The sequence below is a fragment of the Streptomyces sp. NPDC048278 genome (genome assembly GCF_040652195.1).
In the GTDB taxonomy this organism is placed as follows: domain Bacteria; phylum Actinomycetota; class Actinomycetes; order Streptomycetales; family Streptomycetaceae; genus Streptomyces.
Map to the genome: position 1 here is coordinate 1 of NZ_JBEZLP010000024.1, position 183,534 is coordinate 183,534.

At 72.6% G+C, this 183,534-nt stretch carries 162 protein-coding genes and 2 pseudogenes; 77 read left to right on the forward strand and 87 right to left on the reverse strand.

The window, feature by feature from the left end; all coding sequences use genetic code 11:
* Nucleotides 1-133: 133 nt before the first annotated feature.
* Both AB0D74_RS33110 and AB0D74_RS33115 read left to right on the forward strand, forming a co-directional pair.
* Nucleotides 134-367, forward strand: a pseudogene (locus AB0D74_RS33110) (IS630 family transposase); the annotation flags it as partial.
* A 31-nt stretch (nt 368-398) separates the two neighbouring features.
* Nucleotides 399-719: a MafI family immunity protein gene (locus AB0D74_RS33115; protein WP_362595189.1), complete on the forward strand. Its 321-nt coding sequence runs from the start codon at nt 399-401 to the stop codon at nt 717-719.
* A gap of 1,087 nt (nt 720-1,806) precedes the next feature.
* On the opposite strand, the gene AB0D74_RS33120 is transcribed toward AB0D74_RS33115, so the two are convergent.
* The 7 genes from AB0D74_RS33120 to AB0D74_RS33150 all read right to left on the reverse strand — a co-directional run bounded on the left by AB0D74_RS33120 (nt 1,807) and on the right by AB0D74_RS33150 (nt 11,388).
* Complete coding sequence (locus AB0D74_RS33120; RefSeq protein ID WP_362595191.1) at nt 1,807-2,772, reverse strand: pirin family protein; 966 nt, start codon at nt 2,770-2,772, stop codon at nt 1,807-1,809.
* A 41-nt stretch (nt 2,773-2,813) separates the two neighbouring features.
* Nucleotides 2,814-4,400, reverse strand: coding sequence for a serine/threonine-protein kinase (locus AB0D74_RS33125; RefSeq protein ID WP_362595193.1), 1,587 nt, complete (start codon nt 4,398-4,400; stop codon nt 2,814-2,816).
* A 222-nt stretch (nt 4,401-4,622) separates the two neighbouring features.
* Nucleotides 4,623-6,356, reverse strand: coding sequence for an RICIN domain-containing protein (locus AB0D74_RS33130; protein WP_362595195.1), 1,734 nt, complete (start codon nt 6,354-6,356; stop codon nt 4,623-4,625).
* Nucleotides 6,357-6,397: 41 nt separating this feature from the next.
* Nucleotides 6,398-7,159, reverse strand: coding sequence for a carbohydrate ABC transporter permease (locus tag AB0D74_RS33135; RefSeq protein ID WP_362595492.1), 762 nt, complete (start codon nt 7,157-7,159; stop codon nt 6,398-6,400).
* 44 nt (nt 7,160-7,203) lie between these two features.
* Nucleotides 7,204-8,091, reverse strand: a complete 888-nt coding sequence (locus AB0D74_RS33140) for a sugar ABC transporter permease (RefSeq protein ID WP_362595197.1) — start codon at nt 8,089-8,091, stop codon at nt 7,204-7,206.
* An 87-nt stretch (nt 8,092-8,178) separates the two neighbouring features.
* The gene (locus tag AB0D74_RS33145) at nt 8,179-9,417 is read right to left on the reverse strand and encodes an extracellular solute-binding protein (RefSeq protein WP_362595199.1); all 1,239 of its coding nucleotides are present in this window, start codon (nt 9,415-9,417) and stop codon (nt 8,179-8,181) included.
* 33 nt (nt 9,418-9,450) lie between these two features.
* The gene (locus AB0D74_RS33150) at nt 9,451-11,388 is read right to left on the reverse strand and encodes a beta-L-arabinofuranosidase domain-containing protein (protein WP_362595202.1); all 1,938 of its coding nucleotides are present in this window, start codon (nt 11,386-11,388) and stop codon (nt 9,451-9,453) included.
* Nucleotides 11,389-11,677: 289 nt separating this feature from the next.
* Here AB0D74_RS33150 and AB0D74_RS33155 point away from each other — a divergent pair, with 289 nt between their 5' ends.
* Both AB0D74_RS33155 and AB0D74_RS33160 read left to right on the forward strand, forming a co-directional pair.
* Nucleotides 11,678-12,700 (forward strand): LacI family DNA-binding transcriptional regulator, encoded by a 1,023-nt coding sequence (locus tag AB0D74_RS33155; protein ID WP_362595204.1) that lies wholly within the window; start codon nt 11,678-11,680, stop codon nt 12,698-12,700.
* A 123-nt stretch (nt 12,701-12,823) separates the two neighbouring features.
* Nucleotides 12,824-15,139, forward strand: a complete 2,316-nt coding sequence (locus tag AB0D74_RS33160) for an MFS transporter (protein WP_362595206.1) — start codon at nt 12,824-12,826, stop codon at nt 15,137-15,139.
* Between the two features lie 96 nt (nt 15,140-15,235).
* Here AB0D74_RS33160 and AB0D74_RS33165 read toward each other — a convergent pair whose 3' ends face one another.
* From AB0D74_RS33165 to AB0D74_RS33190, 6 genes are read right to left on the reverse strand one after another with little or no spacing between them, the layout of a single operon-like run.
* On the reverse strand, nt 15,236-15,943 hold the full coding sequence (locus tag AB0D74_RS33165; RefSeq protein ID WP_362595208.1) for a GntR family transcriptional regulator: 708 nt from the start codon (nt 15,941-15,943) through the stop codon (nt 15,236-15,238).
* A 44-nt stretch (nt 15,944-15,987) separates the two neighbouring features.
* Nucleotides 15,988-16,989, reverse strand: a complete 1,002-nt coding sequence (locus tag AB0D74_RS33170; RefSeq protein WP_362595210.1) for a proline racemase family protein — start codon at nt 16,987-16,989, stop codon at nt 15,988-15,990.
* A 28-nt stretch (nt 16,990-17,017) separates the two neighbouring features.
* Entirely contained in the window at nt 17,018-17,914 is an 897-nt protein-coding gene (locus AB0D74_RS33175; RefSeq protein ID WP_362595212.1) for a dihydrodipicolinate synthase family protein, read from the reverse strand.
* The gene (locus AB0D74_RS33180) at nt 17,914-19,404 is read right to left on the reverse strand and encodes an NAD(P)/FAD-dependent oxidoreductase (protein WP_362595214.1); all 1,491 of its coding nucleotides are present in this window, start codon (nt 19,402-19,404) and stop codon (nt 17,914-17,916) included. The genes AB0D74_RS33175 and AB0D74_RS33180 overlap by 1 nt, the downstream gene beginning before the upstream one ends.
* A complete protein-coding gene (locus AB0D74_RS33185; RefSeq protein WP_362595216.1) occupies nt 19,397-19,696 on the reverse strand; it encodes a (2Fe-2S)-binding protein in 300 nt (99 codons plus the stop codon). The genes AB0D74_RS33180 and AB0D74_RS33185 overlap by 8 nt, the downstream gene beginning before the upstream one ends.
* Entirely contained in the window at nt 19,693-20,844 is a 1,152-nt protein-coding gene (locus tag AB0D74_RS33190) for an FAD-binding oxidoreductase (protein WP_362595218.1), read from the reverse strand. Before AB0D74_RS33190 ends, AB0D74_RS33185 begins: the two co-directional genes overlap by 4 nt.
* Before the next feature lie 153 nt (nt 20,845-20,997).
* Between AB0D74_RS33190 and AB0D74_RS33195 the strand changes: the two genes are divergently transcribed.
* A complete protein-coding gene (locus AB0D74_RS33195) occupies nt 20,998-21,363 on the forward strand; it encodes a cupin domain-containing protein (RefSeq protein ID WP_362595220.1) in 366 nt (121 codons plus the stop codon).
* A gap of 50 nt (nt 21,364-21,413) precedes the next feature.
* Here AB0D74_RS33195 and AB0D74_RS33200 read toward each other — a convergent pair whose 3' ends face one another.
* Both AB0D74_RS33200 and AB0D74_RS33205 read right to left on the reverse strand, forming a co-directional pair.
* Complete coding sequence (locus tag AB0D74_RS33200; protein ID WP_362595494.1) at nt 21,414-22,754, reverse strand: VWA domain-containing protein; 1,341 nt, start codon at nt 22,752-22,754, stop codon at nt 21,414-21,416.
* A 101-nt stretch (nt 22,755-22,855) separates the two neighbouring features.
* Nucleotides 22,856-23,713, reverse strand: coding sequence for a MoxR family ATPase (locus AB0D74_RS33205; protein ID WP_362595222.1), 858 nt, complete (start codon nt 23,711-23,713; stop codon nt 22,856-22,858).
* A gap of 140 nt (nt 23,714-23,853) precedes the next feature.
* Between AB0D74_RS33205 and AB0D74_RS33210 the strand changes: the two genes are divergently transcribed.
* Genes AB0D74_RS33210 through AB0D74_RS33230 form a run of 5 tightly spaced genes read left to right on the forward strand, consistent with a single transcriptional unit; the run spans nt 23,854 to nt 27,413 of the window.
* Complete coding sequence (locus AB0D74_RS33210) at nt 23,854-24,426, forward strand: TetR/AcrR family transcriptional regulator (protein WP_362595224.1); 573 nt, start codon at nt 23,854-23,856, stop codon at nt 24,424-24,426.
* Between the two features lie 59 nt (nt 24,427-24,485).
* Nucleotides 24,486-25,166, forward strand: a complete 681-nt coding sequence (locus tag AB0D74_RS33215; protein ID WP_362595226.1) for an ABC transporter permease — start codon at nt 24,486-24,488, stop codon at nt 25,164-25,166.
* The gene (locus tag AB0D74_RS33220; RefSeq protein WP_362595228.1) at nt 25,163-25,834 is read left to right on the forward strand and encodes an ABC transporter permease; all 672 of its coding nucleotides are present in this window, start codon (nt 25,163-25,165) and stop codon (nt 25,832-25,834) included. Before AB0D74_RS33215 ends, AB0D74_RS33220 begins: the two co-directional genes overlap by 4 nt.
* Nucleotides 25,831-26,769, forward strand: coding sequence for an ABC transporter substrate-binding protein (locus AB0D74_RS33225; protein ID WP_362595230.1), 939 nt, complete (start codon nt 25,831-25,833; stop codon nt 26,767-26,769). The genes AB0D74_RS33220 and AB0D74_RS33225 overlap by 4 nt, the downstream gene beginning before the upstream one ends.
* Nucleotides 26,770-26,810: 41 nt before the next feature.
* Nucleotides 26,811-27,413, forward strand: coding sequence for a hypothetical protein (locus tag AB0D74_RS33230; protein WP_362595232.1), 603 nt, complete (start codon nt 26,811-26,813; stop codon nt 27,411-27,413).
* 21 nt (nt 27,414-27,434) lie between these two features.
* On the opposite strand, the gene AB0D74_RS33235 is transcribed toward AB0D74_RS33230, so the two are convergent.
* From AB0D74_RS33235 to rhaI, 7 genes are all read right to left on the reverse strand, one after another.
* Nucleotides 27,435-28,589 (reverse strand): betaine/proline/choline family ABC transporter ATP-binding protein, encoded by a 1,155-nt coding sequence (locus AB0D74_RS33235; protein ID WP_362595234.1) that lies wholly within the window; start codon nt 28,587-28,589, stop codon nt 27,435-27,437.
* 22 nt (nt 28,590-28,611) lie between these two features.
* Nucleotides 28,612-29,280 carry a lactate utilization protein C gene (locus tag AB0D74_RS33240; protein WP_362595236.1) on the reverse strand — a complete coding sequence of 223 codons (669 nt, stop codon included), beginning with the start codon at nt 29,278-29,280 and terminating at the stop codon, nt 28,612-28,614.
* Nucleotides 29,277-30,779, reverse strand: a complete 1,503-nt coding sequence (locus AB0D74_RS33245) for a LutB/LldF family L-lactate oxidation iron-sulfur protein (RefSeq protein ID WP_362595238.1) — start codon at nt 30,777-30,779, stop codon at nt 29,277-29,279. Before AB0D74_RS33245 ends, AB0D74_RS33240 begins: the two co-directional genes overlap by 4 nt.
* Nucleotides 30,776-31,531 (reverse strand): (Fe-S)-binding protein, encoded by a 756-nt coding sequence (locus tag AB0D74_RS33250; RefSeq protein WP_362595240.1) that lies wholly within the window; start codon nt 31,529-31,531, stop codon nt 30,776-30,778. The genes AB0D74_RS33245 and AB0D74_RS33250 overlap by 4 nt, the downstream gene beginning before the upstream one ends.
* A 129-nt stretch (nt 31,532-31,660) precedes the next feature.
* The gene (locus AB0D74_RS33255) at nt 31,661-33,106 is read right to left on the reverse strand and encodes a rhamnulokinase family protein (protein ID WP_362595242.1); all 1,446 of its coding nucleotides are present in this window, start codon (nt 33,104-33,106) and stop codon (nt 31,661-31,663) included.
* The gene (locus tag AB0D74_RS33260; protein ID WP_362595244.1) at nt 33,103-35,142 is read right to left on the reverse strand and encodes a bifunctional aldolase/short-chain dehydrogenase; all 2,040 of its coding nucleotides are present in this window, start codon (nt 35,140-35,142) and stop codon (nt 33,103-33,105) included. Before AB0D74_RS33260 ends, AB0D74_RS33255 begins: the two co-directional genes overlap by 4 nt.
* Nucleotides 35,143-35,261: 119 nt before the next feature.
* Complete coding sequence (rhaI, locus tag AB0D74_RS33265) at nt 35,262-36,431, reverse strand: L-rhamnose isomerase (RefSeq protein ID WP_362595246.1); 1,170 nt, start codon at nt 36,429-36,431, stop codon at nt 35,262-35,264.
* Between the two features lie 255 nt (nt 36,432-36,686).
* On the opposite strand from rhaI, the gene AB0D74_RS33270 reads away from it, so the two are divergent.
* The 8 genes from AB0D74_RS33270 to AB0D74_RS33305 all read left to right on the forward strand — a co-directional run bounded on the left by AB0D74_RS33270 (nt 36,687) and on the right by AB0D74_RS33305 (nt 45,716).
* The gene (locus AB0D74_RS33270) at nt 36,687-38,204 is read left to right on the forward strand and encodes a sugar ABC transporter ATP-binding protein (RefSeq protein WP_362595248.1); all 1,518 of its coding nucleotides are present in this window, start codon (nt 36,687-36,689) and stop codon (nt 38,202-38,204) included.
* A complete protein-coding gene (locus AB0D74_RS33275; protein ID WP_362595250.1) occupies nt 38,201-39,241 on the forward strand; it encodes an ABC transporter permease in 1,041 nt (346 codons plus the stop codon). Before AB0D74_RS33270 ends, AB0D74_RS33275 begins: the two co-directional genes overlap by 4 nt.
* Nucleotides 39,234-40,211, forward strand: coding sequence for an ABC transporter permease (locus AB0D74_RS33280; protein ID WP_362595252.1), 978 nt, complete (start codon nt 39,234-39,236; stop codon nt 40,209-40,211). The genes AB0D74_RS33275 and AB0D74_RS33280 overlap by 8 nt, the downstream gene beginning before the upstream one ends.
* 116 nt (nt 40,212-40,327) lie before the next feature.
* The gene (gene rhaS / locus AB0D74_RS33285; protein ID WP_362595254.1) at nt 40,328-41,410 is read left to right on the forward strand and encodes a rhamnose ABC transporter substrate-binding protein; all 1,083 of its coding nucleotides are present in this window, start codon (nt 40,328-40,330) and stop codon (nt 41,408-41,410) included.
* Between the two features lie 16 nt (nt 41,411-41,426).
* The gene (locus AB0D74_RS33290; RefSeq protein WP_362595256.1) at nt 41,427-41,747 is read left to right on the forward strand and encodes an L-rhamnose mutarotase; all 321 of its coding nucleotides are present in this window, start codon (nt 41,427-41,429) and stop codon (nt 41,745-41,747) included.
* Between the two features lie 19 nt (nt 41,748-41,766).
* Entirely contained in the window at nt 41,767-43,191 is a 1,425-nt protein-coding gene (locus tag AB0D74_RS33295; RefSeq protein WP_362595258.1) for a BNR repeat-containing protein, read from the forward strand.
* A gap of 100 nt (nt 43,192-43,291) precedes the next feature.
* A complete protein-coding gene (locus tag AB0D74_RS33300; RefSeq protein ID WP_362595260.1) occupies nt 43,292-44,317 on the forward strand; it encodes a LacI family DNA-binding transcriptional regulator in 1,026 nt (341 codons plus the stop codon).
* Between the two features lie 97 nt (nt 44,318-44,414).
* Nucleotides 44,415-45,716 (forward strand): alpha/beta fold hydrolase, encoded by a 1,302-nt coding sequence (locus AB0D74_RS33305; RefSeq protein WP_362595262.1) that lies wholly within the window; start codon nt 44,415-44,417, stop codon nt 45,714-45,716.
* Between the two features lie 78 nt (nt 45,717-45,794).
* Here AB0D74_RS33305 and AB0D74_RS33310 read toward each other — a convergent pair whose 3' ends face one another.
* Nucleotides 45,795-46,877: an aldo/keto reductase gene (locus AB0D74_RS33310; RefSeq protein ID WP_362595264.1), complete on the reverse strand. Its 1,083-nt coding sequence runs from the start codon at nt 46,875-46,877 to the stop codon at nt 45,795-45,797.
* Between the two features lie 160 nt (nt 46,878-47,037).
* On the opposite strand from AB0D74_RS33310, the gene AB0D74_RS33315 reads away from it, so the two are divergent.
* Nucleotides 47,038-47,952 carry an AraC family transcriptional regulator gene (locus tag AB0D74_RS33315; RefSeq protein WP_362595266.1) on the forward strand — a complete coding sequence of 305 codons (915 nt, stop codon included), beginning with the start codon at nt 47,038-47,040 and terminating at the stop codon, nt 47,950-47,952.
* 9 nt (nt 47,953-47,961) lie between these two features.
* Nucleotides 47,962-48,795, forward strand: coding sequence for a pentapeptide repeat-containing protein (locus AB0D74_RS33320; RefSeq protein WP_362595268.1), 834 nt, complete (start codon nt 47,962-47,964; stop codon nt 48,793-48,795).
* Here AB0D74_RS33320 and AB0D74_RS33325 read toward each other — a convergent pair.
* Nucleotides 48,754-50,292, reverse strand: coding sequence for a cytochrome P450 (locus AB0D74_RS33325; protein ID WP_362595270.1), 1,539 nt, complete (start codon nt 50,290-50,292; stop codon nt 48,754-48,756). The two genes, AB0D74_RS33320 and AB0D74_RS33325, sit on opposite strands and share 42 nt — an antisense overlap.
* A gap of 108 nt (nt 50,293-50,400) precedes the next feature.
* On the opposite strand from AB0D74_RS33325, the gene AB0D74_RS33330 reads away from it, so the two are divergent.
* Both AB0D74_RS33330 and AB0D74_RS33335 read left to right on the forward strand, forming a co-directional pair.
* Nucleotides 50,401-51,006 carry a TetR/AcrR family transcriptional regulator gene (locus AB0D74_RS33330; protein ID WP_362595272.1) on the forward strand — a complete coding sequence of 202 codons (606 nt, stop codon included), beginning with the start codon at nt 50,401-50,403 and terminating at the stop codon, nt 51,004-51,006.
* A gap of 111 nt (nt 51,007-51,117) precedes the next feature.
* Nucleotides 51,118-51,849 (forward strand): DUF2470 domain-containing protein, encoded by a 732-nt coding sequence (locus tag AB0D74_RS33335; protein WP_362595274.1) that lies wholly within the window; start codon nt 51,118-51,120, stop codon nt 51,847-51,849.
* Here the strand turns inward: AB0D74_RS33335 and AB0D74_RS33340 are convergent.
* The 3 genes from AB0D74_RS33340 to AB0D74_RS33350 all read right to left on the reverse strand — a co-directional run bounded on the left by AB0D74_RS33340 (nt 51,817) and on the right by AB0D74_RS33350 (nt 55,460).
* Nucleotides 51,817-53,019 carry a lactonase family protein gene (locus tag AB0D74_RS33340; RefSeq protein ID WP_362595276.1) on the reverse strand — a complete coding sequence of 401 codons (1,203 nt, stop codon included), beginning with the start codon at nt 53,017-53,019 and terminating at the stop codon, nt 51,817-51,819. The genes AB0D74_RS33335 and AB0D74_RS33340 overlap by 33 nt on opposite strands.
* Nucleotides 53,020-53,124: 105 nt before the next feature.
* Entirely contained in the window at nt 53,125-54,183 is a 1,059-nt protein-coding gene (locus tag AB0D74_RS33345; RefSeq protein ID WP_362595278.1) for a hypothetical protein, read from the reverse strand.
* Nucleotides 54,180-55,460 (reverse strand): FUSC family protein, encoded by a 1,281-nt coding sequence (locus AB0D74_RS33350; RefSeq protein ID WP_362595280.1) that lies wholly within the window; start codon nt 55,458-55,460, stop codon nt 54,180-54,182. The genes AB0D74_RS33345 and AB0D74_RS33350 overlap by 4 nt, the downstream gene beginning before the upstream one ends.
* A 198-nt stretch (nt 55,461-55,658) precedes the next feature.
* On the opposite strand from AB0D74_RS33350, the gene AB0D74_RS33355 reads away from it, so the two are divergent.
* Nucleotides 55,659-56,057, forward strand: a complete 399-nt coding sequence (locus AB0D74_RS33355) for a DUF3592 domain-containing protein (RefSeq protein ID WP_362595282.1) — start codon at nt 55,659-55,661, stop codon at nt 56,055-56,057.
* A 192-nt stretch (nt 56,058-56,249) separates the two neighbouring features.
* Here AB0D74_RS33355 and AB0D74_RS33360 read toward each other — a convergent pair whose 3' ends face one another.
* Nucleotides 56,250-56,879, reverse strand: coding sequence for a PAS domain-containing protein (locus AB0D74_RS33360; RefSeq protein WP_362595284.1), 630 nt, complete (start codon nt 56,877-56,879; stop codon nt 56,250-56,252).
* 192 nt (nt 56,880-57,071) lie between these two features.
* Between AB0D74_RS33360 and AB0D74_RS33365 the strand changes: the two genes are divergently transcribed.
* The 3 genes from AB0D74_RS33365 to AB0D74_RS33375 all read left to right on the forward strand — a co-directional run bounded on the left by AB0D74_RS33365 (nt 57,072) and on the right by AB0D74_RS33375 (nt 62,190).
* The gene (locus tag AB0D74_RS33365) at nt 57,072-60,248 is read left to right on the forward strand and encodes a cytochrome P450 (protein WP_362595286.1); all 3,177 of its coding nucleotides are present in this window, start codon (nt 57,072-57,074) and stop codon (nt 60,246-60,248) included.
* Nucleotides 60,249-60,491: 243 nt separating this feature from the next.
* Nucleotides 60,492-61,781 carry an ROK family transcriptional regulator gene (locus AB0D74_RS33370; RefSeq protein WP_362595288.1) on the forward strand — a complete coding sequence of 430 codons (1,290 nt, stop codon included), beginning with the start codon at nt 60,492-60,494 and terminating at the stop codon, nt 61,779-61,781.
* Nucleotides 61,782-61,968: 187 nt separating this feature from the next.
* The gene (locus AB0D74_RS33375) at nt 61,969-62,190 is read left to right on the forward strand and encodes a hypothetical protein (RefSeq protein WP_362595290.1); all 222 of its coding nucleotides are present in this window, start codon (nt 61,969-61,971) and stop codon (nt 62,188-62,190) included.
* Between the two features lie 48 nt (nt 62,191-62,238).
* On the opposite strand, the gene AB0D74_RS33380 is transcribed toward AB0D74_RS33375, so the two are convergent.
* Nucleotides 62,239-63,201, reverse strand: coding sequence for an SDR family NAD(P)-dependent oxidoreductase (locus AB0D74_RS33380; protein ID WP_362595292.1), 963 nt, complete (start codon nt 63,199-63,201; stop codon nt 62,239-62,241).
* 459 nt (nt 63,202-63,660) lie between these two features.
* Between AB0D74_RS33380 and AB0D74_RS33385 the strand changes: the two genes are divergently transcribed.
* On the forward strand, nt 63,661-63,918 hold the full coding sequence (locus AB0D74_RS33385; RefSeq protein ID WP_362595294.1) for a hypothetical protein: 258 nt from the start codon (nt 63,661-63,663) through the stop codon (nt 63,916-63,918).
* Between the two features lie 200 nt (nt 63,919-64,118).
* Here AB0D74_RS33385 and AB0D74_RS33390 read toward each other — a convergent pair whose 3' ends face one another.
* From AB0D74_RS33390 to AB0D74_RS33405, 4 genes are all read right to left on the reverse strand, one after another.
* Nucleotides 64,119-65,363, reverse strand: coding sequence for a family 16 glycosylhydrolase (locus tag AB0D74_RS33390; protein ID WP_362595296.1), 1,245 nt, complete (start codon nt 65,361-65,363; stop codon nt 64,119-64,121).
* 166 nt (nt 65,364-65,529) lie between these two features.
* Nucleotides 65,530-65,982, reverse strand: a complete 453-nt coding sequence (locus AB0D74_RS33395; RefSeq protein ID WP_362595496.1) for a VanZ family protein — start codon at nt 65,980-65,982, stop codon at nt 65,530-65,532.
* Nucleotides 65,983-66,520: 538 nt separating this feature from the next.
* Nucleotides 66,521-67,153: a DUF4230 domain-containing protein gene (locus AB0D74_RS33400; protein WP_351712197.1), complete on the reverse strand. Its 633-nt coding sequence runs from the start codon at nt 67,151-67,153 to the stop codon at nt 66,521-66,523.
* A 224-nt stretch (nt 67,154-67,377) separates the two neighbouring features.
* The gene (locus AB0D74_RS33405; RefSeq protein ID WP_362595298.1) at nt 67,378-68,190 is read right to left on the reverse strand and encodes a helix-turn-helix transcriptional regulator; all 813 of its coding nucleotides are present in this window, start codon (nt 68,188-68,190) and stop codon (nt 67,378-67,380) included.
* Nucleotides 68,191-68,266: 76 nt separating this feature from the next.
* Between AB0D74_RS33405 and AB0D74_RS33410 the strand changes: the two genes are divergently transcribed.
* From AB0D74_RS33410 to tuf, 3 genes are all read left to right on the forward strand, one after another.
* A complete protein-coding gene (locus tag AB0D74_RS33410; RefSeq protein WP_362595300.1) occupies nt 68,267-68,983 on the forward strand; it encodes an SDR family oxidoreductase in 717 nt (238 codons plus the stop codon).
* Between the two features lie 59 nt (nt 68,984-69,042).
* A complete protein-coding gene (locus AB0D74_RS33415) occupies nt 69,043-69,999 on the forward strand; it encodes a ribose-phosphate pyrophosphokinase (RefSeq protein ID WP_362595302.1) in 957 nt (318 codons plus the stop codon).
* Nucleotides 70,000-70,064: 65 nt separating this feature from the next.
* Complete coding sequence (gene tuf / locus AB0D74_RS33420; protein WP_362595305.1) at nt 70,065-71,258, forward strand: elongation factor Tu; 1,194 nt, start codon at nt 70,065-70,067, stop codon at nt 71,256-71,258.
* 71 nt (nt 71,259-71,329) lie between these two features.
* On the opposite strand, the gene AB0D74_RS33425 is transcribed toward tuf, so the two are convergent.
* On the reverse strand, nt 71,330-71,722 hold the full coding sequence (locus AB0D74_RS33425) for an anti-sigma factor antagonist (RefSeq protein WP_362595307.1): 393 nt from the start codon (nt 71,720-71,722) through the stop codon (nt 71,330-71,332).
* Between the two features lie 207 nt (nt 71,723-71,929).
* Complete coding sequence (locus tag AB0D74_RS33430; protein ID WP_362595309.1) at nt 71,930-72,358, reverse strand: MarR family transcriptional regulator; 429 nt, start codon at nt 72,356-72,358, stop codon at nt 71,930-71,932.
* A gap of 116 nt (nt 72,359-72,474) precedes the next feature.
* Here AB0D74_RS33430 and AB0D74_RS33435 point away from each other — a divergent pair, with 116 nt between their 5' ends.
* Together AB0D74_RS33435 and AB0D74_RS33440 are read left to right on the forward strand one after the other, a co-directional pair.
* Nucleotides 72,475-73,932: an aldehyde dehydrogenase family protein gene (locus AB0D74_RS33435; protein WP_362595311.1), complete on the forward strand. Its 1,458-nt coding sequence runs from the start codon at nt 72,475-72,477 to the stop codon at nt 73,930-73,932.
* Between the two features lie 25 nt (nt 73,933-73,957).
* On the forward strand, nt 73,958-75,064 hold the full coding sequence (locus AB0D74_RS33440; protein WP_362595313.1) for an NAD(P)-dependent alcohol dehydrogenase: 1,107 nt from the start codon (nt 73,958-73,960) through the stop codon (nt 75,062-75,064).
* Nucleotides 75,065-75,073: 9 nt separating this feature from the next.
* Here the strand turns inward: AB0D74_RS33440 and AB0D74_RS33445 are convergent, their stop codons facing one another.
* The 3 genes from AB0D74_RS33445 to AB0D74_RS33455 form a co-directional block, all read right to left on the reverse strand.
* The gene (locus AB0D74_RS33445) at nt 75,074-76,024 is read right to left on the reverse strand and encodes an NADP-dependent oxidoreductase (RefSeq protein ID WP_362595315.1); all 951 of its coding nucleotides are present in this window, start codon (nt 76,022-76,024) and stop codon (nt 75,074-75,076) included.
* A gap of 90 nt (nt 76,025-76,114) precedes the next feature.
* The gene (locus AB0D74_RS33450) at nt 76,115-76,681 is read right to left on the reverse strand and encodes a TetR family transcriptional regulator (protein ID WP_362595317.1); all 567 of its coding nucleotides are present in this window, start codon (nt 76,679-76,681) and stop codon (nt 76,115-76,117) included.
* Nucleotides 76,678-77,040 (reverse strand): DUF1304 domain-containing protein, encoded by a 363-nt coding sequence (locus AB0D74_RS33455; RefSeq protein WP_362595319.1) that lies wholly within the window; start codon nt 77,038-77,040, stop codon nt 76,678-76,680. The genes AB0D74_RS33450 and AB0D74_RS33455 overlap by 4 nt, the downstream gene beginning before the upstream one ends.
* Before the next feature lie 346 nt (nt 77,041-77,386).
* Here AB0D74_RS33455 and AB0D74_RS33460 point away from each other — a divergent pair, with 346 nt between their 5' ends.
* From AB0D74_RS33460 to AB0D74_RS33480, 5 genes are read left to right on the forward strand one after another with little or no spacing between them, the layout of a single operon-like run.
* Nucleotides 77,387-79,207: an ATP-binding protein gene (locus AB0D74_RS33460; RefSeq protein WP_362595321.1), complete on the forward strand. Its 1,821-nt coding sequence runs from the start codon at nt 77,387-77,389 to the stop codon at nt 79,205-79,207.
* Nucleotides 79,208-79,212: 5 nt separating this feature from the next.
* The gene (locus AB0D74_RS33465) at nt 79,213-79,623 is read left to right on the forward strand and encodes a roadblock/LC7 domain-containing protein (protein WP_046733906.1); all 411 of its coding nucleotides are present in this window, start codon (nt 79,213-79,215) and stop codon (nt 79,621-79,623) included.
* Nucleotides 79,620-79,991 carry a DUF742 domain-containing protein gene (locus tag AB0D74_RS33470; protein ID WP_362595324.1) on the forward strand — a complete coding sequence of 124 codons (372 nt, stop codon included), beginning with the start codon at nt 79,620-79,622 and terminating at the stop codon, nt 79,989-79,991. The genes AB0D74_RS33465 and AB0D74_RS33470 overlap by 4 nt, the downstream gene beginning before the upstream one ends.
* The gene (locus AB0D74_RS33475) at nt 79,972-80,577 is read left to right on the forward strand and encodes an ATP/GTP-binding protein (protein ID WP_362595326.1); all 606 of its coding nucleotides are present in this window, start codon (nt 79,972-79,974) and stop codon (nt 80,575-80,577) included. Before AB0D74_RS33470 ends, AB0D74_RS33475 begins: the two co-directional genes overlap by 20 nt.
* A complete protein-coding gene (locus AB0D74_RS33480; protein ID WP_362595328.1) occupies nt 80,574-81,815 on the forward strand; it encodes a cytochrome P450 in 1,242 nt (413 codons plus the stop codon). Before AB0D74_RS33475 ends, AB0D74_RS33480 begins: the two co-directional genes overlap by 4 nt.
* An 84-nt stretch (nt 81,816-81,899) precedes the next feature.
* Here the strand turns inward: AB0D74_RS33480 and AB0D74_RS33485 are convergent, their stop codons facing one another.
* The 3 genes from AB0D74_RS33485 to AB0D74_RS33495 all read right to left on the reverse strand — a co-directional run bounded on the left by AB0D74_RS33485 (nt 81,900) and on the right by AB0D74_RS33495 (nt 87,392).
* Complete coding sequence (locus tag AB0D74_RS33485; RefSeq protein WP_362595330.1) at nt 81,900-83,627, reverse strand: hypothetical protein; 1,728 nt, start codon at nt 83,625-83,627, stop codon at nt 81,900-81,902.
* Between the two features lie 624 nt (nt 83,628-84,251).
* Nucleotides 84,252-85,886, reverse strand: a complete 1,635-nt coding sequence (locus AB0D74_RS33490) for an amidohydrolase (RefSeq protein ID WP_362595332.1) — start codon at nt 85,884-85,886, stop codon at nt 84,252-84,254.
* 12 nt (nt 85,887-85,898) lie between these two features.
* The gene (locus AB0D74_RS33495; protein WP_362595334.1) at nt 85,899-87,392 is read right to left on the reverse strand and encodes an APC family permease; all 1,494 of its coding nucleotides are present in this window, start codon (nt 87,390-87,392) and stop codon (nt 85,899-85,901) included.
* Between the two features lie 129 nt (nt 87,393-87,521).
* On the opposite strand from AB0D74_RS33495, the gene AB0D74_RS33500 reads away from it, so the two are divergent.
* Nucleotides 87,522-88,328, forward strand: coding sequence for a helix-turn-helix domain-containing protein (locus AB0D74_RS33500; RefSeq protein WP_362595336.1), 807 nt, complete (start codon nt 87,522-87,524; stop codon nt 88,326-88,328).
* A 61-nt stretch (nt 88,329-88,389) separates the two neighbouring features.
* Here the strand turns inward: AB0D74_RS33500 and AB0D74_RS33505 are convergent, their stop codons facing one another.
* The 4 genes from AB0D74_RS33505 to AB0D74_RS33520 form a co-directional block, all read right to left on the reverse strand.
* Nucleotides 88,390-88,695, reverse strand: coding sequence for a DUF4235 domain-containing protein (locus tag AB0D74_RS33505; RefSeq protein WP_362595338.1), 306 nt, complete (start codon nt 88,693-88,695; stop codon nt 88,390-88,392).
* A gap of 16 nt (nt 88,696-88,711) precedes the next feature.
* A complete protein-coding gene (locus AB0D74_RS33510; protein WP_362595340.1) occupies nt 88,712-89,734 on the reverse strand; it encodes a glutathione S-transferase C-terminal domain-containing protein in 1,023 nt (340 codons plus the stop codon).
* 315 nt (nt 89,735-90,049) lie between these two features.
* The gene (locus AB0D74_RS33515) at nt 90,050-90,490 is read right to left on the reverse strand and encodes a nitroreductase family deazaflavin-dependent oxidoreductase (RefSeq protein WP_362595342.1); all 441 of its coding nucleotides are present in this window, start codon (nt 90,488-90,490) and stop codon (nt 90,050-90,052) included.
* A 132-nt stretch (nt 90,491-90,622) separates the two neighbouring features.
* Nucleotides 90,623-91,246, reverse strand: a complete 624-nt coding sequence (locus tag AB0D74_RS33520; RefSeq protein WP_362595344.1) for a LysE family transporter — start codon at nt 91,244-91,246, stop codon at nt 90,623-90,625.
* A gap of 293 nt (nt 91,247-91,539) precedes the next feature.
* Between AB0D74_RS33520 and AB0D74_RS33525 the strand changes: the two genes are divergently transcribed.
* Nucleotides 91,540-92,781, forward strand: a complete 1,242-nt coding sequence (locus tag AB0D74_RS33525) for a cytochrome P450 (protein ID WP_362595346.1) — start codon at nt 91,540-91,542, stop codon at nt 92,779-92,781.
* A 12-nt stretch (nt 92,782-92,793) separates the two neighbouring features.
* Entirely contained in the window at nt 92,794-92,994 is a 201-nt protein-coding gene (locus AB0D74_RS33530) for a ferredoxin (RefSeq protein ID WP_133022756.1), read from the forward strand.
* A 21-nt stretch (nt 92,995-93,015) separates the two neighbouring features.
* On the opposite strand, the gene AB0D74_RS33535 is transcribed toward AB0D74_RS33530, so the two are convergent.
* A complete protein-coding gene (locus AB0D74_RS33535) occupies nt 93,016-93,900 on the reverse strand; it encodes a sigma-70 family RNA polymerase sigma factor (RefSeq protein WP_362595349.1) in 885 nt (294 codons plus the stop codon).
* A 69-nt stretch (nt 93,901-93,969) separates the two neighbouring features.
* Between AB0D74_RS33535 and AB0D74_RS33540 the strand changes: the two genes are divergently transcribed.
* Nucleotides 93,970-94,647: an NAD(P)H-dependent oxidoreductase gene (locus tag AB0D74_RS33540; RefSeq protein ID WP_362595351.1), complete on the forward strand. Its 678-nt coding sequence runs from the start codon at nt 93,970-93,972 to the stop codon at nt 94,645-94,647.
* 2 nt (nt 94,648-94,649) lie between these two features.
* Here the strand turns inward: AB0D74_RS33540 and AB0D74_RS33545 are convergent, their stop codons facing one another.
* A complete protein-coding gene (locus tag AB0D74_RS33545) occupies nt 94,650-95,201 on the reverse strand; it encodes a TetR/AcrR family transcriptional regulator (RefSeq protein WP_362595353.1) in 552 nt (183 codons plus the stop codon).
* A gap of 89 nt (nt 95,202-95,290) precedes the next feature.
* Here AB0D74_RS33545 and AB0D74_RS33550 point away from each other — a divergent pair, with 89 nt between their 5' ends.
* The 3 genes from AB0D74_RS33550 (at nt 95,291) to AB0D74_RS33560 (ending at nt 97,376) form a co-directional block, all read left to right on the forward strand.
* Complete coding sequence (locus AB0D74_RS33550; RefSeq protein WP_362595355.1) at nt 95,291-95,749, forward strand: nuclear transport factor 2 family protein; 459 nt, start codon at nt 95,291-95,293, stop codon at nt 95,747-95,749.
* 20 nt (nt 95,750-95,769) lie between these two features.
* Nucleotides 95,770-96,315 (forward strand): flavoprotein, encoded by a 546-nt coding sequence (locus tag AB0D74_RS33555; protein ID WP_362595357.1) that lies wholly within the window; start codon nt 95,770-95,772, stop codon nt 96,313-96,315.
* Nucleotides 96,316-96,407: 92 nt separating this feature from the next.
* Complete coding sequence (locus AB0D74_RS33560) at nt 96,408-97,376, forward strand: aldo/keto reductase (protein WP_362595359.1); 969 nt, start codon at nt 96,408-96,410, stop codon at nt 97,374-97,376.
* A gap of 61 nt (nt 97,377-97,437) precedes the next feature.
* Here the strand turns inward: AB0D74_RS33560 and AB0D74_RS33565 are convergent, their stop codons facing one another.
* Nucleotides 97,438-98,220, reverse strand: coding sequence for a phytanoyl-CoA dioxygenase family protein (locus AB0D74_RS33565; RefSeq protein WP_362595361.1), 783 nt, complete (start codon nt 98,218-98,220; stop codon nt 97,438-97,440).
* Between the two features lie 69 nt (nt 98,221-98,289).
* Between AB0D74_RS33565 and AB0D74_RS33570 the strand changes: the two genes are divergently transcribed.
* Nucleotides 98,290-99,186: a helix-turn-helix domain-containing protein gene (locus AB0D74_RS33570; RefSeq protein WP_362595363.1), complete on the forward strand. Its 897-nt coding sequence runs from the start codon at nt 98,290-98,292 to the stop codon at nt 99,184-99,186.
* Nucleotides 99,187-99,601: 415 nt separating this feature from the next.
* Entirely contained in the window at nt 99,602-101,467 is a 1,866-nt protein-coding gene (locus tag AB0D74_RS33575; protein WP_362595365.1) for an RICIN domain-containing protein, read from the forward strand.
* A gap of 12 nt (nt 101,468-101,479) precedes the next feature.
* On the opposite strand, the gene AB0D74_RS33580 is transcribed toward AB0D74_RS33575, so the two are convergent.
* The 5 genes from AB0D74_RS33580 to AB0D74_RS33600 form a co-directional block, all read right to left on the reverse strand.
* Nucleotides 101,480-101,968 (reverse strand): universal stress protein, encoded by a 489-nt coding sequence (locus AB0D74_RS33580; RefSeq protein WP_362595498.1) that lies wholly within the window; start codon nt 101,966-101,968, stop codon nt 101,480-101,482.
* An 86-nt stretch (nt 101,969-102,054) separates the two neighbouring features.
* Nucleotides 102,055-103,314 carry an arsenic transporter gene (locus AB0D74_RS33585; RefSeq protein WP_362595500.1) on the reverse strand — a complete coding sequence of 420 codons (1,260 nt, stop codon included), beginning with the start codon at nt 103,312-103,314 and terminating at the stop codon, nt 102,055-102,057.
* Between the two features lie 69 nt (nt 103,315-103,383).
* The gene (locus AB0D74_RS33590; RefSeq protein ID WP_362595367.1) at nt 103,384-104,637 is read right to left on the reverse strand and encodes a hypothetical protein; all 1,254 of its coding nucleotides are present in this window, start codon (nt 104,635-104,637) and stop codon (nt 103,384-103,386) included.
* Nucleotides 104,638-104,829: 192 nt separating this feature from the next.
* On the reverse strand, nt 104,830-105,546 hold the full coding sequence (locus tag AB0D74_RS33595) for a DUF4232 domain-containing protein (RefSeq protein ID WP_362595369.1): 717 nt from the start codon (nt 105,544-105,546) through the stop codon (nt 104,830-104,832).
* A gap of 128 nt (nt 105,547-105,674) precedes the next feature.
* Nucleotides 105,675-107,081, reverse strand: a complete 1,407-nt coding sequence (locus AB0D74_RS33600; protein WP_362595371.1) for a serine/threonine-protein kinase — start codon at nt 107,079-107,081, stop codon at nt 105,675-105,677.
* A gap of 46 nt (nt 107,082-107,127) precedes the next feature.
* On the opposite strand from AB0D74_RS33600, the gene AB0D74_RS33605 reads away from it, so the two are divergent.
* The 3 genes from AB0D74_RS33605 to helR all read left to right on the forward strand — a co-directional run bounded on the left by AB0D74_RS33605 (nt 107,128) and on the right by helR (nt 111,592).
* Nucleotides 107,128-107,676, forward strand: coding sequence for an RNA polymerase sigma factor (locus AB0D74_RS33605; RefSeq protein WP_362595373.1), 549 nt, complete (start codon nt 107,128-107,130; stop codon nt 107,674-107,676).
* 169 nt (nt 107,677-107,845) lie between these two features.
* Nucleotides 107,846-109,048 carry a glycosyltransferase gene (locus tag AB0D74_RS33610; protein WP_362595375.1) on the forward strand — a complete coding sequence of 401 codons (1,203 nt, stop codon included), beginning with the start codon at nt 107,846-107,848 and terminating at the stop codon, nt 109,046-109,048.
* A gap of 372 nt (nt 109,049-109,420) precedes the next feature.
* Nucleotides 109,421-111,592, forward strand: coding sequence for an RNA polymerase recycling motor ATPase HelR (gene helR, locus AB0D74_RS33615; RefSeq protein ID WP_362595377.1), 2,172 nt, complete (start codon nt 109,421-109,423; stop codon nt 111,590-111,592).
* Between the two features lie 102 nt (nt 111,593-111,694).
* On the opposite strand, the gene AB0D74_RS33620 is transcribed toward helR, so the two are convergent.
* Together AB0D74_RS33620 and AB0D74_RS33625 are read right to left on the reverse strand one after the other, a co-directional pair.
* Nucleotides 111,695-112,138 (reverse strand): cupin domain-containing protein, encoded by a 444-nt coding sequence (locus AB0D74_RS33620; RefSeq protein ID WP_362595379.1) that lies wholly within the window; start codon nt 112,136-112,138, stop codon nt 111,695-111,697.
* Between the two features lie 107 nt (nt 112,139-112,245).
* Nucleotides 112,246-113,733, reverse strand: coding sequence for a PucR family transcriptional regulator (locus tag AB0D74_RS33625; RefSeq protein ID WP_362595381.1), 1,488 nt, complete (start codon nt 113,731-113,733; stop codon nt 112,246-112,248).
* Nucleotides 113,734-113,885: 152 nt separating this feature from the next.
* Here AB0D74_RS33625 and speB point away from each other — a divergent pair, with 152 nt between their 5' ends.
* From speB to AB0D74_RS33645, 4 genes are read left to right on the forward strand one after another with little or no spacing between them, the layout of a single operon-like run.
* Complete coding sequence (speB, locus tag AB0D74_RS33630) at nt 113,886-114,854, forward strand: agmatinase (protein WP_362595383.1); 969 nt, start codon at nt 113,886-113,888, stop codon at nt 114,852-114,854.
* A complete protein-coding gene (locus AB0D74_RS33635; RefSeq protein ID WP_362595386.1) occupies nt 114,851-116,419 on the forward strand; it encodes a cytosine permease in 1,569 nt (522 codons plus the stop codon). The genes speB and AB0D74_RS33635 overlap by 4 nt, the downstream gene beginning before the upstream one ends.
* A 5-nt stretch (nt 116,420-116,424) precedes the next feature.
* Nucleotides 116,425-117,078 carry a cyclase family protein gene (locus AB0D74_RS33640; RefSeq protein ID WP_362595388.1) on the forward strand — a complete coding sequence of 218 codons (654 nt, stop codon included), beginning with the start codon at nt 116,425-116,427 and terminating at the stop codon, nt 117,076-117,078.
* Nucleotides 117,075-117,470: a nuclear transport factor 2 family protein gene (locus tag AB0D74_RS33645; protein ID WP_362595390.1), complete on the forward strand. Its 396-nt coding sequence runs from the start codon at nt 117,075-117,077 to the stop codon at nt 117,468-117,470. Before AB0D74_RS33640 ends, AB0D74_RS33645 begins: the two co-directional genes overlap by 4 nt.
* Nucleotides 117,471-117,605: 135 nt before the next feature.
* On the opposite strand, the gene AB0D74_RS33650 is transcribed toward AB0D74_RS33645, so the two are convergent.
* Nucleotides 117,606-119,990 carry a SpoIIE family protein phosphatase gene (locus AB0D74_RS33650; protein WP_362595392.1) on the reverse strand — a complete coding sequence of 795 codons (2,385 nt, stop codon included), beginning with the start codon at nt 119,988-119,990 and terminating at the stop codon, nt 117,606-117,608.
* A gap of 272 nt (nt 119,991-120,262) precedes the next feature.
* On the opposite strand from AB0D74_RS33650, the gene AB0D74_RS33655 reads away from it, so the two are divergent.
* The 4 genes from AB0D74_RS33655 to AB0D74_RS33670 all read left to right on the forward strand — a co-directional run bounded on the left by AB0D74_RS33655 (nt 120,263) and on the right by AB0D74_RS33670 (nt 126,243).
* Nucleotides 120,263-123,364, forward strand: coding sequence for a glycoside hydrolase family 2 TIM barrel-domain containing protein (locus tag AB0D74_RS33655; RefSeq protein ID WP_362595394.1), 3,102 nt, complete (start codon nt 120,263-120,265; stop codon nt 123,362-123,364).
* A 137-nt stretch (nt 123,365-123,501) separates the two neighbouring features.
* Nucleotides 123,502-123,744: a hypothetical protein gene (locus tag AB0D74_RS33660; protein ID WP_362595396.1), complete on the forward strand. Its 243-nt coding sequence runs from the start codon at nt 123,502-123,504 to the stop codon at nt 123,742-123,744.
* Between the two features lie 3 nt (nt 123,745-123,747).
* Entirely contained in the window at nt 123,748-124,125 is a 378-nt protein-coding gene (locus AB0D74_RS33665; protein WP_362595398.1) for a toxin Doc, read from the forward strand.
* A 477-nt stretch (nt 124,126-124,602) separates the two neighbouring features.
* The gene (locus tag AB0D74_RS33670; RefSeq protein WP_362595400.1) at nt 124,603-126,243 is read left to right on the forward strand and encodes an RICIN domain-containing protein; all 1,641 of its coding nucleotides are present in this window, start codon (nt 124,603-124,605) and stop codon (nt 126,241-126,243) included.
* 287 nt (nt 126,244-126,530) lie between these two features.
* Here the strand turns inward: AB0D74_RS33670 and AB0D74_RS33675 are convergent, their stop codons facing one another.
* A complete protein-coding gene (locus AB0D74_RS33675) occupies nt 126,531-127,055 on the reverse strand; it encodes a hypothetical protein (RefSeq protein WP_362595402.1) in 525 nt (174 codons plus the stop codon).
* A gap of 323 nt (nt 127,056-127,378) precedes the next feature.
* Between AB0D74_RS33675 and AB0D74_RS33680 the strand changes: the two genes are divergently transcribed.
* Nucleotides 127,379-127,801: a subtilase-type protease inhibitor gene (locus AB0D74_RS33680; RefSeq protein WP_362595404.1), complete on the forward strand. Its 423-nt coding sequence runs from the start codon at nt 127,379-127,381 to the stop codon at nt 127,799-127,801.
* Nucleotides 127,802-127,936: 135 nt separating this feature from the next.
* Here AB0D74_RS33680 and AB0D74_RS33685 read toward each other — a convergent pair whose 3' ends face one another.
* Both AB0D74_RS33685 and AB0D74_RS33690 read right to left on the reverse strand, forming a co-directional pair.
* Nucleotides 127,937-128,320, reverse strand: coding sequence for an STAS domain-containing protein (locus tag AB0D74_RS33685; RefSeq protein ID WP_362595406.1), 384 nt, complete (start codon nt 128,318-128,320; stop codon nt 127,937-127,939).
* Nucleotides 128,321-128,575: 255 nt separating this feature from the next.
* Nucleotides 128,576-130,078: an MFS transporter gene (locus AB0D74_RS33690; protein WP_362595408.1), complete on the reverse strand. Its 1,503-nt coding sequence runs from the start codon at nt 130,076-130,078 to the stop codon at nt 128,576-128,578.
* A gap of 235 nt (nt 130,079-130,313) precedes the next feature.
* Between AB0D74_RS33690 and AB0D74_RS33695 the strand changes: the two genes are divergently transcribed.
* Nucleotides 130,314-130,655 (forward strand): metalloregulator ArsR/SmtB family transcription factor, encoded by a 342-nt coding sequence (locus AB0D74_RS33695; RefSeq protein WP_362595410.1) that lies wholly within the window; start codon nt 130,314-130,316, stop codon nt 130,653-130,655.
* A 6-nt stretch (nt 130,656-130,661) separates the two neighbouring features.
* Nucleotides 130,662-131,192, forward strand: coding sequence for an SRPBCC family protein (locus AB0D74_RS33700; protein WP_362595412.1), 531 nt, complete (start codon nt 130,662-130,664; stop codon nt 131,190-131,192).
* Nucleotides 131,193-131,196: 4 nt separating this feature from the next.
* Here AB0D74_RS33700 and AB0D74_RS33705 read toward each other — a convergent pair whose 3' ends face one another.
* From AB0D74_RS33705 to AB0D74_RS33725, 5 genes are all read right to left on the reverse strand, one after another.
* The gene (locus AB0D74_RS33705) at nt 131,197-134,022 is read right to left on the reverse strand and encodes an NHLP bacteriocin export ABC transporter permease/ATPase subunit (RefSeq protein WP_362595414.1); all 2,826 of its coding nucleotides are present in this window, start codon (nt 134,020-134,022) and stop codon (nt 131,197-131,199) included.
* Between the two features lies 1 nt (nt 134,023).
* A complete protein-coding gene (locus tag AB0D74_RS33710; RefSeq protein ID WP_362595416.1) occupies nt 134,024-136,246 on the reverse strand; it encodes an NHLP family bacteriocin export ABC transporter peptidase/permease/ATPase subunit in 2,223 nt (740 codons plus the stop codon).
* On the reverse strand, nt 136,243-137,049 hold the full coding sequence (locus tag AB0D74_RS33715; RefSeq protein WP_362595418.1) for an HlyD family efflux transporter periplasmic adaptor subunit: 807 nt from the start codon (nt 137,047-137,049) through the stop codon (nt 136,243-136,245). The genes AB0D74_RS33710 and AB0D74_RS33715 overlap by 4 nt, the downstream gene beginning before the upstream one ends.
* Nucleotides 137,050-137,149: 100 nt before the next feature.
* A complete protein-coding gene (locus AB0D74_RS33720; protein ID WP_362595420.1) occupies nt 137,150-137,365 on the reverse strand; it encodes a type A2 lantipeptide in 216 nt (71 codons plus the stop codon).
* 495 nt (nt 137,366-137,860) lie between these two features.
* The gene (locus tag AB0D74_RS33725) at nt 137,861-138,274 is read right to left on the reverse strand and encodes a PaaI family thioesterase (protein ID WP_362595422.1); all 414 of its coding nucleotides are present in this window, start codon (nt 138,272-138,274) and stop codon (nt 137,861-137,863) included.
* Between the two features lie 207 nt (nt 138,275-138,481).
* On the opposite strand from AB0D74_RS33725, the gene AB0D74_RS33730 reads away from it, so the two are divergent.
* Nucleotides 138,482-139,888: a S1 family peptidase gene (locus AB0D74_RS33730; RefSeq protein WP_362595424.1), complete on the forward strand. Its 1,407-nt coding sequence runs from the start codon at nt 138,482-138,484 to the stop codon at nt 139,886-139,888.
* 95 nt (nt 139,889-139,983) lie between these two features.
* On the opposite strand, the gene AB0D74_RS33735 is transcribed toward AB0D74_RS33730, so the two are convergent.
* Nucleotides 139,984-142,143, reverse strand: a complete 2,160-nt coding sequence (locus AB0D74_RS33735) for a SpoIIE family protein phosphatase (RefSeq protein ID WP_362595502.1) — start codon at nt 142,141-142,143, stop codon at nt 139,984-139,986.
* A 317-nt stretch (nt 142,144-142,460) separates the two neighbouring features.
* On the opposite strand from AB0D74_RS33735, the gene AB0D74_RS33740 reads away from it, so the two are divergent.
* Nucleotides 142,461-143,069 (forward strand): response regulator transcription factor, encoded by a 609-nt coding sequence (locus AB0D74_RS33740; protein ID WP_362595426.1) that lies wholly within the window; start codon nt 142,461-142,463, stop codon nt 143,067-143,069.
* Nucleotides 143,070-143,115: 46 nt separating this feature from the next.
* Here AB0D74_RS33740 and AB0D74_RS33745 read toward each other — a convergent pair whose 3' ends face one another.
* The 4 genes from AB0D74_RS33745 to lanKC all read right to left on the reverse strand — a co-directional run bounded on the left by AB0D74_RS33745 (nt 143,116) and on the right by lanKC (nt 149,338).
* Complete coding sequence (locus AB0D74_RS33745; protein ID WP_362595428.1) at nt 143,116-144,783, reverse strand: ABC transporter ATP-binding protein; 1,668 nt, start codon at nt 144,781-144,783, stop codon at nt 143,116-143,118.
* Nucleotides 144,780-146,486 carry an ABC transporter ATP-binding protein gene (locus tag AB0D74_RS33750; protein WP_362595430.1) on the reverse strand — a complete coding sequence of 569 codons (1,707 nt, stop codon included), beginning with the start codon at nt 146,484-146,486 and terminating at the stop codon, nt 144,780-144,782. Before AB0D74_RS33750 ends, AB0D74_RS33745 begins: the two co-directional genes overlap by 4 nt.
* 85 nt (nt 146,487-146,571) lie before the next feature.
* Nucleotides 146,572-146,688: a SapB/AmfS family lanthipeptide gene (locus tag AB0D74_RS33755; protein ID WP_093506696.1), complete on the reverse strand. Its 117-nt coding sequence runs from the start codon at nt 146,686-146,688 to the stop codon at nt 146,572-146,574.
* 88 nt (nt 146,689-146,776) lie between these two features.
* A complete protein-coding gene (gene lanKC / locus AB0D74_RS33760; RefSeq protein WP_362595433.1) occupies nt 146,777-149,338 on the reverse strand; it encodes a class III lanthionine synthetase LanKC in 2,562 nt (853 codons plus the stop codon).
* A gap of 195 nt (nt 149,339-149,533) precedes the next feature.
* On the opposite strand from lanKC, the gene AB0D74_RS33765 reads away from it, so the two are divergent.
* From AB0D74_RS33765 to rfbD, 5 genes are all read left to right on the forward strand, one after another.
* Nucleotides 149,534-151,981, forward strand: a complete 2,448-nt coding sequence (locus tag AB0D74_RS33765; RefSeq protein ID WP_362595435.1) for a SpoIIE family protein phosphatase — start codon at nt 149,534-149,536, stop codon at nt 151,979-151,981.
* A 50-nt stretch (nt 151,982-152,031) separates the two neighbouring features.
* Nucleotides 152,032-152,307, forward strand: a complete 276-nt coding sequence (locus AB0D74_RS33770) for a hypothetical protein (RefSeq protein WP_362595437.1) — start codon at nt 152,032-152,034, stop codon at nt 152,305-152,307.
* A gap of 138 nt (nt 152,308-152,445) precedes the next feature.
* Nucleotides 152,446-153,513: a glucose-1-phosphate thymidylyltransferase gene (locus AB0D74_RS33775; protein ID WP_362595439.1), complete on the forward strand. Its 1,068-nt coding sequence runs from the start codon at nt 152,446-152,448 to the stop codon at nt 153,511-153,513.
* Nucleotides 153,510-154,508, forward strand: a complete 999-nt coding sequence (gene rfbB / locus AB0D74_RS33780) for a dTDP-glucose 4,6-dehydratase (RefSeq protein WP_362595441.1) — start codon at nt 153,510-153,512, stop codon at nt 154,506-154,508. The genes AB0D74_RS33775 and rfbB overlap by 4 nt, the downstream gene beginning before the upstream one ends.
* Complete coding sequence (gene rfbD / locus AB0D74_RS33785; protein WP_362595443.1) at nt 154,508-155,389, forward strand: dTDP-4-dehydrorhamnose reductase; 882 nt, start codon at nt 154,508-154,510, stop codon at nt 155,387-155,389. Before rfbB ends, rfbD begins: the two co-directional genes overlap by 1 nt.
* 134 nt (nt 155,390-155,523) lie before the next feature.
* Here rfbD and AB0D74_RS33790 read toward each other — a convergent pair whose 3' ends face one another.
* The 3 genes from AB0D74_RS33790 to AB0D74_RS33800 are packed head-to-tail and all read right to left on the reverse strand — an operon-like array spanning nt 155,524 to nt 157,963.
* Entirely contained in the window at nt 155,524-156,108 is a 585-nt protein-coding gene (locus AB0D74_RS33790; protein ID WP_362595445.1) for a hydrolase, read from the reverse strand.
* Nucleotides 156,109-156,116: 8 nt separating this feature from the next.
* Nucleotides 156,117-157,529 carry an MFS transporter gene (locus AB0D74_RS33795; protein WP_362595447.1) on the reverse strand — a complete coding sequence of 471 codons (1,413 nt, stop codon included), beginning with the start codon at nt 157,527-157,529 and terminating at the stop codon, nt 156,117-156,119.
* Nucleotides 157,526-157,963, reverse strand: coding sequence for a MarR family transcriptional regulator (locus tag AB0D74_RS33800; RefSeq protein WP_362595448.1), 438 nt, complete (start codon nt 157,961-157,963; stop codon nt 157,526-157,528). Before AB0D74_RS33800 ends, AB0D74_RS33795 begins: the two co-directional genes overlap by 4 nt.
* A gap of 117 nt (nt 157,964-158,080) precedes the next feature.
* On the opposite strand from AB0D74_RS33800, the gene AB0D74_RS33805 reads away from it, so the two are divergent.
* The gene (locus AB0D74_RS33805; RefSeq protein ID WP_362595504.1) at nt 158,081-158,581 is read left to right on the forward strand and encodes a metallophosphoesterase; all 501 of its coding nucleotides are present in this window, start codon (nt 158,081-158,083) and stop codon (nt 158,579-158,581) included.
* 9 nt (nt 158,582-158,590) lie between these two features.
* Here AB0D74_RS33805 and AB0D74_RS33810 read toward each other — a convergent pair whose 3' ends face one another.
* The 3 genes from AB0D74_RS33810 to AB0D74_RS33820 all read right to left on the reverse strand — a co-directional run bounded on the left by AB0D74_RS33810 (nt 158,591) and on the right by AB0D74_RS33820 (nt 161,474).
* Nucleotides 158,591-160,042, reverse strand: coding sequence for a hypothetical protein (locus AB0D74_RS33810; RefSeq protein ID WP_362595450.1), 1,452 nt, complete (start codon nt 160,040-160,042; stop codon nt 158,591-158,593).
* Nucleotides 160,043-160,222: 180 nt separating this feature from the next.
* The gene (locus AB0D74_RS33815; protein ID WP_362595452.1) at nt 160,223-161,329 is read right to left on the reverse strand and encodes an XdhC/CoxI family protein; all 1,107 of its coding nucleotides are present in this window, start codon (nt 161,327-161,329) and stop codon (nt 160,223-160,225) included.
* The gene (locus AB0D74_RS33820; RefSeq protein WP_362595454.1) at nt 161,322-161,474 is read right to left on the reverse strand and encodes a hypothetical protein; all 153 of its coding nucleotides are present in this window, start codon (nt 161,472-161,474) and stop codon (nt 161,322-161,324) included. The genes AB0D74_RS33815 and AB0D74_RS33820 overlap by 8 nt, the downstream gene beginning before the upstream one ends.
* A 253-nt stretch (nt 161,475-161,727) precedes the next feature.
* On the opposite strand from AB0D74_RS33820, the gene AB0D74_RS33825 reads away from it, so the two are divergent.
* Complete coding sequence (locus AB0D74_RS33825; protein ID WP_362595456.1) at nt 161,728-163,716, forward strand: translation factor GTPase family protein; 1,989 nt, start codon at nt 161,728-161,730, stop codon at nt 163,714-163,716.
* A 67-nt stretch (nt 163,717-163,783) separates the two neighbouring features.
* Complete coding sequence (locus AB0D74_RS33830; RefSeq protein ID WP_362595458.1) at nt 163,784-165,640, forward strand: cellulase family glycosylhydrolase; 1,857 nt, start codon at nt 163,784-163,786, stop codon at nt 165,638-165,640.
* A gap of 60 nt (nt 165,641-165,700) precedes the next feature.
* Here AB0D74_RS33830 and AB0D74_RS33835 read toward each other — a convergent pair whose 3' ends face one another.
* Entirely contained in the window at nt 165,701-166,948 is a 1,248-nt protein-coding gene (locus tag AB0D74_RS33835) for a YncE family protein (protein ID WP_362595460.1), read from the reverse strand.
* A 177-nt stretch (nt 166,949-167,125) separates the two neighbouring features.
* On the opposite strand from AB0D74_RS33835, the gene AB0D74_RS33840 reads away from it, so the two are divergent.
* Nucleotides 167,126-167,785, forward strand: coding sequence for a TetR/AcrR family transcriptional regulator (locus AB0D74_RS33840; protein ID WP_362595462.1), 660 nt, complete (start codon nt 167,126-167,128; stop codon nt 167,783-167,785).
* A gap of 56 nt (nt 167,786-167,841) precedes the next feature.
* On the opposite strand, the gene AB0D74_RS33845 is transcribed toward AB0D74_RS33840, so the two are convergent.
* A complete protein-coding gene (locus tag AB0D74_RS33845; protein WP_362595464.1) occupies nt 167,842-169,167 on the reverse strand; it encodes an alpha/beta fold hydrolase in 1,326 nt (441 codons plus the stop codon).
* 240 nt (nt 169,168-169,407) lie between these two features.
* Complete coding sequence (locus AB0D74_RS33850) at nt 169,408-170,631, reverse strand: FAD-dependent monooxygenase (protein WP_362595466.1); 1,224 nt, start codon at nt 170,629-170,631, stop codon at nt 169,408-169,410.
* A gap of 343 nt (nt 170,632-170,974) precedes the next feature.
* Here AB0D74_RS33850 and AB0D74_RS33855 point away from each other — a divergent pair, with 343 nt between their 5' ends.
* Entirely contained in the window at nt 170,975-172,954 is a 1,980-nt protein-coding gene (locus AB0D74_RS33855) for a ricin-type beta-trefoil lectin domain protein (RefSeq protein ID WP_362595468.1), read from the forward strand.
* Between the two features lie 96 nt (nt 172,955-173,050).
* Here the strand turns inward: AB0D74_RS33855 and AB0D74_RS33860 are convergent, their stop codons facing one another.
* Nucleotides 173,051-173,386, reverse strand: a complete 336-nt coding sequence (locus AB0D74_RS33860; protein ID WP_362595470.1) for a hypothetical protein — start codon at nt 173,384-173,386, stop codon at nt 173,051-173,053.
* Nucleotides 173,383-174,981, reverse strand: coding sequence for a cytochrome c oxidase subunit I (gene ctaD, locus AB0D74_RS33865; protein ID WP_362595472.1), 1,599 nt, complete (start codon nt 174,979-174,981; stop codon nt 173,383-173,385). The genes AB0D74_RS33860 and ctaD overlap by 4 nt, the downstream gene beginning before the upstream one ends.
* 105 nt (nt 174,982-175,086) lie before the next feature.
* On the opposite strand from ctaD, the gene AB0D74_RS33870 reads away from it, so the two are divergent.
* Both AB0D74_RS33870 and AB0D74_RS33875 read left to right on the forward strand, forming a co-directional pair.
* The gene (locus tag AB0D74_RS33870; RefSeq protein WP_362595474.1) at nt 175,087-175,629 is read left to right on the forward strand and encodes a sigma-70 family RNA polymerase sigma factor; all 543 of its coding nucleotides are present in this window, start codon (nt 175,087-175,089) and stop codon (nt 175,627-175,629) included.
* Complete coding sequence (locus AB0D74_RS33875; protein ID WP_362595476.1) at nt 175,622-176,590, forward strand: CU044_5270 family protein; 969 nt, start codon at nt 175,622-175,624, stop codon at nt 176,588-176,590. The genes AB0D74_RS33870 and AB0D74_RS33875 overlap by 8 nt, the downstream gene beginning before the upstream one ends.
* Nucleotides 176,591-176,600: 10 nt before the next feature.
* On the opposite strand, the gene AB0D74_RS33880 is transcribed toward AB0D74_RS33875, so the two are convergent.
* Together AB0D74_RS33880 and AB0D74_RS33885 are read right to left on the reverse strand one after the other, a co-directional pair.
* On the reverse strand, nt 176,601-176,786 hold the full coding sequence (locus AB0D74_RS33880; RefSeq protein ID WP_362595478.1) for a hypothetical protein: 186 nt from the start codon (nt 176,784-176,786) through the stop codon (nt 176,601-176,603).
* Nucleotides 176,774-177,139 (reverse strand): nuclear transport factor 2 family protein, encoded by a 366-nt coding sequence (locus AB0D74_RS33885; RefSeq protein ID WP_362595480.1) that lies wholly within the window; start codon nt 177,137-177,139, stop codon nt 176,774-176,776. Before AB0D74_RS33885 ends, AB0D74_RS33880 begins: the two co-directional genes overlap by 13 nt.
* 173 nt (nt 177,140-177,312) lie before the next feature.
* Between AB0D74_RS33885 and AB0D74_RS33890 the strand changes: the two genes are divergently transcribed.
* Nucleotides 177,313-177,609 carry a hypothetical protein gene (locus AB0D74_RS33890; RefSeq protein ID WP_362595482.1) on the forward strand — a complete coding sequence of 99 codons (297 nt, stop codon included), beginning with the start codon at nt 177,313-177,315 and terminating at the stop codon, nt 177,607-177,609.
* A gap of 99 nt (nt 177,610-177,708) precedes the next feature.
* On the opposite strand, the gene AB0D74_RS33895 is transcribed toward AB0D74_RS33890, so the two are convergent.
* Together AB0D74_RS33895 and AB0D74_RS33900 are read right to left on the reverse strand one after the other, a co-directional pair.
* On the reverse strand, nt 177,709-179,475 hold the full coding sequence (locus tag AB0D74_RS33895; RefSeq protein ID WP_362595484.1) for an ABC transporter ATP-binding protein: 1,767 nt from the start codon (nt 179,473-179,475) through the stop codon (nt 177,709-177,711).
* 80 nt (nt 179,476-179,555) lie between these two features.
* Complete coding sequence (locus AB0D74_RS33900; RefSeq protein ID WP_362595486.1) at nt 179,556-180,137, reverse strand: rhodanese-like domain-containing protein; 582 nt, start codon at nt 180,135-180,137, stop codon at nt 179,556-179,558.
* A 91-nt stretch (nt 180,138-180,228) separates the two neighbouring features.
* On the opposite strand from AB0D74_RS33900, the gene AB0D74_RS33905 reads away from it, so the two are divergent.
* Nucleotides 180,229-180,516, forward strand: a complete 288-nt coding sequence (locus AB0D74_RS33905; protein WP_362595488.1) for a metal-sensitive transcriptional regulator — start codon at nt 180,229-180,231, stop codon at nt 180,514-180,516.
* Between the two features lie 177 nt (nt 180,517-180,693).
* Here the strand turns inward: AB0D74_RS33905 and AB0D74_RS33910 are convergent, their stop codons facing one another.
* The 3 genes and pseudogenes from AB0D74_RS33910 to AB0D74_RS33920 all read right to left on the reverse strand — a co-directional run.
* Nucleotides 180,694-181,443, reverse strand: a complete 750-nt coding sequence (locus AB0D74_RS33910) for a sulfite exporter TauE/SafE family protein (RefSeq protein WP_362595490.1) — start codon at nt 181,441-181,443, stop codon at nt 180,694-180,696.
* Nucleotides 181,440-181,763 carry a rhodanese-like domain-containing protein gene (locus AB0D74_RS33915; RefSeq protein WP_362595506.1) on the reverse strand — a complete coding sequence of 108 codons (324 nt, stop codon included), beginning with the start codon at nt 181,761-181,763 and terminating at the stop codon, nt 181,440-181,442. The genes AB0D74_RS33910 and AB0D74_RS33915 overlap by 4 nt, the downstream gene beginning before the upstream one ends.
* Nucleotides 181,761-183,107, reverse strand: a pseudogene (locus AB0D74_RS33920) (MBL fold metallo-hydrolase); the annotation flags it as partial. The gene AB0D74_RS33915 and the pseudogene AB0D74_RS33920, both read right to left, overlap by 3 nt.
* A gap of 239 nt (nt 183,108-183,346) precedes the next feature.
* Between AB0D74_RS33920 and AB0D74_RS33925 the strand changes: the two are divergent.
* On the forward strand, nt 183,347-183,534 hold a 188-nt coding region (locus AB0D74_RS33925), incomplete at its 3' end, for an alcohol dehydrogenase catalytic domain-containing protein (RefSeq protein WP_362587592.1).

The window sequence follows — 183,534 nt, forward strand, 5'->3', positions numbered from 1 at the left end:
ACGTCCACAGCTCTTCCGGCGCCATCCGCTCGACAAGCGCAGCAGTCATCACCCCAGACTGCCGCAAGATCACGCCAACTGAAATGGCGTCTAAGCCGTGTTGGGGATGGCTGATGATGACCGGGACAACGATGCCTCCTGGGCCGACCCGATCGAGGCCCGCTTCGGACCACTGCGGCAGTTCACCATCGCCAACTCCCACCACCTCAACCACACCGCACAGACCCGCGCTCTGCACGCTTGCCTCCGCTGGCGCAACAGGAACGCCCGCCACCCCGACGTCCTCGCCGCCCAGCGCAGGGAACGCGTCCGCATCCGAAGCGAGAAGGGCATCCGCTGGGGCGGGCGACCGGCGAAAGCCGCGTGACCATGCGGACAGCACCGACGACACTGACGTCATGACCCTTGATCGTGAGGTACTTCAGGCCAGCTGGGACCGGACTCGCGGCCATCTCGAAGCCGCCCGGGACCGCCTGACAGACCTGCCAGGCGTTGACCTCTCAGCAACGCTTGAGTTCCTGGAGCACAACGAGCTGGAACTCGCTTTCGACTGTCTCGTTGATCTCAGTGACGACCTTGACCTACCGCTCGCCTTCTGGCAGCACCTCGACCGGGCAGCTCGTGAGATGCGGCTCTACAGCGATGCACTGCACACACCCCACCTCACGGCCGCCGACATCTGCCGCCGTCATCTCACAGCTGCCTCAGAGAAGGAATGACCGGCTGACCCGGCGAACCAAGTAGCCCCATCAGCGGAGGGAACACCCCCGCGGGTGCGGGGAGCAGGACCCCCGGCACAGCACCTGGTTCGCCGCGATGCTGCTCCCCGCGCCCGCGGGGATGGTCCCATCGGTTTGAGCAACGTGTTTGACCGGTTTCGCTGCTTCCCGTGCCTGGGGGCTGCTTCCCAGTACGGTCTGCGCTGACGGGTGATCGGCGTCTGCTTCCGCCGCCCGCCCGCTGGGGCCGGCGGTGACCCGCGCTCGGGCCGGGACTGGGACTGCTACCTGGGTCCGGCGGGGTTGGCCCCCAGCCGCTGGGCTGGCTGCTGTACCCGGCCTCTGCATTCCGCATTGGCGAGATGGGTCCCCTCGGGTGCTGATCAGCTCTGCGTGAGTGGCTGCTCGCCATGCCCGGACGGTGCGAACAGCCTTCGGGCCGTCGGCATGGGGCTGCTTGTGCGCGCCCGGTTGCCTCAGGTGGGACGCGGTCTGCATTGCGTGCCGACCGGGGCGTGATCACGCGTGATGCCCTGGGAGGTATTGGGCGGCAGGTTCACTTTCGGTGCCGTAGTTCTTCAGCACGGGATGGGGGCGATGCGTACGCAGGTGGACGGGGGGCGCTGTCGTGGCGCGTACACGTGATAAGGCCACACGAGAGGGGCGCGAGTGACGCATGGCGGTGACAGATGTGCTCAAGGTGCGCTCGAACTCGGCACGGCCCACTTTGTAGATCCTGCACAAGAGGCCGTCGGGCGGCTCAGCGGTTCGTTGCGACTCTCGAAGCTCCTCCATCAGTTCGTCGTCAGACGGCAGTGCCATCTCGCCTGGAGCCGCAGCCACACCCTCAGCGGGACTGGGGACGGCGCATCAGTCGCCATCTAACTACTCGTCAGTAAAGTCAGCATTGGGTCAGCATTCGTCCTGGCAAATATGCCCACGGATGCCCACACCTTGGAATCGAGAAGCCTCTCGGAGGCGGCCGGTACAGCAGCCTCCGAGGACACTTGCGTCAGTGGACGTCGAGGTGGGGCGGATGTCCGGGTGGCTCTGGGAACCTGAAGGCAGAGACTTGCGTCTTGCCTGGTCAGCGGACCCGTCCTCGTGGTTTGAGGGGGGTCTCGGGTAGTGCGGGCGCCCGCAGTGGAGCCCCGTGGTAGCCCTTTACTTCGCCGAATCGGGTGCCCTTGGCCCAGTCCTCGCGGGCCTGTACGATCTCGTCCTGGGAGCGGCCGATGAAGTTCCACCACATGATCAGCTCCTCCTCGAACGGCTCGCCGCCCAGGAGCATGAGCGACGCGTCCGACTCCGCGCGCAGGGGGAGTTCGGTGCGACCGCAGCCCAGGTACAGCATCGAGCCCGGGAGGACCGGCACGCCGTCGACGTGTACCTCGCCGGACATCGCGAGGACCCCGTACTCGAAGTCGGGGTCGAGGGGCAGGCGCAGGTCGGTGCCGTCGCTGAGGGTCAGGTCCGCGCCGACGATGGGGGTGAACGTCGTACCCGGGGACGTCGCACCGTCGAGGGAGCCGAGGATGACCGTGGCGGTCAGGCCGGGGGCCGTGACCGTCGGCAGGTCGGGGTGGTGTTCGAACCTCGGGTCCGTGTGCCGGTGGGAGTCCGGGAGGGCCACCCACAGCTGCGCGCCGTGCAGGTAGCGGGCGTGCGGCCTGGGGCTCTCCTCGGAGTGGCTGATCGCCCGGCCCGAGGTCATCAGCCCCAGCTCGCGGGGGCGGATCGTCTGGAGGCTGCCGGTCGAGTCGCGGTGCAGGACCTCGCCCTGGTGCAGCCAGCTGACCGTCTGCAGCCCGATGTGCGGGTGCGGCGGGACCTGCATCCCGGGCTCGTCGGCGATGTCGTCGGGGCCGTAGTGGTCGACGAACGCCCAGGCACCGATCATGCGGCGGCCGAGGTTCGGCAGCAGTCGGCGCACCTCGGTCGACTCGCCGAGTTGCACGTGGCGGGGGCTCAGCAGCTCGCGGACGGGTTCGGCGACGACGAATCCGCGGCCGCCGCACACACTCGGAACGGGCGCACGGTCAAGGTTGCTCATGTCGGACAACCTAGCGGCCGGAGGTCCCTGTTGCCGAGCGGTCAGCCGGTCGTACGGAATCCGTCCCTCACGTTGTCGAAGACCGGCCGGTAGCGGGCCCAGGCCGCGTCCGGCGCGGAGAGGTAGATGTCGTACTCCCGGCCGCCCTCCCTGCCGTAGCCCAGGTCGATGGCGCGGAAGGCGCGGGCCCGGCCCCGGAAGGTGAACTCCCAGATGGCGGCCGGCTGCCCGCGGAAGGTCGTCCGCTGCATCCGCAGCCTCCGGTAGGTCGGGTAGTTGACCTTGGTGTTGGCCTCGATGTCCGCGAAGTGCGTGACGGGGTTCGCGCCGGCCGGGTCCACCGTGCCGATGGTGACACCGGCCAGGCCGGACGGGTCCTTGTAGGTGACCTCGTCGGTGGCCCGGGTGGCGGCCGTCCAGCCGTCCGGGACGGGGAAGGCGACGCCGAGGGCCTTGTCGGTGACGAGGTGGTAGCCCTGGGGGAGGGGCGAGGGGGAGGGGGTGGCGGCCGGGCTCGACGTCGTCGCCGCGTGGTTGCCGGTGTGGGTGCGCGGGAGCACCAGGGCCGCCGTTGCCGCGGTGGCCGCCACGAGGGTGACCGCCCCGGCCGTCAGAACGCCCCGGCGCCGCCGGGCGCGCCGCCGCCCGGCGCCGCGACCGGTGCCGCGCCCCGTGCCGGTGGCCGTCGGCTGTGCCCCGGCCGGCACCGGTGCGGTCGGCCGACCGCGGGTCCCCTGCGTCCCCTCGCCCGACCAGGGTCGGGTCCCCTCCGTCACCTCGCCCGGCCAGGGCCGGGCCGCCTCCGTCGCCGCGCCCGACCAGGTCGCCAGCAGCGCCCGTTCCGTCTGCTCGGCCGAGGGGCGGTCCGCCGGGTCCTTGGCGAGCAGCAGCTGGACGAGCGGCTCCAGCGGGCCCGCCTGCTTCATCGGCTCGACGGGGTCGGTGACGATGGCGTACGCGGTCTCCATCGCGGTCTCGCGCCGGAACGGCGGCCGGCCCTCCACCGCCTGGTACAGGGTGGCGCCCAGCGACCACAGGTCCGAGGCCGGTCCCGGGGTCAGGCCGCGCAGTCGTTCCGGGGCCATGTAGGGGATCGAGCCGACCATCTGGCCGGTCTGGGTGAGCGTCGACGAGCCGGCGGTCAGCGCGATCCCGAAGTCGGTGAGCACGACCCGGTCGCCCGGGCCGAGCAGCACGTTGCCGGGCTTGACGTCCCGGTGCAGGACGCCGGCGGCGTGCGCGGCGCGCAGCGCTCCGGTCATGCCGAGGCCGATCCGGGCGGCCTCCTCGGGCGGGAGGGTCCGGCCGTCGTCGAGGAGGTCGGCGAGGGTGGGCGCGGCGACGTACTCCATGACGATGCAGGGGCGGCCGTCGTCGTCCACCACGTCGTGCACGACGACCACGTTGGGGTGGACGACCCGGGCGGCGCTGCGGGCCTCGCGGCGGGTGCGCTCGTAGAGGGTGGCCAGCTCGTCGTCGGAGAGGTGCGGGCGGGGGTGCAGCTGCTTGAGCGCGACCTGCCGGGCCAGCACCTCGTCCTCGGCCCGCCACACGGTGCCCATGCCGCCGCGTCCGATCCGCTCGGTCAGCCGGTACCGCCCGGCGACCAGTCGCCCCTCGTCCGACACCGCCCGTCCTCCGCCAGCTCTGTCCGCGTTCGATGAGTCCCGTCACGATAACCGCGCCTTGCTGGTCACCTGTTCGGTTCTGTCGGCCGTCGGAGCTGCGGTCCTGGGAAGGTGGGGGCGGGGCGGCCTTTCCGGCTGCAAATCCATCGAAGGGGGGCGTGCGGGGCAACGATTGCAGCTCGTCGCCCCGCACGGGTGTGCTCGGGTTCACTGTGGCGTATGTCAGCGCGCGGTCAGCTTCCACAGGTGGTCGGCGGTGCCGTTGTCGTCCCACTGGAGCACCTGGGCGCCCGACGAGGTGCTCATGCCGGTCACTCCGAGCAGCAGGCCGCTGTTGTAGTTGGCGATCTTGTAGTAGCCGTCGCCGGACGGGATCAGCTGCCAGAGGTGGTCGGCGGTGCCGTTGTCGCCCCAGATCAGGGCGGTGCCGCCGTCCCCGGTGCCCGCGTTGGTGATGCCGAGGAGCAGGCCGCTCGCCTGCTGCTGGATCTTGTAGAGGCCGCTGCCGGCCGCCACCAGGGTCCAGTTCTGGTCGGTGCCCGAGGAGGAGGTCGCCTGGACGACGAGGGTGCCCTGGGCGGTGCCCGCGCCGCTGGTGTCCAGGGCGAGGCCGCTGTTCCTGTTGGTGATCTGGTAGCGGCCGGCCAGTGAGGTGGCGGTACCGCTCGGGGTGATGGTCAGGTGGTAGCCGTCGGAGGCGTTCATCGTCACGGGTACGGTGATCGAGCCGCCGCTGACCGCGTAGTCGGTGTCCGAGATCGTCACCGGCCCGGAGACCGCGGTCGTCCGGCCCCTGGACGGTGTGTACTCCAGCTTGACGTGCACCGTGCTGCCGAAGGCGGAGAGCGACGACAGCCCGTTGACGGTGACGGTGCACGAGCCGGTGCAGCCGCCGGTGACCACGCTGATCTGGTTGCCCGCGCCGTTGCGGGCGGCGAAACCGTCGATGCCCGTCTGCGCAGGAGGCGTGGTGACCAGCATGTTCCCGGACATGTCGCCGTACCACTTGTACAGCCAGTAGGCGCCGTTGGGTGAGCCGCCGGTGTCGGTGAGGGTGTCGCCGAGGGTGCCGTAGTGGTTCCAGAAGGCGAGTTCGGCGTCGTGCACGCCGGCCCGCTCGAACTTGGCGACGTAGCTCGCGAGCGGCCCGGGGACGCCGACCTCGCTCGGGGTGCCGTACTCCTCGATGGCGATCGGGCGGGGGCTGAGACCGAGGCTGGTCTCCAGCGCCCGGTAGTCGGCCACGTGCGCGGCGATGTTCGCGCTGCTCTGCAGCTCGTGCCAGGCGACGATGTCCGGCACCGCGTTGTTCGCGATGGCGTCCTGGAGGAACGTCTTCATCTTGCTGTCGGTGTACGTCGCGAAGCTGGGGCCCTGGACGGGCATGGCGGTGTCCTTGGCCCGGACCTCCTTGTACGTCCGTGACCAGCCGTCGTCGAAGGCGCCCGCCGCCGAGGTGTCCCAGGTGCCGTCGGGCTCGTTCCACAGTTCGTAGGCGCTGATGTTCGTGGCGCCGGACGCCTGCACGGACGCGATCTGCTTGTCCACGGCCGACAGCCAGTCGCTCCAGCTCACCCACTTGTAGGGGAAGTTCGGATACCAGTCCGGCATCCGTACGACGACTTTCGCGCCGGCCTTCGCCGCCTCGGGGGCGACGACCAGGGCGTCGCCGCCGGGGCTGGACTCGCCGTTGGGCAGCTGGCTGCCGCCGGGGGCCATCTGGACGAAGGTGTTCGGCTTCAGCGGCTCGACCAGGCTGTCGGCGGGAACACTCGCCGTGTCCAGGCCGTAGAGGCTGCCGGTGGCGACGTGCGTGACCGAGCGCAGCGTCTGGTTCGCGCTCACCACGAGGGTGGTGGCGGAGGTGGGGGACGCCTGGGCGGGGGCGGTGGTGCCGAGGGCGGCGGCGGCGAGGACCACGGCACCCAGGGCGGCTCTGCGGGGAATGCGGCTCATGGCATGGATCTCCTCAGGAAGTGGGCGGGTTGGCGGGTTCTTCAGTCCTTCACCGCGCCGGCGGTCACGCCCGCGGCCACATAGCGCTGGGCGAGGATCAGGAGGACGGCCGCGGGGACCGAGGCGACGACGGCGGTGGCCATGATCGCGTTCCACTCCTGGTTGTTGTTGCCGATGTACTTGTAGATGCCGAGCGTGATCGGCTTCCAACTGCCGCCGCCGTCCAGGGTGTTGGCGAAGACGAAGTCGGACCAGGCCCACAGGAAGCCGAACAGCGAGACGGTGACGATCGCGTTGCGGCTCAGCGGGAGGACGACCGACCGGAAGGTGCGCCAGGTGCCGGCGCCGTCGATCCGGGCGGCCGAGACGAGTTCGCCGGGGATGCCCGACATGAACGCGGTGAAGATCATGACGCCGAACGGCACGGCGATGGTGGAGTCCGCGACGATCAGCCCCCACCAGGAGTTGAGCAGGCCGAGGTCCAGGAAGACGCCGTAGAAGCCCATCGCCATGACGATTCCGGGGATCATCTGCGCGATGAGGAGGGCGAGTCCGAGCGCGCCGCCGCCGCGCGGGCGGAGCTTGGCCAGGGCGAAGCCGGCCGGGGCGGCGATGACGAGGGTGAGGGCGACCGTGCCGAGGCCGATGAGCAGGCTGGTGCCCAGGTAGGGGAGCTGGTCGTGGAGGACGGCCCGGTAGCCCTCGAACGTGGGGTGCAGCGGGAGCAGGTCCGGCGGGTCCTTGCGCATGTCCTGCTGCGGGGTGAGGGACACGTTCAGCATCCAGTACACCGGGAACAGCATCAGCGCGGTGAGGAGGAGGCCGATCAGGGTGTAGGCGCGTGACTTCACGCTTCCTGCCTCCTCTGGACGCGGACGTGGAGCAGGCCGAAGACCAGGGCGATGAGGATCAGGATGTTGCCGACGGCGGCACCGGGGCCGAACCTGGGCAGCAGCGTGCCGAAGCCCAGCTGGTACGACCAGGTGGCCAGGGTGGTGGAGGCATCGCCCGGACCGCCCTTGGTCATGATCCAGATCAGGTCGAACACCTTGAGGGTGTAGACGAGCCCGAGCAGCAGCGTGATCGCCGACACCGGGCGCAGCAGCGGGAAGGTGATCCGGCGGAACTGCTGCCAGGCGCCCGCCCCGTCGAGCGCCGCCGCCTCGTACAGCTCACCCGGGATGTTCTGCAGGCCGCTGTACAGGATGACCAGGTTGAAGGGGATGCCGATCCAGATATTGGCGACGATCACCGAGACCAGCGCCCAGTCCGGCGAGGTCAGCCAGCCGACCGGGGCGACGCCGAAGAAGTGCAGGAAGTAGTTCACCACCCCCGACTCGCTGTTGAACATCCACGACCAGGTGGACGCCGACACGATCAGCGGGAGCAGCCACGGGGTCAGGAACAGTGCCCGCAGCACGGTCGACAGCCGGAAGTGCCGGTTGAAGAAGACCGCGAGGGCGAGCCCGATCACGTACTGGAAGGCGATCGACACGAAGGTGAAGACCATCGTGTGCCGCATCGCGGGACCGAACGTCGGATCGTCCAGCACCGTACGGAAGTTGGCCCAGCCGGAGAACGGCGCGTCGCCCGCCACGAAGGAGCGCACGGTGTAGTCGCGCAGGCTCAGATCGAGGTTGCGGTAGAGGGGGTAGAGGTAGAAAGCGGCGAGATAGGCGAGCAGGGGTGCCACGAAGGCAAGCGCCGTCAGCCGGCTCCGAAGGGACGGGGACAAGTGAACTCCCTGTGGTGCAGCGCCCCTACAGGGGCGTGGGGAACTGCGCTCCAAGCCCCCACCGACCCGCAGATGAACAGCCACCGGTCAGCCCTTGCCCGCCGCGGCCTGCGCAGCGCTGAGCGCGTCCTGCGGACTCTTGCTCCCCGACAGCGCCGCCTGGACGGCCGTCCACATCGGCTGCGAGATCGTCGGGTACTTCGTGCCGAGCCCGCCGCTGGTCCGGCCCCGGGCCGCCGCGACCGCCGCCACCCAGGGCTTCAACTCGGCGTTCTTGGCCACCTGTTCGGTCTGTACGGCCGAGGTCGGCGCCACGTACATGAGTGTGGTGTCGGTGGCCAGCAGGTTCGCGGAGCTGGTCAGACAGGCGACGATCTTCTTGCTGACGTCGTAGCGCGAGGTGTCCTTCTGCACCGGTACGGTGACGAACTCGCCGCCCGTCGGCACCGGCGCCGAACCGCCGTTCTGTGCGGGGATGCTGATGACGCCGTAGCCGAAGCCGGCCTTGTCGGCGTTGCCCAGCTGCCAGGTGCCGTTCTCGCTGAACGCGTAGTCGCCGGTGGCGAACTCCTGCCAGCTGGTGGTCTGGGTGTTCTGGAGCACGTCCTTCGGGGCGTACCCCGCGTCCACCCACTGCTTCCACAGGGCCAGCGCGGCAACTCCCTTGTCGGAGTCGAGTTTTGTCAGGTCGCCGCCCGCGCCCCAGAACCAGGGCAGGAACTGGAAGCTGCCCTCCTCGGTGTTGATCGCCGAGAAGGTGATCCCCTTCTTCCCGGCCGCCTCGACCTTCTTCAGCGCGGCCGTGAGCGAGGCCCAGTCCTTGACGGAGGCCGGGTCGACACCGGCCGCGGCGAGCACCTTCTTGTTGTAGTAGAGCGCGAGGGTATTGGCGCCGATCGGGACCCCGTAGGCGGCGCCGTCGATCGTGCCGGCGCCGATGATGTTCTTCTGGATCGAGGAGGTGTCGAGCCCGAGGTCGCTCGTCTTGTTGAGGATCCCCGCCTCCACCAGCGTGGAGACCACCGGGTTGTCGACCAGCATCACGTCCGGCGCGTTGCCCTGCTGGGCGGCCAGCAGCGCCTTGTTGCCGAGGTCGGTGGTGTCGTACGCGGTCCGCTTGAGCTTCACCCCGGCCGTGGTGCCGCACGCGGCCACCCGCTTGCCCCAGTCCGAGGAGGCGTCGAACTGCGGGTACGGGTCCCAGAAGGTGTACGTCCCGCCGGCCGAGGACGACGATCCCGAGGAGCCGGAACCGCCACCGCAGGCGGTGAGGGGGAGGAGGGCGGCCGTGCTGAGGGCCAGGAGAGTACGGCGGGTGGGTATCACGGGGTGACCTCGTTGTCGTAGGACGGGGGTGTCTCAGGAGGTGGGGAGCCAGACGCGCATGCTGCCGTCCTCGCGGTTGGCCCAGACGTGGTACGGGATCGCGGTCAACTCGACCGGTTCGCCGTCCGGTTCGCTCTCCGCACCGGTCGCGGGGGCGTACGGCCACCAGCCCCGGTCGGGAATGCGGCGCCGCCGGCCCGCGGCCACCACGGTGGTGACCCCGCCGAGCAGGTCAGGGCGGTGCTTCACGGCGAGCGGCCGGGACGGGTCCAGGACGATGTCGTCGAGTCCGCCGCCCGGGTGGTCGACCTGTTCCAGGCAGTGCACGAGCGGTCCGCGCTCGATCGCCACACAGCCGCGTACCGCGTCCACGCGCGGGTCGGCGGCGGTGAGCCGGGGCTCCAGGGCGAGCTCCAGCACCACCAGGTCGCCCGGCGTCCAGGTCCGCGACAGCCGCAGCCAGCCGTCGTCGACCGGGGACTCGTACGTCTCCTCGCCGCACCGCACCCGGAACTCCCGGCACCACTCGGGGATGCGCAGCGAGAGCGTCCAGGGGCCGTCGGACGGGGTCTCCTCGACGGTGAACGCGATCGTGCCGTGCCACGGGTAGTCGGTCTCGGCGCGCACCCGGACCCGGTCGGTCGCATACGTCCCGGTGACGAACTGGTGGATCTGCAGGCCCTGTTCGTCGCTCGACGCCAGGTAGTGCTGCAGGCTCGCGAGCAGCCGCATCACGTTGGGCGGGCAGCAGGCGCAGCGGAACCAGCGGGTGCGGCGGGCCGACTGGTCGCCGCCGGTGTCGGTGTGGCCGTCGCGGACCTGGAGCGGGTTGACGTACAGCCAGCGCTCGCCGTCCAGCGAGACCCCGGCCAGGAAGCCGTTGTAGAGGGTGCGCTCGATCAGGTCGGAGTAGCGGGCCTCGCCGGTGAGCAACGCCATGCGCCAGCTCCACTGGACGGAGGCGATGGCGGCGCAGGTCTCGCAGTAGGCGCGCTCGTTGGGGAGTTCGTAGGGGTCGCCGAAGTCCTCCCGGTCGTGGTGCGCGCCGAGCCCGCCGGTGAGGTGGGTCTTGGTGGTCGTCATGGCGTGCCACAACCGCTCGCCCGCGGACCGGAGTTCGGCGTCCCCGTTCTCCACCGCCAGGTCCGCGGCCCCCGCCAGCAGGTACAACTGGCGTACGGCGTGGCCCTCGACGTTCGTCGCCGCACGCAGCGGGACCCGGTCCTGGCTGTAGGCGTCGCCGTCGAGCAGGCCGTGGCCGTGCCGGTCGACGAAGTAGCCCGCCAGGTCGAGGTAGCGTCGTTCGCCGGTCTCCCGGTACAGCTCCACCAGCGCCGTCTCGACCTCCGGGTGGCCGTCGATGCCGTCGACGGGCCTGCCGCTGCCGGGGAGGCCGAACACCGAGTCGATGTGATCGGCGAACTTCCGCGCCACGTCGAGGAGTTCGGTGCGGCCGGTGGAGCGGTGGTGGGCCACGGCGGCCTGGATCAGGTGGCCGGCGCAGTACAACTCGTGGCCCCAGCGCAGGTCCTGGTACCGCTCGCCGCCCTTGACCAGCTGGAACCAGGTGTTGAGATAGCCGTCGGGCTGCTGGGCCGCGGCCACCAGGGCGATGATCCGGTCCACCTCGGCGGCCAGCGGTTCGCCGACCTCGCCGACCTCGCCGACCGCGGCGCCGAGTTGCCAGGAGGCCGCCTCCAGCCACTTGTAGACGTCCGTGTCCACGAACGGGTACGCGCCCTGGAACGTGCCCTCGGCGGTGCCGGCCGCCAGCCGCAGGTTGTGCAGGTTCCCGGCGGACTCCAGCAGGTCCGGGCCCTGCGGGAGGGAGACCCGGGCGTTGGTGGCGCGACGGTCGTGCCAGAAGCCCGCGTCGACGGTGACGGCCGCCGGGCGCAGCGCGGTACGGGCGTCGGGGGTGGGACGGACCGGGCCGAGGGGGGAGGGCGGGGCGGAGCGGGTGCGGGGCATGGCTCTCCGGGGGGAGGAGGGGGCTGGACGCCTTGACGCCAGCACTGTCGATATGTCGAACGCCGTCTGGAGTATCGGGCGTGACGAAGCGTGAGACCATTTTGAGCAACCGTTTTCTCGCCGAGAAGTACAGGGCAGTCGGAGGGAGGGGTCAAGACGCCCGGCACGGATTTCTCAAGTTGCCCGCTGGATCTGGTGCTTCATCCGACCGGCTGCGAGGATGACGGTCGGCTCTGTCGCCGTGCGATGGGCGACGCGGTCGAGAAACCGCCAAGGAAAAGGTTTGCCCGTGACCTCTGCTCCAGACTCTCCGCCGACCGGCCGGGCCAGGCTCGCCGACGTCGCCGCGCTTGCCGGTGTCAGCGTGGGCACGGCGTCCAAGGCGCTGAACGGCGCCGGCCGGATGCGCCCGGAGACCCGGCAGCGGGTGCTGGACGCGGTGGAGGAGCTCGGGTTCCGGCCCAACCAGCATGCGCAGAGCCTGCACAGCGGTCGCAGCTGGACGGTCGGCCTGATGACGACGGACGGCATCGGCCGCTTCAGCACCCCGGTCCTGCTCGGCGCCGAGGACGCGCTCGGCGCCGGGAAGATCTCCGTCCTGCTCTGCGACACGCGCGGCGACGCCATCCGCGAGCAGCACCATCTGCGCAACCTCACCGACCGGCGGGTGGACGGCGTCATCGTCACCGGCCGCCGTACCGACCCCCGCCCGCCGCTGACCGGCATCGACCCGTCGATCCCGGTCGTCTACGCCCTCTCCCCGTCCACCGACCCCGCCGACACCTCCGTCGTCACCGACGACCGCGGCGGCGCCCATCTCGCCGTGGAACACCTGCTGGCCACCGGGCGCACCCGTATCGCCCATGTCACCGGGCCCGAACACCACCAGGCCGCCCGCGACCGCGCCCGGCACGCGATCGGGCACCTGGCCGGGGCGGGTCTCGAACTCGCCGCGGGTCGGGTGCACTTCGGGGAGTGGAGCGAGGCCTGGGGGCGGCGCGCCGCCGACGCGGTGCTGCGGACGGCGCCCGGCACGGACGCCGTCTTCTGCGGGAACGACCAGATCGCGCGCGGGGTCGCGGACGCCCTGCGCGAGCGGGGGAAGGACGTGCCGGGGGACATCGCCGTGGTCGGCTACGACAACTGGGACACCATGGCCCTCGCCTGCCGTCCGCCGCTCACCACCGTCGACATGAACCTGGCCGAGATCGGCCGGATCGCCGCGCTGCGGCTGCTCCAGGCCATCGACGCGGAGCCGGAGCCCGGGGTGCACACCGTGCCGTGCCGGCTGGTGGTGCGGGAGTCGAGCTGACGCGACGCCGGACGTGCGGCGAATCTTCACCGGGCACCCCCGAATCCTGGTTGCTTAAGTCAATCAATTGACTTACATTCGGGAGGGTCGTGCAGACCCGAGCGGCCCAACGGAGGCCCGACCATGTCCCATGCACAGCCCCGGCCGGAAGTCGCCGGGGGCTCCGCCGCGCCGCGGACCAATGCAGTCGTCGCGGTGCTGGCCTTCGGCGGGATCGTGGTCTCGCTGATGCAGACCCTGGTGATCCCCATCGTGCCCGAACTGCCGAAGTTGCTCAATGCCTCGGCGTCGAACGCGGCCTGGGCCGTCACCGCCACCCTCCTCGCGGCTGCCGTCGCCACCCCGGTGATGGGACGGCTCGGCGACATGTACGGCAAGCGGCTGATGCTGCTGACCAGCATCGTCATGCTGGTCGCCGGTTCGGTCACCGCAGCGCTGAGCGACACCCTCGTGCCGATGATCATCGGGCGCGCCCTGCAGGGGCTGGCCTCCGGCGTGATCCCGCTCGGCATCAGCATCATGCGCGACGAACTCCCCGCCGAACGGCTCGGCTCCGCCACGGCGTTGATGAGCGCCTCGCTCGGTGTCGGCGGCGCCCTCGGGCTGCCCGCCGCAGCGCTGATCGCCGACCACTTCGACTGGCACATGCTGTTCTGGACCTCGGCCGCGCTCGGCGTCGTCGCCGCCCTGCTCGTCCTGGCCCTCGTGCCGGAGTCGAAGGTACGCACCGGCGGGCGTTTCGACCTGCCCGGCGCCCTCGGCATGGCGGCCGGCCTGGTCTGCCTGCTGCTCGGCATCTCCAAGGGGGCCGACTGGGGCTGGGGCAGCGCCACCACGCTCGGCCTGTTCGCCGCCGCCGTGGTCACCCTGCTCACCTGGGGGTTCTACGAACTCCGCACCCGGGAACCGCTGGTCGACCTGCGCACCACGGCCCGCCGCCAGGTTCTCGTGACGAACCTCGCCTCGATCGCCTTCGGCTTCTCGATGTTCGCGATGTCCCTGGTCCTTCCGCAGCTCCTGCAGTTGCCTGAGGCGACCGGCTACGGCCTGGGCAAGTCGCTGCTCGCCGCCGGCCTGGTGATGGCCCCGACCGGCCTCGTGATGATGGCGACGGCGCCGCTGTCCGCCCTCGTCTCCAGGAACTTCGGCCCGAAGGTCACCCTGATGTGCGGCGCGGTGATCGTGGCCGCCGGGTACGGGCTCAACATCGTGCTGATGGACGCCGTCTGGCAGCTCGTGCTGGTCTCCTGCATCATCGGCGCCGGCATCGGCTTCGCCTACGGCGCGATGCCCGCGCTCATCATGGGCGCCGTCGACCCGCACGAGACGGCCGCCGCGAACAGCCTCAACACCCTGATGCGGTCCATCGGCACGTCGACCGCGAGCGCCGTCGCCGGGGTGATCCTGGCCCAGATGACCACCGCCCTCGGCCCGGTGAACGTGCCCTCCGAGAACGGCTTCAAGGTCGTCATGGCGGCGGGCTCGGGCGCGGCGGTTATCGCGCTGCTGGTCGCCGCGTTCATCCCGCGCCGGAAGCCGGCCGCGGCGACGGGCGGGGCGACGGGCGCAGCGACCGGCGGGGCGGTACAGCCGGTGGCCGGACCTGCGGCCGAGGAGGCGCCGGGCGCGGCAGCGGCTTCGCCGGACGTCGTCCGCGTCGTCCCCGTCGTCGGCGACGACGGCATCCAGGTGCACGGCCGGGTACGCGGCGCCGACGGAACCGGCGTCGGCCGGGCCGCCGTCACCCTGATCTCCCCCGGCGGCCGGCAGCTCGGCCGCGCGGTCGCGGACGCCGACGGCGGCTATGCGGTGGCGGCGCCCGGCGAGGGGACGTACGTCCTGATCGCCTCCGCCGACGGCTGCCGGCCACAGGCCACCACCCTCGTCGTGAGCAGCGTGCCGGTCGCCTACGACCTGCTGCTCACCGGCAGCAGCGGCCTGGCCGGAGCGGTGCGGGCCGCGGACAGCGGGGCGCCCGTCGCCGGGGCGACCGTGATCCTCACCGACGTGCGCGGGGACGTCCTCGCCACCCAGCAGACCGACGGGCTCGGCGAGTTCGCGGTCGGCGACCTGGTGCCGGGCACCGTGACCCTCGCCGTCAGCTCGCCCAAGCACCGGCCCCTCGCCCTGCCCGTCGAGATAGCCGCGACCGGGACCACCCGGGTCGACGTCGAGCTGTGGCCCGGCGCCCATGTCCGGGGCACGGTCCGGGCGGCGGGCGGCCCGCTGGGCGACGCCCGGGTCACGCTGGTCGACGCCGCAGGCAACGTCGTCGGCACGACCACCACCGGCGACGACGGTGCGTACGCCTTCTCCGACCTGGACAGCGGCCAGTACACGGTCGTCGCGACCGGCTACCCGCCGCACGCCGCCGGGGTGGCCGTCTCCGGCGCCGACGTCCACGACCACGACATCGAACTCGCCCATCCCGGGGCGTAGTTCGCGGGAAGCTGCGCGGCGGGTCCGGCTTGCGTGCAGGGCTTCGGCGGCGCCGCGGTCGACCGACGACCTGCCGCGGCGCCCCCGGCGGAGCACTCAGCCGTGCTCGGGCCCGCGGGCCGCCCACAGGCCGCGGACGTGGCCCAGGTGGCGGGTCATGACCTCGCGCACGGTCTGCTCGTCGCGGGCCAGGAGGGCGTCGAGGAGTTCCAGGTGCTCCTCGGCGGAGGCCTTCAGGCGTCCCGCCTCCACCAGGGCCGTGAGCCCGTACAGCCGCGATCGGCGCCGCAGGTCCCGTACCACCTCGACGAGATGGTCGTTGCCCGCCAGCGCCAGCAGCCGCAGATGGAAGGCCAGGTCGGCTTCGACGTAGGCGATCAGGTCGCCCTTCACGGCCGAGGTGACGATCTCCAGGGCGACCGGGCGCAGCGCCTCCAGGTCGTCGGGACCGGCGGTGGCCGCGAGGGCGACGGTCGTCGGGATCTCGATCAGGGACCGGACGTGCGTGTACTCGTCGAGCTGCCGCTCGGACAGGGCGGTGACCCGGAACCCCTTGTTCGGAACGATCTCGACCATGCCCTCCTTCACCAGCTCCAGCATGGCCTCGCGCACCGGCGTCGCGGAGACGCCCAGGCGCGGAGCGAGCCCCGGCGCCGAGTACACCTGGCCGGGGCGCAGCTCACCGGCGATCAGCGCGGCACGCAGGACGTCCACGACCCGCTCCCGGAAGTTCGGCTTCCGGCCGCCGAGCGACGGAATGGCGGGCTTGGCGGCGGTGGGCGTGCTGCTGGGCCGGTCAGCCATGGTGGAACTCCTGGTGGGTCGTCGCCGGGCGGTCGTCGGGGCAATCAGAGTACGAAGCCGGCCGGGAACGGGTCGGCCGGGTCCAGCAGATACTGGGCGGTGCCGGTGATCCAGGCCCGCCCGGTGAAGCTGGGCAGGACGGCGGGGCGGCCCGCGACCTCGGTGGTGCCGAGGAGCCGGCCGGTGAACCGGGTGCCGATGAACGACTCGTTCACGAACTCGGTGTCCAGCGGGAGTTCGCCGCGGGCGTGCAGCTGCGCCATCCGCGCGCTGGTGCCGGTGCCGCAGGGGGAGCGGTCGAACCAGCCCGGGTGGATGGCCATCGCGTGCCGGGCGAGGCGGGCCGTGGCACCGGGGGCGACCAGGTGGACGTGGTGGCAGCCGCGGATGGAGGGGTCCTCGGGGTGGACCGGCTCCGCCTCCGCGTTGATCGCCGCCATGAGGGACAGGCCGGCCCGGAGGATGTCGTCCTTTCGGGTGCGGTCGAAGGGGAGGTCGAACTCGTCCAGGGGAAGGATGGCGTAGAAGTTGCCGCCGTATGCCATGTCATAGGTCACCGACCGCCCGTCGGCCAGCACGATCTTCCGGTCCAGCGCGACCGAGAACGACGGCACGTTCCGCAGCGTGACGTGCTTCGCCGCGCCGTCCTCCACCGCCACCTCGGCGACGACCACACCGGCCGGGGTGTCGAGCCGGATGGTGGTGACCGGCTCCACGACCTCCACCATCCCGGTCTCCACGAGCACCGTCGCCACCCCGATCGTGCCGTGCCCGCACATCGGCAGATAGCCGGAGACCTCGATGTAGACCACGCCCCAGTCGCAGTCGGGCCGGGTCGGCGGCTGCAGGATCGCCCCGCTCATCGCGGAGTGCCCGCGCGGCTCGTTCATCAGCAACTGCTTGATGTCGTCGCGGTGTTCACGGAAGTACAGCCGCCGCTCGTTCATGGTCGCGCCGGGGATGGTGCCGATCCCGCCGGTGATCACGCGGGTGGGCATGCCCTCGGTGTGCGAGTCGACGGCGTGCAGGACGAGTTTGCTGCGCATGACGCTCCTGGAGGGTGGGCGGGTCGGGTTACGACAGTCCGGCCGCGACGGCCTTCTCGGTGGCCGCGCGGACCACGGCCTCCTGGTCGGGCAGCAGCGGTACGCGCGGCGGGCGGCAGGCACCGCCGTACCGGCCGACGATGTCCATGGACAACTTGATGGCCTGCACGAACTCGACCCTGGAGTCCCAGCGCAGCAGCGGGTGCAGCTGCGCGTACAGCCGCTTGGCGGTGTCCAGGTCGCCGTCCACCGCCGCGTGGTACAGCTCGACGGACGCCGACGGCAGTGCGTTCGGGTAGCCGGCCACCCAGCCCTTGGCACCCGCGACCGCGAGCTCCAGCAGGACGTCGTCGGCGCCGATCAACAGGTCCAGCTCCGGGGCCAGTTCGGCCAGCCGGTAGGCCCGGCGGACGTCGCCGGAGAACTCCTTCACGGCGTGGACGTACCCCTCGCCGTGCAGCTTCGCGAGCAGTTCCGGGACGAGGTCGACCTTGGTGTCGATGGGGTTGTTGTACGCCACGATCGGTACCTCCGCCTTCGCGACCTCCGCGTAGTGCGCAAGGACCGAACGCTCGTCGGCACGGTAGGCGTTGGGCGGCAGCAGCATCACGGCCGCGCAGCCGGCGTCCCGGGCCTGCTCGGCCCAGCGGCGGGCCTCGGCCGAGCCGTAGGCGGCGACCCCGGGCATCACCCGTGTGCCGCCGACCGCGGCCACGGCGGTCTCGACGACCTTCGCGCGCTCCTCGGGGGTGAGCACCTGGTACTCACCCAGCGATCCGTTCGGTACGACGCCGTCGCAGCCGTTCGCCACCAGCCAGGCGCAGTGCTCGGCGTACCGGTCGTGGTCGACGGACAGGTCGTCGCGGAGCGGGAGGGCGGTGGCTACGAGGACACCGCGCCAGGGGTGGGGGTGAGGGGTGGACATCAGGGTTCCTCCGGGGGGTCCGAGTGATCCGGGTGGTACGCGACATAGCACTGTTCATCGTCGGCATCGGCATCGGCATCGGCATCGGCATCGGCATCGGCATCGGCCTGCGCCAGCACACCCAGCGGTACCGGCCGCGCGAACGGCCTGCGGGCCGCCGTCTCCGGGCACCCGGCGAGCCCCGCGACCGCGGGCCCGCACATCCGGCCCTGGCACCAGCCCATCCCGGCCCGCGTGAGCAGCTTGACGGTGCGGACGTCTCCCGCGCCCAGCTCGGTCACGGCCCGCCGGACCGCCCCGCCGGTGACCTCCTCGCAGCGGCAGACGACCGTGTCGTCCGTGACCTGCTCGGCCCAGTGCGCGGGCGGCGCGTAGGCGTCGTCCAGCGCCGCGGCGAACCGGCGCAGGCCCGCTCGGGCCCGGGCGGCACCCGCCCAGCCGCTCGGGTCCGGCTCCCGGCCCGACAGCCGGGCGGCGGCCGACCGTCCCGCGATGTGCCCCTCGGCGAGGGCGAGGACCGCGCCGCCGACACCGGTGGCCTCGCCCGCCGCCCACACCCCCGGTACGTCGGTGCGCTGCTCGCCGTCCACGTGCACGGCGACGCCGTCGATCCGGCAGCCCAGGACCTCGGCGAGGTCGGTGTGCGGGAGCATGCCGTGCCCGACGGCCAGAGTGTCGCAGTCGATGCGCCGCCGGGTGTCCGGCCGTACCCGGCCCGCGGTGTCGAGCGCGGCGACGGTGACGGCTGCGAGCCGCTCGTCCTGCGGGTCGCCGTGGGCCTCGACGACGGTGTGGTGGGCCAGGGTGCGTACCCCGTGCCGCAGCAACCGGGCCGCGTAGTGGGCGCCTTCGGCGAGCTTGGCCGGCTCGGCGGCCAGTGCGCGGGAGCGTCGTACGAAGTCCCGTGGGTCGGCGGACTCCACCAGCGCGGCCACCCGGGCGCCCGCCGCCGCGAGGCCGGTCGCGACCGGCAGCAGCAGCGGTCCGGTGCCGGCGACGACCGCCGTACGGCCCGGCAGCACCAGTCCGCCCTTCAGCATGGCCTGCGCCCCGCCCGCCGTGACGACACCGGGGAGCGTCCAGCCGGGGAAGGGCAGCACCTTCTCGTAGCCGCCGGTCGCCAGCAGCACCGCGTCCGCGCGCACCTCGACGGGCTGCTCCTGCGCCGGACCGAGCAGCGCGTGCACGCTGAAACCGGACCGCCGCCGTGTCACCCCCCACACGTGATGGTCCCTCAGGTGCGTCACCAGCCCTGCCGTGAGGAGCCGGTCGAGGCCGTCGCGCAGCCGCTCCCAGTCGCGCCACCGGTGGTGCAGCGCCCGCGGGCGACGGGCGCCCAGTCCGGCGGCGGGCTGCCGGTAGAACTGTCCGCCCGCCTCCGGCGCCGCGTCGACCAGGACGACCCGCACGCCGTGCCGGGCGGCGGCCAGGGTGGCGGCGAGACCGGCCGGGCCCGCGCCGATCACGGTGAGGCGGGGCGCGTCAGTCATCGTGGCCCGTCCCCTCCTGGGTGCCGATCGTGTCGCCCGGGTGCACGGGGACCAGGCAAGCCCGTTGGTTGGGGCGGCCGTTGACGGTGACCAGGCAGTCGAAGCAGACGCCGATCCCGCAGAAGACGCCGCGCGGACGGCCGTTGCCGCGGGTGGTCCGCCAGGACGTGACACCGGACGCCCAGAGCGTGGCCGCGACCGTCTGGCCGGGCAGTGCCGTGATCTCGCGCCCGTCGAAGGTGACGGTGAAGGCGGGCCCCGGCCGGGCCCGCACCAACTCCAGGGGATTCACACGGCCTCCTCGGCGAAGCGCTCGGGACGGAACGGGCTCAGGTCCAGCTCGGGGTTCGTGCCGCTCAGCACCTGGGCGATCAACTGCCCCGTGCCGGTGGCGAGTCCGATGCCCGCGCCCTCGTGCCCGCAGGCGTGGAAGAGGCCCGGCGCCCGGGGGTCGGGGCCGATCGCGGGGAGGTGGTCGGGCAGGTACGGGCGGAAGCCCAGGTAGCTGCGTATCGCCCGGACTTCGGACAGGAACGGGAACAGGCGGGTCGCGCCCGCCGCCAGCGCCCGTACGGCCGGCAGCGAGAACGACCGGTCGAAGCCGACGCGTTCCCGGCTCGCGCCGATCAGCACCGGCCCGGCGGCCGTGCCCTCGACGACCGGCGAGGTCTGCAGGGCGGCCGAGTCGCTGGCCACGTCGGCCACGTAGTCGGCGGCGTACACCTTGTGCCGTACCCGCCGCGGCAACGGCTCGGTGACCAGGACGAAGCCGCGCCGGGGGAGGACGGGCAGGTGCGCACCCGCGAGGGCGGCCACCTCGCCGCCCCAGGTCCCGGCCGCGTTCACCACGGCCGGGGCGTGGATGTCACCGTGGCCGGTACGGACGCCCCGTACGGCACCGCCGGCGCCCCGCAGCACCTCCGTCACCGCGCGGCCGGCCGACAGGCGGGCGCCCGAGGCCCGTACGAGATGCGCGGCGGCCAGGGTCGGCATGACCTGGGCGTCCTGCGGGTAGTGCACGCCACCCGCCAGGCCGGGTGCCAAGTACGGTTCCAGGTCGTGGAGCCGGTCCGCGTCGACGTTCTCCGCGATCACCCCGGCGGCCCGTTGCCCGGCCGCGAGCCCTTCCAGGGCGGCCAGTTCGCCGGGTCCGGCGGCGACGACCACCCCGCCCTTGGGTTCGTACTCGATCCGGTCGCCCAGCTCCGCGGCCAGGCCGGTCCACAACCGGCCCGAGAGCAGGGCGAGTTCGAGTTCGGGGCCCGGTTCCTTGTCGGAGACGAGCAGGTTGCCCTCGCCCGCCCCGGTCGTGCCGCCGGCCACCGGGCCGCGATCCACCACGATGACGTCCAGCCCCGCCCGGGACGCGTAGAGAGCGCAGGCGGCGCCTGCCATGCCCGCCCCGATCACCACGACGTCGCAGGTCAGTCGCATGCTCACAACAGTAATATGTCACATGGCACAGGTCGGGGGAAGACGCCCGCAACCCTCTTGCCGAGCCGGCCGGCTCCCCGCACGGCACCCCGGATGGCGCTCCCGAGTTGACAGGAAGACGATGGAGTGGTGGAGGGGAGTGCGAAGGGAGGCACCGTCATGCTGGAGATCAAGACGGTCGACAAGCCGGACGAGCGGCGGGACTTCCCCCGCGGTCACCTGGAGGCCGTGCATCTGACCGGCCTCGACTTCGCCGTCGGCACCTTCGAGCCGGGCTGGCGCTGGTCGGAGTCGGTGGCGCCGATCGTGGGCACCGGGAGCTGCATGGTCCACCACAACGGCTATGTGGTGCAGGGCAGGATGCACCTCGTCATGGACGACGGCGGCGAGGGCGAGATCGGCCCCGGTGACGTCTTCGTGCTGCCGCCGGGACACGACGCCTGGGTCGTGGGGGACGAGCAGGTCATCGTCTACGACTTCGCCGGCGGCATGGCGACGGACTACGCGAGGGCCACGGGGAGCTGAGGGCTGCCGACGGGTGCCGTCACCTTCCGTGGGCGACGGTACCCGGTGTGTCACACCGGCAGCAGCCGAGCGATCAGCCCGCCGAGCTGGCGGGCGGTACGGCACTCGTGCATCTCCGCCAGCTGTGCGTAGTCCGGCGCTGCCGAGTCCCCGGTGCCCCACAGGGAGTGCGGCTCGGGGTTCAGCCAGTAGACGCGCCGCGCCTGCCCGGCGATCCGCCGCACGGCGGCGAGGTTCGGGTCGAGGTTGTTGGTGCGGGCGTCGCCGAGCACGAACACCGTGGTCCGCGGGCCCACGGCGGCGCCGTACCGCTCCGCGAACTCGCCCAGCGCCATGCCGTAGTCGCTGCTGCCGTGCCAGCCGGTGAGCGTCGCCTCGGCGCGGATCCGGGCGCCGAGCCCCTCCGGGTCGGCCCGGCCGTGCTCAAGCAGGCCGGTCACCTCGTCGATCCGGTTGACGAAGGCGAACACCCGGACCTTGCTGAACTGGTCGTGCAGCGCCTGGACCAACAGCATCGTGAAGTCGGAGAACCCCGACACCGAGCCCGAGACGTCGCACAGCAGCACCAGTTCGGGCCGGACCGGGCGGCGCCGGCGCAGCACCGGCCGCATCGGCACCCCGCCCGTGGACAGCGAGCCGCGCAGGGTGCGCCGCAGGTCGATGGTGCCGCGCGCGGCCCGGCGGCGGCGCGCGGCCAGCCGGGTCGCCAGCTTCCGCGCCAGCGGCTGTACGGTCCTGCGCAGCTCGGTGAGCTGCTCCCGCCCGGCGGACAGGAAGTCCACCCGGTCGGCGCTCGGCGCCACCGCCCGCCGGGCGATCTGATCCCGGCCGCGCCGCTCGGCCACCCGGCGCCGGGCCTCCGCCGCGACCATGCCCCGGAAGTCCTCGATCCGCCGCCGGATCTCGTCGTCGAGCAGCCGGTCCGTGAACCCCGCACCTCCGCCCCGCGCCCGGACGTCCGCCCGCACCCGCGCGAGCAGCGTCTGCGGTCGCAGCCGGTCCAGGGTCTGGTACGACGACCAGCCGTCCGAGCCCGGCGAACTCCCGTATCCGCCCAGGCCGTCCACCGCCTCGGCCGCCAATTGCCGCAGCAGCGCGGTGTCGTCGTCGGCCAGTGCGGCGGCGAGCCGCTCCCGCAGCTCCTCGCGGTCGCCGGACCCGCCGTCGGAACCGGCGCCGGGTCCGCCGACCGTGCGCGGGAAGTAGAGGTCGAAGACCTGGTCGAACACGGCCCGTTGGCCGGTGCCGTGCAGCAGGGTCGCGGCCAGCCCCTCGCGCAGCAGCTCCCGGTCCGCGAGACCCAGCGCCGCCACCGCCCGGCCCGCGTCCACGGTCTCCCCGGTGCCGATGCGCACCCCGTGCGCCCGCAGCGCGCCGACCAGTCCGGTCAGCCGCCCGGCGAGGTCGGCGCGGTCGGCGAGGTCGGCACGGCCGGCCGGAGCGTCGGTCGCCGGCTCGGTCGGGGACCCGGTCGATGCGTCGGCCGGTGTGCTCACAGGGCGTCCAGGTCCAGCTTGGCGGCGGCCTTCTGGATGTCGTCCTGATGCTTGAGGATCACGCCCAGGGAGTCCCGTACCACCTGCTCGTCCAGCGTGTCGGCGCCCAGGGCCAGCAGGGTGCGCGCCCAGTCGATGGTCTCCGCCACCGAGGGGACCTTGCGCAGGTCCATCGCCCGCAGCGCCCCGACCACCCGGACCACGGACTCGGTGAGCGCCTCGGTGAGTCCCGGCACCTTCAGCCGTACGATCCGGCGCTCCAGCTCGTCGTCCGGGAAGCCGATGTGCAGGAACAGGCAGCGGCGGCGCAGCGCCTCGGACAGCTCGCGGCTGGCGTTGGAGGTGAGCACGACGAAGGGGCGGCGGGTCGCGGTGACCGTGCCCAGCTCGGGGACGGTCACCTGGAAGTCGCTGAGCACCTCCAGGAGCAGGCCCTCCACCTCGACGTCGGCCTTGTCGGTCTCGTCGATGAGCAGCACCTTCGGGTCGTCGCCCCGGATCGCGGTGAGCAACGGGCGGGGGAGCAGGAACTCCTCGCTGAAGATGTCGGTACGGGCCTCGTCCCAGGTCTCGTCGCGGCCGGCGCTGATCCGCAGCAGCTGCTTGGCGTGGTTCCACTCGTACAGCGCGCGGGACTCGTCCACGCCCTCGTAGCACTGGAGGCGTACCAGGCGGGCCCCGGCGACCTCGGCGACGGCCTTCGCCAGCTCGGTCTTGCCGACTCCGGCGGGGCCCTCGACGAGGAGGGGCTTGCCGAGCCGGTCGGCCAGGAAGACGGTGGTGGCGACGGCGGGGGAGGCGAGGTAGCCGGTCTCCGCGAGGCGGGCGGAGACGTCGTCGACGGAAGTGAACAACGGGGCCTCCGGCTGATCAGGTTCGTGGAACGTATGCGGGGAACAGGTCCGGCTTCCTATCTAAGCGCTTGTTCACCTCGCCTGCCACCCTGTATACCGATCGGTTTCCTCACACCGTTCCGCGCGGTAACCTCGGCCCTATGGCCACCACGGACAAGGCGTCCCCCCGAGACCGGCTCCTCGATGCCGCCGCCGAGCTCTTCTACCACGACGGCGTCTCCATCGGCGTCGAGGCGCTGTGCAGGTCGGCCGGGGTCTCCAAGCGCTCGATGTACCAGCTCTTCGACAGCAAGGACGAGGTGCTCGCCGCCAGCCTGGAGCGGCGCAGGCCCTGGTACGAGGCCCAGCTCAGGTCCCCGGACGCCGAGTCGGCCACCCCCCGCGAGCGGATCGGGTACGTGTTCCGGCGGGCGGAGGAGAGCGCGGCGGCCCCCGGCTACTGCGGCTGCCCGTACCTCGCCGTCCTGGTCGAGCTGAAGGACAGCGAGCACCCCGCGAGCGTGGTGGCCCGAGCGGCCAAGGAACTGCTGCGGGGCTACTTCGAGGAGCAGGCCGAACAGGGCGGTGCGGCGGACCCGGCGCTGCTCGCCCGGCAGCTCATGCTGATCTTCGACGGGGCCAGCGCCCGGGCCGGCGCCCGGATCGAGCACCTCGACGACGGTCTGCTCACGGCGACGGCGACCACGCTCCTTGACGCGGCCGGCGTGAAGTAGCCGCCCGGACGGATCACCACAACGCGCCGGGCCGGCCGCCCACCCGATGCAATGGAGGCGTGACCGCGCCCCCGAACGACTGCCTCGCGCGCAACGAGTGGATCTGCGGCGCGTATCTGACCAGCCGCCGCCAGATCCTCCTCGACGCGGTCGGCCAGCACCTGCGGCTCACCGCGGTCTCGGTGCTCCTCGGGCTCGCCGTCGCCGTCCCGCTGGCCGTGCTGGCCCGCCGCTGGCGCTGGTCGGCCGGACCCGTCCTCGGCGTCACGACCATTCTCTACACCATCCCCTCGCTGGCGATGTTCTCGCTGCTCCTGCCCCTGTACGGTCTCTCGGCCACCCTCGTCGTCGCCGGCCTGGTCCTCTACTCGCTCACCCTGCTCGTCCGCAACATCCTCGCGGGCCTGCGCGCCGTCCCCGAGGAGACCCGGCAGGCCGCCCGGGGGCTCGGCTACGGCCCGATCCGCCTCCTGCTCACCGTCGAACTCCCCCTCGCCCTGCCCGCCGCGATGGCCGGCCTGCGCATCGCCACCGTCTCCGCGGTCTCCCTGGTCACCGTCGGCGCGATCGTCGGCTTCGGCGGACTCGGCAACCTGATCTACGCCGGCATGAACACCTACTTCAAGGCCCAGGTGCTCACCGCCTCCGTGCTCTGCGTGCTGATCGCCGTCGCCGCCGACCTGCTGCTGCTCGGCGTGCAGCGGCTGCTCACCCCGTGGACGCGGGCGGCCCGCGCGTGAACACCCTCGCCGACGCCTGGGCCTGGCTCACCGACCCGGCGCACTGGGCCGGCGACGACGGCATCGGGCACCGGCTGCTCCAGCACCTCGTCCTCACCGCCGTCTGCCTCGTCGTCAGCTGCCTGATCGCGCTCCCGGTCGCGCTGGTCCTCGGCCACCTCGGCAAGGGCGGCGTGCTCGCCGTGAACATCTCCAACGTCGGCCGGGCCGTCCCCACCTTCGCCGTCCTGGTCCTGCTCCTCCTCACTCCCCTCGGCACCTGGGGCGAGGGCCCCACGGTCGTCGCCCTGGTGCTCTTCGCCGTACCGCCCCTGCTCACCAACGCCTACGTCGGCATGCGCGAGGTCGACCGGAGCATCGTGCAGGCCGCGCGGGGGATGGGGATGACCGGGCGACAGATGCTGTTTCACGTGGAACTGCCCCTTTCGCTCCCCATGGTCCTCACCGGAGTCCGGATCGCCGCCGTCCAGCTCGTCGCCACCGCCACCATCGCCGCGCTCGCCGGCGGCGGCGGACTCGGCCGGATCATCACCGCCGGATTCAACCTGGCCAGCACGCCCATGGTGGTCGCCGGCGCGATCCTGGTCGCCGTCCTCGCCCTGGTCGTCGAGGGTGTCTTCGCCCTCGCCGAACGGCTCGCCCCGGTCGGGCTGCGGGGCACGCGATGAGACTCCGTACGGCGGCCGGTGCCCTGCTCCTCACCCTCGCCGCCTGCACCACCGGCCCCTCCCTGGAGGACCGCGGCGAGGTCACCGCGCCCCCGGGCGACAGCAAGCACCTGACCATCGGCTCCGCCGGATTCACCGAGAGCGACCTGCTCGCCCAGCTGTACGCCCAGCTCCTGAAGCAGGCCGGATACCAGACCTCCCTGATCACCGTCGCCAACCGCGAACTCTACGAACCCGCCCTGGAGTCCGGGCAGATCGACGTGGTCCCCGAATACGCGGCCACCTTCGCCGACTGGCTCAACGCCCGGACGAACGGGGCCGACGCGGCGCCCGTGGGCTCGCCCGACCTCGCCGCCACGATGAAGGCACTGCGCCGCCTCACCACACCCCGCGGACTGACCGTCCTCGACCCGGGCCGGGCCGTCGACCAGAACGCCTTCGCGGTCACCGCGGCCTACGCCCGGCAGCACCGCCTCAGGACCCTCAGCGACCTCGGCGCCTCGGGGCTGAAGGTACGGCTCGCGGCGGGCGACGAATGCGTGCAACGGCCGTACTGCGAGCCGGGGCTGAAGAAGGTCTACGGCATCGACATCACCGGTGTCGACCCCAAGGGCGTCGGGACCACCCAGGCCAAGCTGGCCGTGCAGCACGGCCAGGACCAGATGGTGCTGACCACGACCACCGACGCGACGCTGGACCAGTTCGGTCTCGTCCTCCTCGCCGACGACCGGCATCTGCAGAACGCCGACTACGTCGTCCCGGTCGTCAACCGCGCCCGGGCGGGCAGCGAGCGCGTCACCAAGGCGCTGGGGAGGCTGAACGACGTCCTCACCACGGCCGATCTGGCCGCCATGAACCAGCAGGTGGACAGCTGGCGGCGGCTGCCCCAGGACGTGGCCCGGACGTATCTGCGGGACAAGGGCCTGCTGAAGTGACGGCAGGGCCCGTTGTCAGTGGCGGGCGGTACGTTCGGGGCATGGGGATCTATCTGGTGAGTGTCGGCGCGCAGGAGTGGCTCGACGGCGACGGCGACGAGGACGAGGGCGGCAAGGGCGCCCTCGCCGCGGCCCTCGACGAGGAGCTGCGACGGCGCGGACTGGCGCCGTACGAGTCGGTGCCCGAGGCAGCCGCCTTCGTGCGCGGCTCGGGGCTGTCGTTCGAGGAGAAGCTGGTGCCGTCCATGGCCGGGTTCACCGCGCTGTGCCAGGAGCATCTCGCGCCGCGCGAGACGGAGCTGCTGCTGGGCTGGTCGGTGCTGGTGCCGCTCTCCCTCGACGAGGAGATCAGGCTGCCGCTGAGCTCCGCCTACGACGACGAGACGGTGGTCGCCGGTGCCCCCGAGGTGCTCGCCCTCGCACAGCGGCTGGCGGCGGTGATCGGGCTGCCCGTCGAGGCGATACCACAGGCCTGCGACAACCTCGACCTGACCATGTGGTTCCTGGAAGGGCAGGCGAAGGAGACGGCCGAGTCCCGGCCCGGCCCGTGGGGCGAGGACCTGGACACCGCCTTCTACGTCGCGCTGTACCTGCGGGCCGCCCAGCACTCGCTGCGCCGCGGCTGCCCCATGACGTACTGCTGACGGACGCCGCCCCCCTGCCGGTCAGGCGTCGGAGACCGAGTCGAACGGCACCTGGCCCCGGGAGACGCCGCGCGCCTCCGCGTCCACCGAGCGGCGCAGCGCCTCATGCAGCTTGGCCGGGGTGAGCACGCCGAGGAAGCGCGAACCGTCCAGCACCGCGACCCACCCGGCGTCGTGCTGGAGCATCACACCGAACGCCTGCTTCAGCGGGGCACCCACCGGTACCCAGGCGGTCATCCGGTGGGCGAGTCCGTCGATCGTGCCGCCCGCGGCCAGCTCGTCCCGGCCGACCCAGCCGTGCAGGTCGCCGTGGGTGTCCAGGACCACCGCCCACCGGGCGCCCTCCGCCCGCAGCCGTGCGGCGGCGCTCTCGGCGGACTCGCCCAGGCGGGCGACCGGCGGCTGCTCCAGGTCGTCCGGCTCGATGTCGGTCACCGACAGCCGCTTCAGCCCGCGGTCCGCGCCCACGAACCCGGCCACGTACGGCGTGGCCGGCCGGCCCAGCACCGTACCCGGGGTGTCGAACTGCTCGATCCGCCCCTGCCCGTACACCGCGATCCGGTCGCCGAGCCGCACCGCCTCCTCGATGTCGTGCGTGACCAGCAGCACGGTCTTGCGCACGGCGGCCTGCATCCGGAGGAACTCGTCCTGCAACTGCTCGCGCACCACCGGGTCGACCGCGCCGAACGGCTCGTCCATCAGCAGCACCGGGGGATCGGCGGCGAGCGCCCGGGCCACGCCGACGCGCTGCCGCTGGCCGCCGGAGAGCTGGTCCGGGTAGCGCCGTCCGTACGTCTTCGGGTCCAGGCCGACGAGGTCGAGCAGTTCGGCGGCCCGTGCCCGCGCCGCGGCCCGTTTCCAGCCGAGCAGCGCCGGGACGGTCGCGGTGTTGTCGAGGATCGTACGGTGCGGGAACAGGCCCACCTGCTGGATGACATAGCCGATCCGGCGCCGCAGCCGCACCGGATCGGCCCCCGCGACGTCCTCGCCGTCGACGAGGATCCGGCCCGAGGTCGGTTCGATGAGCCGGTTGACCATCATCATCGTCGTGGTCTTGCCGCAGCCGGAGGGGCCGACGAGCGTGACGAGTTCGCCCTCGGCCACCTCGAAGGAGAGGCCGTCCACCGCGGTCGTCCCGTCCGCGTACCGCTTGGTGACCTGCTCGAACCGGATCATTCCCTCACGTTAACCGCGCCCGTCACGAATCGCCCGTGCTCGCCTCCGGGCCCGGCCGGTCGCCGCCGACGAGCACCACCTCCAGGGTGCGCGGACCGTGCACCCCCTCGACCCGGTCCAGCTCGATGTCACTGGTGGCCGACGGACCGGAGATCCAGGTCAACGGGCGGGCCGGATCGAGCCGTTCGAGGGCCTGGGGCACGGACGACACGACCTGCTCCGGGACCCGTACGACACAGATGTGGTGGTCGGGGACGAGGGTGAGCCGGCGGCGGCCCTGCTCGGGGCCGCCGTCCAGCACGATCGTGCCGGTCTCGGCGATCGCCACCGCACAGCCGGTGACCACGCTGCCGACCCGGTCCAGTTCGTGCGGGGTGCTCCCGGCGCTGTCCGCGACCTGCTCGGCCCCGGTCGCCGCGAGCCACTCCGGGGGGAGTCCGGTGGGCACGGCCACCGTCCCCGAACCACGCTCGGCGACCAACCGCCCGATCGTGGCGGCCAGTTCGGCCTCCGTGCAGCGGTGCACGAGCGCCCGGTAGTCCGCCAGGTTCTCGGCGAGGAGGTCCACCGTCTCCGCGACGCCGCGCTGCCCGTGCTCGCGCAGGTACGCCCGCTCGACCGGCGTGTCCTCGTCCCGTACCCCGTCCAGCGCCCGCCGCACCCGGCCCAGGATCCGCTCCCTGCTGCTCACTTGGCTCCGCCCTTTCCGCCGCCGGTCCGCTGCCACCAGTCCCGGAACGGCTCCGCCGGCACGGCGGGCAGGTCCCGGGTCCCGGTCCACGCCCGGCCGGGGCCCGGCAGCGTACGGGGATGCAGGCGGCGGCTGCGGGACGCGAGCCGCTGGCCGGTGCGCAGCGCGGCCGGGTGGGAGAACGCCCAGCGGGCCGCCCGCATCGCCGCCCGCTCGGCCGCGTGCCCCTTGGCCGGCTTGAGCAGCACCTTGTTGCCGTTCCGGACCGCCTCGCCGCCCTCGACGACCCGTTCGCGCAGGTGCACCAGCACCTCGGGGATGTCGATGGCGACAGGGCAGACCTCGTAGCAGGCGCCGCACAGTGACGAGGCGTACGGCAGGGAGGCGTCGATCTCGCTGGCGGTGCCGCGCAGCTGGGGGCTGAGGATGGCGCCGATCGGGCCCGGGTAGACCGAGCCGTAGGCGTGGCCGCCGGCCCGCTCGTACACCGGGCAGACGTTCAGGCAGGCGGAGCAGCGGATGCAGCGCAGGGCCTGGCGGCCCACCTCGTCGGCGAGGGTGTCGGTGCGGCCGTTGTCGAGCAGGACCAGGTGGAAGGTCTGCGGGCCGTCGCCGTCGGTGGTCCCGGTCCAGGTGGAGGTGTACGGGTTCATCCGCTCGGCGGTGGAGGAGCGGGGGAGGGTCTGCAGGAAGACCTCCAGGTCCCGCCAGCTCGGCACGGTCTTCTCGATGCCGACGACCGAGATCAGCGTCTCGGGGAGGGTGAGGCACATCCGGCCGTTGCCCTCGGACTCCACGACGACCAGGGTGCCGGTCTCGGCGACCATGAAGTTGGCGCCGGAGATGCCGACCTTCGCGCGCAGGAACTTCTCCCGGAGGTGGAGCCGGGCCGCCTCCGCGAGTTCGGCCGGGGTGTCGGTGAGACCCTCGGGGGCCGGGCGCCCCCACTCGCCCATCTCCCTGCGGAAGATGTCCCTGATCTCACCCCGGTTGCGGTGGATGGCGGGGACCAGGATGTGCGAGGGCCGGTCGTGGCCCAACTGCACGATCAGCTCGGCGAGATCGGTCTCGTAGGCCCGGATGCCCGCGGCCTCCAGCGCCTCGTTCAGGCCGATCTCCTGGGTGGCCATCGACTTGACCTTCACGACCTCCGACTCGCCGGTCGCCCTGACCAGTTCGGTGACGATCCGGTTCGCCTCGTCGGCGTCGGCGGCCCAGTGGACCGTACCGCCCGCCGCCGTCACCGCCTCCTCCAACTGGACCAGATAGCGGTCGAGATGACGGAGCGTGTGGTCCTTGATCTGCTTGCCCGCCTCGCGCAGCGCGGCCCAGTCGGACACCTCGGCGACCGCCCTGGCCCGCTTGGCGCGGATGGTGTGCGTGGCGTGGCGCAGGTTCCCGCGCAGGGTGGGGTTGTTGACGGCTTCGTGCGCGGCGGCCGGGAAGGCCGGGTGGGTGGGTGGGGGAAACACAGGCATCCCCAGATACGTCCCGCTCATACGGCCGGGTCCTCCTCCGTGCTGGCCAGGATCTCCGCGATGTGCACCGGCCGCAGCGCGCTGCCGAGCCGGGTCATGGTGCCGCCGATGTGCATCAGACAGGAGTTGTCGGCCGCGCACAGCACCTCGGCGCCGGTCGACTCGGCGTTGCGCACCTTGTCCGTACCCATCGCCGCCGACACGTCGGGGTTCTTCACCGCGAACGTGCCGCCGAACCCGCAGCACTCCTCGGCGCCCGGCAGCTCCACCAGCTCCAGCCCCTTCACGGCCTGGAGGAGACGGCGGGGGCGGTCGGCGAGCCCCAGACTCCGCAACCCGTGGCAGGTCGGGTGGTATGTCACATGGTGCGGATAATATGCCCCGACGTCCGTCACCCCCAGGACGTCCACCAGGAACTCCGTCAGCTCGTACGTCTTCGGCACCACCGGCGCCAGCGCCGCGGCCAGCCCGCCCCCGCGCCCCTCCGCCCGCGCCCGGTCGCCCATCCTCGGATACAGCTCCCGCACCATCGCCCCGCACGACCCGGACGGAGTCACGATCGCCTCGTACTCACCGAATACATCGGAGAAATGCCGGGCCAGCGGCTCCGCCTCATGCCGGTAGCCGGTGTTGTAGTGGGCCTGCCCGCAGCAGGTCTGCGCCATCGGGAAATCGACCTCGACGCCCAGCCTGGTCAGGAGTTTCACCACGGCGCGGCCGGTGTCCGGATAGAGCGTGTCGTTGACGCAGGTCAGGAAGAGAGCGACACGCATCGCGGCTCCTAGAGGTCGATCATCGGATGAGTGCAGGGTAGTGGGCCGGTGAGATCAGCGGGAGACCCGGTGTCGGTACGGCGGGTCGGGGGAGAGAGGGGGCGTCACCGATCGACCGGTGACGCCTCCTCAGCGGGTGGCCAGCCGCGCCTCGGCCGCCTCCCAGCGGGCGGTGCCGCCGCGTGGCGCGTACCGGGTCAGCGGCTGGGTGCGGGTGAGCAGGCTCCGCATGTCGGCCAGATCGCCGACGACCCCGTGCGCACGAGCCTGGGCCAGCGTGTTCCCGAGGGCCGCCGCCTCGGCCGGCCCCGCCACCACCGGCAGCCCGCAGGCGTCGGCGGTGAGCCGGCAGAGCAGCGCGTTGCGGGTGCCGCCACCCACCACGTACACCGTGTCCACCGGATGGTCGGCGAGCCGCTGCGCCTCGGCGACCGCCCGCCGGTGCGCCAGCGCCAGCGAGTCGAGGATGCACCGGGTGATCTCGCCGGGCGTCCGCGGCACCGGCTGCCCGGAGGCCCGGCACGCCTCGGCGATCCGCTCCGGCATCCGCCCGGGTGCCAGGAACCCGGCGTCCCCCGCGTCCACCACCGAGCGCAGCGCCGGCACGCCGGCCGCCTCCCGCAGCAGCTCGCCCAGGTCCGGGTCGCCCCAGGCCCGTACGCACTCCTGGAGCAGCCACAGTCCCATGATGTTGCGCAGATAGCGGACCGTGCCGTCGAGCCCCAGTTCGTTGGTGAAGTTGGCGGCCCGGCTCTCCTCGGTCAGCACGGGCTCCGTCAGTTCGAGCCCGGCCAGCGACCAGGTACCGGTGCAGATGTAGGCGAACCGTTCGCCGAGCGCCGGTACGGCGGCCACCGCCGACGCCGTGTCGTGCGAGCCGACCGCGGTCACCGGCACCGGCCCGGTCAGCCCTGTCTCCTCCAGCACCTCGGGCCGCAGCACCCCGGCGGGATCCCCGGGCCGCCGCAGCGGAGCGAACAGCCCGAGGTCGATCCCCAGCCGGTCCGCCACCTCGTACGACCAGTCGCGCGTCCGGGGGTCGATCAGCTGGGTGGTGGAGGCGTTGGTCAGCTCGGTGCCCTGCTCGCCCGTCAGCCAGTACGACAGCAGGTCGGGGACGAGCAACAGCCGCTCGGCGTGCGCGAACCGGGCCGTGGACCGCGCGGCCACCAGTTGGTAGACGGTGTTGAAGGGCGCGTACTGGAGCCCGGTGCGGGCGTACAGCTCCGCCGCCGGCAGGGTCGCCCACACCTTCTCGGCGACACCCTCGGTCCGCGCGTCCCGGTAGTGCACCGGGTTGCCGAGCAGCGCCCCGTCGGCGTCCAGCAGCCCGTAGTCGACGGCCCAGCTGTCGATGCCGACGGAGTCCACCCGGCCTGCCGCACGGAGCCCCTCCAACACCCCGGCGTACAGGGCGAGTACGTCCCACCGCAGCCCCTCGGGCACCCGCACGGGCCGGTTCGCGAACCGGTGCGCCTCGGTCAGCTCCAGCGAGTCCGGACCCACCCGGCCGACCATGACCCGCCCGCTGGACGCGCCGAGGTCGACCGCGGCGTAGGACCTGGGCGCGGTCATCGCAGGAACGCGGCTGCCACACCCGCGTCGACGGGCACGTGCAGCCCGGTGGTGTGGGTGAGTTCGCCACCCGTCAGCGCGAACACCGCGTTCGCCACGTGCTCGGGCAGCACCTCGCGCTTGAGGATGGTCCGCTGCGCGTAGAACTCGCCCAGCTTGGACTCCTCCACCCCGTACACGGCGGCCCGTTGGGCGCCCCACCCGCCGGCGAAGATCCCCGACCCCCGCACCACGCCGTCCGGGTTGACCCCGTTGACACGGATGCCGTGCTCGCCCAGCTCGGCGGCGAGCAACCGCACCTGATGCGCCTGGTCGGCCTTGGTCGCGGAGTAGGCGATGTTGTTGGGACCGGCGAACACGGCGTTCTTCGAGGCGATGTAGACGATGTCCCCGCCCAGACCCTGGGCGATCATCACCCGCGCGGCCTCCCGCGACACGAGGAAAGACCCGCGGGCCATGATGTCGTGCTGGAGGTCCCAGTCGCGCGCCGAAGTCTCCAGCAGCGGCTTGGAGATGGAGATCCCGGCGTTGTTGACGACGAGATCGACCCCGCCGAAGGCGAGCGCGGCGGCCTGGAACGCCTCCGCGATCTGCTCCTCGGAGGTCACGTCCACGGTGACCGCGACGGCCTGGTCGGCCCCGCCGAGCTCTTCCGCCACGGCGGTCGCGCCCTCGGCGTTGAGGTCGGCGACGACGACACAGGCCCCCTCGGCCGCCAGCCGGTGCGCGATGGCCCTGCCGATCCCGCTGCCGGCGCCCGTCACCAGCGCCACCCGGGTCGCCAGCGCCTTCGGCCTCGGCATCCGCTGGAGCTTGGCCTCCTCTAGGGCCCAGTACTCGATCCGGAACTTCTCCGACTCCTCGATCGGCGCATACGCCGACACCGCCTCGGCACCGCGCATCACATTGATCGCGTTGACGTAGAACTCACCCGCGACCCGGGCGGTCTGCTTGTCCTTGCCGAAGCTGAACATGCCGACGCCCGGCACGAGCACGATCGCCGGGTCGGCGCCGCGCATGGCGGGGGAGTCGGGCAGGGCGTGCCGCCGGTAGTAGGCGGCGTACTCCTCGCGGTACCCGGCGTGCAGCTCGCGCAGCCGCACCACGGCTTCCTCCACCGGCACGGCCGGCGGCAGGTCGAGCACGAGCGGCCGTACCTTCGTCCGCAGGAAGTGGTCGGGGCAGGAGGTGCCCAGTGCGGCGAGCCGCGGGTGCTCGGCCCGCGCCAGGAAGTCGAGGACGACGTCGGAGTCGGTGAAGTGCCCGACCTGCGCCCGGTCCTGGGAGGCGAGCGCCCGGACGTACGGCGCGAGGGCCGCGGCCCGCTCCCGCCGCTCGGCCTCCGGCAGCGCGCCGTACCCCTCGACGACGGGCCCGAAGGGTTCCGCCTTCCCGCGCTCCGCCAGGAACTTCTCGGCGGAGCGGATGATGTGCAGCGAGTTCCGCTCGCACTCCTCGGAGCTGTCGCCCCAGGCGGTGATGCCGTGCCCGCCGAGGATGCACCCGATCGCCTGCGGGTTGGCGGCCTTGACCGCGGCGATGTCCAGACCGAGCTGGAACCCCGGCCGCCGCCACGGCACCCACACCACGCTGTCCCCGAAACACTCGGCGGTGAGCTTCTCCCCGTCGGCGGCACAGGCCAGCGCGATCCCGGAGTCCGGGTGCAGATGATCCACGTGCGGGGCGTCGACGAGCCCGTGCATGGCGGTGTCGATGGAGGGCGCGGCCCCGCCCTTGCCGTGCAGGCAGTACTCGAAGGCGCCGACCATCTCGTCCTCGCGCTCGACCCCCGGGTAGACCCCGGTGAGCGCCCGGAGCCGGTCCAGCCGCAGCACGGCGAGCCCGCCCTCGGTGAGGGTGCCCAGGTCACCGCCGGACCCCTTCACCCACATCAGCTCGACGTCCCCGCCGGTGACAGGGTCGGTTGCGGTGCCCTTGGCGGACGTGTTCCCGCCGGCGTAGTTGGTGTTCCGCGGATCGGCACCGAGCCGATGGGACCGGGCGAGAAGAGCGGCGGCTTCGGGATGGGTGGTCATGAAGGTCCTCGACTTCTTGAACGTACGGGGGAATGGTGCGCCCCTTCAGGGGCGCGGGGAACTGCGCGGCCAGCCACAACCGGCCCGCAGCCCGCGACGAAACACCTCAGCGCAGACGCTTACGCTCCCCACCCCGCCTGCTGCCCTCCCACCCGCTCAGCAACGATCTTCTCGGCCCACCCCGACCGCCGGTACGCCGCGAGAGGGTCGGTGTCCAACCCCATCTCGGCCCTGACCTCCCGCAACAACGGCCGCACATCCGTGTCGTATGCATCCATCAGCACCGCGTTCGCCGCCAGCACGTCCCCGGCGACCTGGGCCGCCGCCAACGCCCCCCGGTCCACCAGCAACGCCTTCGCCGTGGCCTCCTGCACGTTCATCACCGACCGGATGATCGCCGGGATCTTCGCCTCGATGTTGTGGCACTGGTCGAGCATGAAGGCCACGTCGGAGGTGAGCCCGCCCCCACGCACCACCTCGCACATGATCCGGAACAGCTGGAACGGGTCCGCGGCCCCCACCATGAGGTCGTCGTCCGCGTAGAACCGCGAGTTGAAGTCGAACCCGCCGAGCTTCTCCTCGCGCAGCAGCGTCGCGACGATGAACTCGATGTTCGTGCCCGGCGCGTGGTGCCCGGTGTCGACCACGACCTGCGCCTTCGGCCCCAGCTTCAGGCAGTGCGCGTAGGCCGTACCCCAGTCCGGCACGTCGGTCGTGTAGAAGGACGGCTCGAAGAGCTTGTACTCCAGCAGCATCCGCTGCCCCTCGCCGAGGCGCGCGTACACCTCCGCCAGGCCCTCCGCCAGCCGGTCCTGCCGGGAGCGGATGTCGTCCTGCCCGGGATAGTTCGTGCCGTCCGCGAACCACAGCTTCAGGTCCCGCGACCCCGTCGCGTCCATGATGTCGACGCACTCGAGGAGATGGCCGACGGCCTTCCGGCGCACCGCCGCGTCCGGGTGGCAGATGCTGCCCAGCTTGTAGTCGTCGTCCTGGAACGTGTTGGAGTTGATCGCGCCCAGCCGCAGCCCGCGCTCCTCGGCGTGCTTGGACAGGTCCGCGTATCCGTCGGAGCCGTCCATCCTGTCCCAGGGGATGTGCAGCGCCACCGTCGGCGCCACCCCGGTCACCGCGTGGACCTGCGCCGCGTCGTCCAGCTTCTCCTTCGGCGAGCGCGGCACGCCCTGCTGGGCGAACACCTTGAAACGGGTCCCCGAGTTTCCGTACGCCCACGACGGCGTCTCGACGGCCTGGGTCTTCAGCGCGGCCTTCACCGCGACGAGGTCGGTCACTTAGGGACTCCCGGAGTGAATGATGAAACGATTCAGAACGGCAAAGTATGAGTCCGTCGAGGGGGTGTCAAGCTCTCCGGCCAACCCTGTTTTCCGTGACTCCGCCGTGACCTTAGGCTATCGAAATTTTTTCGACACGGACCCATTGACGTGACATGCCCGTGGTGCCTACGGTCCCGGCAATCCAGTTGAAACCTTTCACGACGCCGTGAGGTCCGGTGCCCACCGGCTCGCCGGTGTCGTCGAGGAGCCCTCATGACCCACCCGTCCGACACGGGACCGGCCCCGGTGCTGGCGCTGAAGGACGTCTCCAAGTCCTTCGGCGCCGTGCGCGCCCTGCGGGACGTCTCCCTGGAGCTGTTCCCCGGCGAGGTGCACGCCCTCGCCGGGGAGAACGGCGCGGGCAAGTCGACGCTGATCAAGACTCTCGCCGGAGTGCACCGACCGGACACCGGACAGGTGCTGCTCGACGGCGGGCCCGTCGTCTTCCACGGCCCCGGCGACGCCCGCGACGCCGGAATCGCCGTGATCTACCAGGAGCCCACGCTCTTTCCCGACCTGTCGATCGCCGAGAACATCTTCATGGGCCGGCAACCCCGGCGCGCGCTCGGCCGGATCGACCACAAGGCCACCCGGGCGGCCACCGCCGCCCTGATGAAGCGGCTCGGCGTCGCCCTCGACCCCGACCGCCCCGCCCGCGGCCTGTCCATCGCCGACCAGCAGATCGTGGAGATCGCCAAGGCGCTCTCCTTCGACGCCCGGGTCCTGATCATGGACGAGCCGACGGCCGCCCTCACCGGCAGCGAGGTGGCCCGCCTCTTCGGCGTGGTCCGCACCCTGCGCGACCAGGGCGCCGCCGTGCTGTTCATCTCGCACCGCCTGGAGGAGATCTTCCAGATCTGCCGGCGCGTCACCACCCTCCGGGACGGCGCCTGGATCTCCAGCGAGCTCGTCGAGGGCATGACCGAGGACGACCTGGTACGCCGGATGGTCGGCCGGGACCTGGACGAGCTGTATCCCAAGCAGGACGTCCGCCCCGGCGAAGTCGCCCTGAGCGTACGGCGGCTGACCCGCGAGGGCGTCTTCACGGACGTCTCCTTCGAGGTCCGGTCGGGCGAGATCGTCGGCCTCGCCGGTCTGGTCGGCGCCGGCCGCACCGAGGTCGCCCGCGCCGTCTTCGGCGTCGACCGCTGGGACGCCGGTGAAGTCGAGGTCAGGGGACGGAAACTGACCAACGGCGCACCCTCCGTCGCGATGTCCGCCGGCCTCGCCCTCGTCCCCGAGGACCGGCGCGCCCAGGGCCTCGTGATGGACATGTCCATCGAGCGGAACATCGGCCTGACCGGACTGCGGACGACCGTCAGGGCGGGCCTCGTCGACCGGGGCGCCGAACGCAGCCGCTCCCTCGACTGGGCGGTCAGGCTCCAGGTGAAGTACGCCAGGATCGCCGACGCCGTCTCCACCCTCTCCGGCGGCAACCAGCAGAAGGTCGTCCTCGCCAAATGGCTGGCGACCGGGCCCAGGGTACTGATCGTCGACGAGCCGACCCGTGGCATCGACGTCGGCACGAAGGCCGAAGTCCACCGGCTCCTGGGCGAGTTGGCCGCCGACGGGGTCGCCGTCCTGATGATCTCCTCCGACCTGCCCGAGATCCTCGGCATGGCCGACCGCGTGCTGGTGATGCACGAGGGCCGGATCACCGCCGAGATCCCGCGCTCCGAAGCCAGCGAGGAAACCGTGATGGCCGCAGCCACGGGGAGGGCCGCCGCATGACGGTGACCACCTCCGAACCGACCCCCGTCGCCGAGACGCCCGAGTCCGCCGGGACCCGGCTCGTCGACCGCGTCTTCAAGATGCGCGAACTCGCCATCCTCGTCGTCTTCCTGGTGATGATCGCCGTCACCCAGGCCGGCAACAGCGAGTTCCTCTCCGAGCAGGGCATCAAGGACCTGCTGCTCAACGCCACCATCCTGGTGCTGGTCGCCACCGGCCAGTCCCTGGTGGTGATCACGAGGAACGTCGACCTGTCCGTCGGCTCCACCCTCGGCATCACCGCCTTCGCGGCCGGCGACTACCTGCACGGCGGCGGCAGCACGGTCGTCGCCATCCTGCTCGCCGTGCTCCTCGGCATCGGCTGCGGACTGCTCAACGGGCTGCTGGTCAGCCTCGGCCAGGTCCCCGCGCTCGTCGTCACCCTCGGCACGCTGTACATCATCCGGGGCGTCGACTCCATCTGGGTCGGCTCCCGGCAGATCACCGCCGCCGACCTCCCCGGCTCCTTCGTCGACTTCGGCTCCGGCGGCCTGGCGGCGATCCCCTGGCTGGCCCTGATCGCCCTCGCGGTGCTGGTCGCCACCGCCTACTACCTCAAACACTTCGGCAGCGGACGGGAGTTGTACGCCCTCGGCTCCAACCCCGAGGCCGCCCGGCTGGCCGGCATCCCGGTCCGCAAGCGGATCCTCACCGCGTACACCTGCTGCGGCGCCCTCGCGGGCCTCGCCGGGGCGATGTACCTGGCCCGGTTCGGGAACGTCGACTCCGGCACCGGCAACGGCTACGAACTGACCGTCGTCAGCGCCGTGGTGGTCGGCGGCGTCGTCTTCACCGGCGGCTCCGGCAGCGTGTACGGCGCCGCGCTGGGCGCTCTGCTGCTGACGTCCGTCAACAGCGTGCTGCCGGCCCTCGGGGTCAGCTCCGTGTGGGTCCTCGCCATCAACGGCTTCCTGCTGCTGCTCGCCATCGCCGTCGACCGGATCGTCGCGCTGCGGGTGGCCTCCGCCCTGAAGAAGAGGAGCACCCGCCATGCCTGACTCCCTGACCCGCGCGGTCCGCTGGGACACGGTCGTCGGCGCGCTGCTGATCGTCCTCCTGCTGCTGTCGTTCGGCTTCGTCGACGGCTTCGGGAACTCGCTCAACCTGTCGTTCCTGATCGGCAACACGCTGCCCATCGCGCTCATCGCGCTGCCGATGACCCTGCTGGTCGTCGCCGGCGAGATCGACCTCTCGGTCGCGTCGACCGCCGGGCTCTCGGGCGCCGTCATGGGCCGGCTGTGGAACGAGGGGATGGCGATCGAGACGATCATCCCGTTGTGCCTGCTGCTCGGTGTCCTGTGCGGGCTGGTCAACGGGCTGCTGGTGACCCGGCTGGGCCTGCCGTCGCTGGCCGTCACCATCGGCACGCTCGCGGCCTACCGGGGCATCGCCCAGATCGTGCTCGGCTCGGATGCCGTCACCGACTTCCCGACGCAGTACCTGGACTTCGCGGCGGGGCGGCTCGGCGGCACGTTCCTGCCGCGGGCGTTCCTGCCGTTCCTGGTGCTGCTGGCGATCGCCGTGGTGGTGCTGCACGCCACGCCGTTCGGGCGGTCGCTGTTCGCGGTGGGGGCGAGCGAGGAGGCGGCGCGGTTCGCGGGGATCCGCGTCAGGCGCAACAAGCTGATCCTGTTCGTCGCCACCGGGTTCATGGCCTCCCTGACGGGGATCTTCTGGGCCCTGCACTATGCGAGTGCGCGGTACGACAACGCCACGGGGCTCGAACTGAGCGTGGTGGCCGCGGTGTTGCTCGGGGGGATCGACTTCGACGGGGGCAAGGGCACGTTGGGCGGCGCGATCGCCGGGGTGTTCCTGCTCGGGGCGTTGCAGAACGTGATGAGCCTGCTCAATGTCTCCGCGCAGTCTCAGATCGTCGTGACCGGTGTGTTGCTTGTCGTCTCGGTGCTTGGGCCCCGGGTTGCCCGGCAGATCTCGCTTGCCCGGCACAGGGGTGCCAAGGCCGTGTGAATACTGCGGGCCGTGTGTGGCTGGTCGCGCCCGCGCGGCGGAGTCGCACATCCAACGCAGTCCCGCGCCCCCAAGAGGGGGCGCCTTCCAGAGCCGTTACTTCAAAAGGAACCGTCATGCGTAAGTCATCCCTCCGGCGTGCCTGTGTGACCCTCGCCGCCGTCTCCTCTCTCGCTCTCGCCGCCACCGCCTGTGGTGGTACCACCAAGAACAACTCCGGCAGTGACGAGACGTCGGCCGCGACCTCGACCGCCAAGGCCGATCCGAACGCCGCGCTGAAGAAGGGCCTCACGGTCGGGTTCCTGCCCAAGCAGGTCAACAACCCCTACTTCACCTCCGCCGACAAGGGCGGCGAGAAGGCGCTCACCGAGCTGGGCAGCAAGTACAAGGAGGTCGGGCCGTCCAGCGCGACGGACACCTCGGGGCAGGTGTCGTACGTCAACACGCTCACCCAGCAGCAGGTGAACGCGATGGCCGTGTCCGCGCAGGACCCGGGGGCGCTGTGCACCGCGCTGAAGCAGGCCATGAGCAGCGGGATCAAGGTCGTGACCTACGACTCCGACACCAACGCCGGCTGCCGCAACGCCTTCGTCTCGCAGGCCAGCGCCGAGGACCTCGGCCGTACCGAGGTGCAGCTGCTCGCCGAACAGATCGGGTACAAGGGCGAGATCGCGATCCTGAGCGCCGCGCAGACCGCGACCAACCAGAACACCTGGATCGGGTTCATGAAGGAGGAGCTGAAGGACCCGAAGTACAAGAACGTCAAGCTGGTCAAGGTCGCCTACGGCAACGACGACGCCCAGCAGTCCTTCCAGCAGACCCAGGGCCTGCTCCAGCAGTACCCGGACCTGAAGGGGATCATCTCCCCGACCACCGTAGGCATCAAGGCGGCGGCCCAGTACCTGTCCGGCTCCAAGTACAAGGGCAAGGTCAAGCTGACCGGCCTCGGCACGCCCAACGACATGCGCCAGTACGTGAAGAACGGCACCGTCGACGCCTTCGAGCTGTGGGACCCGGCCAAGCTCGGCGACCTCGCCGCCCGTACCGCCGTCGCGCTGGCCTCCGGGCAGATCACCGGCAAGGAGGGCGAGACCTTCAAGGCCGGCGACACCACGTACACCATCGACAAGGACGGCGTGATCAACCTCGGCAAGCCGACCGTGTTCGACGCGAAGAACATCGACCAGTTCAACTTCTAGCGCGGGAGCGGTACTTATGCAGCGCGTCTGTTTCCTCCTCAAGGTCCGGCAGGACCGCCTCGCCGAGTACCGCGCACGCCATGCCGCCGTGTGGCCGGAGATGCGCGAAGCGCTCTCCGCCACCGGCTGGCACAACTACTCGCTCTTCCTGCGCGACGACGGCCTGCTGGTCGGCTATCTGGAGACCGAGGACTTCGACGCCGCCCTCGCCGGCATGGAGGCCACCGAGGTCAACGCCCGCTGGCAGGCCGAGATGGGCCCCTTCTTCGAATCCCTCGACGGCGCCCGCCCCGACGAGGCGATGAAACCGCTCACCGAAGTGTTCCACCTCGCCTGAATCACGACAGGAGCCGCTCGTGAAAAGACGTACCGTGCTGGGGGCCGCCCTCCTCGGCGCCGTGGCCACCCCCGCCCTCGCCGCCGGCACCGCCCGCGCGGCCGACCCCGGACCTTCGGTGAACAAGCAGCAGACCACACAACTCGACGCCCAGGCCGTCTACTTCGTCTCCTACGACGGCCTGGTCAACAACAACTCCTTCCAGAAGAACGGCCTGTTCACCTACAAGGGCTACCAGTACGCCGGCTGGTACACCTCGACCGGTGCCGCGGTGATCGGGCGCCGGGTGCTCGGCGGTTCGTCCTGGTCGACCGTGACCCTCGCCCACCAGCTGAAGTCCAGCGACTCGCACAACGTCATCTCCATGGGCGTCTCGAAGGTCGACGGGCGGCTCCACATCAACATGGACTCGCACAGCGACGGCTTCTTCTACGTGAAGTCGGTCGCCGGGCTGCTGGACGATCCCGGCTCCACGGCCTGGACCTCGGGCGTCTTCGGCGCCGTACAGACCTCGCTCGACGGGGTGTCGCCGACCTCGCAGTTCACCTACCCGCAGTTCGTCTCCACGCCCGAGGGCAGGCTCCAGCTCAGCTACCGGGTGGGGATCTCCGGGAACGGCCGTAACGCCCTCGCGGAGTACGACGGTTCGAGCTGGACCGTGCTGGGGGAGTGGAGCAGCTCCACCGGGACGTACACGAGCACGCACGGGTCGTCGACGGCCCGCAACATGTACCTGCACGGCATCGACTACGACGTCGACGGGCGGCTGCACGCCTTCTTCACCTGGCGTGAGCAGTCGGCGGCCGTGATGTGCAACAGCGGGGGCATCACCAACCACGACACCGGCTACGTGTACTCCACCGACCGGGGCCGTACCTGGCGCAACGACGCCGGTGCCCTGGTCGCCACCACCGGCAGCGCGGACACCGTCGCCGTCGCCGACTCCGGGCTGGTCGTCGACTCGCTCAACCCGGACCACTCCCTGATGAACCAGGAGAGCCAGTGGACGGACTCCGCCGGCCTCCCGCACGCGATCATCAGCTATGTCCCCGGTCGCTTCGGCCAGTGCACCACGAACTACGTCAGCGACCGCACCGCCAACGGCCGCGCCTTCCATCTCCGCAAGAACTCCGCCGGCACCTGGCAGAAGACCGAGATCCCGGTCGCCCTGAACTCCAGTCAGCGCACCAAGCTGGTCCTGGACAGGTACGACAACGCCTACGCCGTCCTTCCCTACGGCAGGATCGCCGGGGCGTCCAAGGCCTCCGGTTACTCCGACTGGGCGTTGCTGTACGACGGCGGCGACCTGAACGCCTTCGGCGAGGTCGTCATCGACGAGCTGCGGGTCAAGGCCGACAACGTGCTGTCGTTCATGTACCAGGAGACGTCGAGCGGTACGACCCCCTCCGCGCTCCATGTCGTCGACTTCGCGCTGCCCGGCTGACCCGGACCGGTGTGCGAGTCATGCCGTAATGTGAAGTCCTTCCCGATGGGCCCTTCCGTGCTGTGAAGGCGCCGTCCATGTTTCCTGGAGGTCTCGACCGATGGCCCAGTCGGTGGGTATCAAGGACGTCGCCCGCGCCGCCGGAGTCTCGGTGGGCACGGTCTCGAACGTCATCAACCGCCCGGACACCGTCGCCGGCGAGACCCGGGCCCGGGTGCAGTCGGCGATCGACCGGCTCGGCTACGTCCGCAGCGAGTCCGCGCGCCAGCTGCGCGCGGGCCGCAGCCGGATCATGGGCCTGCTCGTCCTCGACATGGGCAACCCCTTCTTCGTGGACGTGGCCCGGGGCGCCGAGCGGGCGGCCCGGGACGCCGGGCTCGGCGTGATGGTCTGCAACAGCGCGCAGAACGCCGGCGAGGAGGCCGAGTACCTCTCGCTCTTCGCCGAGCAGCGGGTGCGGGGCGTCCTGCTGACCCCGGCGGACGCCACCGGCCGCAACATCGAGACCTTCCGCCGGCACGGCATCCCCTTCGTGCTGGTCGACCGGGTCGCCGAGGGCACCACGGAGTGCTCGGTCAGCGTCGACGACGTGGCGGGCGGGGCGCTGGCCGTGCGCCACCTGGTCGACGCCGGGCACCGCTCGATCGCGTACGTCAGCGGGCCGCCCGGGTTCAACCAGGTCCGGGACCGCCGCACCGGGGCCCTGAACGCCCTCGCCGAGGCCGGGCTCGGCCCCGACGCGCTGCGCGAGCTGCCGACCGAGCGGCTCGACGTGGCCGCCGGGCGGGACGCGGGTGCCCGCCTGCTCGGCCTGGCCGACCGGCCCACCGCCGTGTTCTGCGCCAACGACCTCCTCGCCCTGGGCGTCCTGCAGGCCATGTACGCGGCAGGGGTGGTCGTCCCGGACGACCTCGCGATCGTCGGCTACGACGACATCGAGTTCGCCGCCGCTGCCGCCGTACCGCTGACCTCGGTCCGCCAGCCCGCCGTCACCATGGGGGCCATGGCCGCGGACCTCCTCCTGGAGGAGACCGAGGAGCGGGACGGACAGTCGGCGCACGAGCACCGCCGGGTGGTGCTCCAGCCGGAACTGGTGGTGCGGCGCTCCAGCCTCGCCGGTCGCTGATCGGTTATTCAGTAACGATTTCATGATCCCGGGGGCGGATCCGCCCGGGACGTGTGCTGAACTGGGACGCGACCGTCCGTCCGTCCCGGGAGAACCGTTGAGCCTCAGCTACCGCCAGCCCGGCGTCGTCCTCACCGACCGCCGCTTCACCGTCCCCCTCGACCACGCGGACCCGGAGGGTGAGACCATCGAGCTGTACGCCCGGGAGGCGGTGGCGAGCGACAAGGCGGGCCAGGAGCTGCCCTGGCTGCTGTATCTGCAGGGTGGTCCCGGATTCGGGGCGAATCGTTTCGTCGGGCGGCAGGCCTGGCTCGACCGGGCCCTGGACGACTACCGCGTCCTGCTCCTCGACCAGCGCGGCACCGGCCGCTCCACCCCGGTCAACCGGCAGACCCTCCCGCACCGCGGCGGCCCGGCCGCCCAGGCCGACCACCTCGCCCTCTTCCGCGCCGACTCGATCGTCCGGGACTGCGAGGCGATCCGCCCGCAGGTCACCGGCGGCGCACCCTGGACGACGCTCGGCCAGAGCTTCGGCGGCTTCTGCACCGTCACCTACCTGTCGTTCTTCCCCGAGGGCCTGAAGACCTCCGTGATCACCGGCGGCCTGCCCTCCCTGGACGCGCACGCGGACGACGTCTACCGCGCCGCCTACCCGCGCATCGAGCGCAAGGTCGCCGCGCACTACGACCGCTACCCGCAGGACGTCGAGCGGACCCGCCGGATCGCCGAGCACCTCCTGGAGCACGAGACCCTGCTGCCGAACGGCTACCGGCTCACCGTCGAGGCCTTCCAGTCCCTCGGCCTGATGCTGGGCACCGGCGACGGCAGCCACCGCCTGCACTTCCTCCTGGAGGACGCCTTCGTCCGCGCCCCCTCCGGCCTCGAACTCTCCGACGCCTTCCAGGAGCAGGTCCAGGGCCTGCTGTCGTACGCGAGCAACCCGCTGTACGCCCTGGTCCACGAGCCGACCTACGGCCAGGACGCCCGCCCCACCGCCTGGGCGGCCGAACGGGTCCGTGCCGAGTTCCCGCAGTTCGACGCCGCCAAGGCGCTCGCGGGCGACGCGCCGGTGCTGTTCACCGGCGAGACCGTGCACCCCTGGATGTTCGAGACCGACCCGGCCCTGCGGCCTCTGAAGGCGGCGGCCGACCTGGTCGCCGCCCGCACCGACTGGCAGCCGCTGTACGACCCGGCGCGGCTGGCCGCCAACGAGGTCCCGGTCGTCGCCGCCGTCTACCACGACGACATGTACGTCGACACGGCGCACTCGCTGGCGACCGCCCGGGCCGTGAAGGGCCTGCGCACCTGGGTCACCGACGAGTTCGAGCACGACGGCCTGCGCGTCGGCGCCCCGCGGGTGCTGGACCGCCTGCTGGCCCTGGCAGCGGACGAGGCCTGATCTGCCTCGACACGCTCCGCTCCCGGACGGCGCGCCGTGAGCAGCCGACGGACGGGGGCTGAGGGACCAAGGCCCCGGTCAGTAGCGGGCGGTGTTCGCCAGCAGCGGTGGATACACCGCGCTCGGTACCCCGTCGACCGTGGCGCCCGCGTACTTGAGCATGGCGCCGACGCGGTGGTTCAGGTCGTGGGGGAAGCCGAGGGCCGGGGCGGACACCTCGTCGAGGCGGGCCGTCTGCTCCGGGGTCAGGCGGACGTCGAGAGCGGCGACGTTGGCCTCCAGATGGGCGTGGGTGCGGGGGCCGATCAGGGTGGAGGTGACGCCGGGGCGGTTCTGCACCCAGGAGAGGGCCACGGCGGCCGGGCTCGCACCGGTCTCCGCGGCGACCGCGGCGAGCGTCTCGATCACGGTGAACTGCTCGTCGGTCGGCTGCCCGAGGACGGCCGCCCGCTTCGCCTCGGCCGGTGCGGACCGGTCCCTGCGGTACTTCCCGGAGAGGAAGCCGCTCTTGAGCGGGGACCAGGGCAGCATCCCCATCCCGGCGTCCTGCGCGAGCGGGATCAGCTCGCCCTCGATGGTGCGCTCCAGCAGCGAGTACTCCATCTGGAGCGCGGTCACCGGGGTCCAGCCGCGCAGCAGGGCCGTGGTGTGGGCCTTGGCGGTGAACCAGGCCGGGGTGTCGGAGAAGCCGACGTACCGGATCTTGCCGGCCGTCACCAGGTCGTCCAGGGTGCGCAGGGTCTCCTCGACGGGCGTGGACCGGTCGTGGTTGTGCAGCCAGTACAGGTCGACGTAGTCGGTGCGCAGGCGGCGCAGCGAGTCCTCCAGCTGGCCGACGATCGCCTTGCGGCCGGCGCCGCCGCCGTTGGGGTCGCCGAGGTGCAGGTTGCCGAAGAACTTGGTGGCCAGCACCAGGCGGTCGCGGCGGCCCGGGCGGGCGGCGAGGAAGTCGCCGAGGATCGCCTCGGAGTGGCCGTTGGTGTAGAAGTTCGCGGTGTCGACGAAGTTGCCGCCGAGGTCGAGATAGGTCTGGAGGATCTTCTCCGACTCCTCGACCGAGCAGCCGAAGCCGCCGTCCTCGCCGAAGTTCATCGCGCCGAGGCAGAAGGGGCTCACCTTGAGCCCGGACCGGCCGAGACCGACGTACGAGTCGAGTGCCATGAAATGCTCCGTGGAAGATGCGTGGGGAATCCGGCTCCTTGAGCAAACCAGGCTGAGCTGCGAGAACGTTAGGGCGATCGCATCGCAGGCTTGCACGATCCTGTCGCGTTTCCGGGGAAGGGCGTTGCGGCCGTCCCCGGCCGGCGTTTCAATCGGGAGCGTGTCCCTCGACGAACTGCGCTCCCTGATCGACCGGCACGCCCCGCGCGACGCCGACGCCGTCCCCGCGATCGACGGCCTCCTGCTGACCCGCGCCGAACGGCCCACCGGGCCGCGCTCGGGCGTCGTGGACCCCGTCCTCGCCCTGGTCGCCCAGGGCGCCAAACGGCTGACGCTGGGCGGCCGGATCTACGACTACGAGGTGGGCGAGTACCTGGTCGTCTCGGTCGACCTGCCGGTCAGCGGGCAGTGCACCCGGGCCACCCCCGAGACGCCGTTCCTGGGGTTCGGCCTCCGGCTGCGGCCCGCGCGCATCGCGGCGCTGCTCCTGGAGACCGGCACCGACCCCCGCGCGGCCGGTGCGCGCCGCCGCACCGGTCTGCCCGCGCTCGCGGTCGGCGAGGCGCCCGCCGACCTGCTCGACGCCGCCCTGCGGATGGTCCGGCTGCTCGACCGGCCCGCCGACATCCCGGTGCTCGCCCCGATGATCGAGCGGGAGATCCTGTGGCGGCTGATCACCGGCGAGCAGGGCACGCTGGTCCGGCAGATCGGGCTCGCCGACAGCAGGCTCACCCAGATCGGGCGGGCCGTCCGCCACATCCGCGAGCACTACACCGACGCCCTGCGCGTCGAGGAGCTGGCCCGGCTCTCCGGGATGAGCGCCTCCCCGTTCCACCGGCACTTCCGCGCGGTCACCGCGATGACCCCGATCCAGTACCAGAAGCACATCCGGCTCCAGGAGGCCCGGCTGCGCCTGATGAGCAGCACCGACGACGTGTCCGACGTGGGGTACGCGGTCGGCTACGACAGCGCCTCCCAGTTCAGCCGCGAGTACCGGCGGCAGTTCGGCCGGCCGCCGGGGGCGGACGCGGCCCGGCTGAGAAATTCGGACGAGGAGGTCTTCGCCGCTCAGTAGGCTGACCGGGTGTCAGAACAGATATCCGAACGGGCCCGGTTGAGCGGGGACTGCGCCCGCTGTTTCGGGCTCTGCTGTGTCGCCCTGCCGTTCGCCGCGTCGGCGGACTTCGCCTTCGCCAAGCCCGCCGGAACGCCCTGCCGCAACCTCGGTGGCGACCACCGCTGCGGCATCCACGCCGAACTGCGGCAGAAGGGGTTCAACGGCTGCACGGTCTACGACTGCTTCGGCGCCGGGCAGCAGGTCTCGCAGGTCACCTTCGACGGCCGGGACTGGCGTGGCGGGTCCGGCGCGGAGGCCCGCCGGATGTTCGACGCGTTCCTGGTCGTACGGCAGCTGCACGAACTGCTCTGGTACCTGACGGAGGCTCTCGGCCTGGCCGCCGCCCGCCCCGTCCACGCCGATCTGCGCACCGCGCTGCGGAAGACCGGGGAACTGGCTCTCGGTACGCCCGAGGAGCTGGCCGCCCTGGACGTGGCCGCGCAGCGGCGGGAGGTCGACGTGCTGCTCCTGCGGACGAGCGAGCTGGCCCGGGCGGGGGTGCGCGGCCGGAAGAAGGACCGGCGGGGCGCCGACCTGATGGGCGCCCGGCTCCGGGGCGCCGACCTGCGCGGGGCGAGCCTGCGCGGCGCCTACCTGATCGCCGCCGACCTCACCGGGGCCGATCTGCGGCACGCGGACCTGATCGGCGCCGACCTGCGGGACGCCGACCTTCGCGACGCGGACCTCACGGGTGCCTTCTTCCTGACCCAGCCCCAGCTCGACGCGGCCCGGGGCGACGCGGGGACGCGGCTGCCGGCGTCAGTCACCCGGCCGGTGCACTGGACAGCCGCCGCCCTCTGACGTGGGCGCCTCCGGCACGGTCACCGGCGCCGGGGCGGGCGTGCGCCGCTCCAGCCGCAGCCGCAGTCCTTCCGGCATCAGCGTGAGCCGCTCGGTCACCCGCAGCCGGTAGTCGGGGTCGGCGCCGAGGCCGTAGCGGCGCAGCAGCAGGCCGAGGACCAGGGTCGCCTCGTGCAGCGCGAACTGGCGGCCGATGCAGGCGCGTGCCCCCGTGCCGAAGGGCTTGAAGGTGTGCGGGGCCCGGCCGCGGGCCGCCTTGGCCTCGAACCGGTCCGGGTCGAAGCTCTCGGCGTCCGGGCCCCACACCCCGGGGTCCCGGTGCAGCATCGGCGTCAGGACCAGCGCCCAGGCGCCCCGGCGCATCGGGTGCCCGCCGGCCAGCACGGTGTCCTCGCGGGCCTCGCGGGCGAAGGCGGGAGCCGTCGGCCACAGCCGCAGCGACTCGTCCAGCACCCGGCGCACGTATCGCAGTCTGGCCACCTGGTCGTAGCCGGGCGCCGGCGTGTCGCCCCATACGCGGTCCACCTCCGCGGCGGCCCGGGCGGCGATCTCCGGGTGCAGGGCGAGGTAGTGCAGGGCGAAGGAGAGCGCGCCCGAGGTGGTCTCGTGGCCGGCCACCAGGAAGGTGATCACCTGCCGCCGGACGTTCTCGGCGGACAGCCGCTCACCGGTCTCCGGGTGGGCCGTCTCCAGCATCCGGTCGAGCAGGTCGCCCTCCGCGCGGCCGGTCCGGCGCCGCTCGGCGACCAGGCCGTCGACGGTGCGGTTGAGGAAGTCGATGTCGGCCGCGTTGCGCCGGGCGGCCTGCCGCAGCATCAGCGGGGCCAGCGGCCCGGGCACGCTGTTCAGGCGCTGCGCGTAGGTGAGCGTGCCGATCATCGCGGTGACGAAGGGGTGCGGCCGGTCCCGCTCGAACGAGCCGAAGTCGTGGCCGAACCCGGTGCGGGCGATCGTCTCCAGGGTCAGCTTGGTCATGTCGCCGGGCACGTCCACCCAGCGGCCGGCCGTCAGCTCCCGGTCCCAGTGGTCGGTCAGCCGCCCGGCCACCGCCAGCATCATCGCGTGGTAGCCCTCCATGGCCTCCCGGCTGAAGCCCGGGGCCAGCACGTCGTGCGCCAGCTGCCAGTTCGGCTCGTGGTTGTAGGCCGTGAACAGGCCGTCCCCGGCGACCGGGCGGAGATTGGCCACCCCGAGCCCCACGTGCTTGGCGAACCGCGATTCGTCGGCCATGTCGGCGGCCGGTTCGGCGCCCGCCACGAACACGAACTCGTTGCCGAACGCCTTGCGCCGGAAGATCGGGCCCAGCTGCCCGCCGATCCGCATCGAGTCCTGGAGCGGGGTGCGCCGGTCGACCCCGAGGACGTCGCCGAGGAACGGCAGCCGGCGCGGCGGGTGCGGGATGCGGTGCAGCTCGGGCCAGCCCTGCTCGGCGCCCCGGAACCCCTTCGGCAACGGGCCGCCCGTCCCTGCCCCCGGCTGTGTGGCCGTCTCCGCCATGACGCGATCTCCCTCGATGCTGCGGCACGTCGATCTCGTTGTACGTGGGTTCAATAAGCGGTTTCAGTCTCGTCCCGTTGTTGAACTCACGTCAAGTAAAGTGCGGACATGGTCCCGAACCAGGGTGAGCGCAGCCGCCGCAGACTCAGCACCGCGGAGCGCCGTGAGCAACTCCTCTCGGTCGGGGCCAGGCTCTTCTCGGAGAGCCCGTACGACGACGTGTGGATCGAGCAGGTCGCCGAGATCGCGGGGGTCTCCCGGGGTCTGCTGTACCACTATTTTCCGACGAAACGAGATTTCTTCGCGGCGGTCGTGGCGCGTGAGAGCGAGCGGATGCTGCGGATGACGGCGGCAGAGCCCGGTGTGTCCGCCCGTGAGCAGCTCACCGCGGGCCTCGACGTCTACCTCGACTACGTCCACACCCACGCGCACGGTTTCCGCGCCTTCCACCGTGCGGAGGCCTCCGGCGACCAGGCCGTGCGCCGCGTCTACCGGCAGGCCCAGGCGGCCCAGGAGCGCCAGATCCTCGCCACCCTCGCCGCCGACCCGGAGTTCGGCCCCGCCCTCGGGCGGCGCCCCGACACCAGGCTGGCGGTGCGCGGCTGGCTCGCCTTCACCACGCACGTCTGCCTGGAGTGGCTGCGCACCGAGGAACTGACGCGGGAGCAGGTGCGGGACCTGTGCGCGCGGGCCCTGCTGGGCGTCATCTCCTGACCGTCAGGATTCCTGCCCCGCCCTGTTTTTCACCTACGTGACGCATCCCGTGCTTGGCGTACTCCCCGATCTTCGATAAGTTAGGTGAGGCTTACCTAAGGAGGTTTCGGGATGGGTGACGAACAGGCAGCCTGGGCGGCCGGACCCGGTGCGGCGGAGCAGGCCCGGTCCCTGCTGGCCGTCGCGTGGTCGTGCATGGTGACGGCGGACGGCGGACGCGAGGAGTACGTCGGCGCGCACACCGTCGCGGACGACGGCCGGGTGCTGCTGCACGTACCCGAGGACAGCGCCCTGCTCACGGCCGCGATCTGCGCCCCGCGCGGTGAGCCGTCCGCGGTGCTGGAGTTCGCCGACGTGGCGCCGGTCCCGGTGCGGAGCCGGATCAGGGCCCGGCTCTGGATGGCCGGCTGGTTCCGCCCCGCCGACGAACACCTCGTCTTCCACCCCACCCGGGTGGTGCTGCGCCGGCCCTCCGGCGCCGTGGTCGTCGACCGCGACGAGTTCGCCGCCGCCCGGCCGGACCCGCTGGCCGGCGCCGAGGCCGGACTGCTCACCCACCTCGCCGACTCCCACCCGGACGCCGTCGAGCGGCTCACCCGGCTCGTCGAGCCCGAGAGCCTGCACGCCGCGACCCGGGTCCAGCCGCTCGCCGTGGACCGGCACGGACTGACCCTGCGCATCGAACGCACCCGCGCGCACGGCGACGTACGGCTCGTCTTCCACGCGCCCGCCGACGACGTCTCCCAGCTCACCGAGCGCATGCACGCCCTGCTCGCCCGGGCGAGCGCGGCGGCCTCCTGCCCGCGGACGCTACAGCGGCAGCGCGCAGACGGCGACCGGTGAGGCGAACGGCTCGCCCGCGAGCCGGAGTTCACCGCTGTCCGGATCGACGGTGAAGACGCTCACGGTGCCGGACCGCTGGTCGGCCGCGAACAGCAGCCGGCCGTCGGGGGAGAAGGCGATCTGCCGCGGGAAGTCCCCGTGCACCGGCACCGTGTCCAGCAGCCGCAGCCGGGCCCCGGCGGCCTCGACCGCGTACCGCGCAAGGGTGTTGTCGCCCCGGTTGGCCAGGTAGGCGAAGGCGCCGTCCGCGGTGACCAGGAACTGGGCCGGGTAGTTGGTGGTACCGGCCGTGCTGCCGGTGGACTGCGGATCGCCGATCGTCAGCCGGCCGCCGGCCGGGTCGTAGCCGCAGACCGCGACCGTGTTCCCCACCTCGTTCGCCAGGTACGCGTACCGGCCGCCCGGGTGGAAGGTCAGGTGACGCGGGCCCGCCCCCGGCTTCGTGTGCGCCTGGGCGGCCTCGGTGAGCGTGCCCCGGGCGGCATCGAGGCGGTAGCTGTAGACCGTGTCGGTGCCGAGGTCCACGGCGAGCACATGACCGCCGTCCGGGCTGGTGATGAACTGGTGGGCGTGCGGGCCCTGTTGACCGGGCCCGGGGGCCGGACTCGAGTGCGTCACCAGAGCGGTGCGCTCGCCGAGGGCGCCCGAGGCGTCGATCGGGTGCACGGCCACACTGCCCGAGGTGTAGTTGGCGCTCAGCAGCCAGCGGCCGGTCGGATGGACCGAGACATGGCACGGGCCCGCCCCGCCCGTGCTCCGGCTGCCCAGGATCCTCCGGTCCGCCAGGCGTACGGCGGTCACGCTTCCGTCCGTGCGCTCGTTCACCGCGTACAGCGTGCGGCCGTCCGGGTGGACCGCGAGGTACGACGGGTCGGCGACCCCGGTGAGCGTGCCGCTGCCCGTGATCGCGCCGGTCACGGGATCGTAGGCGGCGAGGCCGATGCCGGTGCCGCCGCCGTCCACGGAGGTGTAGGTGCCGAGGTAGAGCGGGCGGGGCGCCGAGGGAGTCCGCGCCGGGGTGCCGGCCGCCGGGCGCGCCGCCCGGCGGGACCGCTCCGCGAGGGGCGCCGCCGGCGCCGGGACCGCGACCACCGCGCCCACGCCCGCCGCCGCGCCGACGAACCGGCGCCTGCTCCAGCCGCCGCGCGTCCCTTCCGTACCACTGCCCATGCCATGCACCTCAGGTCGTGAGTCACCCCGGACCTGACACACCTTGACGCGGACCGAGGGGGCAGCGCAAGAAGAGCAACGCCTGTTGCATCCGGTGCAACGGTGTCACCAGTCGCCGTCCTCCACCGGCTTGCCCTGCGCGTCCTTCAGCGGGACCACCTGCCCCGCGGTCGGCTGCTGCCAGGGCTCCAGGTCGTCGCCGAGCCAGTCGCCGACCGGCTTGACCGCCTCCAGGGTGTCCGTGGGGGCGAGATCCCGGGCGTCCTCGTCGTAGTAGTCGAACCAGGGCAGGCCCGCGCGGGTGTACGCCGCCCGGTCCACCGGCGACGGAGGGGGTGCCTCGCCCGTGATGCGGTGCCACTGCGGGGGCGTGACCAGGTGCACGAAGACGCGCCCGGCCGGGGTCCCGGCCCAGTCGCCCAGCGGCCGGTCGTCCTCGTACACCTCCTGGCGCATCGAGCCGCCGACGCCGAGGCCCATCCCGGCCGACCTGGCGGCCGGGGCCCCGCCCGGCGCGGGGGCGGGCGCGGGGAGGGCGGACATCATCGGCAGGGCCGCGTCGACGGCGCCCGCCGGACCGGGCCCGCGCATCCGCTCCCGCCGCAGCTGCTCCTGGCGCAACCGCTCCTCGCGCCGCCACTCGGCGAGCGGGCCGTCTCCGAGCGTGAAGGACTGGAGCTGCACCCCGCCCCACACCTCCTCGCCGGTGACCTGCCCCTCCACCGTCGCGCCCAGCCCGAGCGGCACCGCCACGAACTGGCGGACCGTGCCCTTCCCGGAGTTGATGCCGTCCAGCCACGGTTGGCGCGGCAGCACCAGGTAGTTCTGCGGTTTCCGGGACAGCCGGTCGCGCCACGGCTCGCCGGAGACCGCGCACACCTTGCCGACGCCGACCTGGAGTGCGGCCGGTTCCGCCGTGCCCGCGAAGCTCAGCCACATCGCCTCGCGCAGGTACACCGGCAGCATCACCCCGCCGCGCGCCCGCCACTCGTCCGGAACCGTGTCCGGGAAATCGCTCACCCGCCGGACCGGGAACTCGCCCAGCCCCGGCGGCAGCGGATGCGTGCCCGTCTCCGGCAGCCGCAGCGTGCGCACGAACCGCACCGCCACCCCGCCCGGCAGCCGCAGCGTGTTCCCGTCGATCCGTACCGCCGTGTCCGTCATCGGCGTGCCCCCTTTCCGGTCCCTGACGGAGAACGTCCCGGACCACCGCCCCGGTTCCGCCGCAGCCGGTCCGGTACGCCCACCCGCTCCCGCAGCCAGGTGAGCCACGGCCGCTTGGCGCGCTGCTCGCCGGAGACCCGGTCCAGTTCCTCCAGCAGACGGCGGGTGCGGTGCTCGGTGTCGAGCTCGTCCAGCAGCCGGTTGACCTCGGTCAGCACGGCGCCGAGCAGCTGCCAGTTCCGGTCGTCGTGGCGGATCTCCTCGTGGAGCAGGTCGGCGAGCTTGTCGCGGGTGCCGGACGCCGCGTGCAGCTCGGCGGCGAGCCGGGCCTCGGCCGACTCGGCGTTCTCGCTGATGCTGGTGGTCACCAGCACCGCGAAGCTGACCACCGCGTCGGCGATCTGGGACAGCAGCTGTTCCACGGCCGCACCCGCGTCCGACGCGAACAGCGGTTCGGGCTCGCGGGCCTTGGCCAGGTCGGTGAAGGTGCGGGCCAGCACGCGCAGCACGACCGTGCAGATCTCCAGCGTGTCCAGGCCGGTGCGCAGCACCACGCGGTGCAGCAGCCCCTCCCTGACCCGCGGATTGAGCCGCAGACTGTCCTCCGCCTGCCGCAGCGCCGCGTCCACCTCGACGATGGCGTGGTCCAGGCGGCGGGCCTCGTGCAGCCGTGCGGCGGCCTGCTGCCACGGCATGATCTCCGCGGCCTCCTCGCCCATCCGCAGCATCAGCTGCCGCAGCCGGCGGGCCAGGCCCTCGATCGACTCCCCGGCCTCGTCCACCCACACCGGGGGCGGGAGCAGGAGGTTGCAGCCCATGCCGACGACCGCGCCGATCAGGGTCTCCACGATCCGCGCCCACGCCGTACTGCTGATCGTCGTGACCCCGAGGACCAGCATGGCGCTGATCGCCACCTCGGGGATGTACTCGTCGACCCGCACCAGATGGCCGACCCCGAGCGAGGCCACGATCAGCAGGGCCAGGCTCCACCAGGTCAGCCCCACCAGCTGGCTGAAGGCGATGGCCACCAGCACCCCGGCCACCACCGAGTTCACCCGGCGGAAGCCGTTGGTCAGAGTGGCGTACAGGGTGACCTGGACGACCAGCAGTGCGGTCAGCGGGGCGGTCAGCGGAGCCGGCTCCGGGCTCAGGTGGAGCGCGACCACGTAGGCGATCGTGGCCGCGGTGGCCGACCGCAGGGTCTGGACGACCACCGGGTCCCGGTGCCGACGCAGGAGTCGCGGCAGCCCCTCGGCCCACTTCCGTACGGTGTGCATCCCTTGGCCTGTTCCCACTCGTGTGTCACGGCGAACGTGTTTTCCGCAGATCACTACCGCGCCGGTGGCTGCTTGACCAGAGTCGATTACGGAAAGTTGCCGAAGCGGAACCCCTTCCTCGGAAACCGATCGCCAGGCCGACGCGTCTTCTCCAGCCGAGGTGCTGAACGGTCGGGTGGGACGGAAGGGTTGAGGCGTGTGAACATCGGCGCGGTGCTGTGCGCGGTGGCCGGCCTGGGGCTGCTCGTGGCCGCGGTGCACGAGGGCACGGTGGTGCACCGGCTGCGGCGGCACGGCGTGCGCACCTGGGGCCTCGTCGTGGACAACGTGCGCACCACGGACAGCGACGGGCCGAAGTGGGTCCCGGTCATCGCCTTCACGGACCGCCGGGGCTACCGGGTGGAGTTCAGGCCGCGGGCACAGGGGACCGGCATGGGGCTGGCGACGGGACGGCAGGTGGAGGTCGTCTACCTGGCACAGAACCCGCAGATCGCCCGCGTGCGCATGTGGCGCCACGTCGTGGGACCGGTGGTGTTCCTGACCTTCGGCGCGCTGGCCTTCCTCGGGTGCGGCGTACTCATCGCCGTCACGAGCTGACACCCACGCCGAAACGACCGCGACCCGGCCGGCCGTGATCGGCCAGGGCCGGCCGTCACCGGACCGGCCACAGCCCGCGGCCGTCACCGGACCGGCCGCAGGGGGAGCCCGATGGGCGCCACGGACGCCGGGACGGCGCCTGCCACTCCCGGTTCGTCGCCCGCTTGGGCGCCCCGTCGGCGCGGGCACCGCCTACCCGGTCGGGGTGGGGGGCCAGATGCCTGGTCTGAGTACGCCCAAGGCGTAGGCGCGGGCGACCAGTTCGGTGCGGGTGGCGGCGTCCCAGCGGGCCGAGAGGCGGCGCAGGTGATAGGTGACACCGTCGCTGGTCAGGCCCAGCTCCTTGGCGGCCCGTGCGGTGGTGGCGCCGCCGGCCAGCAGGGCCAGTACCCGGCCCTCGACCGGTGTGACCCGCGCGGGTTCCGCCCGCGGTGCCGGGCGCTCGCCGTCCACCCGCAACATCACCAGCAGCGAGGGCGTCTCGCCCACCGCCTCGCTCACCGGGTCCGCCGTCAGCTCCCCGTACCGGTCCGCCCCGCCGGGCGCCGGCCACCGCACCGACACCTGGTAGCGCGAGCGGTGCCGCAGCCGCAGCGCCTCGGCGATCCGCTCCACCTGCGCCTCCTCCTGCGGGCGGAACAGCTCCAGCACGTCCCGGCCGCGCAGCCGGCCCGGGGTCGTACCGCACTCCGCGGCCATCGCCGGGTTGGCCAGCACCACCAGTCCGTACACGTCGCACACCGCGACCGGCACCGCCACCCGGTCGAACAGCGTCAGGGCACGATTGCGCCACACCACGCCGTCGAGCCCGCCCGCCTCCATGCCCACCGCACCTCTCTTCGGCCCTCATCCAAGGCGAGCACCCGGGCCACGGGCAACTCCACCGGTCCGGCGCAAGAGCCGGCGGGCACTTTCGACTGCACGATCGTGTAGTGCGGCGGCGCCGGGTCCCACCCGGGCGGGACCACGCTGGATCACAGGACTTTCCGTACCGCGAAAGGCAGTTGTCGCGCCATGCCCCCCACCGCGCCGCACCCCGACCCCGCACCCGCCCTGTCCGGCGTCCTCGTCGTCGACATCACCGCCACCGGCCCCGGCCGCACCCCGATCCAGCAGGTCATGGACCTGATGCGGGAGCACGGACCGGTCCTGGTACGGCGGCTGCACGGGCGGGACACCCTGTTCGTCGCCGACGCCGACCTGGTCGCCGACCTCGCCGACGAGCAGCGCTTCGCCAAGCACGTCGGCCCCGCCCTGGAGAACGTCCGCGCCTTCGCCGCCGACGGGCTGTTCACCGCCTACAACGACGAGCCCAACTGGGCCAAGGCGCACGACATCCTGATGCCCGCCTTCGCCCTCGGCTCGATGCGCACCTACCACCCGGTGATGGTGAAGGTCGCCCGCCGCCTCATCGAGTCCTGGGACCGGGCCGCCCGTGAAGGCCGCCCGGTCGACGTCCCGGACGACATGACCCGGATGACCCTCGACACCATCGGCCTGGCCGGGTTCGGCTACGACTTCGGCTCCTTCGAACGCGCCGAACCCCACCCCTTCGTCGAGTCCATGGTCCGCTGCCTGGAGTGGAGCATGACCCGCCTGGCCCGCAAGCCCGGCACCGACCACTCGGCGGCCGACGCGGCCTTCCACGACGACGCCGGCTACCTCGCCCAGGTCGTCGACGACGTCATCGCCGCCCGCACCGGCACCGACCAGAGCGGAGCCGGGGACCTCCTCGGCCTGATGCTCTCCGCCCGGCACCCCGAGGACGGCACCACCCTGGACCGCGCCAACATCCGCAACCAGGTCATCACCTTCCTCATCGCGGGCCACGAGACCACCTCCGGTGCGATGTCCTTCGCCCTGTACTACCTGGCCAAGCACCCCACCGCGCTCCGGCTGGTGCAGCGCGAGGCGGACGCCCTGTGGGGCGACACGCCCGACCCGGAGCCGACGTACGACGAGGTTGGCCGCCTCGCCTACACCCGGCAGGTGCTCAACGAGGCGCTGCGGCTGTGGCCGACCGCCGCCGCCTTCGGCCGGCACGCCCTGGACGACACCCTGCTCGGCGGCCGGATCCCGCTGAAGGCCGGGCAGGCCGTCACCGTCCTCGCACCGATGCTGCACCGCCAGCCGGTCTGGGGCGACAACCCCGAGCTGTTCGACCCCTCCCGGTTCACCCCGGAAGCCGAGGCGTCCCGCCCGGTGCACGCCTTCAAGCCCTTCGGCACCGGTGAACGGGCCTGTATCGGACGGCAGTTCGCGCTCCACGAGGCGACCATGCTGCTGGCCATGCTGGTGCACCGCTACCGGCCGCACGACCACGCGGACTACGCGCTCACCGTCAAGGAGACGCTCACCCTCAAGCCCGAGGGCTTCACCCTGACCCTCACCCCGCGCACCCCCGCCGACCGCGTCCACCCGCCCCTGCCGGGCGCCCGGCAGGCTGCCGCCGCCGACCAGCACCCGACGGCGACGCTCCCGGCCCGGGTCCGCACCGGCACCGGCGCCCTCCTCCTGCACGGCAGCAACTACGGCACCTGCCGCGGCTTCGCCGCCCAACTCGCGGACGAGGCGGGCGAGATCGGCTGCGACACCGAGGTCGCGGCCCTGGACGCCTACGTCGGCGGCCTGCCCACCGACCGGCCCGTCGTCATCACCGCCGCCTCCTACAACGGCCGCCCCACCGACGACGCCACCGCCTTCGCCGCCTGGCTGGACGGCGGCCCCGACCTCACCGGGGTGACCTACGCCGTCCTCGGGGTCGGCGACCGCAACTGGGCCGCCACCTACCAGCACTTCCCGACCCGCGTCGACGCCCGCCTCGCCGAACTCGGCGCCACCCGCCTCGTCGACCGGGCCGCCGCCGACGCCTCCGGCGACCTCGGCGGCACGGTCCGCGAGTTCACCGCCCGGCTGCGCACCGCCCTGCTGGAGCGGTACGGCGACCCCGACGCCGTCGCCACACCGGAGCCCACCGCCGGGTACGAGGTCCGCACCCTGGCAGGCGGCCCGCTCGACGCCCTCGCCGCGCACCACGGACTCGTCCCGATGACCGTCACCGACGCCTACGACCTCACCGCTCCCGGCCACAGCCGCACCAAGCGCTTCCTGCGGATCGCCCTGCCCGAGGACGTCACCTACCGCACCGCCGACCACCTCACCGTGCTCCCCGCCAACGACCCGGCGCTGGTCGACCGCGCGATCACCGCTCTCGGCGTCGACGCCGACACCGTCCTCGACATCCGCACCGGCCGCCCGCGCCGCGACGGCCTCGCCGTCGACCGCCCACTGACGGTCCGCCAACTCCTCACCCACCACATCGAGTTGCAGGAGCGGCCCAACGCCCGCCAGTTCTCCCTCCTGGCCGACGCCAACCCCTGCCCGCCCGAGAGGGCCGCCCTCGCCGCCCTCGCCGCGCCGGCCGCCGCGGGCTCCCCGGGCGGCGACCCGCGCACCCTCGTCGAGATCGTCGAGGACCACCCCGCGCTGCGCGGCGCCCTCGACTGGCCCCGCCTCCTGGACCTCCTGACCCCCCTGAAGCCCCGGCACTACTCGATCTCCTCGTCCCCGGCCGCCGACCCCCGCCACGCGGACCTGATGATCTCCCTCCTGGAAGCCCCCGCCAGGTCCGGCAACGGCACCTACCGGGGCACCGGCTCGGGCCACCTGGCCACCCTGCGCCCCGGCGACACGCTCCACGCCCGCGTCCAGCCCTGCCGGGAGGCCTTCCGGATCGACGGCAGCGTCCCGGTCGTCATGATCGCCGCGGGCACCGGCCTGGCACCCTTCCGCGGCGCCGTCGCCGACCGCACCGCGGCCCTCCGGTCGGGCACCCAACTCCCGCCCGCCCTCTGCTACTTCGGCTGCGACGCCGCCGACGCCGACTACCTGCACGCCGAGGAGCTCCACGCCGCGCAGACCGCGGGCGCCGTCTCCCTGCGCCCGGCCTTCAGCACGGCCGGCACCTTCGTCCAGCACCGCATCACCGCCGAGGCGGACGAGGTGTGGCAACTGCTGGAAGCGGGCGCCCGGGTGTACGTCTGCGGGGACGGCGCCCGGATGGCGCCGGGGGTACGGGAGGCGTTCCGCGCCATGTACCGGGACCGCACTCCTGGCGGAAACGCCGAGGAATGGCTGAACTCCCTGGTGGCGGACGGACGTTTCGTGGAGGATGTGTACGCGTCCTCCTGATCGAGGCCTAGGCGCGGAGCGCCCGTGAGGGGCGCCGGGGGTACCCCCGGCCGTAGGCTGGGGGAGGAACTGCGCGAGAAGCCCTCTCCGGCCGTCGGTCCGCGCGCGACCCGCACCCCTGTGGCGCGACCCGGTGCCTCCCCCTGCTTAGCTCACAGCGTGAACTAAGGGTTGGGAAAATATCGCTTCCACCCTCCCGAAGGAGTATGTTGCAGGTCGGGCAGGGTTCGTGAAGGGAGCCACATGGCGGGGCGGAACGGGCGCACGGTACGCGACCTCAGGAGGGCCAACCGCACGGCCGTACTGCAGCGGCTCTACTTCGACGGCCCGCTGAGCCGCTTCGAGCTGGGCCCGGCCACGGGCCTGAGCTCCGGCTCGGTGAGCAACGTGGTCGCGGACCTGGTCGCCGACGGCCTGGTCGAGGAGGCCGGCAGCGTCGACTCCGACGGCGGCCGTCCACGCACCCTGCTGCGCGTCGCCCCGCACAGCGGACACATGATCGGCGTGGACGTCGGCGAGACCCGGGTCCGGGTCGAGCTGTTCGACCTCAACCTCACCGAACTGGCCCGCGTCGAGCGCCCTTTGGCGCAGCAGGGCTACGACGTCGAGGTGATCGTCGGCCACATCAGGGACGGCATCGACGAGGTCCTCGCCACCGAGGGCGCCTCGCCCGAACTGCTCCTCGGCGTCGGCGTCGGCGTGCCCGGCATCATCGAGCACACCGACGACCGGGGCGCCGTCGTGCACGGCCAGACCATCGGCTGGGACGCGGTCCCGCTGGAGGAACTGCTGCGCTCCGGCTGCCGGCTCCCGGACTCGGTGCGGTACTTCATCGACAACGGGGCCAAGACCCTCGGCCAGGCCGAGATGTGGTTCGGCGCCGGCCGTGGCGCGGACAACGCGGTCGTGGTGCTCTTCGGCTCCGGCGTCGGCGCCTGCCTGGTCACCGCCGACGTGGAGAACGGCCGGGCCGTCGAGTGGGGGCATCTGACCGTACGGGTGCGGGGCCGCCGCTGCCGCTGCGGGGCGCTCGGCTGCCTGGAGGCGTACGCGGGCGCCGAGTCGCTGCTGGCCCGCTGGCGCGAGGAGGGCGGCCGTCCGGACGAGGGCCTCGACGAGGAGACCGCGCTCGCCGCGATGCTCGCCGCCGCCTACCCGTCCGAGGGCACCGAGCCCGACCCGGTCGCGCTCGCCGTCCTGGAGGAGACCGCCGAGTACCTGGGCGCGGGCCTCTCCGACCTGATCAACCTGTTCCAGCCGGAGCGGATCCTGATCGGCGGCTGGGCGGGCCTGGAACTCGGCGCCCGCTTCCTGCCCGCCGTACGCCGGTACGCCACCACGTACGCGCTGCGCCACCCCGCCGAGCAGGTCACCATCGACCTCGGCCGGCTCGGCCCGGACGCGGTCACCGTCGGCGCCGCGATCCTGCCCCTCGCCGACTTCTTCAACCGCGGGGGCCGCCGCGCCGAACCCGCGACCGAGGACCGGCTCCCCGCCTGGCGCGCGGCCCTGGAGGAACGCAGCCCGCGCTGACCCACGCGCCCCCCGTCCCCGCGCCGACGCACGCACCCGACTGTCCCCCGCGCCTGCCTGTCCTCGCGTTTCGCCCGGTTCCGCCGAGGTACTCGGCTGCTGCCCGGACGGGGCCACGAGGCCGTCGTACGAGGCCACGGGACGGGGCCTGGGGGCGTCGTCGCGGAACGACACGAGGGAGTGCGCGGTGGGCGAGAAGCGGGGCGGCAAGCCGGTGCCCCGGGACCTCCCGGACCAGCAGGCCGGGTCCGGCCGTGACCCGTGGGAGGCGGCGGAGAGCGGACGGCCCGAGGAGCCAGGCGACGTCGGCGTGCCCGACCCCGACGAGGCCGGTGCGGGTCCCCGGGGTGCACCGCGCTCGGGGGCGGTGCACCCCGGGGACCCGGTCCCCGACGAGCCGTCGGCCTGACCCCGGGAAGGGACGGCGGCGGCCCCGGGCGCCGCGTCCGCGCTCGCCTCAGGCGAACGCGTCGACGCCGGTCAGCTCCGCCGACAGGGCCCACAGGCGGGCGGCCTGCTCCGGGTCGACCGCCCAGGCCTTCACGCCGGTCGTCCCGCCCTCCACGGCGGGCTCGGCGACGTCGCAGTCCTCCAGGTACACCCCGCCCATCTCCGCCAGCTGCGCGGAGGTGGCCGCCCAGGTCTGGGTGGCCGCACCCTGCTCGGGCGTCTTGAAGCCCTGCGGGTTCAGGAAGGTGCCCTGCTCGTCGATCCAGCCGCGCTCGATCATCTCCTCGCGGGGGATGTGCCGCTGGAGCGGGGTCATGATGCCGCCGGGGTGTAGGGCGAAGGCCCGCACGCCGGAGTCCCGGCCGAGCCGGTCGAGGTGCACGGCGAACAGCACGTTCGCGGTCTTGGCCTGGCCGTACGCCTCCCACTTGTCGTAGCCGTGCGTCCACTGGACGTCGTCCCAGCGCATGCCGGCGAAGTGGTGGGCACGGGAGGAGACCGACACGACCCGGGCGCCGCCGGGCGCGAGGGCCGGCCAGAGCCGGTTGACGAGGGCGAAGTGCCCGAGGTGGTTGGTGGCGAACTGGGCCTCCCAGCCGGGCCCGACCCGGGTCTCCGGGCAGGCCATGATCCCCGCGCTGTCGATCATGAAGTCGACGGTCCGTCCGGAGGCCAGGAACCGCTCCGCGAAGCCGCGCACGCTGTCCAGGTCGCCGAGGTCCAGCTCGTCCACCTCGACCCCGTCCAGGCCCGCCAGCGCCTCGTGGGCGGTCTCGGCGCGCCGTGCGGGGACGACGACGTGGGCGCCGGCCCTGGTGAGGGCCCGGGTGGTCTCCAGTCCGAGCCCGGAGTAGCCGCCGGTGACGACAGCGAGCCGGCCGCCGAGGTCGAGACCCGCGAGGACCTCGTCCGCCGTGCTGTCCGCGCCGAATCCGGAACCGATCTTGTGCTGAGGTGTCGTAGCGCTCATGACTCGAACGCTACGAATTCGAGTGCTCTCGAAGTCAAGCCGGGCCCGGCGCGCCGGGCCGGACGTCCGCGACCGGTCCCGAACAGGAGAAAGCCCCGGCCGCGACGGGGGATTCGCGGCCGGGGCGGCCAGGTGGTGGGCACGGATGGCGGTCGCCTCTCGGCGAAAGGCTCCACAGGGCTTCAGCCGAACGATCGTCCCTGTGGGCAAAAGGTGAGGCCCGGGGACACTGTCCCATCCGCACCCACGCCTGGTTCAACGGGCAACCACCCCTGGGTGTTCCGGGCCCGCGGGTGACGAGCGTCACCAGGGCCGGTCGTGGATATGCCCGCACTTTTATCAAAGCCGCGCAAAAGTGAAGAAACGCGCGCAAATATCCTGGCAAAGTCCGTGGCGGCCTCGGCCGTCGGGGTGACTTGCACCGGTCACTTCCGGCCAGGGAGATCTACCCTCGATTGCATGACCGAGATAGCGAGCCCGTTCATCTCCCAGCCGCGGATCCTGGTGCTCGGGGTCATGACCGGCAAGCCCGGCACCCCGCCCTTCCGCATCGTGGAGATCGACGGCGAGGTGGTCGGCCAGGCACGCACCGTCACGGACGTGCTGGAGGTCGCCGCGTCCTACGGCATCAAGGTCCACGACCTGGACGATCCGGACGTGGTCTGCTGGGTGGGCGGGGACAAGTTCACCTGGGCGCCCCGCCCACTGCGCCGCTAGGGCCTGTCTGACGATTCCCGTCGTCGCCCGGAGGGCGGCCTCGCGGCGTCGGGTGCGTGCTCTCGGCGTGCCGGGCGTAGGCCCTCGTACTGGACGTACTTGGGTCTGCGCCCGGTGCGGCGAGAGTGCGTGCACGGCGTCGCGAGGCAGACGGGAATGGTCAGACAGGCCCTGGCCGCGGCCCGCGGTGCGGCCTGCGGTCAGCCGACCGTCCACTTCTGGTTGGCGCCGCCCGTGCAGGTCCAGATCTGCAGCCGGGTGCCGTTGGCCGAGTTGTTGCCGGTGACGTCGAGGCACTTGTTCGCCTGCGGGTTCACGATGTCGTTCGCCGACGAGACGGCCCACTTCTGGGCGGCCGTGCCATTGCAGTCGTAGAGCTGGACCGTCGTGCCGTCCGCGGTGCCGCCGCCGGTGACGTCCAGGCACTTGCCCAGCGCGCGGACGGTGCCGTCGCTGCCGACGGTCCACTGCTGGGCGGCGGTGCCGTTGCAGTCGTAGAGGTCGACGGGCGTCCCGTTGGCGGTGTTCGCCCCGGCCACGTCCACGCACTTGCCGGCCAGCCCCCTGATCGCGACCCCGGCCGCACTGTCACTGGTCGTCACCGACACCGAGTCCACGACCAGCTGCGCCGGGAAGGCGGTCGAGCCGTCCGGGTCGCCCGGCCAGTAGCCGCCCACGGCCAGGTTCAGGATCAGGAAGAACGGCTTGTTGAAGGCCCACGTGTTGCCGCCCACGTCGGAGGGGGTGCGCGTCTGGTAGACGACACCGTCGACCGACCACCTGATCGAGTTGGGCGCCCAGTCGACGGCGAACGTGTGGAAGGCGTCCGCGAAGGCCTGCCCGTTCGGCAGCGAGTAGGCGGCGCCTATCCCGTTGGACCCGGAGTAGCCGGGGCCGTGGATGGTGCCGTGGACCGTGGAGGGCTCGTAGCCGACGTTCTCCATGACGTCGATCTCACCGGAGTTCGGCCAGCCGACCGACCCGATGTCGGTGCCCAGCATCCAGAACGCCGGCCACATGCCCTGCCCGCGCGGGATCTTCATCCGGGCCTCGACGTGTCCGTACTGCGCGCTGAACTTCCCGGAGGTGTTCAGCCGGGCCGAGGTGTACTGGCAGGTGCCGTACCAGCACTGGTAGTTGGCGGGGTTCTCCTTCTTCGCCGTGATGACCAGGTGGCCCTGGCCGTCGAGGGCGGCGTTGTTGGTGCCGGAGGTGTAGTACTCCCGTTCGTGGTTGTTGACGTTGTCGCCGGTCTCCAGCGTCCACTTCGAGGAGTTCACCGGCGAACCGGCGGCCCCGTCGAAGGTGTCGGAGAAGGTCACGGCCGCCGCGCTCGCGTCGGCGGCCTCGGCCCGGTGGGCGGGACCGAGCGCGAAGGACCCGACCAGGGCGACGGCGGACAGGGCGGCGAGCAGGCATCTGCGGAGCAGTCGTGGCGAGGCCATGGCACTCCCTTCCGTACGGCGGCCGGGCGCGGGGAGGCGTCCGGCCGGGGTGGGGGGTAAGGGTGATGCCTGTTGATTTAAGGAGTGAGATAAGTCGTGCGTCAATACCTTGGTACGGACCAGTACTGGACGATCAGGTGGCCGGTTCCGGACGCCGCCCCGGCCGTCAGGCCTTGCGCTTGCGGGCGTGCACCGCGCGACCGAGCCGGCGGCCCAGCAGCAGCCAACCGACCAGCGCGCCCGTGGTGTTGAGGATGACGTCGTCCACGTCGAACGCCCGGCCGGTGACCAGCGCACCCTGTGCCAGCTCCACCAGCAGCATCACGATCGCGGTGAGCAGCAGCACCCGCAGGATGCCCCGGGCGCCCGGCGCGAGGACCGGCACCAGGATCCCGAACGGGACGCCGAGCAGGATGTTCCCGCCGACCTGCTTCACGGCGTCGCGGAACGCGGGCTGGTCGAGATAGATCTTGAGGGTGGCGCCGGGGTGCAGGTTGGTGTGGGCGATCGACACCGAGGCGGGGGAGGGATCGAGCGTCAGCTTGGCCAGCACGACCGCGAACGCCACCATCACGGCGAAGGCACACGTCATGGCCAGCAGCCGCAGCGGGAGGGGCAGCGGTCGCCGCTCGGCGGCGGTGGCCTTGGCGGTGGCGGCTTTGGCGGTGGTGGCCTTGGCGGTGGCGGCTTTGGCGGAGGAGGCTTTCGCGGCGCCGGCCTTCGCGGAAGCCTTGCCGGGGGCCTTCCCCGGGGCGGGCTTCCTGCCGAAGCCGCGAACCCTGCCGATGGCGGCCTTCTTCCCGCCGGCGCCGTTCCTGCCGGCGCCCGCGGGCTTGGCGGCGCCGCCCTTCTCCGTGGTGGCCCCCGCCGCGGTGCCGCGGCTCCTGACCAGGCGTGCGGTCCTGGCGAACAGCCCGGGGCTGCTGCCGGGGCCCTTGCCCTTCTTCGTCTCCTCGTTCGGTTCGCCCTTGGCGGTGCGCAGGCGCGAGGCGGCGCTGGCCATCCGATCCTCCACTCGTGAACTTGGCGGCTTGGTAACGCTGTTACCCGCGAAGTGCCCCAAGATGCCGCCCGGCCCCACGGCGCCGGGCGGTTGCTCTCCCGGCCTCGGTGAGGCCGGTCGCCCGGCGCCGGCGGGGCCGGGCGCGCGGTGTCGGTCAGACCGTCCCGTAGGACACGTGCACCTCCGTGAAGCCGAGGGAGTGCAGCAGGCCCTCCAGCATGCCGGTGGTGTTGGTCTCGGCGCGGGTGGTCAGCCCGCTGTCCTTGGCCGCGTCCGAGATGTGCTTCACCGCGAGCTTCTGCACCGCCTGTTCGCTGTTCGGGTTGTCCGAGAACAGGTCCCCGATCCGGTCCAGCAGACCGCGCTGCTTGGAGACGGCGTACGAGTGGTCGGCGTCCAGGGTGGCCTTGCCCAGCTGCGCGTGCGGCAGCCGGATGGTGGCCTCGGTCCGGTCGTCGTTGACCGTCACGTCCTTCTGGGCGATCTTGCCGAGGTCGACGTAGGAGTCGACGGTGCCCGCGCCGACGTACAGGGTGCGGGTGCCGCGGATCGCGCTGGGCAGGTACTTGGCGTCCTTCTCCAGGTCCACGACGACCTGGAAGTTGCCGGAGGCCGCGTCGTAACGGCTCATGTCCTGGATGGACTTGAGCAGCGCCGGGCCGGTGTTGTCGCGGGTCTCCGTACCGAACAGGTCCTTGATCCCCGGCAGCACCGCCAGTTTGATCCCGGCGAACAGCACCACGAGCACCAGCACCAACGCGGTGACCAGTTTCGCCCAGCCGGGCATGCGCCGGGGCCGGGCCGTGACGGGAGCCTCCTGAGTGGAGCTCGCCTTGCTCTCCTTGGTGGAACTCGCCATGTGACGGTCCTCCTTTCCAAGGACACGAATGCCCGCCAACAGCCTTGTCAGACCGCGTTGTCGGCCGATTGAGACAGCTGGGTCAGGACTGATACACGCGGTGCCGAAACGTGTTCGACGGCCACCCGCCACCAGCGCCCCCGGAAGGCCGGTCAGGCCCCCGCGGCCAGCTCCGCGATCCGCCGCGCCGACGCCGAACCCGGGTCCGCGGTGACGAGGACGACCTCCTGGTCGTCCTCGGGTACCAGCAGGACGTCGCAGTTCAGCCGCAGCCGGCCCAGCTCGGGGTGGTCGAGGACCTTGGTGCGGTGTCCCGGGGCGTGCACCGGATGGGTCGCCCAGATCCGCCGGAAGTCCTCGCTTCCCGCCCGCAACTCGTCCAGCAGCGCGGTGAGTTGCGGGTCGTGCGGGTAGCGCTCGGCGGCCCGCCGCAGCCGGGCCGTCACGATGTGCCCGAACTCCTCGGCGCTGGAGCTCTCGTGCATCCGGCCCTGGCCGAGGAAGCGCCGCCGCGCCAGGTTGGTCGTGCCGTGTCCGAGGTCGCCGCCGAGCAGCTGCTGGGCGAGGGGGTTCCAGGCCACCAGGCCGTAGGCCGCGTCGGTGACGATCGCGGCGGTGTCGGGAAGCCGCTCAAGGAGGCGGGCCACGTGCGGCCGTACCCGCCGTACCGCCGCGGTGCCGGGCGGCGGCGCGGCCGAGCCGGCCAGCCGGAAGAGGTGGCTGCGCTCGGCGGGGGCCAGCCGCAGCGCCCCGGCCAGGGCGTCCAGGACGCGCGGGGAGGGACGGGGGCCGCGGGCCTGCTCAAGACGGACGTAGTAGTCGACCGACATGTGGGCCAGCTCGGCGACCTCCTCCCGGCGCAGCCCGGGGGTGCGGCGGTCGGTGCCCGGCGGCAGGCCCACCGCCTGCGGGCCCAGCCCCGCGCGGCGCTCGCGCAGGAAGCGGGCCAGTTCCTGCCTCGCCATGCCCTCGGCCTCCCTCGGTCCGCCTGGTACAGGTGGTCCCTGGCAGGGCGGACGCGGCCGGGGGACCGTGACTGTCATGAACGATCGCACAGCACTCGTCACCGGTGCCAACACGGGCATCGGGTTCCATGTGGCCAGACTGCTGGCCGAAGAGGGTTTCCGTGTCCACGTCGGTTCCCGGGTCGCCGAGCGCGGCGAGCGGGCCGTGGCGGAGATCGGCGCGAACGCGCGGCTCCTGGTGCTGGACGTCACGGACCCGGGCAGCATCGAGCGGGCCGCCGCGGGCGTCGACCGCCTCGACGTCCTGGTCAACAACGCGGGCGTCCAGCCGGTGACCGGCACCCCCGCCGAGACCGGCGTCGAGGCCTTCCGGCAGACGTACGAGACCAACGTCTTCGGCGTCGTGGCGGTCACCAACGCCTTCCTCCCGGCCCTGCGCCGCTCCGCCCACCCGCGCGTCGTGAACGTCTCCAGCGGTACCGCCTCCCTCTCCTGGAGTACCGCGCCCAATCCGCAGTTCGCCGAGGGCGTTCCCAGGTCCGCGGCCTACCGTTCCTCCAAGGCCGCGCTGAACGCGCTGACCGTCCTGTACGCCCTGGAGCTGGCCGAGGCCGGGTTCAAGGTGAACGCCCTGGCCCCGGGGCTGCGTTCGACCGGCCTGGTGCCGGGGCTGACCGGCCGGGGCGGCGACCCGGCCGAGGGCGCGCGCGGGGCCGTACGGCTGGCGCTGCTGCCCGACGACGGACCCACCGGCGGGTTCTTCTCCTGGGACGGCACACCTGTGCCGTGGTGAGAGCGCCACGATCCGTAGCATGAGCCCGTAGCCCGTATTGATCATGCGAGGAGCGGATCGTGCGAGACATCGCCGTCTTCAGCGGCAGCGCCCACCCCGAGCTGGCCGAGGAGGTCTGCGCGCATCTGGGGGTGCCGCTCAGCCCGACCCGGGTCAGCCGGTTCGCCAACGACTGCCTGGAGGTGCAGCTCCAGGCCAACTGCCGGGAGCGGGACGTGTTCCTGATCCAGCCGCTGGTCCGGCCGGTGCAGGAGCACCTGGTGGAGCTGCTGCTGATGTGCGACGCGGCCCGCGGCGCCTCGGCGGGCCGGATCACCGTCGTCATGCCGCACTACTCCTACGCCCGCTCCGACAAGAAGGACGCCCCGCGCATCTCGCTGGGCGGCCGTCTGGTCGCCGACCTGCTGGTGGCCGCCGGGGCGAGCCGGGTCCTCGCCATGACCCTGCACGCCCCTCAGGTGCACGGTTTCTTCTCGGTGCCGGTCGACCACCTGCACGCGCTGCGCGAGCTGGCGGCGCACTTCCGGCGGTACGACCTGTCGCGCACCACCGTGGTCTCGCCCGACCTCGGCAACGCCAAGGAGGCCGCCGCCTTCGCCCGGCTGATCGGCGCCCAGGTGGCGGCCGGTGCCAAGCAGCGCTACCCGGACGACCGGGTCACCATCAGCTCGGTGATCGGCGAGGTGGCCGACCGGGACGTCATCGTGCTCGACGACGAGATCGCCAAGGGCAGCACCGTCGTCGAACTCCTCGAAAGGATCAGGGAGCTGGGCCCGCCGCGGTCGATCCGGATCGCCTGTACGCACGGGCTGTTCGCGGCCGGGGCGCTCAAGCGGCTGAGCGAGCAGCCCGACGTGCTGGAGATCGTCTGCACCAACACCGTGCCGGTGCCCGCCGAGGAGCACACCGACAAGCTGCGGATCCTGTCCATCGCCCCGGCGCTGGCGGAGGCCGTACGCCGTATTCACAACGGCGAGTCCGTGAGCGCCCTGTTCGACGAGCCGCGCAACCTCTAGACAGGAAGGAGGAGTTGCAGCGCTGAACCGCGCTCGGCGGCACCGAGGCGGACGGGAGGCCCCCAGTGGCGAAGGCCAGGTTCGAGCGGACGAAACCACATGTGAACATCGGCACCATCGGACACATCGACCACGGTAAGACCACACTCACCGCGGCCATCACCAAGGTGCTGCACGACAAGTTCCCCCAGCTCAACCCCTTCACCCCGTTCGACCAGATCGACAAGGCGCCCGAGGAGCGGCAGCGCGGCATCACCATCTCCATCGCGCACGTCGAGTACCAGACCGAGCGCCGGCACTACGCGCACGTCGACTGCCCCGGCCACGCCGACTACATCAAGAACATGATCACCGGGGCCGCCCAGATGGACGGGGCGATCCTGGTGGTCGCCGCCACCGACGGGCCGATGCCGCAGACCAAGGAACACGTGCTGCTGGCCCGCCAGGTGGGCGTCCCGTACATCGTCGTCGCCCTCAACAAGACCGACATGGTCGACGACGAGGAGATCCTGGAACTCGTCGAGCTGGAGGTGCGCGAACTGCTCACCGAGTACGAGTTCCCCGGCGACGACGTCCCGGTGGTCAGGGTCTCCGCGCTCAGGGCGCTGGAGGGCGACCCGCAGTGGACCGAGTCCCTGCTCGAACTCCTCGACGCCGTCGACGAGTTCGTGCCCGAGCCGGTGCGGGACGTGGACCGGCCGTTCCTGATGCCGATCGAGGACGTCTTCACCATCACCGGCCGCGGGACCGTCGTCACCGGCCGGATCGAGCGCGGTGTGCTGCGGGTCAACAGCGAGGTCGAGATCATCGGCATCCACCCGCAGAAGACCAGGACCACGGTCACCGGCGTCGAGATGTTCCGGAAACTGCTCGACGAGGGCCGGGCCGGGGAGAACGTCGGGCTGCTGCTGCGCGGGATCAAGCGGGACGACGTGGAGCGCGGCCAGGTCGTCATCAAGCCCGGATCGGTCACCCCGCACGTGGAGTTCGAGGCGCGGGCGTACATCCTCTCCAAGGACGAGGGCGGCCGGCACACCCCGTTCTTCGAGAACTACCGTCCCCAGTTCTACTTCCGCACCACCGACGTGACCGGCGTCGTCACCCTGCCCCCGGGCACCGAGATGGTGATGCCGGGCGACAACACCACCGTGCACGTCCGGCTGATCCAGCCGATCGCGATGGAGGAGGGCCTGAAGTTCGCGATCCGCGAGGGCGGGCGGACCGTCGGCGCCGGCCAGGTGATCAGGATCATCGAGTGACCACGGCGACCACGGCGACCACGGCGACCACGGCGACCATGGTGGCCACGGTGATCACGGTGGCAACGGTGTCATAAGGTGCCGGACGTGGCCTCGGGCTGGCCCAGGGCCGCGTCCAGCGTCGCCCTGGGCGGCAGCAGCCGCGACAGCCCGGTCACCTTCAGCACCCGCAGGGTCAGCGGATGCGTGCAGACCAGCTGGAGCTGTCCGCCGCGCTCCAGCACCCGGCTGCGCGCCCGGTACAGCAGCCGCAGCCCCGAGCAGTCGAAGAACTCGACGCGCAGCAGGTCGATCACCACCCGGGCGTTCTCCCGGGCGGTCACCCGGTCCAGATAGGGCATGATCTCCGTCGCCGCCGCGATGTCTATCTCGCCCCGCAGCTCCAGCACCGTGTGGCCGCGGTCCTCGTGGATGCGCAGGTGCCGGGAGAGCGGCGCGGGATCCTGCCGGGGTTCCTGGCGCACGACGACATCACCTCCCACCCCTGCCGGTTCAATTCCGTTCCCCGCCCTGCAAGTTACCCTCGATGGAGGGAATTTGAGCATGTTCGATTGACATATGTCTGCTGCTTCGGCTCGCCATTTTCTGTGGCGTGCGCGACAGTCGGCGAACGGGCACGTGGGAGCGGTGCCACGCAAGGGCCGCCGGAACGGGGAAGTGCCGCGGTCCGGCTAGGACAGCGCGTGCCACGCCTTGCTCAGCGCCTGGCGGAGCTGTTCCTCCTGGTGCGCGGTGAGTTCGCGGACCATCCGCTCCTCCAGCTCCCGCACCGACCCGGCGACCCCGGCGAGCAGTTCGCGCCCGGCGTCGGTCAGCAGGATCAGCAGCTCGCGCCGGTTGCGCGGATTGCGCTCCCGCCGGATCAGCCCGCGCGTCTCCAGCGACCGTACGAGGTCGGCCATCGACTGGGCGGTGACGAACGAGTCCCGTGCCAACTGGGCCGCCGACAGGCCGTCATGGCGCTCCAGGACGGTCAGGGCCGTGTACTGCAGCGCGGTGATCCCGGCGGGCTTCACCAGCTCGTCGAGGTGTGAGCGCACCACCAGCTCCACCTGCTTGACCATGTACAGCAGCGAGGGGCGTGTCTTTGTACCGACCATGCGTCCAGCCTAGAGCATTGACAGGAATCCTGTCTGTAATCAGACTGCGGTCCAGGGATGGGAACAACAGGAATCCTGTTTGTTGAAGACTTGGCGATCGACGCTGGGAGTGGGCAATGACGACCACCTTCGGGACCGGACCGGGACGGCTGTTCATCGGCGGCCAGTGGCGGGAGGCCGCCGACGGGGCCAGGGCGGAGGTGACCGACCCGGCCACCGGCCAGGTGATCACCACCGTCGCGGAGGCCGGGGCGGCCGACGTCGACGCCGCGGTGCGCACCGCCCGCGAGACCTTCGACGCGGGGGAGTGGCCGGGGCTCAGCGGCCGGGAGCGCGGCCGAGTGCTGCACCGCGTCGCCGAACTGATCCGCGAGCACGCCGAGGAGATAGCCGCCCTGGAGAGCCTGGACGTCGGCAAGCCGATCACGCTCGCCGGAGCCGTCGACGTCACCAACGCGGCCAACGACTACGAGCACTTCGCGGCCCTCGCCCACTCCCTGGACGGCGCCGTCCGCGACGTCCCGCTCAACGCCCTCGCCTACACCCGGCGCGAACCGGTCGGCGTGGTCGCCGCCATCACCCCCTTCAACTTCCCGCTCATCCTGGCCGGTTCGAAGATCGGACCGGCCCTCGCCGCCGGCAACACGATCGTCCACAAGCCCGCCGACGAGACCCCGCTCAGCGCCCTCTACATGGCCCGCCTCTTCCAGCAGGCCGGTCTCCCCGACGGGGTGCTGAACGTCGTCACCGGTGCCGGACCGGTCGCGGGCGAGGCCCTGCTGCGCCACCCGGGCGTCGACAAGGTCGCCTTCACCGGCTCCACCGCCGTCGGCCGGCACGTCGCGAGCACGGCCGGGGAGGCGCTCAAGCCGGTCACCGTGGAACTCGGCGGCAACGCGGCGCACCTGGTCTTCGAGGACGCCGACCTGGAGAAGGCCGTCGGCGCGGTCATCAAGGCCTTCGTCTTCAACACCGGCCAGTTCTGTATGGGCGGCCCCCGCCTCCTCGTCGCCCGCCCGGTCTACTCCACCCTGCTCGGCATCCTCGCCGAGGCCGTCCCCGGCGTCCCGGTGGGCGACCCGCGCGACCCCGCCACCGTCGTCGGCCCGATGGCGGGGGAGAAGCACCTGCGCAAGGTCGAGGAGTACGTCGACCTCGCCCGCAAGGAGGGCGGCCGTATCGTCTGCGGCGGCGAACGCCTCGACCTGAACGGCGGCTTCTACTACCGGCCGACCGTCGTCGCCGACCTGCCGAACGACTCCCGGGTGGTCCAGGACGAGATCTTCGGACCGGTCCTCACCGTGCAGCCCTTCGACTCCGAGGACGAGGCCGTCGCCCTCGCCAACTCCACGCCGTACGGCCTCGCCGCCGGCATCCAGACCGGCAACCTGGCCCGCGCCCACCGGGTCGCCGCCCGCCTCCAGGCCGGGATCGTCTGGGTCAACGACTGGGCGATGCTCGACCCCGCCGTCCCCTTCGGCGGCGTCAAGGCCTCCGGCTTCGGCCGCGAGTACGGCCCCGAGGCGCTCGCCTCCTACACCAAGGTCAAGTCCGTCGTCGTCTCGCTCGACTGAGCCTCGCAGACCAGGAGTCCGTACGATGCCCACCACCACCCGAGCCGCCGTCGTCGAGTCCGGCGGCGCGCCCTTCACCCTCGCCGACGTCGAGCTCGACGCGCCGGGGCCGTACGAGGCGCTCGTCCGCATGGTCGCCACCGGTCTGTGCCACACCGACCTCAGCGTGGCGAGCGGCGGACTGCCCTTCCCGCTGCCCGGAGTCCTGGGCCACGAGGGCGCCGGCGTCGTCGAGGCCGTCGGTTCCGCCGTCACCGGTGTGGCCCCCGGCGACCACGTCGTGCTGTCCTTCACCTCCTGCGGCGGCTGCCGCAACTGCCACGGCGGCCACCCCGCCTACTGCACCACCTGGCTGCCGCTCAACCTCATCGGCGGTCGGCGCGCCGACGGCACGTCCACCGTCAGCCGGGACGGCGAGCCGCTCGGCGGGCACTTCTTCGGCCAGTCCTCCTTCGCCGAACGGGCGTTGGTGGACGAGCGCAGTCTGGTCAGGATCGACCGGGACGTCCCGCTGGAGTCGGTCGCCCCGCTCGGCTGCGGGGTGCAGACCGGAGTCGGCGCCGTGTGGAACGTCCTGGAACCGGCGGCCGGCAGCACGGTCGTCGTCCTCGGCGCCGGAGCGGTCGGCCTTTCGGCCGTCATGGCCACCGCGCTCACCCCCGCCACCACGATCGTCGCCGTCGACCGGATAGCCGAACGCCTGGAACTGGCACGGGAGTTGGGCGCCACCCACACCGTGGACGCCACCCGTGAGGTCGTGCCCGAGGCCCTGCGGCGCATCTCGGACGGAGCGGGCGCCGACGGGATCGTGGAGACGACCGGCAACGCCGGCGTCCTCCGCCAGGGCGTCGACGCGCTGGCCGCCCGCGGCACCCTGGTCGTCGTCGGCGCCCCGCCCTTCGGCACCGAAGTCCCGCTGGACGTCAACGGGTTGCTGTCGGGCAAGCGGATCGTCGGCCTCACCCTCGGCGACAGCGAGACCCAGGCCTTCATCCCGGCCCTGGTCCGGCTGGTCCGCGAGGGACGGCTGCCGCTGCACCGCCTGGTCACCACCTACCCGTTCGCCGAGATCGACCGGGCGGTGCGGGACATGAGCACGGGCAAGGCGATCAAGCCCGTGCTCACCTTCTGACCGCGCAGGTCAGTCCACCACCAGGACCAGCTTCCCGGTGGTCCGGCCGGTGCCGCCCAGCTCGTGCGCCTTGGCGGCATCGGCCAGCGGGAAGGTCCCCGCGACCGTCGCGCGCAGCTTCCCCGCCGCCACCAGCTCCGCCACCGCCCGCATCCCGGCCCGGTCGGCGTCCACCAGCATCCGCACCGCCCGCACACCCAGCCGCTCGGCCTCCTCGTAGAGCGCGGGCGAGCCCACCGGCAGGATCGACACCAGGATCCCGCCGGGCCGCAGCACCCGCAGCGAGGCGACCGAGGTGTCCCCGCCGACGGTGTCGAGTACGACGTCGACGTCCCGCACCGTGTCCGTGACGTCCACGGACCGGTAGTCCACCGGCTCGTCCACGCCGATCTCCCGCAGGAAGTCGTGCTTGCCCGCGCTCGCCGTGCCGATCACGTACGCGCCGCGCGCCTTGGCGATCTGCACCGCGACATGCCCGACCCCGCCGGCCGCCGCGTGGACCAGCACCCGCTGCCCCGGCTGGACGTCGGCGTTCTCCACCAGCGCCTGCCAGGCGGTCAGGGAGACCAGCGGCAGCGCGCCCGCCTGGACGTGGTCGATCACGGCCGGCTTCGGCACCAGGGCCCGGGCCGGGACGATCACGTACTCGGCGTGCGTGCCGTGCCCGAACGGGTAGGACACCATCCCGAAGACGTCGTCACCGGGCTTGAAGGCGGCGACGCCGATCCCGGTCTCCTCGACGGTGCCGGAGACGTCCCAGCCGAGGACGAAGGGCGGCCTGCCGAGGAAGCCGCCGTTCTCCCGGTGCTTCCAGTCCGTCGGGTTGAGGCCTGCGGCCCGCACCCGGACCAGCACCTCGTTGGGGCGCGGCGTCGGCCGCGCCGTCTCGATCACCTTCAGTACCTCGGGGCCGCCGAGGACGTCCTGGCCGACCGCACGCATCGTGTTCACATCGTTCATGGTCACCCAGCCTGCCGGGACCTGCCCGGCGGGAACATGGCACGATGGCCAACCTTCGATGGAATCGTGCCAGCCCTCCCCCCGGACGGCTCAGCGGCTCATGTGCAGGGCGACCAGCAACTGCCAGACCTGGTCCGCCACCTGGTCCGGACCGGCGTCGAGGAGGCCGTGCAGCCAGTCCGCCAGCACCCCGGCGAAGGTGGCGGCCACCGCCGAGGCCACCAGCGGGGCGTCCGCCGCGCCCACCAGCTCCCGCTCGGCCAGGCTGCGCGCCCGCAGGTCCCGGTGCAGCACCCGGCCCAGCGGGCCCCCGCCGCCGGGCGCGAGCAGCTCCCGGTACAGGGCCGCGTGCGGGACCAGCCCGGCGAAGAACTCGCGCAGCGCCGGCGGTGCGTGCACCGGGTCCGGCCGGCCGCGCCAGGCGTGCAGCGCGTCGACGGCCTCCCGTACGACGTCCGCGCAGGTGTCGACCGCCAGCGCCTCCAGGCCGTCGTAGTGGACGTAGAACGTGGCCCGGCCCACCCCGGCCCGGCGTGCCACCGCGGCCACCCCGGCCTCGGCGAGCGGCCGTTCCGCGCACTCCGCCAGGAGGGCCGCCCGCAGCCGCGCCCGGGTGCGGGCGGCCCGCGGGTCCTCGACGGCCGGGCGGCCGGTCACCGGGCGGCGAGGACGGCGGCCAGGGCGAGCGCGCCGGGCAGTGCCTGCGCGAACAGGATCCGCCGGTTGGCCGTGACCGCGCCGTACACCCCGGCCACCACCACGCACGCCAGGAAGAACACCTGGGCCCGGAAGCCGGTCGGGTCGGCGGCCACGAGTCCCCATACGAGGCCGGCCGCCAGGAAGCCGTTGTAGAGGCCCTGGTTGGCGGCGAGCGGTGCGGTTCGCCGGGCCAGTTCCGCGTCGAAGCCGTGGAAGCGCATCCCGGGGCCCTTCTGCCACAGGAACATCTCCATCACCAGGATGTACGCGTGCAGCGCGGCCACCAGTCCGACCAGCACGTTCGCCAGAATTTCCATGATCGGCGGATCCTCCCCATCTCTTGAACAGGTGTCCACTATAGCTGGACAGGTGTCCATGAAGTTACGGTTCTTCCGGCCGGGGTGTGGGGGTGCATGTCCGGAAGTCGCGGGTGGCAATGGGTATTTGTTGATTTGGCACCAACTGGCGGAGCGTGACGGAACCCTCACTTCCTCTGTCCACCGAGGTTGATCCTTTCGGGTTCAAACCCGATAAGCTCCCTTCCGTCACAGCGAGTTGACGTACCCCAAGGTGGGTCCGTCCCGCCGTGCGTACTCGTGAGTGCGGCCTTCGCACACCGCCCCTGTTCGCTGTTGTTCGATCGTGTTGCTTCGAGGGATGCAGATGGAACTCGCCACTCCGCCGCCGGCGGCGCGGGCCCCTGTCGCCTGGTACAGCTGGTGGCTGATGCCACTGGCCTTAGGGGGAGGGACGGTCGCTGCCACGTTCATGAGCTCGGAGCGAATAACCGCGGCCGTCGCCGGCGCCGCGGCCACCGCCGCCAGCTCGGTGTGCGTGCGCCTGTTGATCCGCACGCAGCGCCAACTGCGCAGCTCCGAAGGGTCCTTCCGCAGCTCGCAGGCGGAGCACTCCCAGCAGTGGCAGCAGCATGTCTCGGGCCTGGAGCGCAAGTTCTCCGCCGAGCGCGCCACGCTGGAGGGCCGGCTCGACGAGCAGTCGGCCGCGTTCGACGCCCAGCTCGCGGAGCAGGCGTCCGCCTTCGAGGGCCGGCTCGCCGACCGGACCGCCCACTACGACGCCCAACTGGCCGAGCAGGCCCGGGCGTACGAGGAGCGACTCGCCGACCAGCTGAAGTCCGCCGACGCGCAGCTCGCCGACCAGGCCGAGGTCTGGCAGGAGCAGGTCACGCACCAGCGGGCCGCGATCGCCCGGCTCGCCGGCGAGCAGCTGCCCGAAGCCCTGAAGCGGCTCCGCGAGGGCGACGCCATCGACGACCTGCTGCCCGTCACCGAGCAGTGCGCCAAGGTCGACAAGGACGTCCGGGCCGACCTGCGCCGCATCCTGCGCACCTCACTGATCGGTGTGGAGGAGGAGTTCAACCGCTCCACCTCCGCCGAGCAGGCCGTGATCAGCATCGGCAACCGCATCCACGTCCTGACCAGCAAGCTGCGCGGCCGGCTGCACGAGATGCAGGGCGAGCACGGCCGGCTGCCCGCCGTGGCCCGCGGTCTCATGGAGCTCGACCAGGAGCTCGGCCCGGCCGACTCGCTCGCCGGCAGCATCGGCGTGCTGGGCGGCTCGGACCGCCCCGGCCGCCAGTGGCAGGAGCCGCAGCGCCTGCTCAGCGTGGTGCGCGGCGGCATCGGCCGGATCAAGGACTTCCACCGCGTCGAGGTCCGGCACCTGCCCGAACTCGGCGTCGACGGCGGTCTGGTGGACCACCTCACGCTGATCTTCGCCCACCTCCTGGACAACGCGGCCCGCTACTCGCCGCCCACCGAGCCGGTCGTCGTCTCCGGCAAGGAGGTACCGAACGGCGTCGGTATCGAGATCCAGGACTCCGGCAAGGGCCTGAGCGAGGAGAAGAAGCGCGAGGCCGAGCACTCCCTGGCGGGCACCGACACCGGACCCGGTATCGGGGGCATCTCCGAGGACGCCAACATCGGCCTGCGGGTCGTCGGCATTCTCGCCCGCCGGTACGGCATCCGGGTCACCTTCGCGGACTCGCCCTGGCTCGGTACCTCGGTGGTCGTCGTGGTCCCGCACAAGTTCTTCAGCCCGCTGCCCGCGGCCCCCGCCGCTCCGGCTCCCGTGGCGGCTGCCCCCGCCGCCGCGTCCCCGGTGCAGGCGCACGGCCCGGTCGCCGTCGAAACCGTCACTCAGCCGGAGTCCGGCGAGGCCTTGGACACCACCCCGGGCGGACTGCCCCGGCGGCGCAGCCGGCGCCGCGAGGACGAGCAGCCCGAGGAGCGCACCGTGCGCACGGAGGGCGCCGCGTTCCCCGCGGTCCCGCCCGACGAGTCCTTCGCCGGCCTGGCCGCCTTCGCCACCGCGGGCCGCGCGCCCGTCGCGGACGAAGCGGCGGACAGCGAGGCCGAGTTGACCGGAGACGAAGACGACGCGGCACCCGCGATCCAGGCCGGCGCCGATGACGCCGCCGCCGGACGCGAGTCCGCCGAGCACCGCACTGAAGAGAGCGACTAGTCCACATGACGCAACAGGGAACCGACGTGAGCTGGGCGCTCCGCGATCTGGTGGAGAGCATCCCGGAGATCCGCTTCGCCCTCGTGGCCTCCAGCGACGGCAAGGCCATCACCTCCTTTGGTGCCGAGGACCCCGACGACGTGGACCGCTTCGCGGCCGTGGTGGCTGGGCTCCAGGCCCTGGCCCAGCCGGTCGCCGAGCAGTTCCCCAAGTACGCGGGGCAGCTGCGGCTGGCGATGATCGAGGTCGACGGCGGTCACCTCTTCGTCGTACGGGCCGGTGTGGAGACGTATCTCGGGGTGCTCGCCCGCGAAGGACTCGACCAGGGGTTGCTCGGCCATCAGATGAGGGACCTGTCACGGCGGATGGGCGAGCTGCTCGGCACCTCTCCGCGCCTGGAGGAGCACTCTGGATGAGTGCTCCCCGCGGGCCCTCGGATCCGTCCGGTCTCGAGCGTTACTACGTCCTCACCGGGGGACGCAGCGGACCGGGCGGGTCGGCGTCGAGCCTCGACGTGGCCACCCTCGTCGTCTCCCGCACCGCCCCCGTCCCGGGGATGCAGCACGAGTACGAGGAGATAGTCCGGCGCTGCCGTGATCCGCTGTCGGTGGCCGAACTCACCGCCCATCTCGGATTGCCCTTCAACATTCTCGCGGTGCTGTTGGCGGATCTGCTGGACGCAGGCCGTATTGAAGCCCGTGATCCCATTCCGGCGCACCACGCCGGACGCGGGCCTGACCTCGCGCTCCTCCAGGAGGTACTCAGTGGACTTGAAAGGCTTTGACCATCCCGGCGACCCCGGTGCCGGGGGGACCCGCTCGGTCAAGGTGATGATCGCCGGGGGGTTCGGCACCGGGAAGACCACCATGGTCCGCTCCGTCAGCGACATCAAGCCGCTCACCACCGAGGAGACCCTGACCCAGGCGACCGTCGGCGTCGACAACCTCATCGGTGTCGCGGACAAGACCGAGACCACGGTCAGTCTCGACTTCGGCAAGATCAGCCTCAACGAGAACCTGATGCTGTACCTGTTCGGCACCCCCGGACAGGAACGGTTCTGGTTCCTGTGGAACGGCCTGTTCAAGGGCGCGCTCGGGGCGATCGTCCTGGTGGACACCCGGCGGCTGGCCTCCAGCTTCCGGGCGATCGAGGAGATGGAGCGGCAGAACGTGCCGTTCGTCATCGCCCTGAACGTCTTCCCGGACTGCAAGGAACACCCCATCGAGGAGATCCGGGACGCACTCGACATCTCCCCGCACACCCCGATCGTGGCCTGTGACGCCCGGGACCGGGCCTCCAGCCGTGACGTGCTGATCGCCCTGATACGGCATTTGAAGGAACGCTCCGCCGTCGCACTGGAGCCGCGATGAACGACCAGAGCCCCGACGTCCCCCGCGGCTGCCCGGTCGCACACGGTTCGCCCGAACTGGCCCGGCTGTACGGGCCCGACGCGGCCACCGACCCGCACGGCATCTACGAGCGGCTGCGCAAGGAGCACGGCTCGGTCGCGCCGGTGCTCCTCGAGGGCGACATCAACGCCTGGCTGGTGCTGGGCTACCGGGACAGCCGGCGGGTGCTCGACAATCCCCGCCAGTTCGCCCGGGACGCGCGGATCTGGCGGGACTGGCAGGAAGGCCGGGTGGCGGAGAACCATCCGCTGGTCCCGATGGTCGCCTGGCGCCCGGACTGCGTGTCCCAGGACGGCGAGGCGCACCGCAGGCTGCGCGAGGCCGTCAACGACGGGCTCCAGGCCGCCGTGGGCCGCGGCATCCGGCGCCATGCCACCTACTTCGCCAACAAGCAGATCGACGCGTTCGCGGGCGTCGGCCGCGCCGATCTGGTCGCGGACTACGCCGGCTACCTGCCGATGCTGATCCTCACCCGCCTCCTGGGAGCCACCGAGGCCGACGGGCGCCGGCTGGTCGAGTCCAGCGCGCTGGTGTTCCAGGGCGGCGAGGAGGCGATCCGGCACGACGGGATCATCAGGGAGATCCTCGGCGAACTCGTGGACCGCAAGCGGGCCGAGCCCGGATCCGACTTCACCACCGGTCTGCTGGAGCACCACGCGGCCCTCGACCACGACGAGATCGTCAGCCATCTGCGCCTGGTGCTGGTGGCCGGGCACAGCACGACCAGCAACCTGCTGGCCCGGGTGCTGCAGCTCGTCCTGACGGACGACGCGCGGCTCTCCAGCCTGATCAGCGGTCAGCTGACCATCTCCGCGCTGGTGGAGGAGGTCATGTGGAACTCCCCGCCGCTGTCCGTCCTGCCGGGGCGCTTCGCCGTCAGCGACGTCGAACTGGGCGGGCACCGCATCGAGGAGGGCGACCTGCTCGTCCTCGGTCTCGCCCCGGGCAACCTCGACCCCGAGGTCCGGCCCGACCCGAGCGCCTCGATGCAGGGCAACGAGTCGCACCTGGCGTTCAGCGCCGGCCCGCACGAGTGCCCCGGGCAGAGCATCGGGCTGTCGATCATCGAGATCGCGGTGGACGTCCTGCTGCACCGGCTGCCGGGGCTGCGGCTGGCCGTGCCGCCGGAGGAGATCACCTCCACCTCCTCCACGTGGATGTCCCTGCTGGACAGCCTTCCGGTCGAGTTCGCCGTATAGCCCCGCACACGCCGCTGCCCGGTCGTCTCACGAGACCGGGCAGCGCTGCCGTTCCCCCGCAGGGTCCACGAGGGGAGCTCCGCGTCAGCCGTCGAGCCAGTCGCCCGTGACGCCCGTGGGGCGGTATCCCGTGGCGTTCCAGAGGAAATGCGGGTGGGCGCTGCCGAACATGTAGGCGAGCAGGGTGGTGTCCTCCCGCCCGGTCCGGGGGTCGTGCAGGGCGTGGAACCGCTCGGAGCCGACCACACCGGCGTCCTGCTGGATCTCCCGGGCACGGCCCGGGGGCGCCGCGGCGATCGACGCCTCCACCGCGGCGACGTAGGTGCGGCGCAGGATGTCCCAGGTGCTCTCGACGTCGCCGTGCCAGGGGCCGTGCAGTGCCTCGAAGGCGTGCAGTTCGGCGTCGAAGAGGGCCCAGGCCGCGGGGTGCTCGGTCCGGCAGCGGGCAGACAGCTCGGCGGTCCGGGAGCTGAGCGCCGGTACGGTGGCCCGCGGGCCGAGGGCGAGCGTGGTGCCGTCGGTGAGGATGCCCGTGCACGGGTCGGGTTGCAGGTCGCACAGCGCGCATCCCTCGGCCGGGGCCAGGCCCTGGGTGATGCCGTCGAACCACAGGGCGTGGCGGCCCGTGAGCCCCATCCAGACGATGGTGGTGGTCAGCAGCCAGGTGTTCCACATCGGCCGGTGCGCCTCGGGCATGCAGCCGTACTTGACGAGGGCTATCGCACAGGCGGAGTAGAACGCCTTGGTGTGGGTCGGCATGTCGGCGAGCCAGAAGTTGCTTATCTCGCCGGTGAGGGCGTCGGCCCGGACGTCGGCCATGTCGTCGATGACGCGGCACAGCAGCAGGGAGGCGAGGTTCTCCTCCTGCCACAGTTCGGTGTCGGGCGCGACGTGCCAGAACAGGCAGTCCAGCATCTGCAGGACCGAATAGGCGCTCTGGTCGAGCGGGTTGGTCTGGGGGAGCACGACACGGCCCGCGTGGTGCTGGCGGAGCCAGTACTCGTCGACGGACCGTTTGTGGGCCGAGAAGAGCCCGGAGACCAGGGCCCGAGCGCTCGGGGTGCTGAAGTTCTCGGCCAGGCGGCTCTCGACGTGCTGGGTCAGGCGCGCGGTGTCGATGGTGTCGATCACGCGCCGGTACTCGTGGAAGACGAGGATGTCGTCCTCGAAGCGGTGCCGGTGGCCGAGATCGCGCTCCAGGTCGTTCATCTGCCGGGTCCAGGACCAGCCACCGGTCAGGACGCTGTCGAGTTCCCGCCGGTACGGCCAGGTCTTGACCGTGAGGGGACGGCCGGCGCTCTGCCGCCAGCCGTAGTCGTCCAGCGTGCGGGCGGGGGGCGTGGGCAGGTGACGGCAGAGCGGGCAGGCGCAGGCGGTCTGCTCCTCCTCGCGCGGCGGGGCGAGCGCCCGGGTCCGCCAGGCCCCCTCCAGCATCGCGGAGGTCAGCCGGCAGAGCTCGATGTCGGTGCCGACCTGGGGGAAGGCCGCCTCGATCGTGCGCAGGCCGGCGTCGAGCCGTTTCAGCCGGGCGTAGCCCTCCTCGTCGGGCGGGAGGAAGGTGCGCGGCGCCGACCGGAGGGCTCCCGGCAGCTGCAGCGTGGTGCCGGGGCGGGGGGAACCGAGCGGGTCCAGCCGCTCCCGGGCGGCGTTCTGCTCCCTCCGGTACTGCTCCGTGGCCCCCTTGACGCGTTCGGTCAGGAGGCGGGCCAGGGCGTTCCCCGTCTCCGCGGGCTGGAGCGGGGCGCTCGGCTGCGCCGGGAGCAGGCTGTCGGCGGACGCCTTCTGGACAGCACCTACGCCTCGGGAATTCACACCGGTCTCCTTCAAGCTGTGGTCATGACAACGGAATCGGCCGACTGCGGTCGTCGGCGGTCCTGTCCGGGGGTGCGGGTCCCTGCCGCTGCGGCCGTGCCGGGTGGCCGGAAGTACGCGACCGGCTCCGGCTGCCGCAGCGAACGGCTGCGAACGGCTGAGAACGCCCGCGGACGCCCGCGAACGACCGTGGGGGGTGCGACTGCTGTGCCGACGGCAGGGGCAGCGGAGCGGGTCGCCCGACGGGGCGCCGGTCCACGGCGGACGCGTCCTCGGCGCAGCGCTCCTGCTACAGGACGAGGACCTGGTGTGCGGCCTCAGCAGTGCTGATGAGGCCGCACACCAGGTCCATGTCCCGGAGCCGGCGCGGATGACGGGCGCGCGAACTCCGGATGCTCATCGACGGGGGACGCGAAGGGCAGGTCGAAGGTGACGTCCTGAGGCATGTGTTTCCTTTCGGGCGACAGTGCGCAGAGTCCCCCCGTCCCTGCGAACGGGTGGCCTGTCGGCCACCCGTGCACTCGAACTGGCCTTCGTGGCTCGAAAGTTGAGCCGTGAGGCGCTACGAGGCTGCCCAGAGCGTAAATGATCTACGCGTGACCTGGCCGTGATGTGTGTTACTGCTCATACCTCCTGAGCTGAGTACACTCGCGCGCCCCCGACGTATGTGTGCGCGACGCGTGTGTCCGCGATGCGCTCAGGGGGCCCGGCGAACGGGTCGCGGTCCAGGACCACCAGATCCGCGAGCGCCCCCACCGCCACCCGCCCGGTGTCGTCGAGATGGTTCACGTAGGCCGAACCGGCCGTGTACGCGCTGATCGCCGCCGCGAGTCCCAGCCGTTCCTCCGGCAGGAACACCGGCGCGTCGCCGTCCGGTTCGACCCGGTTCACCGCGACATGGATGCCCTGGAGCGGATCGGGGCTGCTCACCGGCCAGTCGCTGCCGGCCGCGAGCCGGGCCCCGGAGCGCAGCAACGACCCGAACGGGTACTGCCATCCCGCGCGTTCCGCGCCGAGGAAGGGGATCGTCAGCTCGTCCATCTGCGGCTCGTGCGCGGCCCACAGCGGCTGGATGTTCGCGGTGGCGCCGAGTCGGGCGAAGCGCGGTATGTCGGCGGGGTGCACGACCTGGAGATGTGCCAGGTGAGGCCGCGTGTCGCTCATCCCGTTGGCGGCCCGCGCCGCCTCGACCGCGTCCAGGGCGTCCCGTACCGCCCGGTCGCCGAGCGCGTGGAAGTGGCACTGGAAACCGAGGGCGTCCAACTCGGTCACGTACTTCGGGAGTTGCCCCGGATCGATGAAACTCTTGCCCCGGTTGCGCGTCGCGCAACCGCAGGGGTCCAGGTAGGGATCGAGCAGCGCGGCCGTGCCGTTCTCGGCGACCCCGTCCAGCATCAGCTTCACCGTGCCCGCCCGGAACCTGCCGTGGGTCGACGCGGCCCGCTTCTCGACGAGTTCGGGAATCTGCTCGGCGCCGCGCTCGCGGTCCCACCACAGCGCCCCGACCACCCGCGCGGTCAGCGAACCGTCCCGGGCCGCCGCCAGATACGCCGAGGACGGGTCGTCCATGCCGAGGAAGTCCCCGATCAGCGCGTCCTGCCAGGCCGTGATGCCCAGCGCGTGCAGATGGCGCTGCGCGTCCAGCAGCGCCGCCAGCCGGTCCGCGGGGCCGGCCGGCGGGGCGAGCCGGCCGACCAGCTGCATCGCCCCCTCCTGGAGCGTGCCGCTCGGCGCGCCGGAGGCGTCCCGCTCGATCCGCCCGTCGGCGGGGTCGGGCGTGTCGCGGCCGATCCCGGCCAGCTCCAGCGCCCGGCTGTTGACCCACGCCCCGTGATGGTCCCGGTTGGGCAGGTACACCGGCCGGTCCGGTACGACGGCGTCCAGCAGCTCCTTCGCCGGCGTACCGCCCTCGAACGCCTCCATGGACCAGCCGCCGCCCAGGATCCACGGCCGCTCCGGATGCGCCGCGGCGTAGGCGTGCACGGCGGCCACGGTCGCCTCGGCGGTCAGCAGCCCGGTCAGGTCGCACTGGGCCAGTTCGAGGCCCGCCGGGACCGGATGGACGTGCGCGTCCTGGAACCCCGGCAGCAGCAGCCGCCCGGCGAGGTCGACCACCTCGGTGCGCGGCCCGGCGAGCTCCCGCAGCTCCCCGGCGGAGCCGACGGCCGTGATGCGCTCACCGGTGACGGCCACGGCAGTGGCCGCGGGGCCCTCGGGGGTGAGGACGGGGCCGCCGGTGAAGAGCAGATCTGCGTGCATGTTTCCTGTTCCTCAGTTGGGGGTCGTGAGCAGCTGGGGCGCGTCGGCGTCGGTGCCCCGGCCGGTGCGGAAGTACGGCGACTGGCGCACGTACTTCGCCCAGCCGGCCGCGACGAACCCGGACGCGATCATCGCCAGCGGGGTGGCCAGCAGGAACCACCCGTTGTCCGCGCTGACCTCGAAGTGGTCGGTGGAGGTGTAGAAGGACCAGCCGAGGTAGCCGCCGAGGCCGAGCAGGGCGAGGGCGCTCAACGCCGGGAGCACCACGGCCCGTACGCCCTGCCGCCAGTCCTCGCGCAGCAGGGAACGGAAGCGCGCGGCGGCGGCGAGCGCGGTCAGCGCGTAGGACAGGGCGACGACGATGCCGACCGCGTTCACCGTCGCCATGATCATGTCGGCGAGCCGCGGGATCACCAGGGCCGTTCCGGCGACCGCCGCGGCCAGCGCGCCGATCAGCACCGTGCCGGCCGCCGGGGTCCCGTACCGGGCGCTGACCCTGGACCACACCGGCCCGAGGGTGCGGTCCCGGCTCATCGCGAACATGCCCCGGGCCGTCGGGATCACCCCGGCCTGGAGCGAGGCCACCGCCGAGAACATCAGCGCCACCAGCGGCAGCGCGGCCCACGGCTGCGTGGCCAGCCGGTCGCCGAAGAACGCCAGCCCCTCGGCCCCGTGCCCGGCCAGCTCCTGCTCCGACAGCACCCGCTGGAAGGCCACCGAGCCGAGCAGGAACAGTCCCAGCATGGTCACCAGGGTGATCAGCCCGGCCCGGGAGGCGTCCCGGGGGTCGCGGACCTCCTCGTTGACGCTGAACGCGGCCTCGAAACCCCAGTAGCAGAAGACCGACAACAGCAGGCCCTGTGCCAGCGCCGTCGCCGACGGGATCGCGAACGGGTCGAACCAGCTCAGGCTGAAGGGGTGGGGTCCCTCGACGATGCCGTAGCCGCAGAACCCGAGCAGGACCGCGTACTCGAAGACCAGCAGCCCGGTCTGCAGGCGGGCGGCGGTGCGGATGCCGGTCACGGCGGTGAGGGTGACGGCGACCAGGACCACGATCCCGAGGGCCGTGGTCTGCGCCGTCGAACCGGGGTCGAGGGCGAGCCCGCCGACGCGGTGCACTCCGGCCTCCCCGGCCAGCTGGAGCAGGGCCGAGCCGGTGACCGCCGTGGTGTACGCGAGGAAGGCCACCGTCGCCACGATGTTCACCCAGCCCACCAGGAAGCCGAGCCACGGATTGAGCGAACGGCCCACCCACACATAGCCGTTGCCCGCGTTCGGTTCCACCCGGTTCAGCCGGGAGTAGGCGCCCGCGATGCCGAGGACCGGCACGAACGCCAGCAGCATGATGGCCGGCAGGTGCAGCCCGACCACCCCGGCCGTCACCCCCAGGCCGATGCCGATGCTGGTCGTGGCGGCCGTACTGGACGCGGCGACCGCCACGCCGTCGAGGACGCCGAGGGATCTGCGCAACTCGGGGGGATCCGCTGTGTAGGGCTGGTCGGACATGGCCGGCACACTCCGCTCGCACCAGGGGGGCCGGACTGGTCGGCCCCGGTGACGGGACATGAAACTGCCGGTGCCCTTCACAGGTCAACGGTGTTGTCGTAAGGTGCCCGCACGTCATGAGGAGGTCCGTTGAGCGAACGTGTCGTCCCGGCCGCCGCCCGGCAGCGCAGGCGGCCCACCAAACAGGGCGTGGTGCTCTCCGAGGAGCTGATCGTCGAGACCGCGATGCGGCTGATCGAGGAGCACGGCGCGGACGCCCTCTCGGTGCGCCGCCTCGGCCGTGCCCTGGGCGCCGATCCCAGCTCCCTCTACCGCTACTTCCGGCACACCGACGACCTGATGCTCGCCGTGGCCGACGAGCTGATCGGCCGTACGCTGCGCGTCTGGCGGCCCACCGGCGACTGGCGCGCCGACCTGCGCGACCTCGGCCTGCGGATGCACGCGGGTGCCCTCGCCCACCCCCGGGCGGCGGCGCTCAGCGCCCACCGGGTGACCGGACGGACGTACGAGATCCAGGCCGTCGAGACCATTCTCGGGATACTCCGGAAGGCCGGGTTCCCGGACGCCGAGGCGGTCCGCGTCTACCACGCCTTCGTCGACCAGGCCCTCGCCTACGGCGCCCTCGACTCGGCCAACACCGCGCTGCCGGAGCCCGCCCGGGAGGCCGAGGCGGACGTGTGGCGGGCGACCTACGCCCGGCTGCCCGCCGACAGCCACCCGAACATCGCGGCCACCGCCCGCCACCTCGTCGCCTCGATGCGGGGCAGCTCCTACCCGGCCGCCCTCGACCTGCTGCTGACGGCGGCCGAGGCCCGGCTGGCCCGACCGGGCGCGGGGGAGCGGCCAGGGGAGCGGCCTGCGGGCGCGGGTGAGCGGTCCGGGGAGCGGCCTGCGGGCGCGGGTGAGCGGTCCGGGGAGCGGTCGGCGGGCGCCTGAACCCGCCGAACGGGGACGGCCGGGCCGGGAGAACCCTCGGAGGGAGCAGGGCGGGGACCGCTCAGTCCCTGCCCCCCTTGCCGGCCGTCGGCCACACCCCGGTCGAGCGCTCTATGGCCGTGGCGCCGGTGCGGTCCACCGCGCTGCGCACCACCGCGAAGACCGCGCCCTGGACCGCCGCGGCCAGCAGCACCTCGCCCCAGCCGCGGTCCCGGTCCAGGGCGTCGGGCGCGTCGTCCTCGCCGCGCAGCGCCTTCCAGGTGCGGCGGAAGGCCAGCGCGCCCAACGCCCCGCCGGCCCAGCTCAGCACGAACCCGAGGGGCGCGTAGACGAGGGGGAGCTTCAGCTTCTTCCTGCTCTTGGCCATGCCTGCCTCCGCGTTCTCAGGGCCGCCCGGCGACCGCGACCTCCTCGGCCGCCCGCACCGGGCCCGGCGGCGTCCCGTCCCCGAAGGGCCGGCCACCGAGCTCCTCCCGGTGATGGGGCGTCAGCCACCCGGCGGTGTCCGGGCCGAGGGGCACGATACGGGTCGGGTTGATCCCGGTGTGGACCTGGTAGTAGTGGCGCTTGATGTGGTCGAAGTCGACGGTGTCACCGAATCCCGGCGTCTGGTAGAGGTCCCTGGCGTACGCCCACAGCACCGGGCTCTCCGCGAGCTTGTACCGGTTGCACTTGAAGTGACCGTGGTAGACGGCGTCGAACCGCACCAGCGTGGTGAACAGCCGGATGTCGGCCTCCGTGATCGTGTCCCCGACCAGGTAGCGCTGCCCGGCCAGCCGCCCGGCGAGCAGCTCCAGCCGCCGGAACACACCGGCGCACGCCTCCTCGTACGTCTGCTGCTCGTGGGCGAACCCGGCCCGGTAGACCCCGTTGTTGACGTCCTCGTACACCCCCGCCACCACCGCGTCGATCTCGTCCTGGTGCCGTACCGGGTAGAGGTCCGGCGCCCCCGGCCGGTGCAGCGCCGTCCACTCGGTGGCCAGGTCCACCGTCAGCCGCTGGTAGTCGTTGGTGACCAGCTTCCCGCTCGGCACGTCCACGACCGCGGGCACGCTCACCCCGCCCGGACAGCCGGTCTCGCGCCGGTCGTAGGCCTCGCTGAGGTACCGGATGCCGAGCACCGGGTCACGGCCGCCGGGGTCGAGGGTGAAGCGCCAGCTGCGGTCGTCCTGGATCGGGTCGGTGACGGCGAGGGACAGGGCGTCCTCCAGACCGAGCAGCCGGCGGGAGATCACCGCCCGGCTCGCCCACGGGCAGGCACGGCTGACCACCAGCCGGTAGCGCCCGGCAGCCACCGGCCAGCCGTCCCGTCCGTCCGCGGTGATCCGGTCCCTGAAGTGGCTGGGGGACCGGTCGAAGGCCTTGTGTCCCAGCGCGCTGTTGCCGTCGCCGGCGTCGTCGCTCATGCGTCCTCCTTGTCCGGGGCCGCCCTGTGGTCGACCGGGGGCCCTGAGGGAATGCGTTCCCGGGACACCGGCGCAGCGGCACCTGAGGCCGACAGTTCGTCGTCCGAGGCACATGAAAGCCCCGCCGCGACGGGGGAACGCGGCGGGGCCTGATATTCGGCTGCCCGGCACGAAGCCGGTTCATGCCTTCCCGAAACAGATTTTTCTAAATTCCGCCGGTCCCCGGCCGGAATGAATTCCCGGAACCGTCAGTTCCCCTGTTCCGGTTCCGGCCGCTCCGGATCCGTTTACCTCGGATCGTTACTCCGGGGCCGGTTACTTCGGTTCCAGCACGAACACCGGGATCTCCCGGCTGGTCTTCTGCTGGTACTCCGCGTACGGCGGGTACGCCGCGACGGCCCGCTCCCACCACTGGGCCTTCTCCGCGCCGGTGACCTCGCGGGCGGTCATGTCCTGCTTGGCCGGCCCGTCCTGGAGCTCGACGACCGGATGCGACTTCACGTTGAAGTACCAGACCGGATGCTTGGGCGCGCCGCCCTGCGAGGCGACCACGGCGTACGCGCCGTCGTGCTCCACCCGCATCAGCGGGGTCTTGCGGATCTTCCCGCTCTTCACCCCCAGGGTGGTGAGCAGGATGACGGGCATCCCCGTGTCCATCAGAGTCGTGCCCTCCTTCCCGCCCGAGCTCTCGTACAACTCGACCTGCTCGCGCACCCAGGCGGTCGGGCTGGGCTCGTACTCGCCCTCAAGAGGCATGAGGTCCGTCCCCTCGTCGGTTCCAAGAATGACGACATGATTCAACACGCGAAGTGCCCCGGATCATCCGCACGACACCGGTCGGGTGACGGGATCTCGCCCGCGTCCCGGGCGCACCGGACGCCGGTCCGGTCACAGCACCATCCTGGCCGCCAGCCCCAGCATCACGCAGCTCGACAGCAGCGCCGTGAGCAGGCGGCCCCGATGGCCGGTCAGGCCGCGGCCGAGGAGCGCCCCGCCGCCCGCCAGCAGGAGTTGCCAGCTCGCGGACGCGGCGAAGGCCGCGAGGACGAAGACACCCTGCTCCAGCGGCCGTACCGCCTCGGCGGAACGCGTGCCGACCACCAGGGCGGCGAAATAGATCACTGTGGTGGGGTTGAGCAGCGTGATCCCGAGGAGGCCGAGATACGCCCGTCCGGGGCCGGGTACCGGCCGCTCGGCCCGGGTCGCGAGCCGCCGCTCCCGGTACCGGCGCAGCGCGACCGCCGCACCGCGCACGGCGAGCCCCACCAGCACCAGCGCCGACACCAGCCGCAGCGGTCCGAGGACCGGTACCAGCGCCGCCGCGAGCGCGGCACCGCCGACCGTGGCCAGCAGGGCGTACAGGCCGTCGGCGCTGGCCACGCCCAGTGCGGCGCAGGCGCCGGTCCGCAGTGACGTACGGGCCGTGAGGGACACTAGATACGTGCCGACCGCACCGACCGGGACGGCGATCCCGTACCCGGCGAGCAGGCCGGCGACGAGCGCGGCCGTCACGCGCGTGCGGGCTCGGGCCTCCGGGGACGCCCCGGCTGCTGCTGGACCCGCACCCGACGGAAGGTCGCGGTGGTCAGCGGCACGATGGCGGCAGGAGAGTTCATGCGCAGATCCTGGGGCCCGCGTCGCCGCACCGGCAAGCGAATTTCGGCGCGGAATCGTCCCCCGGCCGAACGCGGTTCGGCCAGATCACCCGCTGCGGCGATCTGGCCGAACTTCCGGTCGCCCCTTAGGTGCCCCGAGCATCTAATGAAGATCGGCACGACGTACGACACTCGTCTGCGAGGTCTTCCATGAAAGAACTGACGGACCTGACGGAACCCACTTCTCCCGGCGGCCTGGCCGACCCCGTGGCCTGGCCGCAGAACCGCACGTGCCCCTACCACCCGCCCACCGGCTACGAACCCCTGCGCGACGACACCCCGCTGTCCCGCATCCGCCTCTACGACGGCCGCACCGCCTGGGCGGTCACCGGCCACGGCGCGGCCCGGGCGCTGCTCGCCGACCCCCGGCTCTCCAGCGACCGCAGGCGGGAGGACTTCCCGATGCCGAACGCCCGGTTCGCGGCGGCCCGGGAACGCCGCCAGGTCGCCCTGCTCGGCCTCGACGACCCCGAGCACCAGACCCAGCGCCGGATGCTGATCCCGGACTTCACCCTCAAGCGGGCGACCGTGATGCGCCCGGCCATCCAGCGGATCGTCGACGAGCTGCTCGACAGGATGATCGCCGCGGGGCCGCCCGCCGACCTGGTGAGCTCCTTCGCACTGCCCGTGCCGTCCATGGTCATCTGCGACCTGCTCGGTGTGCCCTACGCCGACCACGAGTTCTTCGAGGCGCAGTCCCGGCGGCTGCTGCGCGGTCCGGCGCCCGCCGACTCCCTGGACGCGCGGGACCAGCTGGAGGCCTACCTGGGCGACCTGGCCGACCGCAAGAGCCGGGACGAGGCGCCCGGCGACGGCGTCCTCGACGACCTCGTCCACGAGCGGCTGCGCGAGGGTGCCCTGGACCGCGCCGAGGTCGTCTCCCTGGCCCTCATCCTGCTGGTCGCCGGGCACGAGACCACCGCCAACATGATCTCGCTGGGCACCTTCACCCTGCTCCAGCAGCCCGAGCGGCTCGCCGAGCTGCGCGCCGACCCCGCGCTGGTGCCGGCCGCCGTCGAGGAACTGATGCGGATGCTGTCCATCGCCGACGGGCTGCTGCGCGTCGCCCTGGAGGACATCGAGATGGACGGCGCGACCATCCGCAAGGGCGACGGCGTGCTCTTCGCGACCTCGGTCATCAACCGCGACGAGTCCGTGTACGACGACCCCGACACCCTCGACTGGCACCGCCCGGCCCGCCACCACGTGGCCTTCGGCTTCGGCATCCACCAGTGCCTGGGCCAGAACCTGGCCCGCACCGAACTGGAGATCGCCCTGCGCACCCTGTGGGAGCGGCTCCCGGACCTGCGGCTCGCCGCACCGCCGGAGGAGATTCCCTTCAAACCCGGCGACACGATCCAGGGGATGCTGGAACTCCCCGTGACCTGGTAAGAGGCTCCTGCCATGCACATCGAGATCGACACGGACGTCTGCATCGGCGCGGGGCAGTGCGCCCTCACCGCCCCGAACGTCTTCACCCAGGACGACGACGGCTTCAGCGCCCTGCTTCCCGGCAAGGAGGACGGCGGCGGCGACCCGCTGGTCAAGGAGGCGGCCCGGGCCTGCCCGGTGCACGCCATCACGGTCAAGGAACCGACGGGCTGAGGCCTGCTCGCCGGACGGGCCTCAGGCAGCCGCCGGCACGTCGAGCACCGCCACTTCCAGCCGCCCCAGCCGCACCGGGTCGGCGACCACCTCGTACGCCGCCACCCGGTCGCCCTCGACGGTGAACCGCAGGACGTACAGCAGCCGTCCGCGCGGGGCGACGACGAGGCCGACCCGGCCGTCCACCAGGGCCGGTACGGCCGACCGGGCGCGTTCGCGCAGCAGCACCGTGCCCTCCGCGACCGCCCGCGCGCCCCGCAGCTCCGCCGCCACCCCCGGCGGCAGGGTCGCGGGGTCGGCGTGCCGGACCACGTCCGGGGCGAGCAGGCCGAGCAGCGCGCCCAGGTCGCCGCCCCGGGCGGCGGCCAGGAACGCCTCCACGACCCCGCGGTGCCGGTCCTGCTCGGCGGCCGGCAGCGCGGGCGTGCCGCGGACCTTGTGCCGGGCCCGGCTGGCGAGCTTCTTCGCGGCCGGCAGCGAACGGTCGGTGATCGCCGCGATCCGCTCGAACGGCACCCCGAACACGTCGTGCAGCACGAACGCGACCCGCTCGGCCGGACTCAGCGTCTCCAGCACCACCAGCAGGGCTAGCCCCACCGACTCGGCCAGCACGGCCTCCTCCTCGGGCCCGTCGCCGCCCGCGCGCTCCGGCAGATCCTCGCCGTACGGCTCCTCGCGGTGCGCGGCGCGGGCGCGCAGCACGTCCAGGCAGATGCGGGAGACGGCCGTCGTCAGCCAGGCGGTGAGGTTGCCGATGCCGGCGCCGCCCGCGCGGCTCAGCCGCAGCCAGGCCTCCTGGAGCGCGTCGTCGGCGTCCCCGGCCGAGCCCAGCATGCGGTAGGCGACGGCCCGCAGCCGTGCGCGCCGCGCCTCGAACTCCGCCGCCAGGTCGTCGTGCCGGTCCATGGGGTCACCTTTCCGCTCCGTACTCCGTCACCCCGTCGACGTATCCGGACCGACCGAGGTGACCACCCCATGCTGCTGCACATCGACTCCAGCGCCGACGCGACCGCCGACTCCGTGACCAGGCGCCTGACCGCGGACTTCGCCCGCGCCTGGCGCGTCGGGCACCCGGCGGGGGAGTACCGCCACCGCGACCTCACCGCCACCCCGGTGCCCCCGCTCACCGGCGCGTACACCACCCTCGGCCGCCGGGTGGAGCGCGAGGGCTTCGTGCCGCCCGCCAAGGTGCCCGCGCTGATCGAGAGCCGCGCGGAGGCCCGCGAGTGGGAACTGACCCTGCCCCTGGTCGCCGAGCTGGCCGCCGCGGACACGGTGCTGCTCGGCGTCCCCATGTACAACTTCGCGGTGCCCGCGGCCCTCAAGGCGTGGATCGACCGGGTGACCTTCCCCGGCGCCTTCACCCACCCGGACACGGGGGAGAGTCTGCTGTCCGCCACCCGGGTGGTGGCCGTCCTGGCGCGCGGCGGCGCCTACGGCCCGGAGAGCGGCCGGGCGGACCTGGACTTCCAGCTGCCCTACCTGAAGGCCTGGACGGCCCGGCTCGGCGTCCGGCCCGGGCACCTCCACCCGGTGGCCGCCGAGCTGACCCGCGTCGACGTGCTGCCCTTCCTGGCCGGCCAGGAGGAGGCAGCCGCCGCCTCCCTCGCCGGGGCCCGCACCGCCCTCTCCCGGCTGGCCGCCGTGGCCTGACCTCACCCTGCGCGCAGCAGCACCCGGGCCGCCGCGCGGGCCTCCGCCGCGGGCTCCGTGCTCCCGGTGACGCCCGCGGTGACCATCGCCCCCTCGGCGAGCAGGAACAGCGGCCCGGTCAGCGCGGTGTCCAGCCCGGCGTCGGCCACCAGCTCCGCGAGGTAGTCCCGGAACGCCCGCTTGTGGCCCCGCACCTGGGCCACCACCCGCGGGGAGGTGGCACCGAGCTCGCCGTACGCGTTGATCCAGGCGCAGCCCCGGAAGTCCGCCTCCCCGAACCACCCCTCCAGCCAGTCGAAGACCGCGAGGATCCGCTCGCGGGGGTCCTCGTGCCGCCGGACGTCCTCGGCGAGCCGCTGCCGCCAGCGCACGTCCCGCCGCTCCAGATAGGCCTCCACGAGCTGCTCCTTCGCGGGGAAGAGCTGGTAGAGCCGCTTGAGGGAGACGCCGGAGGCGCCGCGTATGTCGTCCATCCCGACGGACTGCACCCCGCGCCCGTAGAACAGCCGCTCGGCGGCGTCCAGAGCCTGCTCACGCGCGACCGCGCTGTCCATGGGTCACTCCTTGACGAGAGAACGTGCGTTCTCCTACGGTAGCAGCGACCCGGAGAACGCACGTTCTCCCTTTGATCGAGGAGGAGACCATGGCCGACCGCCCGCCCCTGCCGCCCTTCACCCGGGAGACCGCGCTCCAGAAGGTCCAGGCCGCCGAGGACGCCTGGAACACCCGGGACCCCGAACGCGTCGCGCTCGCCTACTCCGAGGACTCGGTCTGGCGCAACCGGGACGTCTTCGTCACCGGCCGGGCCGCGATCGTCGAGTTCCTCACCGCGAAGTGGGACCGAGAACTCGACTACGCGCTCCGCAAGGACCTGTGGGCCTTCGACGGCGACCGCATCGCGGTCCGCTTCCAGTACGAGTGCCACGACGCGGACGGCCGCTGGTGGCGCTCGTACGGCAACGAGCTCTGGGAGTTCGACGGGCACGGACTGATGACCCGGCGCGAGGCCAGCATCAACGACGTGCCGATCGAGGAGCACGAGCGCCGGATCCACGGTCCGCGCCCGGAGTCCGAGCGGGGCCTGTCCTTCCCGCTCCGGTAGCCCGCGCATAGGGTTCCCGGATGACCGACGAGCCCCGCAAGCCCTTCCTCTACCTGGTCGTCTGCGCCGCCGGTGTCGCCGCCGGCGTCGGCGGGCTCATCACCGCGGCCCACGGCCGCGGCTGGGAGGTCGGGGTCATCGCCACGCCCGCCGCCATGAACGGCTTCTTCGACACCGCGGAGGCGGAGGCGCGCACCGGCCGTCCGATCAGGTCGGCCTGGCGCCGCCCCGCCGATCCGCGCCCGTTTCCCGCGCCGGACGCCGTGGTCGTCGCCCCGGCCACCTTCAACACCGTCAACAAATGGGCCGCGGGCCTCGCGGACACCCTCGCCGTCGGCACCCTCTGCGAGGCCCTGGGGCTCGACGTCCCGATCGCCGTCCTGCCCTGCGTCGCCGGCGCGCTCGCCGCACACCCCGCCTACCAGGAGAGCCTGACCCGGCTGCGCACGCTCGGGGTCCGCTTCGGCGACCCCTACGCCGGCGAGCCCGAAACGGACGGCGGGCGCCCCGAGTTCGCCTGGGAACGCGCGCTGGACCTGCTGGACGGCCCCGACGGCGTCCGATAACCACCGCCGGCCACCGCCACGACAGGAGACCGGACGGCCGGCCGACGTACGCTCGCCTCTGTACGACGTGATCTCGACGGTGGGAGACAACGATGGAGTACGTGAAGCTCGGCCGCACCGGTATGGACGTGTCCCGGATCTGCCTCGGCTGCATGACCTACGGCCTGCCCGACCGCGGCACCCACGAGTGGACCCTCGACGAGGAGGCGTCCCGCCCGCTGATCCGGCAGGCGCTGGAGTCCGGCATCAACTTCTTCGACACCGCCAACGTCTACTCCGACGGCACCAGCGAGGAGATCGTCGGCAAGGCGCTGCGCGACTTCGCCCGGCGCGACGAGATCGTCCTCGCCACCAAGGTGCACGGCCGGATGCGCCCCGGCCCCAACGGCGGCGGCCTGTCCCGCAAGGCGATCCTCACCGAGATCGACCACAGCCTCGGCCGTCTCGGCACCGACTACGTCGACCTCTACCAGATCCACCGCTACGACCACGCCACCCCGGTCGAGGAGACGATGGAGGCCCTGCACGACGTCGTCAAGGCGGGCAAGGCCCGCTACATCGGGGCGAGTTCGATGTACGCCTGGGAGTTCTCCAAGGCCCAGTACACGGCCGAGCGGCACGGCTGGACCAAGTTCGTCTCCATGCAGAACCACTACAACCTCCTCTACCGCGAGGAGGAGCGCGAGATGCTGCCGCTCTGCGCCGACCAGGGCGTGGGCGTGCTGCCGTGGAGCCCGCTGGCCCGGGGCCGCCTCACCCGCGACTGGGGCACGGTCACCGAGCGCAGCGCGAACGACAACTTCGGCAACCGCCTCTACCAGGAGGGCGACCGCGCGATCGTCGAGGCGGTCACCCGCATCGCCGCGGACCGGGGCGTCCCACGCGCCCAGGTGGCCCTGTCCTGGCTCCTCCACCAGAACACGGTGACCGCCCCGATCATCGGCGCCTCGAAGCCGAACCACTTGGAGGACGCGGTGGCGGCGGTGGAACTTCGGCTGAGCGACAAGGAGTTGGAGGAATTGGAGCAGCCGTACGGCCCCCATCCAATCTCCGGCCACTGAGACGCGCCCCCTTGGGGGCGCGGGGAACCGCGCGACCAGTCCCCACCCACCCGCACCCGCATCACAACCGCTCGGTCCCGCACGGACCACCCCCTTCGCTCTCCAGCAGAGGAACAGGTTCCCCACCCATGGACAACGTCCGGTAGTACCCCCCGATCCGCTCCGCCGACCGCCCCGCATAGTGACCGATGAACGACCTCCGGAACCGCCCGGCGGAGCGATTCGGCTGGGACCCGTGCACCAGGCTCCCGTTGAAGAACAGCACATCCCCCGGCCCCATATCGACCGGCACCGCCGCGAGCCCCTCCGGCGGTGCCACGTACTCCCGCGCGAACGACAGCCCCGCGTCCGACTCCTCCGGGCAGAACAGGTCCATCCGGTGCGTCCCCGGCACCACTTCGAGACCGCCGTTCTCCCGGTCGATCGCCTCGCAGGCCACCCACGCGGCGACACACGTCCCCGGCTCCACCCGCAGGTAGAAGTTGTCCTGGTGCAGCGCCTGCCCCCGGGCCCCCGGCGGCTTGAAGTAGAACATGCTCTGCGCCGCCAGCACCTCCTCCCCGAACAGCGCCTCCAGAACCACCCGGAGCCGCGCGTCCAGCAGGAAGCGCCGCGCGAGCGCGCTGATCTCGTGGGGCTGCATCACCCGCGGATACCGGTGCAGCGGATCCGCCGACGGCTTCGGTTCGAAGTGTCCCGGCACCACCTCACCCGCCGCGTGCAACGCCGCGAACTCCGCGCACAGCCGGTCGATCTCGTCGTACCCGAACAACCCCCGTACGACGATGAACCCGTCCTCCTCGAACTGCCGCAAGACGGTGGTGTCGATGCCTGTGGCTGTCATGCCCGTCCTCCTCGCTCCGGTGCCCTGGACCTGTCACGCTAGGCCGACGCGCCCCCGGAGAGGATGCCCATGAGCGCTGCGGAGCTGCCCGGCACTGCTGTCCCGGCCCCGCCGCCCGGCATGGTCGTCACCGGCCGCTACGACGAGGGTCCCGGCTACCGGGTCAACCGTCCCGAAGGGGCGAGCAGTTGGCTGCTCACCTGGACGACGGACGGCCAGGGCCTGCTCCGGCAGGGGGCGGTGGAGACCCCGGCACGCCCCGGCGACCTCGTCGTCCTCGCCCCCGGCGTCCCGCACAGCTACGCCGTCGGGCCCGGCGCCCGCCGCTGGCGGTTCTGGTGGACCCACTGCCAGGTCCGCCCCCACTGGATGCCGTGGCTGGGTCCCCGCGCCCTCGGCGACGGCGTGTACGCCGCCCGCGCCCCGGACGGCACCCGCGACCGCATCGAGGCGGCCTTCCACCGCGTGCTCGCCGACTCCCGCTGGACCGGCACCGGCGCGCCGCCCGCCGCGCAACCCGGCGACGCCCCCGTCGCCGTCGCGCACGGCACCGCCGCACGCGAACTCGCCCTGTGCGCGCTGGAGGAGGCCGTCCTGCTCGCGACCGCCGGCGGCCACCCGGCGGCGCCCGGCCCGGACGCCGGGGACGAGCGGGTACGCCGTGCCCAGAACCTGATCGCCGCCGACCCCGGCGCCCCGCACACGGTCCGCTCGCTCGCCGGGCGTGTCGCGCTGTCGCCGTCCCGGTTCGCCCACCTTTTCACCGGTCGGACCGGCGTGCCGCCGATGCGCGCACTGCGCGAGGCACGGCTGCGGCACGCGGCCCGGCTGCTGGAGAGCACCGACCTGACCGTCGAGCGGGTCGCCGCCGCGTCCGGATTTCCCAGCCCGTTCCACTTCAGCCGGGTTTTCCGAGAAAGCTACGGTGTCCCGCCCGGCGCCTACCGCTCGGGTGAACGTCCCTAAGGGGACCGCCTATTGGTTCGCGGAGGCCGACGGCCTGGCGGCCCGTGCAGGTCGGGCCGTGGTTCAATGGTTTTCGCCGATACCGGGGCGGTCGGTCCCGAATCCCGGTGGCAATTGCGATGTCGATACGACGACAAACCGCAGGCTCCGTCATTGACGAATCGTCAAATTACCGCAGCCGCCGGGCAATGCGCAAAACCCCGAGATCTCTTGTTCTGCCGCGCTGGCCTGTGCAAAGGTGTGGCGTGTCGGCATGCGGACAATTATTTTCGACCGCCGCGTGCACGAGGCCGCTTCCGGCGCGCCGAACCCCCCCAACAAGCCCTTCCGACCTAGGCGTCGGCCGGGCCGCATACCGGTCGCATACCAGACGGTATGGGCCGAATCCCGCGTTGCGTCTGGAAGGAATGCAGTCGTGAATGACGCAGGCCTGGGGAATTCCCCTACCCCCGCCCGGCCGTTCGACGTCACCGACGAACAGCTCAGCGCCGAGCTGAAGCAGTGGACGGGCACGGCGCCCGCCCTGCACCCCGTGGGTGAACTTCTCGACCGGCACTGGGAAGCGGCCTTCGCCTACGCCCGTCTGTGCACCGACGGGACGCGCGGGGCGGGAATGCTCACCACCGCAGCATTCACCAGACTCTTCGGTGAATCCCTCCGCCAAGCGGGTCCGACCGCCGCCTGGCGCCCCCAACTCCTCGTCACCGTCCGCCGTATCGCCGCCGAATGGGACAACGACGGGCGCGGCGAACTGCTCCACCCCCAACTGCGCGTCGGCAAGGGCGAACGGGCCGCCTCCCGGCTGCTCCCGCCCGCGAACCGGCGACTGCTGGCCCGCGCCTTCCAGCGGCTCACCCCGTCCTCGCGGACCGTGCTGTGGCACACCGAGGTCGAGTCGGAGCCGCTGGCGGCCCCCGCCGCACTGCTGGGCCTCGACGAGCAGGACGCGCACGTCGAACTGCGCCGGGCCCGCGAGCGGATGCGCGAGGAGTGCGTCCAGGTGCACCGCGAACTCGCCCACGACGACGAGTGCCAGCGCTACGTCCGGATGATCGACGTGACCTTCCGACGTGGCGGCATCGACGTCGACCGGGACCTCCAGCAGCACCTGAACGGCTGCAAGCACTGCCGGTACACCGCCGACCAGCTCCACCAGTTCAACGGCGGCCTCGGCACCGCCCTCGCGGAGGCCGTGCTCGGCTGGGGCGCCCGCGCCTACATGGAGTCCCGGGCCGACCGGAGCGGGGAGCCCGCGGAGTCCGAGCCCACGCCCGTCGGGGGATTCGCGGGCGGCGAGGCGTTCACGTCGCCCGCCGCCGCGGGCAAGGACCTGGTCGTGCACCCGGCCGCTTCCCGCCGTGCCAAGCAGCGGGCCGCCCGCCGGGTGCGCCGCCGCAACCTCGCCGTGGCCGTCGGCACGGTGAGCGGCCTGGTCGTGCTGCCGCTGGTGCTGTGGTCCGTGCTCGGCTCCGGCGACGACGGCACCCCGGCCGCCGCCAAGCCGTCCGCCACGCCCGCCGGCTCCGCCACCTCGGGCCCGTCGTGGATCGGCACCAGCCGGACCACCCAGGGCACCCTGCGCGGCCGTCTGCACAACATCGCCTCCGGCCTCTGCATCGGCGTGGTCGGCAAGAAGGCCGTCAAGGGCGCCGAGACCGAACTCGCCGAGTGCTCCTCCACCGCCAGCCAGCAGTGGACGTACGAGGGCGACGGACTGCTGCGCAACGCCGCCGCCCCCGGCCTGTGCCTCGACTCGCACCTCGGCTACTCGGTCCGGCTCTCCCCGTGCGCGACGAGCGCCGGGACCAAGGCCAAGAGCGTCCACTACGACTTCACCCTGCAGGGCGCGCTGGTGCCCCGCTGGGACCAGGACCTGGCCCTCGCCCCCGCCGCCACCGACGGCGGCGGCGCACTGGTGGTCAAGAACCGGACGAACGCCGCCGCCCAGCGCTGGGTGATGGACACCTCCCAGCCCGACCTGCAGATGCAGTTCGTCAACTGGGACGCCGACACCACCCCGACGCCCACTCCGACCCCGACCGCGTCCGCCCTCCCCACCACCAAGGCCGCGAAGCCCGCGACGCCGACGCCCACCCCGTCGGCGTCGAGGACGACCGCGCAGCCGACGCCGTCGAGCACCGCCGGTTACGACCCGTGCGTCGAGTACCCGGGCTACTGCTACGGCTCCGGCGGCGGCCAGTACGGCGGCGGCTGGGGCGGCGGCGGTTACGGCGGCGGCTACGGCGGCGGTTACGGCGGTGGAGGCCACTACGGGCACTGAGCCCGCCCGGGCTCAGGGGTGCGGCGGCGGGGGCGGCATCGTCGTCAGGTCCGGCGCACCCTCCGGCCACACCAGCAGTACCGGGCAGGGCGCGTGGTCGACGACGAACCGCGCCGCCTTGCCCAGGCTGTGCGGCCCGAGCCGGGACCGGTCGCCGTCCCGGGCCAGCACCAGCAGACCGGCGTCGGCGGTGGCCGCCACCACCTCCCGTTCCACCCGGCCGACCCGCTCCAGCCGGGTGCACGGCCGCCCCAGCCGGGCCTCGGCCGCGTCCAGCAGCTCCGCCGCCGACGTCCCGCCGAGCTCGACCAGCCGCTGCTCCGGGTCCGGTTCCGAGCCGGCCCGGCCCAGCAGCCCCGCGAAGGCGCCGTGCGCGAGCCCGGCCACCCCCGGCTCGGCCACGTGCAGCAGCACCACCTCGGACGCGTCCCGCGCAGGAGCACGCGCCGCGTCCACACAGGCCGGCCAGGTCCCCTCGACCAGCCAGACGATCACCCGCATCTCCATGGCCTCCCAGCTGGAGCCCGACCGGGTCCCGACGAGATCCCGACCGGATTCCGTAGATCCGACTAGAGTCCGGGATCCGACTAGACCCCGACCACCTGCAGCGCGGCCCACAGGGCCACCACCGCCCCGCACAGCGCGGCCGGGACCGCGAGCAGCCCCAGCCGGGTGAACTCACCGAGGTCCACCCCGTGGTCGTGCTGGTGCACGATCCTGCGCCACAGCAGCGTCGCGAGCGACCCGGCGTAGGTCAGGTTCGGTCCGATGTTCACCCCGAGCAGCACCGCCAGCACCGCACCCGGACCGGCCGGCGCGGCCAGCGGCAGCAGCACCAGCACCGCCGGCAGGTTGTTCACGATGTTCGCCAGGACGGCGGCGAGCGCGGCGATGCCGAGCAGCGCCGGCAGCCCGGTCCCGTCCGGCAGCACATGGCCGAGGGCGTCCGCGAGCCCGTTGTCGACGACCGCCCGCACCACGATGCCGAGCGCCAGCACGAACGCCAGGAACGCCGGCGCCGCCGCCTTCACCACCGTCAGCGGGGTCGCCTTCCGCCGCAGCAGCGCCCGCCCGGCCAGCACCAGCGCACCCGCGCACGCCGCCCACGCCGGGTCGACGCCGACCGCCGAGGTGACCACGAACCCGGCGAGCGTGCAGGCCACCGTCACCAGCGCGAACACCGGCAGCCGGGGCGGCTCGCCCGGGTCCTGGGAGCCCGGGGCCGCCGAGGACAGGTCACGGGCGAAGAACCGCCGGAACACCAGGTACTCGGCGCCGATCGCCACCAGCCAGGGCAGCACCATCAGCGCGGCGAACCGGGTGAAGCTCAGCCCGCTCGCCGCGAACGCCAGCAGGTTCGTCAGGTTGGACACCGGCAGCAGCAGCGAGGCCGTGTTCGACAGGTGCGTACAGGCGTAGACGTGCGGTTTCGCCCGCACCCCTGACCGGGCCGCCGTCGCGAACACCACCGGCGTCAGCAGCACCACCGTCGCGTCCAGACTGAGCACCGCCGTGATCACCGACGCCAGCGCGAACACCGCGGTCAGCAGCCGCACCGGACGCCCGCCCGACCACCGGGCCATCCACGCCCCGCAGGCCTGGAACAGGCCCTCCACGTCACAGAAGTGGGCGAGCACCAGGACCGCGGCGAGGAACCCGACCACCGGCCCCAGCTGCTCGGCCTCCGCCCGCGCGTGGTCGATGGAGATCGCCCCGGTGGCGACGACGAGCCCCGCCGCCGGTACGGCGAGCACCGCCTCCGGCCAGCCGCGCGGGCGGATCACGGCCCAGGCCAGGACGGCGGCGAGCAGGAGTACGGACAGGGTCTCGGCGAGCGGGGTGTTCAGGGCGCGTCCCTCGGAGGCGTGATCAAGTGCGGCCCGCCCATGAAAGCAGACGACGGCGGACGGACCCGGTTACGGGGACGGAGTACCCGCCGCGCCCAGGAACTCTCCCCAGCCGCCGGTCGGCTCCTGGCCCGGGTTCAGCGTGCGCAGCGTCCGCAGTACCGCCTGGTCCTGTGCCTCCAGCCATGCCACCAGCTGCTTGAAGGACACGAAGCGCACGTCGTCGTGCTCGGCCATCTTGCCGATCGCCTCCTCGACGGCGTCCATGTAGATGCCGCCGTTCCAGCGCTCGAAGTGGTTGCCGATGAAGAACGGCGCCCGGTTGGTGGAGTACGCCCGCTCGAACCCGGCCAGGTAGCTGTCGCGGGCCTGGGTGCGCCAGGCGTCGTACTGGGCCTTGTCGCCCAGCGGGTTGCCGGCCGACTGGTTGTACATCATGTTGTAGTCCATCGACAGGACCTGGAAGGAGTGCCCGGGGAACGGTATGGACTGCAGGGGGAAGTCCCAGATGCGGTTGCCCTGGACCTTGCCCGGCCAGATCTGCAGGCCGCCGGGGGAGGAGGCGTCGTACTTCCAGCCGAGCGCGGCGGCGGTGGGCAGCAGGTTGGCCTGGCCCTCCAGGCACGGGGTGCGGCCCCCGATCAGCTCCTTGCGGTAGTCGAAGGGCAGCGGCTCCAGGTCGGTGAAGCCGGTGTTCGTCTTCCACTTGGTGACGAAGTCCATGGCCTGGTCGATCTCGCTGCGCCACTCGGCGGAGGACCAGTTGCGCACGCCGTCGCTGCCGCAGAAGTGACCGTTGAAGTGGGTGCCGATCTCGTGGCCCTCCAGCCAGGCGGCGCGCACCTGCTGGAGCGTGTTGTGGATGTGCCGGTCCGAGAGGTAGCCGATCGCGGAGGCGCCGACCGGGTGCTGCGGGGGACGGTAGAGGTCCTTCTTGGACTCGGGCAGGGTGTAGATGCCGGAGAGGAAGAACGTCATCTTCGCGCCGTGGTCCGCGGCCACCTTGCGGAAGCGGGAGAAGAGCTTGTTGCTGAGCTCGCCCGCGCCGTCCCAGGAGAACACCACGAACTGTGGCGGCTTGCTGCCCGGCGCCATTCGCGTCGCCTTCGGCTGGTGGGGCTGCGCGCCGGTGTCGGCCGTGGAGCCGTCGCCGATGAGCTTCAGCGGCCTGGCCGACGCGCTGCCCTCGGCGCCGCCCTTGCCGCTGCCGGCCGAACCGGTGCCGCTCAGCGTCCAGTTGCCGTTCGAGCATGCGGACAGGGCGCCCAGGGCCCCTGCCGTCGCGCCCGCCGTCAGCACCCGCCTGCGAGAGATGCCGCTCATGTCCGTCCCCGATTCCGTCGTCCCGGCCCCTCGCGGAGCCCCGTTGCTGTGTGGTCGACGGGTTCGATGGGCGGTCCGGCGGAAAAGATCGGAGCCGGCCGCGCGTGTTGCACTCCTGTGACACTCGTGGCCCGGACATGACGAACCCCGCCGCCCGGGGGAGTGGGCAGCGGGGTCCGGGTCAGGGGACGGTCAGGCGCCGGTACCGGCGCTGAACACGCCCAGACGCACCGAGGAGGCGTTCCCGGAGACCGGGACCGCGCCGTTCTTCCAGGCGACCTTCAGCGAGGCCTTCTCGTCCGGCGGGGTGACGAGCAGCGCGGTGGGGGTGGCCGTCTTGGCGCCGCTGATCTCCGGGTTGGAGAAGGTCAGCCCCGCCCAGGCGCTCTGGCCGGGCTTGAGCGCGACCGCCGTTGCGGTGGTACCGGACTCGCGCTGCGGGTCGGGGCCGAGCTGGGTGCCGGAGGCGTTCACGAAGGCGGCGCCGGGGAAGCCGCGCACGGTGCAGGTGCGGCCCGACTTGTTGGTGAGCACGATCGGGAAGTTCTCCTGACCGGCACCCGGGTCGTTGCCGCCCACCGAGGCGGTCAGCTCGGAGGTGTGACAGCGGGCCGAGGCTGCGCTGCTCGTCGTGGTGGACCCGGTCGACGAGGCGCCGCCCGTCGACGAACCGCCCTCTGTCGCCGAGCCGCCGGTCGCCGACGAGGAGCCCGTGCCGGACGGGACGGCGGAGGTTCCCGAGCTGTCCGCGCTCGACGCGTTGCCGGTCGCGGGCGCGGCCGTGCCCGACACCGACTCCGGGGACTTGCCCTGACCGCCGTTGCCGCAGGCGGTCAGCAGGCCCAGAGCGGCGACCGTGCTCACGAGCAGGGCCGCCCCGCGCCGCGAGGACTGGGACGTGTGCGCCATGTGTCTCACCACTCCTGGATGTGTCGTGGCACGCCCGCGAGGCGTACCGGAGGCGCTCCGTGCGCCGTCACTCCCATCCGATGCGAGAAACGGCGGAAAAGTTCGGGGCCACGCCGGGACCCTCCGACTCAGGTGACCCGAAGGGACCGGAGTATGCCGTCCGTGACGGCCTTGTCGACGGCACCCTTCTGCCGCACCTGCACGTACACCTGGGGCTGGTCGTCCCCGCCGGCCGGGCGCAGGGCCGCCTCCTGGATCGAGCCGCCCGCACCGGAACAGCCGCTCCAGCTGCGGACCCGGCCCTTCCAGTCGGTGCCGGTGAAGGCACGGCTGCCGTCGTAGTGGCAGCCCGAGTGGGAGAGGGCGTTCACCTTGGCGGTGACGTCCCCGTGCTCGCTCACGCCGATGAACACGCCGTTCACGGCGGTTGTCAGGTCCTGCCACTCGGACACGTCGTCGGCGACCTCGAGACCCGGCTCGTGCCCGGAGGCCAGCCCCAGGGCCTGCGGGTTCCAGCCGGAGTTCCGCAGCTCGCCCGCCCACCCGGACGGCACCTCGGCCACCACCCGCCCGGTGGAGTCGGCGACCCGCGTCTCGTCCCCCGCCGACCCGTTCCGGTCGACCATCGTGACCGCGAGAGCCGTACCCCCGGCCGCGAGGACCGCGGCGACGGTCAGCGTGACCGCGTTGAGCCGCCTGCGGACGCCGTCCAGACGCCGGGGCCGGCGCGCCCGCCGGCCGGCCGCGGCCGTCGCCAGCCGGTCCAGCTCGTCCGCGAAGGCCTGCGCCGACGGCCAGCGCCGCTGCCGGTCCGGCTCCAGGGCCCGCATCAGCGCCCGCTGCACGTCCTCCCCGAGGTCCGGCCGCAGCCGCTCGGGCCGTACGACCTCCCCGGGCGCCGCCGGTACCGTCCCGGTGACCAGCTCGTAGCCCACCGCGCCCAGCGCGTAGACGTCGGCGCGCGCGTCGATGCCCTCGCCCGGCCGGGCCTGCTCCGGCGGCTGGTACCCCGCCGAACCGGCGGCCAGGGTCAGCCCCGACGCCTGCGCCAGGCTCTTCGCCAGCCCCAGGTCGGCCAGGAGCACCCGCCGGGTGCCGTCCTGCGCGGTGCGCAGCAGCACGTTGGTCGGCTTGATGTCCCGGTGCACGATCCCCGCCCCGTGCAGGTCCGCCGCGCCGCGCGCCGCCAGCGCGGTCAGCCGCAGCGCGTCCGGGATCGGCAGCGGACCGCCGCCGAGCAGGTCGGCGAGGGTCCCCGCGTCGGCGTACTCCATCACGAAGTACGGCCGCCCGTCCGGGAGTTCGCCGATGTCGTAGACCTGCACCACGCGCTTGGAGTCGGCCCGCCGCAGCAGCCGCGCCTCGGACAGGAAGCGGTCGTGGACGTCGAGGCGGTGCGACCAGTTGTCGGCGAGCACCTTCACCGCGACCGAGGCGTCCAGCTGGTCGTCGTGGGCGAGCCAGACCGTCCCGAAGGCACCGGTGCCCAGGCGCTGTTCGAGGCGATAGCGGCCGATCCGCTCCAGGGGTTGCATACGACTATCATGCCTGTCCTGAGATCGACTTCGAGGGGGACCTCCCGTGCCGGACGCCGCGCTGACCGAAGACCTCGCCCGGCGGGCCGCCGCGGGCGACCAGGCGGCCCTGAACCAGCTGCTCTCGGAGGTCTGGCCGGACGTCGTACGGCGCTGCGGACGGTTCCTGCCGTGCCGGGAGGACGCCGAGGAGGCGGCCCAGGACGTGCTGCTCCAGATCTCCCGGAAGATCTCCACGTTCGAGGGCCGCAGCCGCTTCAGCACCTGGCTGTACACGGTCGTCGCCAACTGCTCCCGGCAGAAGTACCGCGACCTGAAGCGGCGGGCGGCGGAGCAGCCGGCGACCATCGAACCCACCGAGCACGTCGACCCGCGCACGACGAGTGTGATCGCCGGCTCGCGCATCGATCTGCTGGAGGCGCTGGACCGGCTGGAGCGGGAGCACCCGCAGCTGGTCGCGCCGCTCGTCTACCGGGACATCTGCCAGCTGGACTACGCCGAGGTCGCCGAACGGGTGGGGATCCCGCTGGGCACCCTGAAATCCCGGCTGCACGAGGCCCGCAAGCAGGTCCGGCCCTGGCTGAGCGCGCCCTGACAGCAGAAAGGGCCGCACGTCGGCGGCCCGCGAAAGAACACAGGGGGAGGAGTTCTTCTCCTCTCCCTTCTTAACGTATAGCGCACTGGGGGGCTTGCGGCAAGGCCCCCCTGGTCCCGCAGAATCGCAGGCCGAAGCCAGGAACCGCGGTATTTGGGGGATGCGCGACATGCGTGTGCTGTTGATGGGATATGGGTCGCGCGGCGACGTCGAGCCGCTGGCGGGACTCGCGGTGGCGCTGCGGGAGCTCGGTGCCGAGGCCCGGGTGTGCGCCCCGCCGGACGAGGAGTTCGCGGAGCTGCTGGCCCGTGCGGGCGTGCCGCACGTGCCGTTCGGGCCGTCGGTGCGCGCGCTGGTGACCCGGCCGAACCCGGCCCCTGAGGACGCGTTCAAGCTGGCGCCCGCGCTGGTGGCCGCGCACTTCGACACGGTCGGACCGGCGGCCGAGGGATGCGACGTGCTGGTGGCGAGCGGTCTGATGCCGGCCGGTGCGCGGTCGGTGGCCGAGAACCTGGGCATCCGCTACGTGCCGGCCTGCTTCCACACCGCCGGGCTGCCGTCCTCGCGGTTCCCGCCCGCGGGCCGGCCGGGCCGCCCGGCCCCCGCCGACGCCGACCTGCCGACGCTGTGGAAGGTGGACGCCGAGCGGGTGAACGCCCTCTACGGCGATGCGCTCAACACCCACCGGGCCGCGCTCGGCCTGCCCCCGGTGGACAACGTCCGCGACCACGTCCTCACCGACCGGCCGTGGCTGGCGGCCGACCCGGGGCTGGTCCCGTGGCAGGAGATGACGGATCTCGACCTCGTGCAGACCGGCGCGTGGCTGCTGCCGGACAACCGTCCGCTGCCGGCCGACCTGCTGGCGTTCCTGGAGGCCGGCGCACCGCCGGTGTACGTCGGCTTCGGCAGCATGGCCATGCGCGGCGCGCCGGACGCCGCCCGGGTGGCCGTCGAGGCGGTACGCGCCCGGGGCCGCCGCGCGCTGATCGGCAGCGGCTGGGCGGACCTCGCCCCGGCCGCCGGCGACGAGGACTGCTTCGCCGTCGGCGAGGTCAACCACCAGGCGCTGTTCCGCCGGGTCGCCGCGGTGGTCCACCACGGAGGCGCGGGCACCACGACGACGGCCGCCGTGGCGGGGGTGCCCCAGGTGGTCGTCCCGCAGATCGTGGACCAGCCGCACTGGGCCGCACGGGTGGCCGCCCTGGGCATCGGAGCGGCCCACGACGGCCCGGTCCCGACCGTCGACTCGCTCTCGGCCGCGCTCGCCATCGCCCTCACCCCCGACACCCGCGCCCGTGCGGGGGCCGTGGCCGGCACGATGCGCACCGACGGAGCCACCGTGGCCGCACGACTGCTCCTCGACGGCGCCTGAGCCGCCCCGCACACCACCACCGCGGCGCCCTCACGAGGCGCACGCCGCACGACGCACACCGATCCGGCCCCGCCGCGTGGACGCGACCAGCCACGACGGTCCCGAGGCCGCGTACGTACCGCAACCCGCCAAGCGCACGGGCAACCCGCGGCCCGCCACGTGCACCCGCACTCGCAACGCGCTGAGCGCGATGCGACCTGCCGCGGGCACTCGCAACCCGCCGCGCACCCCCACCCGTACCCCGTACCCCGTACCCGCAACAAACCTCGGACGACGCTCGCCGTCCCAGTGCCCCCATGTTCCTCCCCGTCCCTACGGACGCCCGCCGTGCACGTGTCTCCGGTCGCACGGCCTCCCCACGGAGCTGATGCTGTGAACCCCCTGACCACCAGCGCCTTCGACCTGCCCGAGCGGCTCTCCGCCAAGGCCGACCCCGCGCTGATCGCCGACGACGAGAGGCACCTGGCCGCCGTCGCCGAATGCCTCGCAGAGACCATCGCCGAGCTGTCCGACCGCCTCGACGCCGAGCTCCGGGCGCCGGGCGGCACCGGCCGGGCCGCGATGGACCGGGACATCGAGGTCCACCGGCTCACCGGACGGCTGCGCACCCTGCGCCGCTTCGGCCTGGACCTGTGCCTGGGCCGCATCGTCGCGGCCGACGACCCGGAGCCCGTGTACATCGGCCGCCTCGGCCTCACCGACAGCACCGGCCGCCGCCTGCTGATCGACTGGCGGTCGCCCGCCGCCGAGCCGTTCTTCGCGGCGACCCACGCCGACCCGGCGGGGCTGCGCAGCAGACGCAGGTACCGCTGGACGGACGGCCGGATCAGCGACTACTGGGACGAGGTGTTCACGGCCGACGGACTCGACGGGCACGCCGCGCTCGACGACCAGTCCGCGTTCATCGCCAGCCTGGGCGCCGACCGCTCGGAGCGGATGCGGGACGTGCTCGCCACCATCCAGGCCGACCAGGACGCCATCATCCGTGCGGGATCCCGCGGCGCCCTCGTCGTCGACGGCGGTCCGGGCACCGGCAAGACGGTCGTCGCCCTGCACCGCACCGCCCACCTCCTGTACTCCGACCCGCGGCTCGGCCACCGCCGCGGCGGGGTGCTGTTCGTCGGCCCGCACCGGCCCTACCTGAACTACGTCTCCGACGTCCTGCCGAGCCTCGGCGAGGAGGGCGTGCAGACCTGCCTGCTGCGGGACCTCGTCGACGAGGGGGCCGCAGCCGCAGCCGAGGCCGACCCGGAGGCGGCCCGGCTGAAGTCGACCGCGGACATGGTGCGGGCGGTCGAGACGGCCGTCCGGTTCTACGAGGAACCCCCGGCCGGGGGGACGACGGTCAGCACCGACTGGGGCGACCTGCGGCTGACCGCCGACGACTGGGCCGACGCGTTCCGGGCACCGGCTCCCGGCACCCCGCACAACGAGGCACGCGACCAGATCTGGGAGGAACTGGCCACCATCCTGCTGGACAGGCACCGCGGCGACGACGTGGCGCCGGAGGAGTTCCGCAGGTCGCTCCAGCGGGACCGGGACCTGGTCGACACCCTCGACCGCGCCTGGCCGCTGCTGGAGCCGACCGACCTGGTCGGCGACCTCTGGTCGGTGCCCGCCTACCTGCGGCTGTGCGCCCCCTGGCTCGGCCGCGACGACGTGCGCAGGCTCCAGCGCGCCGACGCCCGGGCCTGGACGGTCTCCGACCTGCCGCTCCTGGACGCGGCCCGGCAGCGGCTCGGCGACCCGGAGGTGTCCCGGCGCCGGCGGCGGCAGGAGGCCGTGCTCGCCGCCCAGCGCGAGCGCATGACCCAGGTCGTCGACAACCTCATCGGGGCCGTCCGGGACTCCGGCGCCGACGGCGACGAGGGCGAGGGCCTGGTGATCATGCTCCGTGGCGAGGACGCCAAGGTCAGCCTGGTCGACGAGTCCGAACTGACCGTCGCCGCCCCCGACCTGCTGGCCGGCCCGTTCGCGCACATCGTCGTCGACGAGGCCCAGGAACTCACCGACGCGGAGTGGCAGATGCTGCTGCTGCGCTGCCCGTCCCGGAGCTTCACCATCGTCGGGGACCGCGCCCAGGCACGGCACGGGTTCACCGAGACCTGGCGGGAACGCCTGGCACGGGCCGGGTTCGACCGGATCGAGCAGGCCTCGCTCAGCATCAACTACCGCACCCCTGAGGAGGTCATGGCGGAGGCCGAGCCGGTCATCCGGGCCGTGCTCCCGGACGCGAACGTGCCGACCTCGATCCGGGGCAGCGGCCTGCCCGTGGTCCACGGATCCGTGTCGGAACTGGACGGGATCCTCGCCGCCTGGCTCGCCGACCACGCGGAGGGGGTCGCCTGCGTGATCGGCGCCCCCGGCTTCACCCCGCCGCCGCGGGTCACCTCGCTCACCCCGGAACTGTCGAAGGGGCTCGAATTCGACCTCGTCGTCCTCGTCGACCCGGAGAAGTTCGGCACGGGGGTGACGGGCGGTGTCGACCGGTACGTGGCGATGACCCGCGCGACCCGGCAACTGGTGGTCCTGACAGGCGACTGAGCGGGTTCGGCGGCGCCCCGCTGGCTGCCGACTGCGGCACCGTCGTGGCTGGTCGCGCAGTTCCTACCCCCAGCGCCCCTTCGGGGCGCTCCCGCACCCAGGTCAGCCGGCGGGCCGGGGAGCGCGCAGATGGGCGCGCTGCCGTAGCTCCTCGGCCTCGACCAGTTCCAGCATCGGCTTGCCCGGCGCACACATCATGGTGACCACGAACTCGGTCCTGGCGTCGGCCAGCGCGTTGCCGTCCTGGTAGTGGATGACGTCGCCGCCCGGCTCCCAGAACGTGCCGCCGGCCTCGACGGTCCGCTCGGGCTCGCCTTCCAGCTCGAAGCGGACCGCGCCCTTGACGACGTACCCGAACGCCGGGCCGCTGTGCCGGTGCGGTGGGGTGCCGGGATCGCCGGGTTCCCACTCGACGTGGATGGTCATCGCCGACGCGCCCTCGGGGATGCTGATCGGGGACGCGTCCTGGAGCACCTTCACGGCCCGGGTCCAGCTCGGGCTCTCCGGGGCGCCGCCGGGGTGGGGGTGCTGTGGGTTCTCCGACACTGGGCCGTCCCTTCCGCGTGCGGTTCCGAGCTTGATCGACTGTACGTCGGGCGGGCTCGTGACCGTTGCCTTCGCGATCGGCGGGCGGTGACGTGTCGCGGTGCCCGCTACGGCCCCGCGACCGCCACGCCGAGTTCGGTCGCCGCGCGCACGGCGAACCAGACCTCGGTGAAGGCGGCGGTCGTGGACAGGTCCCGGCCGGTGACCTCGCCGAAGCGGCGCAGCCGGTAGGCGAGGGTGTTCGGGTGGACGTGCAGGGCCGCGGCGGCGTCCTCGGTGCGGCGGTCGCGCTCCATCCAGGTGCGGACGGAGACCAGCAGCTGGGACCCGTGTGCCCGGTCGTAGCGCAGGGCCTCGCCGAGGACCTGCTCGACGAGGGCGGCGAGCAGCCGACGGTCCTCGGGCAGCCAGCGGCCGGTGGCGTCCTCGCCGTAGTGGAGGAGCGGCTTGCCCGCCTCCTCGGCACGGCCGGCCGCCCATTCCGCCTCCTGCTGGGCGACCCGCAGCGGCTCGCCGACGGCGAAGGGGCGACTCACCCCGCACACCGCGCCGGGCAGCTCGGCCAGGGCCTCGGTGAAGCCGGGTTCGGCGAGGACCAGCCGGTCCTCGCCGCGGCGCAGGGTGAGGTGCGGGTGGCCGGACAGGGCGCCGTCCAGCTGCTCGTCCTGGGTGCGCCGGAGCACCGCGAGGACGACCGGCCGCTGCGTGTCCAGGCCGTGGTGGGCGAGCCTGCGCTGTGCGCCGGCCGGGTCGAGGGTGTCCTGGAGCAGCTCGGCGAGGGTCTCCGCGCCCTCCCGGCGCAGCACCTCGCGTTCCTGGCGCACCATCGCGAGCCGCAGGGCGGCGACGGTGGCCAGGTGCTGGACGACGGCCAGCCCGGCCGGGCGGGCGCCGGCCTGCTCCAGCGCGACCAGGTAGCCGGCCGCGCCGCCGGGTCCGAGGACGGGGAGCACGAAGCCGCCGGGCACCGTCGGCGGGGCGTCCGGGTCGGCCGGGAGCACCGAGGGGTCCTCCGGCGCCGGGACACCGGGCAGCAGCGGGCGCCCCTGCGGGGTGCACAGGAAGATGCGGTAGCCGCTGAGCTGCTCCAGGCGGTCGAAGAGCGCGGGGATGTCCAGGTTCTCCTCGGCCATCCAGCGCAGCGCGCCGAAGACCTGGAGCTGGGCGCCGAGCCGTTCCGCCGATTTCTCGCTGACGGCGGCGGCGACCTCCTGCGCGATGGTGACGAAGGGCACGGTGAGCGGCACTTCGAGGACCGGGAAGCCGCGCTCCTCGGCGGCGGCGAGGAAGGCCTGCCGCAACGGCGGGGTCCGCAGCTGGGTGCTGAGCACGAGCGCCGCGACGCCCGCGTCGTCGAGCCGCTCCAGATACCGCCGCTGCGCCTCGCCGCCGCGCGGCACGGCGAGGCCCACGGTCATCAGGACCTCCGAGCCCTGGAGCCACGGGGTGGGGTCCTCCAGCTCGCTGACGTGCGCCCACGAGACCGTACGGCCCAGGCCGCCGCCGCCCGCGAGCAGACGCATCTGCAACGCCGGGAAGGACAGCAGGTCGCCGACGGTCAGGACGGAACGAGGCGTGGCTTTGTGGTCGGACACAAGACAACTGTAGTTCTTCGTTCTGTCAACAATTGACCTCGTCGTCCGGCCGTCCGCACACTGGGGCATCCCCCCGTTACCGGAACCACCAGCTCCGGTCCAGGTTCCGCCCACCCGGCGGTGTACGCCCAGGCTCGACAGGAAGGTTCCCCATGACGACCGAGCCCCGTGGACCCGTGGACTCCTCCCGGATCCCCCGCTACGCGGGACCCGCGACCTTCGCCCGGCTGCCGCGTCTCGACGAGGTGCCCCGCGCGGACGTTGCCGTCGTCGGCGTGCCCTTCGACACCGGTGTCTCCTACCGCCCCGGCGCCCGGTTCGCCCCGGCCGCGGTGCGCGAGGCGTCCCGGCTGCTGCGCCCGTACAACCCGGCGCTGGACGTCTCCCCGTTCGCGTCGGCCCAGGTCGTCGACGCCGGGGACATCCCGGTGAACCCCTTCGACATCCACGAGGCGATCGAGACCGTCCAGACCGAGGCCTCCCGCCTCCAGGCGGACGGCACGAAGCTGGTCACCATCGGCGGCGACCACACCATCGCGCTGCCGCTGCTGCGCGCGGTCGCCGAGCGGCACGGCCCGGTCGCCGTGCTCCACTTCGACGCGCACCTCGACACCTGGGACACCTACTTCGGCGCCGAGTACACCCACGGCACCCCGTTCCGCCGCGCCGTCGAGGAGGGCATCGTCGACACCGAGGCGCTCAGCCACGTCGGCACCCGCGGCCCCCTGTACGGCAAGCGGGACCTGGAGGAGGACCGCCGGCTCGGCTTCGGCATCGTCACCTCCTCCGACGTGCTGCGCCGCGGCGTCGACGAGACCGTGGACGCGCTGCGGCAGCGCATCGGCGACCGGCCGCTGTACGTCTCCGTCGACATCGACGTCCTCGACCCCGCACACGCCCCCGGCACCGGCACCCCGGAAGCCGGCGGCATGACCTCGCGTGAGCTGCTGGAGATCCTGCGCGGCCTCGCCGGGCTCAACCTCGTCGGTGGCGACGTCGTCGAGGTCGCCCCCGCCTACGACCACGCCGACATCACCTCGTTCGCCGCGTCCCACGTGGCCTACGACCTGATCAGCCTCTTGACCCTGGACTCCGCCGTCCACCGCGAGGAGCAGCCATGACCACCAGCCCCCAAGCGGAGCAGCACGACGCCCCGTCGCTGACCGAGATCGAGACCTACGGCGTCGAGCGCATCCCGGACGCCGACCGCACCGCCCGGCCCCTCGACCTGTTCCGGGTCGCCTTCGGCGGCGCGAACACCTTCGCCACCTGCGTCCTCGGTGCCTTCCCGATCCTGTTCGGGCTCTCCTTCTGGCAGGGCCTGGCCGCCACCGGCCTCGGGCTCGCCGTCGGCGCGCTGATCCTCGCGCCGCTGGCCGTGTTCGGCCCGCTCAACGGCACCAACAACTCGGTCTCCTCCTCCGCCCACCTGGGCGTGCACGGCCGGGTCGTCGGTTCCTTCCTCTCGCTGCTGACCGCGGTCGCCTTCTTCTCGATCTCCGTGTGGTCCTCGGGCGACGCCCTCGTCGGCGGCGCCCACCGGATGTTCCACCTGCCGACCAACGACGGCGTCTACGCGCTCGCGTACGGCCTGTTCGCCGCGCTGGTGCTGACGGTGTGCATCTACGGCTTCCGGTTCATGCTCTTCGTGAACAAGATCGCGGTGGCCGCCGCCTCCCTGCTCTTCGTGCTCGGCCTCTTCGCGTTCGGCGGCGACTTCGACCCCGGCTACCAGGGCAGCTTCCACTCGCTGAGCACTCCCGGCTTCTGGCCGGCCTTCATCGGCTCCGCGCTGATCGTGCTCTCCAACCCGGTCTCCTTCGGCGCCTTCCTCGGCGACTGGGCCCGCTACATCCCCGCCGACACCCCGCGCCGCCGGGTCATGGGCGCGGCCTTCCTCTCCCAGATCGCGACGATCCTGCCGTTCTTCTTCGGCCTGGCGACCGCCTCGATCATCGCCGCGAAGGCCGGGAACTTCCTCGACCCGAGCGCCCCGGACTACGTCGGCGGCCTGCTGGCCGTCTCGCCGTCCTGGTACTTCCTGCCCGTCTGCCTGCTCGCGCTGATCGGCGGCATGTCCACCGGCACCACCTCGCTCTACGGCACCGGCCTCGACTTCGCCAGCGTCTTCCCCCGGTTCAGCCGGGTGCAGGCCACGGTCTTCATCGGCGTCCTGTCGATCTCGTTCATCTTCGTCGGCCGGTTCGCCGCCAACCTGACCCAGTCCATCTCCACCTTCGCGACGCTGATCATCGTCTGCACCGCGCCGTGGATGGTCATCATGACCCTGGGCTTCGTCACCCGCCGCGGCTGGTACGACCCCGACTCGCTCCAGGTCTTCAACCGCCGCCAGCGGGGCGGACGCTACTGGTTCACGCACGGCTGGAACTGGCGCGGCATGGCCGCCTGGCTGGCCGCCGCCCTGCTCGCGGTCCAGTTCGTCAACCTCCCCGGCCAGTTCGTCGGCGCCCTCGGCGACCTCGCGGGCGGCGTGGACATCTCCCTGCCCGTCGGCCTGGGCCTCGCCGCGGTCCTCTACCTGGCCCTGCTGTGGCTCTTCCCCGAGCCCCGCGCCGTCTTCGGCCCCGACGGCCCGCGACTGGTGCGCGCCGTCGACACCCCGGTGCCGCCGATCACCGCCGCCGACGGCGCCCCCGTCGCGACCCCCGAGCCCGCGGAGGTGTGAGCGCGATGCGCCTGATCGATCTGTCCGTGCCGCTGCGCACCGGCATGCCGGTCTACCCCGGCGACCCGGAGGTGGACATCCGGCCCGCGCTCACCGCGGCCCGGGACGGGGTCAACGTCCTTCAGGTGCACATCGGTTCGCAGTCCGGCACGCACGTGGACGCCCCCTCCCACATCGAGGACGGCCTGCCCGCGCTGGACCAGCTGCCGCTGGACCGGTTCGACGGCCCCGCCCACGTGGTCGACGCCCGGGGCCTCGCGCCCCGGGTGGCCATCGGGACGGAGCTGCTCGCCCGCGTCCCGGCCGGCCGGATCGTCCTCATCGCCACCGGCTGGTCGGCGCACTGGGGCACCGACGCCTACCACGACCACCCCTACCTGACCGAGGCGGCGGCGGCCCTCCTCGTCGCCCGCGGTGTGTACACCGTCGGCATCGACGCCCTCAGCGTCGACCCGACCCCCGGGGATTCCCTCCCCGCCCACCGCATCCTGTGCGGTGCCGACGCCGTCATCGCCGAGAACCTCACCAACCTCGCCGAGGTCCTCGAAGCCCAGGACGCCGGTCACGACGTCCACGTCAGCCTCTTCCCCCTGCACCTGCCCGGCGCGGACGGCGCACCCGTCCGCGCCGTGGCCCGGATCTCGGAGCCGAAGCCTTGAGCAACGCCCACGACACCGCCCTCGCCGCCGCGGACGCCCTGATCGCCGCCTTCGCCGAGGGCCGCACCGACGACTACTTCGCCGCCTTCGCGCCCGACGCCACGTTCGTCTTCCACACCACCGGCCGGCGCCTGGACTCCACGGAGGAGTACCGCGCCCTGTGGCGGAAGTGGAGCGAGGAGGACGCCTTCCGCGTCCTGTCCTGCGAATCGGCCGACCGCCGCCTCCAACTCCTCGGCGACACCGCCGTCTTCACCCACTCGGTCACCACCCGCGTCTCCACCACGGCCGGCGAGGAAGTCCTGCACGAGCGCGAGACCATCGTCCTCCACCGCACCGACGGCGACGCCTGGTTGGCGGTCCACGAGCACCTGTCCGCGGCGCCCGAATAGAATCTACGGTTCTCCAGCGCGCCCCTTCAGGGGCGCTGGGGGTACCCCCAGCCGAAGGCCGGGGAAGGAACTGCGCGACCAGCCACAACGTCGCCGCACGCGACCGACGACAGGACGCCCCCCCCGGCGGAGCGCTCAGCGCAGCTCGTCCTCGAAGAGGGAAAGCTCGGCCCAGATCGTCTTGCCCTCCGCCGTGTGCCTGGTACCCCACCGTTCGGTCAGCTGGGCCACCAGCAGCAGCCCCCGCCCGCCCTCGTCCCACGTCTTGGCCCGGCGCAGATGCGGAGCCGTGTGGCTGGTGTCGGAGACCTCGCAGATCAGCGTGGTCGTGTCGTGGATCAGCCGCAGCCCGATGGGATGGGCGCCGTACCGGATCGCGTTGGTGACCAGCTCGCTGACCACCAGCTCCGCCGTGAAGGCGGCCATGCTCAGGTTCCACACGTCGAGCTGCTCGACGACCTGCTTGCGGATCGGCGCGACCAGCGCGGGGTCGGCGGGCACGTCCCAGGAGGCCACCCGGGTCGGCGGCAGGCCCTGGGTGCGGGCCAGCAGCAGCGCCACGTCGTCGGCCGCGCCGCCCGCCGGCAGCAGGGCGTGCAGGATCCGGTCGCAGGTCTCGTCCAGCGAGTCGCTGTACGCCGCCAGCGCCTCGTGCAGCAGTCGGCGGCCGGTGTCCGGGTCCCGGTGCCGGGAGGTGATCAGCCCGTCCGTGAACATCGCGAGCACCGTGCCCTCGTCCAGCGTCACCTCGGCCGACTCGAACGGCAGTCCGCCCAGGCCCAGCGGGGGACCGGCCGGCAGGTCCAGCCGGCTCGGGCGCCGGCCCGGACGCAGCAGGACGGGAGGCGGGTGCCCGGCGCGGGCCAGGGTGCAGCGCCGCGACACCGGGTCGTAGACGGCGTACAGACAGGTCGCGCCGACCTCGCCGGGGCTGCCCTCGCCGCCCTGCTCGGCCGAGAGCCGCAGCACCAGGTCGTCCAGATGGGTGAGCAGCTCGTCCGGGGCCAGGTCGATGTCGGCCAGGGTCCGCACCGCGGTCCGCAGCCGGCCCATGGTCGCCGACGCCTGCACGCCGTGGCCGACGACGTCCCCGACGACCATGGCGACCCGCAGCCCGGACAGCGGGATCACGTCGAACCAGTCGCCGCCCACCCCGGCCCGCGCCGCCGGCAGATAGCGGGACGCGGCCTGCAGGGCGGCGGTGCGCGGCAGCGTCCTGGGCAGCAGGCTGCGCTGCAGGGCCAGCGCGGTCTCGCGCTCGCGCGAGTAGCGGCGGGCGTTGTCGATGCAGACCGCGGCCCGTGCCGTGATCTCCTCGGCGAGCAGCACGTCGTCCGGACCGAACGGGTCGGGCCGCCGGTGCCGCCGGAACACCGCGACCCCGAGGGTGGTGCCGCGGGCCTGGATCGGCACGGACATCGAGGAGTGCACGCCGAACTCGCGCGCCCGCTCGCCGCGCCGCTTGTTCCAGGACAGCCACTCGTCCAGCTCGCCCGCGGACACCGAGGCCACGATCGTGTGCCCCGCGGTCAGCGAGTCGGCCTGCGGTGAGGAGGCCGGGTAGACCTCGGTCTGCCCGGGCTTGAGGACCGCCTCGGGGACACCGGGGAGCACGGACTGGTGTGCGATGCGGCGCAGGGTGACCGGCGCGTCCAGCCGGGCCGGGAGGTCGCCGCCGTGCTCGGGCGGGTCCAGCAGGTCGACGGTGACCAGGTCGGCGAGGGCCGGGACGCAGACGTCCGCCAGCTCCTGGGCCGTACGGATGACGTCGAGGGTGCTGCCGATCCGCACGCTCGCCGCGTTGACCAGCTGGAGCCGCTCCCTGGCCAGGTAGTTCTCGGTGAAGTCGTGGGCGGCCAGGCTCACCCCCCACACCCGCCCGGCGGCGTCGGTGACCGGCGCCATCCGGGCCAGCCAGGCGTGCGCCCGGTCCTCGCCGCCGGTCCGCATGTACGTCTGCACGTCCAGCGGCCGGCCCGAGGACAGCACCCGCAGCATGTTCCGCTCCAGGTCCCCGCTCTCCGGCTTGCCGCCGATCTCGGTGACCCTGAGTCCCTGGACCCGCTCCTCGGGCAGCCCGATGACCTGGGCCATCGCGTCGTTCATCCGGCGCAGCCTGAGCTGGTCGTCGTAGACCGCGATGGCGCACGGCGACTGCGTCAGCGCGGCCGTCGCCAGCGGATCGTCCGGGGTGGGCGGTCCGCCGCCGTCGAGCGGGGAGACCACCAGCCAGTGGGCGGGCCGCTCCTCGTGCGCCGGGGCGTGGTGGGCGAGCAGCCAGACCGGGACCGTACGGCCGTCCCGGTGGCGGAGTCCGACGGTGCCGTCCCAGCGGGCGCCGGCGGGCGCGCGGGGAGCGACGTCCCCGGCGAGCAGCAGCGCGGCGGGCCGGCCCACGACCTCGTCCGCCGGGTGGCCGAGGAGCCTTCGCGCGCCCTCGCTCCACTCGGTCAGTGTGCCGTCCTCGCCGATGACAGCCCGGGCCGTCGCCGCATCGTCGAAGGGATAGACCCGGCTCATCTCGCCACTCCCAAGCGCACACTCACAGTCAACAGGTGCACCACTCGTGTTCAGGGTAGTGCTTCGGACCCCCTCGCGACCGGCAAGCGGCGGTGACCGGTCGGTCGGGTCCGGGTTCTGTCCGGGGTGCCGAACGAGGACCGGGCGGCGGGACGAAAGGGGTGGGCGAAGGCGTCCCGACCCTTGACGGGCCCAAGTGTCACCCCGTCAGAATCTGTTTGTTCGCGATCAGTTGTGAGTAGTTCTGGGCCCTGATGAGGGAGAGCCGCACCATGACGGTCACACGCAGATCGGTTCTGGCAGCCGCCACGGCAGCCCCGGCGGCCGGCGCCCTGCTGGGCGCCCCGGGCGCCTGGGCGGCACCGGAGGCGGATACGTTCTCGCAGGTCACCGGCGGCCGTACGGTCGCCCTGCGGGACGGCTGGCGGTTCGCGCTGGTCAACCCGGGCGGAATCACCGACCCGACCGGCGCCTACGCCGACGCCGCCGACCCCGGGTACGACGACTCGGCCTGGCGGCAGGTCGCCGTACCGCACGACTGGAGCATCGAGCAGACCCCCACCACCGACCACGGCACCACCAGCGGCACCGGATTCTTCCCGGGCGGCCTCGGCTGGTACCGGCTCGCCTTCACCCTGCCGCCCGGCTGTGCCGGCAAACGGATCTCGGTGGAGTTCGACGGCGTCTACATGGACTCGTACGTCTACTGCAACGGCACCCAGGCCGGCCGCCACCCCTACGGCTACACCGGCTTCGCCCTCGACCTCACCGACCTGCTGCACACCGACGGCACCACGCAGAACGTGCTCGCGGTCAAGGTGCAGAACCAGCTGCCCAGCAGCCGCTGGTACTCGGGCAGCGGCATCTACCGCGAGGCCCGCCTGGTGGTGACCGACCCGGTGCACGTGGCGCGCTGGGGGACGTACGTCACCACCCCCGACATCACCGCCGAGCGGGCCGTGGTGCGGGTGCGCACCGCCGTCGTCGACGAGTCCGGCACCGGCGCGGACGTGACGGTCCTGTCCCGGATCGCCGACCCGGACGGGCGTACGGTCGCCCGCACGTCCTCCACGGTCACCGTCACCGGCCCCGGCGGGACCACCGCGACCCACGAACTGACCGTCCGGAGACCGAAGCTGTGGGACTTCGGGGCCCCGCACCGCTACACCCTGCACACCGAACTCCGGGTCGGCGGCACCACCACCGACACCTGCCACACGGTCTTCGGCATCCGCAGCTACCGCTTCGACCCCGACGAGGGCTTCTCCCTCAACGGCGTCCCCACCAAGATCAAGGGCGTCGACCTCCACCACGACCAGGGCGCCCTGGGCGCGGCGATCAGCGCCGACGCGGTGCGCAGACAGATGACGATCATGAAATCGATGGGCGTCAACGCCTTCCGCACCTCGCACAACCCGCCCTCCCCGCAGATGATCGAGGTCTGCGAGGAGCTGGGCATCGTGATGATGGTGGAGGCCTTCGACTGCTGGAAGACCGGCAAGACCCGGTACGACTACGGCCGGTTCTTCGACGAGTGGTGCGAGGCCGACGCCACCGAGATGGTGCTCGCCGCCCGCAACTCGCCCGCCGTCGTCCTGTGGTCCATCGGCAACGAGATCCCCGACTCCACCTCCACCGCCGGCCTCGCCATGGCCGACCGGATCATCGCCGCGATCCGGGCCGCCGACGACACCCGCCCCCTGGTCATCGGCTCCGACAAGTACCGCGGGGTGCCGAAGGCGGGCTCGGCGGCCGACCTGATGCTCGCCAAGCTCGACGGACTCGGCCTCAACTACAACACCGCCAGGTCCGTCGACGCGCTGCACGCGGCCTACCCGCACCTGTTCCTCTTCGAGTCCGAGTCCTCCTCGGAGACCTCGACCCGCGGCACCTACCAGGAGCCGGAACACCTCAACACCGGCGAGAACCACACCCCCGGCCGCCGGGCGACCTCGTCCTACGACAACAACCTCGCCTCCTGGACGATGAGCGGCGAGTACGGCCACAAGAAGGACCGGGACCGGAAGTGGTTCGCGGGCCAGTTCCTGTGGTCGGGCATCGACTACATCGGCGAGCCGACGCCGTACGACGTGTTCCCGGTGAAGTCGTCCTTCTTCGGCGCGGTCGACACGGCCGGGTTCCCGAAGGACATGTACCACCTCTTCCGCAGCCAGTGGGTGAGCGAGCCGATGGTGCACCTGCTGCCGACGAGCTGGAACCACGAGGAGGGGGAGACGGTCGAGGTGTGGGCGTACGCCAACGTGCCCGCCGTCGAGCTGTTCCTGAACGGGACGTCCCTCGGGGTGCGGGAGTTCGACACCAAGACGACCACCGACGGCCGCACCTACCTGGAGACCACCGAGGCCACCGGCGACGACAAGACCTTCACCACCGGCCCCTACCCGGGCAGTTACACCAGCCCCAACGGCAGCGCGGGCAAACTGCACCTGACCTGGAAAGTGCCCTACCTGCCGGGCGAGTTGAAGGCGGTGGCCCGGCGCGACGGCAAGGTGGTCGCGACCGACGTGCTGCGCACCGCCGGCGCCCCGCACGCCGTCCGCCTCACCCCCGACCGCACGTCCCTGGCCGCCGACGGGCGTTCACTGGTCTTCGTCACCGCCGAGATCGTCGACGCGCACGGCGTGGTGGTGCCCGACGCCGAGCACCTCGTCTCCTTCGCCGTGACCGGCGGTTCGCTCGCCGGGCTCGACAACGGCCGGGAGGAGAGCGCGGAGCGCTACCAGGCCGGCACCCGCACCGCCTTCCACGGCAAGGCACTCGCCGTCGTCCGCTCCGGCACGAGGCCAGGAAGCCTCAGGGTGACCGCCCGGGTGGACGGCCTGCACAAGGACACCGTCACCGTGCGCACCGCCCCTGCCCGCACCGTGGCGACCACCCCCGCCCCCGAGTTCGGCCCGGACCACCCGGCGCCGCCGGACTACCCCCACGCGGACGCGAGCTACTCCGGCCGTCCGGACACCCTCCCGGCCGCCATGCTCGACGGCGACCCGGCCACCGGCTGGTCCAACGCCTTCGCCAAGTCGGCCACCGCCCTGCTGCCCGCGTTCGGCGGCGCCCGCACAGCGGACTGGGTGTCGGTCGACCACGGACGCACCCGCACCTACGACCGGGTGGACGTCTCCTTCACCGTGGACGCCACCCATGCCCTGCCCGCCTCCGTCGAGGTGGCCGTCTGGGACGGCAACGCGTACCGGGCGGTGCAGGACCCGGCGGTGGACTGGGCGACCGCCTCGGACACCCCGACCGTCATCACGTTCACCGCGGCACGCGGCTCCCGGATCCGGCTCACCCTGACCAGCGCCCACCCGGGACAGACCTCGGGCGCGGTACGGATCGGCCGCCTCGACGTCTGAGGCGGCCTGGCCGAAGGGTCCCAGGCGGCGGGCGGTCCTGGCGGGCCGCCCGCCGCGGGGCTCTGTAGGTACCATGGAGAGTCGGTCTTGACCTGCGGGTATTTACGGTGGAGTACCCGCGCGGTACCGTGAAGGGCATGCCAGCTCTCAACGTGGAGTTCAGCGACCGCGAGCTTGAGGACCTCAGGCAGATAGCCAAGGAGCGCGGTACGTCGATGAAGGCCCTCGTCCGTGAGGCCGCCGCCGCCGACATCGCCCGGCACCGGGCCCTGCAGGAAGGGGCGGAGGAGTTCCGCCGTTTCTTCGCGGCCCACGCCGCCGAGTTCGCCGCCGCGTTCCCGGACGACGAACAGCCGGCCGCGAAGGGCGAGGCCGCCTGACCCATGCCGCCGGTCATCCACATCGACGTGCCCTGGCTGCTCCAGCGCCATGAGGAAGTCATGCCGGAGCAGCCCACCGTCAACGACTTCTCCGCGCTGGTCGCCGCCGTCGCCCGGCACCGCGTCGACCCGCCGCGGCTCGGCGTGGACTCCGACGCGGCCTGGCGGGCGGCGGCCCTGCTGCACACCCTCGCCCTGCTCAAGCCGCTGCCCTCGGCCAACGCCAGGTTCGCCTGCGCGACCGCCGTGGCCTACATGTACGTCAGCGATGTCGGCATCGACCCGCCCTACGGCGCCCTCGTCGACCTCGCCCGCGACCTGATGAGCGGCAAGGCCGACGTCTACGCGGCGGCGGACCGGCTCCGTTCCTGGCAGCTCTGACACCTGCCCGGACGCGCAGGCAGAGCCGCCCCAGCGGCCCTCGGGGCCGCCGGCCGAGGGCGGGAGGAACGGGGCCGGCGGCCTGTTTCGCGCGGAAGAGCCGCCGTTCCGCGCGGGGCCTCTTGAGGAGGGCCGGTCATCAGTGGACCACCCGTGCGGGCGGGCCGGGACCGTGCGCGCGGGGCCGGCGCGGGCGCACGGTTCACACGGGGCGCGCGGAATGGTGAATGCGGCCATGCAGGGGCAATAGCCACCGGCGCCTTTCTGACTTTCTGTCAATGCTGTCGATGTTGTTCGGGCGCCTTGTTGCTTGTGTGAGACTTGTGCGAGGGTGAATACCCGCACGGGGTAATGGCCTGGTCCCATTCGGCAGTTGAGGAACGCGACCGACACCGTACCGACACCGTGTCGGCGAATTCCCGCCCTCCGAAGGCGCACCGAAGAGGTACGCACCACCGCACCAAAGGAATCCGCTCCGTGCCCACCCCCCACCCGCCTCGCCCTTCCTATCCGCCGCCGGGCGGTGGTGCGGGGGAGTCCGACGAGTCCCTCGCCGCCCCGCTGCGAGCCGGATCGGACATCGAGGCCTCCCGGTCCGCCGCGCTGCTCATGGCCCGGCACTGGCGGCCCGTCCAGGAATACGCGGTCATCTGCCTGGCCGCCTCCGGGCCCGTCGCGCACATGGTGGCCGCCGCCGCCTTCCACCAGGTCCTCGACCGGGTGGCGCTCGGTGAGACGGCCGACGCGATCCGGCCGCGCCTGCTGGTCTCCGTCCGCGACACGGTCGCCAACTGGGCCGTGGAGGACCGAATAGCGGAGGTTCTTCCGGACCTCGGGAAACCCGCAGGGGGGCGCGGTATGCGCGCCACGAAGTCGATGACCCCGGAAAACCGCACCCTGGCGGAGCGTTCATTCCTGGGCCTTCCGGTGCTCGCCCAGAGCCTGCTCTGGCATGTCGAGGTGGAGGCCGAACCGATAACCGTACCGGCCGGTCTGTTGGGCATGGACACGGCAACCGCGTCGACGGCTCTCGAAGACGCCCGGGAGAAATTCCGCGAGGGCTGTGTCCGCGCCCACCGGGAACTCGCCCCGTCCCAGGAGTGCCGTTACTACAACCGCCTCCTGGACGTGCCGATCCGCCGGGGCGGTGCCCTGCTGCCGGACGTCCAGGCGCATCTGGCGGAGTGCCCGTACTGCAGGGCCGCCGCCGAGCAACTCGGCCATGTCGAGGGCGGACTGGGCGTGCTGCTGGTCGAGGCGGTGCTCGGCTGGGGGGCCCGCCGGTACCTCGACACGCGCCCGGGCCGCAAGGGCAGTGCGGACGTCCCCCTCACCCGCGCCGCCGCCCGGCGCGCCGGAGGGGGAGGCGGCCGTCGGCGCGCGGCGGCCCGGACCCGGCTCCTCGCCCGCATCCCCGTGTCGGTGCGCCGCCCGCCCGGCTCCTGGTCGTCGAAGACGCTGCTGACCAGTGTCGGCGTGGCCGGCGCGGGACTGCTCGCCTCCGTCCTCGCCGTCAGCACGCTGTCCGGCGGCGGTGACGGCAGCGACGCCGTCGCCACCGCGGGCCTGGTACCCGGCGACTCCGAGCCCGAGACCACCCCCACGCCCACCTCCGGCACGGCCGGGCTGCCCGCCGCCGACCACACGACCCGGCTGCGCAACGCCGCCGCCCAGCTCTGCCTGGACATCAACGGCGAGCCGACGGCCGGGGCGAGCGTCGTGCTCGCGGTGTGCTCCACGGCCTCGACGCAGCAGTGGACGTACGAGAGCGACGGTGAACTGCGCAGCGCGGCCGGCCGGGACCTGTGCCTGGACTCGCACGCGGACGCCGGGGTGGTCATCCTCGGCGACTGTGCCGCGGAGGGCGCCGAGCGCGGCAAGGACGTGCGCTACGACCTCACCGTGCAGGGCGAGTTGCTGCCCCGCTGGGACGAGACCCTCGCGCTCTCGACGGGCGGGGTGGACCCCGGCTCCGACATCGTGGTCAAGGTCCGCGACCACACCAGCGGGCAGCACTGGCTGACCGACGCGCCGGTGCCCTCGCAGAGCCGTGGCTCGCTCTCCATCGCCGGGAGCGGGGCGCCTTCGGCGCAGCCGGCGGAACTGGCCGGTCACTAGGCGCACCGCGTGGAGCGCCGTGGTTCGTCCGCGGCGCCGCGGTGGCTGGTCGCGCAGTTCCTCCCCCAGCCTTCGGCCGGGGGGACCCCCAGCGCCCCTTACGGGGCGCTGCTGTCGGCGTCCGGTCCTTGAGCCCGGACGCGCTCGACGTCCGCAGCCGGCAGAAACTGGCCGGTCGCTAGACGCACGATGGCGGGGGCCGCAACACGCCGTGGTTCGTCCGCGGCGCCGTCGTGGCTGGTCGCGCAGTTCCCCGCGCCCCTTCGGGGCGCTGTCGCGGGGCCGGTTCAGTCCTGGTCCGGGCCCTGGGCCCGGACGCGTTCCACGTGTTCGAGGGAGTCGCGGAGTTCGGTCAGCCAGTCGTCGGTGTGGCGCTGGACCAGTCGTACGCACCAGGCCAGGGCTTCGCTGCGGCTGCGGGCCACACCGCCGGCGATCAGGGTGTCCAGTACCTCGCGCTCGGGCTGGCGCAGCCGGGTCATCACCGGGGCGGCCACGTGCGTGAACAGCGCCCGCTGCCCGGCACACTCCACGCCCCAGGAGATCTTGCGCCGGAACTGGTGCTCGGCCTCCCCGGCCACGGCCATCCGGGTCTCCCGGGTGCGCTCCCGGAACTCCTGGATGCGGCCCTGTACGGCCGCCTCGCGCTCGGCGTCCGACACGTCCTCCGCCAGCCTGGGGCCGGGGATGCGGCCGATGACGGTGACCTCCTCGCGGTCGACCGTCACCTCGACCAGTTCCTCGAAGAGATCGTCCGGCAGGCGGCCGGCGAACCAGCCGCGGAGCTTGTCCCGCTGCTCTTGAGTAATCATGTAATGACGATTACTCCGTTGCAGCACAAAGGCAAGGGCTTGCCGGGAAGTCCGCCGACAGCGGAAGCGGAATGTTTCAGGACGATTAACAAGGCGGCGAGATCAGGCCATCTGGCCGCTTCGGGCGATCAAGAACCGCTCCGTTGAGCGGTCGACGCCTTCCCGTTCCGTGACTTCACGCCACTGATTCAATACGCAAGGTTACTGAAACCTGTGGGTTCGATGTGTGTTTCGGCGGCGGACTCGGCAGAGTGGCGCCCGCCGCCCCGGCACCCACCGGGCCGAGGGCGGCACCCGTCGAATCGAGCGGAAGGATGCACACAATGCGAACCACCGCGCGCTGGGCAGCGACCATCGGCCTTACGGCCGCCGCCGTCTGCGGACCCCTGACGGGGGCCGCCGTCGCCGCCCCGAGCTCGCTCTACGCCCCCTCGGCCCTGGTGCTCACCACCGGCCACGGCACAGAAGCGGCCACCGCCACGCCCGAGCGCGCCGTCACCCTGAACTGCGCCCCGAACGCCTCCGGCACCCACCCGGCCGCCACCGAGGCCTGCGCCGAACTGCGCGGTGCCGGCGGCGACCTGAACGCCCTCGCGCCCAGAACCGACGTGTGGTGCACCAAGCTCTACGACCCCGTCGTGGTCACGGTGGAGGGCGTCTGGCAGGGCAAGCGCGTCTCCTACGAGCGGACCTTCGGCAACCAGTGCATGAGGGACGCCTACGGGACGAGCGTCTTCGCCTTCTGAGACCCGGGATCGCACGGTCCTCGTGACTGCCGGACAGGTCCGTAACTGGGGAGTGCGGCCCCTGGAGCGGGGAACCTGCGATCCTGCACCGGGGGGCGGACGGGTGGTGTGGGGCCGCCCGTCCGACCCCCGGCATCACCGCCGCTCCCCGGCGTTCCCGTCCCGGGGAATGCCGGGGAGCGGCGGAAATCGTCCCAGCAGTCCCGAGGCCCGTAACAGCCGCGGGATCCGGGGCCCTTCGCACACCAGACGCAGCCGCCCGCCCCGCTCCCTGGCCCGCGCCTCGGCCCGGCACAGCACCCGCAGCCCCGAACAGTCGAGAAAACCCAGCCGGCGCAGATCGACGAGCACGTCGGGCTCGGCGCCGCCGGCCGCCGCGAGCAGGTGCTCGGCGAGCAACTCCTCGGTGGCGATGTCGATCTCGCCGTAGACCTCGACGACGAGGTACGACCCGCTGTGCCGCGTGCGCGCACAGGAGTTGGCGGCGGGCAGCCCGGGGTCGTCGGCTTCCGGCGTCATCTCAGAGCCCCCCTCGCCGGGGCGGATATGGGCCGAGTTGTTACCCGCTGGGAGCGCTAGCCATCCCTGGTGCGGGCAGTGCAAGATCAGGTTCACTCAACAGTGTGAACTTATCCGAAGTGGCTTGACCTGAAGTCCCTTTAGGGGCGCGGGGAACTGTGCGACCAGCCACACCACACCGGCACCCGACAACGGCGAAGGGCCACCGTCTCCCTGCTGACGGCGGCCCCTCAATTCCCTGCGGCTCTGCGGAAACTACATGTGCACGACCGGCGCCGCGTCCGGGTCCTGCTGCGGCACCCCCTTGCGGAACAGCAGGAAGGCGATGACCGCGCCGACCGCGAACATCCCGGCCGACCACCAGAACGCGGTCGTGTAGCTCTCGATCGTCGCCTGCGCCTGCATCAGCTTGCTGGTCGCGTCCCTCCCGGCCAGGTAGTCCGTCGCCGCGCTCGCCGCGAGCGTGTTGAGCAGCGCCGTACCGATCGAACCGCCGACCTGCTGCATGGCGTTGACCGTCGCCGAGGCGACACCCGCCTCGTCGGCCGTCACCCCGCCCGTGCCCAGCTGCATGGCCGCCGGCATGACCAGGCCCAGGCCGAGGCCGGTGATGATCAGCTGCGGCAGCACCGCGCTGACGTAGCTGGAGCCGACGCCGATGTCGGTCAGCCAGGCCATACCGACCGCGGAGACCGCGAAGCCCAGCGGGACGACCACCTTCGGGCCGAGCCGCGGCACCAGGACCTGGGTGCCGACCTGCGCCGTCACCATCAGGCCGGCGATCATCGGCAGGAACGCCACGCCGGTCTTCGTCGGGCTGAAGCCGAGGTTCAGCTGCAGGTAGTAGGTGAGGAAGAGGAACACGCCGAACATGCCACCGGCGGAGATGAGCACGGCGAGGAGCGAGGCCCCCCGGTTGCGGTCCATCAGGACGCCCAGCGGCAGCAGCGGATACTTGGCCTTGGTCTGCCACCAGGCGAAGGACGCCAGGAACACGACGCCCGCGACCAGGAAGCCCCAGGTCAGCGGCGAACCCCAGTCGTGCGACTCGGCGTTGGAGAAGCCGTAGACCAGCGAGAACAGACCGGCCGCGACCAGGACCGTACCGGGCACGTCCAGCTTGGCGTTCCCGGCGTCGCGGTGGTTGTGCAGCAGCGCCATACCGCCGGCGAAGGCGACGACGGCGATCGCGACGTTCACGTACAGGGTCGAGCGCCAGTCGAACGTGTCGGTGAGGACGCCGCCGAGCAGCAGGCCCACCGCGCCGCCGGCGCCGGCGATGGCACCGTAGACACTGAACGCCCGGGCCCGTTCACGGGCATCGGTGAAGGTGGTGTTCAGCAGCGAGAGCGCGGTCGGGGCGAGCAGCGCGCCGAAGGCACCCTGCAGGGCGCGCGCGGTGACCAGCATCCCGAAGCCGTTCGCGGCACCGCCCAGCGCCGACACGGCGGCGAAGCCGACGACGCCTATGAGGAAGGCGGTCTTGCGGCCGAACAGGTCGGCGATCCGGCCGCCGAGCAGCAGCAGGGAGGCGAAGCTGAGGGCGTACGCGGTGACGATCCACTGCCGGTTGCCGTCGGAGAACCCGAGGTCGGCCTGGGCGGACGGGAGGGCGATGTTCACGATGGTGGCGTCGAGCACCACCATCAGCTGGGCGACGGCGATGACCGCGAGGATCCACCACCGCTTGGCGGAGGCGACCGGCGGTGCCTCCTCCGTACCGACGCGGACGTCGTCGGTCAAAGTCTTCTCAGACATGCGAGAACCACTCCAGGGAAGTCGTTCGGGATTTACCGATAAGCCGCTTCATCGACACGGCAGCTCCAGCACCGCGAACGAAACGGTTTCGTACACATGAGCCTAGACCACTTTCAGCGAAACGGCAACGTTTCGCTGGGGGTGGAGATCCCCGCCGGCCTCAGGTGTTCGTGCGGCCGTCACGCCCCCGCTGTATTCCTTGACGGGAATATAACTGCACAGGCATATTGGGCCCATGTCCGTCGACACCCTCTGGACCGCCCTCGCCGACCCCCACCGAAGAGCCATCGTCGGCCTCCTCCTCACCCGTCCGTGCCCCGTCGGCGAGATCGTGGACGCATGCGGCCTCAGTCAGCCGAGCACCTCCAAGCACCTCAAGGTGCTGCGCGAGGCCGGACTGGTCCGGGTACGGCAGGACGCGCAGCGTCGGGTCTACGCCCTCGACCCGGCGCCGATCGCCGAGCTCGACGCCTGGCTGGCTCCCTATCGCCGGCTGTGGAACCGCAGCCTGGACACCCTGGGGCGCCGCCTCGACGAGACGACGGACGACCCGAGAGAACCCTCCGCGAAGGACTGATCCACCATGCCCGCCGAACTCACCGGCACCTACGTCACCCTCGACGACGGCCGCCCCGCCGTCCGCTTCAGCCGCGTCTACGGCCACCCCGTCGACCGCGTCTGGCACTTCGTCACCGACCCCGACGAACTCGCCGGGTGGTTCCCCTCCCGCGCCGAGTTCGACCTGCGCCCCGGCGGCGCCGTCAGGTTCACCGGGGACCCGAACATGCCCGAGTCGCACGGCACCGTGCTCGCCGTCGACCCGCCCCGGAACCTGACCTTCGACTGGGGCGGCGACGAGATCCGCTTCGACCTGGAGGACGCCGGACCCGACGGGACCCGTTTCACCCTCACGCACGTCCTGGGCGAGGAGAACACCGCCGCCCGCAACAGCGCCGGCTGGGAGGTCTGCCTCGCCGCCCTCGACGCCAAGGCCCGGGGCGAGCGGTTCCAGGGCCCGCACGCCGGCGTCACCCCGCCCTGGAAGGAGTACTACCAGGGCTGTCTCGACGCCGGCCTGCCCTCCGGCGCCCCCGTCCCCGGCCTGGACGCCTGACCGGTCAGGTCAGCTGCCGCCGCACCAGCTCGTGCAGCCGACCGCCGGTGTCGGCGAGCAGCTGGGCCGGCGGGCCCTGCTGGGCGACCTTGCCGTCCTCCATCACGATCACCCGGTCGGCGTCCAGGACCGTGGAGAGCCGGTGGGCGATGACGATCCGGGTGGCGTTCAGCTTGCGGGTGCTCTCGATGACCGTGCGCTGGGTGTCGTTGTCCAGGGCGCTGGTCGCCTCGTCGAAGAAGAGGATGCGGGGGCGCCGGATCAGCGCCTGGGCGATCATCAGCCGCTGCCGCTGGCCGCCGGAGATCGCGCCGCTCCCGGCGACGATCGTGTGCAGCCCCATCGGCATCCGCTTGATGTCCTCCGCCAGGCCCGCCATCTCGGCCGCCGCCATCGCCTCCTCGGGGGTGTACGGCTCGGTCCCGCAGATGACGTCCAGGATCGAACCGGTGAAGGGCTGCGCGTGCTGGAGCACCACCCCGCACTGGCGGCGGACCGCCGACTGGTCGAGGGCGCCCAGGTCCTGGCCGTCGTACAGCACGCTCCCCGAGACCGGCTTGTCGAAGCCGATCAGCAGCCGCAGCAGCGTCGACTTGCCGCAGCCGCTGGGGCCGACGACCGCGACGAACTCGCCCGGGCGGGCGGCGAAGGAGACGTCGTCCAGGACCAGCGGACCGTCGTCGGTGTACCGGAAGGAGAGGCGGCGGGCCTCGACGGCGCCGGACAGCGGGCCGGGGCGGGTGCTGGCGGTGCGGACCTCGGGGGCGGCCTCGAGGACCGGCTTGATCTCCTCGAAGAGCGGGAGCGCGGCCACCGCCGACACGAAGGAGCCGGTCAGCTGGGTGACCGAGGTGAGCAGCATCGTCACCGACGTGTTGAAGGTGAGGAAGGCCGCCGCGTCCATCGCTCCCCGCGCCGGACCCGCGAGCAGCATGAACATCAGCAGGGTGCAGACCGGGAGGTAGACCGAGCCGAGGACCGTGGTGAGGTTCTTGATCCGGCCCACCTTCTGCTGGAGCTCCCGGCTGCGCGCGAACTCGCCCGCCCAGGCCGCGTACGCGTAGTTCTCGGCCGCCGCCACCCGCAGCTTCGGCAGGCCGCGCAGGGTCTGGAAGGCCTGGTTGTTCAGCTTGTTGCCGAGCACCACGAGCCGGCGCTGCCAGCGCACCTGCCACAGGCCGAGTCCCAGGAACAGACCGGCGATGACGACGAGCATGGCAAGGGCCGCCAGCGCCATCGGCACGCTGTACCAGAACAGCAGGCCCAGGTTCATCGCCCCGACGGTCACCGACTGGGCGACCACCGGGCCGACCCCCGCGAGCAGCCGGCGCATCGCGCTGACGCCCATCGCCGCGCTGGCCAGCTCACCGGTCGAGCGCTGGGTGAAGAACTTCGTCGGCAGCCTCAGCAGCCGGTCCCAGACGGCCGGTTGCAGGGTCGCCTCGATCCGGCCCTCCAGGCGGAGGATGGTCATGTTCTCCAGGAGCGTGAACGCGGCCGACACGACGGCGCTGACGATCACCGCCAGGCAGACCTGGACGATCAGGTTCGTCTGGGCCTTGGGCACGTAGTCGCCGAGCACCTTGCCGGTCGCGATCGGCACGAGGGCGCCGATCGCCACCGTGACCAGCCCGGCGAGCAGCAGACTGCCGAGGTCGCCGCGGGTGCCGCGCAGGCTGAACCGGAGCAGGCCGAGCGGGGTGAGCGCCTTGTCGGGCAGCGGCCGGTAGAACATCACCGCGCGCGGCTCGAACTCCGCCGCGTTCGCCTTCTCGATCGGGGTCTCCCGGCCGGTCGCCGGATGGACGGCCACATAGCCGCCGCGCCGCCACAGCAGCGCGACCGGTGCCCCGGACAGGGCGCGGTGCCCGACCAGCGGGCCGACGTTCTCCCGCCACCAGCGGCCGTCGAGGCGTACCGCCCGGGTACGGACCCGGGCGGCGAGGGCCACCTGTTCGACCGGGTCGATGCGGTCACTCCCGGCTGGTCCCGTGCCGCTCTGCGCGGGCTCCGCGAGGGTGATGCCGGCGGCCTCGGCGACCAGTCTGCACGCCGCGTAGGAGGCGTCCGCGTCGGCGGTCGTGGTGCGCTTGGCCGCCTTGCCGATCGAGGCGAGGAGCGTGCGGTCGGCCTGGGCGCGGACCGCCTCGCCGGCCTTGATACCGGCCGCCGTACGCGTCTCGTGGGTGCGTTCCAGCTGCTCGATCCACCGGTCCAGCGTGGTCAGCAGCCGGTACTGCTGGTCGACCATGCTCTGCCACAGCGCGGGGTCCATCAGCAGGTCGGCCGCCGCCTCCGCGCCGTACAGCGAGCCGTACTGCACGCTGCCCGGCGGCACCTGCATCCAGAAGACGTCGTCGTCGGTGGGGGCCGCGGCCCGCTCGCTGGCGGTCATCGGCGCCTGGAAGAGGATCGACAGACCGCGGCCGACGCCGAGGGCGAGGGCGTACTCCAGGGGGCTGGTGGCCGGCGGTACGAACTGGGGGTTGCCGTACTCGTCGTAGGACCAGGTCTGGGAGTGGGAGGGCTGGTAGAGCTCGCGCAGGCCGATGCGGTGCACGACGGAGTCGCGCAACGGGCGGGCCACCAGGGTGTGCTGGGGACCCGTGACCGGACCGAGCAGCAGGGAACCGGCCTCCAGGCGGCCCAGGTGGTGCCAGTGGCCCTGCTGTTCGGCGTCCACCGCGAACAGGTCCAGCGCGCCGGACGCCACCAGCCACAGCGTCTGCGGGCCTTCGAGGTCGAGGCGGGTGTGGCCGGTGCAGTCGATCCGGGCGCCCAGCGAGCCGAACGCGCCGAGTACGAGGTCGCCTTGGTCCACGGTCGTCATCTCATCGCTCCCTGACCAGCGCGGCGTACGCCCCGCCGTGTGCCACCAGCTCGTCGTGCCGCCCGCGCTCCACGACCGTGCCGTGTTCGAGCACGACGATCTCGTCGCTGTCGCGGACCGTGCTGAGCCGGTGCGCGATCACGACGCAGGCGCAGCCGCGGCGGCGCAGGTTGTCCATGACGATCAGTTCGGTCTCGGCGTCCAGGGCGCTGGTCACCTCGTCGAGCACGAGGATGCTGGGACGGCGCACCAACGCCCGTGCGATCTCCAGGCGTTGGCGCTGGCCGCCGGAGAAGTTGCGGCCGTCCTGCTCGACCCTGCTGTGGATGCCGCCGGGCCGGCGCGCCACCACGTCGTACAGCGCCGCGTCGCGCAGCGCCTCCGCCACGGCCTCGTCCGGGACGGACGGGTCCCAGAGCGCGACGTTGTCGCGGACCGACCCCTCGAAGAGAAAGACGTCCTGGTCGACGAAGGAGACGGAGGCGGCGAGCGCGCCGCGCGGGATGTCCTCCAGGCGCTGCCCGTCGATGCGGATCACGCCCTCCCAGGGGGCGTACAGGCCCGAGATCAGCCGGGAGACGGTGGACTTGCCGCTGCCCGAGCCGCCCACCAGGGCGACCTGGCGGCCGGGGCCGACGGTCAGGTCGAAGCCGGTGAGCAGGGGCTTGTCCAGCGGGCTGTAGCCGAAGCTGATGTTCTCCAGCTCGACATGGCCCTGCAGCCGCCGGGTGGAGTCGCCGGTGCCGGGGCGGGCGTAGACCGGGTCCGCCTGGAAGTTCTCCACGTCCTTGAGGCGGGCCACGTCGGCCGCGAAGTCCTGGATGCGGCCCGCGACGCCGTTGAGCCGGGTCAGCGGCGCGGTGAAGCGGGTGACCAGGGACTGGAAGGCGACCAGGAGGCCGACGGAGATACCGCCCTCGACCGCCCGCATCCCGCCGATCCACAGGATCAGCGCGCTGTTGACGGTGGCCAGGGTCGGGGCCACCACGCCGAGCCAGGCGCTCGGCACCCCGAGGCGCTGCTGCTCCTCAAGGGTGCTCGCGTGCTGCCCGGCCCACCTGCGGAAGTAGCCGTCCTCGCCGCCGGTCGCCTTCATCGTCTCGATCAGCTGGAGGCCGGTGTAGGAGGTGTTGGTGAGCCGGGCGGTGTCCGCGCGCAGCTTCGCGGTCCGGGTCGCGCGCAGCCGTACGACGAGCCGCATCGCCACGATGTTCAGCAGGGCGACGCCGATGCCTAGGAAGGTGAGCTGGACGTCGTAGGTGTAGAGCAGCACGGCGTACAGGACGACGACCACGGCGTCCACGCCGGCCGCGGCCAGGTCGCGGGCCAGGGTCTCGGCGACCTGGTCGTTGGACTGCAGGCGCTGCACCAGGTCGGCGGGGCTGCGCTGGGAGAAGAAGGTGACCGGCAGGCGCAGCAGGTGGCGCAGGAAGCGGGCGCTGGTCAGGGTGGAGGAGACGATCCGGCCGTGCAGCAGGTTCGCCTGCTGCAGCCAGGTCAGCACCAGGGTGAGCAGGACGCAGGTGCCCATCGCGGCGAACAGCACGGTGAGCAGCGAGGTCTGGCCGCCGATGAGGAACAGGTCGATGTACTGGCGGCTGAGCGCGGGCACCGCCGCGCCCACGACCACCAGCAGCAGGCTGGCCAGGACGGCGGCCGGCATGGTGCCGGCGGTGCCGCGCAGCCGGGCCGGCATCGCGCCCAGGACGCCCGGCCGGCGTCCGCCCCGCTCGAAGCCGTCGCCCGGCTCCAGGACCAGCACGACACCGGTGAAGCTGCCGTCGAACTCCTCCATGGGCACGAACCGGCGGCCCTTGGCGGGGTCGTTGATGTAGATGCCCCGGCGGCCGAAGCGGCGGCCCATGCCGTCGTAGACGACGTAGTGGTTGAACTCCCAGAACAGGATCGCCGGTCCCTGCACGTCGGCGAGGGCGGCCAGGTCCATCTGCATGCCCTTGGCGGTGAGGCCGTAACTGCGGGCCGCCTTCAGCAGGTTGCTGGCGCGCGAACCGTCGCGGGAGACACCGCAGGCGATGCGCAGCTCCTCCAGCGGGACATGGCGGCCGTAGTGGCCGAGGACCATGGAGAGGGAGGCGGCGCCGCACTCGACGGCCTCCATCTGGAGCACGGTGGGGGTGCGGACCATCCGGCCGCGGCCCTTGGGGACCGGTCGTTTGGGCGGCGCGGCGCGGCGGCGGGCGCGGGTCTCCTGGGCGGTGGTCACGGGAGCAGCCAATCGACGGGGCGCTGGTCGGCCAGCCGGATCGAGCCCGAGGCCAGGGTCATGGAGTCGAGCCGGAACGGCGGACCGTCGGCCGAGGACCACCTGTAGCCGCTCTTCGTCTTCCGCGACGGGTCCAGCCGGACCAGTACGGCCACCGGGCGGCCCTTCTTCGTGAACTGGTCGCCCAGCTGGCTGTCGCCGAGGAACGCCGCGATCGACTGTGCCGACTGGGCGGCGCGGTCCACCGACTTCACGTGGCCGCGCAGCACGCCGTACTCCTGCGTCGACACCGACGACACGGTCAGGTCGACCGGGGCGTCGGCGGGGATCGACGAGGCGTTCTCGGCGGGGACGTAGACCGTGGCGTACAGCGGGTCCGAGGCGTGGGCGACCTTCTCCACGGCGGCGACGTTCGTGCCGGTCTGGATGATCTGCCCGATGGTCGCGGCGAGCGCGCTGATCCGGCCCGCGGCGACCGTGCGCACGACCGAGTCGCCCTGACTCGTGCGCACCTTCAGCACGGGGGAGTCCGCAGGCAGCCGTTCGCCCTGCTCGGCGAGGACGGCGGTGACCTGCCCGGCGACCGGGCTCTGCAGGATGTAGCTGCCCTGGCCGTGGGTGAGGATGGCCTGCGCGCTCACCGTCGAGGCGACCGAACCGGTCACCGCCCACACCGAGGCCGCGGCCATCACGACGACCGAGACGGACAGCGCGAGCCAGCCCTGCGGACGGGCGAAACGCACCGGGAGATCGAGCTCCTCCGGTGACTGGAGCTTGGCGAGGGCCTGTTGGCGGAACTGCACGGAACTTCCCTCACCTAGGGGAGAGACACGGGTGTTTCAGAACGCCCGAGAGCCCCGGGGCCGGGAACCGGCTCCGGGACTCAGCGGCAACGAGGTGCGGTCAGATACCGGCGACCAGGTTGGTGACCGGCTGCGTGTTCAGGCCGGTGACACCCTCGACGGTGCCGACAACGGTGTTGACCAGACCGGAAACCGGGGCGATGCCGTCCACCAGGCCGGTGACGGTGCCGAGGGCGTTCACGGAGAGGCCACCGGAGACGTTGTCGAGCTCGGCGTCGGAGATCTCGACGGTCTCGACCTGGGGGGTGGAGTTCATGATGGAACTTCCCTTCATATGGATATTCACAAGGGGGAGAGCGGCCCCCCGACGCCCTTCAGGGACGAATCACGGCCCTAGGGGGGACGAGCGGACGGCCGCGACCGCGGGCGCCGGACGCCCGTTTCCGGAAGCCCTTGGCGGCTCCCGCGGTGCGATGGATCAAAGCACGCCCACGGTCCGCGCTTCCAATCAACCATGCGCCTCACCTGGGCACTTGAGTCCCACAAGGGTTCAACCGTGCAGGCGCGCGCACCGCTTGTCGGCGACTCCTTCACAAGCCGCACGACTTCGCCCCGGCCGCACGGCTTGCCCGCCCGGCGGCGAATCCGGCACTCCGGGCCAAGGGCGCGGCAGGGGGCGTGCGGATGTGCAGATCCGCCGCTTCCCGTGACCCGCTTGGGTATTGGATGTGCAGATTCCCTGAAGCAAGGATTCCGGTCCGTGATCGCAACAGACCGTCATTGGCCGGTTGCCGACCGTGTCGGTCCGGTGTCACCCCAGGAGCGCATACACCGTGCTCGCCCGGGCCGCGAGCGCGCCCGACCCCTCATCGCTCAAGGTGATGTCGGCGAACGCCATCCGGCGGCCCAGTTTGGTCAGCACCGCTTCGATCAGGACATCCGAACCGGTCACCGCGCGCTGGAACGAGGTCGACTGCTGCACCGTCGTCATCGGCACGAAGCCGCCCCGGGCCGCCGAGACCGCGATCACCGTCGCCGTGTCGGCCGCCGCCATCAGCGCCTGCCCCGACAGCCCGCCGCCCTCCCGGGAGAGCCGGTCCGACCAGGGCAGACGCAGCACCGCCCGGTCCTCGCCCAGCGCCTCCACGGTCAGCCCCAGGTCGAGCACCCAGGGGGCGAAGTTGGCGGAGAGGATCTTGTCGGCTTCGGCGGTGGTCATCGTCATATGGGGGATTGTTCCCGGGCCGGCGGCCCGGCACGCGGACCTCTTCCCCCACGGGCGCGCCATGGCCGATTCACCACCGGGTCAAGGAACTTGGCAAACGGAATTGAACGCACCACGTGACCCGCCCGTACCTAAGGCCATCCAGGCGCCGCTCACGAACGACTGCCCCGCAACGGCAGACACTCCGTCCCTTGGAGGTCGAGAAGTTTGAGTCACAAGCGAATTCCGAAGCGCAAGGCCGCTATCGCGGTGGGCGGTGTCGCGGCGCTCGGAGCCGCGGCGTTCCTGCTGCCCATGGCCAACGCGTCTCAGGACAACGCCTCCGGCGCCACGGCCACCGCTCCCAAGACGCTCAAGTCGGCGAACGACGCCTCCGACCTCGCCGCGCAGCTCCAGCAGCTGCTCGGCCAGGCCTTCGCCGGTTCGTACTACGACAGCGGCAAGCAGCAGCTCGTCGTCAACGTCATCAGCGGCGACAACAACATAGTCGTCCAGGCGGAGAAGGCCGGCGCGGTCGTCCGTCAGGTGCAGAACAGCAACTCCGAACTGGCGGCCGTCGCCCAGACCCTGAAGACCAAGGCGACCATCCCCGGCACCGCCTGGGCCGTCGACCCGAAGACCAACAAGGTCGTGGTCACCGCCGACTCCACCGTCACCGGCACCAAGTGGGACACGCTGCAGTCGACGGTGCAGAGCCTCGGCTCGAACATGGCGACCCTCAAGAAGTCGTCGGGCACCTTCAAGACCCTCGTCTCCGGCGGCGACGCGATCTTCTCCCAGGTGCAGGACGGCACCGTCCGCTGCTCCCTCGGCTTCAACGTGACCGCCTCGGACGGCAGCCCCGCCTTCCTGACGGCCGGTCACTGCGGTGTCGCCGCCAAGGACTGGTCCGACTCCGAGACCGGCCAGCCCATCGCCACGGTCGACCAGGCGCAGTTCCCCGGCGCCGGCGACTTCTCGCTCGTCAAGTACAACGACGCCACCACCCAGGCGCCCAGCGAGGTCAACATAGGCAACGGCCAGACCGTCGCCATCAACCAGGCCGTCGACGCCACCGTCGGCGAGACCGTGTTCCGGATGGGCTCCACCACCGGCCTGCACGACGGCCAGGTCACCGGCCTCGACGCCACCGTGAACTTCCAGAGCGAGACCGACCCCAACGGCGTCGACACCGTCACCGGTCTCATCCAGACCAACGTCTGCGCCGAGGCCGGCGACAGCGGCGGCTCGCTGTTCACCCAGGACGGCGGCGCGGTCGGCATGACCTCCGGCGGCAGCGGTGACTGCACCTCCGGCGGCGAGACCTTCTTCCAGCCGGTGACCGCCGCCCTGCAGGCGACCGGCGCCACCCTCGGCGACGGCGGCGCGGGCGCCGGTGACGGCGGTGCCGCCACCGCGGACCCGTCGGCCTCCGCCTCCGCCGGTGACGAGACCGGCACCGGCGACCAGGCCGGCGGCGACCAGATCGGCGGCAGCGCCGACCCGTCCGCGTCGGCCGGCGACCAGACCGGCACCGGTGACCAGTCGGGTACCGGCGACCAGTCCGGCACGGGCGACGGCACGGGCACCGGCGACCAGTCCGGGACCGGCACGGACACCTCGTCGTCCCACTGACCGACGCGTCGCACAGCCTGCCGGCGGCTTCCCGCCGCCGGCGGACGGTCCGGCCCTCCGGCGGGAGGGCCGGACCGCGGCGTTTTCGGCGAAGGTCAGCCGTCGGTCTCGGCCCGCAGCAACAGCACCGCGACGTCGTCGACACGCTCCTGCGCCGCCGCACTGTGCCGCACGAGCGTGTCCGCGAGCTTGTCCAGAGGCTGGTCGCCGTTCTCCGACAGCAGTTCCCCGAGGCCGACCAGCGCGTCCTCGATGTCCACCCCGGGGGATTCGACCAGCCCGTCGGTGTAGAGGGCGAGCACCGAGCCCGGCGCGAGGGACACCTCGGTCGTCGGGTACGTCGCCTCCGAGTCGATGCCCAGCAACGGCCCCCCGGCCAGGTCCAGGACCCGGACCCGCCCGTCGGGACGTCTCAGCAGGGGCGGCGGATGCCCCGCCCGGGCCATCACGGCACGCCCGCGCTTCGGGTCCAGCCGCAGGTACAGACAGCTCGCGAACAGATCGGCCCCGGAGTCGATCAGCAGCCGGTTGGTGCTGCACATCACCTCCTCCGGCGCCTGCCCGACGCTCGTGAAGGCCCGTACGCCGGTACGGATCTGGCCCATCAGCCCGGCCGCCGTCACGTTGTGCCCCTGCACGTCCCCGATCACCGCCGCCGCCAGCGGCCGGGTGGGCACCAGGTCGTAGAAGTCGCCGCCGATCTCCATGCCGTGCATCGCCGGCAGATAGCGTGCGGCGGCCTCGATACCGGACGGCGGGGCCAGCGAGCGCGGCAGCAGGGCCGCCTGCAGACCGTGCGCCAGCTGGTTCTTTGCGTCGTAGAGCAGGGCCCGCTCCAGCGCCTGCGCGATCAGGCCGCCGAGGCTGGTGAGCACGGCACGCTCGTCGGTGGGGAAGGCGTGCGGCTCGGCGTAGGCGAGGACACAGGTGCCCACCGGCCGGCCCGACGCGATCAGCGGCAGGTACGCCCACGCGGCGAACCCGTCGGGGGTCTCGTTCCGGTCCGGGTACAGCCGCTCCAGCTGCTGCCTCGACTCGAAGAACGCCGGCACACCCGTGTTCAGGACATGCGTGCCGGGCGTGCGTTCGGCCAGCGGAAGGCCGTCGAAGCGCTCCACGAGCCGCGGATCCTCGTACCCGTGCTGCCCCAGCACGTGCAGCCGGCCGCCCCGCGAGCCGAGGAGCACCACGGCCTGGCTGCCGACGGAAGGGGCGACCTCGTCCGCCACCAGCTGCACCACGTCCTGCACCCCGACGGCCTCCGTCAGCGCCCCGGCCAGGCTCAGCACCTGTGAGATGGTGACCAGCCGGTGCGCGGGCGCCGCGTCCGCGCGCGGTGCCGCCCCCACCATCTCGGCGACCGCCCGCGCCCGGCTGATCCGGGTGGTCAGCCCGGTCGTGCTCGGATACATCCGGAACGACAGCCAGTCACCCGGCGGCTTCAGCGCCACGAACGACGTCACATGCTGGCTGAGCAGCGCCGCCCGGTAGCGGTCCTCGTACATCGGGTCGTTCAGCCACGGCACCGAGACCCACGGCTGGGTGCCGAGCAGATCGTCGACGTGCACACCGAGCAGCTCGGTCGCCGCCACGTTGGCGAAGGAGACCCGGCCGTGCAGATCGAGCGAGGCGAGTCCGTACGGCAGCCGCCCCACCATCCGCGCCGCCTCCACCGTGCCCAGCGTGCCCGCCACCCCGGACGGCGGCGCCGCCAGCAGATCCGGCTCGGCGCGCAGCACGCGGTTCTCCCGGGCGACCCGCGCCAGCCGCACCGCCAGCCGGTCGCACGCCGAGGTCAGCGACTCCCGCTCCCGGTCGGACAGCACCGTCGGATGGGCACCGGGCCAGGTCACGTACACCGCCCCGTACAGGGTGTCCGCCGTCGCCACGGGCAGCGCGGCCAGCGCGAACGCGTACGGCAGCACCACCGCGATGCGCGGGTACCGGCGGGCCATGGCCTCCTCGCCGCCCACCCACACCAGCCGCCGTTCGCGCGCCGCCTCCGCGACCGGGATCGGCGCGCTCAGCCCGACCCGCTCCCAGGGCGCCGCGAAGGCCCGGGGCAGCCCCGCCGTCACCGCCATCTCCAGGACCGGCTCGTCGGACGCGAGCAGATAGACCGCGCCGGAGTGCGCCTGGACCTCCTCCATCATCGAGGCCAGTGCCAGCGACAACAGCGGCCGGCCGGACGTCGGGGTGCTCCCGGCCGCCGGCACCTCGGTGTCCGGCTCCGCTCCCGCCGGAGGCGCCCCCATCCCGTCGGACACGCCCGACCACCTCCTCGTCCGGCCGCGCGTCGCGTCCTCGGGATCAAGGCTCCCCCCTGGCGGCGACCGGCGCACGGCGAGAGCGGCGCGGGCCCCGCACCCGGGCGGCCCCGCATACCCCGTTCGCCCCGGCACATTCCCCCGGAGTCGAAGCGCGCGGCGGGGTACGAGCGCCGGGCGCGCGCCCCCGCGCACCCCGATGGCCGGATCTTCGCGCCCATGAAGGGTGGACGGTGCCAACAACGGGGCACGCGTTCCACACCTCGAACGGAAGAACCGACGTATGTCTGGCTGAGGGGGCGGCGGTGATCCGGGTACTTCTGGTGCACGACGTGTCTCTGGTGAGATCGGTCCTGGCGGAGTGGTTACGCAGGGAACCCGGGCTGCGCGTGGACGACACGCCGTGGCACAGCGCGCGGGGGCGGGTCCGGGCGGTGCGGCCGGACGTGTGCGCGGCGGACCTCGACGGCTCCGGCACCCACGGCGTGCCGCCGCTGGCCGACCTGCGCCCGGCGGAGCCCGGTGCGGTCGCGCCGAGGCTGGTCGTGCTTGCCGGTGCGAACAGGCCGGGGCTGCTGAAACGGGCGGCCGAGGTGGGGGCGCTCGGTTATGTCGACAAGGCGGGTGCGCCGGAACGGCTCGTGCGCGCGATCCGGAGCGCCGCCGAGGGGGAACGTTTCGTCGACGACTCGCTGGGCTTCGGCTTCCTGCGGGCCGCCGAGATCCCGCTCACCAGACGGGAGCTGAGCGTGCTGGAGCTGGCGGCCGGCGGCGCCTCCATCGCGGAGATCGCCGGCAGCCTGCACCTGTCGCACGGGACCGTGCGCAACTACATGGCGGCGATCACCCGCAAGACCGGAGCCCGCAACCGCGTCGACGCGATCCGGATCTCGCAGGGCGAGGGATGGCTGTGACGGGGCCGGCCGGTCCCACCGGGCTCGGCCGGTGACGGAGCCGGTCTCACCGGGTGACGGACGGGCGTGACGAGGCCGTCAGGTCCTGGTACAGCGGGCAGGAGCGCAGCAGGTCCCCGTGGGTGCCGCAGGCCGTGCGGGGGCCGTCCAGCACCAGGATCCGCCCGGCGCGGCGGGCCGAGTCGACGCGGTGGGCGACGACCACCAGGGTGCCGCCGGGCCGCGTCGCGAACGCGTGCTCGGCGCGGGCCTCGGCCTCCGCGTCGAGATGGCAGGTCGCCTCGTCGAGGAGGGCGAGCGGCGCGGGGGAGAGGTAGGCGCGGGTCAGCGCGACCAGCTGACGCTCGCCCGCGGACAGCTCCGCAGGACGCACCGGGGCGTCCGGACCGCCCAGCCGGTCGAGGAGCGGGGTGAGTCCGACCGCCTCGGCGGCGGCCAGCAGTTCCGCTTCCGGGACGGGGTCCGGGCGCAGCAGCCCGAGGTTCTCGGCGAGGGTGCCCTCCCAGACGTACGCCTCCTGCGGGATCAGCACCCGCAGCGCCGCCGCCCGCGCCCCCGGCACGGGGTGGCCGCACACCCGGACCGTGCCGTGCACCGGGTCCAGCAGCCCGGCGGCCACCGCGGTCAGCGTCGACTTGCCGATCCCGCTCGGACCCACGACGGCCAGGTGCCCGCCGTGCGGGACCACGAGGTCGAGCGCGTCGAGGACGGGGGTGCTCGCCGGGCCGTACGCGAAGGTGACGGCAGAGAGGGCGAGAGCGGGGGCGTCGGTGTCCGGCTCTCCCGCCGGCCGCGGGGGCGTACCGGTGTCCGCGGGCGGGCGCAGTCTGCGCAGGACGACGGTGAGGCGCGCCCCGCCGGTGCCCAGGCCGTGCACGAGGTTGTTCAGGGCGGGCAGCAGGGACTGGGTGACGTAGGCGAGCGCGCCGACCAGGGCACCCGCGGTCACGCCGCGGGCGAGCAGCCAGGGCGCGGCGGCGAGCAGCAGCACCAGGGGCAGCCGGCCGCCGACCGCCAGCGCCGCCACCCGTACGGCGCTCCAGCGGGCCAGCGCCCGGGCGGCCCGGAACTCCGCGTCCACCCGCTCCCCGACCCCCGCGGCGACCTGCTCCTCGGCCCCCGCCGCCGTGATGTCCCGCAACCCCGGGCCCACCTCGCCCAGTTCCGCCGCGAGCGCCTCGTCGGCGACCAGGAAGGCCTCCTGACGGCGGGCCAACGGCCGCAGGGTCGCCGCGAACAGCCCCAGCCCGGCCAGCAGCGGGGGCAGCACGACCAGCAGCAGCGGCGGCGCGAGCGCGCACAGCCCGGCGAGCGCGCCGACGACCGTGAACACGAACGACCGGGACACCAGCACCAGCCCGGCCAGGGTGTCCCGGGCGATCTCCACCTGCTGGGTCAGCCGGGACAGCGCCCCCCGGTCCGCCTCCCGCACCCCGCGCGCGACCACCCCCGCCACCAGCCGGTCCCGCACCGGCTCGACGAGGTCGGCGACCACCCCGTACACCCGCCGGGTCCCGTACGCCCCGGCCGCCACCCCGGCGGCGGCCACGGCGAGCCACCACAGCCCGGTCCGCGCGTCCCCGGCCAGGAACCCGGCGTCGAGCGCGCGGGCCGGGGCGTACCCGAGGAGAAAGGTCTGCCCGGCCTCCAGCAGCGACCAGCACACCAGGCGCACCAGCGCCGTCCGGCGCACCCGCAGCGGCGAGGCGGTCACCGGGTCGTACCCTCGGCCGCCCGCGCCCCGAACACCGCCCGGTACGCCGGATCACGCCACAGCCGCGCATGGGGCCCCACCGCCCGGACCCGGCCGCCGTCCAGCCAGGCCACCGCGTCCGCACGGGCCGCGGTCGAGACCCGGTGCGCCACGATCAGCCGGGTCGGTCCCCGGCCCGGCGCGAGCAGGGCCGCGGTGACGCGGTGTTCGGTGACGGTGTCCAGGCCGGAGAGGGCGTCGTCGAGGATCAGCAGCCGCCCGGGGTGCGCGAACGCCCGGGCGAGGCCGAGGCGCTGGGCCTCGCCGCCGGAGCGCGGGGCCTCGCCGAGCGGAGTGGCGAAGCCGTCGGGAAGGCGGCGGATGTAGGCGTCCGCCTGGGCCTTGCGGGCGGCGGCGCGGAGGCCGGCGGGGGAGGGGGTGGTGAGGCCGAAGGCGATGGTGTCCGCGACGGTCGTACCGAGAAGGGCCGGGCGGGCGAAGGCGTAGGTGACGGCCCGGCGCAGCTCGTCGTGGCGGAGGGCGGCAAGCGGGACCCCGTCCAGCAGGACCTCCCCGGCATCCGGGTCGGCCAGCCGCCCGGCCAGCGCGGCCAGCAGGGACTTGCCGGTGCCGGAGCGGCCGACGACGGCGAGGACGGTACCGCCCGGCACGGTCAGGTCCACGCCGTCCAGCACCGTGCGACCGCCCCGGTGGACGGTGGCTCCGCGCAGTTCCAGGCGGCCGGGGCCGGACGGGAGCGGCCGGCTGCCGTGGGCCGGTGCGGGGTGGGCCAGCACCTCGGCGAGGCGCCGGCCGGACGCGTGCGCCCGGGTGGCGGCGGCGAGCTGTCCGACCAGCACGCCGACGCCGGTCGCGAGGACCGCGTAGCGGGAGGCGGCGAGCAGATCACCGACCGAGATCCGGTGGCGGAAGAGCAGGAGGCCCGCCACCGCCACGACGGCGAGCTGGAGGAGGGGGCCCACGGTGACCGCCTGGGCGGCGGCCCGGCCCTGCACCCGCCACATGCGGTGCCCGGCACGGGCGAGATCCGGGAGCGGGCGCAGCACCCGCTCCGCCTCCCGGGCCTGGAGACCGGCCGCCGCGATCGTCCGGTGGCCGTCGACCGCCTCCGCCAGCGCGGTCGCGATCCGGCCCTGCTCGTGCTGGTAGTCGGCGACGCACGCCGAGGTGTCCCGGGTGAACGCCCGCAGCAGCAGGGCGAGTACGGGTGCCCCGGCCAGGAACACGGCCGCGAGCCACGGGTCGAGGAGACCGAGCGCGACCACTCCGCCGACCGGACCGGCCGGCGCGGCGAGGAGCGCGGCGAGGGCGGCGGGACCGGTCCCGGCCTGCGCGGCGTTCCCGACCAGCCGGCCGACCAGGTCCCCGGCGCCGAACCGGGCCGACGCGCGGGGCCCCAGCGCCAGCACCTGTCTGGTGACCCGCTTGCGCAGCCCGGCCGTGGCCCGTGCGTCGACGGTCCCGGCGAGCACGCCGGCGCAGCCGTCCAGCAGCGCCGCCAGCAGCACGAGTCCGGCGGCCCGGGCCACCCACGCGGTCGCCGGGGCGCCCGCCAGCAGCAGGTCCAGGGTGTGGCCCAGCACCGCGGGCAGCACCAGCCCCGCCGCCGTGGCCGCCGTGCTCGCCACGGCCAGGGCCGCGCAGCGCGCCCCGGCGTCGCGCAGCGCGGTGCGCATCGGATCGCGGTGCGGGGATCGGGTCATCGCGGCAGCCCTCGTATCGGCGAAGGCCCCGGACGGGCCCCCTCCTGAAGGAGAGGGCCGCCCGGAGCCGGTGGCGTCGTGCCGGTCAGAGACAGAGCAGGACGCTCGCCGCCGAGACGCACGACAGCAGGCTCACCGTGCTGGCGCCGCCGCCGTCGTGACCTTCCTCGGACTCCATCGTCTGCAGGTCGAGCAGTGCCATAGCGTGTCCTTTCCGGGGACCGAGCGGCCCCCCGGGTGTGATCGGGGACGGGGTTGTGCCACGACTCCGCCGAAGCGCGGAGCCGTGTTCAGGGGGCCGCCGGTGGCGGCGGGAGGAACGGCAGGTGGGCGGCGCGGTCGCCGTCGAGGGCGGCGGTCAGCGCCAGCAGGCACCCGGCGGTTCCGGTGGCGAGGTCCATGGAGAGCCGCATCATCTGGTGGCCGGGGAAGGCGAGCCGGCCCTGGTAGGCCATCGCGAGCCAGCCGAGCCCGTCGATCTGCGCGGCGAGCCGCTCCGGGTCGGCGCCGGTGCGGGCGAGGTGCAGGATCATGCCCGCGCGGCCCTGGAAGAGGCCCGGCTGGGCGTAGAAGCGCGAGGTGGCGGCGGTGCGGATGGCGGCCCGGGCGCGCTCGAAGTCGCCGGTCGGGTCCGTCCCGTGGGCGAGCCAGTCGTCGAGCACCATGCCGATCCCCACGCTGCCGTCGCCGAGGTAGGGCAGCGTGCGCCACCCCTCGTCGACCTCCAGGCCCCCGCCCCGCTGTACCACACAGCGGTCCAGGTCCCGGCGCAGCGCCCGGCCGGCCGTCGCCAACAAGGCGGCATCGCCGCTGCGTTCGTAGCGCCGCAGCAGGAACAGCGCGGGTCCTGACGCGCCCCGCAGCAGTCCGGCACGCCGCCGGGGCGTCTCCGGGAGCGGTTCGGCGAGCCGCCGTACGACGATCTCCGCGGCCTCGGCGGCACGGGCGCGCAGCTCCGGCTCGCCGGTCGCGTCGGCGAGGGAGTCCAGGACCAGGCCCAGACCGGCCAGGCCGGCGTGCAGGTCCAAGGAGAGGCTGCGCCAGTTCTCCCGGAGGACGCCGTCGACGAGGTCCAGGGCGCGCTGGCGGTGGCCGAGCAGGTCCAGGACGTGGGCGACGCCCGCGAGACCGTCGTACAGGCCGAGCGGGGTGCCGGGCGGCGGGGGCGCGGTGTGGTCGAGCAGCCAGCGCTCGCCCTCCTCGTACCGTCCGGCGCCGGACCGGTCCAGGGCGTACAGCACCCCGGCCGCGCCGTGCGCGAGGCCGAGGCCGCCGCCGTCCCCGAACTGGGCGATGTCACCGGGGAAGAGCCGGTCGTCGCGCCCGGGGGTGGCGGAGGCGAGGATCGCCTCGGCCATCGAGTCCCGGCTGTGCGGCCACTGCGCAGGTACGGCCGGACGCGCCGCCGGGGCGTCCCGGGTGATCTCCGCGACCGCCTCGTCCAGGAACGCGCGCGGCACGTCGGGGAACTGACCGGCGATCACGTCCGCGAGATGCGCCGCCTTGCCGCGGTCCACGACGAACAGCGTGGTCACGGGCAGGAAGAGAGCCAGGCGCAGGCACGCCAGCGCGTACCGGTCCACCTGGGCGCCCCGGCGGTCCGGCGGGGCGAAGAAGCCGGGATGGGCGACGACCTGACGGCCGTTCTCCCCGGCCGGGGCCGCCGCCTCGAAGTCGACGAGGAACACCGACTCCTCGTCGGGCCCGACCATGATGTTGAAGACGTGCAGGTCGTTGAAGACGATCCCGCGCGTGTGCACCGCCGCCACGGCCTCCTCCACCCTCCGGTGGATGCGCAGCGCCCAGGCCGTGTAGTCCCGTACCGCCCCGGGATCCGGGTCCGCGGTGAGCAGCGGGTGCCGTTCGGCGAAGAAGGCGTTGAGCGGGCGGCCTTCGAGGAGGTCCATCACCAGGAACCGGTGCTCGCCCAGCGTGAACCAGTCCCGGACCTCGGGCACCACCCCGGTGCCGGCCACCGCCTCCAGGGCGGCCTTCTCCCTGCCCAGCCGGGCGACGGCGTCGGCGCCGTCGGCCGCCAGCCCCGCGTGCGGCCGTCCCTCCTTCAGGACCACCCGCCGCCCGTCCCGGGTGTCGGTGCCGGCGTACACCCCGCCGCCGTTGGAGAAGTGCAGCGCCTTCTCGATCCGGTACGGCAGGTCGCCCACCGACGTGGCCTCCCGTGCCGCCAGCTGCGGACGCAGGAACTCCGGCAGGGTCACCCACTCCGGCACCTGGAACGCGGGCGTCCGCCGGTCCGGCACCGGCCTGCCGGAACCGTCCCGCACCGCCGTCACCAGCGCACCGCGCTCGTCGACGACGTACGTACGCGCGAACGCGCCGTAGCGGACGTACAGCGGTCCGTCTTTCCAGCGCAGGTCGGTCAGGATGTACGGCCCCTCGAAACCCTCCAGGAGCGCGCCCAGTTCCCGCAACACCTCCTGAAGACGGCCCTCGTCGGGCGGGTACACCGTGACGAACTTCCCACTGGTGTCGCGGGCCGCGTACTTCGCGTTGCGCAGGTGCAGCAGCTGCGGTCCCGGGACGAACTTGAACGGGACGCGGCGCGGTACGCAGTAGTCCCACACGATCGCCGCGATCCGCTCCGCGTCGGCCGCGGTGGCCGAGGAGTGGATCTTCCAGCCCTGGGCCGGCGAGGGCAGCGGCGCGCCGTCCGCGCCGAGCGGGGTCATGGTCAGCCAGTCACCGGAGCGCGCCGCACGCCAGCCCTCGGGCACCGCACGACGCGCCGCGGCGAACAGCCGCTCCGCCCGCGACCCGGCGGTCCCGAGCCGGTCCGGCGTGTCGTAGAAGTACCTGTCGGCCAGCGCGTACACCTCGTACCGTCCGTCCATCTGCGCCCCCTCCGTGGGTCGCCCCCGACACTTTCAGGGGCCGGACGGTCGCGGACAGTCACGTCTGTCACGAGGTCACCGTGCGGAACGCACGGGTCAAGACATGTTCGGTGGGTTTCGAGCAGGCCGGCTCCCACCCTCCACGGAACGGTCACAGGGGCTGCGCAGACGCCTCATAAGCGCTGTAATGGCGGCGTGGTCAGTGAGGGTGCTGCGATACGCGGAACGAGAACGGATCGCGCCGAAATCGCCCTCGAAACGCTCACTGGCGATCCCGGCGCGCCCGATCGGCTCCGCCGCGTCCTCGAACAGGCGCTGGTCTTCGCGGGCGCGGCCTTCGCCGGCGTGTACACACCCGGCGACGACGGGACCGTGCTGCGCCTCGCCGAGTCGGCGGGCCTGCCCCGCACCCTGTACGGGCTGCGCGACGCCTACCCGGCGATCGGGCGGTCCCCGGCGGCGGAGGCGTACGGCACCGGGCGGCCCGTCTGGCTCGGCCCCGACGAACTGGCCGACTGCCCGGAGGCACGGCGGACCCCGTCCCGGGAGTTCTGGCTCGCGGCCCTGCCCCTGCCCGGCGGCGCCGGGCTGCTCGTCGCCGTCGGCGAGCGCGACGACGGGTTCGGCCCCGAGGACCGCGCCTGCCTGGACCTGGTGGCCGACGCGATCGTCCTGCCCGCCCCGCTGCCGCCCGCCGCGGAGAGCGGCGAACTGCCCGCCGACGCCTTCAGCCTCGCCATGGACACCGGCCGGATCGCGGTCGGCGACGGCATCCTCGGACTCTTCCGGATGAGCCGCGACGAGTTCGACGGCAAGGTCGAGACGCTGCTGGGCCGCACCCTGCCGGAGGACCTGCCCGCCCTGATGTCCGTCGTCGAGGCCGACCACATGTCCATCGGCGACCGCGAGCTGGAGTTCCGCATCCTGCAGCCCTCCGGCCCGCCCAAGTGGCTGCGGCTGCGCGGCCGGCTGGTGCCCGGCGGCGAAGGACGCCCGGCCCGGCTGGCCGGCACCGTCGCCGACGCCTCCACGCTCCGCTCGGACGTCACCGACGTGACCCGCGTGCAGCAGCTCGCCGCCGCCCTGGCCACCGCCCGCACGGTCAAGGACGTCGGCCAGGCCGTCGTGACCGCCCTGCGCGAACCGCTCAAGGCCGACCGGATCGCCCTGGCCGAACTGGAGAACGACCGCCTGGTCGTCACCGTCCTCGACCCGCCCGAGGCCGAGTCGTGGCCCGAGCTGTGGCGCAGCGAGTGGCGCAGCGAGTGGCCCGACGCCCCCGTACGGTCCATGCCCACCCTCGCCGCCGCCCTGCGCGAGGGCCGCGCCCAGATCTGGCCCGCCCGGGCCGCCCTGGAGCCCGCCCTCGCCGAGGTCGGTCCCGGCGGCCTCGCCATCCTTCCGCTGCCCGCGGCCGGCCGGCTGGCCGGCGCCTGCCTGATCGGCTGGGACGCCCCGCACGACTTCGGCCCCGACGAACGCGCCCTGCTCACCGCCTCCGCCGGCCTGGCCGGCGAGGCCCTGATGCGCGCCCACGCCTTCGACGCCGAGCACGAACTCGTCGGGATGCTCCAGCGCGCCCTGCTGCCGCGCCGGCTGCCCGGGCTGCCCGGCGCCGAGGCCGTCGCCCGCTACCTGCCCACCACCGAGGGCGGCCTGGAGGTCGGCGGCGACTGGTACGACGTGATCCCGCTGACCGACAACCACGTCGCCCTCGTCATCGGCGACGTCCAGGGCCACAACGCGAGCGCCGCCGCCCTCATGGGCCAGATGCGCACCGCGCTGCGCGCCTACGCCGCCGAGGGGCACACCCCCGACGTGGTCGTCTCGCACGCCAACCGGCTGCTCCTGGACATGGAGAGCGACCTCTTCGCCACCTGCTGCTACGTCGACGTCGACATGGAGGACGGCACCGCCTGGTGCGTGCGCGCCGGACACCTGCCGCCCGTGCTGCGGCAGCCGGACGGCACCGCGCGGATCGCCGAGACCGAGGGCGGCCCGCCGCTCGGCGTGCTCGGCCGTGCCGAGTTCCCGATGACCCAGCTCAGCCTGCGCCCCGGCACCCTGCTCGCGCTCACCACCGACGGCCTGGTCGAGTCACCCGACGCCGACATCGACGAGGGCATGGAGCGCTTCGCCCGTGACCTCGCCGGCTGCGACCCGGCCGACCTCGGCCTGGTCGCCGACGCCCTGCTCGGCACCGCCCCCCGCGCCGACGACGTCGCCCTGCTGCTGATGCGCTACGACGGCATGGCCGTCCGCCCGCTGCGGGAGAGCTGGACGGTGTGGCGGGTCCCCGAGGCGGCCCGGCACGCCCGCCGCTTCAGCAGGCGCACCCTGCGCTCGTGGGGCGTGACCGACCAGGCCATGGACGCGGCCCTGCTGGTCGTCTCCGAACTCGTCACCAACGCCCTCATCCACACCGACGGACCCGTCCGGCTCGACCTGACCCTGGTCGACCAGCGGCTGCGGATCGCCGTCGCGGACGCCTCGCCGCGCAGCCCGGTGAAACCCACCAACATCGGCTGGGAGGCCACCGGCGGGCGCGGCATCCTCCTGGTGGAGGCGGTGTCCACCGCCTGGGGGACCGTGCCGGCCAGCGGCGGCAAGCAGGTGTGGGCGGATCTCGTCCTGGCGGACTGACCCGGGCTCTCGACAGGCGGCGCGGCCCGACCGTCCTTAGTGTCCATGACGTGGCACACACCTTCGAAGAACTCGTGGCGAAGCACCGCGCGGCCGACGCGGCCCACGAGAAGGTCCTGGAACTGCGGGACACCTACGGGCCACCGGCCCGGCAGCAGCCGGGCGGCGCCCAGTCGGAGACCTACGAGACCGCCCTGCGGGCCTGGCGGGACCTGGCCCGGGACGAAGTGAGCGCGGTGAACGAGTACGCCCGCGACGAGGGCCGCTCCCGGGCCGAGATCGAGGCGGCCGTGGAACGCGCGGCGGCCCGGCCGGAGGGTTCCTGACCAGCGGACAAACCAGGCGGGATGCCGTTACGGGGCACCTCGTGGTCACATGACGTCCGCACCGAGGCCATACTGTCGTAACCAGTCAGGAAAACAGAAGAACGTCTCAATCAGATGTTCACCTATAAGGTGTAGCGAATGAAGGCTTTGGTGCTCTCCGGCGGTGCCGGAACCCGGCTGCGGCCGATCACCCACACATCGGCGAAACAGCTCGTACCGGTGGCGAACAAACCCGTGCTGTTCTACGGGCTCGAATCCCTTGCCGCCGCGGGCGTCACCGAGGTCGGGATGATCGTCGGCGACACCGCCGCCGAGATCGAGGAGGCGGTCGGCGACGGGTCGAAGTTCGGCCTGGACGTCACCTACATCCCCCAGGACCAGCCGCTGGGCCTGGCCCACGCGGTGCTGATCGCCCGTGAGTTCCTCGGCGACGACGACTTCGTCATGTACCTGGGCGACAACTTCATCGTCGGCGGCATCAGCGGACTCGTCGACGAGTTCCGCGAGACCCGCCCCGACGCCCAGATCCTCCTCACCCACGTGCCCAACCCGCGCGCCTTCGGCGTCGCCGAGCTGGACGCCGACGGCCAGGTGGTCGGCCTGGAGGAGAAGCCGCAGGAGCCCAAGAGCGACCTCGCCCTGGTCGGCGTGTACCTGTTCACGCCCGCCATCCACGACGCCGTGCGCGCCATCAAGCCGTCCTGGCGCGGCGAGCTGGAGATCACCCACGCCATCCAGTACCTCATCGACCAGCGCGCCGACGTGCGCTCCACGGTCATCAAGGGCTACTGGAAGGACACCGGCAACGTCGTCGACATGCTGGAGGTCAACCGGACCGTCCTGGAAGCCCAGGAGCCGCGCATCGACGGCGAGGTCGACGAGGCCAGCCAGATCGTGGGCCGCGTGGTCGTCGAGGCCGGCGCGCGCGTCACCAACTCCCGGATCGTCGGCCCCGCCGTGATCGGCGCCGGGACCGTCGTCGGCGACTCCTACGTGGGTCCCTTCACGTCGGTCGCCGAGAACTGCCGGATCACCGAGAGTGAGCTGGAGTTCTCCATAGTGCTGCGGGACTCCTCCATCGACGGGGTGGGCAGGATCGAGTCCTCGCTGATCGGCCGGCACGTCGAGGTCACCCCGGCATCCGGCACCCCCAGCGCCCACCGCCTCGTTCTCGGAGACCACAGCAAGGTGCAGATCCGTTCATGAATCTCCTCGTCACCGGCGCGGCCGGCTTCATCGGCTCCACGTACGTCCGCGGCCTCCTCGCCGACAGCGCCCCCGACGCGCCGCACATCACCGTGCTGGACAAGCTCACCTACGCGGGCACCCTGACGAACCTGCCCGCGTCGCACCCCCGGCTGACCTTCGTCCAGGGCGACATCTGCGACGCCGAGCTGGTCGACAGGCTCATGGCCGACGCCGACCAGGTCGTGCACTTCGCGGCCGAGTCGCACGTCGACCGCTCCATCGACGGGGCCGGCGCGTTCGTCCACACCAACGTGGTCGGCACCCAGACGCTGCTCGACGCGGCCCTGCGGCACAACGTCGGCCCGTTCGTGCACGTCTCCACCGACGAGGTCTACGGCTCCATCGAGACCGGCTCCTGGCCCGAGAGCCACCCGCTCCAGCCGAACTCGCCGTACTCCGCCTCCAAGGCGTCCTCGGACCTGCTCGCGCTGGCCTTCCACCGCACCCACGGCATGGACGTCCGCGTCACCCGCTGCTCCAACAACTACGGGCCGCACCAGTTCCCCGAGAAGGTCGTCCCGCTCTTCGTGAGCAACCTCCTCGACGGCAGGAACGTGCCCCTGTACGGCGACGGCAGCAACGTCCGCGACTGGCTGCACGTCGAGGACCACTGCCAGGGCATCGACCTGGTCCGCACCGGCGGCCGGGCCGGCGAGGTCTACAACATCGGCGGCGGCACCGAGCTCAGCAACAAGGAGCTCACCGGGCTGCTCCTCGAAGCCTGCGGCGCCGGCTGGGAGCGCGTCGACCGCGTCGCCGACCGCAAGGGCCACGACCAGCGCTACTCCGTCGACTGGAGCAAGATCCACGACGAGCTGGGCTACACCCCCAAGCACGACTTCACCTCCGGCCTCGCCGACACCGTCGCCTGGTACCGCGACAACCGGGACTGGTGGGAGCCGCTCAAGGAGCGCGCCGCCCTGGAGTCCCGCAAGGAGCAGGAGAAGCACTGATGAAGTGGCTCGTCGCCGGAGCGGGCGGCATGCTCGGCCACGACGTGACCGAGGAGCTCGCCCGCCGGGGTGAGGAGGCCGTGGCCCTCGGCCGCGCCGACCTCGACATCACCAGCGCCGACTCGGTGGACTCGGCGCTCGCCGCGCACCGGCCCGACCTGGTGGTCAACTGCGCCGCGTACACGGCCGTCGACGACGCCGAGACCGACGAGGAGCGCGCCCTGCTGATCAACGGCGAGGGCCCGCGCCTGCTGGCCCGCGCCGCCGCCCGGCACGGCGCCCGCCTCGTGCACGTCTCGACGGACTACGTCTTCGACGGCGAGGCCCGTACCGCCCCGTACCCCGAGGACCACCCGACGGCCCCGCGCACCGGCTACGGGCGGACCAAGCTCGCGGGCGAGCGGGCCGTCCTGGCCGAACTCCCGGGCGCGAGCGCGGTGGTCCGCACGGCCTGGCTCTACGGCACGCACGGGAAGAACTTCGTGCGCACGATGATCGAACTGGAGTCCCGCCGGGACACCCTCGACGTCGTCGACGACCAGCGCGGCCAGCCCACCTGGAGCGCCGACCTGGCCGCCCGGATCGCCGACCTCGGCCCCCGGCTCGGCCGGGACGAGAAGGCGCACGGCGTCTTCCACGGCACCAACTCCGGCACGGCCACCTGGTGCGAGCTGGCCCGGGAGGTCTTCCGCCTGCTCGGCGCCGACCCCGAGCGGGTCCGCCCCACCACCAGCGAGGCGTTCGTCCGCCCGGCACCCCGCCCCGCCTACAGCGCGCTCGGGCACGACCGGTGGGCCGAGGTCGGTCTGGAACCGCTGCGGGACTGGCGGCAGGCCCTCGCGGAGGGGCTCCCGCTCGTCCGCAAGGAGCTGTCGGCGTAAGGCGTAAGGCACTTCGCAGTGACGCACCGCAGGGCGGCCGACGGCTCTTCGAGCACGTCGGCCGCCCTGCGGCGTATCGGACGGGGAGGCGCACCCGGCGTCCCGCGACCCGGCCTCCCGGCGGTCGGCCCGGTTCAGCCGTGGGTCTTGGCGAGCAGCTCCAGGACCTCCGCCGTGCTGCCGGACTCGCCGAGCCGCGGGAAGATCCGCTCGACGCTGCCCCGGTGCGCCTCGCCGTCGCCGTCGGCCATGGCGTCCGTCGCGAGCGTCACGTGGTAGCCGTGCGCGTAGGCGTCACGGGCGGTGGACTCCACGCCGATGCTGGTGGCGATGCCGGTCAGCACGATCTGGGTGACGCCCCGGCGGCGCAGCTGGACGTCGAGGTCGGTGCCGTGGAAGGCGCTCCAGTTGTGCTTGGTGACACGGATGTCGCCGTCGTGGCCGGAGAGTTCGTCGACGACGGTGTCCCAGCCCGGCGGGAAGGCGAGGCCGCGCGCCTGACGCTCGGTGCGGCCCGGGACGGCGTCGGCGAAGTCGGCCGCGAAGGAGACCCGGACCAGGACGACGGGCAGGTTCTGGGCGCGGAAGGCGTCCGCGAGCTCCACCGAGCGGGCCACCACCTCGGGGCCGGTGTACGGCTGGGTGGGCATGCCCACGATGCCCTGCTGGAGGTCGATGACGACGAGGGCGGTGCGCGGGTCGAGCGTGCTCAGAGACATGGGGTGGATCAGGCCTTTCGAGGGGCTTGACGGGGTTCGGGGGTGAGCCGAGCCAGCGAGCGGTCCGGCAGGGTGATCGCCAGCAGCAGTGCCGAGCCGGCGAGCATGAACAGGGCCAGGCCGTGCAGCCCGCCCGTGTCGGCGCGGTGCGGGTAGAACGCCGCGGTGGCGGCGGAGGCACCCAGCGCGCCGAGGTACATGAAGGTGCGCAGCAGCCCGGCCGCGGAACCGATCCGTTCCGGATCGGCCTGCCGGTACAGCGCGGTCTGCGCGGCGAGGCCGAGCAGGCCCTGCGGGACGCCGAGCAGCGCGCCGACCGCGAGCAGCAGCCAGACCGGGCTGCCGGCGCCGACCAGCAGCAGGGCCGCGCAGCCCGCGATCTGCAGCACGGACCCGATCACCAGCTTCGAACGGACGGCCTCCCGGCGGCCGGTGAGCGTGGCGGTGACGAGCGCGGCGGCCGACAGCGGGAGCAGCGCGAGCCCGGCCGCGGAGGCCCCGAGCCCGCGGCCCTGCTCCAGCCACTGCGTGTAGCCGTACAGGAATGCGTACGAGGTGGTGTACGCGAGCAGTTGGCGCAGATACGTGACGACGAGCGGGACGTTGCCGCCGAGGACGCGCAGGTCGACGAACGGATCGGGCACCCGCAGCTCCCGGGCCGCGAAGACGGCGGCCGTGACCACGGTCAGCGCCGGCAGGTACCAGCGGTCGGGCCGCGGGCTCATCAGGAACAGCATCAGCGAGACCAGCAGGACGGCGAACAGCGCCATGCCGGGCAGGTCCATGCGCTGCCCGCGCCCGGCGGTCGCGGTCCTCGGCAGCCACTTCACGCCGAGCACCAGACAGGCCGCGGAGAGCGGCACGTTGACGGTGAACACCAGGTGCCAGCCGCCCGCGCCGATCAGGATCCCGCCCAGCGTCGGACCGATCACGGCCACGGTCTGCGCGGACACGGCGAGCGCCGTCAGCACTCCGGCCGGGCTGTCCTGCCCGGTGCGCTCGGCCTCGCTGCGGGTCAGCCGCATCGCCGCCGGGTACGCCGCCGAGGTACCGAAGCCGAGCAGTACCCGCGCCGCGATCAGCACGCCCAGCGAGGGGGCCAGCGCACCCATCAGCCCGGCGACGCCCACCAGGCCGGTGCCGGCGAGGTAGAGCCTGCGCGGCCCGTACATGTCCACGAGCCGCCCGATCACCGGCTGGCCCACGGCGGTCGCCAGGTACAGCGCGGTGACCAGCCATGCCGTCTCGGCGGGCGGGGCCCCGAAGGCGATGCCGATCGGCACCAGGGCCACGGCGATCATCGAGGAGTTGATCGGGTTCAGTACGGATCCCAGGACCATCGGCGCGATCAGCCGCCGGTCGAATCCGGCGGGGGCCGGGCGGGAGTCCTTGCGGGTGTCCGCGGTGAGCCTCGGTATCACGGGCGCGACAGCCGTTCGAGCAGCTCGATCGCGGTGAGCAGGGTCCGGCGCTCGTCCTCGGTGTACCGGTCCTGGAAGGCGCGGGACAGCCACTCGTCACGCGCCTGCCGGTTGCCCTCGACCCTGGCCTGGCCGGCCTCGGTCAGGGTGACCAGCTGGCGGCGGCCGTCGCTCGGGTCGGGGCTGCGGCGGATCAGGCCGTGCTGGTCGAGCGCGGCCAGGGTGGCCGCCATCGACTGCGGGCGCACCCCTTCGGCCGAGGCCAGCGCGCTGGCCGTGGCCGCGCCGTGCTTCGACACCAGGGTGAGGGCCGACTCCTGCGACGGGGTGAGGTCCGCGTCCTGGGCGACCTCGCGGATGCGGCGGCGCAGCCTGCTGAACATCACGCGCAGGTCGCGTGCCGCGCGGGTCGCGGAATCGGAGATCTCTGCCATGCGGCCCACCCTAGGACCGACAGCTGAAACTGTCCAGCTGGAACTGTTAAATTGAAACTGTTAAGTCTGGACTGAAGATCTCTGGGCGGGGACATTGGCTACGCTGGCCTGGTGCGCCTGCGTCTGCTCCTGACCTCCGACACCCACCTCCCGCTGCGCGCCAAGCGGCTCCCGGACCAGCTCCTCGCCGAACTCCCGCACGCCGACGTCGTGTTCCACGCCGGTGACTGGGTCGACGAGGCCACCCTCGACCTGCTGGAGAGCCGCAGCCGCCGCCTGATCGGGGTGTACGGCAACAACGACGGCCCCGGCCTGCGCGCCCGGCTCCCCGAGGTGGCCCACGCCGACCTGGGCGGCCTGCGGTTCGGGATGGTCCACGAGACGGGTCCCGCGCAGGGCCGCGAGGCCCGCTGCGCCGCCCGCTTCCCCGACCTGGACGTCCTGGTCTTCGGGCACAGCCACATCCCCTGGGACACCACGGCACCGGGCGGACTGCGGCTGCTCAACCCCGGCTCGCCCACCGACCGGCGCCGCCAGCCGCACTGCACCTACCTGACCGCGACCGTCGCCGACGGCGCGCTCACGGACGTCACCCTGCACCGGCTGCCGCCCCGCTGAGGGCAAGCGTCAGGGGGCGATCCCGACCGCGGCGATCCTGCTCCACCGCCTCTCCTGCGCCGCCGTCATGGCGGGCCAGTGCAGCCCGCCCGGCCGTGGCCGGACCCGGGAGGCGTAGGAGGCGGGGCGGTAGTCCGGGTCGTAGAAGCAGCCCGTGGCGTAGGTCCGGTCGAAGGCCGCGCACGAGTCCGCGATCGTCCGGGGCGTCGGCTTCCGGCCGGTGCGGACCCAACCGTCCAGCGCCGCGATCGAGTTGGCGTACTCCGCGTCGCTCAGCGCACTGTGCTCGGACTCGTGGGTGAACGTCTGCACGAGGTGGCGGTCCCGGTGGGCGCCGCGCAGGGTGGCCCGGTAGGCCGCCTCGTGCTCCGCGAACGCCGTCGGGTCGTCGATCGCGTGCATCGTGAGCACCGGGATCGACACCCTGCCGGTGAGATCGCTGTCGTAGGACAGGTCGCGTACCGCCGTCGGATCCGCGCCGAACCGCTCGACCCCGGCGTTCAGCGCCTCGTCGTCGTGCGAGCCCGAGTAGCGAACGCCCGTGTCGGAGAAGGGATTACGGCCGCCGAGCCGGTCGCGCACGATGTCCCGGAACGTGAAGACCGCGAACCGCAGATGCGACTCCAGGGTGCGCTCGGGGACGCCGGTCACCGCGAGGATGTCGTCGAGGTTGCGCTGCTGCAGGGCGGTGCGCTCCCCGGGGGCCGAGGCGTAGCCCGTGCACTCCTGGAGCCGGGCGCGCAGTCCGGCCGCCGTCAGCGTCGAGTCCGCGCGCAGCCCCTGCCAGAGCGGGTACTGCGGTTCGGTCGGCCGGGGCATGTTCCGGCAGTAGTACTGGTAGACGACGCGGAGGTCGACCCGGTAGTCGTAGCCCCGCGAGCCGCCGCCGAGGACACCGCTGGTCAGCAGCGCCCCGTCGTACGGGCCGCCCCGCCCGCCGTACACCTCGACGACCTTGGCGGCGACGTCCCCGCCCCAGGACTGGCCGTGCACGTACGTCCGCCGCGGCTTCCCGAAGTCCGCGACGAACAGCCGGCGCACGTTCTCGGTGTCCTCGGCGGCCATGCGCGTGCCGTAACCGCCCCTGCGGTACGACGAACCGGCCCAGGCATAGCCCTCCTTGACCAGCACCGACCAGCGGGCCAGGTCGTCGACGCTGCGCGCCGGGTCCGAACCGGTGCCGAGGTCGGGGCCGCCGTGGGCGTGCACGACCAGGGAGCCGTTCCAGTGCTCGGGTACGGCGATGGCGTAGTAGGCGCCGTCGGCGTCCCGGCCGGTGTAGCAGGTGGCCCTGCCGTCGAGTTCGGCCGGGCAGGAGGCGGCGGGCGGTGGTGCGGCGGCCTGCGCGGGAGGGGCGGCGGCGAAGGCGGCGGTGAGGGCCGCCGCCAGGGAGGTGAGCAGTGCGGTGCGTCGGCGGCGGCCGGTCCGGTGGACCCGTACGGGGGTTCTCGACCTGATCAAGGCGCGGCTCCCTGTCGTCGTCGGCGCTTCGTCGCGCCGTCCGCCGCGATGCTAGGGAGCGGGCCGGGACCGGAACCATGGTCCGGACGTTGTGTTCATAGTGTTCGACGGGCGGAACACGCCGTCGCGGCCAGGTGTGTTGCCGCCGGCACGGCTCACTCCTCCCGGCGGCGGGCCCGGTCAGCGGACGGCGGATGCGTGGATGGCTCCGGTGGTCGTGGTCAGGGGCGCCCCGCTGCCGCCCCAGCGCAGGGCCACGATCTCGGCGGCGACGGAGACCGCGACCTCCTCCGGGGTACGGGCGCCGAGGTCGAGGCCGAGCGGTGAGCGCAGCCGGGACAGCTCGGCCTCGGTGAGACCGGCCTCGGCCAGCCGGGCGCGCCGCTCGTCGTGGGTCCGGCGGCTGCCCATCGCCCCGATGTAGGCGGCCGGCCGGCGCAGTGCCTCCTCCAGCAGCGGCACGTCGAACTTGGGGTCGTGGGTGAGGACGCAGATCACCGTGCGGTCGTCGGTCGCGGTGCGGCTCAGATAGCGGTGCGGCCAGTCGACGACGACCTCGACGGCCGCCGGGAAGCGCTTCGGGGTGGCGAAGACCGGGCGGGCGTCGCACACGGTGACCCGGTAGCCGAGGAAGTCGCCGATGCGGGCCACCGCCGCCGCGTAGTCGATCGCGCCGAAGACCAGCATCCGGGGCGGCGGCGCGAACGACTGAAGGAACACGGTGACCGCGTCCTCGCGGCGTTCGCCGTGCGGTCCGTAGTGCCGCAGGACGGAGGCGCCGAGGGCGAGTTCGCCGCGCGCGTCGGCGGTGACGGCCACGTCGAGGCCGGTCGTGCCGAGGGAACCGGCCGCCCGGCCCGGCCAGACGGCGAGCGAGGCGCCCCGCGGCGCGGGTCCTTCCACCACCGTGGCCACGGTCACCGGCTCGCCCTCCGAGACCGACGCGGCCACCGCGCCGAAGGCCGGGTCGGAGTCCGCGGTCACCGGCCGGACCAGCAGGGTGATCTCGCCCCCGCAGGTCAGCCCGACCGCGAACGCGTCCTCGTCGCTGTAGCCGAAGGTCCGCAGCGACGGCTCGCCGGTCGCGACGACCTCCTGCGCCAGTTCGAAGACGGCGCCCTCGACACAGCCGCCGGACACGCTGCCCACCACCTCGTCGGCCGGACCCACGGCCATGGCCGCACCGGGCCCGCGCGGCGCGCTGCGGCTGACCGCGACCACCGTGGCGAGACCGAACGGGATCCCGGCCGCGTGCCAGCCCGCCAACGTCGGCAGAATCTCACGCACCGTCCGCTCCGCGGTTCGAGGTGCCGCAGCCGATCGGGGTGCCGGTGGGGCCGAGACGCTCGCACCGGTAGTGGGCCGGCAGCAGGCGGGGTTGCGCCTCGTCCTCGCAGCGCGTGCGGTCCACCGTCACCTTGACGTGGGTCATGAGGCCTCCAGACCGTGCGGCGGGAGCGGGGGATGCCGGCCGGGCGGTGTGATGTAGATCACTCTAGAGCCGCGCCCGGGGGGCGGCGAGCGCTGCGGCGGGGCTCTTGTTGAGCGTTAATCCATTGCCGTCGCCGGGGCCGTCCTGCTGCACTGCTCCTCACCCGACGTCACCCAGAGAGGACCACCGATGCGCGCTGCGTGCATGTCCACCGAGGAAGGAACCCCACCCATGCCGAAGGACATCACGCCCCGTGCACATGCTCAATCTCGGAATTCTCGCCCATGTCGACGCAGGTAAGACCACGCTGACCGAACGGCTGCTGCACACGGCCGGCGTCACCGACGAGCTCGGCAGCGTCGACGACGGCAGCACCCGCACCGACACCCTCGCCCTGGAGCGGCAGCGCGGCATCACCATCAGGTCCGCCGTGGTGTCGTTCCCGCTGGACGGCGTCACCGTCAACCTCATCGACACCCCGGGCCACCCGGACTTCATCGCCGAGGTGGAGCGGGTCCTCGGTGTCCTGGACGGCGCGGTCCTCGTCGTCTCGGCCGTGGAGGGCGTCCAGGCGCAGACCCGCGTCCTGATGCGGACCCTGCGGCGGCTGCGCATCCCCACGCTGGTCTTCGTCAACAAGATCGACCGGCGCGGCGCCCGTGACGACGCCGTCCTCGCCCAGCTGGCCCGCAGGCTCGCCGTCCCGCTCGTCCCCATGGGCCGCCCCACCGCGCTCGGCACCCCCGCCGCGCGCTTCGTGCCCGGCCTCGACCCGGCCGCGCCGGACGCCCTGGCCGACCACGACGACGCGCTGCTCGCCGCCTGGCTCGACGGCGGCGTTCCCGAGCCCCGGCTGCGCGCCGCCCTGGCCGAACAGACCCGGCGCGCCCTGGTCCACCCGGTGTACTTCGGCTCGGCCGCCACCGGCGCGGGCGTACCCGACCTGATCGCCGGCATCGAGCGGCTGCTCCCGGCCGCCTGCGGTGACCCGGCCGGCCCGTTCTCCGGCACGGTCTTCAAGGTGGAGCGGGGCCCGGCGGGGGAGAAGATCGCGTACGCGCGCCTCTTCTCCGGCACGCTGGGGGTGCGCGACCGGATCCCGTTCGGCGGCGACCGCACCCCGGCCGGCGGCCGGCCGGAGGGCCGGGTCACCGGGCTCAGCGTCTTCGAGGACGGTACGGACCTCCGGCGGGACAGCGCCGGTGCCGGACGGATCGTCAAGGTGTGGGGGCTCGGCGGCATCCGGATCGGCGACGCCCTCGGGCTGCCGGGGCGGGCGTACGAGCACCATTTCGCGCCCCCGACCCTGGAGACCGTCGTGGTCCCCGGCCCGGGCACCGACCGGCGCGCCCTGCATGTCGCCCTCACCCAGCTCGCCGAGCAGGACCCCCTGATCGACGTCCGGCACGACGAGGTACGGCAGGAGACCTCTGTCTCCCTCTACGGCGAGGTCCAGAAGGAGGTCGTCCAGGCGACCCTCGCCGACGAGTACGGCCTGGACGTCGCGTTCCGGGAGACGACCGTCATCTGCGTCGAACGGCTCACCGGCACCGGAGCCGCCGTCGAGTTCAACAAGAAGGACGGCAACCCCTTCCTGGCCACGGTCGGCCTGCGGGTGGAGCCGGCCCCGCCGGGCGCGGGCGTCGGCTTCCGGCTCGAGGTGGAGCTGGGCGCCATGCCGTACGCCTTCTTCAAGGCCGTCGAGGACACCGTGCGCGAGTCGCTCGGCCAGGGGCTGCACGGCTGGCGGATCCCGGACTGCACGGTGACCATGACGCACTCCGGCTACTCGCCGCGGCAGAGCCATGCCCACCAGGGCTTCGACAAGAGCATGTCCAGCACCGGCTACGACTTCCGCGGGCTGACCCCGCTGGTGCTCACCGAGGCGCTGCGGCGGGCCGGCACCCTGGTGCACGAGCCCATGCACCGCTTCCGGCTGGAGGCCCCGGCGGACACGCTCGGCGCGCTGCTGCCGGTGCTCGCCGGGCACGGCGCGGTGCCCCAGGGGACCGGTACCGAGGGGACGCTCGCCGTCCTGGAGGGCGCCGTGCCCGCGGCCCGGGTGCACGGGCTCGAACAACGGCTGCCGGGGCTGACCCGAGGCGAGGGCGAGCTGGAGACCGCCTTCGACCATTACGCGCCGGTGGTGCGGGGGCCGGTCCCGGAGCGGTCGCGGACCGATCACAACCCGCTGAGTCGCAAGGAGTACCTGTTGAACGTGACGGGTCGCGTGGCCGGGTGAGTGAACCGGTACTCAACTTACTCGTGAGTCAGAAGTATTGACTGTGTCCGGAAATCACCGGACTGTAATGGGCATGACGAATATCCGGGCACGACTGATCGTTGTCCTGGTTGTCCTCTGTGGATTCCTCGCGGTGGCGGGCGCCCCGTCCGCCACCGCAGCCACCCCGTCCGACTCCCTCTCGTTCGACGGCACCGCGCTCACCGTGCAGAACGGCCGTTTCACCGACGGCCAGGGCCGTGAGGTCGTGCTGCGCGGCTACAACGTCTCCGGCGAGACCAAGCTGGAGGAGAACAGCGGCCTGCCCTTCGCCTCGGTCGCCGACGCGAAGAAGTCCGCCACCGCGGTGCGCGCCCTCGGCGGCGGCAACGCCGTGCGCTTCCTGCTCTCCTGGGCGCACGCCGAACCCGTCCAGGGCCAGGTCGACACCACCTACCTGGCCGCCGTGACCGCGCAGATGCAGGCGTTCCTCGACGCCGGCATCCGTGTCTTCCCCGACTTCCACCAGGACCTGTACTCCCGCTACCTGTTCAACTCGGGCAGCTGGTACACGGGCGACGGCGCCCCCGAGTGGGCGGTCGCGCTGGGCGGTTACCCGGCCGAGTCCTGCGGCATCTGCCTCTTCTGGGGCCAGAACATCACCCAGAACGCGGCCGTCCAGAAGGCCCAGTACGACTTCTGGCACAACAACTACGGTCTCCAGGACTACTTCCTGGCCACCGCCCAGACCACCATGGCCTACCTGGCCCAGCACCTGACGTCCGACGAGTTCGCGGGCGTCGTCGGCTTCGACCCGTACAACGAGCCGTACGCCGGCAGCTACGACTCCGGTGAGACCTCCCGCACCTGGGAGCAGAACCGGCTCTGGCCCTTCTACCAGAAGTTCCGGGCCCGGATGGACGCGGCCGGCTGGACCGCCAAGCCCGCCCTGGTCGAGCCGAACCTCTACTGGAACGGCAACGTCACCAACCAGGAGGGCGGACTGCTCGACGCGGGCACGCTCGGCTCGCGGTACGTCTTCAACACCCACTTCTACGACCAGAAGGCGATCTCCGGCATCCTGATGTGGGGCAACGCCTCCGACGGCCAGTACTCGACCGACTTCGGCACCATCCGCGACCGCGCCTCGGCCGCCGGAACGACGGCGATCGTCAGCGAGTTCGGGCATCCGCTCTCCGGCACCACCTCCGGCAAGGCGCCCACCGTCGACAAGGCGATGTACCAGGCCCTCGACTCCCGTCTCTCCGGCGCCAACTGGTGGTCCACTCCGGCCTCCTCCGGACCGGTCCTCTCCGGCACCCAGTGGCAGTGGGACATCTACAACGGCCGCCACCACGAGCTGATGAACGACAACCCGGACAAGGTCCTCACCTCCGGCGACGCCTGGAACGACGAGGACCTCTCGGCCGTGAACATGACCGACTCGGGCACCGTGACGCTCCGTCAGGACGCCCGGCTGCTCGACCGGATCTACCCGTCCGCCACCTCGGGCACCACCCTCGCGTTCACCTACGAGGACCGCTCCCGGGACGGCTCCACGACCCTGACCTGGAACCCGGTGCCCAGCTCGCTGCCGAACGTGGCCGCGCTGGTCGGCTCCGGCCAGTACGCACTCCAGGTGTGGCGTTCCAGCAGCGCCACCGCACCCACCGAACTCCACCTGCCGGCCTCCTTCGCGACCGCGTCCACCACCGTCGTCTCCGACCTGGGCACGTCCTACGCGCCCCCGGCGTACACGTCCTCGACCCCGGTCGGCGTGGCGGCGGAACCGGGTGGGACGGGCAGCCGCCGACTGCTGCTCACCGACTCGGACTCCGGCGTGCTGCACTACGCGCTGGTGACCAACGGGGCGACCTCGCCCGGCACCACCGTCCTCAACGCGGCCAAGGCGGAGCTGGCCGCCTGGGCGGCGGCGAAGTTCTGACCCGTGCTTCGGCCTCCGGGGTGCCGCGCACCCCGGAGGCCGAAGTTCTCCGACGTTCCGTCAGCTACCGCTCGCTCCGGTCCAGCCGGCCTGCACATGGCCGAGCCGGACGCGCTGCGGGTGGTCGCCGACCGGCACCGACGTCACCTTCTGGCCGGTGCCGAAGTCGATCGCGGTCACCTGGTCGGCGCCGCTCTCCGAGATGACGCAGTCCTTGCCGTCACCGCTGACCGTGGCCCAGTACGGGGTGGACGCCGTGACGAGCGGCCCCTCCTGCAGAGTCGCGCGGTCGACGATCGTGGCGTAGTTGTCCATGGTCCCGGCGACGCACAGCTTGGTGCCGTCCGGCTTCATCGAGATGCCGTGGTGGCGGGAGTCCAGCAGCCAGGTGGTGCGGTCGGTGCTGGTCGCGGGGTTCGCCGGCAGGGTCTTCACCCGGGTGATCTTGTCGGTGGCGATGTCGTACTCCAGGAAGCCGTTGAAGAACGACACCTGGAAGTACATCTTCGACCAGTCGGGCGTGAAGGCCGCGGGCCGGACCGCGTCCGAGAAGTCCGTCAGACCGATCGCGTCAAGACGGGCGCGCATGTCGATCGTCTTGACCTGCTGGTACGTCGTGGCATCAGCGACGGTGATGTGCCGGTCGCCCTTGGTCCAGTCCCAGATCGGGTCGTCGAGCGAGGTGGTGACCTCGCCGATCGACATGTTCCAGATGTACTTGCCGTCGGGGCTGAAGACGTTCTCGTGCGGCTTGTCACCGGTGGCGAACTCGCCCAGTTCCGTACCGGTGTTGATGTCCAGCACCTGCACTTTGTTCGCGGTGGACGCCGAGACCGCGACCTTGGTGCCGTCGGGGGAGACGGCCATGTGGTCGGCACGGTAACCGGCCACCGGGAAACGCCAGTTGATGGTGTCCGTGGCGAGGTCGATGGAGACGACGTCGGCGAAGCTGGGGCGGGAGACGACCACGGACTTCCCGTCCGGCGTGGAGTACATGTCGTCCACGTACTGGTCGTGGCCCTGGCCGACCTCGTTGCGGATCGACGTGTAGTAGATCCACTTGATCGGGTCGGCGTTGATCTCGGTTATCCGCGCGTCCTTGTCGGGGACGACGTTGATCTGGCCGACCTTGGCGAAGTCGCCGGACGAGTTCAGGACGGTCGCGGTGCCGTCCCAGTTGTTGCCGACGAACAGCACCTCGCGCAGCGAGGCGTCGGCCGCGGCGGTGGCGGCCGTCGCGGGCGCGACGGCGGTCAGGACGAGGGCGGCGGCCACGGAGCAAAGGTGCCTGGGTCTGAAAGCAGGCATGACTGCTCTCTCCTCTGAGGGGGGGGTGGGGGCACGCCCGCGCGGTCACGAGGTCACGGAATCTGAACACGGGCGCTTTCAAAGCGAACTTACTGAAAAGTAAGGAGGGGGTGGATGACTCCACAAGAGGCGTACGCGAGAAAATTGGCCATCGGGCGGTCGACGGAGGGGGCAGTCTTGGCGGGCAGACTCAAGGCACCGACAGGTCGCTACGGCGGCCGGTCCGCCGAGGAGCGCAAGGCCGACCGGCGTCGGCGCTTCCTGGACGCGGCGCTCCAACTCTTCGGCGAGGCACCGGGGTTCCGCGCCACGACCGTCGCCGCGCTGAGCCAGACGGCCGGTCTGTCGACCCGTCAGTTCTACGAGGAGTTCCACACGCTGGAGGACGTGCTCGCCGCGCTGCACCTGGAGGTGAACGGGTGGGCGGAGGAGGCGGTGCGGGACGCGTTCGCGGAGGCGGAGCCCTTGCCGCTGGTCGAGCGGGTGACGGTGCTGTTCCGGGCCTACGCCCGTGACGTGACCTCCGACTCCCGCCGTATCCGTATCGCCTTCGTCGAGATCATCGGGGTCAGCCCCCGGCTGGAGGAGCAGCGGCTGGCGCGGCGGGCGCGGTGGGTGGAGCTGATATGCACCGAGGCGGACGCGGCCGTCGCGCGTGGCGACGCGGCCCCGCGGGACTACCGGCTGGCCGCCACGGCCTTCATCGGCAGTGTGAACGGGTTGCTGCACGACTGGAGCGCGGGGTGGGTGGAGGCGAGCCTGGACGAGGTCGTGGAGGAGCTGGTGCGGCTGCTGGTGGGGATCCTGCGGCCGGAAGGGTGGACGCCCGGGGGATGAGCGGCGCCCGATGAGCTGCGCAACGGGGCTGGAGTCGGCCCCGTTGCGCGGCTCGGTCAGGGCTGGACGGGCAGGCTCCAGCAGTTGGAGCCGGCCGCCTTGCCCGCGAGCCGGTCGGTGAGCCAGCCGATGGCGTCGCCCTGGTCGGTGAGGAGCGGGGCGAAGTGGTTCAGGAGCGCGCTGCCGACGTCGGGCAGGACGACGGGCTTGTACGTGACGTTCGCGCCCTTCGCGCACCAGTCGACGGCGAGTCGGCGGGCCTGGGCGTGCGGGACGAGGTTGTCGCTGACGCCGGTGGCCAGCCGGACGGGTCCGGACGGTTCGAGGGTGCCGATGCGCTGGCTGTCCAGAAAGGACCGGAGCGCGGGCGTGGCGGCGATGATGTCGCTGATGGACCGGCCGTCGGTCGTCCACCGGGTGCTCTTCGCGTAGGCGTAGCCGAAGAGCGCGTCTCCGACGCACATGGTCGACAGATCGGTGAGGGCGGCCTTGCCCGCCGCGTTGAGATGCGCCTCGGCGATCGGCTTCAGGTCCGGGTCGGACTGGAGGAAGCCGTTGAGCGACCAGCCCAGGGCGCCGGCCAGTTCGCTGCCGTCGATGGCCTTGGTGACCGAGGTCAGATCGGCGGGCGGCGCGCCCGCGTAGGTCCCGGACAGGGTGACGTCGGGGGCGTACGACGCCTGGAGTTCGGCTGCGGCTGCGGTCGCGCCGCCGCCCTGGCTGTAGCCGAACAGGCCCACTCGGGACGCCTTGGTGACGGAGGCTCCGGTGACCTGACGGGCGGCGCGGACCGCGTCCAGGACCGCGTGTCCCTCGTCGACGCGGTTGACGTAGGTGTGCAGCCGGTCGGTGGCGCCGAGGCCGGCGTAGTCGGTGACGACGACCGCGACGCCCTTGGCGAGGAGGCGGTAGATCGCCAGGTCCTCGTAACCGACCGACACCGTCTGGCTGTTGACGGTCAGCGGGTGTTCCAGGCCGAGGGAGGCGGCGCACTGGTCGCCCTGCCCCATGGTGCCGGGCGCCACCGCGACCAGGGGGCGCGGCCCGGTGCCGGACCAGTCGGCGCTCGGTTCGATGTAGGCGCCGGTGACGGCGACGGGCTGCCCGTCGGAGTCGGTGGACTTGTACATCAGCCGCGTCGCGGTGCCGGGCAGGGTGCCGTCGAGGCCGGGCAGGCTGAGGGCGAGCGGGAGGGGCTCGCTGCGGATCAGGGTGCCGTCCGCCGTGGGCAGTTCGGCGGGCGGGTTGTAGAACGCGGGGATGGTGACGCCCCGGGAGACCACCTCGTCCGCCGCCGTGGCGGCGGTGCTGGTGAGGGCCTGGGTGCCGAGGCAGGCGGCAGCGGTGACCGCTGCCGCCAGAAGCATGCTGCGTGGGGGCATGGCGAACCTCCTGTGATGCGGCCGGCAGTGAGGTGCACAGGGAAAACGGCGGGAGAGCGGGCCGTCCCGGGCCCGCTCACACCGCGGTGAAGTAGTTCGCCAGGACATTACGCGCGAGTAAGTTACTCGTGGTAGCACCGCGTAGGTTACGGTTCGGTAATTTGACGGATTGTCTAACTGCGGTGACTGCGGCCACCGTTTCGTGTGCGTACCGCCCCGGATGTACCTGCCGGGCGCCGGCTATTCGGGAAGCGGGTTCTGACCCATGCGCCGGTGGCCGACCCGGGCCGCCGCTCGTACGACGGAGAAGCCGTAGGCGAGCATGTCGTGTTCGTAGGCGGCCAGGGCCTCGGGAAGGGTGAGTTGCCCGTCGGCGACCTTCCCGAGCGCGCGGCCGAGCAGGGCTCCGTCACGCATCGCGACGTTGGCACCGCGGCCCAGGGTGGGTGTCATCGCGTGGACGGCGTCTCCGAGGAGGGTGACGTCGGTGGGTGCGTCGAGCGAGGTCGGCACACTGGTGTACATCTTGACCAGGAAGAAGGAGGCCGGATCCGCACCGCGGACGAGGTCGGCGGCGCCGGTCGGCCAGTCACGGAGGGCCTCGGCGGCGAGGGCGCGAAGTTCCTCGCCCGAGCGGGCGCGCGGCGCGCCGTCCGTCTCCGGGAAGAACTCGTGGCGACCGCCCACGATGCAGACGACGTAGTCGTCCTGGTCGCGCATCGGGACGCCGGGGGCGAACCGTGCCACAGCCTCGGCGGGGGAGGTCGGGAAGCGGACGCAGCCCAGTCCGAGGAACACCTTCCGCTCGTCCGAGGCGATGGTGAAGATGTCCGTCATGGTCTCCGCGGGCACGACGGTCTCGGCCGCCGCCCTCGGCAGGCGGCCGTAGAACGCGGTGATCCCGGCGTCGACCGTCTCGCTGTGCGGGGCCCGCAGGCGGCGGACGGCCGAGCGGATGCCGTCGGCGCCGACGAGGACGTCGCCGCGCGCCTGGGAGCCGTCGGTGAAGTACGCGGTCACCCCGTCGGAGTCGCTCTCGTAGTGGTCGAGGGCCTTGCCGAAACGCACGGTGCCCTCCAGGCCGGCGAACAGGATCTGGCGCAGGGTCGCGCGGTCGACGTTGGCGTGGGATCCAGGGCCGACCTGGGCGGGCCGGACGGCTTCGCCGTGTTCGTCCTGCGCCGGCAGGCGCTTGAGGACCGACAGGTCGGTCCCGAGGATCGTGGTGAACGGCTCGGTGAACTGTGCGGTCGCCTCGAACACCGCGTGGAGGTCGGCGGGGAGGACCTCGCGAGCGGCGCGCAGCGCGTCGGTGTCCAGGTGGAGGCGGTAGCCCTGGGGCCGGTCCCACGGGCTTGCGTCGCGTTCGAAGACCGCGACGTCGATGTTGTGGCCGCGCAGCGACCGGGCGAGAGTGAGACCGCCGAGGCCGGCGCCGGCGACGAGAACCTTCAGGTCAGACATGACCGTCCCTTGTTCGAGTTCGACAAAGGACGCACAGGTGACCTGACCAGGCCGTTGCACGAACGCTGAGGCGTCACCCGGACTACCTACCGGGCCGTGGCTTTCGTACGTCGCCCGGACCGTAGCGCGCGCTCGCGGTGCTGTGCAAGCCGGTGCGGGAGCGCGGTCGGGCGCAGGGTGAACGACCCCGGGAACACCGGGAGTTCACCGCTGTCGCAGCCGTTGACTTACCTCTCCGGCGGCTCTACGGTCGGCGCGCGACACGTTCGGAACACCGATCCACGTTCGGAATCCCGAACGAATGTGAGTCGTACCCCCTCGTGCACCCCCGTGGAGGAGCCGCATGTATCCCCCGCCCAGAACGACCGACAGCGGTTTCGTACGGCACCTGTGGGCCGTCGCCGTCCGCGCCCTCGCCCTGATCCTGACGGCCGCCGCCGCGCTGCTCTTCGCCACGCCGGGACCGGCCCAGGCGGCGACGGTCCGGCAGATCTCGGTGCCCACCGCCCCGATGGGCTGGGCCTCCTGGAACAGTTTCGCGGCGAAGATCGACTACGACGTCATCAAGGCGCAGGTCGACGCGTTCGTCGCGGCCGGGCTTCCGGACGCAGGCTACAAGTACATCAACATCGACGAGGGCTGGTGGCAGGGCACCCGCGACAGCTCGGGCAACATCACCGTCGACACCGGTGAGTGGCCCGGCGGCATGAGCGCCATCGCCGACTACATCCACAGCAAGGGCCTGAAGGCCGGCATCTACACCGACGCGGGTGCCAACGGCTGCGGCTACTACTACCCGACCGGCCGGCCCGCCGCCGCCAACACCGGCAGCGAGGGGCACTACGCCCAGGACATGCTCCAGTTCTCCGAGTGGGGCTTCGACTTCGTGAAGGTCGACTGGTGCGGCGGCGACGCCGAGGGCCTGGACGCCGCCACCGCCTACAAGTCGATCAGCTCGGCGGTCGCCACGGCCGCCGCCACCACCGGCCGCCCGCTGACCCTGTCCATCTGCAACTGGGGCTACCAGAACACCTGGAACTGGGCGACGGGCCTCGCCCCCATGTGGCGGACCAGCACGGACATCTACTACTACGGCGGCACCGCGTCCCAGTCGGCCGTCCTGTCCAACTTCGACCAGACCCTGCACCCGGCCGCCCAGCACACCGGCTACTACAACGACCCCGACATGCTCACCGTCGGCATGTCCGGCCTCACGGCGGCCCAGAACCGCACCCACATGGCGCTGTGGGCGATCTCCGGTGCCCCGCTGCTCGCCGGCAACGACCTCACCACGATGACCGGCGAGACGGCCGCCATCCTCAAGAACTCCGACGTCATCGGCGTCGACCAGGACGCGCGCGGGCTGCAGGGCGTCAAGGTCGCGGAGGACAGCACCGGTCTGCAGGTCTACAGCAAGGTCCTCGCCGGCACCGGCAACCGTGCGGTCGTCCTCCTCAACCGCACCTCCTCCGCCGCGAACATCACCGCCCGCTGGTCCGACCTCGGCCTGACCGGCGCCTCGGCGACCGTGCGCGACCTGTGGGCGCAGTCGAACCTCGGCTCGTACGCGACGAGTTACACCGCAAGCGTCCCGGCCGGCGGCTCGGTCATGCTGAAGGTGAGCGGCGGTACGGAGGCGGCCGGCACGAGTTACAGCGCCTCCTCCACCGGCAAGTACACCGGCGTCAGCGCCGCGAGCACCGGCCTGGACGTCGTCGACGTCGCCTACACCAACACCGGCTCCACCGCCGTCACCGGCACCCTCCAGGTGAACGGCCAGACCGCCACCACCGTCTCCTTCCCGCCGACCGGGTCCTCGCAGGGCACCGTCTCGGTACAGGTCGACCTGAGCAAGGGGTCCGGCAACTCGCTCACCTTCACGGGAAGTTCGCTGCCGACGCTCGGCTCGGTCGCGGTCAGCCCGATCCCCGGCACCAACGGCACCCTCCTCGTGGGCGGACAGTCCAGCCGCTGCGCCGACATCTACAACAACACCATCACCAACGGCACCCAGGCCGAGATCTGGGACTGCAACGGCGGCCAGAACCAGGCCTGGACGTACACCTCGCGCAAGGAGTTCGTGGTGTACGGCAACAAGTGCCTGGACGCGTACAACCAGGGCACCACCAACGGCACCAAGGTCGTGATCTGGGACTGCAACGGGCAGAACAACCAGAAGTGGAACGTCAACTCGGACGGGACCATCACGAACGTCAACGCCGGGTTGTGCCTGGACGTGTACGGCGCGGCCACCGGGAACGGGTCCTCGCTGGTGCTGTGGACCTGCAACGGCGGGACCAACCAGCAGTGGAGCCAGAGCTGAGCCGGTAGGCCGCCGGGCGCGGGTGGACTGTGGCTGGTCGCGCACACGCGGCGGCAGCCGCATATCAGTCACAGCCCCGCGCCCCTGAAGGGGCGCTCAAGCAGCCAGCGTCACTAGAGCCGTTGCTGCCAGCAGGGCGCAGGTCAGCAGGAAGCAGGCCAGCAGGCGTTGGCGTAGAGACCGGTATCTGGTCTCGTACTCACGCCTCAGTTGCTCGCCGCGTTGCGACGTGCGCCGCCAGGACGTTCTGGCCAGGTTCAGGTATTCGGCCTCGAAATGCCCTTCGAGATCCACCCGTTGGGCGTCCGTGAGCCAGCCGACGCGGTCCGCCAGCCGAGCCGCCGCCCGGCGCCCCTCCTCGCGCGTCGCCGCCAGCAGCAGATGCCCTTCGACCTGGGCGACCAGTGCGCGCTCCTCCTCCCGTGCCGTCACCGGGCGCTCAACTCACGCTCCACGGCGGCATGGTGCAGGTCGAACGCCGGTGACTCGCTGCGGATCCGCGGGAGCGACGTGAAGTTGTGGCGCGGGGGCGGGCACGATGTCGCCCACTCCAGCGAACGGCCGTAGCCCCACGGGTCGTCGACGCCGACCCTCTTCCCGTACTTCGCCGTCTTCCAGACGTTGTAGAAGAACGGGAGCAGCGACGAGCCCAGCAGGAACGAGAAGATCGTCGAGACCGTGTTGAGGGTGGTGAACCCCTCGACCGCCAGGTAGTCGGGGATCCGGCGCTGCATGCCCTCGGCGCCCAGCCAGTGCTGGACGAGGAAGGTGCCGTGGAAGCCGATGAACAGGGTCCAGAAGGTGATCTTGCCGAGGCGTTCGTCGAGCATCTTGCCGGTGAACTTGGGCCACCAGAAGTGGAAGCCGGAGAACATCGCGAAGACGACCGTGCCGAAGACCACGTAGTGGAAGTGGGCGACGACGAAGTACGAGTCGGAGATGTGGAAGTCGATGGGTGGGGACGCCAGCATCACTCCGGTGAGGCCGCCGAAGAGGAATGTCACGAGGAAGCCGGTGGCCCAGAGCATGGGCGTCTCGAAGGACAGCGAGCCCTGCCACAGGGTGCCGATCCAGTTGAAGAACTTCACCCCGGTCGGTACCGCGATCAGGAAGGTCATGAAGGAGAAGAACGGGAGGAGGACGCCGCCGGTGACGTACATGTGGTGCGCCCACACGGTCACGGACAGACCGGCGATCGAGATGGTCGCGGCCACCAGGCCCATGTAGCCGAACATCGGCTTGCGGGAGAAGACCGGGATGACCTCGGAGATGATGCCGAAGAACGGCAGCGCGATGATGTACACCTCCGGGTGGCCGAAGAACCAGAAGAGGTGTTGCCAGAGCAGTGCTCCGCCGTTCGCCGCGTCGAAGACGTGGGCGCCGAACTTGCGGTCCGCCTCCAGGGCGAACAGGGCGGCGGCGAGGACGGGGAAGGCGAGCAGGACCAGGACGGCGGTCAGCAGCACGTTCCACACGAAGATCGGCATGCGGAACATCGTCATGCCGGGCGCGCGCATGCAGATGATCGTGGTGATGAAGTTGACCGCGCCGAGGATCGTGCCGAAGCCGGAGAGCGCCAGACCCATGATCCACATGTCGGCGCCGATCCCCGGGGTGCGCACCGCGTCCGAGAGCGGGGCGTAGGCGAACCAGCCGAAGTCGGCGGCGCCCTGCGGGGTGAGGAAGCCGCCCACCGCGATCAGTGACCCGAGCAGGTAGAGCCAGTAGGCCAGCATGTTCAGCCGCGGGAAGGCGACGTCGGGGGCGCCGATCTGGAGCGGCATGATCCAGTTCGCGAAACCGGCGAAGAGCGGGGTCGCAAACATCAGCAGCATGATCGTGCCGTGCATCGTGAACGCCTGGTTGAACTGCTCGTTCGACATGATCTGCAGACCGGGGCGGGCCAGTTCGGCGCGCATCAGCAGGGCCATCACACCGCCCACGCAGAAGAACGAGAACGCCGTGACCAGGTACAGCGTCCCGATCGTCTTGTGATCCGTGGTCGTCAGCCACTTGAGGTTCCTCATGCCCCGCCTGTGTCCTGGCCGTGCCCGCCGGTCACACTCGACGGATGCGACGAGCGTCACGGAGACGGGTGTGACGATCGGGAAGGTGCCGGACAAGAACGGGACATGAGCAACGACGAGATCTTCGCCGCTGCCTATCGCGAGCACTACTGGGCGGTCAGCCGCTATGTCGCGCGGCGACTGGACGGGCGGACCGGCGAGGTGGAGGAAGTGGTGGCGGAGGTGTTCACGGTGGCCTGGCGCCGCCGCACCGACCTGCCGGCTACCCCGCTGCCCTGGCTGTACGGCGTGGCACGCAACTGCCTCGCCAACGCGGTACGCGGACACGGGCGCCGGCGCCGGCTGCTGGACCGGCTGGGCAACGACCAGACCGCGCACGGACGGCACATCGTGGCCGCCCCGGACAGCGAGCGGCCGGGCGCGTGGGTGCACGACGCGCTGGCCCGGCTGTCCCCGGCCGACCAGGAGGTGCTGCGGCTGGCCGCGTGGGAGGAGCTCGGGGCCGACGAGATCGCCGTCGTCCTGGGCTGCGGCGGCCGGGCGGCGGCGATGCGGCTGCACCGCGCCCGCCACCGGCTCAGAGCCGAGATCGACCGACTGCGCCCGCCCGCCGCCGAGGCCCTTCCCGAGGAACACCGCCATGGCTGACGAACTCCACCTGCTGCGCGCCGCCGACCCGGCGCCCGCCGACGGCCCCCACTTCGGCGACGGCCCCCTCGACCACGCCGCCGAACGCCACCTCGACCACCTGCTGCACGGCCCCCGCCCCGGCCGCCGGACCGGGTCCCGGCCGCGGCTGGTGTGGGGGCTGACCGCCGTCGCCGTCGTGGTGGCCACCACGCTCGCCGTACTGCTCGGCGGCTCCTCGGGCGCCCCGGCCGTCGCCGCACCCCGGCCGCTGGCCGTCCGCGCCCACTCCACCGCCGTACCGCTCGCCCAGGTCGCGGAACTCGCCGCGGTGGCCGCTACGGACGGCTCCCCGGCGCTGCGCCGGGGCACCCATGTGCAGTCCTGGAGCCTGGCCATGAGCGACGACCGGCCGCCGGTCACCCTGCCCGAGGAGCGTGTGGTGCGCTGGCGGGCCGACGGCACGCACACCGAGGTGGTCGTGGCGACCGACCCGGACCACGCGGGCCGGCCCGTGCTGACCGACACGGGCCGGGTCGAGGACGGCCACGTGCTCAGCCGGCGGACGTTCCCGCCGATGTGGGGCGACGCCCCGCCCCTGTCCACACCCCCGCACGACCCCGCGAAGCTGCGCGCCTACCTCACCGAACTGATCCACGGCGACACCCTCACCACGTCCGAACTCCTCGACGCCACCGCCGAGGTGCTGGACAACTGGACCCTCGGGGCACGTGAGTCGGCAGCCCTGGCCGAGCTGCTCGCCGACGCGAAGGGGCTGCGGCCCGCCGGACAGGTCACCGACCGGCTGGGCCGCACCGGTCAGGCGTACGTCCTCGACGCGGGCACCGGCGGACGGCGGATGCTGGTCCTGGACCCGGCCACCGGCACCGTACTCGGCCTGGAGACCACGTTCACCAGGGACGACCCCGCGTACGGGGTGCGGGCCGGGGACGTCATGGACTACCGCGCGTGGATGCGCTGACCAGCGCCGGTCACGGCGACCGAGGCGCTCGCCGTCCCCGGTGCCGGTGCGCGGTGCGCAGCATCGCCCGCAGCAGCGCGGTGCAGGCGCGGGGGCGTGGGCGGTGGGCGTGGCCCAGCGTCGCGCGCGCCGAGAAGGTCCAGGTCAGCCGCGAGCTGACCTGGACCCGCCCGGTCCTTGCGACTACTCGTCCCATGCCTGGATCATGATCTGTTCGGCGATCTTGCCGTCGCGCAGCGTGATCATCGACTCGGCGAGCACCCGGACCCCGTCCCCGTACTCGCAGGACTCGCTGAAGGCGGCCCGGTCGCCCTGGACGATGCACTGGTCCAGGGTGTGCGTCATGTCGCGGCTGTAGACGTCGTCCAGCAGCGCGGCGATGTCCCGGCGGCCGTGCAGGACCTTGGGGTGGCTGGGCTGGGTGTTGCGGTCGATGATGCGGATCTCCGCGTCGTCCGCGTAGAGCGCCAGGAGGCTGTTCCCGGTGTTCCCCTCTATGGCCCGGCGCAGCGTGTCGGTGTCGAACGTGGAACCCGTCGCGGTGCCCATGGTGACCTCCTGCGGGAGCCCGCGACCCGATGCGGAGCAGGCCGCGCGAGCCCCTCACAACGAGCGTCCCCCGCCCCGCCGGGCTCGGCAAGCGCAGGCCGTGCGCTCCTCCTGACGGGTGAGGGGGACCGGCTGCCCGTGTCCGCCCCGGCGCCGGGCCCGTTGCTGAGGACATGATCTCAACACGACGTATCGTCGCCGCCGTCGGCCTTGCCGTCGGGGTCACCGGCCTCGCCGCGCCGCTGGCGAACGCGGCCGACGCGGGCGCGCAGCACCCCGGGAAGCTCACCGCGCTCGGCGTGCTCGACTCGGTCACCAGCAGTGACGTCCCCGCGGAGTACCGGGGCAGGATGCCGAAGGTCTCGGAGCAGGTGCAGGGGCTGAACGGACTCCACAAGCTGGGTGAGCTGCACCAGCTCACCGACCTGGCCGCGCCCGTCATGGGACTGCTCCCGGGCATCGAGGCCTGATCCCGTCGCACACCGAGGGCCGTCCCGCGCAGGGGCGGCCCTCTTCGTTGCCCGTTGCCTGTTCCCCGGTCCTCGTTCCCGGTTCCTTGTGCTCAGTGCTCAGTGCTCCGAGGCCAGGAACTGCGTCGCCGCCAGCTCCGCGTACAGCGGGTCCGCGGCGACCAGCTCGCGGTGCGTGCCGACCGCGCGGACCCGGCCCGCGTCCATCACGACGATCCGGTCCGCCATGGTCACCGTCGACAGCCGGTGCGCGACCACCAGCACCGTGGTGGACCGTGCGACGTCGGCGACCGTGTCCCGGAGCGCCGCCTCGTTCACCGCGTCCAGCTGCGAGGTGGCCTCGTCCAGGAGCAGCAGCCGGGGCCGGCGCAGCAACGCCCGTGCGATCGCCACCCGTTGGCGTTCCCCGCCGGACAGCTTGGTGCCGCGATGGCCGACCAGCGTCTCCAGGCCCTGCGGCAGCCGCGCGACCAGACCGTCGAGCCGGGTCGTCTTCACCACCCGTGTGACCGCGTCCTCGTCCGCCGCCGGATTGCCGAGCAGCAGGTTGTCCCTGAGCGTGCCCGACAGCACCGGCGCGTCCTGCTCGACGTACCCGATGGCCGAACGCAGCAGCGGCAGTTCCCAGTCGGCGACCGGGCGGCCGTCCACGGCGACGGTGCCGGACTCGGGGTCGTAGAACCGCTCGATCAGCGAGAACACGGTGGTCTTGCCCGCACCGGACGGCCCGACGAACGCGGTCATGCCCCTGGCGGGGACGTCGAAGCTGACACCGTGGTGGACGTACGGCAGGTCGTCGGCGTAGCGGAAGCGTACGTCGGTGAAGGCGACCGAGGCCGGTTCGGTGCCGGGGGACGGCAACTCGGCGGGCCGGGACGCGGGTTCGGCGGGCAGCCGCAGCGCCTCCTGGATCCGGGCGAGCGCGCCGGCGCCGGTCTGGTACTGGGTGATCGCGCCGACGACCTGCTGGATCGGCTGCATCAGATAGAAGACGTAGAGCAGGAACGCGACCAGCGTGCCCACCCCGATCGCACCGGTCGCCACCCGCGCCCCGCCCACCGCGAGCACTGTGATGAACGCCAACTGCATCGCGAGCCCTGCCGTGTTGCCCGCCGCGGCCGACCACTTGGCGGCTCGTACGCTCTGCCGCCAGGACTCCTCGGCGGCCTCGTGCAGGGCGAGTTCCTCCCGGTGCTCGGCACCGGACGCCTTCACCGTGCGCAGCGCGCCCAGGACCCGCTCCAGCGAGGCCCCCATCACCCCGACCGCGTCCTGCGCCCGGCGGCTCGCCCGGTTGATGCGCGGCACGATCGTGCCCAGTACCGTGCCCGCCGCCGCGATCACCACGAGGGTGACGGCAAGGAGCACCGGATCGACCACCCCCATCATCACCACGGTGGCGACCAGGGTGAGCCCGCCGGTGCCGAGCGCGACCAGCGAGTCCGTGGTGACCTCGCGTAGCAGCGTGGTGTCCGAGGTGATCCGGGCCATCAGGTCACCGGGTTCGGTCCGGTCCACCGCGGTGATCCGCAGCCTGAGCAGGTACGACGACAGGGTGCGCCGCGCCCCGAGCACCACCGACTCCGCGGTGCGTCTGAGGACGTACGAACCCAGCGCGCCCACCCCGGCGTTGGCGACGACGAGGGCCGCCATCGCGAGCAACTTGCCGGTGATGGAACGGTCGTGGGACAGGTCGTCGATCAGCCCCCGGGCCACCAGCGGCAGCAGCAGCCCGGTCGCACCCGTCACCAGCGAGAGCGCCGCACCGGCCAGCAGGGCCCAGCGGTGCGGCCGTACGTAGGAGAGGAGCAGCCGGAACACGGGCTCCTTCGGCTGTTTCGTCGGAAGTGCGTCTGCGGCGGTCACGGTGCTCCTCGTCCGGGCGGCGGGCTGCGCCCTCCGACGATCCCCAGGCTACGACGGCCGGTTGCGGCCCCGGCGCCCGGTCAGCCACGGGCGGAACCGAGCCTCGCCAGGGTCGCGTCGAGGTCGGCCGGACGCGGCCGGTTGTGCGGCAGCCTGGACAGGAGCGCGGCCATTGCGCAGGTGTCGGTGAGCGCCGAGTACACCAGGCCGCCGGCGACCCCCGCCGACAGCAGCAGCCAGGCCGGGTGCAGCGGGCCGAGGCCCAGGCCCACGAGGACGGCGGCCCCGGCGGTGAACCGCACCTGGCGTTCCATGGCCCAGGTCGCGCGGGACCCGCCCCGCGGCCGGTGCAGTGCGTGACCGTGCCCGGCCCAGCCGTGCGTGCCGCCGGTGAGGGTGGCCGCCGGGATGCCGTGTCCGGCGAGGACCGACCGGGCGCGCTCGGCCCGGGCGCCGGAGGCGCAGACGAGGAGGAGCCCGCCGTGTGCCGCGCGGAGCGCGGGCAGGGCCCGGTCCAGGCTGTCCAGGGGGATGTTGTGGGCGCCGGGCACATGGCCCGTGGCGTACTCGGCGGGTGTACGGACGTCGACGACGGTCAGCTCCGGCAGGCGGGCGAGGGCCTGGTCGGGGGTGAGATCCGGGTTCGGGGGAGTGGTGGTCATGGCGGATGCGATCCTTCCTTGCAGTGCTGAGCGGTGGGTTCGCCCGAGGGGCGGGTAAAATACCCCTACGGGTATGTAAGGAGTGGTGGTCGTGGAGCTTCAGTTCGAGGGCGACGAGCTCAAGTCGGTGCTGAACCGGCTGCGCCGGGCGCAGGGGCAGATCTCCGGCGTGATCAAGATGATCGAGGAGGGCCGCGACTGCGAGGACGTGGTCACCCAGCTCGCGGCGGCCTCGCGCGCCCTGGACCGGGCGGGTTTCGCGATCATCGCGACCGGGTTGCAGCAGTGCATCGCCGATCCCGGGCGGGGTGGCGCGGACGGTGAGACGAGCGAGCAGATGAAGGCCCGGCTGGAGAAGCTGTTCCTCTCCCTCGCCTGAGCGGCTTCGCCGCAGGCTCTGCGATCTGCAGTCTGTCGTCTGTCGTCTGCGGCGCCGTCGTGGCTGGTCGCGCAGTTCCCCGCGCCCCTTGCGGGGCGCAGGGGGGTGCCGGGTGTGCGGCGTTGTTGTGGCTGGTCGCGCAGTTCCTCGCGCCCCTTGCGGTGCGCACGGGGTGGGTCAGGTGAGGGCGTCGGTCAGCATGGAGGCGGATACCGCGAGGAGGGCGTAGGCGAAGAGGTGCTGGAGGGTGGTTGCGGAGAGGCGGGAGGCGAGGTGTTTGCCGTCCCAGGCGCCGAGGATCGCGGCGCCGGCGAAGGGGCCGACGGCCGACCAGTCGATGTCGGCTGCCGCACCGGCGCGTGCTGCCAGCGCGGTGAGTGAGTTGATCGTGATGACGAGGAGGCTCGTGCCGATCGCGGCGCGCATCCGGAGCCCCACGACGTTCACCAGGGACGGTACGGCGAGGAAGCCGCCGCCCACCCCGAGCACGCCGGTCACCGCGCCGAGACCGGCGCCCGCCGCGGCCACCCGGGACGCCCGGGCCGGTACCGGCGCCGTGGACCGGACGGCCGCCGGGCGCAGCATGCGCAGGGCCGCCACGGCGGCGAGCACCGCGAACGCCCCGGTCAGCAGCGCGGCCGGCAGCTGCCGGGAGACCGCGCCGCCGACCGCCGCCGGAACGATCCCGGCCGCCGCGAACACCGCACCGGCCCGCCAGCGCACCGCGCCCTCGCGGGCGTGCGCGACCAGCGCGGTGGCCGAGGTGACCGTGACGACGACCAGGCTCGCGGTGGTGGCCGCGGCCGGGCTGAAGCCGAGCAGGTAGATCAGGGCCGGTACGGCCAGCACGCTGCCGCCGCCGCCCAGGGCCCCGAGCGCCAGCCCGGTGACGGCCCCGGCGCCGAGGGCGAGGAGAAGCGTGCTCATCCGGCGGTGCCCCCGGCGGTCACCGCGAGGCCTGCCGCGCGCCAGGCGGTCATCCCGCCCACGACGTCCACCGCGTCGAGCCCGCGGGCGGTCAGCAGCGCCGCCGCCTCCCGGGAGCGGCGGCCCGAGTGGCAGATCACGACGAGCGGGCGGTCCGCGGCGCCCGGTGGCAGCGATGCACCGGCCGCCAGCCCGGACAGCGGGGCGTGCACTGCCCCCGGCGCGTGTCCGGCCGCCCATTCGCCGGCCTCGCGGACATCCAGCAGTACGGCGTCCGCGTCCGTGCGCTCCCGCGCCTCGGCCGGGGTGAGCCGGGCCATCGGCAGCCCGGCCGCGTGTGCCGCCGCGAACCCGTCGTCCACGGCCACCACATCGCGCCCGGCCGCGTCGAGCAGCGAGGCGGCGACGGCGGCCCGCATCCCGCCCGCGCAGTGCACCCACACCGTGCCGCCGGGTATCTCGCCGAGCCGCTCCCGCACCTGGTGCAGGGGTATGTGGAGCGAGCCCCGTAGGTGGCCGCCGGCCCGTTCCGCATCCCGGCGCACGTCCAGGACGACGACGTCCCGCATGCCGCGTGCGGCCAGCTCCGCGAAGGTGGCCCGGGGGAAGGAGCGGAGCCGTTCGCCCGCGCGCAGCCAGGCCTCGGGCGTGCCGGTGGCCGCCGCGGCCGGGCGGTCGATGCCGACGCGGGTCAGCTCCCGCTGGGCAGCGGCGAGCTGGGCGGCCGACTCGGCGAGCAGCGTGACCGGCCGGCCCCAGGGCAGCAGCCAGGCCAGATAGGTGGCGAGCTGCCCGTCGGCCTCGAAGTTCAGGGTGCCCGGGACATGCCCCGCGGCGAACGCCACCCGGGTGCGCAGGTCCACCACCCACTCCCCGGCGGCCAGCCGCGCCGCGAGCTCCGCCGCGTCCGCCCGGCCCGGCGGCGTGAGGTCGACGGGGGCAGGACCTTCGGAGTTCAGCGGGCCCATGTGGGCGTAGTACGCCGGGACGTCGTCCAGGCCCGCCAGCAGCTCCGCGACGAACGTGTCGACGTCCTTGACCAGCGCGTCGTTCACCACGCGCTCCCTGCCGATGGTGGTGTCGGACCCGGTGGCGTCCCCGGCCGAGCAGAAGCTGCCGAAGCCGTGCGTCGGCAGCACCGCCGTCCCGTCCGGCAGCTCGGCGGCCAGCCGGTGCGCCGAGGCGTGCTGCGCCCGCGCCAGCTCGCCGGTGAGCCGGGGCTCCACCAGGTCGGGCCTGCCGACCGTGCCGATCAGCAGCGCACCGCCGGTGAAGACGGCCACCGCACGGCCGTTCTCCTCCAGGACGTACGAGGTGTGGTGCGGGGTGTGCCCGGGGGTGGCCAGCGCGCGCAGCGCAAGGCCCGCCTCGATCTCCAGCACGTCCCCGTCGGCCACCGGCACCCGCTCGTACGCCACCCGCGCCCCGGCCGGCACCACGTACGCGGCCCCGGTCAGCCGGGCCAGCTCCAGGCCGCCGGAGACGTAGTCGTTGTGCACGTGCGTCTCCACGACCTGCGTGAGCCGCACCCCGCGCCGGGCGACGGCCGCCAGCACCCGGTCCACGTCCCGGGGCGGATCGACCGCGACGGCACCGTGCGCCCCGCCCGCCAGATAGCCGCGATTGCCCAGTCCGGGCACCTCGATGGTGTCGATGAAGGACACGGCAGCACACTCCTCTCCTCGATCCCCCGGGTGAATTACCCCCGGGGGTATGTGTGCCACCGTAGCAGAGGTACCCCCGGGGGTATCTGACGGAAGCGGCGGGAGACTCGGACGGCCGCCGTCCGGCCCGGTCCACGGCGATTCGCGGCGATCGGCGACGGGCGATGCGTGCCGTCGCTGATCGTTCCCGCGTAGGGTCGGAAGAGAGCACGTCAGCAGAGCGAGGAAAGGGCAGGCCCATGGCGCAGGAAGTACGCGGCGTGATCGCACCGGGCAAGGGTGAGCCGGTGCGGGTCGAGACGATCGTGGTGCCCGACCCGGGGCCGGGCGAAGCCGTCGTACAGGTGCAGGCCTGCGGGGTCTGTCACACCGATCTGCACTACAGGCAGGGTGGTATCAACGACGAGTTCCCCTTCCTGCTCGGCCA

Coding starts and splice junctions, on each gene's coding strand:
- AB0D74_RS33115 (WP_362595189.1), top strand. CDS start 399: ATGACCCTTGATCGTGAGGTACTTCAGGCCAGCTGGGACCGGACTCGC.
- AB0D74_RS33120 (WP_362595191.1), bottom strand. CDS start 2,772: ATGAGCAACCTTGACCGTGCGCCCGTTCCGAGTGTGTGCGGCGGCCGC.
- AB0D74_RS33130 (WP_362595195.1), bottom strand. CDS start 6,356: ATGAGCCGCATTCCCCGCAGAGCCGCCCTGGGTGCCGTGGTCCTCGCC.
- AB0D74_RS33135 (WP_362595492.1), bottom strand. CDS start 7,159: ATGCTGTTCCCGGTGTACTGGATGCTGAACGTGTCCCTCACCCCGCAG.
- AB0D74_RS33150 (WP_362595202.1), bottom strand. CDS start 11,388: ATGCCCCGCACCCGCTCCGCCCCGCCCTCCCCCCTCGGCCCGGTCCGT.
- AB0D74_RS33160 (WP_362595206.1), top strand. CDS start 12,824: ATGTCCCATGCACAGCCCCGGCCGGAAGTCGCCGGGGGCTCCGCCGCG.
- AB0D74_RS33165 (WP_362595208.1), bottom strand. CDS start 15,943: ATGGCTGACCGGCCCAGCAGCACGCCCACCGCCGCCAAGCCCGCCATT.
- AB0D74_RS33170 (WP_362595210.1), bottom strand. CDS start 16,989: ATGCGCAGCAAACTCGTCCTGCACGCCGTCGACTCGCACACCGAGGGC.
- AB0D74_RS33175 (WP_362595212.1), bottom strand. CDS start 17,914: ATGTCCACCCCTCACCCCCACCCCTGGCGCGGTGTCCTCGTAGCCACC.
- AB0D74_RS33180 (WP_362595214.1), bottom strand. CDS start 19,404: ATGACTGACGCGCCCCGCCTCACCGTGATCGGCGCGGGCCCGGCCGGT.
- AB0D74_RS33195 (WP_362595220.1), top strand. CDS start 20,998: ATGCTGGAGATCAAGACGGTCGACAAGCCGGACGAGCGGCGGGACTTC.
- AB0D74_RS33210 (WP_362595224.1), top strand. CDS start 23,854: ATGGCCACCACGGACAAGGCGTCCCCCCGAGACCGGCTCCTCGATGCC.
- AB0D74_RS33225 (WP_362595230.1), top strand. CDS start 25,831: ATGAGACTCCGTACGGCGGCCGGTGCCCTGCTCCTCACCCTCGCCGCC.
- AB0D74_RS33230 (WP_362595232.1), top strand. CDS start 26,811: ATGGGGATCTATCTGGTGAGTGTCGGCGCGCAGGAGTGGCTCGACGGC.
- AB0D74_RS33235 (WP_362595234.1), bottom strand. CDS start 28,589: ATGATCCGGTTCGAGCAGGTCACCAAGCGGTACGCGGACGGGACGACC.
- AB0D74_RS33245 (WP_362595238.1), bottom strand. CDS start 30,779: ATGAGCGGGACGTATCTGGGGATGCCTGTGTTTCCCCCACCCACCCAC.
- AB0D74_RS33250 (WP_362595240.1), bottom strand. CDS start 31,531: ATGCGTGTCGCTCTCTTCCTGACCTGCGTCAACGACACGCTCTATCCG.
- AB0D74_RS33255 (WP_362595242.1), bottom strand. CDS start 33,106: ATGACCGCGCCCAGGTCCTACGCCGCGGTCGACCTCGGCGCGTCCAGC.
- AB0D74_RS33260 (WP_362595244.1), bottom strand. CDS start 35,142: ATGACCACCCATCCCGAAGCCGCCGCTCTTCTCGCCCGGTCCCATCGG.
- AB0D74_RS33270 (WP_362595248.1), top strand. CDS start 36,687: ATGACCCACCCGTCCGACACGGGACCGGCCCCGGTGCTGGCGCTGAAG.
- AB0D74_RS33275 (WP_362595250.1), top strand. CDS start 38,201: ATGACGGTGACCACCTCCGAACCGACCCCCGTCGCCGAGACGCCCGAG.
- AB0D74_RS33280 (WP_362595252.1), top strand. CDS start 39,234: ATGCCTGACTCCCTGACCCGCGCGGTCCGCTGGGACACGGTCGTCGGC.
- rhaS (WP_362595254.1), top strand. CDS start 40,328: ATGCGTAAGTCATCCCTCCGGCGTGCCTGTGTGACCCTCGCCGCCGTC.
- AB0D74_RS33290 (WP_362595256.1), top strand. CDS start 41,427: ATGCAGCGCGTCTGTTTCCTCCTCAAGGTCCGGCAGGACCGCCTCGCC.
- AB0D74_RS33300 (WP_362595260.1), top strand. CDS start 43,292: ATGGCCCAGTCGGTGGGTATCAAGGACGTCGCCCGCGCCGCCGGAGTC.
- AB0D74_RS33310 (WP_362595264.1), bottom strand. CDS start 46,877: ATGGCACTCGACTCGTACGTCGGTCTCGGCCGGTCCGGGCTCAAGGTG.
- AB0D74_RS33325 (WP_362595270.1), bottom strand. CDS start 50,292: ATGGCGGAGACGGCCACACAGCCGGGGGCAGGGACGGGCGGCCCGTTG.
- AB0D74_RS33330 (WP_362595272.1), top strand. CDS start 50,401: ATGGTCCCGAACCAGGGTGAGCGCAGCCGCCGCAGACTCAGCACCGCG.
- AB0D74_RS33335 (WP_362595274.1), top strand. CDS start 51,118: ATGGGTGACGAACAGGCAGCCTGGGCGGCCGGACCCGGTGCGGCGGAG.
- AB0D74_RS33340 (WP_362595276.1), bottom strand. CDS start 53,019: ATGGGCAGTGGTACGGAAGGGACGCGCGGCGGCTGGAGCAGGCGCCGG.
- AB0D74_RS33345 (WP_362595278.1), bottom strand. CDS start 54,183: ATGACGGACACGGCGGTACGGATCGACGGGAACACGCTGCGGCTGCCG.
- AB0D74_RS33350 (WP_362595280.1), bottom strand. CDS start 55,460: ATGCACACCGTACGGAAGTGGGCCGAGGGGCTGCCGCGACTCCTGCGT.
- AB0D74_RS33360 (WP_362595284.1), bottom strand. CDS start 56,879: ATGGAGGCGGGCGGGCTCGACGGCGTGGTGTGGCGCAATCGTGCCCTG.
- AB0D74_RS33365 (WP_362595286.1), top strand. CDS start 57,072: ATGCCCCCCACCGCGCCGCACCCCGACCCCGCACCCGCCCTGTCCGGC.
- AB0D74_RS33370 (WP_362595288.1), top strand. CDS start 60,492: ATGGCGGGGCGGAACGGGCGCACGGTACGCGACCTCAGGAGGGCCAAC.
- AB0D74_RS33380 (WP_362595292.1), bottom strand. CDS start 63,201: ATGAGCGCTACGACACCTCAGCACAAGATCGGTTCCGGATTCGGCGCG.
- AB0D74_RS33385 (WP_362595294.1), top strand. CDS start 63,661: ATGACCGAGATAGCGAGCCCGTTCATCTCCCAGCCGCGGATCCTGGTG.
- AB0D74_RS33390 (WP_362595296.1), bottom strand. CDS start 65,363: ATGGCCTCGCCACGACTGCTCCGCAGATGCCTGCTCGCCGCCCTGTCC.
- AB0D74_RS33400 (WP_351712197.1), bottom strand. CDS start 67,153: ATGCCCGGCTGGGCGAAACTGGTCACCGCGTTGGTGCTGGTGCTCGTG.
- AB0D74_RS33405 (WP_362595298.1), bottom strand. CDS start 68,190: ATGGCGAGGCAGGAACTGGCCCGCTTCCTGCGCGAGCGCCGCGCGGGG.
- AB0D74_RS33410 (WP_362595300.1), top strand. CDS start 68,267: ATGAACGATCGCACAGCACTCGTCACCGGTGCCAACACGGGCATCGGG.
- AB0D74_RS33430 (WP_362595309.1), bottom strand. CDS start 72,358: ATGGTCGGTACAAAGACACGCCCCTCGCTGCTGTACATGGTCAAGCAG.
- AB0D74_RS33435 (WP_362595311.1), top strand. CDS start 72,475: ATGACGACCACCTTCGGGACCGGACCGGGACGGCTGTTCATCGGCGGC.
- AB0D74_RS33440 (WP_362595313.1), top strand. CDS start 73,958: ATGCCCACCACCACCCGAGCCGCCGTCGTCGAGTCCGGCGGCGCGCCC.
- AB0D74_RS33445 (WP_362595315.1), bottom strand. CDS start 76,024: ATGAACGATGTGAACACGATGCGTGCGGTCGGCCAGGACGTCCTCGGC.
- AB0D74_RS33455 (WP_362595319.1), bottom strand. CDS start 77,040: ATGGAAATTCTGGCGAACGTGCTGGTCGGACTGGTGGCCGCGCTGCAC.
- AB0D74_RS33460 (WP_362595321.1), top strand. CDS start 77,387: ATGGAACTCGCCACTCCGCCGCCGGCGGCGCGGGCCCCTGTCGCCTGG.
- AB0D74_RS33465 (WP_046733906.1), top strand. CDS start 79,213: ATGACGCAACAGGGAACCGACGTGAGCTGGGCGCTCCGCGATCTGGTG.
- AB0D74_RS33470 (WP_362595324.1), top strand. CDS start 79,620: ATGAGTGCTCCCCGCGGGCCCTCGGATCCGTCCGGTCTCGAGCGTTAC.
- AB0D74_RS33480 (WP_362595328.1), top strand. CDS start 80,574: ATGAACGACCAGAGCCCCGACGTCCCCCGCGGCTGCCCGGTCGCACAC.
- AB0D74_RS33490 (WP_362595332.1), bottom strand. CDS start 85,886: ATGCACGCAGATCTGCTCTTCACCGGCGGCCCCGTCCTCACCCCCGAG.
- AB0D74_RS33495 (WP_362595334.1), bottom strand. CDS start 87,392: ATGTCCGACCAGCCCTACACAGCGGATCCCCCCGAGTTGCGCAGATCC.
- AB0D74_RS33505 (WP_362595338.1), bottom strand. CDS start 88,695: ATGGCCAAGAGCAGGAAGAAGCTGAAGCTCCCCCTCGTCTACGCGCCC.
- AB0D74_RS33510 (WP_362595340.1), bottom strand. CDS start 89,734: ATGAGCGACGACGCCGGCGACGGCAACAGCGCGCTGGGACACAAGGCC.
- AB0D74_RS33515 (WP_362595342.1), bottom strand. CDS start 90,490: ATGCCTCTTGAGGGCGAGTACGAGCCCAGCCCGACCGCCTGGGTGCGC.
- AB0D74_RS33525 (WP_362595346.1), top strand. CDS start 91,540: ATGAAAGAACTGACGGACCTGACGGAACCCACTTCTCCCGGCGGCCTG.
- AB0D74_RS33530 (WP_133022756.1), top strand. CDS start 92,794: ATGCACATCGAGATCGACACGGACGTCTGCATCGGCGCGGGGCAGTGC.
- AB0D74_RS33535 (WP_362595349.1), bottom strand. CDS start 93,900: ATGGACCGGCACGACGACCTGGCGGCGGAGTTCGAGGCGCGGCGCGCA.
- AB0D74_RS33540 (WP_362595351.1), top strand. CDS start 93,970: ATGCTGCTGCACATCGACTCCAGCGCCGACGCGACCGCCGACTCCGTG.
- AB0D74_RS33545 (WP_362595353.1), bottom strand. CDS start 95,201: ATGGACAGCGCGGTCGCGCGTGAGCAGGCTCTGGACGCCGCCGAGCGG.
- AB0D74_RS33550 (WP_362595355.1), top strand. CDS start 95,291: ATGGCCGACCGCCCGCCCCTGCCGCCCTTCACCCGGGAGACCGCGCTC.
- AB0D74_RS33555 (WP_362595357.1), top strand. CDS start 95,770: ATGACCGACGAGCCCCGCAAGCCCTTCCTCTACCTGGTCGTCTGCGCC.
- AB0D74_RS33560 (WP_362595359.1), top strand. CDS start 96,408: ATGGAGTACGTGAAGCTCGGCCGCACCGGTATGGACGTGTCCCGGATC.
- AB0D74_RS33565 (WP_362595361.1), bottom strand. CDS start 98,220: ATGACAGCCACAGGCATCGACACCACCGTCTTGCGGCAGTTCGAGGAG.
- AB0D74_RS33570 (WP_362595363.1), top strand. CDS start 98,290: ATGAGCGCTGCGGAGCTGCCCGGCACTGCTGTCCCGGCCCCGCCGCCC.
- AB0D74_RS33580 (WP_362595498.1), bottom strand. CDS start 101,968: ATGCGGGTGATCGTCTGGCTGGTCGAGGGGACCTGGCCGGCCTGTGTG.
- AB0D74_RS33590 (WP_362595367.1), bottom strand. CDS start 104,637: ATGAGCGGCATCTCTCGCAGGCGGGTGCTGACGGCGGGCGCGACGGCA.
- AB0D74_RS33595 (WP_362595369.1), bottom strand. CDS start 105,546: ATGGCGCACACGTCCCAGTCCTCGCGGCGCGGGGCGGCCCTGCTCGTG.
- AB0D74_RS33600 (WP_362595371.1), bottom strand. CDS start 107,081: ATGCAACCCCTGGAGCGGATCGGCCGCTATCGCCTCGAACAGCGCCTG.
- AB0D74_RS33610 (WP_362595375.1), top strand. CDS start 107,846: ATGCGTGTGCTGTTGATGGGATATGGGTCGCGCGGCGACGTCGAGCCG.
- speB (WP_362595383.1), top strand. CDS start 113,886: ATGACGACCGAGCCCCGTGGACCCGTGGACTCCTCCCGGATCCCCCGC.
- AB0D74_RS33635 (WP_362595386.1), top strand. CDS start 114,851: ATGACCACCAGCCCCCAAGCGGAGCAGCACGACGCCCCGTCGCTGACC.
- AB0D74_RS33640 (WP_362595388.1), top strand. CDS start 116,425: ATGCGCCTGATCGATCTGTCCGTGCCGCTGCGCACCGGCATGCCGGTC.
- AB0D74_RS33650 (WP_362595392.1), bottom strand. CDS start 119,990: ATGAGCCGGGTCTATCCCTTCGACGATGCGGCGACGGCCCGGGCTGTC.
- AB0D74_RS33655 (WP_362595394.1), top strand. CDS start 120,263: ATGACGGTCACACGCAGATCGGTTCTGGCAGCCGCCACGGCAGCCCCG.
- AB0D74_RS33660 (WP_362595396.1), top strand. CDS start 123,502: ATGCCAGCTCTCAACGTGGAGTTCAGCGACCGCGAGCTTGAGGACCTC.
- AB0D74_RS33665 (WP_362595398.1), top strand. CDS start 123,748: ATGCCGCCGGTCATCCACATCGACGTGCCCTGGCTGCTCCAGCGCCAT.
- AB0D74_RS33675 (WP_362595402.1), bottom strand. CDS start 127,055: ATGATTACTCAAGAGCAGCGGGACAAGCTCCGCGGCTGGTTCGCCGGC.
- AB0D74_RS33680 (WP_362595404.1), top strand. CDS start 127,379: ATGCGAACCACCGCGCGCTGGGCAGCGACCATCGGCCTTACGGCCGCC.
- AB0D74_RS33685 (WP_362595406.1), bottom strand. CDS start 128,320: ATGACGCCGGAAGCCGACGACCCCGGGCTGCCCGCCGCCAACTCCTGT.
- AB0D74_RS33690 (WP_362595408.1), bottom strand. CDS start 130,078: ATGTCTGAGAAGACTTTGACCGACGACGTCCGCGTCGGTACGGAGGAG.
- AB0D74_RS33695 (WP_362595410.1), top strand. CDS start 130,314: ATGTCCGTCGACACCCTCTGGACCGCCCTCGCCGACCCCCACCGAAGA.
- AB0D74_RS33700 (WP_362595412.1), top strand. CDS start 130,662: ATGCCCGCCGAACTCACCGGCACCTACGTCACCCTCGACGACGGCCGC.
- AB0D74_RS33705 (WP_362595414.1), bottom strand. CDS start 134,022: ATGACGACCGTGGACCAAGGCGACCTCGTACTCGGCGCGTTCGGCTCG.
- AB0D74_RS33720 (WP_362595420.1), bottom strand. CDS start 137,365: ATGAACTCCACCCCCCAGGTCGAGACCGTCGAGATCTCCGACGCCGAG.
- AB0D74_RS33725 (WP_362595422.1), bottom strand. CDS start 138,274: ATGACGATGACCACCGCCGAAGCCGACAAGATCCTCTCCGCCAACTTC.
- AB0D74_RS33735 (WP_362595502.1), bottom strand. CDS start 142,143: ATGGGGGCGCCTCCGGCGGGAGCGGAGCCGGACACCGAGGTGCCGGCG.
- AB0D74_RS33750 (WP_362595430.1), bottom strand. CDS start 146,486: ATGACCCGATCCCCGCACCGCGATCCGATGCGCACCGCGCTGCGCGAC.
- AB0D74_RS33755 (WP_093506696.1), bottom strand. CDS start 146,688: ATGGCACTGCTCGACCTGCAGACGATGGAGTCCGAGGAAGGTCACGAC.
- lanKC (WP_362595433.1), bottom strand. CDS start 149,338: ATGGACGGACGGTACGAGGTGTACGCGCTGGCCGACAGGTACTTCTAC.
- AB0D74_RS33775 (WP_362595439.1), top strand. CDS start 152,446: ATGAAGGCTTTGGTGCTCTCCGGCGGTGCCGGAACCCGGCTGCGGCCG.
- rfbB (WP_362595441.1), top strand. CDS start 153,510: ATGAATCTCCTCGTCACCGGCGCGGCCGGCTTCATCGGCTCCACGTAC.
- rfbD (WP_362595443.1), top strand. CDS start 154,508: ATGAAGTGGCTCGTCGCCGGAGCGGGCGGCATGCTCGGCCACGACGTG.
- AB0D74_RS33790 (WP_362595445.1), bottom strand. CDS start 156,108: ATGTCTCTGAGCACGCTCGACCCGCGCACCGCCCTCGTCGTCATCGAC.
- AB0D74_RS33800 (WP_362595448.1), bottom strand. CDS start 157,963: ATGGCAGAGATCTCCGATTCCGCGACCCGCGCGGCACGCGACCTGCGC.
- AB0D74_RS33820 (WP_362595454.1), bottom strand. CDS start 161,474: ATGACCCACGTCAAGGTGACGGTGGACCGCACGCGCTGCGAGGACGAG.
- AB0D74_RS33830 (WP_362595458.1), top strand. CDS start 163,784: ATGGGCATGACGAATATCCGGGCACGACTGATCGTTGTCCTGGTTGTC.
- AB0D74_RS33835 (WP_362595460.1), bottom strand. CDS start 166,948: ATGCCTGCTTTCAGACCCAGGCACCTTTGCTCCGTGGCCGCCGCCCTC.
- AB0D74_RS33845 (WP_362595464.1), bottom strand. CDS start 169,167: ATGCCCCCACGCAGCATGCTTCTGGCGGCAGCGGTCACCGCTGCCGCC.
- AB0D74_RS33850 (WP_362595466.1), bottom strand. CDS start 170,631: ATGTCTGACCTGAAGGTTCTCGTCGCCGGCGCCGGCCTCGGCGGTCTC.
- AB0D74_RS33855 (WP_362595468.1), top strand. CDS start 170,975: ATGTATCCCCCGCCCAGAACGACCGACAGCGGTTTCGTACGGCACCTG.
- ctaD (WP_362595472.1), bottom strand. CDS start 174,981: ATGAGGAACCTCAAGTGGCTGACGACCACGGATCACAAGACGATCGGG.
- AB0D74_RS33870 (WP_362595474.1), top strand. CDS start 175,087: ATGAGCAACGACGAGATCTTCGCCGCTGCCTATCGCGAGCACTACTGG.
- AB0D74_RS33875 (WP_362595476.1), top strand. CDS start 175,622: ATGGCTGACGAACTCCACCTGCTGCGCGCCGCCGACCCGGCGCCCGCC.
- AB0D74_RS33880 (WP_362595478.1), bottom strand. CDS start 176,786: ATGGGACGAGTAGTCGCAAGGACCGGGCGGGTCCAGGTCAGCTCGCGG.
- AB0D74_RS33885 (WP_362595480.1), bottom strand. CDS start 177,139: ATGGGCACCGCGACGGGTTCCACGTTCGACACCGACACGCTGCGCCGG.
- AB0D74_RS33890 (WP_362595482.1), top strand. CDS start 177,313: ATGATCTCAACACGACGTATCGTCGCCGCCGTCGGCCTTGCCGTCGGG.
- AB0D74_RS33900 (WP_362595486.1), bottom strand. CDS start 180,137: ATGACCACCACTCCCCCGAACCCGGATCTCACCCCCGACCAGGCCCTC.
- AB0D74_RS33910 (WP_362595490.1), bottom strand. CDS start 181,443: ATGAGCACGCTTCTCCTCGCCCTCGGCGCCGGGGCCGTCACCGGGCTG.
- AB0D74_RS33915 (WP_362595506.1), bottom strand. CDS start 181,763: ATGGCCCGGCTCACCCCGGCCGAGGCGCGGGAGCGCACGGACGCGGAC.